Source organism: Achromobacter insolitus (assembly GCF_002209555.1).
Classification (GTDB): Bacteria; Pseudomonadota; Gammaproteobacteria; order Burkholderiales; family Burkholderiaceae_B; genus Achromobacter; species Achromobacter insolitus.
This window is the reverse complement of record NZ_NJIF01000002.1, coordinates 451,414-676,853: the sequence shown is the minus strand read 5'-3', so window position 1 is coordinate 676,853 and position 225,440 is coordinate 451,414. Positions and strand designations below refer to the sequence as shown.

Annotated in this window: 210 protein-coding genes, 1 tRNA gene and 1 riboswitch (2 of these 212 only partly in view); of the genes, 123 read left to right on the top strand and 88 right to left on the bottom strand. The window is 66.0% G+C overall.

Annotated elements, in window-relative coordinates:
• Both CEY08_RS08670 and CEY08_RS08665 read left to right on the top strand, forming a co-directional pair.
• On the top strand, nt 1–1,122 hold the final stretch of the coding sequence (locus tag CEY08_RS08670) for a xanthine dehydrogenase family protein molybdopterin-binding subunit (protein WP_076817330.1). Its footprint begins 1,188 nt before the window's first position; only the last 1,122 of its 2,310 coding nucleotides appear in the window; its start codon lies beyond the left edge, outside the window; its stop codon occupies nt 1,120–1,122.
• 126 nt (nt 1,123–1,248) lie between these two features.
• Nucleotides 1,249–2,265, top strand: coding sequence for an amino acid ABC transporter substrate-binding protein (locus tag CEY08_RS08665; RefSeq protein ID WP_042795394.1), 1,017 nt, complete (start codon nt 1,249–1,251; stop codon nt 2,263–2,265).
• A 33-nt stretch (nt 2,266–2,298) separates the two neighbouring features.
• Here CEY08_RS08665 and CEY08_RS08660 read toward each other — a convergent pair whose 3' ends face one another.
• Entirely contained in the window at nt 2,299–3,219 is a 921-nt protein-coding gene (locus CEY08_RS08660) for a LysR family transcriptional regulator (RefSeq protein ID WP_042795395.1), read from the bottom strand.
• Nucleotides 3,220–3,415: 196 nt separating this feature from the next.
• Here CEY08_RS08660 and CEY08_RS08655 point away from each other — a divergent pair, with 196 nt between their 5' ends.
• The 3 genes from CEY08_RS08655 to CEY08_RS08645 all read left to right on the top strand — a co-directional run bounded on the left by CEY08_RS08655 (nt 3,416) and on the right by CEY08_RS08645 (nt 6,288).
• Nucleotides 3,416–4,390, top strand: a complete 975-nt coding sequence (locus tag CEY08_RS08655) for a Bug family tripartite tricarboxylate transporter substrate binding protein (RefSeq protein WP_076817328.1) — start codon at nt 3,416–3,418, stop codon at nt 4,388–4,390.
• 11 nt (nt 4,391–4,401) lie between these two features.
• Nucleotides 4,402–5,847 carry a M81 family metallopeptidase gene (locus CEY08_RS08650; RefSeq protein ID WP_076817326.1) on the top strand — a complete coding sequence of 482 codons (1,446 nt, stop codon included), beginning with the start codon at nt 4,402–4,404 and terminating at the stop codon, nt 5,845–5,847.
• 159 nt (nt 5,848–6,006) lie between these two features.
• Nucleotides 6,007–6,288 (top strand): peptidylprolyl isomerase, encoded by a 282-nt coding sequence (locus CEY08_RS08645; protein ID WP_006385706.1) that lies wholly within the window; start codon nt 6,007–6,009, stop codon nt 6,286–6,288.
• A 53-nt stretch (nt 6,289–6,341) separates the two neighbouring features.
• Here the strand turns inward: CEY08_RS08645 and CEY08_RS08640 are convergent, their stop codons facing one another.
• Complete coding sequence (locus tag CEY08_RS08640; protein WP_063639420.1) at nt 6,342–7,247, bottom strand: LysR family transcriptional regulator; 906 nt, start codon at nt 7,245–7,247, stop codon at nt 6,342–6,344.
• Between the two features lie 156 nt (nt 7,248–7,403).
• Between CEY08_RS08640 and CEY08_RS08635 the strand changes: the two genes are divergently transcribed.
• On the top strand, nt 7,404–8,378 hold the full coding sequence (locus tag CEY08_RS08635) for a Bug family tripartite tricarboxylate transporter substrate binding protein (protein ID WP_076817323.1): 975 nt from the start codon (nt 7,404–7,406) through the stop codon (nt 8,376–8,378).
• Nucleotides 8,379–8,397: 19 nt separating this feature from the next.
• A complete protein-coding gene (locus CEY08_RS08630; RefSeq protein ID WP_076817321.1) occupies nt 8,398–9,609 on the top strand; it encodes an FAD-dependent monooxygenase in 1,212 nt (403 codons plus the stop codon).
• Between the two features lie 89 nt (nt 9,610–9,698).
• Here the strand turns inward: CEY08_RS08630 and CEY08_RS08625 are convergent, their stop codons facing one another.
• The 4 genes from CEY08_RS08625 to CEY08_RS08610 form a co-directional block, all read right to left on the bottom strand.
• The gene (locus CEY08_RS08625; protein WP_076817319.1) at nt 9,699–10,439 is read right to left on the bottom strand and encodes an ATP-binding cassette domain-containing protein; all 741 of its coding nucleotides are present in this window, start codon (nt 10,437–10,439) and stop codon (nt 9,699–9,701) included.
• A gap of 12 nt (nt 10,440–10,451) precedes the next feature.
• On the bottom strand, nt 10,452–11,414 hold the full coding sequence (locus tag CEY08_RS08620) for a sugar ABC transporter substrate-binding protein (protein WP_063639416.1): 963 nt from the start codon (nt 11,412–11,414) through the stop codon (nt 10,452–10,454).
• Nucleotides 11,415–11,433: 19 nt separating this feature from the next.
• On the bottom strand, nt 11,434–12,375 hold the full coding sequence (locus tag CEY08_RS08615) for an ABC transporter permease (RefSeq protein ID WP_063639415.1): 942 nt from the start codon (nt 12,373–12,375) through the stop codon (nt 11,434–11,436).
• Nucleotides 12,376–12,458: 83 nt separating this feature from the next.
• Nucleotides 12,459–13,967 (bottom strand): xylulokinase, encoded by a 1,509-nt coding sequence (locus tag CEY08_RS08610; RefSeq protein WP_076817317.1) that lies wholly within the window; start codon nt 13,965–13,967, stop codon nt 12,459–12,461.
• 339 nt (nt 13,968–14,306) lie between these two features.
• On the opposite strand from CEY08_RS08610, the gene kce reads away from it, so the two are divergent.
• Genes kce through CEY08_RS08595 form a run of 3 tightly spaced genes read left to right on the top strand, consistent with a single transcriptional unit; the run spans nt 14,307 to nt 17,312 of the window.
• The gene (gene kce / locus CEY08_RS08605; protein ID WP_063961558.1) at nt 14,307–15,242 is read left to right on the top strand and encodes a 3,5-dioxohexanoate:acetyl-CoA acetone transferase; all 936 of its coding nucleotides are present in this window, start codon (nt 14,307–14,309) and stop codon (nt 15,240–15,242) included.
• Nucleotides 15,243–15,271: 29 nt separating this feature from the next.
• Nucleotides 15,272–16,471: an ABC transporter substrate-binding protein gene (locus tag CEY08_RS08600; protein ID WP_042795405.1), complete on the top strand. Its 1,200-nt coding sequence runs from the start codon at nt 15,272–15,274 to the stop codon at nt 16,469–16,471.
• A gap of 22 nt (nt 16,472–16,493) precedes the next feature.
• On the top strand, nt 16,494–17,312 hold the full coding sequence (locus CEY08_RS08595) for an SDR family oxidoreductase (protein WP_063639413.1): 819 nt from the start codon (nt 16,494–16,496) through the stop codon (nt 17,310–17,312).
• Nucleotides 17,313–17,338: 26 nt separating this feature from the next.
• On the opposite strand, the gene CEY08_RS08590 is transcribed toward CEY08_RS08595, so the two are convergent.
• The 4 genes from CEY08_RS08590 to CEY08_RS08575 all read right to left on the bottom strand — a co-directional run bounded on the left by CEY08_RS08590 (nt 17,339) and on the right by CEY08_RS08575 (nt 20,789).
• Nucleotides 17,339–18,268 carry a LysR family transcriptional regulator gene (locus CEY08_RS08590; RefSeq protein ID WP_076817315.1) on the bottom strand — a complete coding sequence of 310 codons (930 nt, stop codon included), beginning with the start codon at nt 18,266–18,268 and terminating at the stop codon, nt 17,339–17,341.
• A 9-nt stretch (nt 18,269–18,277) separates the two neighbouring features.
• A complete protein-coding gene (locus CEY08_RS08585) occupies nt 18,278–19,801 on the bottom strand; it encodes a DUF1254 domain-containing protein (protein ID WP_088607626.1) in 1,524 nt (507 codons plus the stop codon).
• 203 nt (nt 19,802–20,004) lie between these two features.
• Nucleotides 20,005–20,553 carry an ureidoglycolate lyase gene (locus tag CEY08_RS08580; RefSeq protein ID WP_076817310.1) on the bottom strand — a complete coding sequence of 183 codons (549 nt, stop codon included), beginning with the start codon at nt 20,551–20,553 and terminating at the stop codon, nt 20,005–20,007.
• Between the two features lie 11 nt (nt 20,554–20,564).
• A complete protein-coding gene (locus CEY08_RS08575) occupies nt 20,565–20,789 on the bottom strand; it encodes an Arm DNA-binding domain-containing protein (RefSeq protein WP_042795408.1) in 225 nt (74 codons plus the stop codon).
• Between the two features lie 83 nt (nt 20,790–20,872).
• Here CEY08_RS08575 and CEY08_RS08570 point away from each other — a divergent pair, with 83 nt between their 5' ends.
• The gene (locus CEY08_RS08570) at nt 20,873–21,253 is read left to right on the top strand and encodes a cupin domain-containing protein (RefSeq protein WP_063639410.1); all 381 of its coding nucleotides are present in this window, start codon (nt 20,873–20,875) and stop codon (nt 21,251–21,253) included.
• Nucleotides 21,254–21,290: 37 nt separating this feature from the next.
• On the opposite strand, the gene CEY08_RS08565 is transcribed toward CEY08_RS08570, so the two are convergent.
• Nucleotides 21,291–22,532 (bottom strand): MFS transporter, encoded by a 1,242-nt coding sequence (locus CEY08_RS08565; RefSeq protein WP_076817308.1) that lies wholly within the window; start codon nt 22,530–22,532, stop codon nt 21,291–21,293.
• Nucleotides 22,533–22,854: 322 nt separating this feature from the next.
• On the opposite strand from CEY08_RS08565, the gene CEY08_RS08560 reads away from it, so the two are divergent.
• Nucleotides 22,855–25,944 (top strand): WG repeat-containing protein, encoded by a 3,090-nt coding sequence (locus tag CEY08_RS08560; RefSeq protein WP_076818110.1) that lies wholly within the window; start codon nt 22,855–22,857, stop codon nt 25,942–25,944.
• Nucleotides 25,941–28,811 carry a WG repeat-containing protein gene (locus tag CEY08_RS08555; RefSeq protein WP_076817306.1) on the top strand — a complete coding sequence of 957 codons (2,871 nt, stop codon included), beginning with the start codon at nt 25,941–25,943 and terminating at the stop codon, nt 28,809–28,811. The genes CEY08_RS08560 and CEY08_RS08555 overlap by 4 nt, the downstream gene beginning before the upstream one ends.
• A gap of 10 nt (nt 28,812–28,821) precedes the next feature.
• On the opposite strand, the gene CEY08_RS08550 is transcribed toward CEY08_RS08555, so the two are convergent.
• Nucleotides 28,822–29,682 carry an isocitrate lyase/PEP mutase family protein gene (locus CEY08_RS08550; protein ID WP_042795410.1) on the bottom strand — a complete coding sequence of 287 codons (861 nt, stop codon included), beginning with the start codon at nt 29,680–29,682 and terminating at the stop codon, nt 28,822–28,824.
• Between the two features lie 103 nt (nt 29,683–29,785).
• Here CEY08_RS08550 and CEY08_RS08545 point away from each other — a divergent pair, with 103 nt between their 5' ends.
• Nucleotides 29,786–30,664 (top strand): LysR family transcriptional regulator, encoded by an 879-nt coding sequence (locus tag CEY08_RS08545; RefSeq protein WP_076817304.1) that lies wholly within the window; start codon nt 29,786–29,788, stop codon nt 30,662–30,664.
• A 14-nt stretch (nt 30,665–30,678) separates the two neighbouring features.
• On the opposite strand, the gene CEY08_RS08540 is transcribed toward CEY08_RS08545, so the two are convergent.
• The 4 genes from CEY08_RS08540 to CEY08_RS08525 form a co-directional block, all read right to left on the bottom strand.
• Nucleotides 30,679–31,494 (bottom strand): siderophore-interacting protein, encoded by an 816-nt coding sequence (locus tag CEY08_RS08540; RefSeq protein WP_076817301.1) that lies wholly within the window; start codon nt 31,492–31,494, stop codon nt 30,679–30,681.
• A 22-nt stretch (nt 31,495–31,516) separates the two neighbouring features.
• Nucleotides 31,517–32,272, bottom strand: a complete 756-nt coding sequence (locus CEY08_RS30135; protein ID WP_232033785.1) for a PadR family transcriptional regulator — start codon at nt 32,270–32,272, stop codon at nt 31,517–31,519.
• A gap of 63 nt (nt 32,273–32,335) precedes the next feature.
• Complete coding sequence (locus CEY08_RS08530; RefSeq protein ID WP_076817299.1) at nt 32,336–33,229, bottom strand: DMT family transporter; 894 nt, start codon at nt 33,227–33,229, stop codon at nt 32,336–32,338.
• 91 nt (nt 33,230–33,320) lie between these two features.
• On the bottom strand, nt 33,321–34,211 hold the full coding sequence (locus CEY08_RS08525; RefSeq protein WP_076817296.1) for a helix-turn-helix transcriptional regulator: 891 nt from the start codon (nt 34,209–34,211) through the stop codon (nt 33,321–33,323).
• Between the two features lie 97 nt (nt 34,212–34,308).
• Between CEY08_RS08525 and CEY08_RS08520 the strand changes: the two genes are divergently transcribed.
• Nucleotides 34,309–35,781 carry an MFS transporter gene (locus CEY08_RS08520; RefSeq protein WP_232033784.1) on the top strand — a complete coding sequence of 491 codons (1,473 nt, stop codon included), beginning with the start codon at nt 34,309–34,311 and terminating at the stop codon, nt 35,779–35,781.
• A 2-nt stretch (nt 35,782–35,783) separates the two neighbouring features.
• Here CEY08_RS08520 and CEY08_RS08515 read toward each other — a convergent pair whose 3' ends face one another.
• The 3 genes from CEY08_RS08515 to CEY08_RS08505 form a co-directional block, all read right to left on the bottom strand.
• Nucleotides 35,784–36,557, bottom strand: a complete 774-nt coding sequence (locus tag CEY08_RS08515; protein WP_076817294.1) for a phytanoyl-CoA dioxygenase family protein — start codon at nt 36,555–36,557, stop codon at nt 35,784–35,786.
• Between the two features lie 146 nt (nt 36,558–36,703).
• Complete coding sequence (locus CEY08_RS08510; RefSeq protein WP_042795418.1) at nt 36,704–37,804, bottom strand: AI-2E family transporter; 1,101 nt, start codon at nt 37,802–37,804, stop codon at nt 36,704–36,706.
• Between the two features lie 150 nt (nt 37,805–37,954).
• Entirely contained in the window at nt 37,955–39,022 is a 1,068-nt protein-coding gene (locus CEY08_RS08505) for a LysR family transcriptional regulator (protein WP_076817291.1), read from the bottom strand.
• A 384-nt stretch (nt 39,023–39,406) separates the two neighbouring features.
• On the opposite strand from CEY08_RS08505, the gene CEY08_RS08500 reads away from it, so the two are divergent.
• The 3 genes from CEY08_RS08500 (at nt 39,407) to CEY08_RS08490 (ending at nt 45,398) form a co-directional block, all read left to right on the top strand.
• Complete coding sequence (locus CEY08_RS08500) at nt 39,407–40,603, top strand: efflux RND transporter periplasmic adaptor subunit (RefSeq protein WP_082884481.1); 1,197 nt, start codon at nt 39,407–39,409, stop codon at nt 40,601–40,603.
• Nucleotides 40,604–40,628: 25 nt separating this feature from the next.
• The gene (locus CEY08_RS08495) at nt 40,629–43,844 is read left to right on the top strand and encodes an efflux RND transporter permease subunit (protein WP_063639399.1); all 3,216 of its coding nucleotides are present in this window, start codon (nt 40,629–40,631) and stop codon (nt 43,842–43,844) included.
• Nucleotides 43,845–43,919: 75 nt separating this feature from the next.
• On the top strand, nt 43,920–45,398 hold the full coding sequence (locus CEY08_RS08490) for an efflux transporter outer membrane subunit (RefSeq protein ID WP_076817289.1): 1,479 nt from the start codon (nt 43,920–43,922) through the stop codon (nt 45,396–45,398).
• A 177-nt stretch (nt 45,399–45,575) separates the two neighbouring features.
• Here CEY08_RS08490 and CEY08_RS08485 read toward each other — a convergent pair whose 3' ends face one another.
• On the bottom strand, nt 45,576–46,121 hold the full coding sequence (locus CEY08_RS08485) for a hypothetical protein (RefSeq protein WP_063639397.1): 546 nt from the start codon (nt 46,119–46,121) through the stop codon (nt 45,576–45,578).
• Nucleotides 46,121–47,056, bottom strand: a complete 936-nt coding sequence (locus tag CEY08_RS08480) for a LysR substrate-binding domain-containing protein (RefSeq protein ID WP_042795421.1) — start codon at nt 47,054–47,056, stop codon at nt 46,121–46,123. The genes CEY08_RS08485 and CEY08_RS08480 overlap by 1 nt, the downstream gene beginning before the upstream one ends.
• 165 nt (nt 47,057–47,221) lie before the next feature.
• Here CEY08_RS08480 and gtdA point away from each other — a divergent pair, with 165 nt between their 5' ends.
• The 12 genes from gtdA (at nt 47,222) to CEY08_RS08420 (ending at nt 58,340) form a co-directional block, all read left to right on the top strand.
• Entirely contained in the window at nt 47,222–48,274 is a 1,053-nt protein-coding gene (gene gtdA, locus CEY08_RS08475; protein ID WP_063960401.1) for a gentisate 1,2-dioxygenase, read from the top strand.
• A gap of 83 nt (nt 48,275–48,357) precedes the next feature.
• Nucleotides 48,358–49,056 carry a fumarylacetoacetate hydrolase family protein gene (locus CEY08_RS08470; protein ID WP_076817286.1) on the top strand — a complete coding sequence of 233 codons (699 nt, stop codon included), beginning with the start codon at nt 48,358–48,360 and terminating at the stop codon, nt 49,054–49,056.
• A gap of 17 nt (nt 49,057–49,073) precedes the next feature.
• On the top strand, nt 49,074–49,712 hold the full coding sequence (gene maiA, locus CEY08_RS08465; protein WP_076817284.1) for a maleylacetoacetate isomerase: 639 nt from the start codon (nt 49,074–49,076) through the stop codon (nt 49,710–49,712).
• On the top strand, nt 49,709–50,092 hold the full coding sequence (locus CEY08_RS08460) for a chorismate mutase (protein WP_076817282.1): 384 nt from the start codon (nt 49,709–49,711) through the stop codon (nt 50,090–50,092). Before maiA ends, CEY08_RS08460 begins: the two co-directional genes overlap by 4 nt.
• Nucleotides 50,085–51,086, top strand: a complete 1,002-nt coding sequence (locus tag CEY08_RS08455; RefSeq protein WP_076817280.1) for a Bug family tripartite tricarboxylate transporter substrate binding protein — start codon at nt 50,085–50,087, stop codon at nt 51,084–51,086. Before CEY08_RS08460 ends, CEY08_RS08455 begins: the two co-directional genes overlap by 8 nt.
• A 58-nt stretch (nt 51,087–51,144) precedes the next feature.
• The gene (locus tag CEY08_RS08450) at nt 51,145–52,497 is read left to right on the top strand and encodes an FAD-dependent oxidoreductase (protein ID WP_076817278.1); all 1,353 of its coding nucleotides are present in this window, start codon (nt 51,145–51,147) and stop codon (nt 52,495–52,497) included.
• Nucleotides 52,498–52,515: 18 nt separating this feature from the next.
• Nucleotides 52,516–53,718, top strand: coding sequence for a 3-hydroxybenzoate 6-monooxygenase (locus CEY08_RS08445; RefSeq protein WP_076817276.1), 1,203 nt, complete (start codon nt 52,516–52,518; stop codon nt 53,716–53,718).
• A gap of 45 nt (nt 53,719–53,763) precedes the next feature.
• On the top strand, nt 53,764–54,939 hold the full coding sequence (locus CEY08_RS08440) for an ABC transporter substrate-binding protein (protein WP_063639391.1): 1,176 nt from the start codon (nt 53,764–53,766) through the stop codon (nt 54,937–54,939).
• A gap of 69 nt (nt 54,940–55,008) precedes the next feature.
• On the top strand, nt 55,009–55,923 hold the full coding sequence (locus CEY08_RS08435; RefSeq protein WP_082900563.1) for a branched-chain amino acid ABC transporter permease: 915 nt from the start codon (nt 55,009–55,011) through the stop codon (nt 55,921–55,923).
• Nucleotides 55,924–55,934: 11 nt separating this feature from the next.
• Nucleotides 55,935–56,903 carry a branched-chain amino acid ABC transporter permease gene (locus CEY08_RS08430; RefSeq protein ID WP_076817274.1) on the top strand — a complete coding sequence of 323 codons (969 nt, stop codon included), beginning with the start codon at nt 55,935–55,937 and terminating at the stop codon, nt 56,901–56,903.
• Entirely contained in the window at nt 56,896–57,648 is a 753-nt protein-coding gene (locus CEY08_RS08425; protein WP_063639389.1) for an ABC transporter ATP-binding protein, read from the top strand. The genes CEY08_RS08430 and CEY08_RS08425 overlap by 8 nt, the downstream gene beginning before the upstream one ends.
• Nucleotides 57,648–58,340, top strand: a complete 693-nt coding sequence (locus tag CEY08_RS08420; protein WP_042795431.1) for an ABC transporter ATP-binding protein — start codon at nt 57,648–57,650, stop codon at nt 58,338–58,340. The genes CEY08_RS08425 and CEY08_RS08420 overlap by 1 nt, the downstream gene beginning before the upstream one ends.
• Here CEY08_RS08420 and CEY08_RS08415 read toward each other — a convergent pair.
• The 6 genes from CEY08_RS08415 to CEY08_RS08390 all read right to left on the bottom strand — a co-directional run bounded on the left by CEY08_RS08415 (nt 58,337) and on the right by CEY08_RS08390 (nt 64,455).
• Nucleotides 58,337–58,699, bottom strand: coding sequence for a glyoxalase superfamily protein (locus CEY08_RS08415; protein ID WP_076817272.1), 363 nt, complete (start codon nt 58,697–58,699; stop codon nt 58,337–58,339). The genes CEY08_RS08420 and CEY08_RS08415 overlap by 4 nt on opposite strands.
• 321 nt (nt 58,700–59,020) lie before the next feature.
• Entirely contained in the window at nt 59,021–60,037 is a 1,017-nt protein-coding gene (locus CEY08_RS08410) for a Bug family tripartite tricarboxylate transporter substrate binding protein (protein ID WP_042795433.1), read from the bottom strand.
• A 177-nt stretch (nt 60,038–60,214) separates the two neighbouring features.
• Complete coding sequence (locus tag CEY08_RS08405; protein WP_042795434.1) at nt 60,215–60,955, bottom strand: amino acid ABC transporter ATP-binding protein; 741 nt, start codon at nt 60,953–60,955, stop codon at nt 60,215–60,217.
• A 60-nt stretch (nt 60,956–61,015) separates the two neighbouring features.
• The gene (locus tag CEY08_RS08400) at nt 61,016–62,116 is read right to left on the bottom strand and encodes an amino acid ABC transporter permease (RefSeq protein WP_042795435.1); all 1,101 of its coding nucleotides are present in this window, start codon (nt 62,114–62,116) and stop codon (nt 61,016–61,018) included.
• Nucleotide 62,117: 1 nt separating this feature from the next.
• Nucleotides 62,118–63,308 carry an amino acid ABC transporter permease gene (locus tag CEY08_RS08395; RefSeq protein WP_042795436.1) on the bottom strand — a complete coding sequence of 397 codons (1,191 nt, stop codon included), beginning with the start codon at nt 63,306–63,308 and terminating at the stop codon, nt 62,118–62,120.
• 130 nt (nt 63,309–63,438) lie between these two features.
• On the bottom strand, nt 63,439–64,455 hold the full coding sequence (locus CEY08_RS08390; protein WP_042795437.1) for an amino acid ABC transporter substrate-binding protein: 1,017 nt from the start codon (nt 64,453–64,455) through the stop codon (nt 63,439–63,441).
• A gap of 290 nt (nt 64,456–64,745) precedes the next feature.
• Between CEY08_RS08390 and CEY08_RS08385 the strand changes: the two genes are divergently transcribed.
• The 6 genes from CEY08_RS08385 (at nt 64,746) to CEY08_RS08360 (ending at nt 69,944) form a co-directional block, all read left to right on the top strand.
• Nucleotides 64,746–65,444 carry a cell division ATP-binding protein FtsE gene (locus tag CEY08_RS08385; RefSeq protein ID WP_076817270.1) on the top strand — a complete coding sequence of 233 codons (699 nt, stop codon included), beginning with the start codon at nt 64,746–64,748 and terminating at the stop codon, nt 65,442–65,444.
• Nucleotides 65,441–66,349, top strand: coding sequence for a cell division protein FtsX (locus CEY08_RS08380; RefSeq protein ID WP_042795440.1), 909 nt, complete (start codon nt 65,441–65,443; stop codon nt 66,347–66,349). Before CEY08_RS08385 ends, CEY08_RS08380 begins: the two co-directional genes overlap by 4 nt.
• A gap of 290 nt (nt 66,350–66,639) precedes the next feature.
• Nucleotides 66,640–67,353, top strand: a complete 714-nt coding sequence (gene cheD, locus CEY08_RS08375; RefSeq protein ID WP_076817268.1) for a chemoreceptor glutamine deamidase CheD — start codon at nt 66,640–66,642, stop codon at nt 67,351–67,353.
• 46 nt (nt 67,354–67,399) lie between these two features.
• Nucleotides 67,400–67,930, top strand: a complete 531-nt coding sequence (gene thpR, locus CEY08_RS08370) for an RNA 2',3'-cyclic phosphodiesterase (protein WP_076818105.1) — start codon at nt 67,400–67,402, stop codon at nt 67,928–67,930.
• 46 nt (nt 67,931–67,976) lie between these two features.
• Nucleotides 67,977–68,537 (top strand): 5'-3'-deoxyribonucleotidase, encoded by a 561-nt coding sequence (locus CEY08_RS08365; RefSeq protein ID WP_076817266.1) that lies wholly within the window; start codon nt 67,977–67,979, stop codon nt 68,535–68,537.
• A gap of 69 nt (nt 68,538–68,606) precedes the next feature.
• On the top strand, nt 68,607–69,944 hold the full coding sequence (locus CEY08_RS08360) for an NAD(P)H-dependent oxidoreductase (protein ID WP_076817264.1): 1,338 nt from the start codon (nt 68,607–68,609) through the stop codon (nt 69,942–69,944).
• 262 nt (nt 69,945–70,206) lie between these two features.
• Here CEY08_RS08360 and CEY08_RS08355 read toward each other — a convergent pair whose 3' ends face one another.
• Complete coding sequence (locus CEY08_RS08355; RefSeq protein ID WP_042795445.1) at nt 70,207–70,953, bottom strand: FadR/GntR family transcriptional regulator; 747 nt, start codon at nt 70,951–70,953, stop codon at nt 70,207–70,209.
• A gap of 105 nt (nt 70,954–71,058) precedes the next feature.
• Entirely contained in the window at nt 71,059–71,796 is a 738-nt protein-coding gene (locus CEY08_RS08350) for an SDR family NAD(P)-dependent oxidoreductase (protein ID WP_042795446.1), read from the bottom strand.
• Nucleotides 71,797–72,037: 241 nt separating this feature from the next.
• On the opposite strand from CEY08_RS08350, the gene CEY08_RS08345 reads away from it, so the two are divergent.
• The 11 genes from CEY08_RS08345 to lpdA all read left to right on the top strand — a co-directional run bounded on the left by CEY08_RS08345 (nt 72,038) and on the right by lpdA (nt 84,190).
• Complete coding sequence (locus CEY08_RS08345) at nt 72,038–72,835, top strand: shikimate dehydrogenase family protein (protein ID WP_076817262.1); 798 nt, start codon at nt 72,038–72,040, stop codon at nt 72,833–72,835.
• 70 nt (nt 72,836–72,905) lie between these two features.
• Nucleotides 72,906–74,141: a branched-chain amino acid ABC transporter substrate-binding protein gene (locus tag CEY08_RS08340; protein WP_042795449.1), complete on the top strand. Its 1,236-nt coding sequence runs from the start codon at nt 72,906–72,908 to the stop codon at nt 74,139–74,141.
• A gap of 165 nt (nt 74,142–74,306) precedes the next feature.
• Nucleotides 74,307–75,248 (top strand): branched-chain amino acid ABC transporter permease, encoded by a 942-nt coding sequence (locus CEY08_RS08335; protein ID WP_076817259.1) that lies wholly within the window; start codon nt 74,307–74,309, stop codon nt 75,246–75,248.
• Nucleotides 75,245–76,513, top strand: a complete 1,269-nt coding sequence (locus CEY08_RS08330) for a branched-chain amino acid ABC transporter permease (protein ID WP_042795451.1) — start codon at nt 75,245–75,247, stop codon at nt 76,511–76,513. The genes CEY08_RS08335 and CEY08_RS08330 overlap by 4 nt, the downstream gene beginning before the upstream one ends.
• Nucleotides 76,510–77,262, top strand: coding sequence for an ABC transporter ATP-binding protein (locus tag CEY08_RS08325; RefSeq protein WP_076817257.1), 753 nt, complete (start codon nt 76,510–76,512; stop codon nt 77,260–77,262). The genes CEY08_RS08330 and CEY08_RS08325 overlap by 4 nt, the downstream gene beginning before the upstream one ends.
• Nucleotides 77,259–77,978, top strand: a complete 720-nt coding sequence (locus tag CEY08_RS08320; RefSeq protein WP_076817255.1) for an ABC transporter ATP-binding protein — start codon at nt 77,259–77,261, stop codon at nt 77,976–77,978. Before CEY08_RS08325 ends, CEY08_RS08320 begins: the two co-directional genes overlap by 4 nt.
• Nucleotides 77,979–78,015: 37 nt before the next feature.
• Entirely contained in the window at nt 78,016–78,804 is a 789-nt protein-coding gene (locus tag CEY08_RS08315) for an SDR family NAD(P)-dependent oxidoreductase (protein WP_076817253.1), read from the top strand.
• Between the two features lie 35 nt (nt 78,805–78,839).
• Nucleotides 78,840–81,023: an alpha-ketoacid dehydrogenase subunit alpha/beta gene (locus CEY08_RS08310; RefSeq protein ID WP_076817250.1), complete on the top strand. Its 2,184-nt coding sequence runs from the start codon at nt 78,840–78,842 to the stop codon at nt 81,021–81,023.
• Nucleotides 81,020–81,511, top strand: a complete 492-nt coding sequence (locus CEY08_RS08305; RefSeq protein ID WP_076817248.1) for a VOC family protein — start codon at nt 81,020–81,022, stop codon at nt 81,509–81,511. Before CEY08_RS08310 ends, CEY08_RS08305 begins: the two co-directional genes overlap by 4 nt.
• Nucleotides 81,512–81,521: 10 nt before the next feature.
• On the top strand, nt 81,522–82,784 hold the full coding sequence (locus CEY08_RS08300; RefSeq protein WP_076817246.1) for a pyruvate dehydrogenase complex dihydrolipoamide acetyltransferase: 1,263 nt from the start codon (nt 81,522–81,524) through the stop codon (nt 82,782–82,784).
• 8 nt (nt 82,785–82,792) lie between these two features.
• The gene (gene lpdA / locus CEY08_RS08295) at nt 82,793–84,190 is read left to right on the top strand and encodes a dihydrolipoyl dehydrogenase (RefSeq protein ID WP_076817243.1); all 1,398 of its coding nucleotides are present in this window, start codon (nt 82,793–82,795) and stop codon (nt 84,188–84,190) included.
• A 25-nt stretch (nt 84,191–84,215) separates the two neighbouring features.
• Here lpdA and CEY08_RS08290 read toward each other — a convergent pair whose 3' ends face one another.
• Nucleotides 84,216–85,097, bottom strand: coding sequence for a LysR family transcriptional regulator (locus CEY08_RS08290; protein WP_042795459.1), 882 nt, complete (start codon nt 85,095–85,097; stop codon nt 84,216–84,218).
• 853 nt (nt 85,098–85,950) lie between these two features.
• Nucleotides 85,951–89,562: an indolepyruvate ferredoxin oxidoreductase family protein gene (locus CEY08_RS08285; protein ID WP_076817241.1), complete on the bottom strand. Its 3,612-nt coding sequence runs from the start codon at nt 89,560–89,562 to the stop codon at nt 85,951–85,953.
• Nucleotides 89,563–89,730: 168 nt separating this feature from the next.
• Here CEY08_RS08285 and mutY point away from each other — a divergent pair, with 168 nt between their 5' ends.
• A complete protein-coding gene (gene mutY, locus CEY08_RS08280; protein ID WP_063960420.1) occupies nt 89,731–90,801 on the top strand; it encodes an A/G-specific adenine glycosylase in 1,071 nt (356 codons plus the stop codon).
• 15 nt (nt 90,802–90,816) lie between these two features.
• On the opposite strand, the gene CEY08_RS08275 is transcribed toward mutY, so the two are convergent.
• Genes CEY08_RS08275 through CEY08_RS08265 form a run of 3 tightly spaced genes read right to left on the bottom strand, consistent with a single transcriptional unit; the run spans nt 90,817 to nt 94,294 of the window.
• Entirely contained in the window at nt 90,817–91,776 is a 960-nt protein-coding gene (locus tag CEY08_RS08275) for a tripartite tricarboxylate transporter substrate binding protein (RefSeq protein WP_076817239.1), read from the bottom strand.
• 38 nt (nt 91,777–91,814) lie between these two features.
• Nucleotides 91,815–92,570 carry a 3-oxoacyl-ACP reductase gene (locus CEY08_RS08270; RefSeq protein WP_063639371.1) on the bottom strand — a complete coding sequence of 252 codons (756 nt, stop codon included), beginning with the start codon at nt 92,568–92,570 and terminating at the stop codon, nt 91,815–91,817.
• Nucleotides 92,567–94,294 (bottom strand): acetolactate synthase catalytic subunit, encoded by a 1,728-nt coding sequence (locus CEY08_RS08265; RefSeq protein ID WP_076817237.1) that lies wholly within the window; start codon nt 94,292–94,294, stop codon nt 92,567–92,569. The genes CEY08_RS08270 and CEY08_RS08265 overlap by 4 nt, the downstream gene beginning before the upstream one ends.
• A gap of 166 nt (nt 94,295–94,460) precedes the next feature.
• Here CEY08_RS08265 and CEY08_RS08260 point away from each other — a divergent pair, with 166 nt between their 5' ends.
• The gene (locus tag CEY08_RS08260) at nt 94,461–95,138 is read left to right on the top strand and encodes a GntR family transcriptional regulator (protein ID WP_042795463.1); all 678 of its coding nucleotides are present in this window, start codon (nt 94,461–94,463) and stop codon (nt 95,136–95,138) included.
• Nucleotides 95,139–95,153: 15 nt separating this feature from the next.
• Here the strand turns inward: CEY08_RS08260 and CEY08_RS08255 are convergent, their stop codons facing one another.
• Complete coding sequence (locus CEY08_RS08255; protein WP_076817235.1) at nt 95,154–95,990, bottom strand: helix-turn-helix transcriptional regulator; 837 nt, start codon at nt 95,988–95,990, stop codon at nt 95,154–95,156.
• 115 nt (nt 95,991–96,105) lie between these two features.
• Here CEY08_RS08255 and CEY08_RS08250 point away from each other — a divergent pair, with 115 nt between their 5' ends.
• Both CEY08_RS08250 and iaaH read left to right on the top strand, forming a co-directional pair.
• Nucleotides 96,106–96,876 carry a class I SAM-dependent methyltransferase gene (locus tag CEY08_RS08250; protein WP_076817233.1) on the top strand — a complete coding sequence of 257 codons (771 nt, stop codon included), beginning with the start codon at nt 96,106–96,108 and terminating at the stop codon, nt 96,874–96,876.
• 91 nt (nt 96,877–96,967) lie between these two features.
• Nucleotides 96,968–98,443: an indoleacetamide hydrolase gene (iaaH, locus tag CEY08_RS08245; protein ID WP_063639368.1), complete on the top strand. Its 1,476-nt coding sequence runs from the start codon at nt 96,968–96,970 to the stop codon at nt 98,441–98,443.
• Nucleotides 98,444–98,591: 148 nt separating this feature from the next.
• Here the strand turns inward: iaaH and CEY08_RS08240 are convergent, their stop codons facing one another.
• Nucleotides 98,592–98,927, bottom strand: coding sequence for a PsiF family protein (locus tag CEY08_RS08240; protein WP_042795465.1), 336 nt, complete (start codon nt 98,925–98,927; stop codon nt 98,592–98,594).
• A gap of 360 nt (nt 98,928–99,287) precedes the next feature.
• Between CEY08_RS08240 and CEY08_RS08235 the strand changes: the two genes are divergently transcribed.
• Nucleotides 99,288–99,626 (top strand): FxLYD domain-containing protein, encoded by a 339-nt coding sequence (locus tag CEY08_RS08235; RefSeq protein ID WP_042795466.1) that lies wholly within the window; start codon nt 99,288–99,290, stop codon nt 99,624–99,626.
• Nucleotides 99,627–99,813: 187 nt separating this feature from the next.
• Nucleotides 99,814–100,464 carry a carbonic anhydrase gene (locus tag CEY08_RS08230; RefSeq protein ID WP_042797417.1) on the top strand — a complete coding sequence of 217 codons (651 nt, stop codon included), beginning with the start codon at nt 99,814–99,816 and terminating at the stop codon, nt 100,462–100,464.
• A gap of 76 nt (nt 100,465–100,540) precedes the next feature.
• Here the strand turns inward: CEY08_RS08230 and CEY08_RS08225 are convergent, their stop codons facing one another.
• Nucleotides 100,541–101,218, bottom strand: coding sequence for a GntR family transcriptional regulator (locus CEY08_RS08225; protein ID WP_042795467.1), 678 nt, complete (start codon nt 101,216–101,218; stop codon nt 100,541–100,543).
• 205 nt (nt 101,219–101,423) lie between these two features.
• On the opposite strand from CEY08_RS08225, the gene CEY08_RS08220 reads away from it, so the two are divergent.
• From CEY08_RS08220 to CEY08_RS08170, 11 genes are all read left to right on the top strand, one after another.
• Nucleotides 101,424–102,218: an SDR family NAD(P)-dependent oxidoreductase gene (locus CEY08_RS08220; RefSeq protein ID WP_063639367.1), complete on the top strand. Its 795-nt coding sequence runs from the start codon at nt 101,424–101,426 to the stop codon at nt 102,216–102,218.
• Between the two features lie 82 nt (nt 102,219–102,300).
• Nucleotides 102,301–103,512 carry an ABC transporter substrate-binding protein gene (locus CEY08_RS08215; protein WP_042795469.1) on the top strand — a complete coding sequence of 404 codons (1,212 nt, stop codon included), beginning with the start codon at nt 102,301–102,303 and terminating at the stop codon, nt 103,510–103,512.
• A gap of 67 nt (nt 103,513–103,579) precedes the next feature.
• On the top strand, nt 103,580–104,482 hold the full coding sequence (locus tag CEY08_RS08210; protein ID WP_076817231.1) for a branched-chain amino acid ABC transporter permease: 903 nt from the start codon (nt 103,580–103,582) through the stop codon (nt 104,480–104,482).
• On the top strand, nt 104,479–105,477 hold the full coding sequence (locus tag CEY08_RS08205) for a branched-chain amino acid ABC transporter permease (RefSeq protein ID WP_076817229.1): 999 nt from the start codon (nt 104,479–104,481) through the stop codon (nt 105,475–105,477). Before CEY08_RS08210 ends, CEY08_RS08205 begins: the two co-directional genes overlap by 4 nt.
• Nucleotides 105,474–106,238: an ABC transporter ATP-binding protein gene (locus CEY08_RS08200; protein ID WP_063960428.1), complete on the top strand. Its 765-nt coding sequence runs from the start codon at nt 105,474–105,476 to the stop codon at nt 106,236–106,238. The genes CEY08_RS08205 and CEY08_RS08200 overlap by 4 nt, the downstream gene beginning before the upstream one ends.
• Nucleotides 106,231–106,950 (top strand): ABC transporter ATP-binding protein, encoded by a 720-nt coding sequence (locus CEY08_RS08195; RefSeq protein ID WP_042795472.1) that lies wholly within the window; start codon nt 106,231–106,233, stop codon nt 106,948–106,950. The genes CEY08_RS08200 and CEY08_RS08195 overlap by 8 nt, the downstream gene beginning before the upstream one ends.
• A gap of 19 nt (nt 106,951–106,969) precedes the next feature.
• Nucleotides 106,970–107,722: an SDR family NAD(P)-dependent oxidoreductase gene (locus CEY08_RS08190; RefSeq protein ID WP_042795473.1), complete on the top strand. Its 753-nt coding sequence runs from the start codon at nt 106,970–106,972 to the stop codon at nt 107,720–107,722.
• Between the two features lie 9 nt (nt 107,723–107,731).
• On the top strand, nt 107,732–108,460 hold the full coding sequence (locus tag CEY08_RS08185; protein WP_063960430.1) for an SDR family NAD(P)-dependent oxidoreductase: 729 nt from the start codon (nt 107,732–107,734) through the stop codon (nt 108,458–108,460).
• 5 nt (nt 108,461–108,465) lie between these two features.
• Nucleotides 108,466–110,172 (top strand): FAD-dependent oxidoreductase, encoded by a 1,707-nt coding sequence (locus CEY08_RS08180; RefSeq protein ID WP_063639362.1) that lies wholly within the window; start codon nt 108,466–108,468, stop codon nt 110,170–110,172.
• A gap of 25 nt (nt 110,173–110,197) precedes the next feature.
• The gene (locus CEY08_RS08175; RefSeq protein WP_063639361.1) at nt 110,198–110,797 is read left to right on the top strand and encodes a glutathione S-transferase; all 600 of its coding nucleotides are present in this window, start codon (nt 110,198–110,200) and stop codon (nt 110,795–110,797) included.
• Nucleotides 110,798–110,995: 198 nt separating this feature from the next.
• Nucleotides 110,996–111,499: a hypothetical protein gene (locus CEY08_RS08170; protein ID WP_076817227.1), complete on the top strand. Its 504-nt coding sequence runs from the start codon at nt 110,996–110,998 to the stop codon at nt 111,497–111,499.
• A 64-nt stretch (nt 111,500–111,563) separates the two neighbouring features.
• Here CEY08_RS08170 and CEY08_RS08165 read toward each other — a convergent pair whose 3' ends face one another.
• A complete protein-coding gene (locus tag CEY08_RS08165; RefSeq protein ID WP_042795478.1) occupies nt 111,564–112,904 on the bottom strand; it encodes a DUF3100 domain-containing protein in 1,341 nt (446 codons plus the stop codon).
• A gap of 291 nt (nt 112,905–113,195) precedes the next feature.
• Here CEY08_RS08165 and CEY08_RS08160 point away from each other — a divergent pair, with 291 nt between their 5' ends.
• The 4 genes from CEY08_RS08160 (at nt 113,196) to CEY08_RS08145 (ending at nt 117,481) form a co-directional block, all read left to right on the top strand.
• A complete protein-coding gene (locus CEY08_RS08160) occupies nt 113,196–114,131 on the top strand; it encodes a LysR family transcriptional regulator (protein ID WP_042795479.1) in 936 nt (311 codons plus the stop codon).
• Nucleotides 114,132–114,207: 76 nt separating this feature from the next.
• The gene (locus CEY08_RS08155; RefSeq protein WP_076817225.1) at nt 114,208–114,399 is read left to right on the top strand and encodes a DUF2970 domain-containing protein; all 192 of its coding nucleotides are present in this window, start codon (nt 114,208–114,210) and stop codon (nt 114,397–114,399) included.
• Between the two features lie 801 nt (nt 114,400–115,200).
• Nucleotides 115,201–116,943, top strand: coding sequence for a nitrite/sulfite reductase (locus CEY08_RS08150; RefSeq protein WP_076817223.1), 1,743 nt, complete (start codon nt 115,201–115,203; stop codon nt 116,941–116,943).
• Entirely contained in the window at nt 116,936–117,481 is a 546-nt protein-coding gene (locus CEY08_RS08145) for a DUF934 domain-containing protein (protein ID WP_063639359.1), read from the top strand. The genes CEY08_RS08150 and CEY08_RS08145 overlap by 8 nt, the downstream gene beginning before the upstream one ends.
• On the opposite strand, the gene CEY08_RS08140 is transcribed toward CEY08_RS08145, so the two are convergent.
• Nucleotides 117,478–118,275 carry an IclR family transcriptional regulator gene (locus tag CEY08_RS08140; RefSeq protein WP_063639358.1) on the bottom strand — a complete coding sequence of 266 codons (798 nt, stop codon included), beginning with the start codon at nt 118,273–118,275 and terminating at the stop codon, nt 117,478–117,480. The genes CEY08_RS08145 and CEY08_RS08140 overlap by 4 nt on opposite strands.
• Nucleotides 118,276–118,377: 102 nt before the next feature.
• Here CEY08_RS08140 and CEY08_RS08135 point away from each other — a divergent pair, with 102 nt between their 5' ends.
• The 4 genes from CEY08_RS08135 to CEY08_RS08120 are packed head-to-tail and all read left to right on the top strand — an operon-like array spanning nt 118,378 to nt 122,480.
• Nucleotides 118,378–119,361 carry a Bug family tripartite tricarboxylate transporter substrate binding protein gene (locus CEY08_RS08135; RefSeq protein ID WP_076817221.1) on the top strand — a complete coding sequence of 328 codons (984 nt, stop codon included), beginning with the start codon at nt 118,378–118,380 and terminating at the stop codon, nt 119,359–119,361.
• A gap of 10 nt (nt 119,362–119,371) precedes the next feature.
• Complete coding sequence (locus tag CEY08_RS08130; RefSeq protein WP_076817219.1) at nt 119,372–120,889, top strand: class I adenylate-forming enzyme family protein; 1,518 nt, start codon at nt 119,372–119,374, stop codon at nt 120,887–120,889.
• Nucleotides 120,886–121,671, top strand: a complete 786-nt coding sequence (locus CEY08_RS08125) for a citryl-CoA lyase (protein WP_042795483.1) — start codon at nt 120,886–120,888, stop codon at nt 121,669–121,671. The genes CEY08_RS08130 and CEY08_RS08125 overlap by 4 nt, the downstream gene beginning before the upstream one ends.
• Nucleotides 121,668–122,480 carry an SDR family NAD(P)-dependent oxidoreductase gene (locus CEY08_RS08120; RefSeq protein WP_076817217.1) on the top strand — a complete coding sequence of 271 codons (813 nt, stop codon included), beginning with the start codon at nt 121,668–121,670 and terminating at the stop codon, nt 122,478–122,480. Before CEY08_RS08125 ends, CEY08_RS08120 begins: the two co-directional genes overlap by 4 nt.
• 17 nt (nt 122,481–122,497) lie before the next feature.
• Here the strand turns inward: CEY08_RS08120 and metH are convergent, their stop codons facing one another.
• Complete coding sequence (metH, locus tag CEY08_RS08115) at nt 122,498–126,271, bottom strand: methionine synthase (protein WP_076817215.1); 3,774 nt, start codon at nt 126,269–126,271, stop codon at nt 122,498–122,500.
• Between the two features lie 440 nt (nt 126,272–126,711).
• Here metH and CEY08_RS08110 point away from each other — a divergent pair, with 440 nt between their 5' ends.
• The 6 genes from CEY08_RS08110 (at nt 126,712) to CEY08_RS08085 (ending at nt 133,750) form a co-directional block, all read left to right on the top strand.
• Complete coding sequence (locus CEY08_RS08110; RefSeq protein WP_042795486.1) at nt 126,712–128,757, top strand: TonB-dependent receptor; 2,046 nt, start codon at nt 126,712–126,714, stop codon at nt 128,755–128,757.
• A gap of 53 nt (nt 128,758–128,810) precedes the next feature.
• Nucleotides 128,811–129,761 carry a cobalamin-binding protein gene (locus tag CEY08_RS08105; RefSeq protein WP_084738647.1) on the top strand — a complete coding sequence of 317 codons (951 nt, stop codon included), beginning with the start codon at nt 128,811–128,813 and terminating at the stop codon, nt 129,759–129,761.
• Nucleotides 129,762–129,914: 153 nt separating this feature from the next.
• Nucleotides 129,915–130,718 (top strand): thiazole synthase, encoded by an 804-nt coding sequence (locus CEY08_RS08100; protein ID WP_063639353.1) that lies wholly within the window; start codon nt 129,915–129,917, stop codon nt 130,716–130,718.
• Nucleotides 130,715–131,557, top strand: coding sequence for a bifunctional hydroxymethylpyrimidine kinase/phosphomethylpyrimidine kinase (gene thiD, locus CEY08_RS08095; protein ID WP_063639352.1), 843 nt, complete (start codon nt 130,715–130,717; stop codon nt 131,555–131,557). Before CEY08_RS08100 ends, thiD begins: the two co-directional genes overlap by 4 nt.
• 101 nt (nt 131,558–131,658) lie before the next feature.
• Nucleotides 131,659–132,339 (top strand): protein-L-isoaspartate O-methyltransferase family protein, encoded by a 681-nt coding sequence (locus tag CEY08_RS08090; RefSeq protein WP_042795490.1) that lies wholly within the window; start codon nt 131,659–131,661, stop codon nt 132,337–132,339.
• A gap of 79 nt (nt 132,340–132,418) precedes the next feature.
• A complete protein-coding gene (locus CEY08_RS08085) occupies nt 132,419–133,750 on the top strand; it encodes a TolC family outer membrane protein (protein ID WP_076818101.1) in 1,332 nt (443 codons plus the stop codon).
• 21 nt (nt 133,751–133,771) lie between these two features.
• Here CEY08_RS08085 and CEY08_RS08080 read toward each other — a convergent pair whose 3' ends face one another.
• From CEY08_RS08080 to ubiE, 6 genes are all read right to left on the bottom strand, one after another.
• The gene (locus CEY08_RS08080) at nt 133,772–134,260 is read right to left on the bottom strand and encodes an adenylyltransferase/cytidyltransferase family protein (protein WP_076817212.1); all 489 of its coding nucleotides are present in this window, start codon (nt 134,258–134,260) and stop codon (nt 133,772–133,774) included.
• Nucleotides 134,261–134,282: 22 nt separating this feature from the next.
• A complete protein-coding gene (locus CEY08_RS08075) occupies nt 134,283–135,161 on the bottom strand; it encodes a ferritin family protein (protein ID WP_042795491.1) in 879 nt (292 codons plus the stop codon).
• Nucleotides 135,162–135,346: 185 nt separating this feature from the next.
• Nucleotides 135,347–136,900: a ubiquinone biosynthesis regulatory protein kinase UbiB gene (gene ubiB / locus CEY08_RS08070; RefSeq protein WP_042795492.1), complete on the bottom strand. Its 1,554-nt coding sequence runs from the start codon at nt 136,898–136,900 to the stop codon at nt 135,347–135,349.
• 3 nt (nt 136,901–136,903) lie between these two features.
• Nucleotides 136,904–137,542 (bottom strand): ubiquinone biosynthesis accessory factor UbiJ, encoded by a 639-nt coding sequence (locus CEY08_RS08065; protein WP_076817210.1) that lies wholly within the window; start codon nt 137,540–137,542, stop codon nt 136,904–136,906.
• 185 nt (nt 137,543–137,727) lie between these two features.
• On the bottom strand, nt 137,728–138,738 hold the full coding sequence (locus CEY08_RS08060; protein ID WP_063639350.1) for a Tim44 domain-containing protein: 1,011 nt from the start codon (nt 138,736–138,738) through the stop codon (nt 137,728–137,730).
• A gap of 177 nt (nt 138,739–138,915) precedes the next feature.
• Complete coding sequence (gene ubiE / locus CEY08_RS08055; protein ID WP_076817208.1) at nt 138,916–139,692, bottom strand: bifunctional demethylmenaquinone methyltransferase/2-methoxy-6-polyprenyl-1,4-benzoquinol methylase UbiE; 777 nt, start codon at nt 139,690–139,692, stop codon at nt 138,916–138,918.
• Between the two features lie 161 nt (nt 139,693–139,853).
• On the opposite strand from ubiE, the gene phoB reads away from it, so the two are divergent.
• The 6 genes from phoB (at nt 139,854) to serA (ending at nt 145,911) form a co-directional block, all read left to right on the top strand.
• Nucleotides 139,854–140,552 (top strand): phosphate regulon transcriptional regulator PhoB, encoded by a 699-nt coding sequence (gene phoB / locus CEY08_RS08050; RefSeq protein WP_006227196.1) that lies wholly within the window; start codon nt 139,854–139,856, stop codon nt 140,550–140,552.
• Nucleotides 140,553–140,564: 12 nt separating this feature from the next.
• Nucleotides 140,565–141,902, top strand: a complete 1,338-nt coding sequence (gene phoR / locus CEY08_RS08045; RefSeq protein WP_063639349.1) for a phosphate regulon sensor histidine kinase PhoR — start codon at nt 140,565–140,567, stop codon at nt 141,900–141,902.
• Between the two features lie 35 nt (nt 141,903–141,937).
• On the top strand, nt 141,938–142,612 hold the full coding sequence (locus CEY08_RS08040) for a heavy metal response regulator transcription factor (protein ID WP_042795496.1): 675 nt from the start codon (nt 141,938–141,940) through the stop codon (nt 142,610–142,612).
• On the top strand, nt 142,609–144,009 hold the full coding sequence (locus CEY08_RS08035; RefSeq protein WP_042795497.1) for a heavy metal sensor histidine kinase: 1,401 nt from the start codon (nt 142,609–142,611) through the stop codon (nt 144,007–144,009). Before CEY08_RS08040 ends, CEY08_RS08035 begins: the two co-directional genes overlap by 4 nt.
• A 74-nt stretch (nt 144,010–144,083) precedes the next feature.
• A complete protein-coding gene (locus tag CEY08_RS08030) occupies nt 144,084–144,542 on the top strand; it encodes a DUF411 domain-containing protein (RefSeq protein ID WP_076817206.1) in 459 nt (152 codons plus the stop codon).
• 169 nt (nt 144,543–144,711) lie between these two features.
• On the top strand, nt 144,712–145,911 hold the full coding sequence (serA, locus tag CEY08_RS08025) for a phosphoglycerate dehydrogenase (protein WP_063639348.1): 1,200 nt from the start codon (nt 144,712–144,714) through the stop codon (nt 145,909–145,911).
• Nucleotides 145,912–145,963: 52 nt separating this feature from the next.
• Here serA and CEY08_RS08020 read toward each other — a convergent pair whose 3' ends face one another.
• The gene (locus tag CEY08_RS08020; protein WP_042797420.1) at nt 145,964–146,830 is read right to left on the bottom strand and encodes a LysR family transcriptional regulator; all 867 of its coding nucleotides are present in this window, start codon (nt 146,828–146,830) and stop codon (nt 145,964–145,966) included.
• A 149-nt stretch (nt 146,831–146,979) separates the two neighbouring features.
• Here CEY08_RS08020 and CEY08_RS08015 point away from each other — a divergent pair, with 149 nt between their 5' ends.
• The 4 genes from CEY08_RS08015 to CEY08_RS08000 are packed head-to-tail and all read left to right on the top strand — an operon-like array spanning nt 146,980 to nt 149,940.
• The gene (locus CEY08_RS08015; protein WP_006386852.1) at nt 146,980–147,411 is read left to right on the top strand and encodes a VOC family protein; all 432 of its coding nucleotides are present in this window, start codon (nt 146,980–146,982) and stop codon (nt 147,409–147,411) included.
• A 24-nt stretch (nt 147,412–147,435) separates the two neighbouring features.
• Entirely contained in the window at nt 147,436–148,167 is a 732-nt protein-coding gene (gene pxpB / locus CEY08_RS08010; RefSeq protein ID WP_076817204.1) for a 5-oxoprolinase subunit PxpB, read from the top strand.
• Nucleotides 148,164–149,159, top strand: coding sequence for a 5-oxoprolinase subunit C family protein (locus CEY08_RS08005; protein ID WP_042795500.1), 996 nt, complete (start codon nt 148,164–148,166; stop codon nt 149,157–149,159). Before pxpB ends, CEY08_RS08005 begins: the two co-directional genes overlap by 4 nt.
• Before the next feature lie 13 nt (nt 149,160–149,172).
• Nucleotides 149,173–149,940 carry a LamB/YcsF family protein gene (locus tag CEY08_RS08000; RefSeq protein WP_042795501.1) on the top strand — a complete coding sequence of 256 codons (768 nt, stop codon included), beginning with the start codon at nt 149,173–149,175 and terminating at the stop codon, nt 149,938–149,940.
• Nucleotides 149,941–149,961: 21 nt separating this feature from the next.
• Here the strand turns inward: CEY08_RS08000 and CEY08_RS07995 are convergent, their stop codons facing one another.
• Together CEY08_RS07995 and CEY08_RS07990 are read right to left on the bottom strand one after the other, a co-directional pair.
• On the bottom strand, nt 149,962–150,663 hold the full coding sequence (locus tag CEY08_RS07995; protein WP_042795502.1) for a GntR family transcriptional regulator: 702 nt from the start codon (nt 150,661–150,663) through the stop codon (nt 149,962–149,964).
• Between the two features lie 110 nt (nt 150,664–150,773).
• The gene (locus CEY08_RS07990; protein WP_042795503.1) at nt 150,774–151,412 is read right to left on the bottom strand and encodes a trimeric intracellular cation channel family protein; all 639 of its coding nucleotides are present in this window, start codon (nt 151,410–151,412) and stop codon (nt 150,774–150,776) included.
• A gap of 222 nt (nt 151,413–151,634) precedes the next feature.
• Between CEY08_RS07990 and CEY08_RS07985 the strand changes: the two genes are divergently transcribed.
• Nucleotides 151,635–152,504 carry a universal stress protein gene (locus tag CEY08_RS07985; protein ID WP_042795504.1) on the top strand — a complete coding sequence of 290 codons (870 nt, stop codon included), beginning with the start codon at nt 151,635–151,637 and terminating at the stop codon, nt 152,502–152,504.
• Nucleotides 152,505–152,561: 57 nt separating this feature from the next.
• On the opposite strand, the gene CEY08_RS07980 is transcribed toward CEY08_RS07985, so the two are convergent.
• From CEY08_RS07980 to CEY08_RS07965, 4 genes are all read right to left on the bottom strand, one after another.
• Complete coding sequence (locus CEY08_RS07980; RefSeq protein WP_076817201.1) at nt 152,562–153,866, bottom strand: muropeptide transporter; 1,305 nt, start codon at nt 153,864–153,866, stop codon at nt 152,562–152,564.
• A gap of 47 nt (nt 153,867–153,913) precedes the next feature.
• Nucleotides 153,914–154,528 (bottom strand): methionine biosynthesis protein MetW, encoded by a 615-nt coding sequence (metW, locus tag CEY08_RS07975; RefSeq protein ID WP_042795505.1) that lies wholly within the window; start codon nt 154,526–154,528, stop codon nt 153,914–153,916.
• On the bottom strand, nt 154,525–155,784 hold the full coding sequence (gene metX / locus CEY08_RS07970) for a homoserine O-succinyltransferase MetX (protein ID WP_076817199.1): 1,260 nt from the start codon (nt 155,782–155,784) through the stop codon (nt 154,525–154,527). The genes metW and metX overlap by 4 nt, the downstream gene beginning before the upstream one ends.
• Nucleotides 155,774–155,855, bottom strand: a riboswitch (SAM riboswitch). (Overlaps the previous gene by 11 nt.)
• Before the next feature lie 53 nt (nt 155,856–155,908).
• Nucleotides 155,909–156,664 carry a GntR family transcriptional regulator gene (locus tag CEY08_RS07965; RefSeq protein ID WP_042795506.1) on the bottom strand — a complete coding sequence of 252 codons (756 nt, stop codon included), beginning with the start codon at nt 156,662–156,664 and terminating at the stop codon, nt 155,909–155,911.
• Between the two features lie 184 nt (nt 156,665–156,848).
• Between CEY08_RS07965 and CEY08_RS07960 the strand changes: the two genes are divergently transcribed.
• From CEY08_RS07960 to CEY08_RS07940, 5 genes are all read left to right on the top strand, one after another.
• On the top strand, nt 156,849–157,130 hold the full coding sequence (locus CEY08_RS07960) for a UxaA family hydrolase (protein ID WP_042795507.1): 282 nt from the start codon (nt 156,849–156,851) through the stop codon (nt 157,128–157,130).
• Between the two features lie 27 nt (nt 157,131–157,157).
• A complete protein-coding gene (locus CEY08_RS07955; RefSeq protein ID WP_042795508.1) occupies nt 157,158–158,333 on the top strand; it encodes a UxaA family hydrolase in 1,176 nt (391 codons plus the stop codon).
• A gap of 188 nt (nt 158,334–158,521) precedes the next feature.
• Entirely contained in the window at nt 158,522–159,532 is a 1,011-nt protein-coding gene (locus CEY08_RS07950) for a Bug family tripartite tricarboxylate transporter substrate binding protein (protein ID WP_042795509.1), read from the top strand.
• Nucleotides 159,533–159,549: 17 nt separating this feature from the next.
• Nucleotides 159,550–160,506, top strand: a complete 957-nt coding sequence (locus CEY08_RS07945; RefSeq protein WP_076817197.1) for a hydroxyacid dehydrogenase — start codon at nt 159,550–159,552, stop codon at nt 160,504–160,506.
• Nucleotides 160,507–160,516: 10 nt separating this feature from the next.
• Complete coding sequence (locus CEY08_RS07940) at nt 160,517–161,524, top strand: Ldh family oxidoreductase (RefSeq protein ID WP_063639342.1); 1,008 nt, start codon at nt 160,517–160,519, stop codon at nt 161,522–161,524.
• Between the two features lie 11 nt (nt 161,525–161,535).
• On the opposite strand, the gene CEY08_RS07935 is transcribed toward CEY08_RS07940, so the two are convergent.
• Nucleotides 161,536–162,432 carry an AEC family transporter gene (locus CEY08_RS07935; protein WP_042795511.1) on the bottom strand — a complete coding sequence of 299 codons (897 nt, stop codon included), beginning with the start codon at nt 162,430–162,432 and terminating at the stop codon, nt 161,536–161,538.
• Between the two features lie 135 nt (nt 162,433–162,567).
• On the opposite strand from CEY08_RS07935, the gene CEY08_RS07930 reads away from it, so the two are divergent.
• A complete protein-coding gene (locus CEY08_RS07930; protein WP_082884474.1) occupies nt 162,568–162,867 on the top strand; it encodes a helix-turn-helix domain-containing protein in 300 nt (99 codons plus the stop codon).
• On the opposite strand, the gene CEY08_RS07925 is transcribed toward CEY08_RS07930, so the two are convergent.
• Complete coding sequence (locus CEY08_RS07925) at nt 162,857–163,396, bottom strand: hypothetical protein (protein WP_042795512.1); 540 nt, start codon at nt 163,394–163,396, stop codon at nt 162,857–162,859. The two genes, CEY08_RS07930 and CEY08_RS07925, sit on opposite strands and share 11 nt — an antisense overlap.
• Nucleotides 163,397–163,456: 60 nt before the next feature.
• Here CEY08_RS07925 and CEY08_RS07920 point away from each other — a divergent pair, with 60 nt between their 5' ends.
• From CEY08_RS07920 to CEY08_RS07910, 3 genes are all read left to right on the top strand, one after another.
• Complete coding sequence (locus CEY08_RS07920) at nt 163,457–164,350, top strand: alpha/beta hydrolase (RefSeq protein ID WP_170946314.1); 894 nt, start codon at nt 163,457–163,459, stop codon at nt 164,348–164,350.
• 32 nt (nt 164,351–164,382) lie between these two features.
• On the top strand, nt 164,383–165,954 hold the full coding sequence (gene gshA, locus CEY08_RS07915; protein WP_063960451.1) for a glutamate--cysteine ligase: 1,572 nt from the start codon (nt 164,383–164,385) through the stop codon (nt 165,952–165,954).
• 80 nt (nt 165,955–166,034) lie between these two features.
• Nucleotides 166,035–166,556 carry a lipocalin family protein gene (locus CEY08_RS07910; RefSeq protein WP_042795514.1) on the top strand — a complete coding sequence of 174 codons (522 nt, stop codon included), beginning with the start codon at nt 166,035–166,037 and terminating at the stop codon, nt 166,554–166,556.
• Nucleotide 166,557: 1 nt separating this feature from the next.
• Here the strand turns inward: CEY08_RS07910 and CEY08_RS07905 are convergent, their stop codons facing one another.
• From CEY08_RS07905 to CEY08_RS07850, 12 genes are all read right to left on the bottom strand, one after another.
• Nucleotides 166,558–167,502 (bottom strand): M14 family metallopeptidase, encoded by a 945-nt coding sequence (locus CEY08_RS07905; RefSeq protein ID WP_063639340.1) that lies wholly within the window; start codon nt 167,500–167,502, stop codon nt 166,558–166,560.
• A gap of 50 nt (nt 167,503–167,552) precedes the next feature.
• Entirely contained in the window at nt 167,553–168,542 is a 990-nt protein-coding gene (locus CEY08_RS07900) for a Bug family tripartite tricarboxylate transporter substrate binding protein (protein WP_042795516.1), read from the bottom strand.
• Between the two features lie 150 nt (nt 168,543–168,692).
• A complete protein-coding gene (locus CEY08_RS07895; RefSeq protein ID WP_042795517.1) occupies nt 168,693–169,607 on the bottom strand; it encodes a LysR family transcriptional regulator in 915 nt (304 codons plus the stop codon).
• A 31-nt stretch (nt 169,608–169,638) separates the two neighbouring features.
• The gene (locus tag CEY08_RS07890; RefSeq protein ID WP_042795518.1) at nt 169,639–170,523 is read right to left on the bottom strand and encodes an alpha/beta hydrolase; all 885 of its coding nucleotides are present in this window, start codon (nt 170,521–170,523) and stop codon (nt 169,639–169,641) included.
• The gene (locus CEY08_RS07885; protein WP_042795519.1) at nt 170,516–171,289 is read right to left on the bottom strand and encodes a GntR family transcriptional regulator; all 774 of its coding nucleotides are present in this window, start codon (nt 171,287–171,289) and stop codon (nt 170,516–170,518) included. The genes CEY08_RS07890 and CEY08_RS07885 overlap by 8 nt, the downstream gene beginning before the upstream one ends.
• 77 nt (nt 171,290–171,366) lie before the next feature.
• Entirely contained in the window at nt 171,367–172,059 is a 693-nt protein-coding gene (locus CEY08_RS07880) for an ABC transporter ATP-binding protein (protein WP_042795520.1), read from the bottom strand.
• A complete protein-coding gene (locus CEY08_RS07875; protein WP_042795521.1) occupies nt 172,046–172,816 on the bottom strand; it encodes an ABC transporter ATP-binding protein in 771 nt (256 codons plus the stop codon). The genes CEY08_RS07880 and CEY08_RS07875 overlap by 14 nt, the downstream gene beginning before the upstream one ends.
• A complete protein-coding gene (locus CEY08_RS07870; protein ID WP_063639338.1) occupies nt 172,806–173,792 on the bottom strand; it encodes a branched-chain amino acid ABC transporter permease in 987 nt (328 codons plus the stop codon). Before CEY08_RS07870 ends, CEY08_RS07875 begins: the two co-directional genes overlap by 11 nt.
• A complete protein-coding gene (locus tag CEY08_RS07865; protein WP_042795523.1) occupies nt 173,789–174,703 on the bottom strand; it encodes a branched-chain amino acid ABC transporter permease in 915 nt (304 codons plus the stop codon). The genes CEY08_RS07870 and CEY08_RS07865 overlap by 4 nt, the downstream gene beginning before the upstream one ends.
• Nucleotides 174,700–175,893, bottom strand: coding sequence for an ABC transporter substrate-binding protein (locus CEY08_RS07860; protein ID WP_076817195.1), 1,194 nt, complete (start codon nt 175,891–175,893; stop codon nt 174,700–174,702). The genes CEY08_RS07865 and CEY08_RS07860 overlap by 4 nt, the downstream gene beginning before the upstream one ends.
• A 47-nt stretch (nt 175,894–175,940) precedes the next feature.
• Nucleotides 175,941–176,852 carry a fumarylacetoacetate hydrolase family protein gene (locus CEY08_RS07855; RefSeq protein WP_042795525.1) on the bottom strand — a complete coding sequence of 304 codons (912 nt, stop codon included), beginning with the start codon at nt 176,850–176,852 and terminating at the stop codon, nt 175,941–175,943.
• Nucleotides 176,853–176,939: 87 nt separating this feature from the next.
• A complete protein-coding gene (locus CEY08_RS07850) occupies nt 176,940–178,064 on the bottom strand; it encodes a cupin domain-containing protein (RefSeq protein WP_076817193.1) in 1,125 nt (374 codons plus the stop codon).
• Between the two features lie 197 nt (nt 178,065–178,261).
• On the opposite strand from CEY08_RS07850, the gene CEY08_RS07845 reads away from it, so the two are divergent.
• The 3 genes from CEY08_RS07845 to CEY08_RS07835 all read left to right on the top strand — a co-directional run bounded on the left by CEY08_RS07845 (nt 178,262) and on the right by CEY08_RS07835 (nt 179,114).
• Nucleotides 178,262–178,507: a hypothetical protein gene (locus CEY08_RS07845; protein WP_076817191.1), complete on the top strand. Its 246-nt coding sequence runs from the start codon at nt 178,262–178,264 to the stop codon at nt 178,505–178,507.
• A gap of 116 nt (nt 178,508–178,623) precedes the next feature.
• Nucleotides 178,624–178,812 (top strand): hypothetical protein, encoded by a 189-nt coding sequence (locus CEY08_RS07840; protein ID WP_126389507.1) that lies wholly within the window; start codon nt 178,624–178,626, stop codon nt 178,810–178,812.
• A gap of 29 nt (nt 178,813–178,841) precedes the next feature.
• A complete protein-coding gene (locus CEY08_RS07835) occupies nt 178,842–179,114 on the top strand; it encodes a hypothetical protein (protein ID WP_076817186.1) in 273 nt (90 codons plus the stop codon).
• Between the two features lie 109 nt (nt 179,115–179,223).
• On the opposite strand, the gene CEY08_RS07830 is transcribed toward CEY08_RS07835, so the two are convergent.
• From CEY08_RS07830 to CEY08_RS07820, 3 genes are all read right to left on the bottom strand, one after another.
• Nucleotides 179,224–179,973: an SDR family NAD(P)-dependent oxidoreductase gene (locus CEY08_RS07830; RefSeq protein ID WP_076817184.1), complete on the bottom strand. Its 750-nt coding sequence runs from the start codon at nt 179,971–179,973 to the stop codon at nt 179,224–179,226.
• 78 nt (nt 179,974–180,051) lie between these two features.
• Nucleotides 180,052–180,951: an MBL fold metallo-hydrolase gene (locus CEY08_RS07825; protein ID WP_076817182.1), complete on the bottom strand. Its 900-nt coding sequence runs from the start codon at nt 180,949–180,951 to the stop codon at nt 180,052–180,054.
• Between the two features lie 25 nt (nt 180,952–180,976).
• Nucleotides 180,977–181,810 carry an alpha/beta fold hydrolase gene (locus CEY08_RS07820; protein WP_042795532.1) on the bottom strand — a complete coding sequence of 278 codons (834 nt, stop codon included), beginning with the start codon at nt 181,808–181,810 and terminating at the stop codon, nt 180,977–180,979.
• A 359-nt stretch (nt 181,811–182,169) separates the two neighbouring features.
• Here CEY08_RS07820 and CEY08_RS07815 point away from each other — a divergent pair, with 359 nt between their 5' ends.
• The 4 genes from CEY08_RS07815 to CEY08_RS07800 all read left to right on the top strand — a co-directional run bounded on the left by CEY08_RS07815 (nt 182,170) and on the right by CEY08_RS07800 (nt 185,884).
• Complete coding sequence (locus CEY08_RS07815; protein WP_076817180.1) at nt 182,170–183,171, top strand: bestrophin family protein; 1,002 nt, start codon at nt 182,170–182,172, stop codon at nt 183,169–183,171.
• 133 nt (nt 183,172–183,304) lie between these two features.
• Entirely contained in the window at nt 183,305–184,183 is an 879-nt protein-coding gene (locus CEY08_RS07810; RefSeq protein WP_076817178.1) for an RNA polymerase sigma-70 factor, read from the top strand.
• Between the two features lie 120 nt (nt 184,184–184,303).
• On the top strand, nt 184,304–184,738 hold the full coding sequence (locus tag CEY08_RS07805) for a cupin domain-containing protein (protein WP_076817176.1): 435 nt from the start codon (nt 184,304–184,306) through the stop codon (nt 184,736–184,738).
• Between the two features lie 141 nt (nt 184,739–184,879).
• On the top strand, nt 184,880–185,884 hold the full coding sequence (locus CEY08_RS07800; RefSeq protein ID WP_076817173.1) for a LysR family transcriptional regulator: 1,005 nt from the start codon (nt 184,880–184,882) through the stop codon (nt 185,882–185,884).
• A 3-nt stretch (nt 185,885–185,887) separates the two neighbouring features.
• Here CEY08_RS07800 and CEY08_RS07795 read toward each other — a convergent pair whose 3' ends face one another.
• The 5 genes from CEY08_RS07795 to ku form a co-directional block, all read right to left on the bottom strand.
• A complete protein-coding gene (locus tag CEY08_RS07795) occupies nt 185,888–186,382 on the bottom strand; it encodes an Ohr family peroxiredoxin (protein WP_042795537.1) in 495 nt (164 codons plus the stop codon).
• A gap of 20 nt (nt 186,383–186,402) precedes the next feature.
• Complete coding sequence (locus CEY08_RS07790) at nt 186,403–187,158, bottom strand: SDR family oxidoreductase (RefSeq protein ID WP_076817171.1); 756 nt, start codon at nt 187,156–187,158, stop codon at nt 186,403–186,405.
• Between the two features lie 9 nt (nt 187,159–187,167).
• The gene (locus CEY08_RS07785; RefSeq protein WP_042795539.1) at nt 187,168–187,647 is read right to left on the bottom strand and encodes a carboxymuconolactone decarboxylase family protein; all 480 of its coding nucleotides are present in this window, start codon (nt 187,645–187,647) and stop codon (nt 187,168–187,170) included.
• A gap of 187 nt (nt 187,648–187,834) precedes the next feature.
• Nucleotides 187,835–190,357 (bottom strand): DNA ligase D, encoded by a 2,523-nt coding sequence (gene ligD / locus CEY08_RS07780; protein ID WP_076817169.1) that lies wholly within the window; start codon nt 190,355–190,357, stop codon nt 187,835–187,837.
• A 2-nt stretch (nt 190,358–190,359) separates the two neighbouring features.
• Nucleotides 190,360–191,265, bottom strand: a complete 906-nt coding sequence (ku, locus tag CEY08_RS07775; RefSeq protein ID WP_042795540.1) for a non-homologous end joining protein Ku — start codon at nt 191,263–191,265, stop codon at nt 190,360–190,362.
• 141 nt (nt 191,266–191,406) lie between these two features.
• Between ku and CEY08_RS07770 the strand changes: the two genes are divergently transcribed.
• Both CEY08_RS07770 and CEY08_RS07765 read left to right on the top strand, forming a co-directional pair.
• Nucleotides 191,407–192,540 carry a DUF3182 family protein gene (locus CEY08_RS07770; RefSeq protein WP_076817166.1) on the top strand — a complete coding sequence of 378 codons (1,134 nt, stop codon included), beginning with the start codon at nt 191,407–191,409 and terminating at the stop codon, nt 192,538–192,540.
• Nucleotides 192,527–193,285 (top strand): alpha/beta hydrolase family protein, encoded by a 759-nt coding sequence (locus CEY08_RS07765; protein WP_076817164.1) that lies wholly within the window; start codon nt 192,527–192,529, stop codon nt 193,283–193,285. Before CEY08_RS07770 ends, CEY08_RS07765 begins: the two co-directional genes overlap by 14 nt.
• A gap of 15 nt (nt 193,286–193,300) precedes the next feature.
• Here the strand turns inward: CEY08_RS07765 and CEY08_RS07760 are convergent, their stop codons facing one another.
• From CEY08_RS07760 to CEY08_RS07750, 3 genes are all read right to left on the bottom strand, one after another.
• Nucleotides 193,301–193,942, bottom strand: coding sequence for a response regulator transcription factor (locus CEY08_RS07760; protein WP_084738646.1), 642 nt, complete (start codon nt 193,940–193,942; stop codon nt 193,301–193,303).
• Nucleotides 193,939–195,768, bottom strand: a complete 1,830-nt coding sequence (locus CEY08_RS07755) for an ATP-binding response regulator (RefSeq protein WP_076817163.1) — start codon at nt 195,766–195,768, stop codon at nt 193,939–193,941. Before CEY08_RS07755 ends, CEY08_RS07760 begins: the two co-directional genes overlap by 4 nt.
• Nucleotides 195,769–196,005: 237 nt before the next feature.
• Nucleotides 196,006–196,080, bottom strand: a tRNA-Arg gene (locus tag CEY08_RS07750).
• A gap of 232 nt (nt 196,081–196,312) precedes the next feature.
• Between CEY08_RS07750 and CEY08_RS07745 the strand changes: the two genes are divergently transcribed.
• A complete protein-coding gene (locus CEY08_RS07745; protein WP_042795545.1) occupies nt 196,313–197,233 on the top strand; it encodes a c-type cytochrome in 921 nt (306 codons plus the stop codon).
• Nucleotides 197,234–197,334: 101 nt separating this feature from the next.
• Here the strand turns inward: CEY08_RS07745 and CEY08_RS07740 are convergent, their stop codons facing one another.
• The 4 genes from CEY08_RS07740 to CEY08_RS07725 all read right to left on the bottom strand — a co-directional run bounded on the left by CEY08_RS07740 (nt 197,335) and on the right by CEY08_RS07725 (nt 202,122).
• On the bottom strand, nt 197,335–198,861 hold the full coding sequence (locus CEY08_RS07740; RefSeq protein WP_076817160.1) for a 3-hydroxyacyl-CoA dehydrogenase: 1,527 nt from the start codon (nt 198,859–198,861) through the stop codon (nt 197,335–197,337).
• Nucleotides 198,862–198,891: 30 nt separating this feature from the next.
• On the bottom strand, nt 198,892–200,121 hold the full coding sequence (locus tag CEY08_RS07735; protein WP_042795547.1) for a CaiB/BaiF CoA transferase family protein: 1,230 nt from the start codon (nt 200,119–200,121) through the stop codon (nt 198,892–198,894).
• A 184-nt stretch (nt 200,122–200,305) separates the two neighbouring features.
• Nucleotides 200,306–201,454 carry an acyl-CoA dehydrogenase family protein gene (locus tag CEY08_RS07730; protein WP_076817158.1) on the bottom strand — a complete coding sequence of 383 codons (1,149 nt, stop codon included), beginning with the start codon at nt 201,452–201,454 and terminating at the stop codon, nt 200,306–200,308.
• 44 nt (nt 201,455–201,498) lie between these two features.
• Nucleotides 201,499–202,122, bottom strand: coding sequence for a TetR/AcrR family transcriptional regulator (locus CEY08_RS07725; protein ID WP_076817156.1), 624 nt, complete (start codon nt 202,120–202,122; stop codon nt 201,499–201,501).
• Between the two features lie 180 nt (nt 202,123–202,302).
• Here CEY08_RS07725 and CEY08_RS07720 point away from each other — a divergent pair, with 180 nt between their 5' ends.
• On the top strand, nt 202,303–203,274 hold the full coding sequence (locus CEY08_RS07720; protein WP_042797430.1) for an NAD(P)H-dependent flavin oxidoreductase: 972 nt from the start codon (nt 202,303–202,305) through the stop codon (nt 203,272–203,274).
• On the top strand, nt 203,271–204,011 hold the full coding sequence (locus CEY08_RS07715; RefSeq protein ID WP_076817153.1) for an enoyl-CoA hydratase-related protein: 741 nt from the start codon (nt 203,271–203,273) through the stop codon (nt 204,009–204,011). The genes CEY08_RS07720 and CEY08_RS07715 overlap by 4 nt, the downstream gene beginning before the upstream one ends.
• Before the next feature lie 10 nt (nt 204,012–204,021).
• On the opposite strand, the gene CEY08_RS07710 is transcribed toward CEY08_RS07715, so the two are convergent.
• Nucleotides 204,022–204,855 carry an enoyl-CoA hydratase/isomerase family protein gene (locus tag CEY08_RS07710; RefSeq protein WP_013391155.1) on the bottom strand — a complete coding sequence of 278 codons (834 nt, stop codon included), beginning with the start codon at nt 204,853–204,855 and terminating at the stop codon, nt 204,022–204,024.
• A gap of 113 nt (nt 204,856–204,968) precedes the next feature.
• Here CEY08_RS07710 and CEY08_RS07705 point away from each other — a divergent pair, with 113 nt between their 5' ends.
• From CEY08_RS07705 to CEY08_RS07695, 3 genes are all read left to right on the top strand, one after another.
• On the top strand, nt 204,969–205,829 hold the full coding sequence (locus CEY08_RS07705; protein ID WP_076817151.1) for an NAD(P)H-hydrate dehydratase: 861 nt from the start codon (nt 204,969–204,971) through the stop codon (nt 205,827–205,829).
• 120 nt (nt 205,830–205,949) lie between these two features.
• Nucleotides 205,950–206,183: a hypothetical protein gene (locus CEY08_RS07700; protein ID WP_042795552.1), complete on the top strand. Its 234-nt coding sequence runs from the start codon at nt 205,950–205,952 to the stop codon at nt 206,181–206,183.
• Nucleotides 206,184–206,568: 385 nt separating this feature from the next.
• Complete coding sequence (locus CEY08_RS07695) at nt 206,569–208,182, top strand: ABC transporter substrate-binding protein (RefSeq protein WP_063639311.1); 1,614 nt, start codon at nt 206,569–206,571, stop codon at nt 208,180–208,182.
• A 74-nt stretch (nt 208,183–208,256) separates the two neighbouring features.
• Here CEY08_RS07695 and CEY08_RS07690 read toward each other — a convergent pair whose 3' ends face one another.
• On the bottom strand, nt 208,257–209,192 hold the full coding sequence (locus CEY08_RS07690; RefSeq protein ID WP_223306395.1) for a LysR family transcriptional regulator: 936 nt from the start codon (nt 209,190–209,192) through the stop codon (nt 208,257–208,259).
• A 255-nt stretch (nt 209,193–209,447) separates the two neighbouring features.
• Between CEY08_RS07690 and CEY08_RS07685 the strand changes: the two genes are divergently transcribed.
• The 10 genes from CEY08_RS07685 to dapD all read left to right on the top strand — a co-directional run bounded on the left by CEY08_RS07685 (nt 209,448) and on the right by dapD (nt 220,324).
• The gene (locus tag CEY08_RS07685) at nt 209,448–210,419 is read left to right on the top strand and encodes a M14 family metallopeptidase (RefSeq protein WP_076817148.1); all 972 of its coding nucleotides are present in this window, start codon (nt 209,448–209,450) and stop codon (nt 210,417–210,419) included.
• Between the two features lie 103 nt (nt 210,420–210,522).
• Nucleotides 210,523–212,109 carry an ABC transporter substrate-binding protein gene (locus CEY08_RS07680; RefSeq protein ID WP_063960476.1) on the top strand — a complete coding sequence of 529 codons (1,587 nt, stop codon included), beginning with the start codon at nt 210,523–210,525 and terminating at the stop codon, nt 212,107–212,109.
• A gap of 49 nt (nt 212,110–212,158) precedes the next feature.
• Nucleotides 212,159–213,136 carry an ABC transporter permease gene (locus CEY08_RS07675; protein WP_042795555.1) on the top strand — a complete coding sequence of 326 codons (978 nt, stop codon included), beginning with the start codon at nt 212,159–212,161 and terminating at the stop codon, nt 213,134–213,136.
• A 6-nt stretch (nt 213,137–213,142) separates the two neighbouring features.
• Nucleotides 213,143–214,060, top strand: a complete 918-nt coding sequence (locus tag CEY08_RS07670; protein WP_042795556.1) for an ABC transporter permease — start codon at nt 213,143–213,145, stop codon at nt 214,058–214,060.
• A gap of 138 nt (nt 214,061–214,198) precedes the next feature.
• Nucleotides 214,199–215,182, top strand: coding sequence for an ABC transporter ATP-binding protein (locus CEY08_RS07665; RefSeq protein WP_076817143.1), 984 nt, complete (start codon nt 214,199–214,201; stop codon nt 215,180–215,182).
• Complete coding sequence (locus CEY08_RS07660) at nt 215,179–216,189, top strand: ABC transporter ATP-binding protein (protein ID WP_076817141.1); 1,011 nt, start codon at nt 215,179–215,181, stop codon at nt 216,187–216,189. Before CEY08_RS07665 ends, CEY08_RS07660 begins: the two co-directional genes overlap by 4 nt.
• Entirely contained in the window at nt 216,189–217,094 is a 906-nt protein-coding gene (locus tag CEY08_RS07655) for a prolyl oligopeptidase family serine peptidase (RefSeq protein ID WP_042795560.1), read from the top strand. The genes CEY08_RS07660 and CEY08_RS07655 overlap by 1 nt, the downstream gene beginning before the upstream one ends.
• 38 nt (nt 217,095–217,132) lie before the next feature.
• Nucleotides 217,133–218,263, top strand: a complete 1,131-nt coding sequence (locus tag CEY08_RS07650) for a M20 family metallopeptidase (RefSeq protein WP_063639560.1) — start codon at nt 217,133–217,135, stop codon at nt 218,261–218,263.
• 19 nt (nt 218,264–218,282) lie between these two features.
• Complete coding sequence (locus CEY08_RS07645; protein WP_232033783.1) at nt 218,283–219,269, top strand: autotransporter outer membrane beta-barrel domain-containing protein; 987 nt, start codon at nt 218,283–218,285, stop codon at nt 219,267–219,269.
• Nucleotides 219,270–219,340: 71 nt separating this feature from the next.
• Complete coding sequence (dapD, locus tag CEY08_RS07640; protein WP_042795562.1) at nt 219,341–220,324, top strand: 2,3,4,5-tetrahydropyridine-2,6-dicarboxylate N-succinyltransferase; 984 nt, start codon at nt 219,341–219,343, stop codon at nt 220,322–220,324.
• Nucleotides 220,325–220,349: 25 nt separating this feature from the next.
• Here dapD and CEY08_RS07635 read toward each other — a convergent pair whose 3' ends face one another.
• From CEY08_RS07635 to CEY08_RS07620, 4 genes are all read right to left on the bottom strand, one after another.
• Nucleotides 220,350–220,970 carry a hypothetical protein gene (locus CEY08_RS07635; RefSeq protein ID WP_076817139.1) on the bottom strand — a complete coding sequence of 207 codons (621 nt, stop codon included), beginning with the start codon at nt 220,968–220,970 and terminating at the stop codon, nt 220,350–220,352.
• A 136-nt stretch (nt 220,971–221,106) separates the two neighbouring features.
• Nucleotides 221,107–221,961 carry a class II glutamine amidotransferase gene (locus tag CEY08_RS07630; protein WP_076817136.1) on the bottom strand — a complete coding sequence of 285 codons (855 nt, stop codon included), beginning with the start codon at nt 221,959–221,961 and terminating at the stop codon, nt 221,107–221,109.
• A gap of 107 nt (nt 221,962–222,068) precedes the next feature.
• Complete coding sequence (locus CEY08_RS07625; RefSeq protein ID WP_042795565.1) at nt 222,069–224,132, bottom strand: UvrD-helicase domain-containing protein; 2,064 nt, start codon at nt 224,130–224,132, stop codon at nt 222,069–222,071.
• Between the two features lie 207 nt (nt 224,133–224,339).
• A protein-coding gene (locus CEY08_RS07620; RefSeq protein WP_076817133.1) for a primosomal protein N' crosses the window boundary here: on the bottom strand, nt 224,340–225,440 show its 3' portion. The gene runs 987 nt beyond the window's last position; 1,101 of the gene's 2,088 nt are visible here — the last part of the coding sequence; the start codon falls outside the window, past its right edge; its stop codon occupies nt 224,340–224,342.

The following is a 225,440-nucleotide window of genomic DNA, read 5'->3' as shown; positions in this document are numbered from 1 at the left end:
CTTCGGCTGGGCGAGGATCGCATTGAATTGGTGCGCCTGGAGGCAGCGGGCTGCTATGGCCGAAACTGCGCGGACGACGTCTGTGCCGACGCGGCATTGTTGTCGATCGCGGTCGGCGCCCCGGTCCGTGTGCAACTCACGCGTGAACAGGAGCACCAATGGGAACCCAAAGGCACCGGCCAGTTGATGGACGTAAGCGCCGCCATCGACGCCAACGGCGAGCTGTCGGCCTATGACTTCGCCGTTCGCTATCCGTCCAACGATGCGCCATTGCTGGCGCTCTTGCTGACAGGCGCCATTCCCGCCGAACCCCGCACGCTCGAAATGGGCGACCGCACGGCGGCGCCCCCCTATCGCTATCCGAACCGGCGCATCGTCTGCCACGACATGGCGCCACTGGTGCGCGCCTCGTGGTTGCGCGGGGTGTCGGCCCTGCCCAATTCCTTTGCGCACGACTGCATGATCGACGAGCTGGCGCACGCGGCCGGCGCCGATCCCGTCGAATACCGCATCCGCCATCTGGACGATGCGCGCGCCGTCGCCTTGCTGGAAGCGACGGCCGCCCGCGCGCAATGGCGCCGGTCGACGCCCGGCAGCCGGGGCCGCCCGGGCGCCGACGGCCGACTGCATGGCCGGGGCGTCGCGTATGCGCGCTACGTGCACAGCAAATTCCCCGGCTTCGGCGCCGCTTGGGCCGCCTGGGTCATCGACCTGAACGTGGATCCCGCTACCGGCCGCATCGAGGTCGAACGCATCGTCGTCGGCCAGGACACCGGCATGGTCGTCAATCCCGAGGGCGTTCGCCACCAGATCCACGGCAACGTCAATCAGACGCTAAGCCGCAGTCTGTTGGAAAAGGTCGTCTTCGACGACGCTGGCGTGGCCTGCCGGGAATGGGGCGGATATCCCATCATGGGCTTCAAGCACCTGCCTGCCATCGACGTGCTGCTGATGCCGCGGCAGGACGAGCCGCCCATGGGAGCCGGTGAATCCGCCTCGGTGCCAGGCCCCGCCGCGATCGCCAACGCGCTCTTCGACGCAACGGGACTGCGCTTCTACGAGGCGCCCTTTACTCCCGATGCCGTGCGCGCGGCGCTGTTCCCGGCCGCTCACGCATCGTAAATTCCGCCTCGTGGATTTAACGGGAATTCCCTGATATTCCCGCTCCGGCCCGATGGCTACCATTCCGCGCACGTCAGCCCACCGGCTGCCATATCCCCCCTAGTGCATACGCTGCGCGGAGACATCATGAAAGCATTCAAACTGGCCGCGGCAGGCACCGCCTTACTGATCTCGTCCTGGGCCGCCCACGCCGGCGCGACGTTCGAGGCGGTCAAGAACAAGGGCTTCGTCCAATGCGGCGTGTCCACCGGCGTCGCCGGCTTCTCCGTGAACGACAGCAAGGGCGGCTGGATCGGCCTGGACGTGGACCTGTGCCGCGCGCTGGCCATCACCATGTTCGGCGACGCCTCCAAGGCCAAGATCATGGCCGTCAGCGCGCTGCAGCGCTTCACCGCCCTGCAGTCCGGCGAGGTCGACGTCCTGCCGCGCAACACCACCCTGTCGCTCACCCGCGACACCACGCTGGGCCTGATCGGCGTGGGCGTGAACTACTACGACAGCCAGGGCATCATGGTGAACAAAGCCCTGAACGTAAAAAGCGCCAAGGAACTGGACGGCGCCACGGTCTGCGTCCAACCCGGCACCACCACTGAACTGAACCTGGCCGACTGGTTCCGTTCGCAGAACATCGTCTTCAAACCCGTGGTCGTCGAACGCCTGGACGAGATCATCCGCGCATTCGCCGTGGGCCGTTGCGACGCCTTCACCGGCGACAAGTCGCAGCTGGCCGCCGCGCGCAGCAACCTCGAGAACCCGGAAAAGTACGACATCCTGCCGGAGAACTTCTCCAAGGAGCCGCTGGGCCCCATGGTCCGCCAGGGCGACGAGCAATGGTTCAACGTCGTGCGCTGGACCATGTTCGCCATGCTGGAAGCCGAGGAATACGGCATCACTTCCAAGAACGTGGATGAAATGCTCAAGAGCACCAATCCCAACGTGCAGCGCCTCTTGGGCGTGACCCCGGGCATGGGCAAGAACCTGGGCGTGGACGACAAGTGGGCCTACAACATCATCAAGCACATCGGCAATTACGGCGAGAGCTTTGAGAAGAACCTGGGCCCCAGCAGCCCGCTGAAGCTGCCGCGCGGCCTGAACGCTTCGTACCGCGACGGCGGCCTGATGTACGGCTGGCCGGTGCGCTAAGCAGCGCAGCAAGCCCGACACAGGCATCGCCCGCTACGGCTTCGCGCCGTGGAACAGGGGCGATGCCTGGATTCTTTCCAGCATGCCTCTTGCCGCGCTGGTCAAGGGCCGGTTGGCCCGCACGATCAGCCGCGTCTGCGCCGCCTCGAAGATGGGATTGGTGGTGCGCAGCGCCACCAGTTCGCCCCGGGCAACCTCCTTCACCACGGAATTGGCTGAGGTAAAGGTCAGCCCCAGGCGGCTTTCCACATAGCGTTTCAGCGTCACCACAGAGTTGGCGATGAAGCTGGGCGACAGCACGATGTTTTCCGACAGCTCCGCCATCTCGATCAACTGGCGCAGGCCGAATCCCGGCCCCATCAATGCGACGGGATAGCGCGCCACGTCCTTGAGCGCCGGCCGCTTGCGCTGCCGCGCCAGCGGATGATCCGGCCAGGCGATCACGCATAGCGGGTGCGTGCGCGTGTGCACCACGCGTATGCCCGGATCCGCGGGTGCGCCGAACACCACGCCGATGTGGGCATCGTCATGCACGACGGCGCGGACCGCATCGGAAGCGCCCGCCACCTTCAGGGACACGCGCACGCCGGGATGCTGGCGGCAGAATTCGTCCACCACGCCGCTCATCAGGATATCCACGAAGCCCTCGCTGGCAACGATCTGGATATCACCGCGCTGCAAGCCGTTGACCTCGTCCAGCCGCGCCCGCAGGGCCTGTTCGCTGGCCTGGCGGTCACGGCAGTGATCCATCACGATGGCAGCCATATCGGTGGGAACGATGCCGCGGCCCTTGCGCTCCAGCAACGCGACGCCAAGCTCCGTTTCCAGCAGCTGGATCTGGCGGCTGACGATGGAAGGCTCCACGCCCAGGCGTTCAGCTGCCCCGCGCACCGATCCGGCCGTGACCGCTTCGAAGAAGTACTGCAAGCGCCGCGCGCTCAAGCCGCCGTCCATGGCCTTCTCCCTATTCGATTTCAGCAATTTCGAAAAATCGTTGCCTTTTTGGCAACAAAATTCCTTTTAGCTTACATTGATTTACAGGGTGGCGATTGCGAATAATGCGCGTACTTTCAATCCGCTCGGTTGCGGTCGAACGCTGGAACAAGCGACGGCGGCAATGCGAGGTAACGCCCATTTCGAGCCTTAAAGCATGAAACCCTTCGCTTCGATCCTCGCTGCCGCAACCCTGAGCGTAGTCTGTCAACAAGCCGCGTTCGCCTCGCCGGAAGCCGCCTACCCGACCAAGCCCGTCAAGGTCGTGGTCGGCTATGCGCCGGGCGGCTCGTCGGATGCCGTGGCCCGGCTGATCGCCGGCCGCCTGTCGGACAAGCTGGGCCAGACCTTCGTGGTCGAGAACCGCCCGGGCGCCGCCAGCAACATCGCCGCGGCCACCGTCGCGCGCTCGCCCAACGACGGCTACACCATCCTGCTGGGCTCGAATGCCAGCACCATCAACGTGTCGCTCTACAAAGAGCTGTCCTTCGACTTCCAGAAGGACTTCGCGCCGGTGGCGCTGCTGACGCGCTTTCCCAACATCATGGTGGTGAACAACACCGTGCCGGCCAAGACGGTGCAGGAGTTCATCACCTACGCCAAGGCCAACCCCAAGAACATCTTCTTCGCGTCGTCCGGCGCGGGCTCGTCGACCCGCCTGTCGGCCGAACTGTTCAAGATGATGACCGGCGTCGAGATGGAGCACGTGCAATACAAGGGCAGCGCGCCCGCCCTGACCGACCTGATGGCGGGCCGGATCCAGGTGATGTTCGACACGGCGCCTTCCGTCATGCCGCTCATCAAGGGCGACAAGCTGCGCGCGCTGGGCGTCACCAGCGCCACCACCCAGCCCTTCGCCCCGGAGATTCCCACCATCGATGCAAGCGTCAAGGGCTACGAAATGACGTCCTGGTACGCGCTGTTCGCGCCGGCCGGCACGCCCGCGGGCATCGTGGAAAAGCTTAACAAGGAAGTCAACGCCATCCTGGAAGAGAAGGACATCCAGGAGAAGCTCGCCGGCATGGTCGCCACGCCCGGCGGCGGCACGCCCGAGGAACTGCGCAAGCACGTCGCTTCTGAAATCGCCAAATACGCCGATGTGGTCAAGGCCTCCGGCGCCACCGCGGACTAAGCTTTCGTACCATGCGTGTTTTCACCGGTTCGCTGTCCACGGAAACCAATACGTTCGCTCCGCTGCCCACCTCGCTGGATGACTTCGCGGACCGGGGCTACTACCCCGCCGGCACCCATCCTTCCGAGATGACGATCTTCAGCGGACCACTGTGGGCGGCGCGCCAGCGCGGCGCGCAGCATGGCTGGACCGTGATCGAAGGCCTGGCCGCCGGCGCCCAGCCCGGCGGCACCACCACCCGCCATGCCTACGAAACGCTGCGCGAAGAGCTGCTGCGCGACCTGCGCCTGGCCTTGCCCGTGGACATGGTGGTGCTGGGCCTGCATGGCGCCATGGTGGCCGACGGATACGAGGACTGCGAGGGCGACCTGTTGGCACGCGTGCGCGACATCGTCGGCCCCGGCGTCGTCGTCGGCGCAGAGCTGGACCCGCACTGCCACTTGTCGGAAGCCATGGTGGCCAACACGGATATTCTGGTCGCCTACAAGGAATACCCTCACACCGACATCCGCGAGCGCGCGCTGGAACTGGTGGACTTCTGCGCGGCAATCGTCCAGCGCCGCATCGCGCCGGTAGCGGCGGTGGTCGACTGCGAGATGGTCGTCACCATTCGCACCCCGCAAGAGCCCGCGCGCAGCTATATCGACCGCATCAGCGCGTTGGAAGGCCGGGACGGCATACTCTCCATTTCCGTGGTGCACAGTTTCGCCTGGGGCGATGTGCCGGACATGGGCACCAAACTGCTCGTGTATGCCGACGGCGACGCCCTGGCCGCCCAGCGGCTGGCGCGGCGCCTTGCCGACGAATTGATCGACATGCGCGCAGCCCTGACGCCTGATTACCCCAAGCCCGACGAAGCCATCGACCAGGCGCTGGCGCATGGCGCGACGCCCGTCGTCATCGCCGATGCTGCCGACAATCCGGGCGGAGGCGGCGCGGGCGACTCCACCTTTCTGCTGCGCCGCCTGCGCGAGCGTGGCGTGCGCAACGTGGCGATCGGCCCCATGTGGGACCCCATCGCCGTGCGCATCGCCTTCAGCGCCGGCGTAGGCGCGCGCCTGGCACTGCGCATCGGCGGAAAGATCAGCCCGATGTCTGGAGAACCGCTAGACCTGATGTGTACCGTCAAAGCGCTGGTTCCGGACATGGTCATGACGGGCCTGTCCGGCTCGCCGGCCGTGGTGGGAAATTCCGCGCTGGTGGAAGCCGACGGCATCGAGATCGTGCTGATCACGGTGCGAGCGCAAGCAATGGATACCGATGTTTTCACGCAGCTGGGCTGCCAGCTCGAGGAAAAAACCCTCATCGTGGTCAAGTCGGCGCAGCATTTCCAGGCGTCGTTCGCCAAGGTGGCGCGGCATGTGGTCTTTGCGGATGCGCCGGGGTCGGCGGCGCTGGATATCAAGGGGTTGCCGTATAAACACATAAACGGGCCGAAGTGGCCGATCAATATGTGACAGAATGCCCGGCGCACGAACGCCCGGGCGCTTGTATTGAAGGGATACACAACAGTCGTCAGCGGTTCACAATCTGCGAGTTACCCTAGCCACTCCAGCGCCCGTCCGCTGAATGCGTTACTCTCCCCCTCCCCAATTCAAGTCCGCAAGGAGCCCCAAATGGCACAAGCCTCCGCCCGCCACATCCTCGTCTCGACCGAAGCCAAGGCTAACGAACTGAAGACCGCCATCGAGAACGGCGCCGACTTCGCTCAGCTGGCCAAGGAAAACTCCAGCTGCCCGTCCTCGCGCGACGGCGGCAATCTGGGTACGTTTGGCCCGGGCCAGATGGTCAAGGAATTCGACACCGTGGTGTTCAGCGCCCCGGTCGGCGAGGTTCAGGGTCCGGTGAAGACGCAGTTCGGCTACCACCTGGTTGAAGTGACCAGCCGCAAGGACTAAGTCCGCCGCTGTATATCCGAAGGCCGCCGCCAGGAAACTGGCGGCGGCCTTTTTCATGACCCGTCGGCCTGCGCTGCGATCCGCAGGCTATCCACGAAGGCGGTAAGTCCGGCGCTGTCGCGGCGGCCGCTGCGGGTGACGATGGCATAGTCCAGGGCCACGCGGGGGGCCAGCGCCCTGAGGTGCACACGCCAGCGCGCTCCGGTCAGCGCCGCGAACGAGGGGACGACCGCCTGGCCCAGGCCGGCCTCGACCATGGCCAGTATGGTCTCCAGGTGGCTGTAGACGCGGCGGGGCGGGCTTGCCGCGCTGTCTGGCAGACGCGGGACGTGCCGGTCTATCAGTTGCTGGATAGGGTTGCTGGCCGGCAGAACGATAAGGCTGCCGGGATCCAGGCGCTGCCATGACAACGGAGCGCGACGGCTCTTGGCGGCATGTTCCGCCGATTGTGCCAACACGAGTTCGGCTGGGAACAAGCTGCGCCGGCGCAGGCCGGCGGCCTTCTGGAAGAAGGCGCCGAAGCCCGCGTCCAGCGAACCATCCTCCACGCCTTGCTGGATCAGGCTGCGGTCCATGTCCGCCACCTCGACACGCCAGTCCGGCTGCGCTACGGAGCATGCGCGCAATACTTGCGGCAGGATGCTGCTGGCGATGAGCGGCGTGACACCTACACGAAGCACGCGCGCCTGCGGCGTGCTGGCGGCGGCCAGTTGGCGCAGGGCGCCGCCCAATTCGTCGACCATGCGCTGGGCCACGGGCAGCAAGGTGCGGCCCGCTTCCGTCAGTAGCACGGCCCGGGTGCTGCGTTCGAACAGGCGGCTGCCGATGTTTTGCTCGAACTCCCGCACCATGGCGCTCAGCCCAGCCTGCGTCAGATGCAACTGGGCGGCGGCTTTGGTGAAGCTGGCGTGCTCGGCGACAGCGAGGAAGCCGCGCAATTGGCGTAGCGAACAGTTCATGCGTGACCTAGCAGAAAATTCATAACCAGTCTTTGTTAATGAACAAATTATCGTAGTTTTACTTGTTTATCCGTTTGCGTTGCAATTGCGGAATGCGCCGCCATCCAAGCGAAATGGCTCACAACAACAAGCGCACTTGCCCTACAGGAGACAAGCATGTTCCGTTATTCCCTGCGGTTTGCCGCCGCCTTCAGTCTTGCGTGCGCGGCGGTCGCTCCCGCCTTTGCAGCTCAGGCAGGCTTTCCCGACAAGCCCATCAAACTGGTGGTGCCATTTCCGCCTGGCGGCCCGACTGACACGAGCGCGCGCCTGTTCGGCAAGACGATGTCCGAGCAGTTGGGCCAACCCGTCATCGTGGAGAACCGGGCGGGCGCGGGCGGCTCTGTTGGCACCACGTCGGTGACACGCGAACAGCCCGATGGCTATACGCTGCTGTGGGGTGGCACCAGCAGCATGGTGGTTGCGCCGGCGCTGTACCCCAAGCTGGACTACGACCCCGTCAGCTCGTTCACGCCCATCGGCATGGCGGTACGCGGTCCGCTCATCCTGGTGAGCCGCCCCGCCCTGCCCAGCACCGATCTCAAGTCGCTGCTGGACCTGGCGCGGCGCCAATCGTTGACGGTGGCGTCCGCGGGCACCGGCTCGGTTGGTCATCTGACCGCCGAGCTGTTCGATCGCAGCGCTGGCGTGGAGATCCTGCACATTCCCTATCGCGGCGGCGCGCCGGCCCTGAGCGACGTGCTGGGCGGCCAGGTGGATCTGTTGTTCGACACGGTGACGCTGCTGTATCCGCAGATCACGGCGAACAAGCTGCGTGCCTATGCCGTCACCGGCGCGCAGCGCTACCCGCGACTTCCAGACGTGCCCACGGTGGCGGAAGTGCTGGGCAAGCCCTTCGAAGCGTATTCCTGGTTCGGCCTGATGGCCCCCGCACATACACCGCAGCCGGTTATCGAGCGCCTGACCAAGGCGCTGGCCGCGGCTGCGCGCGACCCCGAGGTCAAGCGCCAACTTGCAGATCTGGGCCTGGAACCCGTTGGCGACACCCCAGAGCAATTCGCACAATCCATCCGGACCGATCTGGCCAAATGGACCCAGGTCGTCAAACAAGCTGGCATCAAGCCGGACTAATTCTTCCCGACGCAGCACTATGTCCCATCACTCGACGTCCTCCTCTCTATACCTCATCGCGGGCGCCGGCCTGGGCGGGCTGACCGCCGCGCTGGCCTTGCAACGGCGCGGCCTGCGTGTACGCGTGCTGGAGCAGGCGCCGGAGCTGCGCGAAGTTGGCGCCGGCATCCAGCTCAGCGCCAACGCCAATCGCGTGCTCTTTCAGCTAGGCCTGGAAGAGGCGTTGATGGACGTGGCGCGTCCCACCGCCGGCAAGCGCATCCGGCTGTGGTCCAGCGGCAGGACCTGGCCGCTCTTCGACCTGGGCGCGGAGTCCGTAAGCCGTTACGGCTATCCCTACCTGACGATTTATCGCGCCGACCTGCACCAGATTTTGGCGCAGGCCGTGCAGGCCAATGATCCGGAAGCCATCGCGCTCGGTGCGAAAGTGACGCAGTTCACGCAGGATGACAAGGGCGTCGCCGCAGTTCTGGAATCCGGCGAGCGCATCGAGGGCACCGCGCTCATCGGCGCCGACGGCGTGCACTCACGCGTACGCGCCGCGTTGTTCGGCGCGGATGCGGCGGCGTTTTCAGGAACCGTCGCCTGGCGCGGCGTGATCCCGGCCGAAAAGCTGCCCGCGCACCTGCGCGAGCCCTACGCCTGCAACTGGGTGGGGCCCGGCGCGCACGTGATCCACTATCCCCTGCGGCGCGGGAAGCTCGTGAACTTCGTGGGCATTCTGGAACGCGACGACTGGCAGGTCGAGTCCTGGACCGAACGTGGCAGCGTGGAAGAATGCGCGCGGGATTTCGCAGGCTGGCACGAAGACGTACAGACGCTGATACATGCCCTGGACGAACCTTATAAATGGGCGCTGATGTTGCGCGAGCCGCTGCCGATCTGGTCGCAGGGCCGCGTGACACTGCTTGGCGACGCCTGCCACCCCACCCTGCCCATGCTGGCGTCGGGCGCGGCGATGGCGATCGAGGACGGCTACGTGCTGGCGCGTGCGCTGGCGGCGCATCCGGACGATATTCCACTGGCCTTCAAGCGCTACGAAGCCGCACGCGTGGAACGCGCTTCGCGCGTCGTGCGCGGATCGGCGGAAAACGCCAGGCGCTTCCACAATCCCGCGCTGGAACACGCGCAAGGCGCCGCTGACTACGTGGACCGCGAATGGAATGAAGCGCGCGTGCGTGAACGCTATGAATGGCTGTTCAGCTACAACGCGGACGAAGCGCCGGTCTGACACCCGCTGCCTCGTGCAAAAGGCCGCCGCCGGGACACCCCGGGCGACGGCCTTTTGCCTATTCCCGCGCGGCTCGGCGGGACACAGCGTTACGCCTTGCCCGTCATCACCATATGCGCCAGCGCGTCCGCGTCCAGTCCGGCCACGTCGCGCTCGATGACCTTGGCGCCGCTCTTCAGAATGGCCACCCGGTCCGCCAGCGCAACCACGTCCGCCATGTTGTGGCTGATGAGGATCACGGTGCGGCCCTCCTCCCGCAGCTTGCGCACCAGGTTCAACACCAGCGCGGTCTCCTTGACGCCCAACGCGGCGGTAGGCTCGTCCATGATGACCACGCGGGCATCCCAGCGCAGGGCACGGGCGATGGCGACGGCCTGGCGCTGGCCGCCGGACATGCGCTCCACGGGCCGGTCCATGTCCTCGATGGGCACGGACAGGCGCTGCAGGTAGCCGCGCGCGTCCTGGGTCATGCGGCGCTTGTCCAGGACGCTGAAAGGGCCCACGCGGCGCACCAGTTCCGCGCCCATGAAGATGTTTTCCCAGATGGATAGGCGCGGCGCCAGCGCCAGGTCCTGGTAAATGGTGGCGATGCCCTGCACCAGCGCGTCGTGGGGTGAACCGAACACCACCGGCTTGCCGTTCAGGCTCAGCGCCCCGGCGCTAGGCTCCTGAGCGCCGGAGATGATGCGGATGAGCGTGGACTTGCCCGCGCCGTTATCGCCGCAAATGGCCATGACCTTGCCCTGGGGCACATCCAGGTCCACGCCCTTCAGGGCTTCGACGGCGCCATAGGATTTCTTGATCTGGCGTAGCGACAACGCGGCGGTCATGGCTGCTGGCTCTTACTTGGCGGGTTGCAGGAATTTCTGGACGTTGCTGGCGTCGACCAGGACCGAGTCCATGAACAGGTAGGGACCGGCAACAACGGTTTCCTTGGGTTCTTTCTTGACGACGATACGGTCGATGGAATCGACAGCCTTGGCGCCCATCTGCTCGAAGGGAATCATCATCGTGGCGCTGACAAGGCTGTTGGGGTCGGCGATGCGGCGATAGGTTTCGGGGCTGCCGTCGACGGACACGAGCGTGACGTCGCCCTTTTTCATGCCCTGCGCCTGCAGCAGGTCGTCGATGACGTAGGCCTGGCCATCGAACGAGGCCCAGATGCCCTTGAACTGGCCCTGGTGGCGCAGCAACAGGGCCTGCATGCCGTTGCGCACGTCGTCGCGCCAGCTTTGGGTACGGGCCATGCTGAACTTGGCCAGGTCTTTGACCGCGGTGTTCTCGGTCAAGACGGCATCCAGCATCTTGCCGCGGATGCGGGTGCCGGAGTTGCCATCGAAGCGGGCGGACAGGATGTTGCCCTGATAGCCCATCTTGCCCAGCAGGTAGAGCACGGACTGGGCGCCCGTGGCGTATTCGTTGACCTCGACGTCGAAGAGCATATGGGGGCTGGCGCCGGACATCACGCCCACGACAGCAATGCCTTTCTCCTTGGCGGCCTGCAACTGCGCGTCGGTTTCGACGGGCTTGCCCATGGCGATGACGATGGCGTCAACCTTCTTGTTGACCAGGGTGTCGAGCTGTTCGGCCAGCTTGGGCAAGGACCCTTCCGCGTTCAACTGGGTGACCGTCCAGCCCTTGGCGCGGGCGGCTTCGGCAGCGGCGTTGGCGACCCGGGCATGGGTTTCCGAAGACATCTGGAACGCGACAACGCCCACGTCGAAAGCGTGCGCGGCCGCGCCCATGGCCAGGGCCTGGACGGAAAACGCGGCCAACAGCAAATTGCGCATCAAGGATTTACGCATGGTTCTCTTCCCCTTCCGATCAGAATTTGAAGGCCGCTTTCTTCAGCACGGCCGATGACACCGCGACGGATGCGATGATGATGAAGCCCAGGACGATGTCCTGCACGTAATAAGGCGCGCCCATGAGGACCAGGCCGTTGCCCAGCACCTTGAGGATCAGCGCGGCCACCAGCGTGCCCGGAATATTGGCGTGGCCGGGGTTGAACATGGTCATGCCCAGCAGAACCGCCGCGATCGCGTACAGGAAGTAGTCGCCGGCCATGTTGGGCGCGGCGGAAGACAGGCTGGAGGTCAGCAGCACGGCCGCCAGGCCCGCGCACAGGCCGGAAAGGGCCAGCCCTATGCTTTTCATGGCGCGGATGTTGATGCCGGCCAGCCGGGCGGACTCTCCGGCCTCGCCGGTGGCCGTCATGCGGGCGCCGGTTCGGGTCCACTTCACCAGGAAGAACGCCAGCAGCACCGTGCCCAGCATCCACAGCACCAGGGCCGGAATGCCAAAGGGCTTGCCGCGCGCAAGGTCCGTGAACACGGTGGGCCAGCGGCCCACATACGACACGCCATCGGTCAGCATGAAGGCGAAGCCGCGCGCCATGGCGGCCATGCCCAACGTCGCAATCAATGAAGGCACGCGCAGCCGCGTCACGGCAATGCCGTTCACCAGACCGCAGACCAGCCCGACCCCCAGGCCCGCGCCAATGGCCAGCAACACCGGCTGTCCGGTATGCACCAGGGCGCCGGTGACGACTGCCGCCAAGCTGGCGACGTCGGCGACGGACAGGTCCAGTTCGGCCGTGACCAGCGCCAGCGTGAAACCGATGGCAATGATGGCCAGGAAACTGGTTTCCTTGGCGATATTCAGAAGATTGTTGGGTGCCGCGAAATTCGGAGCGGCCAATGCGAAGAAGCCCACCAGGACCAATCCCGCGATTGCCGTGCCGTACTTTTCCAGGATGCCGCGCATCGACTCAACCCTTGCTGCGTTTTGTTTGTTATGTGGGCGCGTCGCTGCGCCCTGCTGATGGCGTCGTAGTTTATACCCGGGCATCAACCCATATCGATACCGGCGAGCGCGCGCGAGACGGGCGCCAGCGCCGCTTCCGCGGCCCGGAACTGGCTGTACATGCGGCGATAGGCGTGGGCGCGCTCGGCTTGCGGCTCGTAGCGTTGCGCCACGCGCACCAGGGCGCCCTGGGCGGCGGCGAAGCTGCTGTAACGCCCCAGGCCGGTCCACGCCGCCACCGCCGCGCCCAGCACGCCCGGCTGCTCGGCCTGGCCGACCACCACCGGTCGTTCGCAGATGTCCGCCTTGACCTGGCACCATTGGGCGTTGGATGCGGCGCCGCCGCCGAAGCGGATTTCTCCCACGGGGTTGCCCAGGGCGCTTTCCGCGCGTTCCAGCACGATCCGGTTCAGGAACGCCACGCCTTCCAGCACGGCCCAGGCCAGATCGCCCGGGCCATGGCGACGGTTCAGGCCCAGGAAGGCGCCGCGCAGATGCGGGTCCCAGTACGGCACTCTTTCACCCTGCAGATAGGGCAGGAACAGCGCCGGCTGCGGATCCCGGGGCGCATCCAGCAAAGCGTCCATCGCTTCGCCCACGCCGGCCATGCCTTCGTCGCCCAGGCGACCCAGCAGGGGCAGGAGCCACGCCACCGTGTCCGCCCCGTTCTGGCCCGGTCCGCCGATCTGATGATGGCCGCCGCCCCAGTCCACGGTCATCAGGCCTTGGGCCTGCACCGGCTCGGCGCCGACGGCGCCGAAGACCTCGGTGGTGCCGGAGATGTTGTAGGCATAGCCCGGCCGCAGGGCTCCCAGGCCGGCCACGGCCGCCCAGGTGTCATTGGCGCAGGCCACTACCGGGCGTCCCGCCAGGCGCGCCAGCGCGCCCGGTAAGCCCGTTTGCACGGATCCGGCCACATCCAGAGGGTCGAGCGTCGGCGGCACCCAGGCGGGATCGGCGCCCACCGCCGTCAGCAGGTCGCCCCCCTGCGGGGCTGGCGCCGCTGCCGCAGCCAGGCGCGCCATGGATACCGTGTCGCTGACGGCGCGTCCGGTGAGGAGAAAATTCAGGTAATCCTTGGGTTCCAGTACCAGATGCACCCGGGCAGCGTGCTGCGGCTCGGCGCGTAACAGCCACGCGACGCGCGCCCAGGGATGAAAGGCGTTGACCTGGGCGGCCTCGGAATGGGACGCCGGCATGGCGCCGAGCCATGCCCCGACATCAGCCGCCGCGCGCGTATCCCGCCACGTGATCGCCGGCCGGATGGCGGCGCCCTGCGCGTCGATAAATACCTGCGTGCGAGTGACTCCGCAGATGGCAATGGCCTGCACGGCGTCGAAACCGGCGCCAGCCTGCATGGCCAGGCGATCGGCCAGGGTCTGCAGGCCGCGCCACCAGGCATCGGCGTCAATTTCATCCCAACCCGGCCGGTCCGCCGGACGAGCGCCCGCCGGGCTATCGATGAAACACGCATGCGCAATGGCCCCACGCGCATCCACCAAGGCTGCGCGAAAGCGCGTGCCGCCCAGATCCACCGCCAGCACGTAACTCATGCCATCACCTGCATGAGGCGGATCTGGCCGCGCCCGGGCTGCATGGCCCGCAGCGGGCGGAAGGTTGGAATATCAGGCATGGGAGGGGGCTTCTGCGTGATCGGACGGCCACCGGAACGGGCGTTCCGGCATGAAGAAATTGTAGTCCAGCCAAGGTTCCCCCGCAGCGGCGGGGGCCGTTCCTCGCTGCACCGCAGCACCGGAAATCCTATCAATTGATTATTTCTGTTCAGGTGACACGGGCCGCGGGCGTGGGACAGAATGGCCCACACCCGGAGGAGACAGCCGGGGCCATGAAAACCATCAAAACCGCATGCGCAAACACGCAGCCCGAGGCCCATGAAAAAGTCCAGGAACAAGGTCATCATCACCTGCGCGATCACCGGATCGGTCCATACGCCATCGATGTCGCCCCATCTTCCCGTCACCCCCGACGAGATCGCGCAATCCGCGCTGGATGCCGCCCAGGCGGGCGCGGCCATCGTGCACCTGCATGCGCGCAAACCCGATACCGGGCAGCCCACCCAGGATCCCGCGTTGTATGCGCAGTTTCTGCCGCGCATCAAGCATGCGTCGGACGTGGTGATCAACATCACTACGGGCGGTTCGCCTGTGCTGCCCCTGGCCGATCGCATGGCGCCTGCGCTGCAGTTCAAGCCCGAGGTCGCATCGCTGAACATGGGTTCGATGAACTTCGGCATGTATGAGCTGCTGGAGCGCTTCAAGGAATTCAAGCATGCCTGGGAACAACCCTACCTCGAAGGCAGCAACGACCTGATCTTCAAGAATACCTTCAAGGACATCGAGCGCATCCTGACCTCGTGTGGCGACAACGGCACGCGCTTCGAGATCGAGTGCTACGACATCGGGCACCTGTATACCGCAGCGCACTTCGTCGACCGCAAGCTGCTCAAGCCGCCATTCCTGATCCAGTCCGTGTTCGGCATCCGCGGCGGCATCGGCACGCATCCCGAAGATGTGATGATGATGAAGCGGACTGCAGACCGCCTGTTCGGCGAAGACTACATCTGGTCCGTGCTGGCCGCCGGACGCAAGCAGACGCCGCTGGCGACGATGGCGGCCACCATGGGCGGCAACGTGCGCGTGGGGCTGGAGGATTCGCTGTGGGACGGGCCGGGGGAACTGGCACGCTCGAACGCGGACCAGGTGCGTCGGATTCGCCGCATCCTGGAAGATCTGTCGCTATCCATCGCCACGCCGGCCGAGGCGCGTGAAACGCTGCAACTGAAAGGCCGCGACAACGTCGCGTTCTGAACCTGATCCTATAAGTGGGGAGACCAGATATGAAAAAGACACTGTGCGCAACGGCGGCAGCCGCGTTGTTGGGGATGACGGGCGCGGCCGCGGCCGACGACGGCGTGATCCGCATTGGTTTCATAACCGACATGTCCGGCCTGTCGGCGGACGCCGACGGCCCGGGCGGCGCCGAGGCAATCAAGATGGCAGTGGCGGACCTGGGCGGCGTGGTGGCCGGCAAGAAGGTTGAGGTGCTGGTGGCGGATCACCAGAACCGTGCCGACATCGCATCGTCCCGGGCCCGCGAATGGCTGGACCAGAAGGGCGTCAATATGCTGATCGCAGGGGCGAATTCCGCGGCGGCGCTGGCGATGGCGAAAGTAGCCGAGGAAAAGAAGACGCCGTTCTTCGTGGTGAGCGCGGGTGCTTCCGAGCTGACGAATTCCCAGTGCACGCCCTACACCGTGCACTACGTCTATGACACGGTTTCGCTGGCGCGCGGCACGGCGCGCGCAATGATGAAAGAGGGCAACAAGGATTGGTATTTCCTGACCGTGGACCATGCCTTCGGGCACGCTCTCGAACGCGATGCGGCGGCGGTGGTGCAGGCCGATGGCGGCACCACAAAGGGACGTGTCAGGCATCCGCTGAACGCGGCCGACTTCTCGTCCTTCATCCTGCAGGCGCAAGCCTCGGGCGCCTCGGTGCTGGGACTGGCAAATTCGGCCAGCGACACCAGCAACGCCGTCAAGGCCGCCAATGAATTCGGCCTTACGCCGAAGATGAAAATCGCCGGCCTGCTGGTGCTGATCACGGACGTGCATGCGCTGGGCCTGCAGGCTGCGCAGAATATGTACCTGACCACGGCCTGGTACTGGGACCAGGACGACGCCTCGCGCAAGTGGGCATCGCGGTTCGAGTCCACCATGAAGAAAAAGCCGTCGATGCTGCAGGCCGGCGACTATTCCGCCGCCACGACCTACCTGAAGGCCGTGGAAGCCACCAAGAGCACCGACGGCGACACCATCATGAAATGGCTGAAGGCGAACCCGGTGAATGACTTCTTCGTCAAGGACGGCAAGATCCGCGCCGACGGCCTGATGGTGCACGACATGTTCCTGATGCAGGTGAAAACACCGGCGGAGTCGAAAGCGCCGTGGGACTATTACAAGCTGGTGGCCCGGGTGCCGGGAGACCAGGTCTATACCTCGCCGGCGGAATCGACCTGCCGTTTGATGAAACCCTGAGCGACGACAACAAGGATCTGGCATGACTATGAAGAACGCGGTCCCGGCGGACATTTCCGCATTGCCCGTGGACCTGTCGGGCAAGCGCGTCATCGTGACCGCAGGCGCAGCCGGCATCGGCGCGGCGATTGCCGCCGCATTTGCCGATCGCGGCGCCCGCGTGCACGTCTGCGACGTGGACGAACAAGCCCTGGCATCCTGCCCCCACCCCTGGTCGCGCGCCGACGTCAGCCGGCGCGACGAGATCGACCGCTACATGCAGGAAGCGCTGGCGCAGCTGGGCGGCCTGGACGTACTGGTCAACAACGCGGGCATCGCCGGCCCGACCGCGGGCATAGCGGACATCAAGCCGCAAGAACTGGATGCAACGCTGGACATCAACCTGGCGTCGCAATTCCACACGGTGCGGCATGCGCTGCCTGCGCTGCGCGCCTCCGGCGGCGGCAGCATCCTCAATATCAGCTCCGTGGCAGGCCGCATGGGCGTGCCGATGCGCACGCCCTACGCCGCCACCAAGTGGGGCGTGGTAGGCCTGACCCGGTCGCTTGCGGTCGAGCTGGGCGGCTATGGCATCCGCGTCAATGCACTGTTGCCCGGCTTGGTGGCGGGCCCACGGATCGACCGTGTGATCGAGGCGCGCGCCAAGAACATGGGACTGACGGTGGAGGAAGAAACCCGGCTGGAACTGTCCGGGGTCAGCCTGCGGCAATTCGTTCGGGCGGCGGACATCGCCAATATGGCGCTGTTCCTGGCCAGTCCGTTTGGCGCAATGATCAGCGGGCAAGCGATCAGCATAGACGGCGACCTGCAATCGCTGCCCTGGCAACCGCCCGCGGACTGACGCCCTGGGGCTTTTCCCATGAAAAGCTAGCCCAGCAACTGGATCGTGTCCGCATAGACGCCGTGGCGGCGATCCTGCGTCGTGGCGCGCAGGGCGTCGAGCAGCCGCTCGGCCAGGTCCTGGTTGCGGGCTTCCTTACGGGTGATCAGGAAGAAATCAAACCACTGCCGCGATGCCAGCGGCCGGGCGAGCAAGTCGGGATAGGCCGCCACGATGTCCCATGCCGACAGGGCATTGACCAGGCTGATGCCCCGTACCGCCCGGACCGTGCCGGGCAAGAGCGACATATGCGCCCGCATGCCCGAACTGAGCAGCAGGGAGTCCGCGATATCTCCTTGGGCGACCACATAGTCCGACCATAGCGGCTTGACGTAGGTCTCGGCGGGAATCTCGCCCACTGCGATGATTTCGCGTTCGGCAAGAGGATGCTCGCGATGCACGATGGCCATGACGTCGGCCCGCAAGAATGGCGTGAAGGCCAATCGGGCACTATCGCGTTCGACCGCGCCCAGGCCGAAATCGGCGCGCATGGTCTCTACCGCGCTGATGGCCTGCACGGACGATTCGATGTCGATGGAAAACGGCCGGGTGCCGTTGGCATCCAGATAGCGCCGCACGGCGTCCGGCGCGTAACCCAGCGCCAGGGCTGGCGACGAGGCGATCCGCAGGCCGCGTCCGCCAAATTGTTCGATGCTGTGCAGGGCCTCGTCGATGCGCACCAGCTCGTCCAGCACGAACTTGGCCTCGCTGTAGAGATACTCCCCCACCTCGGTGGGACGCAGGGTTTTGTGGGACCGGTCAAACAGCTGTACGCCGGTGGCGCTTTCCAGGCGGGAAATCGCGTGGCTGACCGCCGGCTGTGTCAGATGCATGGACTGCGCGGCCTGCCGGGTCGATCCGGTCATGACCACCGCGTAGAAAATGCGCAGGTCGTGAATGTTGAAATTGCGCTTCATGCGTGAGTGTCAACCCGGGGCCGGAAAAGGTGCAGGCCGTGCCGGCGGCGCCTGCCTGACCCGCTCGATCTGCGGAGACACCCATTTGCCGTCCAGCAACGCCGGCTTGGGCCAGTAGTACCGCAGCGTAACCATGAACGGCCCGGCCGGCGCGGGCAACCAGTTGGACTCCTTGCCCTTGCCCGGCGACTCCGACTGGATGTAGAGGGTGATACCCCCGTCGCGGTCACGCTTCAAGGACGGCAGCATGGACGAGTTGATCAGGTAGCGCTTCAGGGGGTTGGAGACAAGTAGCTGCTCAGGCAGCCGATACATGGTCATGGACCAGAACGCATGGACGGGCGGCAGGCTGCGCGGCGCAAAGCGCAGCGTGTATTTGTTGCGGCCGTCCAGCGGCTGGCCCGTGCTGTCGTTTTCCAGCACGGGATAGAGCGCTTCCTCGCGGCTGTTGCCGCCGATGCCGACCTGGGTTCCCGTGGCGCGCGCGAGGATGTTGTTCTTGAGGGTGGCGCGGTCGCCGAACAGCCCGTCGGTCTTGCCGTTGAGCGCCTCGCGATTTTTGTCGATGTCGTTCTGGCCGTCGTGCATGCCTTCCTGCAAGGCCCGGCGCAGTGCAGGATTCATGTTGCCGAAGTCGTACTGCCGGCCCGGTTCGAGGCCGATGCTGGCAAAACGTTCGCGCAGCGACTGTTCCGAGGGATGGGCAGGCGCGAACTGCAGCAGGAAAGCCAGCTGGTTGTAGAACTCGAGAGAGCTGCGCATCTGCGCGGGCGGTTCGGGCTCGATCCAGTCCACGGCAGGCGCCGGCTGGGGCGCGCGCTGTTTGCGGAAGGCAGACAAGGTCTGGATCTTGTAGCGCGACTGGATGCGCTTGACGTTGGGCAGATCGGCGGCGTTAAAGAGCTGAGTGCGTCCGACCAGATTGACCAGGTCGGTTTCCGACCTGATCACTTTGGTGATGCCGGCCGGCGTCTTGCCCTTCCAGCGCGGGCCGGCAACCAGGAACCTGCCGCCGCCGTTGCCTGTGCTTCGGCTGCCGATGTAGGCAAAGTTGTAGGTGTACAGGTCCATCAGCTGCAGCACGAAATAGCGGCGCGGTTCCATGGCGGGCACGGTAATGACCACGGGTTCGGCGCGCAGGTCCAGGACAGCGAACGAGTAAGGCGTGTCGGCGTTGGGAGTGACGAAAGCGGTGTCTTTGGGCGTGAATACGCGCGCGACGTTGTTGACCGTATTGAACGGGCCCTTGTACTGGGGGTTGTTCTTGTCGATGCTGAAGGCATGCATGGTCTGGTAGCTTGCGACCATGGGGGTGCCGTAAAGATATGCTTCGCGGGCGATGCCACGCGCCTGCTGTGCCGTGACGCCATCGATGCCGACCGATTGCGAGCCGCTCGCGTCTTGGGAGTTGAGAGCGCATCCTGCCAATCCGCCCGCCAGCGCGGCCGCGATGGCCAGACGCGCCACCATCATCGTGGGGCCGCCGACGCGGGAGTTGGAAGAAAATCCAGTGCTACTTTGGCAATCGCGCATCCGGTGCTCCAACACAACACGACGTGAGTTTGGCGACGCCCGTGCCGCGGCGCCGCGTTCAAAGCGTAAATTCCGGGGAATTCTGGCATATTTCCCGGCGATGTAGAAGAAATGGCGAGCCAGCGCAGAAGCCGCGCCAGCCCATGCCTGCGCAAGGCCGCGGCCGCATGCATGCGGCCATTGCGGTGGGCGGCGCCCCGGGTTCAGACGGCCTCTACCTGGCCTTCGAGGCGCTGGACGGGAATGGCAGCAATGGCGCTTTCGCTGGCGTTGGCGTCCGTGGTCAGGTGCTGGATCAGGTCCACGGTCGTGGACCGGCGGGTCAGCATCAGGCAGGTGACTTCATCGTCCGTGACGCGCGTGGCGTGCCAGCAGCCCGGACGCATGCAGACACCCTGCCCCTGGGGCACGCGAAATGCCGCCAGCGTCGCCAGGTCGGGGGTGCCGTCGGCGGCGCTACGCGCCACGATCTGGATGATCTCGCCCGTCAATGGCACGATGGCTTGCTGCGTCAGCAAGTGCTTTTCCAGGCTGGAGATCTCGAAGGACTGGCTGCGGTAGTTGACCCACAGCAACTCGGCATCGCCGCCGGCGCCGGTGTTGAACAGGTGTTCCTGCCAGAAGTCGGTGTCCTGGTTGGAGAACAGCGGCACGCCGTTGCCGTCCGGCATGGGCTTGCCCAGCATCCAGCCGTAGGGCCTAAAGGCGTCCGGGGTCAGATCGTTGATGTCCAGTTGCTTGTCGCTCGTCATGCGGAACCCTGTTATGGCTTGGTCGCGCCGCCGCGCTTGGGAAACTCGGCGCCGTAGTCGAACTCACCGCGCGCAATGGCCTCGAGTATGGCGGCGCGCCTGTCGGCGGCGCGCTTGAGGTTGGCGGCGGTAGGCTTGGCCCGGATGCGTTCGACGCAATGCCGGCCTTCATAGAAGAAGCCGATCTCGATGGAAGACTCGGACGCGGGCCTGACCCCATCGAATCCCTGGCGCATCGCCTTCTCCTGTTATAGCCGATGAAGATGCACATGATATCGCTTTACACTGACCTGATCCCCCTCACTCCAGGAAGCGCAACATGACTACCAATCTGTCGTCGCACTATCTCCTGCTGGACGCCTCCGGCGCCTGTACCGCCGTCGAAGGCGGCAACGCCTTCTGGTCGCAACCTGAAGAGGAACTGGAGAGATTCGGCCGCGGCTGGCTGGTGTCCGAATACGCCTTCGAGACGGACTGGCCCCAATGGGAAATGCATCCGCAGGCCGACGAGATCGTGCGTCTGATCGCAGGCACGGCGGAACTGCGGCTGGAATGGCCGACGGGCGAGCAGGCCGTACCGATGCAGGCAGGCGACGCCTACGTGATCCCTAAGGGCATCTGGCATACGCTCAAGGTGGCCGGCCCCTGCCGCATGCTGCACATCACCATGGGCGCAGGCACGCAGCACCGGCCGCTTTGATTCAATGCTGGCCGCCCCGTGCCGCGGCGAGCTTCTGCTAGCCTGCCGCACTGGCGGCGCCGACGCGCCGGATTTCGCGGTCGTCTATGGGCCAATGCAGCGCCGCCGACAGCACTCCCAGCGCCATCGCGCCCAGCCAGATCAGGTCATAGGACCCCGTGGCCTCGAACACCACGCCGCCCAGCCAGACGCCCAGGAAGGAACCTAGCTGGTGCCCAAAAAATACGAAGCCGAACAGGGTCGTGATGTAGCGCACGCCGAATACCTGGGAGATCAGGCCGTTGGTCAGCGGCACGGTGCCCAGCCAGACGAAACCCATGACTGCCGCAAACAGATAGACGGTCCATGACGACAGCGGCAACAGCACAAACAGCGCAATGGCAGCCGTGCGCAGCAGATAGATGCCGGCCAGCAGGTACTTACGGCGATGGCGGCCGCCCAGGACGCCGCAGACATAGGTACCCATGACGTTGGTCAACGCGATGATGGCCAGCGCCGCCACGGCATCGGACGCGCGCAAGCCCTTGTCCATCAGGTATGCCGGCAAGTGCGTGCCGATGAAGGCCAGCTGGAAGCCGCAGGCCAGGAAACCCAGGTTCAACAGCCAGAAGCCGGGCTGGGCGAAAGCTTCGCGTATGGCCTGCCGCATGGAGAGTCCCGCCTCGCCTGGTGACGCGCCCTGCTCCCGACGGTCGGACTCCCTCAGGGGCAACGCCAGAGGCAGCAACATGATCAGCAAGAGGGCGGACGACAGCAAGGCCGCAACCCAGCCCCAACCGCCGATCAGCCATTGAGCTGCCGGCACCATGGTGAACTGCCCCAATCCGCCCACCGCGCCCGCCACGCCCAGCGCCCAGCTGCGGCGTTCGGGCGCCACCAGCCGGCTGAGGGCGCCGTAGATCGCCGCAAAGGCGGTGCCTGACAACGCGATGCCGATGCATACGCCTGCCGTCCACAGGAATGCCGCTGGCGTCGCGGCATACGCCATGCCCGCCACGCCCAAGGCATAGAAAACCAATCCGCCCGCGATCACCTTGGCGGAGCCGTAGCGGTCGGCAATCATGCCGGTGAAGGGCTGGACCACCCCCCATGTCAGGTTCTGCACGGCCAACGCCATGGCGAAGGTCTCCCGGCTCCAGCCCCTGTCCATTGTCACGGGCAAGAGAAACAGCCCCTGCACGTGGCGCACGCCCAGCGCCAGGCCCATGATCACACCACCGGCCAGGACCAGCAGCCACAGCTGAGAAGCATTCAGGGAAGACTTGCGCGGGACAGGCATGACGAACCTCGTAAGTGGAACGTAGCCTCCATGCAGGCAGGCACCGGCGTCCATTACAGGGCGGCCGCGCCCGCGCATCAACCGATTATTTTTTGTCCGCTGCATGCCTTGCGGGAATGTCAGCGCGGGGTGGAAGCCAGCCTGGCCAGGCAGCATCGGTAGCCTGTTAACGCTTTGTTTTCTACAGTTACATTTACCACGTCATTGCCTGCGGACGCTGGTTACAGTGCTGCCTTCGCATCTTTCTTGGCAGGCATACGACCATGTGGCACGCCCAGCCCGGCCTTTACGTTTGCGCGGTTACAACCCGCGCCGCTACGCGATGAAGACCCCGCTCGCCCTTAAACCCCTGGCGCTGGCCGTGGCACTGGCCACCTTGCCTGCCCTGCCCAGCGTAGCGCTGGCCAGCTGGATGAACCGGTGCGCCCCCGGCTACAACGAATACCACGGCGCCGACCTGGAGTGCCAGTTGGCCTTCCACGACGGCCTGGCCGCCGTATTGACGGGGTCGGCCAACGATGACTCCGGACGCTGGGGCTATCTCGACAAGCAGGGCCGCATGGCCATCGCGCCCGCGTTCCAAGAGGCCAAGTCCTTCCAGAATGGCCTGGCCGCAGTTAGCCAGGACGGACTCTGGGGCTACATCGACAAGCAAGGCCGATGGGCCATCAAGCCACGCTTTTCGGAGGCTACGGGGTTCAACGCCGAAGGCACTGCTTTGGCCGAGGAACAGGGTCACGACGTGTTGATCGATCGCACCGGCCAGGTCGTCAAGACCTTCGAGCTGGGCACGCGCTCATGGGGATTCGAGCGAGGGCAGAAGCTGGCGTCCATGGAAATGCCCATGTCGCCGCGCCTGTTCAACACCGCGACCGGCAAGGCCGCAGCGCTGCCCGCCGGCGTGATGGCGCTGGCCGCGCCCAGCGGCGGCTATCTGCCCGCGCAGCTACGCGATTCGCGCTACGGCGGCTGGTGGGGCCTGCTGGACGAACAGGCGCGCTGGGCCGTCATGCCGGACGTGCTGCGCGCCCGCGAGCCCGCGCTGCGTGATGGCAACGTGCTGGCGGTGAGCCGGGACGACGGTTGGCAGTTCGTCGACACGCAAGGCAAGGCCATCCACGAGAAACGCTACGAGCATGTGCAGTTGGCCGGCCCCGGGCTGTGGCTGGTCAAACAGAAGGGCGCGGGCAAGGCACTGTTGCTGAACGGCAAGCTCGGCGTCCAGCATGCATTCAAGGGCGATTACATCGGACTGGACGAACGCGACGGCTGGGGCGTCATGATCGACGACGATGCCGTGCTGCTGATCGACCCCGCAGGCAAGTTCCGCAAGATAGACGCGCGCAATGGCCGCGTGCAGCTGAGCAACGGTCAGGCATGGGTGACGGCATCGCTGCCGCCGCGTGCTGGCGAGCTGGCGGTCGGTGCCGCCGATGCAGCAGCCGTGGCCGCCGATGCGGCTGCGACCGGCACGGCCGCCGCATCCGATGACGATGGCCCCGGAGAGGCAGTGGAGGCCTCGGCCGACGCGACGAGCGCCATGCCGGACGCGGAGGCGGCGGATGCTGCCGTTGCCGCCGTGGCTGTCGATGTGGCCACGCCTGCGGCGATGGACGCGGCTTCCGAGGCTGTGGCGGCCGCTGCGGAGGCCGCGGCGGATGCGACCAGCGCGGATGCTGCCCCCGACGCGGGCGGCGGCCTGCTGCAGATCTACACGCGCGAAGGCAAGCCGCTGCTGGATGCCGACACCATCGCGCGATTGCAGGATTACGACATCAGAGCCATTTCCGCCAGCGAGACCGCCCGTGGCCGCGCCACGGCGGACAGCTTGCCGCTGGCCGTGCTGCGCCCCCTGGACTACAAACAGCCTCTGGGCATCCTGACGTCCAAGGGCAAGATCGTGACCAATCCGGACTGGGAGGACATGTCCAGCCATGACGCGTCCATGCCGCTGCCGGTACGCGCCGCCAGCGGGAAGTACGGCGCGATCGATGCCGACGGCAACTGGTCGGTTCCCCCCCGCTACAGCGTCATCCGCCCGTTCCGCGGCGCCTACGCGCTGGCGGGCGCAGCGCGCAGCCGCAATGACAACGGCCTGGTGATCGACGCCCACGGCAAGGCCGTCGCAGTCCCCGCCGAGGTGCTGGACGGCGCCATACATTTCGACGGCGATCTGGTCCAATACCGCGCGCCGGACGAAAACCGCCAGAGCCGCTGGGGCATCTGGAACATCGCCAAGGGCGCGCCCGCGGTCAAGCCGGCTTATGAAAGCATGGAGAAGTTCGAGGACGACTGGGCCAAGGTCCAGCACCAGGACCGCTGGGGCGTGATGAATCGCGAGGGCAAATGGATAGTGCCCGCCACGCAGGAAAGTTCCTACAAGCTGGAGTACCTGGGCAACGGCCTCATGCTGGTCGAGGACAACGAGCCCGGAACGCGCAACCGCAGTTCGTTCGACACCCGCTACCGCCTGGTGAACCTGCGGACGGGAAAACCCAGCGAGCGTCTCACCGGCAAGCCGCAGCGCCTGGAGGACGGACGCTACCTGGGCGAGCTGACGGGCGGCGGAACCGTCGTGTTCGACGCCAATGGCGGCGCCGCGCGGGTTTCCGACGGACGGGCCAAGCGCCACGAGCTATACCAGCAGTGGCTCTATATCGAGCACGAAGACCGCAAGGGTGCCATCGACGCTCGCGGCAACATGAAGGTCCCCGCCATCTATGGCGAATTCAATCCCTTCTTCGCGCAGCCCGAGGGGCTGGCGCGCGCGTATACCGGGTCCAATTACCGACTGATCGACCAGGAAGGCAAGACGATGCTCTCCAAGCTGGGTGACGGTTCGCCGCTGGCATCCATGCAACGCATCGTGTTCCACGACTCGGAGAACTCCGTAAGCATCATGACGGACCTGCAGGGCCGTGAGATCACCCGCATCGACGGCACCTACAGCGTGGAGGACCATAGCGCGAACGAAGGCGTGGCGCCCTACCGCGGCAGCTCGGGCAACGGCAGGCAAGGCTTCATCAATGCCAGCGGCAAACGCATCGTGGGTCCGCATTTCGACTCGCTGGGCCCGCTGAACAATGGCCTCGCCGTGGCCCGCCGCCTGCAGTATTCCGGCAAGTTCTATGGCTACATCGACCTGACGGGACGCTACGCAATCCCGCCCGTCTTTACGTGGGCCGGCAACTTCAGCGAGGAACGCGCGCTGGTGCGCAGCAACTACCAGAGCCGGAACACGCAGTACATCGACACCAAAGGCGTGCCCATCGCCACGTTCACCGAAGTCTGCGACACGGTGACGATCCTGGACGACCAGGGCAGGATCACTTGGCCGCAACAGAAGATGGATTGCCCCGTGGCCGACAAGTTCGAACTCGCCCCCGACAACGCCAAAGCGGAACAACCATGAAGTCACGCGCGATACGCACCACCCGCCTTGCCTGCGCCCTGGCCGCGCTGGGCGCGTCCCTGTCGGCGCATGCGCAATACTCATATTGCATCGATGAAAAGCCCTATAGCGTAGCGGCCGACGACGATATCAGTCCCTACGCCAATGGCTGCATCCGTACGCTTGCGGACCAGCGCGCCGCGGTGCTGCTGCCATCCGCCCTGGTGAACATCAACCGCGTGCCACCCGATCAATCGCTGCGCCGCCATGCCTGGGGCTTCCTGGACCAGAACGGCCGGCTGGCGATTTCGCCCATCTTCGAAGCGGTGGGCGATTTCCGGCACGGTCTGGCCGCCGTGAAATGGCAGGGCAAATGGGGGTTTATCGACACCAAAGGCCGGATGGCGGTGCCACCACGCTATGACGCCGTGCAGGACTACGCCGAGATCGGCCTGGCCGTCGTCACGCAGGACGGCCGTTACCAACTGATCGACCGCAAGGGTCAACCCGTGGGCGAACCGCTGGACGAAAGCGTGCGGTCTTTGCATTTGGGCGCCGGCGTGCCGGCGCTGGCAACGGTCGAGTACAAGCCGGAGTATCGATCCAGCACCGGCGAACGCCGCTACAGCGACGCGGGCGTCAGCATCGTCAAGTCCTATGGCAACGGCCTGTACATCGCCATGAACGGGGAAGGACGGTATGGCCTGACGGACCGTGACTGGAAGTGGGTGGTGCAACCCGACTACCAGGATATCTCGGTGCCGGGTGAAGACGGTTCGATGGCCGTCGCCTACAGCGAAACCCGTGCGCTGCTGCTGGACCACGAAGGCAAGCCCGTGGGCGCGGACCAGGGCTACCGCAGCCTGATGCCCGTGACCAAGGCATTCTGGAGCGCCGAGCTCAGCCGCAATTCCTATGTGGTGCTGGATAGCGGCGGCAAGCCCGTCATTACGCTCAAGTCCGCCGAAGCGCAGGAATCGCAGCGTTACGGCGATGCCATCGTCTACCCCTCGGGCGGCAAGCAGATGGCGCTGATTCCAGGCCGCTCGGAACCGCTGACGCTGGGCGCGGGCCTGTTCGTGGCGGAGAACCAGAATGGCTATGTGCTGTTCTCGAACGAGGAACGCGTCCCCGTGGGCCTGCTGACGCCCATGGGCAATTGGCTGCATGGCGAAACCGCTCCCGCCTGGGTCAAGGACATCGGCAGAATGGTGGTCAGCCAGGGCAAGCTGTGGCTGTTCAAGCAGGAAGGCGAACTGCTCAACGTGCTGGATGACGAGGGCCGCGCCTTGCTCAAGCCAGAAACGGTCGAGGCCGCCAAGAGCCGCTCGCTCAAGGAACTACCGCTGGACTTGCCCGGCAGTGCGCTGGGCCTGCTTGCCCAGGATCACTGTCAGTGCGCCGAAGGCGGCGCGGGCCTGCTGCTGGCCGACGGCGGCATCGCGTCCGACCCGGGCTGGAGCAACATCATCCCGCTGGACGGATCCGACGAAGACTATGGCTTGCAGGCCGAGGCGGAGGCGGCCGGACTCAAGGCTGAACAGCTGCGCTATGCCGCGCAGACCGCCGATGGCCTGCTGCTGCTGGATGCCATGGGCAAGCCCATGGACCTGCCCGTGCAGCAACATATCGGGCCGTTCCGTCATGGCTATGCGCAGGCTTACGCCGGCGGCGCGAGCCGCATGCTGGACCGCAGCGGAAAGACCTACGACCTGCCCCGCGACTTCTTTGAGGCACAGATCGTCGCTCCCGGCGTCGTCCGTTTCCTCAAGACCGCGGCGGAAGGCTCGCCTTGGGGCCTGTACGACTTCGTTGCCGGCAAGGAAATCGCCGCGCCCGCGTTCCAGGACATCGGCATCTTCCAGGACGGACAGGCTGTCGCTTCGCTGGGCCAGGACCGCGTCGGGATCATAGACCTGCAAGGCAAGTGGATCGTGCCTCCCAGCCACCACAGCGCCGAACGCATTACCGCCCAGGTCTGGAAGCTGCGCCAGGCCGGCCCCCAGCAAAACGAGTATGAGCGCCCCGCCGCCGTCTTCAATGCGCAGGGCCGCGCGCTGACCGCCTTCCGGCCCAAGCTCTCGGTCGGCGTGGATAGCGACGGCTCGATCGCGGCAAGCGACGACCAGCGCCGCTGGGTCATTACGCCCGACGGTTCCGACGCGGTGGACATGGAAGACGCGGACTACGTGCGCATGGGCGACTGGACGATACTGCGCCGCGCGCCCCGCAGCGGCTACCTGGACGACCAAGGGCAATGGCGGATCAAGCCTTTTTCCGCCGTCGCCGGCACCTTCCGTGGCGCACCCGCCCGCGCCCTGCTCACGGGCGAGGACGGCCCGCGCCTGATCGACGACCAGGGCAAGATCGTGACCGCCCTGCCCGCCGGCGAATGGCGCTGGCCGCAGGGCTCCGATATGCTGCTGCGGCACTATTACTCGGGCAACCGGGAGATGACCGACTACACCGGCCTGGACGGCAAGAAGCGCCTCTCTGTCGAAGGCCATGCATCGGGATTTTCGGAAGGACGCGCCGTGGCGCGCGTGTCCAACCGGGGCATGCGCGCCGTGGACGACAAGGGCGCTTTGACTGGCCCCGCGTTCGACTCGCTCGGTCCGCTGCGCGAAGGCCTGGCTCCGGTCGGCGTGGACAGCGGTTATGGCTACGTGGACGCCCAAGGCAAGATGGCGATTGCCGCCGATTACCGGGTGGTCGCCCCATTCCAGAATGGCCGCGCCGTCGTGTCCACGCTGGACGCGTCGATGATCATCGACCCGACCGGCAGGCAGGTCGCGCGCGTGGAAATGGAATGCGGCGTGCGCACGCTGTACGGTTCGCACAACCAGCGGCTGTGGCCATTGAGCCTGCCCAGCCGCTGCGCCCGCTGAGGGCGCGCGCCTATTGCGCGTCCAGCGCCAGATAGCGGCGCGTCTGTACGATCTCTTCCCGCTCCTTGAAGCTGGTGAGCTGATCGGACAGCGCGCTGCTGTCGCCTGTCTGCCTGATCGCGGCGAGCGTGGCCTGCATGGCGTGGATGGCGGCGCGCTGCAGATCCGACGGTATGATCGCCAACCGGTAACCCATGGCCGCCAGGTCGGCCAGTGGCGTGAGCGGCGTCTTGCCGCCATAGAACATATTGATGAGCTTCAGGCCCGGCAAGCGCTCGGCGATGGCGCGAATCTGCTCCAGCGTCTCGGGCGCCTCCACGAAAATCATGTCCGCGCCCGCCTTCAAGTAGCGTTCGGCGCGAGACAACGCGGCCTCGAAGCCTTCCACGGCGATCGCATCGGTGCGAGCGATGACCAAGGCGTCGGCATCGCTGAGGGTCTGGCGCGCGATGTGCACCTTGCGGCACATTTCCTCGGCGTCCACCAGGCTCTTGTCATCCAGATGGCCGCAGCGCTTGGGGAAGGACTGATCTTCGATATGGAAGGCGGCCACGCCGGCCCGTTCCATGATGCGCACGGTGCGCTCCACGTTGGCGGACCCGCCAAAACCGGTATCGGCATCAGCCACCACCGGCAGGCCGCTGGCGTCCACGATCTTCTCAACCCGGTCCATCACTTCGGTAAAGCTCAACAAACCGATGTCCGGATAGCCGGCGGCGCGCGCGATGGCCCCGCCACTGGCGTAGACGGCGGAAAAACCCGCGGCCGCCACCAGGCGGGCTGACATGCCGTCATAGGCGCCGGGCGCCACGACAATGTCACGCGCCAGGTGCTGGCGCAGCAAAGTGCTGGATTTGAGGGGGGCAGTCATGCGGATTCCTTTGCGGAGGTCGTCGATGTATGCATGATCGGCGCCTCGCAATAGAATGTCCAATATATGGAAAATAGATAATTAATACTTTTAAAGTACGGATATGGAACTGCGCCACCTGCGTTATTTCGTCGCCACCGCCGAGGCCCAGCACTTCACGCGCGCCGCTGAACAGCTGGGCATGGCTCAGCCGCCGCTGTCGCAGCAGATCCGCCAGCTGGAACAGGAAGTCGGCACGCCGTTGTTCGACCGCAGCGGACGGGGTGTCGTGCTGAACGACGCCGGCCGCGCCTTTCTTGCCTGCGCCCAGGACATCCTCCGGCGCGCGGACGCCGCCGTACAGACAGCGCAGCGCGCCGCCCGCGGTGAAGTCGGCGAGCTAACGTTGGGGTTCACGGAGTCCGCGTCTTTCAGCGGCGTGGTGACCGAGCTGATCCGGCAATACCGGCAGCGGTATCCCGACGTGGAAATGACGCTGTCGCAGGGGGATAGTGAAACGCTGGTGGCGCAACTGCGCAGCGGCGCGATCGACGCGGCCTTCGTGCGGCCGCCCTTCGCGCTTGATGGCGGCCTTGCGTTCACGCAATTGGTGGAAGAGCCGCTGGTGGTGGCGCTGCCGCTGGGGCATCCGCTGGCGCGGCGCAAGCGGCTCGCGCCCGCCGACCTGGAACTGGAGCGCTTCATCCTGTATTCACGCAAATCGGGCTACGGACTCAGCGCCGACATCATGGCGGCCTGCCGCCAACATGGCCTGAATCCGCAGATCGGCCAACGCGCGCCGCAACTGTCATCGGCCGTGAATCTGGTGGCAGCGGGCATGGGCGTGGCCGTCGTACCGGAGTCGCTGCGCCATCTGCGTCCTGACGGCGTCGTCTACCGCCCCTTCGCGCTGGACTGGCCGCGCGCGGTGTTGGGCCTGGCGGTGCGCCAGCAAGGCGCGGGCGGACGCGTGCGCAATCTGCTGGCCTTGGCGGGCGGCTGAAAGCTCGTGGCGGATCAACCTTCGTGCGATTCGTGCACGGCCACGGCGCCACGCTTCCAATAGCTGGCGGCACGTATGCGGGTCTTGTCGACGCCGTGCTGCATCACCATGATTTCCCGCACGGCCTTGGCAGCCGCGGATTCCGCGGCAACCCAGGCATAGCCTTCGCCAGGCGGCAACACCAGGTCGCGCGCCGCTTCCAGCAGCAAGGTGCTATACCCGGCGGCCGTGCCATTGCGGTGCAGCCAGCGTACGGAAGCCTGCGCCTGGGTCGCCAGCGGGATCTCGTTGGAGGCGTCTGGCACTTCGATCACCACCAGCGCCTGCGTCGTGGCCGGCAGTTCTTCCAGGCGGCGCGCAATGGCGGGCAAGGCGGTCTCGTCGCCAATCAGCACATGCCAGTCGAAGCCTTTGGGCACGACGAAAGAGCCGCGCGGCCCGCCTATGCCCAGCAGCTGGCCGGGCCGCGCCTGTTCGGCCCAGGTAGAGGCAGGACCATCGCCGTGCAGGACGAAATCGATTACGAGTTCCTTGCGCGCCGCGTCGAAATAGCGCGGCGTGTAGTCGCGTGCGGCGGGCTTGGGCGCGTCGTCGGGAAACTTGATGCCATCCGCGCTGGCGAGCGGCAGGACCGGCGGCAAGGAAGGATCGGCAGGGAAAAACAGCTTCACGTGGTCGTCGAACGAGGCGGACACGAAGTCCTCCAGCTCGTCGCCAGTGAAAGTAATGCGGGCCAGCAGGCCGGCAATGCGCTCGACATTGGCCACGGTCAACGTGCGCATCTTCAGGTTGTGGCGGACGCGTTCGACATTCAGGTCGTTGCGGGTCATGGAAACTCCGGAAATGAGGTCATCAGGAACAGCTCTTGGCTGTGATTTCCGCGGTGGCGCGGGCCAGGATGGCCGCAATGCGCCGCTGCTCCGCGGGTGAGGCATCGGTGCGGTCCAGCAGCGCGCGCTTGAGCTCCTGGCGCGCCGCCACGAATTCCGGCAGCCAGCCGGTGGCGGTGTCCTCGCCTTCCGGGCCGACGCTGCGCGGCTGGCCGCTCCATGCCTGACGCATCCAGTCCATCTTGCGCGCCACGTGCTTGAGCTTGTTGAACATCAACGCCAGGCGTTCACGGTTGCCCTCCAGATGGACGCGCCCCGGCTCCGCCAGGTGATAGCGCTTTTTCGCGCCCTCTTGTTCCACCGTGGCGTAGCCCAGCTCTTCCAGATAGGTCAAGGCGGGATACACCATGCCGGGGCTGGGCGTGTAGAAGCCGTTGCTAAGTGCGCCGAGGGCCTTGATCAGTTCGTAGCCATGGCTGGGGTTCTTTTCCAGCAGCCCCAGCAGCATGAGCTGCAGATCGTCGGCAGAGACCTTGCGGCTGCGGGTCCAAGCGCGGCCGTCGTCGCCGAAGCCGCCCCCGAAGCCGCCGCCTTCGCCGTGCTCGCCGCCTGGACCCGAAAACCAGTCACCGCCCGCGCCGGCGTGGCGCTGATGGTGCGCATGGCCCTCGCCATGGTGGCGGTGGTGTTGTGCGTGGGAATGGGAATGGCCGTGGCGGCCCGGCTGCTTCTGGCGGGCACGGCGCACGAATGCGGTAAGAAATTGGGCATCACGCATGGTTGACCTCCGGTTTGTATCTTACGATATATATCTTACGATATACCCGTGAGCGTCCGGGCGTCAAGCGCGGCGTTCGATCATCCCTGCGGCGATACCGGTCACGATGAGCGCCATGCCCATCAGCAGCGAAGCGTTGACAGGCTCATGCAGGACCACGGCGGAACACAGCAGCCCGAATACCGGTACGCCCAGCAGCCCGATGGACGTGACGCCCGCGGGCAACGACCGGTTCACGTTCACCGCGGCCCAGTGGGCCACCGCGATGCCGAACACGCCTGCATAGCCCAGCAGCCAGCCCAAGTCCGCGTCCCAAGCCACCCGGGGCGCGCCTTCGGCGGCATAGGCCACGATGCACAACACAGCGGAAGCCAGCAGCGCCTGCCAAAGCGCCAATTCAAAGGGCGGAGTCACCCAACGATGAGCGCGCACATAGACGATGTTGGCCGCCCAGCACAGCGCCGCCAGCAGGATCAGGCCATTGCCGTACAGCGCGTCGCGGTTGCTCCAGTCGAAGGCCAGGGGATTGAAAATAACGAGCACGCCCAGCAGACCCAGGACCAGCCCTGCCCGCCTGGCGCGCCTGACGGGTTCGCCCAGGAAGAGCCAGGCTCCCGGGATCACCCACAACGGCGTGGTGTAGGCCAGCACCGCCGACCGGCCCGCCGGCACGTACAACATGCCCAGGCTGACCAGCGCGGCAAAGGCGCCCATGTGCAGCAGCCCCACGCTGAGGATCACGGGGATGTCGGCCTTGACCGGCCACGCCACGCGGCGCAGCGCCAGCCCCAGCGCCAGCAGCGCGGCAGTGCCCACGATGCTGCGCGCGGCCGCCGCCCAGATGGGCGTCATGTAATCCAGCAGCAACTTGTTGACGATCCAGGTGAAGCCCCAGGCCAGCACCACCACGCACAGCAGCAGGAGGGCATGGCGGCGGGAAAGCGCATTGGAGAACATGAGCGGCAGGCCTGTCCGCCAGGACGCGGCAGTATGAAGAAGACCCGACTATAGGAGCCGGCCGTCATGCGTCCGTAGACCCACGGCGCGCCTATTCCCTGGTGCCACGCCCGGATTGCGGCCGAGAAGCCTGGCGGGTGCGGAGCCAGCGCTCGAAGGCCTCCGCCTTCGGTTCATCCGGCGCCGGCGCATAGACCACCAGCCGCAAGTGCCGGCTTTCGTCCACGGACAAGGTGGAATGCTCGAACGCCAAGGCCCCCAGCGGAGGCACCCGCAGGCTGCGCAGGCCCATGCAGGACCCATGCACATCGTGTACGCGCCACAGGGCCTTGAAGTCCGGCGACACCCGTTCGAGTTCGTCCACCAGTTCCGCCACGTCCGGCGCCTGTCCCGCGCTGGCGAAATCGCGCCGGAAGGTGGAAAGCATGGCGGGCGCTTGAGCCTGCCAGTCCACGAACAGTTCGCGCATCGCCGGGTCCGCGAACAACATCCACAACAGGTTTCTGCGCCCCGCCGCCTGCGCCGAAAAATTGAACACGCGGTCCGCGGCGGCATTCCACACCACGACATCCCAGCGCAGGTTCAGGATGTAGGCGGGACGCGCCGGCAGATCGTCCATCAGGCGGCGCACCTGCGCAGGCACCGTGCACCATGTGCGCCCCGGTTCGGACGGCGGACGCTGGTGCGCCAGCAGGTAGAGGTGCCGACGTTCCGCGGCGTCCAGTTTCAGGACGCGCGCGAGGTTTTCCAGAAAACCGGCCGACACACTGATGTTGCGCCCTTGTTCGAACCAGGTGTACCAGGCCAGGCCCACGCCAGCCAACGCGGCCACTTCCTCGCGGCGCAATCCCGGTGTGCGCCTGCGTCCCGCGGCGGGCAGTCCGAGTTGGGCGGGAGTCAGCCGTTCGCGGCGCAGGCGCAGGAACTCGGACAGGTCGGCGCGGGTGCGCTCCAGACGCTTGGGGGCTTCAGTCGCGGTCATGAGTCTATTGCACGTTGTAATAGCATAAACAGCTAAATTGTATAAGGCTAAAAGCCTCTCCAGAATAGCGCTCATCCTGACTCCGATGGCGCTTTCCATGACTTCCTCGACGCTCCTCCGCCCTGGTCTCCGGGCCGCATCACAGCCCGCGATGGGCCGGCTGGGCCTGGCCGTGCTGCTGTCCGGCGGCTTCATTACGATCTTCGATCTGTTCGTCGTAAACGTTGCCATACCGAGCATGCAGTCCACCTTGTCTGCCAGCTTCGCGCAGATCAGCTTCATCATCGCGGCCTACGAATTGGCCTATGGCGTATTGCTGATCGCCGGCAGCCGGCTGGGCGACCGCCACGGGCGGCGGCGACTGTTCATGCTGGGCATGGCCGCGTTCGCACTGGCCTCGGCGCTATGCGGACTGGCCCCCACGGCGGACGCACTGATCGCCGCGCGCATCCTGCAAGGCATGGCGGCGGCCATGCTGTTTCCCCAGGTGTACGCGCTGATCCGCGTCAGCTATCAAGGTCATGAGCGGCGCCGCGCGTTCGGCCTATTGGGCATGACCCTGGGCTTGGCGGCCATTGCCGGACAGGTGCTGGGCGGCTGGATCGTGCATGCAGACCTGTTTGGCCTGGCATGGCGCAGCATCTTCCTGATCAACGTGCCGCTGGGCTTGCTGGCGTGGCGGCTGGCGCGCCATATCCCGGAATCGCGCGAGCCTGCGAGTGCCGCGATGGACTGGCCCGGCGCGGCGCTGGTGGGCGCCGGCCTGGCCTTGCTGCTGCTGGCACTGATCGAAGGCCCGCCGCGGCATTGGCCGGCATGGACAGTGGCTTGCAGCGTGGCGGCTGTTACCACGCTGGCGCTGTTCGTCCATCTGCAACGCCGCATCGCCGCCCGCGGCGGCGCTCCGCTGGTGGACATGGCCTTGCTGGCCCAGCCGCGCTTCGCGGCGGGTTGCCTGCTGGTGATGCTGGTGTTCTCGACCGCGAGCGCAATGTTTCTTTGCTACGCGCTGCTGGTGCAGACAGGCTTCGGGCTGGACGCCCTGACGGCGGGCCTGATCTTTGCGCCCGCCAGCGTGGGCTTCGTAGCGGGATCGCTGGCGGCGCCGCGCCTGGTCGCAAGCTTCGGCACGCGCGCCATCGCGGTGGCCGCGCTGTTGTACGGCGGCGCGACGGCAACGTTGATGCTGCAGGTGGATGCGGCCGGCGCGAGCCTGGCCCCGTGGTCATTGTTGCCGGCGCTGGTGTGGCTGGGCGCCGCCCAGGGCGCCGTCAATACGCCGCTGGTGAACCTGGCGCTGGGCCTGGTGGACGACCGCCAGGCCGGCATGGCCGCGGGCGTGGTGTCGACTCTGCAGCAAGTGGGTGCGGCGCTGGGGGTGTCGGCCGCAGGCCTGCTGTTTTCCGGCACGCTGGCCGCGCATGCCGATGTCAGCGCCGCAGAACGCCATGCGCGCGCATTCGCCAGCGCCATGCAGTTCAACGTTGCCGCGATCCTGGCTGCGTCGGCCATCCTGTGGTGGCTGGGCCGGCGCGCGCGGGCGACCGGCCCAGGCCGGGAGCCGTCGTAAGTTCAGACGATCCAGGTGAGCGGCACGCCCGGCTGGCTTGCCGAGCGCGTGCCCGCCACGGGATGGCAGGATTGCGGGTGATACGTGTGCACCACCGACAGCTTCACGCGGTCGCTGCTATTGCCCTGGGCCGCGTGCAAGGTGCGGCAATGGAAGAACACCACGTCGCCCGCCTGCAACTCGGGGCAGACCGCGCGAGCGATCCACTCGGCATTCTGGGGCGCGTCGTCGCGGAAGAATTTCTGCTCGTCGTATTGCTCGGGCGCGAAAGCTGCCGCGTGCGACCCCGGGATGAACGACAACCCGCCATTGGCGCGGGTTTCCGGCCCCAGCGCCAGCCAACAGGACACCAGGTCCGTATCGGAAAACGACCAATAGCGGATGTCCTGGTGCCAGCCCGTGAGACTGCCGTAGGCGGGGTGCTTGGTCATCACACAGTTGTGGTGCACGGTGGACAGCACGGGCGTTTCACCGAAGTAGCGCCCCAGCCACTGGCCTATGCGCGTGTCGGTGGCCCATTGCGCGAACAGCGGGTCGCGGGCATAGGCGTTCAGGAGGCGGCGCACGGTCAGCCCGCCTTCAGCGGCGCGCGATTCGGGCGCGCCGGGATAGCGCAGATCCGCTTCGTATTCGATGGGCGCGATATGCTCGCGCAAATGGCGCTCGGCCACGGCGCGCAGCGCCGATACTTGTTCCGGGCTGGCGAACTGGCGCGCCACCACGAAGCCCTGCTCTCGCAGGACGGCTATCTGATCATCAGGCAACAACCCGGACATCTCGATCCTCACACCCCGCGGCGTAAGCTGCAAAGCGTCTGCGAATGCGCAGGCGCGCACCGGACCAGGGCCGGCATACGCGGGGACGGCTAGATTACCAAAACGCGCTCAGGGCTTGCGCCAAGCCCGCGCTGCGCGCATGGCATTCAAGCGGCCGGAGGCTGGGCGGGCGGATTGATGCGGGCGGCGTCGCGTTCCTGTACTTCGTGGTGCACCCATTCGCGCCATACCGCCACCAGCAGGGCCATCAGCACCGGCCCCACGAACAGCCCGACGATGCCCATCGTCTTGACGCCCCCCACCAGGCCGAAGAAGGTCGGCAGGAAAGGCAGCTTGACCGGCCCGCCTACCAGCCGCGGGCGCAGGGTCTTGTCGACGATGAAGAGTTCCACGCTGCCCCAGACCATCAGCGCGATGCCCGCCACCAGGTGGCCTGAGCCCACCAGGTACAGCGACACCAGGGTGAAGGACAACGGCGCGCCGCCGGGTATCAGGGCCATGAAGCCCGTGACCACGCCCAGCAGCACGGGCGATGGCACGCCTGCCACCCAATAGGCGATGCCCAACACCACGCCTTCGCCCAGGGCGATCAGGCCCATGCCGGTAACGGTGGAGTTGATGGTGGCCGGCACCACGCGCGAGAACCGTTGCCACCGCGCGGGCAGGATGCGTTCGCCCAGCACGTCCAGCTGCGCCACCATGCGGATGCCGTCCTTGTAGACGAAGAACAGCGTGATCAGCATGAAGAGGACGGTCAGCAGCAGCTGGAACACGTTGCCCGTGGCGGCCAGGACCATGCGGTAGATATTGCCCAGATGCTCGCCGCTGACGGCCTCGACCAGCGCGCCCAAGGCGTGGGGCTGGCCGATATAGTTTTCCCAGTACTGGCCCAGGCGCTCGCCCACGACGGGCATGGAGGTGATCCAGTTGGGCACGGCCACGCCGTGGCGGTTGGCCGCGATCGCCCAGGCGAAGAACGCACTGGCTTCCTTGATGGCGTAGGACAGCGCCAGCGACATCGGCACGATCAGCACGACGATCACGACCAGCAGCGCCAATGAGGCTGCCAGCGCAGTGCGGCCGCCGCAACGCGCGACCAGGCGTTGGTACAGCGGCCAACTGGCCAGGCCGATGATGAGCGCCGCAAGCGCGGGGACGAGGAAACCGCTAAGGAAGTACACCCCCGCCAACAGCACGAGCAACAAAAGCCAACGGGCGATCAGGTAAGCGGGTAGTACAGGCTGCATGGAGCGGATCGACAGTAAGTGCGTTGTAGGCTTTGACTGTCGGACTATACAGACGTTTCATGCAATTCGAGGGACACAAGGCCTGTATTTACTACGGGGTTTCCCGTGTTCCCCTGGGTGGAGGGCGGTACCGCCCCCCACGCCAGACGCTCACAAAGCGTATTCCGCGGCCTCTTCGCGGGCGCTGCGGCGGCGCGGCTGCATGTACTCCAGAACCGGCTGCTTGGGGGCAGTCGTGGCCAGCGTGCTTGCCTGGCTGATCTGGCGCGCATAAACGCTGCAGCTGGCGGCGGCCGGGTCGGTCTCGTCGCGGCCGCTCAAGAGCGGGCAGCTGGCGAACAGCTCGGCGGCCCAATCGGTGAAGGCGCGCACCTTGGGCGACAACTGGCGGCTTTGCGGATACAGCACCGAAATCGCCGTGGGGCTGGGCTTCCATTGCGGCAGCACTTCGATGAGCTCGCCTGACTGCAGATGCGGCAGCGCCATGTAGCGCGGGGTCTGGATCAGGCCAAAGCCTTTCAGCCCGCAATCCAGGTAGGCGCCGGACTCGTTCACGGACACCACGCCTTTCATTTCGACTTCCTGGTGCTTGCCGTCGACCCGGAAATCCCAGGCGCAGTTGCGTCCGGTGCGGCTGGAGAAATAGTGCACGGCGTGGTGGTCGCGCAGTTCGTCGATGCTCTGCGGCAGGCCATGGCGCGCCACATAGGTGGGCGAGGCGCAGGTCACGCTCTGCAGGGTACCGATGCGGCGCGCAACCAGGCTGGAATCCTCCAGGTCGCCGGCGCGGATCACGCAGTCCACGGCCTCCTGCACCATGTCCACCGGCCGGTCGCCCAGACCCAGCACCAGTTCCACGTCGGGATACTTGTCGTGGAAATCACACAATGAGGGGATCAGGATCAGCCGCCCGATGCAAGTGGGCACGTCGATGCGCAAGCGTCCCTTCAGACGCAGGGCCGCTTCCTGGAAGCAGGCCTCGGTTTCCTCGACGTCCGCGAGAATGCGCACGCAGTGCTGGTAATAGCCGGCGCCGTCCGGCGTCAGGCCGATCCGGCGCGTCGTGCGATTGAGCAGGCGCACGCCCAGCAGGCGCTCTAGGTTCTGAATGATGGTGGTAACGGTGGTGCGCGGGAGCGAGAGGCTGTCGGCCGCCCGGGTGAAGCTATTGGCGTCCACGACGCGCACAAACACCTGCATAGCCTGAAAACGGTCCATGGCGACGGTGTCCTTTGGGGAAATAGTCGGTGTGGACGGAGCATAACCCGATTTCGACGTTGATTAGTCGATCTTGGCGACTAGTGTTGCCGAAACATACGGGTTTATCCGACCCCGTAAACCGCTCAGAATGCAAACCATCTTGAAGTGCCCTTGCCGCCAGGCGCCGCCAAAGGGCATGCCTACCCTCAGATTCCGGTAACTGCAAAGACCCGCCCCGATCAGGCGCCTTTGCCTGGGATGCGCAGCAGTATTGCATGTTGCATCGCAGCATTTACGCCGGGTCCTCAGGACAGGCCTGCCCTGGACCGCCACAGCCGCCTCCCGCCCCCAGGCTCTCACAGGCAAGCGCGCTTTCGCCCCATCATTTCTCAAGGAAACATCATGGTTTCGCGCAATCGTATTGCTGTGCTCGCCGTATTTGCAGCCGTCATCGCCGCCGGTGGCGGTTACGCCCTGTTCCGCGCCCCCGCCGGCGCCAACGCCGCCCAGGCGCAAACCGCCCCCGCCGCCCCGCCGGTCGAAGTGGCCGAGGTCCTGAACAAGACCATTGTGGACTGGCAGCGTTACTCCGGCCGCCTGGAAGCCATCGACCGCGTCGACATCCGTCCGCTGGTGTCTGGCACCCTCACCGCCGTGCACTTCCAGGACGGCAGCATCGTCAAGAAGGGCGACGTGCTGTTCACCATCGACCCCCGCCCCTATGCCGCCGAGGTGGACCGCGCCGCCGCCGCCCTGACCGCCGCCCGCGCCCGCGCCTCGTACACCGCCAGCGAACTGGCCCGCGGCCAGCGCCTGCTGACCGACAACGCCATCGCCCGCCGCGATTTCGAGGAAAAGCAGAACGCCGCGCGCGAGGCGGCCGCCAATCTGCAGGGCGCGCAAGCCGCGTTGGACTATGCCAAGCTGAACCTCGGCTACACCCGCATCGAGGCGCCCGTCTCCGGCCGCGTATCCCGCGCCGAGGTCACCGTGGGCAACGTGGTGGCCGCCGGCGCCGCGTCGGTGCCCCTGACCCGGCTGGTATCGGTGTCCAAGATGTACGCGTCCTTCGACGTCGACGAACAGACCTTCCTGCGCTACGTGAACCCCGCGCGCAATGGCCGTGCCGGTTCCGTCCCGGTTGAGCTGGGCCTGGCCAACGAGGAAGGCTATTCGCGCACCGGCGTCGTGCAGTCGGTGGACAACCGCCTGGACACGACCTCCGGCACGATCCGTGTGCGGGCCGAGTTCGACAATAGCGATGGCCTGCTGCTGCCCGGCCTGTACGCCCGCGTGCGCCTGGGCGGCAGCGAACCGCGCCAGGCCGTGCTGATCGACGAAAAGGCCATCGGCACGGATCAGGACAAGCGCTATGTGCTGGTGCTGGACGATAAAAACCATGCCGTCTACCGCCAGGTGAAGCTGGGCGCCAACCAGGAAGGCCTGCGCGTGGTCGATTCCGGCCTGGCCGCCGGCGAACGCATCGTCGTCAACGGCCTGCAGCGCATCCGTCCCGGCGATGCCGTGACGCCCACCGTCGTCCCCATGGTTGCGGCCCAACGCAACCCGGTCAAGACCGCTTCGGCTGCCCTGAACTGAGCCGGCGCGTCTAACGAGAACGTCCATGAATATCTCGAAATTCTTCATCGACCGGCCAATCTTCGCCGGCGTGCTTTCGATCCTGGTGTTGCTGGCGGGCATACTGGCCATGTTCCAGCTGCCCATTTCCGAGTACCCGGAGGTGGTGCCGCCATCGGTGGTGGTGCGCGCGCAGTATCCGGGCGCCAACCCCAAGGTCATCGCCGAAACCGTGGCCTCGCCGCTGGAGGAGTCCATCAACGGCGTCGAGGACATGCTGTACATGCAGTCGCAGGCCAATAGCGACGGCAACCTGACGCTGACGGTGAACTTCAAGCTGGGCGTGGATCCCGACAAGGCCCAGCAGCTGGTGCAGAACCGCGTGTCGCAAGCGCTGCCGCGCCTGCCGCCGGACGTGCAGCGCCTGGGCGTGACCACGGCCAAGAGCTCGCCCACGCTGACGCTGGTGGTGCACCTGATTTCACCCAACGACCGCTACGACATCACCTACCTGCGCAACTACGCCATCCTCAACGTGAAGGACCGCCTGGCCCGAATCACGGGCGTGGGCGAAGTGACCGTGTGGGGCTCGGGCAACTACTCCATGCGCGTCTGGCTGGACCCGCAGAAGGTCGCCCAGCGCGGCATGACCGCCACCGAAGTCGTCAACGCCATCCGCGAACAGAACGTGCAGGTCGCCGCCGGCGTCATCGGCGCCTCGCCCACGCTGGGCGACGTGCCGCTGCAACTGAACGTGAACGCGCGCGGCCGCCTGCAGACCGAGGAAGAGTTCCGCGACATCATCCTGAAGACCTCGCCGGACGGTGCGGTCACGCATCTGTCGGACGTGGCGCGCGTCGAACTCGACGCGCAGGAATATGGCCTGCGCTCGCTGCTGGACAACAAGCAGGCGGTGGGCATGGGCATCATGCAATCGCCCGGCGCCAACGCGCTGGACGTGTCCACCAAGGTGCGCGCGGCCATGGCCGAACTCGCCCAGGATTTCCCCCCGGGCGTCGAATACCGCATCGAGTACGACCCCACCCAGTTCGTCAGCGCCAGTATCGAGGCGGTGGTTCACACGCTGCTGGAAGCGATCGCGCTGGTGGTGCTGGTGGTGATCCTGTTCCTGCAGACCTGGCGCGCGTCCATCATTCCGCTGCTGGCCGTGCCGGTGTCCATCGTCGGCACCTTCGCGCTGCTCTTGATCTTCGGCTATTCCATCAATGCGCTGTCGCTCTTCGGTATGGTGCTGGCCATCGGCATCGTGGTGGACGACGCCATCGTGGTGGTGGAGAACGTCGAACGCAACATCGCGGCAGGCTTGAGTCCACGCGACGCGACCTATCGCGCCATGCGCGAAGTCAGCGGCCCCATCATCGCCATTGCGCTGACGCTGTGCGCGGTGTTCGTGCCCCTGGCCTTCATGACGGGCCTGACCGGCCAGTTCTACAAGCAGTTCGCCATGACCATCGCCATCTCGACGGTGATCTCGGCCTTTAACTCGCTGACCCTGTCGCCGGCCCTGTCCGCCATCCTGCTCAAGGGCCACCACGAGAAGCCGGACTGGCTGACCCGCGGCATGAACCGCGTCTTCGGCCGCTTCTTCAACTGGTTCAACAACATGTTCGGCCGCGCTTCCGAGTCCTACGGCACGGGCGTGTCCAGCGTGATCCGCCGCAAGGCGGGCGCCATGGGCGTGTACGCCGTGCTGGTGGCCGCGACCATCGGCATTTCCTACCTGGTGCCCGGCGGCTTCGTGCCGGCGCAGGACAAGCAATACCTGATCGGCTTCACCCAGCTGCCCAACGGCGCCTCGCTGGACCGCACCGACGCCGTGATCCGCCGCATGAGCGATATCGCCCTGCAGGAACCCGGCGTGCAAAGCGCCATCGCCTTCCCGGGCTTGTCGATCAACGGCTTCACCAACAGCTCCAGCGCCGGCATCGTGTTCGTGATGCTCAAGCCCTTCAATGAGCGCAAGGGCGCCGCGCTGTCGGGCAATGCCATCGCGGGCTCGCTGAACCAGAAGTTCGCCGCCATCCAGGATGCGTTCATCGCCGTGTTCCCGCCGCCGCCCGTCATGGGCCTGGGCACCCTGGGCGGCTTCAAGTTCCAGATCGAAGACCGCAGCGCCGCCGGCTACGCCGAGCTGGACCGTGCCAAGGCCGCCTTCCTGGCCAAGGCTCGCCAGACCCCCGAGCTCGGCCCGGCTTTCTCCAGCTACGAGATCAACGTGCCGCAGCTGGACGTGGACCTGGACCGCGTCAAGGCCAAGCAGTTGGGCGTGCCGGTGACGGAAGTGTTCGACACCATGCAGATCTACCTGGGCTCGATGTACGTCAACGACTTCAACCGATTCGGCCGCGTCTTCCAGGTGCGGGCGCAAGCGGACGCGCAATTCCGCGCGCATGCCGATGACATCCTGCAGCTCAAGACCCGCAACGTCGCCGGCGAAATGGTGCCGCTGTCCTCGCTGGTCACCGTCAACCAGACCTTCGGGCCGGAAATGGTGGTGCGCTACAACGGCTACACCGCCGCCGACATCAACGGCGGCCCGGCACCGGGCTACTCGTCCGACCAGGCCCAGGCCGCGGCCGAACGCGTGGCCGCCGAGACCCTGCCGCGCGGCATGAAGATGGAGTGGACCGACCTGACCTACCAGCAGATCCTGGCAGGCAACGCCGGCCTGTGGGTGTTCCCCATCAGTGTGCTGCTGGTGTTCCTGGTGCTGGCCGCGCTGTACGAAAGCCTGACCTTGCCGCTGGCAGTGATCCTGATCGTGCCGATGAGCATCCTGGCCGCGCTGACGGGCGTCTACCTGACCGGCAACGACAACAACATCTTCACGCAGATCGGCTTGATGGTGCTGGTGGGCCTGTCGGCAAAGAACGCGATTCTTATCGTGGAATTCGCCCGCGAACTGGAGATGAATGGCCGCGGTCCGCTGGAAGCCGCCATCGAAGCCAGCCGCCTGCGCCTGCGCCCCATCCTGATGACGTCCATCGCGTTCATCATGGGCGTGGTGCCGCTGGTGCTGTCCTCGGGCGCCGGCTCTGAAATGCGCCACGCCATGGGGGTGGCCGTGTTCTTCGGCATGTTGGGCGTGACCCTGTTCGGCCTGTTCCTGACTCCGGTGTTCTACGTGCTGCTGCGCACGCTGGGCGGCAAGAAGCTGCACTCCGCCGCGCCGCACGAAGCTCCGGTGTGCATGCCGCACCTGGACCCGAATGCGCCGCCCGCCACGCAGCACAACGCCTGACCCCGCGGGCCGGAAATAGCATAGCCAGCGCCTCCCGCCCCGGCGGCGGGAGGCGCCCACAAGAGAATAGTCATCATGATCAAAAGACTTACCCGCGGTTCCGCCCTGCTTGCCGTCCTGCTCGTGCTGGCCGGCTGCGCGGTGGGCCCCACCTACGAACGGCCTTCGGCCGCGGTCCCCGCGGCATTCAAGGAAGCCGCCCTGCCCGCCTCCGAAGCCGGCACCTGGAAAACCGCCGAGCCGTCGGAAGACGCGCTGCGCGGCGCCTGGTGGAAAGTGTTCGGCGACGAAGGCCTGAACCAGTTGCAGGAAGAAGCCCAGAAGGCCAACCAGAACCTCCAGGCCGCAGCTGCCCGCCTGACCCAGTCCCGCGCGTTGCAGCGCGAGGCCCGCGCAGGCTTCTTCCCCAACCTGGACGCCGCCTTCGGCCCCAACCGGCAGCGCCCCTCGGCCGTGTCGCAGGGGCTGCCCGACGGCACCTCGACCAGCCCGGTGACGACTTGGCGCGCCCAAGGCGCCGTGTCCTACGAGGCCGACCTGTTCGGCCGAGTAGCCTCCACCTATGACGCCGCCAGCGCCGACGCGCAGCAAAGCGAAGCGCTGTACCGTTCCGTCTTGCTGGCGTTGCAAGCCGACGTCGCCACCACCTACTTCCTGGTCCGCGAACAGGACGCCGAATCGCAGCTCTACCGCCAGACAGTCAAGCTGCGCACCGACACCCTCCAGTTGATCCAGCGCCGCTACGATGCCGGCGACATCAGCGAACTCGACCTGGCTCGCGCCAAGGCCGAACTCGCCAGCGCGCAATCCGAGGCCCTGGGCATCGACCGCCGCCGCGCCGCCTCCGAACACGCCCTGGCCGTGTTGCTGGGCCGCGCGCCCGCGGACTTCGCCATGCCCGAGCAACCTATCCAGAAGGTCGCCCTGTCCATCCCGGCCGGCCTGCCGTCCACGCTGCTGGAACGCCGCCCCGACATTGCTGCCGCTGAACGCGCCATGGCCGCCGCCAACGCCCGCGTGGGCGCGGCCAAGTCCGCCTTCTTCCCGCGCCTGGACATTACCGGTGCCTTCGGCTACGAGTCATCGGAACTCGGCAACCTGTTCCAGTGGTCCAGCCGCACCTTCCTGCTGGGTCCGCTGGTCGGCGCCGCGCTGTCCATGCCCATCTTCGACGGCGGCCGCCGCCAGGCCGGCCTGGACCGCGCCCGAGCCGTTTATGAAGAAGATGTCGCCGTCTACCGCCAGACCGTGCTGAATGCCTTCCGCGAAGTGGAGGACCACCTGGCCAACCTGCGCATCCTGGCCGACCAGACCAAGGCGCAAGACGCCGCCGTCGACGCCGCCGCCCGCGCCGCCAAGCTTTCGCATACGCAGTATCGAGAAGGCTCCATCAGCTACCTCGATGTAATCGAAGCCGACCGCAGCGTGCTGCTGCAGCAACGCGTCGCCGTGCAGCTCAGCGGCGAACAAGCGCGTTCGGCCGTAGGCCTGATCCGCGCTATCGGCGGCGGCTGGGAAAACCCCGTGCCGCCGGAGACGGTGGCGGCGAAGTAAGCGCAATCGCAAGAAAAAGCCTAAGCCCCAAAAGGCCGCCCGCGCGGCAGGCCTGGGGCGGGCCCCGCAAGACACGCCACCGACCGTGGCCAGAACGCCAAGCACACCACCCGCCCCAGCGCCCGTGAAGTTTCAACCCGGGGAGCCCACAGATGCCTCAACAATCAAACCAAACCATCACCCCCGCCGCTCCATATACCTCCGAGCCATCTGATACCCAGCAAACACATAAAACCCATTGCTATTGAGCACCAACCAGGCCCCTAGCCCGCCGAGCAAGGCGACTACCGGCCCTACCGCCCGCACATCCCCCTGCGTCCAGGCAATCACTCCCAGAAAGCCGACGGCAATCAACCCCAAGGCCAGCCGCTTCAGCACCACCAGCCCGAACGCGTGCCCGCCCATGAACGCCACCACCCCGATAGCCAGCGCCAGCGCGGTCAGTGCACAAACCAGCACCAGCGCAAATGCCGCCAACGCAGGGCCGGCACCTCGCAGCAGCAGGCTCAGCACCCCTATCCCCACGCCGATTCCACCCGTCATTACCAGCACCGCCAGCACCAGCGGCGACCACATTCCCGGCGGCGCGCGCCGCGCGTCCATGGCCGCCACGAAACGATGCATCGCCGCCGACATGGCGGGTTCGTCCCGCTCCGGCAGCGCGGCTTCCAGCTTGCGGCACTGCGCGATCAACGCGTTCAGCCCCGCCCGCGGCGCCTCCATCACGCCCTCGCCGCGCCCGGCGCGTGTTCGGCCACCGTGTTCCGCAATGCCGCCATCGCCTCCTGCACCGCGATAGGACGGAACGGGTCTTCGCGCCAATACATCGCCACCGATCCGAATCCGGACAGCCGCACCGGAATGATCCGCATCGCCCGCATCTGCGAAAACCGCAGCGCCGCGCGGTGGGAAGCCACTCCGATCATGTCGCTGTTGTTGATCAGCGTGAGATTGATGGTCACCGAGTTGGACTCGACATGGTCCGGCGGCGGCGCCTGTCCCGCCGCCGCGAGCGCCGCGTCCACCGCATTGCGGATGGGCGTGCCCTTGGGCCACAGGATCCAGCGGTAGGACAACAGATCCTGCCAGGACGGCTGCTCGATCGCGAACAGGGGATGCCGCGGCCGCGCCACCAAATGGATGGGTTCCAGGTACAGCGCCTCGAAGCGGATCGCGGGATCGTGGTGCTCGGGCGCCGAACGCCCCACCACGATATCCAGGTCACCCTGCGCCAATTGCGCCAGCAACAAGTCGGTAGTGCCCTCCACCAACTTCACGCGCGCCTGCGGCATGCGCTCCAATAGCTTCATCACCGCCAGCGGCACCGTGTCCGAGGCCGACGCGCCGGACGCGCCGATCACCACCCGCCCGCCGCCGCCCTCGCGCAGCGCCGCCATGTCCGCGCTGGCGCGATCCAGCTGCGCCTCCACCCGCTGGGCATGCGCAATCAGCACGTCGCCGTGCGGCGTGGGCCGCAAGCCGCGCGCGTGCCGTTCGAACAGCGGCAGCCCGATGTCGTCTTCCAGATCCTTCAGCCACTTGGACAAACCCGGCTGCGTCGTATTGAGCATCGCCGCCGAATGGCTGATGTTGCGGGTCTGGGCCAGGCTGAGGAGCATTTTCAGGTTGCGCAAGCGCAGCCGGTGGGTCCAGTCCATGCAGGCCCTCGTCTCGTATGTATATTCTTATTGATATGGATAATAAGATAATTTCATTTCAAAACACATAGCTCCTTCCGCATAATCGTCTCCACATCAGAACCAGCCGCGAACCACGCGGCGGCCACGCGAAGCCGGCGCCAGCCGGACATTCCGGAGACAAGCATGCCCGACGGTCACAATCCCGGCGCGGACCGCGCCGCCTATTACGCCCGCATCGCCCGCAAGCACATGGCCCCGCTGTGGGAGTCCCTGCACAACCTGGTGCCGCGCGAACCCGCGCCGCGTTGCGTACCCGCCATCTGGAAATACGAAGACGTCCGCGACGACGTCATGGCGTCTGGCACGCTCATCACGGCGGAAGAAGCCGTGCGCCGCGTGCTCATCCTGGAAAACCCGGGCCTGCCCGGGCAGGCCAGCATCACCCAGAGCCTGTACGCGGGCCTGCAACTGATCCTGCCCGGCGAAATCGCCCCCAGCCATCGCCACACGCAGTCGGCGTTGCGCTTTATCGTCGAAGGCCGCGGCGCCTACACCGCAGTGAACGGCGAACGCACCACCATGCACCCCGGCGACTTCATCATCACGCCGTCCTGGACCTGGCACGATCACGGCAATGCGGAGACCGCCGAGGGCGGCGAACCAGTGGTCTGGCTGGACGGCCTGGACATCCCGCTGCTGCGCTTCCTCGACGCGGGCTTCGCCGAAAACTATCCCTCGGCCACCCAGCCCGTGACGCGGCCGGAAGGCGACAGCATGGCCCGCTACGGCCACAACATGGCGCCCGTACGGCACCAGACCGCCAGCGGCACCTCGCCCATCTTCAACTACCCCTACGAACGCAGCCGCGAAGCACTGGACCAGCTCTACCGCCATGGCGAACTGGACCCGTGGGACGGCGTGAAGCTGCGCTACCTGAATCCAGCCACGGGCGGCTATCCCATGCCGACCATGGCCACCTTCATGCAGTTCCTGCCCGCCGGCTTCCACGGCAAGACCTACCGCAGCACCGACTCCACGGTCTACAGCGTGGTCGAAGGCCGCGGCACGGCCCGCATCGGCGACCAGGAATTCAACTTCGGCCCGCGCGACGTCTTCGTCGCCCCGTCCTGGCAGCCCGTGCAACTGGCGGCGCTGGACGACGCCACTTTGTTCAGCTATTCCGACCGCCCCGTGCAGGACGCGCTGGGCGTGTGGCGCGAAGCGCGCGTCGGCTGAACGCCGCCGCATTCCTCTATTGCCATTTCAGGCCGGGGCCGCGCCGGACCCCGGCCGTGCATACACATACATAAAGGTGACCCATGTCTTACGTCTTTGATCCCGCCGCCCCCATCGCCGTGCCGGTCGCCGGCAGCCAGGACAGCTTCCCCGTGCGCCGCGTCTATTGCGTGGGCCGCAACTACGCCGCGCACGCCCGCGAAATGGGCTTCGATCCCGACCGTGAACCGCCGTTCTTCTTCTGCAAGCCGGCCGACGCCGTGGTGCCCGTGGCGGAGGGCTGCACGCTGTCGCTGCCTTACCCCCCGGAAACCGCCAACCTGCACTACGAGATCGAACTGGTCGCGGCCATCGGCAAGGGCGGCGCGAACATCCCCGTCGAAGAAGCGCTGCAACACGTCTGGGGCTATGCCGTCGGCCTGGACATGACCCGCCGCGACCTCCAGATGAAGATGCGCGAAGCGGGCCGCCCCTGGGAACTGGGCAAGGCCTTCGATCTCAGCGCCCCGATCGGCCCGCTGCATCCCGCCGCCTCGGTCCGGAACATCGACCAGGCTGGCATCTGGCTGCAGGTAAACGGCGCCGACAAGCAAAGAAGCGACATCGGCAAGCTGATCTGGTCCGTGGCCGAGACCATTGCCTACCTGTCCAAGTACTTCCGCCTGGAAGCCGGCGACCTGATCTACACCGGCACGCCCGAGGGCGTGGGCCCCGTGGTACGCGGCGACAAGATGGTCGGCGGCGTCGACGGCCTGGGCACGCTCAGCGTGCAGATGGCGTGAACCTTCCGGGAACCCGCATGCAACTGCACAGCTTCTTCAACAGTTCCACCTCCTACCGCGTGCGCATCGCATTGGCGCTAAAGGGCTTGTCCTACGACTATCTGCCCGTGAACCTGCGCAAGCAGGAGCAGCGCGCCGCGGACTACATGGTCAAGAACCCGTCGGCGGGCGTGCCCTTGTTGATCGATGGCGACATCCAGTTGTCCCAATCGCTGGCCATCGTCGATTACCTGGACGCCACCTATCCCGAACCGCGCCTGGTTCCCGCCGCCACGCTCGAACGGGCCCGCGTCCTGGAGCTGGCGGACGCCATTTCCTGCGATATCCATCCCGTCAACAACATGCGCATCCTGCGCTACCTGCAGGACGTGCTGGGCGCCAGCGACGAACAGAAGAACGCGTGGTACCACCACTGGATCCGCGAAGGCATGACGGCCGTGGAGGCGCTGTTGGTCCGCCATGGCCACGGCGCCTACTGCTTCGGCGACGCGCCCACGCTGGCGGACTGCTGCCTGGTTCCGCAAGTGGCAAACGCGCTGCGCATGGGCTGCGATCTTTCCGCCTATACGAATGCCCTGCGCATCTACGAACACTGCAATGCGCAGCCCGCCTTCCAGCAGGCCGCTCCCAACCGGCAACCGGACTATACAAAGTGAGCAACCAGGAACCCGATACCCAGGGCGCCCCGCTGCGCGCCTATACCGACCCGTCCTACCGTCCGCTTTGCGCCACGCTGGCTGAGGTGCGCGCCAACATCGACCGGCTGGACGATGAGATCGTGCGCCTCATCGCCGAGCGCGCCATGTACGTGAAGGACGCCGCGCGCTTCAAGCGCGATGCTTTCCAGGTCAGCGCGCCCGCCCGCCAGGCGCAGGTCTTCGAAAAAGCGCGCCTGCTGGCCGAACGCCACAACCAGGGCTTCGCCAATCTGGACCAGGTGGTGGACGCCACCTACCGGGCCATGGTGGCGGCCTTCATCGCCAACGAACAGACCTACTTCAACGCCATGAAGGACCTGGGAGACACCCATGAATAAGCACACCGTGCCTCTGTGGGCGCGCCGTATCGCTACCCATGCGCTGATCCTGGGCCTGGCCGCGCTGGCGCCGGTATCCGCGGCACATGCCCAGGCTTGGCCGACGCAGCCGCTCAAGGCCATCGTCCCCTTCGGGCCAGGGTCCAGCCCCGACCAGGTGGCCCGGATCGTCGGCGAAAAGGCCGGCGCAATCCTGGGCCAGACCATCGTCATTGAAAACAAGCCGGGCGCCAGCGGCAACATCGGCACCTATGCCATTGCGAACGCCAAGCCCGACGGCTACACCTTCGGCGTGTCCATCACCGGCCCGCTGGTCAACAACACCCTGCTCTTCGACAAGCTGCCCTACGCGCCAGCGACCGACCTGTCGCCGCTGACGCTGGCGGTGCACCAGCCCAATGTGCTGGTAGTGCCTGCCACGGCCGGCATCGAAAACATCGGCCAGTTGCTGGACGCGCTGAAGAAAAACTCGGACAAGTACAACTTCCCGTCCACGGGCGCCGGCACCGTGTCGCACCTGGCCGTGGAACTGATGCTGCAGCAGACCGGCGCGCGCGCTACGCATGTGCCCTACCCCTCGTCGCCCGCCGCGCTGACTTCGCTCTTGTCGGGCGACACGCAGTTCGCCGCGCTGCCGCCCATCGCCGTCATGCCCATGGTGAAGGACGGACGTCTCAAGGCGCTGGCCGTCACTTCGTCCAAACGGTCCGCGCTGCTGCCCGAGATTCCGACGCTGGCGGAAGTTGGCGTGCAGGGCATCGAAGGCTCTGCATGGATCGGCTTCGTGATCTCGTCCAAGGTCCCCGCCGACATCCAGAAGAAGCTGTCCGACGCGCTGATCCTGGCCATACGCGACCCGGAAGTCACCAAGCGCCTGCAGGCCCAGTTCATGGATCCCGCCGCCACCACGCCCGCCGTGTTCCGCGCCTACATGGACGACGAACTCAAGCGCTGGGAGCCGCTGATCAAGAAGCTGGGCATCAAGGGCCAGTAAACCAGCGCCGGGCGCGCCGCAAGGCGCTGCCCGGCTCGGCATATGCAAGGAGAATGGGATGGTCATCACCGAACCCGCCCGCCAGGTCCCGATCTACGGCGAATATGACGCCGTCGTGCTGGGCGGCGGCCCTGCCGGGCTTCTGGCCGCCGCCAGCGCCGCGCGCAATGGCGCCAGCGTGCTGCTGGTGGAACGCTACGGCTTTCTGGGAGGCATGGGCACTGCGGCCGGCGTATCCAACTTCTGCGGCCTGCACGCGAACGTGCGGGGCGACATCCGCCAGGTGGTCCATGGCATGACGGACGAGCTGCTGGACCGCATGCGCGCCATGGATGGCTTGAACGACCCGCACCTGATCCTGGGCAAAATACATGCCCAGGCCTATGACATTTCGGCCTTCAAGTGCGCCGCCGACGGGCTGCTGCAGGCCAGCGGCGCCCGGGTGCTGTTCCATGCCCTGGCCACGGACCTTGTCCGCGGCGCCGATGGCAACGTGGACGCCCTGTTCCTGGAAACCAAATCCGGACGTTGCGCCGTGCGCGGCAGGATCTTCATCGACTGCTCGGGCGATGCCGACATCGCCCAGTGGGGCGGCCTGCCTTTCGAGAAAGGCGACGAGCACGGCGGCATGCTCTATCCCACGCTGATGTTCAAGGTGGGCAATGTTGACGGCGTCCGCGCGCAGGAAGCCTGGAAGACGATCCCGCAGTTGATGGACCAGGCCGCGGCGAGCGGTGAATTCACTTTCCCGCGCCGCGGCGCCATCGTGCGTCCGCAAAAACATGACTACGAATGGCGGGTCAACGTGACCCAGCTGGCCAACGCCGACGGCAGCGCGGCCGATGGCACGGATGCCGATTCCCTGTCGGCGGGCGAGCTCGAAGGGCGCCGCCAGATCGTGCAATACCTAGCCTTTCTGCGCGCCAAGGTACCGGGTTTCGAAAACGCCTACGTGCTGGACATCGCCCCTCAGCTCGGCATCCGCGAAACACGCCGCATCGTGGGCGAAGCCGTCTTGAGCCAGGAAGACGTGCTGGGCTGCGCCGACTTTCCCGACAGCATCGGCGTCAATGGCTGGCCGCTGGAAATGCACACGGCGGGCGACGTGAAATGGCTGTGGCCGCCGATTCCGGAGTCGCGCGGATACAACCAGCTGCCATTCCGCATGATGGTGCCAAAACGCGCCGCGGGCGTGGCCGGCAATGTGCTGGTGGCCGGCCGCTGCGCCTCCATGACGCACGAAGGCCAGTCGGCCGCGCGAGTCAGCGGCAGCTGCTTCGTGATGGGCGAGGCTGCCGGCACGGCCGCCGCGATGGCGCTACGCGCCGGCATTGCCCCGGGCGACGTTCCCATCCCCGCCTTGCAAGCGCAGTTGGTAAAGCAAGGCGTGTTCCTGGGCGGCCAGGACTGAACGGCGCGGAGGCCACACATGAACGCAACGCAAACTGAAAAATCCGTGATCGTGGTGGGCGGCGGCATTGGCGGGCTGGCAGCCGCGCTCGCGCTGACCCGTCAGGGCATCGCCGTGCAACTGTTGGAGCAGGCCGCACACATTGGCGAGATCGGCGCCGGCATACAGTTGGGCCCCAATGCCTTCGCGGCGCTGGATGCCCTGGGTGTGGGACAGACCGCAAGGAACCGCGCCGTATTCACAGACCACATCATCATGATGGACGCGGTGGATGCCAAGGAAGTCGTGCGCATCGATACCGGCGAGGCCTTCCGCAATCGCTTCGGCGGTCCCTATGCGGTTATTCATCGCGCCGACATCCACTTGTCCATACTTGAGGCCGTGCAGCAGAATCCGTTGATCCGCTTCCGCACGTCTACGCAGATTGCTTCCATGTCGCAAGACGACAAGGGTGTGGAAGTGGTGGACACGCAGGGCAACCGCTACCGCGCCAACGCCGTGGTGGGCGCCGACGGCGTGAAGTCCGTGATCCGCGAGCGCATGATCGGTGACCCGGCCCGCGTGACCGGCCACGTGGTGTACCGCGCCGTGGTCGAGCGCGAGAACATGCCGGAGGAACTGCGCATCAACGCGCCCGTGCTGTGGGCTGGCCCGCATTGCCACCTGGTGCACTATCCCCTGCGCGGCGGCCAGCAATACAACCTGGTGGTGACTTTCCACAGCCGCGAACAGGAAGAATGGGGCGTGCGCGAGGGCAGCAAGGAGGAAGTGCTGTCCTATTTCCAGGGCATACACCCCCGCCCCCACCAGATGCTGGACCGCCCCACGTCCTGGAAGCGCTGGGCCACCGCCGACCGCGAGCCGGTCGAGCGCTGGGGCCAGGGCCGTGTAACCATCCTAGGCGATGCCGCCCATCCCATGACGCAATACATGGCCCAGGGCGCCTGCATGGCACTGGAAGACGCAGTGACGCTGGGCGAAGCCGTCAGGCGCTGCGAGCACGACCTGGAAGCCGCGTTCCGCCTGTATGAATCGGTCCGCATTCCGCGCAGCGCGCGCGTGGTGTGGTCCACGCGAGAGATGGGCAGGCTTTATCACGCGCGGGGCGTCGAACGCACCGTGCGCAACATGCTGTGGACCGGTCGCAGCCAGTCCCAGTTCTACGACGCGTTGCAGTGGCTGTACGGTTGGAAAGTGGAGAACTGCCTCACTTTTCGTTGAAGCAGTCGAATAGCAGCAAAAAAATCAACATAGGAGAAGACAGCCATGAAGAAGACCCTCAGCGGTGGAACCGCCGCCCTCATGCTTGCGCTGGCCGCATCCGCGGCCGGCGCGCAGCCCAAGCCCGTGGACATCGGCTTCATCGGCACCTTGTCCACACCCGCAGGCTACATCGGCGAAGACGAGCGCGATGCGTTCATGCTGGCCGTGAAGGAAGGCGGCGGCAAACTGGGGGGCGTGCCGGTCAACGTGCGCGTCGAGGACGATGCGCTCAAGCCGGCCAACGCCAAGCAGATCGCCGACAAAATGGTGCAGGGCGGCGTGCGGCTCTTCACCGGCATCAACTTCTCCAATGTCATGGCGGCCGTAGGCCCGACGGTGCTGAATGCGGGCGGCTTCTACGTCAGCCTGAACGCCGGCCCGTCCAACTACGCTGGCAAGGCCTGCAACCCGAACTACTTCTCGGTGGCGTTCCAGAACGACTCCTACGCCGACACCGCTGGCCTGGCAGCCAATGAACTGGGCGCCAAGCGCGTGGTCATCATGGCGCCCAACTACCAGGCCGGACGCGATGCCGTTGCAGGCTTCAAGCGCACCTATAAGGGCGAGATCGCCGACGAGATCTACACCAAGCTCGAACAGGCCGACTTCTCGGTCGAACTGGCGCGAATCCGTTCGCTCAACCCCGACGCCATCTTTCAGTTTCATCCCGGCGGCGCGGGTATCAACCTGACCAAGCAGTTCGCCAATTCCGGGCTCGCCGACAAGATCCGCATGATTACGCCCATCTACTCGATGGACGACCGCATGCTGGCGGCGACCGGCACGGCCGGCAAGGGTTTCTACCTGAGTTCCCTCTGGAGCGCGGACCTCGACAATCCGCAAAGCAAGCATTTCGTGGAGGCATTCACCAAGGCCTACAACCGCGCGCCCACCGCCTACGCGGCGCAAGCATATGACACCGCCAACCTGATCGGCTCCGCGCTGAAGGCCGTTGACGGCGACATCACCGGCCGCGCGGACGACTTCCGCAACGCGCTGCGCCGCGCCGACTTCCCCAGCGTGCGGGGCAAGTTCAAATTCGGCCCCAACCAGCATCCGATCCAGGACTGGTATCTGCTGCATATCGAAGCCGGCCCGGACGGAAAGCTGGTCTACAAAAACCTTAAGGTCATCGCGCGCGACCATACCGACGTGCACGCCGCCGACTGCAAGATGTAGTCCCGCGCCGCGCCCGGCGGATTGCGCGCAGTCCGGCCGGGCGCCGGCCCACTCCACAAGGAGTCCCCCATGCTGATGTTCCTGGAGCAGGTCTTGAACGGCCTGCAGTACAGCGCTTTGCTGTTCCTGCTGTCGGCGGGCTTGACGCTGGTGTTCGGCATCATGAACGTCATCAACCTGACGCACGGCTCGTTCTACATGGTGGGCGCGTTCTGCGCCGCCAGCGCGGCCGCCGCAACCGGCTCATTCCTGGCGGCCCTGCTGGCGGCGCTGGCTGGCGCCGCACTCTATGGTCTGGTGGTGGAACTGCTGGTAATCCGCCATCTATATCGCCGCGATCACCTGGACCAGGTGCTGGCCACGCTGGGCCTGACCTTGTTCACCAACGAGATGGTGACCGTGCTGTTCGGCCGCAGCCCGCCCTTCATGGACATCCCGCCGTTCCTGTCGGGCTCGGTGGAGCTCCTGCCCGGCCTGAACTACCCCCTCATGCGCCTGGCCTTCATCGGCGCCGGCGTGCTGGTGGCGCTGGGACTGTGGCTGCTCATCTCGCGCACGCGAGTCGGCATGCTGGTGCGCGCCGGGGCGGATGACGGCGAAATGGTCGATGCGCTGGGCGTGAACATCCAGCGGCTGTTCACCCTGATCTTCACGCTTGGCGCCCTGCTTTGCGGCTTTGCCGGCGTGATGGCGGCGCCGCTGCTGGCCGTGGAAATCGGCATGGGTGAACGCATCCTGATCACCACCTTCGTCGTCATCGTCGTGGGAGGCGTGGGGTCCGTGCGCGGCGCCCTTGTGGGTTCGCTGATGATCGGCATGACCGATGCGCTCGGGCGCGCCTACATTCCGTTCTGGATGTCGCGGCTGCTGCCGCCGGAGCTGTCGGATTCAGCGAGTTCCAGCCTGGTCTCGGCCAGCATCTACATCCTGATGGCCATCGTGCTGCTGTTCAGGCCGCGCGGCCTCGTGCCCGCGCAGCGATAGGAACAAGATCCATGACCAGAAAAACCATCGTCAACACGATCGGGCTGCTGCTGTTTGTCCTGGTGCCGGCCATCGCGTCGGCCACGGGCGAGAGCTTCCTGATCAATCTGATGACCCGCTTTCTCATCTACGCCATCGCGGCGGTCAGCCTGGATCTGATTCTGGGCTACGGCGCCATGGTCAGCTTCGGCCATGCCGCCTTCTTCGGTCTGGGTGGCTACGTGATCGGCATCGCGGGATTTCATCTCGGCCAGGGCGACACCCTGTTCGGCTGGAGCGGCAGCAGCTCGGCGCTGGTGATGTGGCCGCTGGCCATCGCCGGCGCCGCGCTGGCGGGACTGCTGGTGGGCTTCCTGTCGCTGCGCACCTCGGGCGTGCAGTTCATCATGATCACGCTGGCATTCGGACAGATGCTGTACTTCATCCTGGTCGGCCTGATGGTGTATGGCGGCGACGACGGCCTGTCCATCGACACGCCCAACACCCTGCCCGGCCTGGATATGAACAGCCCCGCCACCTTCTATTACGTTTGCCTGGCGCTGATGACGGCGTGGGTCCTGGCATGCCGCCGCATCGTCAATTCGCCCTTCGGCATGGCGCTGCAAAGCATCAAGCAGAATCCTCGCCGCAGCATCGGCCTGGGCCTCGCGCCGTTGCGCTACCGGCTCACCGCCTTCGTTCTGTCGGCCGCGGGCACGGGCCTGGCGGGCGCGCTGTGGGCCAACTACGCGCTATTCGTCAGCCCCGACATGTCGTCCTGGCAGAAGTCCGGCGAACTGATGGCCATGGTCATCCTGGGCGGCATGGGCTCCATCTTCGGCCCGGTATTGGGCGTGGCTGTGTACCTGGGCCTGGAACAGGTTGCCACCGCATGGACGGAACACTGGATGCTGATCCTGGGGCCGGTGCTGGTGCTGGTGGTGCTGTTCGGCAAGCGTGGCGTCTATGGTTGGCTGGTGGGAGGCAAGCATCATGACTGATCACCCCAAGCTGGAAATCCGCGACCTGCAAAAATCCTTCGGCGCGGTACGCGCAACCCAAGGCGTCAATTTGCAGGTCCTGCCCGGAGAACTGCATGCGCTCATCGGCCCCAACGGCGCGGGCAAGACCACGTTGCTGTCGCAGATCAGTGGCGAAATCCTGCCGGATGCGGGCGGCATCCTGCTGGACGGCCACGACATCACCCGCATGCCGGCGCACAAGCGCCCCGCCGCCGGATTGGCGCGCTCGTTCCAGATCAGCCAGCTTTATCCCGCCTTTACCGCCGAGGACAACGTCGCCATGGCCGTGCAGGCTCACAGCCCCGGCGGCTTCAACCTGTGGAAGAATGCCCGCCGCCTGCCGCAACTGCGCCAGCCTGCCAGACAGGCGCTGGAACGCGTGGGCCTGGGCGGCCGCGCCCACGTCCGAGTATCGGAGTTGGCTCATGGCGAAAAGCGGCAGCTGGAACTGGCGATGGCATTGTCGCTGGACGCCTCGCTGCTACTGCTGGATGAGCCGATGGCAGGCATGGGCGCCGAAGAGTCACAACGCATGACCGCCCTGCTGCAGGAACTAAAAGGCCGCTATGCCATCCTGCTGGTAGAGCACGACATGGACGCCGTCTTCGCGTTGGCCGACCGCATCACGGTGCTGGTCTATGGCAAGACGATCTTCACCGGCACACCCGACGAGGTGCGCCGGCACCCCGACGTGCGCGCCGCCTATCTGGGCGAGGAGGACTGATGCTGCAAGTCAAGCAACTGCAAGCCGGTTACGGCGCCAGCAAAGTGCTGTTCGGCGTAGACCTGGACATTGCCGCGCGGCAAGTCGTGTCCCTGATCGGACGCAACGGCATGGGCAAGACCACCACCGTGAAAACCATCATGGGCATGCTGCCCGCGCAAGGCGGCAACATCTTGCTCGACGGCCAGGCCATAGCGGGGCATCCGCCGCATCGCATCGCGCAGCTGGGCATCGGCCTGGTGCCCGAAGGACGCCGCGTCTTCGGCTCGTTGTCAGTGGAAGAAAACCTGATCGCCACCGCCCGCAACGCACGCGCCGGCTGGCACGTGGGCCGCGTCTTCGACCTGTTCCCCCGCCTGAAGGAACGCCGCGCCCAGTCCGCCCGCACCCTGTCCGGCGGCGAACAGCAAATGCTCGCCGTCGGGCGCGCGCTCCTCATCAATCCACGCCTGCTTATCCTGGACGAAGCTACCGAAGGCTTGGCCCCGCTGATCCGCCAGGAGATATGGAACTGCCTGCGCCGCCTTAAGGAGGAAGGGCAGACGATTCTGGTGATCGACAAGAACCTGAAGGAAATGGCCACCCTCGTCGACCGCCACCACGTCCTGGAAAAAGGCCGCGTCGTGTGGCAGGGCAGCCCGGCGGAACTCGCCGCGCAGCCCGAGCTCGCACAGCGCTACCTGGGCGTCTAGTCGGATGATTCGCAGAAGCTCAGCCGATTCCCGAACGGATCGATGACGGTCATCACTCGCCCCCAGGGCATCTCTTCCACGCCCGGCCGCATATAGCCATAGCCCTTGGCGTTGACCTCGGCCTGGAACTCGTCCACGCCCCGCATCCGCACGAACACCGCGGACCCGGGCGTGGCATCGCCGTGGTGTTCGCTCAGGTGCAGCGTCAGGTCGCCGCGATGCACTTGCGCATACAGCGGCATGCCCGGCTCGAAGCGATGCTCCCAGTCCCACTCGAACCCGAGGAAATCCAGATAGAACTCGCGCGCCTTCTCGACGGAGAAAATGCGCAGGATGGGAATAGCAGCTTGGATATGCATGAAGGCCCCGGCGTCAGTAAGCAAAGACGCTCAGCATAGACCACAAGCCACACCGCAAAGCACCAATCACCAATCACACAGCAGCACGACGCAAGCCACCGCGTAAGCCCCAAAAGGCCGCCCGCGCGGCCGGCCTGGGGCGGGCCCCGCAAGACACGCCCCCCCAAACACAAATGCCGGCAAGAACCAGAAGAACGCCAATCGCCCCAGCGGACGTCAAGCTTCAACCGCCAGAGCCTGGCGCGTCGGTGGCCCACGCACCGCGGGCCACCGACGCGCCGGGCGTCTCAAGAACCCAAGACGCCCATCAAGACAAAAAAATCAATTCAAGCTAGCCCCAGAGATCTTCACAATCTCCTGATACTTCGCCTTCTCGCTCTTAACGAACTCAGCAAACGCCTCAGGCGTCATCGGCGCGGCCTCAGACCCCATCGTCAGCAGCCGCTGCTTCACATCCGCCTGCTGCATCGCGTCCGAGTAAGCCTTGTTCAGCTTCGCCACCACCGGCGCCGGCGTGCCGCCCGTCGTGAACACGCCGAACCAGGTTCCCAGGTCAAAGCCCTTGATCCCGGATTCCTCGACCGTGGGCACATCCGCCAGCAACGACGAACGCTTGGCGGTGGTAACAGCCAGGGCCTTCACCTTGCCGTCCTTGATCAGCGGAGCCGAAGCCGCCAGGTTGTCGAACATGAAATCCGACTGGCCCGACAGCAGCGCCAGCTGCGCAGGCGCCGCGCCTTGATAAGGAATGTGCTCGACATTGATGCCTGCGCGCGCCTTCAACAGCTCGCCCGACAAATGCCCGGCGCTGCCGTTGCCGCCCGAACCGTAGTTCAGTTTGCCCGGATTCTTCTTGGCGTAATCGATCAGGTCGGCCAGCTTTTCGATCTTGTTCTTCTGCGCGAACTCGACGTTCATCACCAACACATTGGGCACCGAAGCCACGATGGTCACCGGCGCGAAATCCTTCACCGGGTCATATGGCAGATTGGCGAACAGCCACGGATTGATGGCGTGCGTTGCAACCGCGCCCATCACCAGCGTGTAGCCGTCGGCCGGCGCCTTGGCCACCAGGTCGGCGCCAATGTTGCCGCCCGCGCCCGAACGGTTTTCCACGATGACGGGCTGTCCCAGGGAGCCGCGCACCTTCTCGGCCAGCATCCGGGCCATGGTGTCCAGCGGGCCGCCGGGCGGGTAGGGCACGACAAAGCGCAACGGCTTGGTCGGGAAATCGGTGGCCTGGGCCAGGGCGGGCGCGCCAAAAGGCAGGGTCGCGGCCAGCGCCACGGCGCCTTGCAACAGGGCGCGGCGCACAGCGCGGCGGGGGGTCTGCGTCATGATGTTGTTCTCCTCGCTTCGGATAAATAGCGGTCAGTAGCATACCGCAGCAAGGAATACGGCGTAACAAAGAGATACCAGCAGAACGCCCGCCTGTTCCCGTAACAGCGCCCATTCCAAACGCCGGGAATCAAGCCGGCCGCCCCATGAAAAAACCGCCCGAAGGCGGTTGGGGGATCAGTGCAGGATCTGGCTGAGGAACAGTTTGGTCCGGTCGTTCTGCGGGTTGTCGAAGAACTCGTCGGGGCTGTTCTGCTCGATGATTTCGCCCCGGTCCATGAAGATGACGCGGTTGGCGACCTTGCGCGCGAAACCCATTTCGTGGGTGACGCAGATCATCGTCATGCCGCTTTCCTGGGCCAGGTTGACCATCACGTCCAGCACTTCCTTGACCATTTCCGGGTCCAGCGCGGAAGTCGGCTCATCGAACAGCATGATCTTGGGGCTCATGCACAGCGAACGCGCGATCGCCACGCGTTGCTGCTGGCCGCCGGAGAGCTGGCCGGGGAATTTCTTGGCCTGGTCGGGGATGCGCACGCGCTCCAGGTACTTCATGGCCGTGGCCTCGGCTTCGGCGCGCGGCTTCTTCAGCACCCACATGGGGCCCAGCGTCAGGTTCTCCAGCACCGTCAGGTGGGGAAACAGGTTGAAGTGCTGGAACACCATGCCGACGTCCTTGCGGATGGTCTCGATGTGCTTGAGGTCGTTGGTGAGCTCCGTGCCGTCCACGATGATGTGGCCCTTCTGGTGCTCTTCAAGGCGGTTGATGCAACGGATCATGGTGGACTTGCCCGAGCCCGACGGTCCGCACACCACGATGCGTTCGCCCGGCGCGACGTCCAGGTTGATGTTGCGCAGCACGTGGAACTGCCCGTACCACTTGTTCACGTCCTGCAATTTGATGATGGCATCAGACATGCCTGTACTCCCGTAAGTATCGCGGTGCGCGCCCGCCCGGGGCGGACGCGCTGCAAAGTTCTAGCGTGCGTGTCCCGTGGCCAGGCGTTTTTCGAGCGCCTGGCTGTACTTGGACATGGAGAAGCAGAAGACGAAGTAGATGAGCGAAATGAACAGGTACGCCTCCACCCCGAATCCGCGCCATGCCGCATCGGACAAGGCTGCCTTGGCCGCCAGCGTCAGGTCGAAGATGCCGATGATCACCACCAGCGAGGTGTCCTTGAACAGCGCGATGAAGATGCTGACCAGCGGCGGAATCACAATCTTCAGCGCCTGCGGCAGGATGATCTTGCGCATCTGCTGCCAGTAGTTCAGGCCCAGGGAATCGGCGCCCTCGTACTGGCCCTTCGGGATCGCCTGCAAGCCGCCACGGACCGTTTCGGCGATGTACGCCGCCGCGAACATGATGATCGCGATCTGCGCGCGCAGCAGCTTGTCGATAGAGAAGCCTTCCGGCAGGAACAGCGGCAGCATCACCGACGACATGAACAGCAAACTGATCAGCGGCACGCCGCGGATCAGCTCGATGTACACAACGCACAGCGCCTTGATGGCGGGCATCTTGGAACGCCGGCCCAAGGCCAGCAGCACGCCGATCGGGAATGCGAAGGCGATGCCGAACGTGGACAGGATCAGCGTCAGCGGCAGGCCGCCCCAGCGCGCGTTTTCCACGTAGGTCAGGCCGAACACGCCGCCCCACATCAGGAGCGCCACGGCCGTCAGGCCCACGGTCCAGATGATGGCGAGCTTCCAGTTCCAGAAACGGCGGATGCCGCTGCAGACGATCACGGCCACCAGGATGATGGTCGCGATCAACGGACGCCATTGCTCGTCGTACGGGTAGGTTCCGAACAGGATCAGCCGGTGCTTCTCGATGATGAAGGCCCAGCAGGCGCCGCCCGAGGCACGGCACTCCTGGGCATTGGTCGCGGAGAAGTTCGCCTTGATGAAGGCCCACTCCACCAGCGCCGGTATCGCCATCAGCAGGAACCACGCCACCAATACCGTGATGAGGATATTCAGCGGCGACGAAAACAGGCGCGACTTGACCCATGCCCACGGACCCACCTGGGTGCTGGGCGGCGGCAGGCCTTCGGCGGGGATATGCGAAGTGCTGCTCATATCAACGCTCCACCAGCGCGATGCGCTTGTTGTACCAATTCATGAATATCGAAATCGACAGGCTGACCGTGAGGTACGCGGCCATGATGATGAGAATGCCCTCGATGGCCTGGCCGGTCTGGTTCAGCGTGGTGTTCACCACCGACACGATATCGGGATACCCGATGGCCACGGCCAGCGAACTGTTCTTGGTCAGGTTCAGGTATTGGCTGGTCATTGGCGGGATGATCACGCGCAGCGCCTGCGGCAGCACCACCAGGCGCAGCACCTGCTTGCGGCGCAGGCCCAGCGAACCGGCCGCTTCCCACTGGCCGTTATTGACCGCCTGGATGCCCGAACGCACCACTTCGGCGATGAAGGCCGAGGTGTAGATCACCAAGCCCGCCATCAAGGCAGCGAATTCCGGCGACAGGGTCAGGCCGCCCGAAAAGTTGAAGCCCTTGAGCTCCGGCATGTCCAGGGTCAGCGAAGCGCCGCTGACCAGCCAGCCGATGACGGGAAAGCCGATGAGCAGGCCGATGGCCGCGCGGCCCAGCGGGAACACCCGGCCGGTGGCTTCCTGGCGCTTCTTGCCCCAGTGGCCCAGCAGGATGATCGCGATGATGGCCAGGCCCAGTCCGCCCAGCATCCAGTCCAGCGAATTGCCTTCCAGCCCCGGCACCTTCAGGCCGCGGTTGGAGATGAAGACGCCTGGCAGCGGATTGTGCGCCTGGCGCGGACCCGGCATGTTTTCCGTGATCAGCGCATACCAGAAGAACAACTGCAGCAGCAGCGGCACGTTGCGCATCACTTCGACGTAGACCGAGGTGATCTTGGCGACCAGCCAGTTCTTGGACAGGCGGCCGATGCCGATGAGCGTGCCGAGGATGGTAGCCAGCACGATGCCGATGACGGCCACGCGCAGCGTATTGAGCAGACCGACCAGGATGGCGCGGCCATAAGTGTTCGCGGGGGTATAGGCGATGGGTGTTTCACCGATCGCGAAACCGGCCTCGCGGTCCAGGAAGCCAAAGCCCGTGGCGATATTGCGCACGGACAGGTTGTGCAGCGTGTTTGAAACCAGGAACCACACGGCCCAGGCCACTGCGGCCAGCGCAAGCACCTGGTAGACCACGGAGCGCACCCCGGGATCGTTCCAGTTCAGACGCCGGGGAGGTGCCGATGCAGGCGCGCTTTTATTGGGAGTATTCATGAGTGAATCTACAGAAGTCGGACACCGGGCGGCGAAACCGGAAGGGCCGCGCCACCCACTCCTGCCACCCGCCCGCAGGCGGGAGAGGAAAAACGGAGCGCCGGGCTCCGTTTTTCCAGGCAGCCGTGTGTTAACGCACCGGCCAACCGTACATCAAACCACCATTCTTGTAGGACGCGTTCAAGCCGCGCTCCAGCTTCATCGCGCTGCTCTTGCCCAGCGTGCTTTCGAAGCTTTCACCGTAGTTGCCCACGTTCTTGATGATGTTGTAGGCCCACTTGTCATCCACGCCCAGGTTCTTGCCCATGCCCGGGGTCACGCCCAGGATGCGCTGGATGTTGGGGTTGGGGCTCTTCGCCATTTCATCGACGTTAGCCTTGGTGATGCCGTATTCCTCGGCTTCGAGCATGGCATTGAGCGACCAGCGCACGATGTTGAACCATTGCTCGTCGCCCTGGCGGACCATGGGGCCCAGCGGCTCCTTGGAGAAGTCTTCCGGCAGGATGATGAACTTGTCCGGGTTCTCGAGCGTGGTGCGGGTCGAAGCCAGCTGCGACTTGTCGGTGGTGAAGGCATCGCAACGACCGGCCGAGAAGGCGCGGATGATCTCGTCGTACTTGTCGATCACGACCGGCTTGAATTCGATCTTCTGGCCGCGGAACCAGTCAGCCAGGTTCAGTTCGGTGGTGGTGCCCGGCTGCACGCAGATGGTGGCGCCGTTCAGTTCCTTGGCGCTCTTGACGTTCAGGTCCTTGGAGACCATGACGCCCTGGCTGTCGTAGTAGTTCACGCCCACGCCGATCAGGCCCAGCGTCGTGTCGCGCGTCAGCGTGACCGTGGTGTTGCGGGTAAGAACGTCCACTTCGCCGGACTGCAGCGCGGTGAAGCGCTGTTGCGTGTTCAGCGGGGTGAACTTGACCTTGGTGGCGTCGCCGAACATGGTCGAGGCGATGGCGCGGCACAGATCGACGTCGATGCCCTTGTATTCGCCCTTGCTGTCAGCGATGGAGAACCCCGGGATACCCGTCGAAACCCCGCACTGGACAAACCCTTTTTTCTTGACGTTATCGAAGGTTGCGCCCGCATTGGCTGCGGCCGATGCAGCGAACAAAGCGGCGCCGATCGCAGCGAGTTTCAGTACTTTCATCGTGTTCTCCGTGTGGGATAAGGCGAAGTCTCACGCAGGCCGGGTTGGGCCCACGTATGGGGCGGATGGTAGCGTCCGCGCCGTACGCGGCGCATCCGGGAATTCCCTTGAAATATAGGGACACTGGGTGAAATGAAACGCTGTTTTCCCCCGAAAAAAGGGACACTTTTTGAGCCAGCGCAAGCGTGTCCGGATACCTTGCGCCGAAAAATTTGTCCGCGCCTCGTCCTGGCGGCTTAGGCCACCTTACTGTCCCCGAGTTACTATTGCGGCTTCATCTGACAGCCGCCATGATCGAATTCCAGCACGTATTCAAATCATATGGTCGCGGCCGCAACATCCTGGCCGACATCAACTTCCGCGTAAGCGCGGGAGAGTTCGTTTTCGTATCCGGGCCATCCGGCGCGGGCAAGTCCACTTTGCTCAAGCTGATTGGCGGGCTGGAGCCCGCCAGCCGGGGATCGATCCAGGTCAACGGCCAGCGGCTGGACAAGCTGCCCGCCCGGGCGAGGCCGTACCTGCGCCGCGCCGTGGGCGTCATCCTGCAGGACACACACCTGCTGTTCGATCGAAGCGCGTTCGAAAACGTCATGCTGCCGCTGGCGGTCACGGGCCATGCCTGGGATTCGGCCGCAGCCCGCGCCCGCGCCGCGTTGGACAAGGTGGGGCTGTCCGGCAAGGAAGACCTCAATCCCATCGAGCTGTCCGGCGGCGAGCAGCAGCGCCTGGCCATCGCCCGTGCCATCGTGAACCGGCCCGCGATCCTGATCGCCGACGAACCCACCGCCAACCTCGACCACGACAACGCGCAGCGCATCATGAACGTGTTCCGCGACTTCAACCGCGTCGGCGTGACCACGCTGATCGCCTCGCACGACCAGGAACTCATGGCGCGCTACGCCACCCGCACTTTGCGGATCGACCCAGGCAAATTCGCCGACTCCCAGGGCGCCTCGTCCGGCCGGGCCTACCCGGGAGAAAACGCATGAACGCCTGGCTGCGGCAACACCGCTACGCGCTGCTGGTCACCCTGCGCCGGCTGATCAAGCAACCCTTCTCTTCCCTGGCCAATCTGCTGGTCATGGCCCTGGCCCTCGCCCTGCCGCTGCTGGGCAGCGCCATCCTGGTCTCGGTCCAGCCGGTGGCGCGCCAGATGTCGGTCACACCCGAAGTCACCGTCTTCATGCGGGTGGACGCCCCCTCGGGCGCCGCCGCGGACGTGGCCAAGCGCATCCAGGACGAATTCAAGGACGACATCCGCGCGGTGCGCGTGATCGGCCGTGAAGATGCCCTGGCCGATCTGCGCGCCAACCCGGCCTGGCAACAGGCGCTGGCCGTGCTGCCCGGCAACCCGCTGCCGGACGCCGTGGTGGTGACGCTGGCCGACGGCGACAACCTGGCAGGCCGGGCGGACAAGCTTGCCGCATCCTGGAAGCAATGGAACCACGTCGACCTGGTGCAGTTGGATAGCGCCTGGGTGCAACGCCTGGAGGCCATCCTGCGCTTCGCGCGCATCGGCCTGGGCTTCCTGGCAGCCTGCGTGGCGGTGGTGGTGCTGGCAACGGTCTTCAACACCGTGCGCATGCAAGCGCTTTCGCAACGCGAGGAAATCGGCGTGGCCCGGTTGGTAGGCGCCACCGAATCCTTCGTGCGCCGGCCGTTCCTTTACCTGGGCGCGCTGTCGGGCGCCGTGGCATCCCTGCTGGCCATTGGCGTGGCGGCGGTCGCCCTGTCGCCGCTGAACGACGCCCTGGTCGGGCTGGCGCGCAGCTACGGGGCCGAATTCGCCCTGCACTTGCCCGGCCCCGCCGTGCTGATCGGCGCGGTCGTCGCCTCCGCCGCCTTGGGCGCGCTGTCCGCCCGCTGGTCGGTCACCCGCAGCACGCGCTTCTGACGGCTCCCCCCGCCTAAAGCTCCGTATAGAGCCCGTTCTTCCCCGTGATCCGGGGAACGACTCCCGCCCGCTTGTGTAGGATGCCTGGATGCCTGCCAGCGGGCGCTCCAGGCTGCGAACCATGCGGCAAAAAGCGGACACATTACGGGGTCCGTTACACAGCCATTCACCCGCTGGAAGCTTGAGTATGCAAGAATAAAGCGACATTTTCTTACATGTTTTGATACATTTCTGTTCTCGAGCTGCCAACTTCGTGTCCCAATCGCTGTTCTTGCCCCTAATCGAGTCCCATGGCCGCCCGTCTTGAAGCCCGTGCGACGCGCCACTATTTCGACAGCGCGTTCCAGTGTCAGGCGGTGAAAGTACTGCCCAACGAGTACTACGTCACCAACGAAGACCTGATGATCTCGACCGTGCTGGGATCCTGCGTCGCTGCCTGTATCCACGACCCTGTGACGGGCGTGGGCGGCATGAACCATTTCATGTTGCCGGAAGGCGACATGCAGTCACCCGCCTCGGCCACCATGCGCTATGGCGCGTTCGCCATGGAAGTGCTGATCAACGAACTCCTGAAGGCCGGCGCCGTCCGCGACCGGCTGGAAGCCAAGGTGTTCGGTGGCGGCGCCGTGCTGTCCGCCATGCAGCAGATGAACATCGGCGAACGCAACGGCCAGTTCGTGCTGAACTATCTCAAGACCGAAGGCATTCCGGTCAAGGCGCAAGATTTGGGCGACGTGCACGCGCGCCGCATCAACTACTTCCCGCGCGACGGCCGGGTAATGGTGCGCAAGATGGCGCCGCACCATCAGCGCGCCGAGGAAATCATCGCCAAGCGCGAACAGGCGGCCGCCCAAAGCGTGCAGGCCAAGACCGAAACCCCGCAACGGGTCGAGCGTTTCACCCGGCCCGGCGTGGAGCGCTTCGACCCCCCGGCACGTCCTGGCGTGGAACGCTTCGACACCGCCCTGACCCGCCGGCGCCGCACGGAGACCACGGGCAACTGAACGGGCCCGACGCGCATTGCGCGGCGCGCGCCCCTACAATCAGCCCATGTCCACCGTACGCCTGTTCTTCGCCCTGTGGCCGGCGCCGCCGCTGGCGGCCAAGCTCGCCACTTGGGCGGAGCAGGCGCGGCCGAGCTGCGGCGGACGCGCCATGCGCACGGAGACCTTGCACCTGACCTTGGCTTTCCTGGGGCCCGTCGACGCGGCGCTTGCCGATGAACTTGCCGCCGCCACGCCCGAGCGCCGTCTCGCGCCGGAGGACATCACGTTGGACCGCTATGGCGTCTTCGGGCGCCAGCGCATCCTGTGGGCCGGCCCCGGCGACACGCCACCGGGCTTGCAGGCCGCCCATGACGAGCTCTGGCAATGGCTGGACGGGTTCGGCCTGGCAGCGCCGCCCCAGCCCTTCCGCCCGCACGTCACCCTGCTGCGCAATATCGAGCACGCGACCCCGCCCACGGATACGCCCGCGCCCTTGTCCTGGCGCTACGACCGCATGGTGTTGGTGGCCTCCGAATCGCTGTCTGGCGGCAGCCGCTATCGCATCGTGGCGCAATCCCGGCCGCAGAACTCCTGACGCTGCGCTCTGGCACAATCAGCCCGTTGCCACCTCCGGGATCGCCATGATCATCCTGCTGGACCAAGACGGCGTGCTCGCCGACTTCGAACACGCCTTCATCGACGCCTGGCAAGAGCGCCATCCGAACATACCTCCCGTAGCGTTCGAAGACCGCAAGTCCTTCTACATCCGCCAGGATTACGCTCCCGAACTGCGCGGCCTGGCCGAAGCCATCTACACGGCGCCCGGCTTCATCCGCAACCTGCCGCCGGTACCCGGCGCGCTGGAAGCCGTGAAGGAATTGCTGGCGCTCGGCATGGACGTGCGCATCTGCTCCTCGCCCCTGTCGCAATTCGAGAATTGCGTGGCGGAAAAATACCTGTGGGTGGAAAAGCACCTGGGGCGCGATGCCACCAACCGGCTGATCCTGACCAAGGACAAGACACTGGTGCACGGCCATCTGCTGATCGACGACAAGCCCGTGATCGAGGGCGCGGTGCAGCCGCGCTGGAAGCACATCCTGTTTGACGCCCCCTACAACCGCGAGGTGTCGGACCGTCCCCGCATCAACTGGGAGAACTGGCGCAACGTGCTTGCCGGAGAGCTATATACGGCAGATGAGTGAGTCCTGTTCAGCGGCCGCGATTTGGGACTATTCTGTGTTGCTGTACCCCCATCCGGAGGAGCCTGCACCATGAATCTGCACCGCCTGCTGAAGCAGCGAGAAGCCGACCACAAGCCTTTGCGTGTTGCACTGCTGGGAGCCGGAAAGTTCGGCGCAATGTTCATGAGCCAGGCCCCGCGCACGCCGGGGATGAGGCTGGTCGCGGTAGCCGATCTGGTGCCCGACCGCGCCCGCGCGGCCCTGACCCGCGTGGGTTGGCCCGCCACCGCCCTCAATGCCGCCAGCATTAGCGACGCCCTCAAGAACGGCAAGGTCTACTTCAGCGACGATCCCCATGCCGTGATCGCCAGCCCGGACGTCGACATCGTCATCGACGCCACCGGCCAGGCGGCCGCCGGCATCAGCCATGTGCTGGCCTGCTGCGAATACGGCAAGCACATCATCATGGTCAACGTCGAAGCCGACGCGCTTGCCGGCCCGCTGCTGGCGCGCCGCGCCCGCGAAGCCGGCATCGTCTATTCACTGGCGTATGGCGACCAGCCCGCCCTGATCTGCGAAATGGTGGACTGGGCGCGCGCCAGCGGCTTCGAGGTCATGGCGGCAGGCAAGGGCACCAAGTACCTGCCGGAATTCCATACATCCACGCCGGACACCGTCTGGCCCTATTACGGGTTCACCGCCGAAATGGTCGCGGCCGGCGACTTCAATGCCCAGATGTTCAACAGCTTCCTGGATGGCACCAAGAGCGCCATCGAGATGGCCGCGGTCTCCAACGCGACCGGACTGCTGCCCTCGCCGTCCGGCCTGCACTTCCCGCCCTGCGGGGTGGACGACCTGGCGCGCGTGCTGCGGCCGCGCGATAGCGGCGGCATCCTGCACCACCGCGGCCAGGTCGAAGTTATTTCGTCGCTGGAGCGCGACGGCCGCCCGGTCTTCCGCGACCTGCGCTGGGGCGTATACGTCACCCTGGCCGCGGACAGCGACTATGTGCGCCGCTGCTTCAAGGAGTATGGCCTGGTCACGGATCCCAGCGGCAACTTCACCGCGATGTACAAGCCCTATCACCTGATCGGCCTGGAGCTCGGTATCAGCGTGGCCAGCGTAGGCTTGCGGCGCGAGCCCACCGGCGCGCCCGCCGGCTGGCATGGCGATGTCGTCGCCACCGCCAAGCGCGACCTGCCGGCCGGCCAGATCCTGGACGGCGAAGGCGGCTACACGGTGTACGGCCGGCTGATGCCGGCGCGCGACTCGGTGGACGAAGGCTACCTGCCCCTGGGGCTGTCGCACCAGGTCAAGCTGAAGAATCCGGTGCGGCAGTCCCAGGCGATCCGCTGGAGCGACGTCGAATACGACGACCGCGCGCCGGCCGTGCAATTCCGTCGCGAAATGGAGCAGACCTTCGCCTAGGTCATTATCAGGCGGGGGTTCTTGAGCCGCCGGTGTCCGGACTGCGGGATTCCGATGCTCGCCCCGTTGGGGCTGCGCTTCGGATCCCTCCGCCCGGCCCCCGCCTCATCGCATCTGCCCATGAGCGAAGAAAAAATGCCCCCACGCCGCGCCTGCGGCTTGCTGCCCCCCAAGGGGGCGTTCTTTGCCTTGGGGCAGCCTCGGCAGCTACAGAACCCTGACACCGGCAGCTACCGAACCCTGACGTCCGCGGCAAGAACCCCTAAACAGGCGCGGGACGCTCCGCCTGGAAGAGACGCAGACGGTCGGCGGCATTGCGCAGGTGCTGGTCGGCAGCGCGGCCGGCGGCATCCGGGTCGCCGGCATCGATGGCCGCGAAGATCGCCTGATGCTCGCTCTGTACAGCGGCCATGCGTTCGGTATACATGCGCGCCGTGTTGTTGCGCGCGCTGCGGATAACCCGGCGAACGTTGGCTTCCAGGTAGTCGTTCAAGGCCACCAGATGCGGATTGTGGGTGGCCTGCACGATGGCATGATGGAACTGGTAGTCCTCTTCGTCGCCCAGCTTGTCATTGAGCAGCGCGTACTCCATTCCGACCAGCGCCTGGCGCATCTTCTTCAGGTCCGCGTCGGTGCGGCGCTGCGCGGCGTAGCGCGCGGCGGTGACCTCAATGGAGAGCATCAATTCCAGGATGTGTTCCAGATCCTGGTTGTCGCCCGGGGTAGGCGCGGCGATCCGGAATGCGTTCTTCTGGAAGTTCGGGTCGACGAAGACCCCGCTGCCCTGCTGCGACGTGATCAGGCCTTCGGACTTCAGGCGCGCCAGCGCTTCGCGCACGACGGCGCGGCTGACCGAATAGGTTTCGGTCAATTGCTTTTCCGTGGGCAGGCGATCGCCGGGCGCGAGCACACCCTGGCGTATCTGCTCCGCCAGCGCGTCACCCAGCGCCGCTGAAAGCGAACTCTTGGGCGCGGCGCGCGACGGATCCTGTTCTTGGTTGGGCTGCATGTCGAATGGTGGAAAACGTGCAGGCGGCGCATGGGCGCCGCCCCGTGTTTATGGGAATGCCTGGGCGGCCGGCCGCGGCGTCGATAGCCGAGCCATCCTTGGACTTTACGCGATATAGATGCCGCCGTTGACCTGCATGACCTCGCCGGTCACGAAACCGGCCAGCGGCGAGCACAGGAAAGCGATCGAACCCGCGATTTCCTCCGCGGTGCCGTAGCGGCGTAGCGGCGTGCTTTCGAGCAGCTGCGCGCCCTTTTGCCCGATCAGGTCCTGCGTCATGGAGGTCGCGATGATGCCCGGCGCCACCGCGTTGACGCGGATCTGCGGGGCGAGTTCCAGCGCGAGGCTGCGCGTGAAGCTCTGCACGGCGCCCTTGGACGCGGAATAGGCCGCATGCGCATAGCTGCCGCGCTGGGCCGCCAATGAGGTCAACAGCACGATGGAGCCGTCGTGGCGCAAGTGGCGCTGCGCCGCGCGGCACACGTAGAAGGTGCCGTCCAGGTTCACGCGCATCAGCGTGCGCCAGGCCTCATCGCTGGTGTCCTTGACCATCTGCTCTGGGTAGATGCCGGCGCAATGCACCAGATGGTCCAGTCCGCCGAAGTGCTTTGCCGCCGCCTCGAAGACGCGCTCGCATTCCGCGGACGCCGACACGTCCAGCGCGCGCGTGTAAACACGCTGCCCGCTGGGATCCAGTTCGGCCGCCACGTCTTCCAGGCGCGCATTGTCGATGTCGGTCAGCACCAGCCGGGCGCCGTGCGCCGCCATCAGCCGCGCCGTCGCCAGGCCGATGCCATTGCCCGCGCCAGTGATGGCCGCAACTTTTCCTTCGAACGAAATCATTCTGTCTCCTGAAGCACTCTCGTACGCGGGCTCGCGCGCCTTTCCGGCGGCCGCGGAAATTCCGATTGGACTCCTGAACCGGCCGCTTGACACGAGAAAAACGCTTGCCCTATGATTTATCTGACAACTTAATAAAGTTGCCTGACAACTTATTTTGAAAGCGTAAAGCAACTGGCGCTTTCAGGCAAGAGAGTCAGGAACGACACGGCGGCAAGCCGCTACCCAGGCAGGGGACAAACAGGTGGAAATCACCGGCAGCACTACCGTTTTCGCGATCGCGGCGGACCCGATCGCGCACGTCAAGACGCCCCAGCGGCTCAATGCGCTGCTGCGCGAGCGCGGCGTGGATGCGGTCATGGTCCCGTTCCATGTGGCGCCCGCCGCCCTGCCTGGTCTGTTCTCGGGCATGCGCGGACTGGCCAATCTGGGCGGCATCGTGGTGACGGTTCCGCACAAGGAAAATGCCGCCGCCCTGTGCGACGCCCTCACGCCATCCGCCCAACTGAGCGGGGCGGTCAACGCGGTGCGCCTGCGCGACGGCGTGCTCACGGGCGGCAATTTCGACGGACTGGGCTTGGTGGCCGGACTGCGCAGCCAGGGGCACGACCCGGCCGGCCGCCATGTCTATCTGGCCGGCCTGGGCGGCGCGGGCAAGGCCATTGCCTGTGCCATCGCCGATACCGGTCCCGCCAGCCTGCGCCTGTACAACCGCAGCGCCGACAAGGCGCACACCTTCGCCGCCCATCTCGCGCGCCAGTATCCGGCCTTGGCCATCAGCGTGGCCAGCGCCACCCCCGACGCCTGCGACATCGCCATCAATGCGACCTCGCTGGGCCTGAACGACACCGATCCCCTGCCCTTCCAGCTGGACGCGCTTGCCGCCGGCACCGTCGTCGCCGACGCCGTCATGAGCCGTGTCGACACGCCATTGCTGCGCGCCGCCGACGCGCGCGGCTGCCGCACGCACCCGGGCTTGTACATGCTGGAAGGACAGATCTCCGAAATTGCCCGGTTCCTGGGCATAGAAGTGCCGCGCTAGGGCCTGTTCCGCCCGCGCGCTTGCTTGATTCACCAATTCACCACACTCCCGTCCCACGGAGGAGACACGCATGAAATTGGCTTTCACCACCGGCCTGCTGTGCCTGGCCGGCATCGCCGCATCGGCTCAGGCCGCGCCCGTCAAGATCGGGCTGATCGAAACGCTGTCCGGCCCCCAGGCTTCCACCGGCCTGATGTTCCGCGCCGCGGTCAAGTATGAGCTGGACCGCATCAACGCCGCCGGCGGCTGGAACGGCCAGCCGCTGGAACTGGTCGAGTTCGACAACCAGGGCGGTCCGGTCGGCGCGTCCGACCGCTTCCGCGCAGCCGCCGCCGAAGGCGTGCAGATCCTGGTGCAAGGATCGTCGTCGGCCATTTCCGGCCAGTTGACCGAAGACGTGCGCAAGCACAACCTGCGCAACCCCGGCAAGGAAGTCGTGTTCCTGAACGTCGGCGGCGAGGCGCTGGAACTGACCGGCCAGAAGTGCCACTTCTACCACTTCCGCTTCACCACCAACGCCGACCTGCGCGTGAAGGCGCTGGCCTCGGTCATGTCGTCCGACGGCACGCTGGGCAAGCGCGTGTACGCCATCAACCAGAACTACTCCTGGGGCCAGGACATGGAAGGCGCGACCGAGCGCTTTGCCAAGCAGTATGGCTATGAAGTAGTCGGCAAGACGCTGCACGAGGTCAACAAGATCCAGGACTTCGCGCCCTACGTCGCGCGCATCCGCTCGGCAACGCCCGACACGGTCATCACCGGCAACTGGTCCAATGACTTGCTGCTGCTGATGAAGGCCACCCAGGCCGCTGGCCTGAAGGTCCGCTTCGCCACCGTATTCCTGGACCAGGTGGGCAACCTGGCCAATGCCGGCGACGTCGCGCTGGGCCATTACATCGCTCATCCTTACAACATCGAGGCCGCGGGCGAAGAAGGCGCCAAGTTCGCCGAGGACTACAAGGCCAAGACCGGCCACTACCCCAGCTACACCGAACCGCAGACCGTCATTGGCATCCACTTCCTGGGCGAAGCGCTCAAGCAGGTCAAGCCGCAGGACGGCAAGCTGTCCGTGCCGCAACTGGCGCTGGCGCTGGAGAAGGTGACCTACACCTCGCCGCTGGGCACCTACACGATGCGCGCGGAAGACCATCAGGTGCAGCTGCCGATGGTGGTGTCCAAGGTTGGCAAGAATGCCAAGTACAAGGCCGACGGCACCGACATGGGCTTTGAGCCGGTAAAGGTGCTGGCAGCGGCCGACGTATCGGCGCCGCCGCAGGCGACCTGCAAGATGCAGCGGCCGAACTGATGGGCCGCGCGGCCGGATCGTCAGCTTGCGCGTGACGGTCCGGCCGCGCGCAACCCGTCATCGCCCCTGGAAACCCCAATAAGCGCACCCCCGGCGCGGGCCGGAAAAACCCGGTGCGCAATCGCTCGCAAGACATCCGTCGTCTTAGCGAATACTGGAGCGGACATGGAATACTTTACCGTCTCGCTGTTGAACGGCGTGATTTACGGCCTGCTGCTATTCATGGTGTCGGCAGGCCTGACACTGATTTTCGGAATGATGGGCGTGCTCAACTTCGCGCACGCATCGTTCTACATGATAGGCGCGTATGCCGCCTATACCTTGACGCCGGTCACCGGCTTCTGGACCGCGCTGGTCCTTGCCACCATCATCGCCGGCCTGCTCGGCATGGGCGTCGAGCGCTTTTTCCTGCGCCGCGTCCACAAGTTCGGCCATGCGCAGGAACTGCTGGTGACCTTCGGCCTGGCCTTCATCGTCGCAGAGCTGATCAAGCTGTTCTATGGCGACTTCCCGGTGGACTACCGCGTGCCGCAGTTCCTCAATTTCGCCGCCTTCCGTGTATTCGACGCGGACTATCCCTTCTATCGCCTGCTGATGGGCGGCGTGTCGCTGGCGATGTTCGCGGTCATCTACCTGCTGCTGTCGCGCACCCGCGTGGGCATCGTCGTGCGTTCGGCCATCTACCGTCCGCGCATGGCCGAAGCGCTGGGCCATAACGTGCCGCTGGTTTTCATGAGCGTGTTCGGCGTGGGCGCGGCCATGGCCGGGCTGGCGGGCGCGGTGGCGGGCGCCTTCTACACCACCAATCCCAACATGGCGCTCGAGCTGGGCGTGCTGGTCTTCGTGGTGGTGGTCGTCGGCGGGCTGGGCTCGCTTGAAGGCGCCATGATCGCTTCGCTGCTGATCGGGTTGATCAGTTCCTTCTCGGTGGGCATCGATGCCAGCCTGGCCTCCCTGTTCGGCCTGTTTGGCGCGGGCGACTGGGCCGAGAGCGTTGGCGGCCTGATGACCGTGAAAATTTCCAGCCTGGCGGCCACCCTGCCGTTCCTGCTGATGCTGGTGGTGCTATTGGTCAAGCCCTCCGGCCTGAAGGGAGAACAGGCATGAGCCAACCCCGCCGTACTTCCGCCATTCTCCTTCTCATCCTGTGCGTGGCCGCGCTTTGCGCGCTGCCCTGGCTGCTGCCTCCGGGCCAACTGGTGGCAGCGGTGCAGATGCTGATCGCCGCGCTGTTCGCCTGCGCATTCAATCTGCTGGCCGGCCAGGGCGGCATGCTGTCCTTCGGCCATGCCGCCTACTTTGGCGTAGGCACCTTCGCCACCATCCATGCCATGAATGCGCTGGGTGGCGCGGGCCTCTTGCCCACGCCGCTGATGCCGCTGGCCGGCGGCGTGGCCGGACTGTTGTTCGGCCTGGTCGCGGGCTGGTTCGCCACCATGCGTTCGGGCGTGTACTTCGCCATGATCACGCTGGCATTGGCCGAACTGCTGCATGCGCTGGCGCCGCACCTCAAGGGGGTGTTCGGCGGCGAGGCGGGCGTGTCCGCCATGCGCATGCCAGCCTGGGGCTTCACTTTCGGTTCCGACATCGAGGTCTACTTCCTGGTGCTGGCATGGGTGCTGGTCTCGTTGGCCGCGCTCTACGGCCTGACCCGCACGCCCCTGGGGCGATTGACCCTGGGCCTGCGCGAGAACGCCAACCGCCTGCGTTACCTGGGCTACCGCCCGCACACGCTGAAGACCCTGGTGTTTGCGCTGTCAGCCATGTTCGCGGGCATTGCCGGAGGCTTGCAGGCCTTGAATATCGAAGCGGGCAACTATGTGTTGTTCGACGTGAAGCTGTCCACAGATGCCGTGCTGTTCGCCTACATCGGCGGCGTCAACGCCTTCCTCGGCCCGGTGCTCGGCGCATCCATCCTGACCTTTCTGTCGCAGACGCTGGCCGACATCACCCGCTCGTGGCTGCTGTACCAGGGCATCCTGTTCGTGCTGGTGATGCTGTTCGTGCCGGATGGCCTGGTGGGCCTGGTCCAGGGCGCTGCGCGGTCGCTGCGCGAGCGCGGCCTGGCCAACTGGCTACCCCGCGCCACGGTGTCGGTTGCTGGCGGCCTGTTGCTGACCTGCGCCACGGTCTTCACGGTGGAAATGCTGCAACGCATGTTCGCCCGCGACTACCGTTCGCTGCTGGCGATGAATCCCGAAGCCGGCTGGCCCGACATTCCGCTGTTCGGCCACGACTGGGCGCCGCTGGCGCCGTCGACCTGGCTGATTCCGCTGGCGCTGTTCGCCGCGGGCCTCGTTGCCTGCCGCTGGGCGCTGGCCCTGTGGCGCGACGACGCCCAAGCCGCTCCCACGCTGGAGGCCGCACAATGAGCCACGAAATCCTGACCCTGACCGACGTGCGCAAGTCCTTTGGCGACGCGCAGATCATTCGCGGCGTGAACCTGAACATCCAGGCCGGCGAACGCCACGCCGTCATCGGCCCGAACGGCGCGGGCAAGTCCACCTTGTTCCACCTGATGTCGGGCTCGTTCGCGCCGACCTCGGGCGACATCAGCCTGCGGTCGCGCTCCATCGGCGGCCTGCCGCCGGAACGCATCAACCGCCTCGGCCTGGCACGTTCGTTCCAGATCACCAATGTGTTCCCGCGACTGTCGGTACGCGAGAACCTGCGCCTGGCGGTGCTGCGCATGCACGGCCTCGTCTACAACTTCTGGCGTCCGATCGCGCGTAACCGCGCCGTCAACGAAGACGTGGACCGCCTGCTGGAAAAAGTACGCCTGGCCGACAAGCAGCACACGGCCGCCGGCGACCTGAACTATTCGGAACAGCGCTCGCTGGAAATCGGCATGACGCTGGCCTCGCGTCCCAAAGTCGTCCTGCTGGACGAGCCCATGGCGGGCATGTCCCAGCATGAGGTGGACTACACGGTGGAGCTGATCAAGGACGTGACGCGCGACTGCACGCTGCTGATCGTGGAACACGATATGCAGGTGGTGTTCTCGCTGGCCGACCGTATCAGCGTGCTGGTCTACGGTGAAATCCTCGCCACCGGCACGCCGGCCGAAATCCGCGGCGATGCCCGCGTGCGCGAAGCCTACCTGGGAGAGGAAACGGTATGACGACGCAATCCCCATTGCTGAGCCTGCAAGGCGTGCATGCCCACTACGGCAAAAGCCACATCCTGCACGGCATCGACCTGACCGTCGGCCGCGGCGAAGTCGTGAGCCTGCTTGGCCGCAACGGCGCCGGTCGCTCCACCACCATGAAGAGCATCATGGGCCTGGTGGATGTCACTGGCGGCAGCATCGCCATCGAAGGCCGCGACATCACCAACAAACGCCCCTTCGAAATCTCCCGCGCCGGACTGGGCTTCGTCCCCGAAGAGCGCGAAGTATTCGCCAACCTGACGGTGGACGAGAACCTGCGCATGGGCGAACAACCCAGGCGCGACGACGCGCCCTACTGGTCGACCGAACAGATGTTCGACTACTTCCCGCGCCTGAAAGAGCGCCGTGGCACCAAGGCAGGCAACCTGTCGGGCGGCGAACAGCAGATGCTGACCATGTGCCGCTCGTTGCTGGGCAACCCCAAGGTCATGCTGATCGACGAACCCACCGAAGGCCTGGCGCCGAAGATTGTGGAAGTGATCGCCGACGTGATCCGGGACATCCACAAGCGCGGCGTTTCCGTGGTGCTGGTGGAGCAGAAGCTGACCATCGCACTGAAGGTCTCCACGCGCGTCAGCGTGATGGGCCATGGCCGCATTGTTTTCGAAGGACCGCCCGCGCAACTGCATGAACGCCAGGACGTGGTCCAGGAATGGCTGGCGGTGTGACCGCCGGCGCGCATACATAGTCAAAAAGGCAAACATCGTGGATCACACCCCGGAAGTCACCCATCCAGACCTGCGCGGCCAGACTGTCGTCATCACCGGCGGCGCCAAAGGCATAGGCCTGGCCACGGCGCAGGCGTTCACGCGGCAAGGCGCGCGCGTCGCGCTGCTGGACATGGACGCGGCCGCCCTGGACGACGCCGTCGCCGGCCTAGTCGCGCTGGGCGGCGAGGCCCTGGCCGTGCAGGCATCGGTCACCGACGCCGACGCCGTCGAACGCGCCTTTGCCCAGGTCGAACAAGCCTGGGGCCGTATCGACGTACTGGTCAACAACGCGGGCGTATCGGCCAACAAACCCACGCTGGACGTCACCGTGGACGAATGGCGCCGCGCCGTGGACATCAACTTGACCGGCGTGTTCCTGTGCGCCCAGGCCGCCGGCCGCCGCATGGTGCCCGCCGGCGCCGGCGCCATCATCAACCTGGCCTCGATGTATGGCGTCGTGGCCGCGCCCGACCGCGCCGCCTATTGCGCCACCAAGGGCGCGGTGGTGCTGCTGACCGAGACCCTGGCCGTGGAATGGGGCCCGGCGGGCGTGCGCGTGAACGCGCTGGCCCCGGGCTACGTAGAAACGGACCTGGTTCGCGACCTGGCCGCTCGCGGCCGTCTCGACCCCGAACGCCTCAAGCAGCGCACGCCGCTGCGCCGCCTGGCCCAACCGGCCGAAATGGCCGACCTGGCGGTCTTCCTGGCCTCGCGCCAGGCCTCGTACATCAACGGACACACCCTGGTGGCCGATGGCGGTTGGAGCCGCTACAGCTACCTCTAACCGCAAAACGCATACCTATCTCTGGAGATTCACTCATGGCCACCCACCAACCGCTTGAGCCCCAGGCGCCCTGGCGGCAACTGACGGTAGATGCCAAGGACTGGCAGCAGGCGGATCCCGCCCTGCTCGGCACCATGCTGACCCAATTGCACTGGATCCGCGCCTTTGAAGAGGCCGTGCTGGAGCTCGCCGCCGAAGGCCTGGTCCACGGCCCCGCGCATTCGTCCGTGGGCCAGGAAGGCGGCGCGGTCGGCTCCGTGCTGGCGCTGGGCGCGGGCGACCAGATCAACGGATCGCACCGCGGCCACCATCAGTTCCTGGCGAAGGCCCTGCAACATGTCGCGCCGCTGGGCCTGGACCCGCGCAATCCGCTCACGCCCGCCATCGACGAGGTCCTGCAAAAGACCCTGGCCGAAATCATGGGCCTGGCCCAAGGCTATTGCCGCGGCCGCGGCGGCAGCATGCATTTGCGCTGGCTGGAAGCCGGCGCGCTGGGCACCAACGCCATCGTGGGCGGCGGCGTTCCGCTGGCCGCAGGCGCGGGCTGGGCGCACAAGCACGCCGGCACCGACCGCGTCGCCGTGACCTACTTCGGCGACGGCGCGGTGAACATCGGTTCAGTGCTGGAAACCATGAACCTGACTGCGGCGTGGAAGACGCCGCTGTGCTTCTTCATCGAGAACAACCGCTACGCCGTGTCCACCACCGTGGAAGAGTCCACCGCCGAGCCCCGACTGTCGGCGCGCGGCCTGGCCTTCAACATTCCGTCCTGGAAGGTTGACGGCATGGATCCGCTGGCGGTCCACATCGCCATGTCCGAAGCCGTGGCGCACATGCGCGCCGGCAATGGCCCCACCATCGTCGAAGTCGACGTGTACCGCTTCTTCCACCAGAACGGCCCCTTCCCTGGCAGCGCCTTCGGCTACCGCAGCAAGGACGAGGAAGCGCAATGGCGCGGCCGCGATCCGCTGGACAAGATCGCTACGGAGATGATCGGCCGCAAGCTGGTCACGCAGGCCGAAGTGGACGCCTTGCGCCAGCGCTGCAAGGACGTCATGAAGGACGTGGCCGGCCGCCTGACCGAAGCCGCCGAAGGCGGCAAGCGCCGCGTGCGCGCCGACCTCTGGCCCAGCCCGGACTTCCGCGACGTGGGCTTGCGCAGCGATGGCTCGGAACTGACCGGCCTGCGCTACCAGGAAGCCGCCGACTATGCCGGCCAGTCCGCCGACCGCAAGTTCGTGGATGCGGTGGCAGACGTGCTGGACCGCCGCATGGAGACCGACGCGGGCGTGGTGGTGCTGGGCGAGGATGTGCACCGCCTGAAGGGCGGCACCAACGGCGCTACGCGCGGCCTGAAGGATAAGTACCCTGACCGCGTGCTGGGCACCCCCATTTCCGAAAACGCCTTTGCCGGGCTGGGCGGCGGCCTGGCCATGGACGGCCGTTATCGGCCGGTCGTGGAATTCATGTATCCCGACTTCATGTGGGTTGCGGCGGACCAGATCTTCAACCAGATCGGCAAAGCCCGCCACATGTTCGGCGGCGACATCGACGTGCCCTTCGTGCTGCGCACCAAGGTCGCGATGGGCACGGGCTATGGTTCGCAGCATTCGATGGATCCGGCGGGCATCTTCGCAACGGCTCCTGGCTGGCGCGTCGTCGCGCCGTCCACGCCCTATGAATACGTGGGCCTGATGAACACCGCGCTGGCCTCCAGGGACCCGGTGCTGGTGATCGAGCACGTGGACCTGTATGCGTCCTCGGGCGAGGTGCCCGCTGACGACCTGGACTACGCGATCCCGTTCGGCAAGGCTCGCGTGCGCCGCGCGGGCGGCAAGGTCACCATCCTGACCTACCTGTCCATGGTCAGCCGCGCGCTCAAGGCCGCCGAGGCCGCGGGTGTGGACGCCGAGGTCATCGACCTGCGCACGCTGGACCGCGCCAGCCTGGACTGGGACACCATCGGCGCCAGCATCATGAAGACCAACAACGTGCTGATCGTGGAACAGGGCGCGCGCGGCACGTCCTATGGCGCCATGCTGGCCGACGAAATCCAGCGCCGCTACTTCGACTGGCTGGATCAGCCCGTCAAGCGCGTGACGGGCGGCGAGGCCTCGCCCAGCATTTCCAAGGTCCTGGAGCGCGCCGCGTTCGCGGACACCGAGGAAGTCATGGCCGGCCTGGCCGACGTGCTGGCCGACTTGGGAGAGCAGGCATGAGCGTCCCGCTGCACATGACCGTGCCGATGGAGGTCGGCATCTGCTGCGCCGACCTGGACAAACTGCTGGCCTTCTATACCGGCGTGCTGGGCCTGAAGCTCATCAACCGCGTGACCGTCCCGGCCGACAAGGCCCAGGCCACCGGCCTGACGCGCCACGGCTACGACGTGGCCCGGCTGCAGACCAGCTACGGCGAGCGCATCAAACTGCTACAGCCCGCCGCCGCGCCCGAGGCCGCCGCGCGCGGCGCGGCCATCCTGGACCGCCAGGGCGCCACCTACCTGACCTTCATCGTGCGCGACCTGCCCGCCGTGGTGCGCGGCCTGGAAGCGCAAGGCGTGGTTTTCGACAGCGCGCCGGCGCCGATGGAAGTGCGGCCCGGCACCTGGCTGGCGTTCTTCCGCGACCCCGAAGGCAATGTGCTGGAACTGGTCGGGTACGACGATCCCGCCAGCTACCGGCCCGACCTGTACAGCGCCGCAGAATAGGACGAACATCGTGGCACACCTTATCAAGCTCCCCTCCGTTGCCGCCGACACCTCGGGCGGCACGCTGCACCAGTGGCTCAAGAAAGAAGGCGATACAGTCGCCGTGGGCGACGCGCTGGCTGAAATCGAAACCGAGAAGGCCATCGTCGAAATCAACGCCGAGCAAGCCGGCGTGCTGGGCCGGATCGTGATTCAGGCCGGCGCGGCGTCCGTGCCGGTGAACACGGTGATCGGCGTACTGCTGGCCCAAGGCGAAGATGCATCCGCCATTGACCGCGCCCTGGCGGAAGCCGGCGCTGCGGCGCAGCCTGCGGCGGCGCCCGCGCCTGAACCGGCGCCCGCCGCTGTCACGGCCCCAGCGCCGACGGCTCCCGCCACTCCGTCACAAATCTCGAATCCGCCAAGCGCCGCTCCGGTGCCCGGCGGACGCCTGTTCGCCAGTCCGCTGGCGCGCCGCCTGGCCGCGCAATGGCATGTCGACCTGCTGGGCGTGACCGGCACCGGCCCGCATGGACGCATCGTGCGCCGCGACGTGGAGGCCGCCCGTGACCGCGCTCCGGCCTCTGCCGCGGCTCCGCTGGCTGGCCGTGCGGCGTCGCGCCGCGTGCCGCACACCGGCATGCGCCGCGCCATCGCGCGCCGCCTCACCGAAAGCAAGCAAAACGTGCCGCACTTCTACCTGACCGTGGATTGCAGGATGGATGCGCTGTTGGCGCTGCGCGCCCAAGCGAACCAGGGCGGAACGGTGAAGCTCTCGGTCAATGACTTCATCGTGCGCGCGGCCGCGCTGGCCCTGCGCGAAGTGCCGGAAGTGAATGCCAGCTGGCAAGAGGACGCCGTCGAATACCACGCTGGCGCCGACATCTCCGTGGCGGTGGCGACCGACGGCGGCCTGGTCACGCCCATCGTGCGCGACGCGGACGTCAAGCCGCTGTCCGCAATCGCCGGCGAAATCGTCGAGCTGGCCGGCCGTGCCAAGATAAATCGCCTGAAGCCTGAGGAATTCACGGGCGGTTCGCTGACCGTGAGCAACCTGGGCATGTACGGCATCAGCCAATTCGCGGCCATCATCAATCCGCCGCAGGCGGCCATCCTGGCAGTGGGCGCGGCTGAAAAGCGTCCGGTCGTGGACAGCGAAGGCCAACTCGTCGCTGCTACCGTCATGACAGTGACCTTGTCGGCCGATCACCGCGTCGTGGACGGCGCGGTGGGTGCGCGCTGGCTGGCCGCCTTCCGCGCGCTGATCGAAAACCCCGTGCGCATCCTGCTGTGAGACCAGCCATGACCAAGACTACGTTTGATCTTGCCGTGGTGGGCGGCGGCCCCGGCGGCTACGTCGCCGCCATACGCGCGGCGCAGCTCGGCATGTCGGTCGCGCTGGTGGAACGCGCCGAGCTGGGCGGCATCTGCCTGAACTGGGGCTGCATACCCACCAAGGCGCTGCTGCACAGCGCCACCGTACTGCGCGCGTGCCGTGAAGCCGCGCACTATGGCGTATCGGGCGCAGGCGATGCGCGCCCGGACCTGGCCGCCATGGTGGCGCGGTCGCGCAAGGTAGCGGGCCGCCTGGGCCAGGGCGTGGCGCACCTGATGAAGAAAAACGGTGTGACCGTGTTTGCCTCCAGCGGCAAGCTGGCCGGCGCCGGCCGTCTGACGCTGGACAATGGCACTGCGCTGTCGGCCAAGCACATCGTGCTGGCCACCGGTGCGCGTGCGCGCGAACTGCCCGCGTTGCCCGTGGGCGAACGCATCTGGGCGTACCGCCAGGCGTTGGTCCCCACCGAGATCCCGAGGTCCTTGCTGGTGGTTGGCGCAGGCGCCATCGGCGCGGAGTTCGCCAGCTTCTATCGCGCCGTGGGCGCCGAGGTCACGCTGATTGACATGACCGCGGAGATCCTGCCGCAGGAAGATGCGGAGATCTCGGCGCTGGCGCGAAAATCCTTTGAGAAGCAGGGAATCCGCGTCATGACGCAATGCGCGGTGACTTCGTCCTCGCTCACGGCAAGCGGCGTCAAGGTGGTGCTGGATCAGCAGGGCAAGCGCAGCGAGCTTGAAATCGACCGCGTCATCGTCGCTGCCGGCATCGTTGGCAACGTCGAGAACCTGGGCCTGGAGCAGACTCGGGTCAAGGTGGAAAAGACGCATATCGTCACCGACGGCCACTGCCGCACGGGCGAACCCGGCGTCTACGCCATCGGCGACGTGGCCGGCGCTCCGTGGCTTGCCCACAAGGCCAGCCACGAAGCCGTGCTGTGCGTGGAAGCCATCGCCGGCAAGCCCGTGCACCCCATCGATCCGCTGCGCATTCCCGCCTGCACGTATTCGTATCCGCAGGTCGCCAGCATCGGCATGAGCGAGGCTCGCGCCCGCGAACATGCCGCGAAGACCGGCGGCGACGTCCGCGTGGGCAAGTTCACCTTCGCCGGCAACGGCAAGGCGATCGCCATGGGCGAAGACCAGGGGCTGGTCAAGACGGTATTCGACGCCAAGAGCGGTGAGTTGCTGGGCGCGCACATCATCCACCCTGAAGCGTCCGAGCTGATCACGGGTTATGGCGTGGCGGCGTCGCTGGAAGCCACCGAGGAAGACCTGATGCACACCGTTTTCGCCCATCCGACGTTGTCGGAAACGCTGCACGAGTCGGTGCTATCGGCCTTCGGCCGAGCCCTGCACGCCTAGGCGCAAGGCAAGGCGCGGCGCGGGATCAGATCCGCGCCGCGAAGAAATCGAGGAAGCAGGCAATGCGCCGCGAAAGCTGCGTATTGCGGTGATACACCGCGTGCATGGGCTGCAGGTAGTCCGAGTGCGCGGATTCCATCAGCTTCACCAGCCGGCCCGCCTTGACGTCCTCTCGCACCACGAAATCGGAGAGGCAAGCGATGCCCACGCCGCGCACCGCCAGCTGCCGCTGCGTCTCGCCGCTGGAGGTGGCCAACGTGGGGACCGCCAGGTAGCTGGATCCTCCTGCGTGACGCAAGGGCCAGACATTCAGGCTTTCGGGCTGGGTGAATCCCAAGAGCTCATGCGCCGCCAAGTCCTCGACAGTCTCCGGCGCGCCGCGCCGGGCCACATAATCCGGGCTGGCCATCACCCAACGCGGCGAAGGGCGCAACGGGCGCGCATGCAAGGTAGAGTCCGTGAGCGGCCCCATGCGTAGCGCGACATCGGTGCGGTGTTCCATGAGATCCACGATGCGGTCGTTGCTGGTGAGTTCCAGCGTAATGGCCGGATACTCGCGCCGGAACTCCGCCACCAGCGGCACCACGCAATGCAACATGACGGGCACAGAAGCATCGATCCGCAAGCGCCCCGCCGGACGTTGGTGCACCATGCGCATGCAGTCTTCAGCCTCATCCAGCGACGCAACGATATGCCTGGCCTTGGGGAGGAAGTGCTTGCCCTCCTCGGTCAGTTCCATGCGCCGGGTGGTGCGGTTCAACAGGATCACGCCAAGGTCTTCCTCCAGGCGCGACAGCCCGCGGCTGACGCCGGATGCCGTGTGCCCCAGCAGCTCCGCGGCGGCGCTGATAGACCCGGCATCCACCACGCCCAGGAAGAGGCGCAGCGCGTCAGAGTTCAGGGACATAGGGGGGCTCCTTGGTGTGTCGGTCGATTGTATAGAGGTAGTGCTTGGATAGAGGGGATTTGTTCAGTCGCGATTGTGGTTCTTTAGACGCCCGATGTAGCGGTGGCCTGCGGGACGCGGGACAACGATTGCGGTCCGGAGCCTACGCTCCGGACTCCCCCTTCGTCATCTTCGTTGCCGCCTGCGGCGGCTGCCTTCAGATTCCCTCGGGCTTATCGACGCCCCGCGTCCCGCAGGCCACCGCTACACCGGGCTCCGTTGCATCCATCTTCACGGGTGCTGGGACGAAAGGCTTGCGCGGGGTACTCGCCACCGGCGGGGTTTGGCGAAAGATCTTGCGGGGCCCGCTCCCGGCCGGCCGCGCGGGCGGCCTCTGGGAGCATACGCAGTGTCTTGCGTCATACGAGGGCGTCGATGGCTTGATTCGCTGCGGCTGCCAGCAGGGGCGCAGTATGAATAATAGGAAGCGGACTCACACCAGCACGCAGCGTCATCCTTGGACGCAAGACATCGCGTAAGCCCCAAAAGGCCGCCCGCGCGGCCGACCTGGGGCGGGCCCCGCAAGACACGCCACCACACCCAGGTGCGTGCAAAAACGCCAAGCAAACGACTCGCCCCAACGGCCGGGAAGATACTCCGGCCGAGCCTGTCGCTTCGGGGGCGTGCGGGGCGCGGGGCGTCGATAAGCCCGAGGGAATCCGTAGGGAGCCGAAGGCGGACGAGGATGACGCAGGGGGAGTCCGGAGCGTAGGCTCCGGACCGCAATCGTTGCCCCGCGCCCCGCACGCCCCCGAAGCGGCGGGCGCGTTAAGAACCCTCCCCGCAACAGAGCCAAAAGCAAATAGCCAACACCTCAAGCCACCCTAGCCCCCCCGATAGAAACCACCGTCGCACTAAACCCCTTCAGCAACTCCTCCCTCCGCAACGCCACTTTCGCCATCGCCGCCTCCTTCACATGCCCATACCCCCGTATGTCCTCGGGCAAGCTAGCCAATGCCACCGCGCGCTCCAGGTTGCCGCGATTCAATTTCGACAGGATCGCCGTCACCGTCTCGCGATATTCGCGGATCAGTTCGCGTTCCGCGCGGCGCTCGGCCGTGTAGCCGAAAGGGTCCAATCTTGAGCCGCGCAGCCTGCGCATCCGCGCCAGCAGCCCAAAGACTCGCAGCATTCCGGGACCGTAGCTGCGCTTGATCAGATGGCCGTCGTTGTCGCGGCGCGCAAACAGCGGCGGCGCCAGGTGGAAGCGCAGCTTCCAATCGCCTTCGAACTGCGCCTGCACGCGCTTGAGGAACTCGCCGTCCGTGTACAGCCGCGCCACCTCGTACTCGTCCTTGTAGGCCATCAGTTTGAAGTAGTAGCGTGCGACCGCCAGCGCCAGCCGGTTGGTGCCTGTGGCCTCGCGCTCGGCCCGTGCCACCTTGTCCACCAGTTCGGTGTATTGCCGGGCGTAGGCCTCGTTCTGATAGTCGGTCAGGAAAGCCTTGCGCACCATCACCAACCGTTCCAGCTCGCCGGCCGGTTTCTTCAGTTCCAGCACGGGGCTGGGTGCGCGTGGACGCTTGAGCTCGATGATGCCCTCCGGCTGAGAGGGCGCGCCGCCATTGGCGATCAGGCGCTTCACGTCTGTGAGGTCGTGCGCGGCGCGGCGGCCCCAGGCGAAGGCCGCGAGGTTGTTTGGCACCTGTTGGCCGTTCAGCTCGATGGCGCGCAACAGCGCATCCTGCGACAGCGGAATCCAGCCCTTCTGATAGGCATAGCCCATCATCAGCGGATTGGAATAGATCGCGTCGCCCAACAGGCCCACGGCCAGCGCGGCCGCGTCGACAGTGGCCAGGTGCTCCTTGCCGCAGGCAGCCGCCAGGTCCGTGGTCAGGTTGGCGCCCGGCAGCGTCCAGTCAGGGTTGCTGACGAAAGCGGCGGTGGGCGCCGTGTCGCTGTTGAGCAGCACACGCGTGCGCTCAGGATTCACCCGTGCCATGGATTCCGCGCTGGTGGCTACGACCAGGTCGCCAGCCAGCAGCAGATCGGCCTCGCCCATGGCGACGCGGGTGTTCAGCAGATGGTCGGGCGTTTGCGCAAGCACCACGTGCGAATACACCGCGCCGCCCTTCTGCGCCAGCCCCGCCATATCCAGCACTGAACAACCCTTGCCTTCCAGGTGCGCGGCCATGCCCAAGAGCTGTCCTATGGTCACCACGCCCGTTCCGCCCACGCCCGCAATGAAGACGCCGTATGGCTGATGCAGTTCTCGCGCGGCCGGATGCGGCACGTCGTCGTCGATGGCGCCGTCTTGAGCCAGCGCGCCCGGCTTCTTGAGCTTGCCGCCTTCCACCGTGACAAAGCTGGGGCAAAAGCCCTTCAGACAGGAAAAATCCTTGTTGCAGCTGGATTGGTTGATCGTGCGCTTGCGGCCGAACTCTGTATCCAAGGGTTCCACCGACAGGCAATGGGATTTCTGCGAGCAGTCTCCGCAGCCTTCGCACACGCGCTCATTGATGAGCACGCGGCGAGCCGGGTCGGGGTACGCGTTGCGCTTGCGGCGGCGGCGCTTCTCGGTGGCGCAGGTCTGGTCATAGATCAGCACCGACACCGCGGGATGCTCGCGCAGTTCGCGCATCACCGCGTCCAGCTCGTCGCGGTGCCTGACCGGAACGCCGGGCGCCATGCCTTCGATGCGCTGATACTTCTCTGTGTCGTCGGTGACGACGATGATCTTGTCGATGCCTTCGGCCGCCATCTGGCGGCTGATCATCGGCACGCTCAAGGGGCCGTCTACCGGCTGCCCGCCCGTCATCGCCACCGCATCGTTGAACAGGATCTTGTACGTGATGGGTACCTTGGCCGCCACCGCCGCGCGTATCGCCAAGAGGCCCGAATGAAAATACGTGCCGTCCCCCAAGTTGGCGAAGACGTGCTTTTCCTCGGTGAACGGCGCCTGCCCAACCCACGGCACGCCCTCGCCGCCCATCTGCGTGTAGACGTCGGTGCTTCGGTCCATCCACCGGACCATGTAATGACAGCCTATGCCCGCCATCCCGCGCGAGCCTTCCGGCAGGCGGGTCGAGGTATTGTGCGGACACCCCGAACAGAACCAGGGTTTGCGTTCTTCGACGACACGCGGGCGCGCCAGCGCCTGTTCACGGCCGCTGATGAAGGCCAGACGAGCCTCGATACCGGCGCGCACATTTTCAGGCAATTCGAAGCGCAGCAAACGCGCGGCAATCGCGCGCGCCACCATCGCGGGCGAGAACTCGTAATGCGCCGGCAGCAGCCAATTGCCTTGCGGCACCGACCATTCCCCGCCGTCCTTGTCGTCGAATTTGCCCACCACGCGCGGAATCTTCTTGCCGCTGCCGATCCAGCTGAACAACTCCTCCTTCAGCTGGTATTCCAGCACCTGGCGCTTTTCCTCGACCACCAGGATCTCGTCCAGGCCTTCCGCAAAACGCTGCATGCCGGTGGACTCCAGCGGCCAGACCATGCCTACTTTGAACAGACGCAGGCCGATGCGCTGGCACACCGCTTCGGACAGGCCCAGGTCCGACAGCGCCTGGCGCGTGTCCAGGTAAGCCTTGCCCGACGTCATGATGCCGAAGCGCGCATCGCGCTGCGGCACCTGCCAGAGCTCGCGGTTGAGCTTATTGGCGCGGGCATAGGCCAGCGCGGCATAGAGCTTGTAGTCCAGCAGGCGGGCTTCCTGCTGTAGCGGCGTATCGGGCAACCGGATGTTCAGGCCGTCGGCCGGCAACAGGAAGTCCTGCGGCAGCACGATCTCCACGCGGTGAGGATCCACGTCCACGGAAGCCGATACCTCGACGATGTCGGTAATGCACTTCATACCCACCCATACGCCCGCATAGCGGCTCATCGCCCAGCCATGCAAGCCATAGTCCAACACTTCCTGGACGCTGGAAGGAAACAAGGCGGGGATCATGCAGGCCTTGAGGATGTGGTCGCTCTGGTGAGGCAGCGTCGAGGACTTGGCGGGGTGGTCGTCCCCCGCCACCACCAGCACACCGCCGTGGCGCGACGTGCCCGCCGCGTTGGCGTGCTTGAAGACGTCTCCGCAGCGGTCCACGCCGGGTCCCTTGCCGTACCACATCCCGAAAACGCCGTCATACTTGGCACCGGGAAACAGATTGACCTGCTGCGATCCCCACACTGCGGTGGCGGCCAGGTCTTCGTTGATGCCGGGCTGGAATTCGATGTGGTGGGCCTTCAGGTATTTGGCCGCCTTCCACATGTTCTGGTCGACGCCACCCAGCGGAGAACCTCGGTAGCCGGACACAAAGCCCGCGGTGTTCAGGCCGGCGCGCGCATCGCGCACGCGCTGCATCATGGGCAGGCGGACCAGGGCGTGGATGCCGCTCATCCAGGCGCGCCCGGACTCCAGGGTGTACTTGTCGTCCAGTTGCACGGATTCAAGCGCGGCACGCAAGGCAGGCGTAACAGGAGCGTTCATGTCTACTCCAAGGGATCCAGGAACCCCGGCCGGCTTCGCGCGACACCCTCTTGAAGCGCACGCGGGCGAGCAAGGGACGTGAATTGCGGGCGCTGGCGCGCTTCTGTTTCCATCGGTTGTAACCGGTCGCCCCACCCCGGGCAATAGGGCGATGCGATAATTGCCGCCATGAACTTCGCCCCTCGTATCGTCGACTGGCAGCGCCAACACGGCCGCCACGACCTCCCCTGGCAAAACACCCGGGATCCTTACCGCATCTGGCTCTCGGAGATCATGCTGCAGCAGACGCAGGTGGCGACGGTCATCCCTTATTACGAGCGCTTCCTGCAGCGGTTCCCGGACGTAGCCGCGCTGGCGGCAGCCGCCCAGGAAGACGTCATGCCCTATTGGGCCGGGCTGGGCTATTACGCCCGGGCGCGCAACCTGCACCGTTGCGCGCAGGAAATCGCGCGCGACTGGGGCGGCCGTTTTCCGCCCACGGCCGAAGCGATCGCCACGCTGCCCGGCATCGGCCGCTCCACCGCCGCGGCCATCGCCGCGTTTGCCTATGGCGAGCGCTCTCCCATCCTGGACGGCAACGTCAAACGCGTGTTCACGCGGCACTTCGGCATCGCCGGCGATCCGGCCAAGCGTGAGGTCGAACAGAAGCTGTGGGCGCTGGCCGACGCGCAGGTCGAGGCCGCGCCCGGGCTGGACATGGCAGCCTATACGCAAGGGTTGATGGACCTGGGCGCCACGCTATGCACCCGCGGCAAGCCCGCTTGCGAATCCTGCCCCGTGGCGACCAGTTGCGTGGCCAAGCGCGAAGGCCGCCAGGCCGAACTGCCCACGCCCAAGGCGCGCAAGGCGATCCCGGAACGCGAGACCTGTATGCTGGTGCTTCGGCACGAGGGCGCGTTCCTGCTGCAGCAACGGCCCGAGCCCGGCATCTGGGGCGGGCTCTGGAGCCTGCCGGAGTTCGACGTGTCGCAAGACCCGGAAAGCGCTTCGCGCGCACTGGGCCTGGAACCTGAACAGCGCTTCGAACTGGCCGCTTTCGCCCATACCTTCACGCACTACCGCCTGCACATCCGCCCCTGGCTCGTGGCCGTGCGAGCCGCCGGCCTGCGCGAATCGGCAAGGCCGGAACGCTGGGTGCCGGCGCAAGAACTGGGCTCAGTGGCGCTGCCGGCGCCCGTGAAGAAGCTGTTGCAGGGGCTGGTCGAAGCGGGCGTGCAGGACAGCTTGTTCAGGGACTGAGCGGCGGCGCGTCGTTCAGTTGGTCATGCGCGGCAGATTGGCTGCCTTGATGGCTCTGCCCATTTGCTCGTAGGTCGTATCGACCATCTTGGCGTAGTCCTGCCCCGACAGCCACACCGGGTCCACGCCCAATTGCTTGTAGGTCTGCTGCAGACGATCCGAAGCCACCGCCGCTTTTGCCGACTGTTCCAGGCGCGTGCGCACCGGTTCCGGTGTGCCTTTGGGCACCGCCAGCCCCAGCCAGGAATCGATTTCCACGTCGTAGCCAGCTTCTTTCAGCGTGGGCACGTCCGGAAACTCGGGCCAGCGAATGGGACTCGCGGATGCCAGCAGGCGCAACCGGCCGGATTGGATGTAGCTCGTCACGTCCGAAGGATTCTGCACAATGGCATCGACCTGTTTGCCCAGCAGGGCCGATACGGTCTCGCTGCCGGACTTGTACGACACCTGCTCGAACTTTGCACCGGTAACGCGTCCAAGGTCGAACATGGCGAGGTTGTTGGGCGCGGAAGGCGCGCCAAAGAAAATGCCAGGACCTTGCTTGGCAGCCGCGACCAAGTCGGCAACGCTCTTGTAGGGAGAATCCGCTCGCACCACCACGCCATAGCGGTAGCGGCCGTAGGCCACAACGAATTCGAAGTCGCGGGCGGCATAGGGGATGGTCATCAGATGCGGCATGATGGCAATGGACGACAGCGTCACCACGCCCACGTTGTAGCCGTCCGCGGGCTGCTTGGCCACATAGGCCGGGCCGATGGTGCCCAAGGCGCCAGGGCGGTTGAAGACCACCACCGCGCGTCCCAGATCCGCTTCCATCGCGCGCGCCAGCTCACGGCTCGCAACGTCGGTATTGCCGCCTGCCCCGTAATTGACTGTCAGCGTGACCTCCTTGTCGGGCCATGCCCAGGCTGGCGCGGCTGCGGCGCACAGCGCAGTGGCGGCGGCGAACGCCGCCAGCATCGATACTCCTTTCATGCTTGTCTCCTGTTGGTTTTTGTATAGGGGCTGTCTGCTCAAGGCATGTAGAAGCCGCCGTTGATATCGAGGATTGCGCCATTGATGAATCCGGCCTCTTCCCCGGCCAGGAAAACCATGGCCGACGCGACTTCCTCGGGAGTGCCCAAACGGCGCACGGGAATCTGCGCCGCGTAGTTTTCGTTCACCGACGGCGCGGCCTGCTGCGCCATCTCCGTCAGGATCCGGCCCGGCGTAATCGCGTTGGCGGTAATACCGTGCGGGCCCATCTCCGCCGCGATCGCGCGGGTCAGGCCCAGCACGCCCGCCTTGGAGGCCATGTAGCTGCCGCCGGCTACCAGGGATTTAGCCCGGCCAGCCAGCGAAGACACGTTGACGATGCGCCCCCAACCCTGGTCTCGCATGGCGGGCAACACCATTTGGCATAGCCGGAGTATGGACGTCAGATTGACCTGCAACACGGATTCCCATTCCTGCGGTGTGATGTCCAGAATGCCCGAGGAGTTGCCGTCCGCCTGTTTGGGCGAAATGCCCGCGTTGTTCATCAATACCGACACCGGCCCCCAGGTTTCGCGCGCACTTTCCACCAGTGCCTGCATGGCGGGGTAATCGGTCACATCGGCGCATTCCGTGCGCAGCCGATCGGATGGACCTCCCAGCTTTTGCGCGTCGACACCCTCACGGCTGACCGCCACGACGCGGTAGCCCTTGTCCAATAGAAGACGCGCAACCTCCAGGCCGATGCCGCGTCCCGCGCCGGTTACCAGCGCGACTTTGCTAGGGTCTTTTTTCATGCCTGTTCCGCCGTGAAAAAGGTAATCGGGGGGAACGCGTTTTCATCGCACATGACTTCGATCAGGGTAGTCAGCTCGGCACGGCGGGCCTCGCGCAGCGCGCCGGCAAGATCAGCCGGCGCCTCGATGCGCACGCCCAGGCAGCCGGCCGCCCGCGCTACCGCAGCATGATCCACAGGGTGGAAATGCACGGCGGACGTATGGGTGCCGAACTTGACGTTTTCGGCATGCTTCTGGAAGCCGAGAATGCCGTTGTTGATCACGACCAGCGTGACCTTGATGCCCATGCGTCTTGCGGTTTCCAGCTCCGACCAGACATGGCCGAAGCCGCCGTCGCCCACGACGCAGACCACGTGCGCGTCCGGCCTGGCCACTTTGGCGCCCATGGCCATGGGGAAGCCCCAACCCAGACCGGCCAAGCCCCGCGGCGTCAGAAAACGCATGCCCGGCGCCAGGGACGTCAGGTAGTTGGCGATCCAGATGGACGAATAGCTCGCATCCGCCACCACGATCGTGTCCTGGTCCACGTCCTGGCGGATCTCCTCCAGCAGGCGTTCGGGGCGAATCGGTTGTTGGTCGGACAGGCGCACGGCGCGCGATGCTTCCCAGGAGGAAGCGCGGCCGGCCTGGATGGCGGCCTCGAGCCCCGCCCGGCGCGATTGGGCGGCCGACAGGTCGCGGCTGGCAAGCGCGCGCTGCAAGGCCAGCAGCGTTTCCCTCGCGTCTCCCGCCAGGCGCAGCGCTTCGTAATTGCGGCCGATTTCAGCGCCGTCGACATCGATATGGATGTAGCGGGCGTTCTTCGGATAGAGCTTCCAGGAGTCGGTCGCGTTCTGGTTGGTGCGCGAGCCCACCAGCAACACCACGTCGGCATCGGTGATCAACGGGCGCAGGTCGCGACTGGCGCTGTTGGGGCCCATGAAGTAGCCGACCACGCCCAGCGAAAGCGGATGCCGCTCGTCGACGCTGCCCTTGCCCATCACAGTGGTGCCCACCGGCAGATGCGCTGATTCCTGCAAGGCAGCCAGGGCCTGGCTGGCGCCGGACACATGCACACCGCCCCCGGCGATGATCACGGGCCGTTGAGCCCCGGCAAGCAGGTCGGCTGCGGCCTGGACCGCATCATCGGCCGCCACATTGCGGTCCAAGGGGAAATACCCCAGGTTCGCCTGCCGCTGCGTCGCGGCCGCGGCCTCGGTCAGCAGATCCGCGGGCAGCATCAGCGCGACCGGCCCCGGCCGGCCAGAGCAGGCAATCGCGAATGCCTGGTCCACGTAGTCCTCGACCCGCGAGGCCTCGGTGACACGGCGTACCCACTTGGTGCAGGACGAGAACAAGCCTAGATGGTCAAACTCCTGGAAAGCGTTCTTGTCGGTCTGATCGCGATTGACATCCTGCACCAGCGCAATCACCGGTATCGATACCTTGAGGGCCTCGGCCAGAGGCGGCACCAGCAGGGTCGCAGCAGGGCCGTTCTGGGCCGTGACGATAGCGGGCTTGCCGGTAATGCGGGCATAGCCGTCCGCCATGTAGCCGCCGGCGTTTTCGCTGCGGTACGCCACTTGGGTCAGGCCGAGCTCTTCGCAAGCCAGGTGCAGCATGCTGGGCAGGCTTTGGCCGAATACATGGGTGACGCCGTGACGGATGAGCGCTTTCGCGATCAGGTGAGCCACCGTGCCATGGTTGGTGAGGCCGGGCGCGGCCAAGGGGTGCAACGTCGACATCTCGTCTCCTGTTTATATTTTATAAAATATAGACGGCGTCTCGAATGGCGGTCAATCATTTTATTTTTTACAAAATATAAATTCGACGACCGGGGCGACGGTAAAATCAGCCATGCGCGGCCAGCCCCGCGCCGACCCACGCGGCCCGGCCGACCAGGAACACAGAATGACCATGAATTTGGCGCCGATGCAGCGGGAAAACATGACCGCCCGCATCTATCGTGAAATCAAGCAGAAGATCATGATGGGTGAGCTACGGCCCGGCGACACCATTACGCTGCGCTCGATTACCGATACGCTGGGCGTGAGCCAGACGCCCGTGCGCGAGGCCTTGCTGCAACTGGTGTCCGAACGCGCGCTCACGCTCAGCCCGGGCAAATCGGTCAAAGTGCCTGAACTCACCGTGGCCCAGCTGCAGGAATTGCGCAGCATCCGCCTGGAACTGGAGTGCTTCGCCGCCCGTCGCGCCGTGCCTCACGCAACCCCGGCGCTGATCGCCGAACTGCGCGGCATCCATGCCAGCCTGATGGATAGCCGCAAGCAACAGCTGATGGCCCCGGTACTGGCCCGGAACTTCGATTTCCACTTCGCGCTGTACTCGGCCGCGCAGATGCCGCATCTGCTGTTCATGATCGAGAATCTATGGGTGCAGACGGCTTCATACCTGTCGTACCTCTATACCCCGCCCTTCCCCGTCCTGCCCGACGGACATCCGCACGAAGGCATCATCGCGGCCTTGGAAGCTGGCGATACCGAGGCCGTCGTGCGTGAAATCCGCCGCGATATCGAAGGCCATGGCGAATTCCTGATCCGCTATCTCACGGAACACGGGCTCGTGAATTAACGCGCCGGCAAATGCCTAGCCGGCATCCGCGGGTTCCCCGCCCGCTCCCAGCAACATCACCAGTTTCAGATCCGGGTGCGTCGCGAGCCGGAACGTGATCTGCTGGTAGGCGAGCTTGCCACGGCGCGGATGCTGGAATTCGCGCAGGCCGCCTTCGCGCTCCACCACGGCATGTCGCGTCCACCAGTGCGCAAACACCGGGCTCTGCCGGTTCAGGTTGTCCAGCAGCGCCAGCACCGCCGACTCATCCAGGTGCGCGCCGGCATCGGCGCGAAACTCCGCCACCACGCGGCGGGCGCGCTGGTCCCAGTCCACCACCAACTCGCGCGCGGCGGGATCCAGGAAGATGTAGCTCAGCAGATTGGGCTCAGCGTCGCGCGCCGGCCAATTGTCGAACAGATCGCGCAGGGGCTCGTTGTAGGCAAGCACGTTCCAGGCGCGGTCCAGCACATACGCCGGGGCATTGATCGCGTTCACGCATTCCTGCAAGGGACCCGGCGCGCCGGCATCGTCGCGCGCGTGCTGCGGATCCGCGCAGTCGGCCAGGTCGAACAGATAGGCACGTTCGGCACGGGCCAGCTGCAACACGCCCGCGATGCGCGACCAGACCGAAGGCGATACCGACACCTCCCGTCCCTGTTCGATCCACGTGTACCAAGTGACGCTGATGCCGCAAAGCTGGGCGACTTCTTCGCGTCGCAGCCCAGGGGTGCGGCGGCGCATGCCTTCGGGCAAGCCCGCCATCTGGGGTGTGATGCGTGAACGGGCACTGCGCACGAATTCACCGAGCGCCTGGCGGCGCAGGGGAGAACCTTCGTGGCCGGCGGCGGCCGTCTGGGGGGAAGTAGTCATACCAGGATGAGCAATGGGCTTGTACGTGTATGGGCGGCCGCCTATCTTAGCGCCTGGGCCGCCACTTCCAAACGCTTACCCAATCCGTGCCGGGCCCGGCCATCCAAGGACTCCCATGACCTCCACCACCCATGACGCCGCCGTCGACCGCCAATTCAGCCCCCGCGCAACCGCCTACCTGACCAGCGCCGTACACGCCCAGGGCGAAGACCTGCTGCAGATGGCCGACATTGCCGCGCAGCATCCCGAAGCCCGGCTGCTGGACTTGGGCTGTGGCGGCGGCCACGTGAGCTTTCACGTGGCGCCACGCGTCAAGCAAGTGACCGCATATGACTTGTCCCAGCAGATGCTGGACGTGGTTGCAGGCGAAGCCGCCAAGCGCGGGCTGGCCAATCTCGCCACGCGCCAGGGCAAGGCCGAGTACCTGCCGTTTGGCGACGGCGAGTTCGACCTGGTGATGTCGCGCTACTCCACCCATCACTGGCAGGACGCCGGGCGCGGCCTGCGCGAAGCCTTTCGCGTGCTGAAGCCAGGCGGCATCGCCGTGTTCGCCGACGTGGTGTCTCCGGGCGAACCGCTGTTGGACACCTGGCTGCAGACCATCGAAGTGCTGCGCGACACCTCGCACGTGCGCGACTACTCGGTCGCCGAATGGACCCGCATGCTGACCGAGGCCGGCTTCACTTTGCAGGGCCTGGTGCCGCGCCGCCTGCCGCTGGAGTTCCAGTCCTGGGTCACGCGCATGCGTACCCCGGACACGCTGGTCGCGGCGCTGCGCCATATGTTCGGCATCGCGCCGGACGTGGTGCGCACCCACTTCGATGTGCAGGAAGACGCTTCCTTCACCAGCGACACGGCGACCATCGTGGTGAGAAAACCGGGCTGATACGCCGCCGGCGCCGGGACCGCTCGACAGCGTCCCTTCCGACCTGTATAGGTACGGGTTCGTCAGAATCCCGCACAGGTAAGGAAGCGCCATGTCCGATACGTCCAAACAGCCACTATCCGCCGCGTCGCTGGCGGACCTGACCGTCGCCGAGGCCGCGGCCCAGATCCGGCAGGGCCGCCTTACCAGCCTTGCGCTGACCCAGGCCTGCCTGGATCGCATCGCCGCCCGGGAAGATCTCAACGCCTTCATCACCGTGGACCGCGAGGGTGCGCTGGCCCAGGCCCGCGCCAGCGATGCGGCCAGGGGCCAGGCGAGCCAGGCCGCGCTGCCGTTGGCCGGCGTGCCCATCGCCATCAAGGACAATATCCATGTCGCCGGCCTGCCCAATACGGCAGGCACGCCCGCCTTGAAAAACTTCCGGCCAGCCCAGGACGCGCCGGTCGTCCGCCGCCTGCGCGAGGCAGGCGCCGTCATCGTGGGCAAGACCAACATGCATGAACTGGCGTTCGGCGTGTCGGGCTACAACACCGCTTTCCCCGGCACGCGCGGCGAGGGCACGCGCAACGCATACGACGCCAGCCTGATCGCCGGCGGCTCATCCTCGGGCAGCGGCGCTGCCGTGGGCGCGCGCCTGACGCCGGCCGCGCTCGGCACGGACACGGGCGCATCGGTGCGCCTGCCGGCGGCGGTCAACGGCGCGGTGGGATTTCGCCCCTCCGTCGGGCGCTATGACGGCGCCGGCATTACGCCCATCTCGCATACCCGCGACACACCTGGGCCCATCGCCAACAGCATGGACGACATCGTGCTGCTGGATGCCGTGCTGACGGGTGACCACCAGCCCCTGACCGCGCTGCCGCTTACAAGCATGCGCCTGGGCCTGTGCGGCTATTTCTGGAAAGACCTGGACCCACAGGTACAGGACGTGATGGACGCCGCGCTCGCCAAGCTGCGCGCGGCCGGCGTGCAACTGGTGGAGCTGGATATGCCCGGCCTGGAGGCCAGCAACGCCGCGGTGGGCATGCCTGTCTGCCTGTACGAGCAGAAAGCCGATCTGACGGACTATCTCAGCCGCTATGGAACCGGAGTCACTTTTGAGCAAGTCGTCGCGCAGATATCCAGCGCGGACGTCAAAGGAATCTTTGAAGGGCTGATCGTGCCGGGCGTGCTTCCCCTGCCCACGGGCGAAGTGCTGCCGTTGCAACCCCTGTATGAACGCGCCATGACGACGCACCGCGACGAACTTATCAACGTGTACCGCCGGGCATTCCAGGACCATGCCCTTGACGGCCTGCTGTTTCCGACCGTGCCGATCCCGCCCATGGCCGCGACGCCGGACGCCAGCAGCTTCGAGAGCTTCGGCCGCCTGGCGCGCAACGTCGATCCCGGCAGCAACGCCGGCCTGCCCGGGCTGAGCGTGCCCGCGGGCTTGTCGGCGCAAGGGCTGCCGGTGGGACTGGAGGTCGACGGATTGCCGGGCGAGGACCGCAAGGTGCTGGCGGTCGGTCTGGCGCTGGAAGGCGTGCTGGGCCGGCTGCAAGGGCCCGGGCGCTCGGGCGGTTGAAGGATTGAGCGCCGCGCGCGGCAACTGCATGAAAAAGCGCCAGCCGTTGCTACAGGCTGGCGTCTTTTTGGGTGGAGATTATGGCTTGAGCACGCTGGGAAACCGGACGCTTGCCCCGGGCCTCAGGCGCTATGCCGCTCCCGAGGCATCAGCCTTTCAGGCAGGTGCTCATGAAGGTTTTGCGCTTGTCGCCCGTGAGCTGCTGCGACGTGGCCTTGGCGTTGCAGTCCTTCATTTTCTGCTGCTGCGGCGTGAGTTCCTTGGCCGGCGCGGCTGTTTCGCCCTTCAGGCAGCTGCTCATGTAGGTCTTGCGCTCATCCCCCTTCTTGCCTTCCGCCGACTTGTTGCAATCGGCCATGCGCTGCTGCTGCGGCGTGGGCGTCTTTGCGGGGGCAGGCGCTGCGGGGGTTTGGGCAAGGGCTGCCCCGGCGAAACAAGCGGTCAACAGAAAGGCCGAGGCCAATTGGCTGGTACGGGAAAGCATGGGTTCCTCCCTTGGCGCCCGCGCGCCTGGATTCAGTCGCAAAGGCGGGCCGCACGATCCGCCGGCCCAATCGCCGGCCCGGTCATGATCGAACAATCCAGACGCCTTCGCAAGAGCGCGGAAAGTCAAGAATCGCCAAGGCCTTACGGGGCCCTGAACCGCTTGGCGGCTTCCCCCTCTGCAAGCCCGACCCGCTGGCGAATTTGCGACCAATCCGAGCAACCTGTTACCCATTCATCCCTTTGCCCCGTTGTGCGCCGGACGCGAAAGGTGTGAGATAAGCATGCCTCAACCCAGAGATGGCGATGACCGCCCTGCAGGCGCCCGGCGCCCGACAGCGCGGCAGTACAGGAGACCACGATGAAACTTGCCCTAGCTTCGTTCGCGCTGCTTGCGGGCCTGTCCGGCGCCGCCGCCGCGCAGAGCCTGGTCTATGGCGTCACGCTGGGCAATGTCCAGGCCGTGCGCGACGTCAACCAGAATGTGTCGGCCATCACCGGTCTGCTGTCCAATCAATCTGCCAGGCACATCAACAGCGCCATGCTGACTTTCGTGCTGTACGACGCGCAGAACCGCGAAATCGGACGCGTGCGCGACGATGTCGTCGGCCCGCTGGCGCCCGGCCAGATCAAGCAGATCCGGGCCGTCACCCCGTTGCAATTCACCCGCGTCACCGCGTTGGACGTCGACGCCCGCTAGGCTTTCCGTTACGGCCTGCCCGCCGGAAAAAACCCTGATTACTTCAGGGTTTAGACAGCGTGGCGCAAGGTCAAATATGGGAAAATTCCGTTTGTCGACTCAATAAAAGGGGCTTCCACACGAAGCCCCTTGTTGCGTGCGCCGACGCGCCAGCACGCCTGGCTCCAGCTACGAGGAAGAAAAGATCATGTTTCCAAAAAGACTTACCGAAGGCTATCAATCTTTCCTGGGGGGCCGTTTCCCTTCAGAAAGCAGCCGATACCAGAAGCTGGCCGAATCGGGACAAAACCCGGAAATCCTGATCATCGGGTGCTGCGACTCCCGCGTGTCGCCTGAAGTCATCTTCGACGCCGGGCCCGGCGAAATGTTCGTCGTGCGTAACGTCGCGAATCTGGTCCCGCCCTGTGACCCGGATTCGGAATCCTCATACCACGGCACCAGCGCCGCGATCGAATTCGCGGTCAACGGCCTGAACGTGAAACACATCGTCGTGCTGGGACATGCGTCCTGCGGCGGTATCCGCTCCTTCTTCGACGACGCCAAGCCCCTGACCAAGGGCGATTTCATCGGCAAGTGGATGTCGCAGATCGAACCCGTGGCCGAACGCCTGGGTCCCGGCACGGGCGACCGCCAAGCCAACCTGAAGCGTCTGGAACTGGCCGTGGTCGAACACAGCCTGAACAACCTGATGACCTTCCCGTCCATCCGCCGCCGCGTGGAAAAGGGCGATCTGGAACTGCACGGCACCTACTTCGGCGTGGCCACCGGCCTGCTGTACCTGCGCGACCCCGCCACTGGCGAATTCAAGCCCTGCCTGGAAGCGCCGGCAGCTGGCTAGACGCGGCCGGCCAGGCGCGGCCGGCTAGGCGCGGCCGGCTAGGCGCGGCCGGCTAGGCGCGGCCGGCCAGGCTGCCTCATACCCGGTACGCCTGCGCCAGCCTTTCGTAGTTGTTCTTCAGGATGATGCCCGCGTAATACACGTGTTCGCGCATCAGGTCCTCGGCCCGCGCGCCGTCGCGGGCGATGATCGCATTGACGATGCGGTGATGGTCGTCGTGCGATCGCAAGATGATCCCGTGGTCCTCCCACAGGATGATCCGGTCCGACGCGTAGGGGATGGCCTGCGCCTGCGTCGCAAAACGCCGCACCCAGGGGTTGCCCGCCGCTTCCAGGATGCCGTTGTGCAGGGTGATGTTCACCTGCTGGTACGGCAGATGATCCTCGGCCAGCAAGACCCCCTTGCCCAGGATCCGATCCCCCTCGTCCAGGCAGTTCTTCAATACCGCGACGGCATCGTTCGATAACCCGCGCATGGCGGCCTGGCGACAGGCCAGCCCTTCCAGCGCCGCGCGCACCTCGTAGGCCGCCACGATTTCACCGATGTCGTACGCACGCACCGTATAGCCGCGCTTGGGCAGATGCTCCAGCAAACCCTCGTTGCCCAGTGTGGCCAACGCGGCGCGCACCGGCGTGCGCGACACCCCCAGTTTTTCCGCCAGCGGGATTTCTTCCAGGCGGGCGCCAGGGCTGAACTTGCCGTGCAGCACCCAGTCCCGCAGCGTGTCGGTAACGTGTTGAGATAGCGTGTCCATAGCGGCATTGTATACATGAAGAATACATAGGGTGCCAGAACGCAATGTGAATTTCGGAACATCTCCGTAAAACACGATGTAAATCAAGCGACACCGAGGGTAAGCCCCTATACCTGCACCACACCCATGTATACATAATCGCAAAAAATTCAACACCGCGGCCATGTCCCACCCCTAGGCGGACAGCACGCTACCAGGAGACAGCATGTCCAATGTATCCACGCCGGCCAGCACGGCACCGGCCTCCCGCCTTGCGCTCGTCACGGGTGGCGGCGGCGGCATAGGCGCTCGCATTTGCCATGAGCTCGCACGCGCCGGCCTGCGCGTCGTGGTTTCGGATCTGGACGCGGAGCGCGCTCGCCGCGTGGCAGATGAACTGGGCGCCCCGCATGCCTCGCACGCCTTCGACGTCAGCGACGAAGCCTCTGTCGACAACGCCTTCGAGCGGATCGAAGCACAGCATGGCCCTATTGCGGTGCTCGTCAGCGCCGCCGGTCTGCTGCTGTTCCAGGAAAACGGCGAACGTCCGCTCATCAAGGACACCTCCCTGGACATCTGGGAACGCAGCTTCGCGGTCAACGCGCGCGGCGTCTTTCTTTGCGGCCGCGCGTACCTGCGACGGCGCGAGGCCGCGCCGCTGGCGCACGGCCGCATCGTCACGTTCACCTCGGTGGCGGCGCAACTGGGCGGCTACCGCTCCAGCGCTTCCTACATCGCGGCCAAGTCCGCGGTGCTCGGCCTGACCAAGGCCATGGCTCGCGAATCCGCGCACCTGGGCGTCACCGTCAATGGCATTGCGCCGGGCCTCATCGACACCGACATGCTGCGCAGCACCGTAACCAGCAGCGGGGCCCTGGCCGCCGCAGCGCAAGCCATTCCACTGGGCCGCATCGGCACGGTGGACGACGTGGCCGCGGCCGTGCGCTTCCTGGCATCCGAGGAAGCCGGCTACATCACCGGCAGCGTCATCGACGTCAACGGCGGCTACCGCATGCAGTAAGGCTCTCCGGCGGCCAGGCCGGCAACGCAGCAAAGCGCCACGCACAAACAAAGGCGCGCACTAAAAAGAACGGGAGACAAAGATGAAGAATCGCAGTCGCTACGCAGCCGCCGCGCTGTGCGCATGGGCGCTGAGCACCGGCGCGCACGCGCAGCAAGAACCAGGCATCACCGACAAAACCATCAAGATCGGCCTCTTCGCGCCGCTGTCCGGCAGCGGCATGGCCTATGGTTTCGACGTGTTGAACGCCGCAAAGATGTGGTACGCCAAGGTCAACAAGGAAGGCGGCGTGCATGGCCGCCAGATCGAGCTGGTGATCGAGGATGACCGCTGCAATGCCAACGACCTGGTTGCCGCGGTCAAGAAGCTGAACGAACAGGACAAGGTCTTCCTGTTGAACGGCGGATCCTGCTCGGCCGCGGTAGTGGCCTCGCGCGAATATGTCGAGCGCGAAAAGGTTCCGCTCGTCATGCTCAACGCATCGGGCGACGGCGCGCTTTATCCGCCATCCAAATACATCTATGGCGCGTTCTCGATTTCGCAGCACGCCGTCGGCGGCTCGATGGTGCAGTTCGCCGCCGAGCAACTGAAGGCCAAGAAAATCGGCTACATCAACCATGACGACGCCTATGGCGGCTGGAACCTGGAAGCCGCGCAGGCCCAGGTCAAGCAGCTGGGGGAAGTGGCCCTGCAAGTCCAGTCGGTGAATCCCAATATCACCGACGTGACCGCGCCCATGCTGAAGATCCGCGCGGCCAATGCCGACGTGCTGCTGCTGACCACGTATGCCCGTCCGGCCGCGCTCATCATCAAGAAGGCGCAGGAACTGGGTTGGAACAAGCCCATCGTCCTGGCGGTAAACGGCACGGCCGACCTGAAGCAATTGGTCGAAAACGTCGGCAACAAGGACGCCTTCAAGAACGTCTACATCCAGGAAGTCCTGTCCGACATGCCGGGCGGCGCCAAGCTGAGCTGGGTGTATGACATGTACAAGCAGGCCTACCCCGACCTGGCCGCCAAGCCGGGGCATCCGCAGACCTACATGCCCTACGGCCTGCCGCCGGCCATGGCGGTGGTCAACGCGCTGAAGGCCGCCGGCCCGCAGCCCACGCGTGAAAAAGTCCTGCAGGCGCTTGAAACCATGAAGTTCGACTCCGGCGTCATGGCAGGCCCGATCGAGTTCGGCCCGAATGACCGTGCCGCGCAGGAATCCGCCATCTACATCAAGTTCGACGGCACCAACATGTCGCTCGTGCCCGGCGCCTTCAAGAGCGTCTGGCAGTACCAGAAGTAAACCAGCGGCCCGCGACGGGTCTGGCCCGCGCGCTGGCGCAGCAGCGCGCGGGCTGCCGGAGAACATCATGAGCTTTGCCGATATCTGGCTGTTCCTGCAGCAGGGGGTGCTGTCGGGACTGGTGACGGGCAGCGTGTACGCGCTGCTGGCAGTCGCCGTAGTGATTATTTTCAAAACCACCGACGTGCCCAATTTCGCCCAGGGCGAAATCTTCATGGTCGGCGGCTACATCGCCCTTTTTCTTACCCTGGTAATGGGCTGGCCCTACCTGGCCGTGATTCCCATCACGCTCGTAGCAGTGGCCGTCTTGTCCGGCCTCTTCCAGCGCGTCGTCATGGAACGCGTCATCGCTTCCAAGGGAGTGGGCGTGCAAATGGTGATCGCCACCCTGGGCCTGGCCTATGCGCTGAAAGGCCTGGTGCGCCAGACCGGCCTGGGCGACACGCCGCGCTCGCTGCCGCCGCTGGCCTCGACCGACGCCATCATCATCGGCGACGCGGTGCTGACCCAGCTCGACCTGGTGATCTTCGCGGTCGCCGTGGCGGTCATGCTGTTGCTCTTCTGCATGTTCACCTACACCCGCGTGGGACGCGCCATGCGCGCAGTCGGCATGAATCCCAAAGCCGCCCGGCTGGTGGGCGTGAACCTGACCCGCATCCGCATGCTGGTATGGGCGCTGGCCGGGCTGATCTCCGCGGTCGCGGCACTGCTCATCACGCCGAAGATCCTCATCACCCCAGACATCGGCCACATCGCCATCCTGGCGTATGCCGCCGCCATCGTGGGAGGCATCACAAGCCTGCCCGGCGCGGTGGTGGGCGGGTTCGTGATCGGCGTGGCCGAAAACCTGGTGGGGCTGTTCATTTCTACCAATGCCATCGTGGTCGCGCCCTTCGTCGCCATCATGGTCGTGCTGCTGCTGCGTCCGCAAGGACTGCTGGGCGGAAAACTGCAGGTGAAGAAAGTATGAGCAAGAAAATCGACCATGCGCTGCTGGCGCTGATGGCCGTCGTGCTGGCCATCCTGCCCTTCGCGGCCAGCGGCTATGTCATCTACGTGGTGAACCTGCTGATGGTGTTCGTGGTGCTGGCGCTGGGCCTGCACCTGGTCATCGGCGAAACCGGACAGTTTGCGCTGTCGCACGCGGCCTTCTACGGCGTGGGGATCTATACCGCCGGCCTTATCAACAATCTCTGGCATCCGCCTTTCTTCATTTCCATCATCGCGGGCGGGCTGCTGGCCGCCGCGCTGGGCTATGTGATCGGCGCGCTGGCCCTGCGCATGCGGGACATCTACCTGGCACTGTCGACCTTCGCCTTCGGCGAAGCGATGCAATGGGTTTTCCTGAACTGGCAATCTGTCACCAACGGATCGAACGGCTTCCGGATTTCCCCCGCCACGCTGTTCGGCTACGAGCTGGTGTCGGATGCCAAGGCCTATCCCTTTGTCGTGCTAATTGCCGCGTTGCTGCTATGGGCCACCATCGCCCTGTCACGCTCGCAGCTTGGCTCGGCCTTCCGTGCCGTACGGGAAAGCGATGTCGCGGCCCAGGCCATGGGCGTGAACATCAACGCCATCAAGCGCACCGCCTTTACCCTGTCCGCCGCTTATGCCGGCATCGCCGGCGGTATGTACACGACCTTCGCCTCCTTCATCCATCCGGAAAGCCTGGGTTTCCAGACCACCATTCTGATCCTGACCATGGTGGTGGTCGGCGGCATCGGTTCGGTGCGCGGCGCCATCGCCGGCGCGCTGGTCTTCGGCCTGATATCCGAACTGCTGCGCCAGGCGCTGTCGTTCCAGGAAATCATCTACGGCTTCATCCTGATGGGCTTCATGATGTTCGCGCCCAAAGGCCTGTTCGCTGGCCGCGGCGCGCGCGCACGCGCGCCATCTCCCGCCGCGCCTCTGCCCTCGGCATCGCGCCAGGCTGCGGCCAAGCCGACCCAAAGGAGCGCGGCATGAGCAACCATCCCTATCTGGACGTCCAGGGCCTGACCGTGAAGTTTGGCGGCCTCACCGCCATCAACGGCTTGTCGATGCAGGTGGAACGCGGCCGCATCCATGCGCTGATCGGCCCCAATGGCGCGGGCAAGTCCACCACATTCAATTGCATCTCCCGCTACTACCGGCCCAGCAGCGGCAGCATCCTGTTCGATGGCGCGGACATCACCCGCAAGAAGCCACACGAAATGGCGGCGCTGGGCGTGGCCCGCACCTTCCAGAACCTGGAGCTGTTCGGTGCGCTGACCGTACGCGAGAACGCCCTGCTGGGCACCTATGCCCATGGCGCCGACAGCACCGGGAAACTGCTGCGGCCGGCTGCGGCGCAAACCCGCGAACGGGTCGAGCATCTGCTGGAGCGCGTGGGGCTGGCCGATTTCCTCGACACGCCGGCATGCAGCCTGGACTTCGGCCGCCAGAAGATGCTGGAGCTGGCGCGCGCCCTGGCGATATCGCCCAAGCTGCTGTTGCTGGACGAACCGGCGGCCGGCTTGCGCAACCGCGAAATCGAAACGCTGGACCGTCTTCTGAACGAGCTCTGCGAGCGCGACGGCATCACGGTGCTGCTGGTTGAACATGTCATGCAGCTGGTGATGTCGATTTCGCATCGCATCACCGTCATGTCCTTTGGCGAGAAGATCGCCGAAGGCACGCCCGCGGAGGTGCGCAGCAACCCCCGGGTCATTGAAGCCTATCTGGGCAAGGGAGCCGCTGGTGGCTGACTATCTGCTTGAAGTCGACGCGGTATCCGCCGCCTACGGCAACATCCGCGCCTTGCAGGACGTGTCGCTGAAGGTGCCGCAAGGCGCCATCGTTGCGCTGCTGGGTGCCAACGGCGCTGGCAAGTCCACCACGCTCAATGTGATTTCGCGGCTGGTGGCGCCAACCGCGGGCAGCGTGCGTTTCGCCGGAGAACCCATACACCGCCTGCCGGCGGATGCCATCGTGGGGCGCGGCATTGTGCAGGTCCCGGAAGGCCGCGAGATCTTCCGTGAAATGAGCGTGCGCGAAAACCTGGAAATGGGCGCCTACCTGCGCAGCGACCGCGCCGCGGTCAAGCAGGACCTGGAGATGGTGTGCGACACCTTTCCGCGCCTGCGCGAACGCTACGAACAAAAGGCCGCGACGCTGTCCGGCGGCGAGCAGCAGATGCTGGCCACGGGCCGCGCCATGATGGCGCGCCCTCGCATGATCCTGCTGGACGAACCGTCGATGGGGCTGTCGCCACTGGTGGTGGAGCAGATCTTCGACATCGTGCTGCGGCTCAATCGCGAGCAAGGCATCACCATCCTGCTGGTGGAACAGAACGTGAAGCTGGCGCTGTCGGTGTCCAGCTACGCGTACATCCTCGAGAACGGCGAAATTGCCCTGGAAGGCGAGTCGGCCGCGCTGGCCAGCGACGAAGGCGTGCAGCGCGCCTATCTGGGCGCCTGAGGCGCCGAAAGGACTAATCATGATATCGATGCAAGACAAGCGGGTGCTCGTCACGGGCGCGGGCCGCGGCCTGGGCGCAGCCATTGCGCAAGGCTTTGCCAACCAGGGCGCGGCCGTGATCGTGGCGGATGTGGACGCGGCGCTGGCCGAGGCCACCGCACAGGCCATCCGCGGCGCGGGCGGCAAGGCTTTGCCCGCTGTGCTGGATGTGACGGATGCGGCCGCAGTCCGGGCTTACGCGCAGCGGTCCGCCACCGAACACGGCAACCTGGACATCCTGATCAACAATGCCGGCATTTCCGCCCGCGCCCCCTTCGACGATCCGAACACGCCCGAGATCTGGGAGCGCCTGATGAGCGTGAACCTGCAAGGCACCTTCAACGTCACGCACGCTTTTGTCGAGCAGCTGAAGGCCACGCGTGGCGCCATCGTCAACCTGTGCTCCATCGTGGCCTACGGCTGCAGCATCTCAACCGCGGGTTACGTCGTATCCAAGGGCGGCGTGCGCTCGTTCACCGAGGTGCTGGCGCGTGACTTGGCGCCGCATGGCGTGCGCGTGAACGCCGTGGCCCCCGGTCTGATGGAAACCGAGATGACCGCGGGCCAGCGCGCGCAGGCACAGGGCACGGACTGGTACATGAAGCGCGCCCCCATGGCGCGCGCGGGACGGGCCGACGAAATCGTGGGCCCGGTTCTTTTCCTGGCTTCGGACATGGCCAGCTACGTCAACGGCGTAGTGCTGCCCGTGGACGGCGGCTACCTCGCCGTATAAGGACACATCATGGATCTGGGAACGGCATTGGTCACGGGTGGCGCAAGCGGCATGGGCCTTGCGATCGTGGAACGGCTGGCGCGCGACGGCTTTCGCGTCGTCATGGCCGACCGCAACGCGGAGCTGGCCGCAACACAAGCGCAGGCGCTGCAAGCGCAGGGGCTGGACGTGGAATACCGCGTGGTGGACCTGACGGACGAAACCGCTACCCGAGCGCTGGCGCGGTCGCTCGCGCCCCTGGCCGCGCTGGTCAACAACGCCGGACTCTTCGATGAGCGCAAGTTCTTCGAAGTGGACAGCGCCGACTACCGCCGCGCCTTCGACGTAAACCTGCTGGCGGTGGCGACCCTGACACAGGAAGCCGCGCGCGACATGGCGCCGGGCGCCAAGATCGTCAACATCGCATCGCGCGCCTACCTGGGCGCGAAGAATCATCCGCATTACGTGGCATCGAAGGCCGCCCTGGTGGGTTATACGCGCGCCTCGGCCATGGAGCTCGCCCAGCGCGGCATCCTGGTCAACGCCATCGCCCCCGGTCTCATCGATACCCCGCTCTTGCGCAACCTGACGCCCGAGCGCCTGGCGGCCCAGCTGTCCCTGCAGCCCACCGGGCGCGCGGGCCAGCCGCAAGACATCGCCAATGCCGTGTCCTTCCTGGCCGCGCCGCACATGGACTTCATCACCGGCCAGGTCATCTTCGTGGACGGCGGCAAATCGCTGGGCGGCTCGGGAGCATAGGCAGCATGGAAGGCATCACTTGGGACAAGGAAGTCGACGCGCTGGTCGTCGGCTCGGGCGCGGGCGGCATGGCCGCGGCGCTGACGGCGCGGGAAGAAGGATTGGACGTGCTGCTGGTGGAGAAGACCGGCCGCATCGGCGGCTCCACGGCGATCTCCGGCGGCGCCCTGTGGATTCCCCTGAACGCGCAGAGTGCGGGCGCCGGCCATCCCGACAGCTTCGATCGGGTCTGGACCTATCTGGAGCAAACGGTGGGTGCGGCGGCGCCGGACGACATGAAGCGCGCCTATCTGGAAGCCGGCCCGCGCATGATGGACTACCTGGTGTCGCGCGGCATCCTGGATGTGGCCGCGCGCACAGCCTCGCCCGATTACTACCCCGACCTGCCCGGCGCCGCGATGGGCGGCCGCTCGCTGGATCCACTGGAATTCGACGGCCGCAAGCTGGGCCGGAAGTTCCGTCTGCTGCGCGATCCATTGAAAGAATTCACAGTGCTGGGCGGCATGATGGTCAACATCACCGACGTGCGCCACCTGCTGGGCGCGACGCGTTCGTTCACCGCCTGGCGCCACAGCATGAAACTGGTGCTGCGCTACGCCCTGGACCGCGCCCGCGGCTATCACCGCGGCACCCGGCTGCTACTGGGTAACGCGCTGGCCGCCCAACTGTTCCACGGCCTGCTGGCGCGCAAGATCGAGTACTGGCTCGACACGCCAGCGCTGACGCTGCACCGTGATGCGAGCGGCCGCGTGCTGGGCGCCGCCGTTCAGCGCAATGGCAAGACGCTGAACATCCGCGCCCGGCGCGGCGTGGTGATGGCCACAGGCGGCTTCCCCTGGGACCCGGAGCGCCGCGCACAGACCTATCCCAAGCCGTCCGATCAGTGGTCGATGTCGCCGCAGGACAATACCGGCGACGGCATCCGGCTATCCGAAGCCGCAGGCGCGGCGCTTGGCACAGGCCATGCCAGCCCGGCGTTCTGGGCGCCAGTCTCCCTGCTGGAATCCCCGGACGGCAAGCGCCTGCATTATCCGCACTTGGTATGGGACCGGGCCAAACCGGGCCTCATTGCGGTAAATGGCGCGGGCAAGCGCTTCGTGAACGAATCGACCTCGTACCATGAGTTCGTGCAGGCCATGTACCGCAGCAATGACACGGTGCCCAGCGTTCCCGCCTTCCTGATCTGCGACCAACGCTTCATCGACACCTGGGGCCTGGGCCTTGCGTTACCGGGAGGCAGGCCGCGCCAGCATCTGATCGATGCCGGCTATCTGCTTCAGGGCGACACGCTGGCGGCGCTGGCCGCCCGGCTGGCCGTGCCCGCCGATGCCCTGCAGGCCACGGTCGATCGCTACAACGCCCACGCGGCCCAGGGCCGCGACCCGGACTTCGGCAAAGGCTCCACCGCCTACAACCGGTATCTGGGCGATCCGGAGCACGAACCCAATCCCTGCCTCGCACCGCTGGCCGCAGGCCCCTATTACGCAGTCAAGGTGTATCCGGGGGACATCGGCACGGCCTGCGGCATCGCCGCCAGTCCGGATGCCCAGGCGCTGGACGCCCTCGGCGTTCCCATTGCGGGCCTCTATGTGGCCGGCAACGACATGCAGTCCGTGATGGGCGGCGCCTATCCCGGCCCCGGCATCACCCTGGGCCCGGCCCTGACCTTCGGCTGGATTGCTGGACAACATCTGGCCCATGCACAACACTGACGCCTCTCCACCGACAAGGATCCTCATGAAAATCTTCTACTCGCCCGCTTCGCCGTTCGTACGCAAATGCATGGTCATCGCCCATGAACTCGGCCTGGCCGAGCGCATCGAAAAGCTGCCCAGCGCAGCCGGCCCCGTCGCGCGCGACCAGACCATCATCCCCAGCAACCCGCTGGGCCAGGTGCCCACCTTCATCACCGACGACGGCCAAGTCCTGTACGACAGCCGCGTCATCTGCGAATACCTGAACGATCTGGGCGGCGGCGCGCTGTTCCCGGCCGGCCCGGCGCGGTGGCAAGTGCTGACGGAACAATCCATGGCTGACGGCATGCTGGGCGCAGCGCTGCTGGCCCGCTATGAAACCGTGCTGCGTCCCGAAGCCCTGCGCTGGGATGGCTGGTACGAAGGCCAGCTGGGCAAGGTCCGCGACGGCCTCGCGCTGGTGGAGAAGAACGCCGCCGCGCTGGCAGGCCGCCTGGACATCGGCACCATCACCATCGGCTGCGCGCTGGGCTACCTGGATTTCCGCTTCCCCGACCTGGACTGGCGCGCCGGCCACCCGGCCACCGCCGCCTGGTATGAAACCTTCAGCCAGCGTCCGTCGATGCAGGCGACCAAGCCCTGATCCGGTTTGGGCAGGCGCGGGGCCGGGAGAACCCGCCGGGCTCCCTGGCCATCGCCTGCCCGGTACGGCGCGGCCCTTGGGCAGCGTCGCTCGGCCCCCGCCCACGCGGGGGCTTTTTTTCGCCATGATCGTCCCCAGCTGTTACAGTGAATCTGCCGGGCCGGCTGAACCGCCGGCTGTCACTAGAAGGGGTACCGCATGGACGTCGCTGCGATCTCCGCCATCCACCGGGCTGACGCCCCCTACCCGACGCGCTCTGCCGCGCTGGACGCCACGCGGCCGTTTCCTGAAGCCCGGCGCGTCGCCGATGTCCAGGCTGCGCGAGCCGCCGCCGCGCACGCCGCGGCAGCCATCCGCGAAAGGGACCGCCTGCCGCTGCCCCTGAACGTCTTCAGCGCCCCCAACACGGACGCGCTGCGCGACTTGCATGCAGATTCCCGCATGCGCCGCGCGATAGAAGATTTCACCGCGCCGCCCGATCCCGTGACGCAGCGAGCCGGATCCGCCAATGACCTGGGCACCATCGAAGGGCTGATGCCGCTGCAAGCCTACCGCATCGCCATGGGCAATCCGCAGGTGCAGGAACTGCAGACGGCCGTGGCCGCGAAAGCTGCGGGCCTGGGCATCCCCAAGGTTGCCAACATCGGCGCCACCGAGAACGTCACGGACGACGCCCGGCATCGTCCGCGCTTCGCACCCTGAGCAAACAATAAAAAAAGCCGCCTGACCACAGGCGGCTTTCTGACATCAAGGCGCAGGCACGCGATCAGTGGAAGAATTCCGCGATCATGGTCGCACCCAGGAAGGTGCCCGCGTTAGCGGCCAGGGACACCACCACGATCTTCCAGCCCAGCTTGCGGAAGGCCGGCAGGTCCTTGAGGATCGACAGGCCGGCCATGGCCAGGATCACGGTCGTGAACGGCAGGAAGTTTACCTTGCCGACCATGGCGATGATCTGGTCCGAGTACGGCAGCACGCCGGGGCAGCCCGCCGTCATGGCGATCAGCGACAGCACGAACACGGCCGGCAGCTTGGGCACCACGCGCAGCACCAGATCCGTGATGACGACCAGCAGGATGATGATGCCCATGCCCGGCAGGGCGTCGGCAAACGGCACGTTGTAGCCCAGGCGGTTGCCCACCAGCGCGAACAGGCCGCAGATGACGTAGGCGGTCAGGCGGTCCCCGAAGCCCATTTTGACGCCATGCGCCGGCGCCTCTTGAGCGGCCGCCTCGTCTTCGGTTGCGATGGCCTCGGCCTTGCCGCGCGAGAAACGGCCCAGGATGGGCTCCAGCTTGCCGTACAGGAAGATGGTGGTCGGCAGCGAAATGAAGAGCGTGAAATACACGCCCACCACCGTGGTCAGCAGATTGGCCGCGGCGGCCAGGGCGGCCACCTGGTGCGCGACTTCGGGCGTCTGCTGGGACGCGATTGCACCCACGCCGGCCGCCATCATGCTGCCCGAGCCCACGCCGGCGCCCATGGCGAGCGAACGCGGATCGAAGATGTTCAGGCTGGTGATGAAGCCGGCCATCAGCGCCACGAACAGCGCGCCGATCACGGTCCCCGTGATGTACTCGGCCATCACGCCGCGGCCTTCAGGCGAGTTCATGCCGTAGCGCTCGCCGATGATGGCCAGGCTGGGCTCGCGGCCCACCGAGAAGGTGGCGCCGATGGCTTCGCGCTTGATGCCCAGCAACAAGGCCAACGGCAGGCCGACGGCCATGGTGCCGAAAAAGTGGCCGAACTCCTGGAACACCAGGGCCCAGCCGGCTTCGCGAACCTGCGGCAGGGCACCGCCCACCATCAGGCCCAGCTTGGCCAGGAACGGCAGCAGCGCGTACTGCAGATAGCCGCTGATGCGCGTCTGCATGGCGGTGTCGATGCCCAGGCCGGCCGGCAGGCGCTGGCCGAAGGCGGCGACGATGGCGCCGATGAAAATAGCCCACAGCATCGGCTGCAAAATGATCTTGCCCGGACCGACGTTGAACGTCGCGCTGCCGATCGCTTCGGAGATGACAACCACCAGCAGGATGGCGGCGAGCATGCGGATGCGCCCGGATAGCGGCATGGAGGGCGCGGCCAGACTGGCGCTGGCGTGAGACATCGGATTCCCCTGATGAACGTGAATAGTCGTCGTGGCTGCCCGCCGCGATCCCGGCCGGCCGGCGCCCGGAAAGGGCGTCGCAACGCGGCGGCGGCGACGGCGCGCGCAGCAGGGGCGATTTTCGCCGGGGGTTCCGCGAGCAACCATGACAGGGTTGGCGCATAAACGTTGCGTAAAATGCAACGGACAGGCTTTTCCAGGGAAAATTTTGCATGATCCCAATTTTGATAAGGGTAAACCCTTATTTGTATCTGTGGATCTGCCGCCGCACTCCTCTCACGGAGCTCCGCCATGGACGAAAAACTCGACGCCCGACGCACTCACTACTTCATGCAGGTCATGAGCCGCGGGTCGGTGCGCGGCGCAGCCGAAGTGCTGGACATGGACCCCTCTGCCGTCAGCCGCGCCATCGCCGCGCTGGAGCGCGATTGCGGGATCGCGTTGTTCGAACGCCGCGGACGCGGCGTGGTCCCGACGGACGCGGGCCACATCCTGGCCCGCTACATCAAGCGCCAGCAAGATATCCAGGAAAGCTTCTTCTCCGAGATCGACAGCCTGCGCAAAGCCGAGCGGGGACATATCGACCTGGTGCTGGGCGAGGGCTTCGTGGAACTGATGTTCGAACGCGTGCTACCCGGTTACTGGCGCAGCCATCCAGAAGTCACCCTGGATATCGACGTTGCCCGCACTTCCGAGATTGTGCAACGCATCGTCGACGACCGCGCCTATATCGGCCTGGTGTTCCAACCGCCCAATGATGCCCGGCTGCGCACCCATTACTCGCGCCCCGAACCTATCCGCGCCATCGTCCGCGAGGATCACCCGCTGACCCAACTGCGCCGCCCGCTGTTGTTGACCGACCTGGCCGACTATCCCGGCGCGTCAATGCAGGAGGGCTTCGGCGTGCGCCAGCATATCCAGGCCGCGGAAATCAGCGAGCAGGTCAGGCTGCGCAATGTGCTGACCACATCCTCCTTCAAGGCGCTATGGCAGTTCGCCGCCGCCGGCATCGGTTACGCCCTGACGCCACCCATTGCCGTCACGGCCGACATGCGCACCCAGCGCCTGGCCAGCCTGCCGCTGGCCAATCCCATCCTCAACCAGGGCAGTCTGCATGTCCTGAGCCGCGCCGGCCGCCACGTCTCGCCCGCCGCGCGCGAGCTGCTGGACCACATCGTGCGCGGCATCGGCGCCACTGCCGCGCCGGCGACTGATACGGTCGAGTAAGGCGGATCTGCATCTGTTTCCCCGACCTGCGGCAGCCTACATTGGCAGCATCCGCCACCACCCCGGGAGAAACAACATGCTCAGTTTCTTGCGCACGGCCAAATCCGTGCTGTGGGGATTCTTCGGCGTGCGCCGCGGCCGCGGCTACGATGCCGACATTGCCAACAACAAGCCGGCCCCATTGATATTGACGGGGCTGCTGATGGCGCTTTGCCTGGTAGTCATCCTGGTACTGGTCGCCCGCTGGGCGGTAAACGCCGCGTTGTAAGAACGGAAGGCACCGACCTTCGGAAGAACACCGAAGGCGGGACAGCCCCCTCGGGGGGCAGCAAGCGCGCAAAGCGCGCGCAGCGTGGGGCCCCGTCCCGCCGCCGGGCCGCCCCAAGGCCGGGACAGCCCCCTCGGGGGGCAGCAAGCGCGCAGGGCGCGCGCTGCGTGGGGGCCGTCCCTCCGCCGGGTCGCCCCAAGGCGGGACAGCCCCCTCGGGGGGCAGCAAGCGCGCACGGCGCGCGCAGCGTGGGTCCCCGTCCCGCCGCCGGGCCGCCCCAAGGCGGGACAGCCCCCTCGAGGGGCAGCAAGCGCGCAAGGCGCGCGCAGCGTGGGGGCCCGTCCCGCCGCCGGGCCGCCCCAAGGCCGGGACAGCCCCCTCGGGGGGCAGCAAGCGCGCAAAGCACGCGCAGCGTGGGGGCCCGTCCCGCCGCCGGGCCGCCCCAAGGCGGGACAGCCCCCTCGGGGGGCAGCAAGCGCGCAAAGCACGCGCAGCGTGGGGGCCCGTCCCGCCGCCGGGCCGCCCCAAGGCGGGACAGCCCCCTCGGGGGGCAGCAAGCGCGCAGGGCGCGCGCAGCGTGGGGGCCCGTCCCGCCGCCGGGCCGCCCCAAGGCGGGACAGCCCCCTCGGGGGGCAGCAAGCGCGCAAGGCGCGCGCAGCGTGGGGGCCTAATTACCTTATTACCAGAATGACTTAGACGCTCGCCACAGCTGCCTGTTACGGTTATGAACCCCTTTCCCCTGCCGCATTGCGCCGGGCGACCGCAGGGGCTCAGACCGAGAAGACTTCAAGGGCAGTAGACATGTACGTGTATGACCCCGTCGACCAGCAGCTAGTCGAGCAACGCGTGGCGCAATTCTCCGACCAGACGCGCCGCTTCCTCGATGGCCAACTAACGGAAGATGAATTCCGTGTTTTGCGCTTGCAGAACGGCCTGTACATCCAGCGCCACGCGCCCATGCTGCGCGTCGCCATCCCCTACGGCATGCTGGCGTCGCGCCAGTTGCGCACGCTGGCGCACATCGCCCGTAAATGGGACCGAGGCTACGGCCATTTCAGCACCCGCCAGAACATCCAGTTCAACTGGCCCAAGCTTGAAGATGTGCCCGCCATCCTGGCCGAGCTTGCCACCGTCCAGATGCATGCCATCCAGACCAGCGGCAATTGCATCCGCAACACCACCACCGACCACTTCGCCGGCGTTGCGCCGGACGAGCTGGTGGATCCGCTGGTGTGGTGCGAGATCATCCGCCAATGGTCCACGTTGCATCCCGAATTCGCGTTCCTGCCGCGTAAATTCAAGATCGCCGTCAGCGGCGCGGTGCAGGATCGCGCGGCCGTGGGCGTGCATGACATCGGCCTGCAGGCCGTCGAACGCGACGGCAAGCTGGGCTTTCGCGTCTGGGTGGGCGGCGGCCTGGGCCGCACGCCCATCGTGGGCAAGCTGATCAATCCCTTTGTCGAATGGCAAGACCTGCTGACCTATCTGCAGGCTGCGCTGCGCGTCTACAACCTGCACGGCCGCCGCGACAACAAGTACAAGGCGCGCATCAAGATCCTGGTCAAGGACCTGACGCCGGAAGTCTATGCGCAGCAGGTGGATGAACAGTGGCAGCTCATCAAGGGCGGCCCGGACACCATCACCCAGGAGTTTGTCGACGGCATCCGGGCCCGTTTTGTCTGGCCGCAATACGACGCCGCCGCCGCGCAGGACGTCGACAACACCGCTGCGCTGGCTGCCGCCGATCCGCGCTTTGCGCGCTGGCTGCGCACCAACGTGCATCCGCACAAAGTGGCCGGCTATGCCGCCGTTACCGTGTCGCTCAAGCCCACCGGCGTGCCGCCGGGCGACATTACCGCCGACCAGATGGACGCGGTGGCCGACCTGGCCGATGACTACGGTTTCGGCGAGCTGCGCGTCTCGCACGAGCAGAACCTGATCCTGGCCGACGTGCGCCGCGCCCGCCTGCACGAGCTGTGGCTCGCCCTGCAGGAACTGAACCTGGCCACGCCCAATATCGGCTTGCTGACCAACATCATCGCCTGTCCGGGCGGGGACTTCTGCGCGCTGGCCAATGCCGTCTCCATTCCCGTGGCCGAGGCCATCCAGCGCCAATTCGACAATCTCGACTACCTGTTTGAAATCGGTGAACTGGACCTGAACATCTCGGGCTGCATCAACTCCTGCGGCCACCATCACGTGGGTCATATCGGCATCCTCGGAGTCGATAAGGCCGGCGAAGAGTGGTATCAGGTCACCATCGGCGGACGCCAGAATGGCGCCGCCAAGCCGCTGCCCGATATCGAATCCACACGCGGCGGCGGCGCCGCCATCGGCCGCATCATCGGCCCGTCGTTCGCGCGCGACCAGGTCGCCGGCGTGGTGGACCGCCTGATCCGCACCTATCTGGGCCTGCGCGACAGCGAAGAAGAACGCTTCATCGACGTCGTGGACCGTGTCGGCATCGACCCCTTCAAGCAGGACGTCTACTCCGATCCCGCCTTCGCCAAACCCACGCAACACGCCGAGGCCGCCCATGTCTGAAATCTATCCGCACGACGCCCCCGGCCCGCACCTGATCCGCAACGGCCGCCTGGAAGCCGACACCTCGCGCCTTTTCACGCCGGAACCCGAGGTCCCCGCCGAAGGCCAGGTGCCGAGTGACGCGCCGGGCTGGGTCGTGCCGCTGGCCACCTGGAAGGCCTCGCGCGCCACGCTGCGCCGCCATCGGCATCCTGTGGCCGTCCAGCTGGAATCCGACGCCGACCTGCGCGATCTGGCCGAGGCCGACGGCACGCTGGATCCCGCCGGCATCGCCTTCATCGCCGTGGATTTCCCGGTCTACACGGACGGCCGGGGCTATTCGCTGGCGCAGCTGCTGCGCACGCGCTACCAGTGGCAAGGCGAGCTGCGCGCGGTCGGAGACGTGATGATCGACACCATCCACTACCAGGCGCGCGTGGGCTTCGACAGCTTCCTGGTCAAGCCCGGCCACGATCCTCACAAGGCACTGGAAGCCTTCAAGACCTTCACGGTCCACTACCAGAAGACCTACCGCGTGCCGACCGCGGCAGCCGCCTAGGCGGCGGGAAACCCCGGCAGCGCCCAGCGTTGCGTCCTGATCTCATCCTGGGCCAGCTGGGCTCGGATGAGGTCGGCGATATTATGCTGGCGCGCCGCCTGCATGCGGCTGATCAGGCTGGACACGCTGACGGCCAGACGCGGATACCCGCCCGCGTCGCACAGGGCCACCCCCACGCCCAACACGCCCGGCACGGCCGCGTTGCCCACCACGGACCAGCCGCGGTTGCGCGTGTTCTCCACCAGGCGCCGCATCTGCGCAACCGTCATGCCGCCATAGGCACGCAGCGCTTGTTCATTCTGTGCAATCACCTCGTCCGATTCGCCTGGCGGCAACGCCGCCAATAGCGCCAGCCCGGCTGCGCCAACGCCCAACGGCTGGCGGTGCCCCACCGTGACCGCCAGCACCTGCACGGGGTAATTGCCCACTTCGCGATGCAGGCAGAGCGAATCGTTCCCGGCGCGGCAGATGAGAAATGCGGAATCGCCGCTGATATCGCTGATCTGGCGCAGTACCGGCCGCAGGCCTCGCACCGCCTGCGCATGCGGGTCGCCCGCCATCATTACGCCCAGCTCGGCAACGCGCCAGCGCGGCGCGTCGGACTCGCGCAAGGCGTAACCCTCCTGCACCAGCACATCGAGATAGCGATAGGCGGTGCTGCGCTGCATGCCCGCTGCGCGCGCGATGTCGACGACGTGCATGCCGGCCGCCCCCGCCTGTCGCAGCACGCCCAGCACGCGCAGCCCGCGGCGCAACACGCGCGGCCCCGATTCTTCGGATTCTGGCTTGTTCAATTTTTGGACAGATTGCGTTGATGAGGCCTCTATCAAAGCCCAATATGAAGCCGGGCAGACGCAGAGCTGTCCAAATATTAGACAAACAGGACGGAGACAACAATGAAGAAGCAGAGCAAGCGGTGGGCCTTCGCGGCAGCCGTCATCGGCGCGCTGGTCTCGGCCATGGCCCAGGCGGCCAAGCCCTATCCCGAGCGGCCCGTGACGCTGGTCGTCGGCTATGCGGCGGGCGGCGCCACCGACATCGTGGCGCGCCTGATGGCGAAATCCCTTTCGGAAGAACTGGGGCAGACCATCGTGGTCGAGAACAAGACCGGCGCCAACAGCAACATCGGCGCGGAAATCGTCTCGCGCGCCGCGCCCGACGGCTACACGCTGTACGTGGGTTCCATCGCCAATACCATCAATCGCACGCTGTACAGCCAGCTCAATTACGACTTTGTGCGGGGTTTTGAACCCGTGGGCCTTCTGGCGACCATTCCGAACATTCTGGTCGTCAACCCCAAGCTGCCGGTCAAGACCGTGCAGGAATACGTGGCTTACGCCAAGACGCATCCAGGCAAGCTGACCTGCGCCTCATCCGGCAGCGGCTCTTCCATCCATCTGTCGTGCGAACTGTTCAAGATGCAGACCGGCACCGACATCCTGCACGTCCCATACCGCGGCAGCGGCCCCGCCGTGGCGGACCTGCTGGGCGGCCAGGTGGATTCCATGTTCGACAACCTGCCCTCATCGCTGCCGCACGTACAGGCCGGCAAGCTGCGCGCCATCGGCGTCACCTCGCCGCAACGCCTGCCTTCCGCCCCCGATACGCCCACCTTGGCCGAATCCGGCCTGGCCGGTTTCGACGTGGAATCCTGGTTCGGGCTGATGGCGCCTGCCGGCACGCCCAAGCCTGTCATCGAACGGCTGAACCAGGCCATGAACAAGGCGCTCTCCAGCCCCGCGCTGCAGGCGTCCTACCAGCAGTCCGGCTTCTACGCACCGCCACAGCCGAATACGCCCGAGACCTACGCCAGGAAGATCGCCAGCGAGATCGACAAATGGGGCAAGGTCGTCAAGAGCGCCAACCTCAAAGCCAATTAGGAACACCAGGATGTACCCGATAGATTTCTTCTTCCGCGCCGCCGAGCAGTATCCGGACAGCATTGCGCTGGATGGTCCCGAAGGCCGGATCACGTACGCGCGCCTGGCTGCCGATACGCGGGCGCTGGCCGCGGCCTTGCAAGACCTGGACCCCACGCCGCAGACACGCGTGGCGATCTGCGCGGGCAACTCCGCGCGGCACATCCTGGCGCTGTTGGCCGTGCTGGCCAGCGGCAAAGTGTGGGTCCCCCTCAATTACCGCAGCACCGAGCGCGAAATCGGGCGCATTCTGGACGCCACCGAACCGTCCATCGTGATCGTCGACGGCGTCGGAGCGCCGCTGGTCCCTTCGGCTCACGCGCCGCAACACCGCCGCCATGTCCACCTGGAAGATGCGGCGGCGCCGTTGACGCTGCAGACCCTGCTGACCCGCTACGCCGGACGCGAGCCGCAACGCCACGCCTTGCCGCGCGACGCCACCCAGGCCATCAAGTTCACGGGCGGCACGACCGGGTTGCCCAAGGGCGTCATGCAGCCGTATCACGCGTGGAATGCGGGCATCATCAACCAGATCGCCAGCTGGGGACTTACGCAGGAAGACCGCTACGTCGTCGCGGCGCCCATTACGCACGGCACCGGTACCTACCTGCTGCCGGTGCTGGCGCGCGGCGGCGCCCATCTGTTGCTCGACGGCGTCACGCCGGCCAGCATCACGGCCGCCTTCCGCGAGCGCGGGGGAACGCTGAGCTTCATGCCGCCCACGCTGATCTACATGATCATGGCGCAGCCCGGCGTCTCGCGCGCCGACTTCCCGCGCCTGCGCAACCTGATCTATGGCGGCGCTCCCATGCCCGTGGAAAAGATAGACAAGGCCCGCGCTTTCTTCGGCCCGGTGCTGGGCACCACCTACGGCCAGACCGAAGCTCCGCAGATCGTCACCGTGCTGCGCCCCGCCGACCTCGAAGCGCCGGAGAACCGCGCCTCGGTCGGCCGCGTCACCTGGCTGAGCGACGTCGCCATCATGTCGCCCGAAGGCGCGCTGCTGCCGCGCGGCGAAATCGGCGAGGTCGTCGTGCAGGGCGACCTGGTCATGTCGGGCTACTGGCGCCTGCCCGAGAAAACCGCCGAAACCATCGTCGATGGCTGGCTGCATACCGGCGATACCGGCCTGGTCGATGCGCGCGGCTATCTGTTCCTGAAGGATCGCCTGCGCGACGTGATCATCACGGGCGGCTTCAACATCTACCCCGTGGATGTCGAAAACGCGCTGTCCGCGCACCCCGCCGTGTACGAATGTTCGGTATTCGGCCTGCCCGACGACAAGTGGGGCGAAGCGGTCCACGCCGCCGTGCAATTCCATCCGGGCGCGCATGCCACCGAAGACGAGCTAAAAGCGCACGTGCGCGGCCTGCTCGGCCCCGTGGCGACGCCCAAGAAATTCCACATCCACGACAGCCTGCCACGCTCCAGCGTCGGCAAGGTACTCAAGAACGCCGTGCGCGACGCGGCCCTGAAGGAGACCCCATGAAGACGCCCGAAACCCGCCTGTGCGCGCATCACCTCACCGGCATGTCCTACCGCGACGTAGACCTGGTCGAAGACCTGATCGGCAAGAAGACATTCACGGAAGTCATGATCATGCAGATCCTGGGCCGCGAGGCGCGCCCGGTAGACCTGCGCATCGTCGACGCCGTGCTCGTCACGCTGATGGAACATGGCCTGACGCCCAGCGCCATCGCCACGCGCTTGATCTACATGAGCGCGCCGGAAAACCTGCAAGGGGCGGTAGCGTCCGGCCTGATGGCAGTGGGAAGCCGGTTCGTCGGGACCATGGAAAACTGCTCGCGCCTGCTGGACCGCATCCGCCAGGCCGACGACGGCCGCGCCGAGGCGCTGGCTATCGCCCGCGAGCACCACGCATCCCGCAGCGCCCTGCCCGGCTTCGGCCACCATCTGCACAAGCCCGACGATCCGCGCTCGATCAAGCTGCTGGCGCTGGCCGAGGCCGAACCCGACCTGACAGGCGACTCGCTCAAGGCGCTGCGGCTGCTGGCCGCCGCGATCGACGAGACCTATGGCAAGCACATCACCATCAACGCCACCGGCGCGGTCGCCGCACTGCTCAGCGAAATCGGCGTACCCACGGAACTGATGCGCGGCTTCGCCGTCATCTCGCGTGCCGCCGGCCTGGTGTCTCACGTAGCCGAGGAACAGCAGAGCCCGTCGGGACGCTACATCTGGGAAACCATCGACCACGCCATTCCGTATGTCGGCCGCGGCAAGACCCACCAAGGCGGAGAACAGCCATGACGGCCCAGGCGCCGGACGGCCGCCTGTCGGGCAAGATCGCGCTGGTAGCCGGGGCTGGCTCGTCCGCCGCCGGCTGGAGCATAGGCAAGGCCAGCTGCGTGACGCTGGCGCGCCAGGGCGCCTCGGTCGTCACGCTGGACGCCGACCTGGCAGCCGCCGAAGATGCGGCCCATGAAGTCGAACTGGCCGGTGGCAGCGCGCTGCCGGTGCGCGCCGACGTGGCCGATGCCCACGCCATGCAAGCGGCCGTGGATGCCGCGCGGCGCCGCTACGGGCGCATCGACATCCTGCAGGCCAACGCGGGCATCGGCAAAGTGGGAGGACCGGAAGACATCTCGCTGGAAGACTGGAATCGCATCCAGCAGGTCAACGTGACCAGCCTGCTCATCGCCACGCGCTTGCTGGCGCCCATGATGCGCGAGCAAGGCGGCGGCGCCATCGTCACGGTGTCGTCGGTGGCAGGCATACGCTATACGGGGTACCCGCATCTGGCCTACAGCGTCAGCAAGGCCGCCGTGATCCACTTCGCGCGGATGGCCGCGCAGCAATATGCTCCGGACCGCATCCGCGTGAACACGGTGATCCCCGGCTTGATCGACACCCCACGCGTGGCCAGGAATGTCGCCCGCATGTTCGACGAAGACGCGCGCGCCGCCAGTGCCGCGCGCGACCGGCAGGTGCCGATGGGCCGCATGGGTACGCCTTGGGAAGTGGCGAACGCGGTGGCGTTCCTGGCCTCGGACGAGGCCTCCTACATCACGGGGACCGAACTGGTCGTGGACGGGGGACTGACAGGCAAGTACGCCTGAACGTCCCCCGCAAGTCCTCAGCCCAGGTTCGGGGCCAGGGTGCGCTTCAGATCCTCGATGCTGCGGCCGCTGCGGGCGGCGTAGTCCTGCAGCTGGTCTTCGCCGATCACGCCCACGTTGAAATACTGCGACTGCGGATGGCTGAAGTAGAAGCCGGACACGCTGGAAGCCGGATACATGGCATAGCTGTCGGTCAGCATCATGCCGATGTCGGCGCCGTCCAGCACGCGGAACATATCGGTCTTGATGACGTGTTCCGGGCAGGCCGGGTAGCCAGGAGCGGGACGGATGCCCACGTATTTCTCGGCGATCATGTCGTCATTGGACAGCGCCTCGTCGGGCGCATAGCCCCACAGGTCCTGGCGCACGCGGGCATGCAGGCATTCGGCGAAGCCTTCGGCCAGCCGGTCGGCCAGGGACTTCAGCATGATGCTGGAATAGTCGTCCAGCGCCTTCTCGAATTCCGCTTCCTTCTTTTCGATGCCCAGGCCCGCGGTGACGGCGAACATGCCTATGTAGTCCAGCTTGCCGCTGGACTTGGGCGCGATGAAATCGGACAGCGACTTGTTGCTGACTCCTTCGCGCTTGGCGCCCTGCTGGCGCAGGTTGCGGTAGGTGAACAGCACTTCGCTGCGGGTCTCGTCCTTATAGACCTCGATGTCCTCGTCATTGACGCTATTGGCCGGGTAAAAGCCCACCACGCCATTGGCGGTAAGCCAGCGGCCTTCGATGATGCGCTTCATCATGGCCTGGCCGTCGGCGTAGACCTTGCGGGCCTGCTCGCCCACGACCTTGTCGTCCAGGATGGCCGGGAACGGGCCGAACAGGCTCCAGGTCTGGAAGAACGGCCCCCAGTCCACGTACTTGGCGATCTCGGCCAGGTCATAGCTCTTGAACGTGCGGCGGCCGATGAACTTGGGACGCGGCGGCGTGTAGTTGTCCCAATCGATCACGGGACGCGACGCGCGCGCCTCGGCCAGCGGCAGGATGGGCGTGGCCTTGCGGTTGGCATGGCGGCGGCGCACCTCTGCGTACTCCTCGGCCAATTCAGCCAGGTAGGCTTCCGATTGGTCCGACATCAGGCTGGTGGCCACACCCACCGAACGGCTGGCATCCGGCACATAGATGACCGGGCCTTCGTAGTTGGGCGCGATCTTCACGGCGGTGTGCACGCGGCTGGTCGTGGCGCCGCCGATCATGAGCGGCAGCTTGCGGCCGCGGAAGTACTCGTCGCGCTGCATTTCACTGGCCACGTAGGCCATTTCTTCCAGGCTCGGCGTAATCAGGCCGGACAGGCCGACGATGTCGGCGTTTTCTTCCTTGGCCTTCTCCAGGATCTGGGCGCAGGGCACCATCACGCCCATGTTCACGACTTCGAAGTTATTGCACTGCAGGACCACCGACACGATGTTCTTGCCGATGTCGTGCACGTCGCCCTTGACCGTGGCGATGACGATCTTGCCCTTGGCCCGCACGTCGCCGCCCGCCGCCGCGATCTGGCGCTTTTCTTCTTCGATGAAGGGCACCAGGTGGGCCACGGCCTGCTTCATGACGCGGGCGGACTTCACCACCTGCGGCAGGAACATCTTGCCCTCGCCGAACAGGTCGCCCACCACATTCATGCCGTCCATCAGCGGGCCTTCGATGACCTCGATCGGGCGCCCGCCGCGCGCGGCGATCTTCTGGCGCACTTCCTCGGTGTCTTCGACGATGTAGGTCGTGATGCCGTGCACCAGCGCGTGCGACAGCCGCGCCTCGACGGATGCAGCGCGCCAGGTCAGGTCTTCTTCTTTCTTGGCTCCCGAACCCTTCACGCTGTCGGCAAACTGCACCAGGCGTTCCGTGGGCGTGCGCTCGTCATCGGCGTCCGTCTTGCCCACGGGGTCGGCGCGGTCCAGCACCACGTCCTCGACCAGATCGCGCAACTTGGGGTCCAGGTCGGCGTACACGCCCAACTGTCCGGCGTTGACGATGCCCATCGTCATGCCTTCCTTGACGGCGTAATACAGGAATACCGTGTGAATGGCCTCGCGCATCGGCTCGTTGCCGCGGAACGAGAAACTGACGTTGGACACACCGCCCGAAATGCGGGCGTAGGGCAGATTCTGGCGGATCCAGCGCGTGCCTTCGATGAAGTCCACGGCGTAATGGTTGTGCTCGTCTATGCCGGTGGCGACCGCGAAGACGTTCGGATCGAAGATGATGTCCTCGGGCGGGAAACCTTCTTCGTCGACCAGGATCTTGTAGGCGCGGCCGCAAATTTCCTTGCGGCGCTCCAGCGTGTCGGCCTGGCCCTGTTCATCGAACGCCATCACCACCACCGCCGCGCCGTACCGGCGGCACAGGCGCGCATGGTGGCGGAAGGGTTCCAGCCCTTCCTTCATGGAGATCGAGTTCACCACGGGCTTGCCCTGCACGCATTTCAAGCCCTCTTCGATGACCTCCCACTTGGAGCTGTCGATCATGATCGGCACGCGCGCGATGTCGGGCTCGGAGGCGATCAGGTTGAGGAAGCGGCGCATGCACGCGACCGAATCCAGCATCGCCTCGTCCATGTTGATGTCGATGATCTGCGCGCCGTTCTCGACCTGTTGGCGGGCCACGGCCAGCGCTTCGTCGTATTTTTCTTCGCGGATCAGGCGGGCGAACATCTTGCTGCCCGTCACGTTGGTGCGTTCGCCCACGTTGACGTAGAGCGTGTCTTCGTCGATGTTCAGGGGCTCCAGGCCCGACAAACGGGTCTTGACCGGCACCTCCGGCACCACGCGCGGCGTCAGCGCCAGAACCTTGGCGGCAATCTCGCGGATGTGATCCGGCGTCGTGCCGCAACAGCCGCCCGACATGTTCACCAGTCCGGAACGGGCGAACTCCTCAAGCAGCGCGGAAGTGTCGGCCGGCGTTTCGTCGAAACCGGTTTCCGCCATGGGGTTGGGCAGGCCGGCGTTCGGATACACGCAGACGTAGGTGTCGCAGATGCGGGCCAGCTCGGCCACGTAGGGGCGCATCAGCGCCGCGCCCAGCGCGCAGTTCAGGCCGACCGTGATGGGACGCGCATGGCGCACCGAATTCCAGAAGGCCTCCACGGTCTGGCCGGACAGGATGCGGCCGGACGCGTCCGTCACCGTGCCCGAAATCATGACGGGCAGGCGCACGCCCCGCGCCTCGAACACTTCCTCGGTGGCGAAAATGGCGGCCTTGGCGTTCAGGGTGTCGAAAATGGTTTCGATCAGGACAATGTCGATGCCGCCGTCCAGCAAACCGTTGAGCTGCTCCACATAGGCAACGCGCAGTTCCTCGAAGGTGACGTTGCGCGCGCCCGGATCGTTCACGTCCGGCGAGATCGATGCCGTCTTGGGCTGCGGACCCAGCGCGCCTGCCACGAAACGCGGCCGCTCGGGCGTGCTGTAGGCGTCACAGGCCTCGCGCGCCAGGCGGGCCGACACCAGGTTCAGCTCGTAGGCCAGTTCCGGCAGGTCGTAGTCGCCCTGCGCGATCGTGGTGGCGCCGAAGGTGTTGGTCTCGATGACGTCGGCGCCGGCCTCGAGGTACTGGCGGTGGATCTCGGAGATCACGTCCGGCCGCACCAGCGACAGCAGTTCGTTGTTGCCCTTCACGTCCTTGCCGTGGGCGGCGAAGCGCTCGCCGCGGAAGTCCGCCTCGCCCAGCTTGTAGCGCTGGATCATGGTGCCCATGGCGCCATCCAGGATCAGGATGCGCTTGCCCAGCAGGCGGGCAAAGTCGCCGCCACGGGTATAGGCTTCGGGAGGGTATGGCAGGCGGGGATACGACACGGGCAGGTCCGGAGGGAGTTGGCAACGACGGCGCAATGTGGCGAAAAAGCGAAAAACGCCGCAAAAACAAGCCCTGATCGTAACAAAACGGGCCTATTTCCGCCTCCCGGTGATACAGTTTCGGCCCCGAACCGGTGCTTTCGGCGCAAAGGGCAGGCAAGAACGCAACACTTGCCGGCCGCGTGCGAAAGGTAAACGGGAAACAGGAAGACCTCCCAGGACTGCGGCCCCACAAGGCGCCGGCAACCCTGGCTCCAGCCTGTGCTGCCCCCGCAACGGTCCCCATGCGCGCAATGCGCCCATGGCAGCCCGATACCGGCCTGTTCGATCGCCAGGATGCCCATGCATTGCCGCCAGGCCCTCACCGGCCCGCCGCGGCTTGGACCTCCTCCCCATCGTGAATGGCCTGCGGGGTCGCGGGTCGCATCGAGGTTACGTAGATGAAAACCCGCTCCATCCGGCGCTACGCCGGCGCCCTGCTCTGCTCCGCTCCGGCCGTCGCCGCCGCCCAGCAAGCCGCCTCCACCCCTCCCCAGCTCGACGCCATCACGGTCACCGCCCAGCGCGTGCCGACCGACGGCCGCACACTGCCGGTGTCCATTTCGGTCATCACCGCCGAGGACATCGCCGCGGCTAGCGCCCGCACCATGCAGGACCTGCTGTCGACCCAGGCCGGCATCCACCTGATCAACACCAGCAGCTCCAGCGACAATTCCATCGTCGACCTGCGCGGTTTCGGCATCACCGGCGCGAGCAATACGCTGATCTTGATCGACGGCGTGAAGCAGAACACCAACGACCTGTCGGCTCCCAGCCTGGGCGTGGTGCCGCTGGATCAGGTCGAGCGCATAGAGATCGTGCGCGGCAGCGGCTCAGTGCAGTATGGCGGCGGCACCACCGGCGGGGTGATCAACATCATCACCCGTTCGGATTTCGCCAAGGAGCCGGTCAGCGCCCGCGCCACCGCCACCTTCGGCAGCTACGGCCTGCGCCAGTACGACGCCGCCGTGGCCATGAACAATGAAAAAGTCGGCGTAGACGCCTATATGCAATCGCTGCACAGCGATGGCTACCGCGATCACAGCGGCGAGCGCCGCGAAGGTGGCGGCGGCGGCATCACGTTCCGCCATGACGACGGCTCGATCCGCCTGTACGGCCGCACCACCACGCAGAAGCTGGAGTTGCCCGGCCCGCGCACGATCAACCCGACGACGGGGCTGAACGAGTACCAGGACGATCCGCGCGGCTCGAAGAACGACATCGATTACGTCAAGACCACCACGACCACCTTCGGCCTGCAACTGGAGCAGGCGATCGGCGCCGGCACGCTGTACGCCGACCTGTCGACCCGCGAAAAGAAGCTGGACGGCCTGACGTACGACGGCTTCGGCGACATCCTGCGTGACCAGAAGCTGGAAGAGAACATCGCCAGCCTGCGCTACCGCCTGCCGATCACCGGCGGCCACAGCATCGTCTTCGGTGCCGATGGCCAGGAAGCCAAGACCACCGCCAACCAGAATGCCTATTACGACTTCCAGCCGTCGAAGTGGCAGTCTCGCCAGCATCAATATGGCCTGTTCGCCGAAGGCCAGGTCCGCGCCACCGACACTACCTACGTGACGGCCGGCGTGCGCCGCCAGTACGCGTCCGACGACCTGGACGTGATTTCCGGTTCGGGCACGGCGTCGGACCGCAGTAATCACCTGACCGCCTGGCAGCTGGGCGTGCGCCAGGACCTGCCCGCCGGCTTCGGCGTGTACGGCAAGGTCGGCCGCAGCTTCCGCCTGCCCAACGCCGACGAACTGCTGTCGGTGCAGACCCCGCTGGCCCCGCAAACGTCCACCGACAAGGAAATCGGCGTGACCTGGCAATCGGCCAGCAGCAGCGCGCGCCTGTCGTACTTCCGCTATGACCTGACCAATGAGATCCAGTACAACCCGCTGGCCGACGGCATCTGGGGCCCGGGCACCGGCGCCAATACCAACCTGGACCCGACCCGCCGCCAAGGCATCGAATTGGAAGGCCACACCGCGATTTCCAGCAGCCTCACGCTGGATGCGAACCTGACCTGGATGGAAGCGCAGTTCCGCTCCGGGACCTATGCCGGCGTGGACCTGTCGGGCAAGACCGTGCCGCTGGCGCCCAAGTGGCTGGCGAATGCCGGCGTGACCTGGCGCCCCACCGATGCGTTCCTGTGGAACGTCACGGCGCAGTATGTCGGCAAGTCGCGCATGGACAACGACCAGGCCAACCAGTTCGCCAAGGAGCTGGATGCCTACGTACTGTTCAACACCAAAGTGGCCTACAAGTTCACGCGCAATATCGAAGGCGCCATCGGCGTGAACAACATCTTCGACCGCCAGTACGCCACCTACGGCATCCGCGGCGGCAACGCGTCGTTCGAAATGCTGGGCCCGGTCGCCAACTACAGCCTGTACCCCGCTCCTGGCCGCAATTTCTACGCGTCGCTCACGCTGCGCTACTGATCGCGGCATTCCGATATAGTCGGCGTTCCCCGCTGGCTATATCGGCTTCCGGCATGATCCACGCAGACGCCTACCCATACGTTGAACCGGGGCTGTTCCAGGCCCTGGGCTCGCGGCTGGCCGCGGGCCTAGCCGTGGGGCTTGTGGCAGGCCTTGCAGCTAACCCTGCCGTGGCTGGCCCGGCCGCAGGCACCGCCGTACAGGTCCGCGACGACCAGGGCCGCACGGTCTCGCTGGCCGCGCCCGCGCGCCGCGCCGTCACCCTGGCCCCGCATGCAACCGAACTCGTCTATGCGGCAGGCGCCGGCGACCACGTCATTGCCACCATCCGCGGCAGTGACTATCCGCCCGCCGCCCGCCAACTGCCCGTCATCGGGGACGGCACCCAACCGGATCCCGAGCGCGTGGCGGCGGTCCGCCCCGACCTGCTGATCGCCTGGCAGCCCGGCGCTGCCGCGCCCCTGGCCCGGGTGATGGACAAGCTGGGCGTACCGGTGTTCTATAGCGACCCGCTGACCCTGGCCGCCATCCCCGACGCGGTCGAACGCATGGGCGCGCTGTTCGGCACCGAAGCGCAGGCGCGGCCCGCCGCGCAGGCCCTGCGCGCTCGCCTGGAGGCCCTGGCCGAGCGCTATGCGGACCGCCGCCCCGTGCGCGTCTTCGTGCAGGCGGGGCTGGATCCCATCTACACCCTGAACGACAGCAGCATCGTCAGCGACGCCCTGCGCGTCTGCGGCGGCGTCAATGTCTTCGGCCAGGCGCCTGTGGTGGCGCCCCAGGTCTCGCTGGAAAGCGTGCTGGCGGCCCGGCCCGAGGCGGTGCTGGCGGGGATATCCCGCCCGGAGGACGCCGCCCGCAACCTGGCCGCCTGGCAGGCGCTTGGGCTGCCCGCTGCCCGGTTGGGCCACGTGTACGGTGTGGATGCCGATGCCCTGTACCGACCGGGCCCGCGCCTGATCGACGCCGCCGAAGCGATCTGCGCCGATCTGGACCGGTTGCGCTGACCGTCCGGTGCGCATGCCGTGATCTTCAAATAGTGGAACGCCACATTTCACCGGCCGCATCTGCCGCGCTGCCGCGTGCTTTATCATTCGAGCAACGAATCGCCAGTCCCCGCGGGCCTCGCATCGTGCGCACCCGCCCTTTGAACCTCCGCCATGACCACTCAAGACACTCTCACCATCGCCGGCCGCGCCTACTCGTCGCGCCTGCTCGTCGGCACCGGCAAGTACAAGGACTTTGAACAGACCCGCGCTGCGCTGGACGCCAGCGGCACCGAGATCGTCACCGTCGCGATCCGCCGCACCAATATCGGCCAGAACGCGGGCGAACCGAACCTGCTGGACTACGTCCCGCCGTCGAAATTCACGCTGCTGCCCAATACCGCCGGCTGCTATAGCGCCGACGACGCCGTGCGCACGCTGCGCCTGGCGCGCGAGCTGCTGGACGGCCACGACCTGGTGAAGCTGGAAGTGCTGGGCGACCCGCACACCCTGTTCCCCAACATGCCCGAAACCCTCAAGGCCACCAAGACGCTCGTGGACGACGGCTTCAAGGTCATGGTGTATTGCACCGACGACCCCATCCAGTGCCGCATGCTGGAAGACCTGGGCGCTGTCGCCGTGATGCCGCTGGCCTCGCTGATCGGCTCGGGCATGGGCATCCTGAACCCCTGGAACCTGCGCCTGATCATCGAGCAGGCCCGCGTGCCCATCGTGGTGGACGCCGGCGTGGGCACCGCCTCGGACGCGGCCATCGCCATGGAGCTGGGCTGCGACGCCGTCCTGATGAACACCGCCATCGCCGGCGCGCGCGATCCCATCCTCATGGCCAGCGCCATGAAGAAGGGCGTGGAAGCCGGCCGCGAGGCCTTCCTGGCCGGCCGGATGCCCAAGAAGCTGTACAGCGGCGCCCCCAGTTCCCCCACCGAAGGCCTGATCACGGCCGGCGCCCCCAAATGAGCAGCCGCCAACAGGCCGCCAGCGGCCGCCCCATTCCCAACGCACTGACGATCGCCGGCGTCGACCCGTCCGGCGGTGCCGGCATACTGGCCGACGTCAAGGCGATGAGCGCGCTGGGCGCCTACGGCTGCGCGGTGATCGCCGCGTTGACGGCGCAGAACACCCAGGGCGTCACCGGCATCTCGGCGGTCCAGCCGGCCTTTGTCGGCCAGCAGATCGACACGCTGTTCGCGGACGTACGCATCGACGCAGTCAAGATCGGCATGCTGGGCCAGCAGCCGGTCATCCAGGTGGTGGCCGAGAAGCTCGCCAAATGGGCCCCCGCCCACGTGGTGCTGGATCCGGTCATGGTGGCCAAGAGCGGCGACCTGCTGCTGGAACGCGACGCCGTGGGCGCCATGCGCGAAGCCCTGCTGCCCCAGGCCACCCTGCTGACACCCAACCTGCCCGAGGCCGGCGTGCTGCTGGAAGAACGCCCGGTCGAAACCGTCAAGGAAATGCGGCGGGTGGCCGAACGCCTGCGCAACAAGCTGGCGCATTCGGGCGAACGCTGGGTGCTGGTCAAGGGCGGCCACTTGCCCGGCAACGACACCATCGACCTCCTGCACGATGGCGACCGCATGATCGAGCTGCCTGGCCACCGCATCGAAACCGTCAATACGCACGGCACTGGCTGCACCCTGTCGGCGGCGCTGGCCGCCCTGCTGCCGCAAACCGGGGACGTACCCGAGGCAGCGCGCCGCGCCAAAGCCTATCTGACCGAGGCCATCCGCCACGCGGAGCGCCTGTCGGTGGGTTCCGGCCACGGCCCTGTGCACCACTTCCACGCCTGGTGGTAGTCCCGGGCGGCGCCTGAAACATCTGTCGGCGGGGCCGCGCGTCACAGTACGCTACGAATCGGTACAATGGTCTGTTGATTCCTCTGTTTTTTCTGACCGTCATGAACGCTTCGACCCTGCCCGACGTAGAACAAGCCCGCTTCAACATGGTGGAACAGCAGATCCGCCCGTGGGACGTTCTGGACGCCAACGTGCTGCAAGCGCTGTTCGACGTGCGCCGCGAACAATTCGTTCCGCCGGCCCTGCGCGCGCTGGCGTTTTCCGACCTGGAACTGCCGCTTGAGATCAATGCGGTCAACACCCGCCAAAACATGCTGGCACCCAAGGTGGAAGCCCGCCTGGCGCAAGAATTGCTGCTGACCAAGTCCGACTGTGTCCTGGAAATCGGCACCGGCTCCGGCTACCAGGCCGCGCTGCTGGGCTATCTGGCGCAGCAAGTCACGTCGGTCGAGATCGACAGCCGCCTGGTGACGTTCGCCCAGCAGAACCTGCAGATGAACAACGTCACCAACGTCAAGGTCGAAACCGGCGATGCCCGCAACGGCTGGGGCTCCACCGAGTACGACGCCATTCTGGTCACCGGCTCCGTGCCGACCGTTCCCGATGCGCTGAAGTACCAGCTGCGCGTGGGCGGCCGCCTTGTCGTGGTCGTGGGCCAGGCCCCCATCATGACCGCCTGCCGCATCACCCGCACTACCGCGGCCAGCTTCGAAACCGTGAACCTGTTCGAAACCGTCATCAAGCCGCTGCGCGGCGTCGCGGTCTCCCAGTTCAAGTTCTGACCCCCAACCCTGCCGCCGGGCGCCCGCCCCGCCATCACGGCGGCAGCGGCCCGGGCGGCCCGGCGTATCGTTGACCATCATGCGTGTCCGATTGCTAACGGCTTTACTGGTTTTTACCTGCGCCGCAATCGTCGGCTCGTCGCCCGTCCGCGCGCAGAACCTGATCCAGATCTGGCAGTCCGCGCTGGTCCATGATCCGATCTACGCCGCCGCCCGCGCCAACTACCGCGCCGGCCTGGAAAAAGAACCCCAGGCCCGCTCCCTGCTCCTGCCCCTGATCTCCGCCGAAGCAGGCGGTGCCTACCAGGAAACCCGCAGCACCCGCGGCCTGGGCGTCGCCTACAGCGGCGGACGCGCCGTTTGGGACCTGTCCCTGACCCAACCCCTGTTCGACTGGGGCCGCTGGCAGAATTTCGAGCAATCCAAGCTGATCGTCGCCGACGTCGAGGTGCAGCTGCAGCAGGCCTTCCAGGACCTTTTGCTGCGCGTGGCGGATGCCTACTTCAACGTGCTCTACGCGCAGGACACGCTGACCGCCACCGAGGCCGAAAAGGCCGCCGTGGCCGGGCAGCTCGAATCCGCCAAGCGCAATTTCGAGCTGGGTAACGCGACGATCACCGACACCTACGAGGCCCAGGCGCGCTACGACCTGGTGGTAGCGCAGGAATTGCGCCTGCAGAACGATCTGGACGTCCGCCGCGACGAGCTGGCCAAGATCATCGGCACGGCCCCGGGCGCGCTGGCCGAACTGCCCTACGGCGTGCAACTGCCCGCGCCGCAACCCGCGCGCGTGGCCGACTGGAGCAATCAGGCCGAGGCATCCAGCCTGGATGTGCTGCGGGCCCAATTGTCCACCCGCATCGCCGGGCGCGAGATCCAGATCGCCAAGAGCGGCCACTATCCCACGCTGAACCTGCGGGCCACCAGCGGCAGCGCCAGCGACGCCATCATGGGCAACGCCGCGCCGGGCAAACCGATCGACAACACGATCGGCGTCGTGCTGTCGATTCCACTGTATGCAGGCGGCGGCGTCTCTTCGCAAGTGACGGAAAAGGTTCAGCTGGAACAGAAAGCACGCCATGACTACGAGGCCGCGCGCCGCCAGGCTGTCCAGGCCGCGCGCCAGTACTACACCGGCGTTACCAGCGGCCTGGCCCGCATCCAGGCGCTTGAGGCCGGTGAAAAATCCAGCCGCGCCGCGGTCGAGGCCAACCGCACCGGCTACGAGGTCGGCGTGCGCATCAACCTGGATGTGCTCAATGCGCAGCAACAGCTCTACGCCACGCAGCGCGACCTGGCCCTGGCGCGTTACAGCACCGTCCTCGCCAGCCTGCGCCTGAAGGCCACCAGCGGCATCCTGGCAGAAACGGACCTGGAAGCGATCAACCGCTTGCTGCGGGAACCGCGCTGACCCGCCGGCTGGGGCCCAGCCTTACTGGTTCTGGATTTTCTTCACGAGCGCGGTAGTGGAGCGCTCGAACTCGAACGGAATTGCCACCGCGCGGCCGCCCCAGGTCTTGACCAGGGCGGTCTCGGGCAGCTTTTCCATGTCGTAGTCGCCGCCCTTGACGATCAGGTCGGGCCTGAGCTGGCCGATCAAGGCCTCGGGCGTGTCTTCATGAAAGGACGTGACCACGGTCACGAAACCCAGCGCGGCCAGCAAGGCGGCGCGGTCGTCCATGCGGTTGAGCGGGCGCTCGGCGCCCTTGCCCAGGCGGCGCACCGACTCGTCGGTGTTCACCGCCACGATCAGGGTCGCGCCCAGCTGGGCGGCCTGATCGAGGTAGGTTGCATGGCCCCGGTGCAGGATGTCGAAGACGCCGTTGGTAAACACCAGCGGCCGCGGAAAACGGCCGGCGGCGACAGCGGCGACGCATTCGTCGCGGGACAGGACCTTGGATTCGAAACGGGCGGCAGGCATGCGGCGATTGTATCGCCCCGGCTCAGGCGCCGCCCAGGATGATCTGCTTTTCCTTCGGCACGATCAGGGCCGTCATTTCCTTGCGGTAACGGTTCAGGTCCTTCACGGTTTCGAAGCTGCGGTCCATCAGCTTGGACAGGATATGCAGGATGCGGGTCGCGACCTTCTGCTCCCACACGCCGTCAAAACGGATCTGCGTGTCCAGCCAGTGCTCCAGCCAGCCCGGTTCCGGCAGGCGCGACTGCACCGTATCGTTGGGGAACAGTTCCTTGTTCACGTGCAGGTTGGTCGGGTGCAGGGCCTGCTGCGTACGGCCGGCTGAGGCCATCAGCACGCCGATCTTGGAGAAAGCCAGGCGGGCCTGCTCGCTCGTGTCCTGGCCGCGGTCATGCAGCGCGCGGCGCATGTACTGCAGATAAGCGCCCGCATGGCGGGCCTCGTCCTGGGCCACCGTCTTGTAAATGGCCTTGATGACGGGTTCCGTGTGCCATTCGGCGGCGCGGCGATACCAGTGGTTCAGGCGGACCTCGCCGCAGAAATGCAGCATCAGGGTTTCCAGTTCGGGCGCGGCATCGAACTCGAAGCGCACGTTGTGCAGTTCCTCCTCGGTGGGCACCAGGTCCGGACGGAAGCGGCGCAGGTACTCGATCAGCACCAGCGAATGCTTCTGCTCTTCAAAGAACCAAACCGACATGAACGCGCAGAAATCGCTGTCGCCGCGATTGTCGCGCAGGAACATTTCGGTAGCCGGCAAGGCTGCCCATTCCGTGATGGCGTTCATCTTGATCGTGTGGGCCTGCTCGTCCGAGAGCTTGCTGCGATCGAAATCCCCCCAGGGAATGTCATGCGCCATGTTCCAGCGCACGGCTTCCATGGTCTTGAAGAGTTCAGGATAAAGCATGGTCTGCCCTTGTATTTGTCCCGCTAGTGGGGCTATTGATATAGAAATTAATGAATGGCGCGCGCGTTGCCGGCAGGAGCGCTGCATTCATCCACCGCAGCGCTATTTTTCGCCGTGTACCGCGAAGCTATGATGACCGTTTCATGAATGAAACATGACAGATACCGTCTAGATCATCGCGCCGCCTATCGGGTCAAGGCCCATATCGCGACCCCGATGGCGACGGCCGCCACCCCAACCAGCGCTGCAACCAGCCGGTTGTTCTGTTCCTGCGCCCTCCGCAACTGGATCATCTCGGCCAACAGGGCGGGCGAGACGTTGGGACGGCTCAGGTGGTCATGGACCAGCCTGGGCAAAGCGGGCAGCATCTGCGACCACTGCGCCGCCTCTTTTTCCAGGCTTTGCCGCAAACCCTTGAATCCGACGCGCTGGCGCATCCAGCGTTCCAGGTAGGGCTTGGCGGTCTTCCAGAGATCCAGGTTGGGATCGAGCTGGCGGCCCAATCCCTCGACGTTCAGCAAGGTCTTCTGCAACAGGACCAGCTGCGGCTGGATCTCCACGTTGAACCGGCGCGAGGTCTGGAACAGGCGCAAGAGCACCTGTCCCAGCGAGATTTCGGACAACGGCCGGTCAAAGTACGGTTCGCAGACTGCGCGCACGGCGCCTTCCAGTTCTTCTTCGCGCGTATCGGGAGGCACCCAGCCCGACTCGATGTGCAATTGCGCCACGCGGCGATAGTCCCGGTGGAAAAAGGCCAGGAAGTTCTGCGCCAGGTAATTCTTGTCGAACTCGGACAACGAACCCACGATGCCGAAGTCCAGGGCGATGTAGCTGCCCAGCGTTTCCGGGCGGTCGGATACGTAGATGTTGCCCGGGTGCATGTCGGCGTGGAAAAAGCCGTCGGTAAAGACCTGCGTGAAAAAGATCTCCACGCCGGTGCGCGCCAGGGTGGGGATGTCTATGCCGGCCTCGCGCATCCGGTCCACCTGGCCCACCGGCATGCCGTACATGCGTTGCATGGTGAACACCGTCGAGGCCGTGTATTCCCAGATCACCTCGGGCACGATCAGCATGTCGCCGCGGCCGGACTCGGGGCCAAAGTTGCGGCGCAACTGGCTGCAGTTGGACGCTTCGCGCACCAGGTCCAGCTCGTCGTGCAGGTACTTGTCGAACTCGGCCACCACTTCACGGGGCTTGAGTCGGCGGCCGTCGGCGCCCAGGCGCTCGATGATGCGCGCCACCACCTTCAAGAGCGACAGGTCCTTCTCGATGATGCTGAGCATGCCCGGGCGCAGCACCTTCACCGCGACTTCGCGGCCATCGTGCAGCACGGCGAAGTGCACCTGGGCGATCGAGGCCGAAGCCACCGGGTCCACTTCGAATTGCGCGAACAGCTTTTCGGGCGGCGCGCCAAGCGCCGCTTCGATGCAGGCCGCCGCCTGTGCCGAGGGGAACGGCGGCACGCGATCCTGCAAAAGGGCCAATTCGTCGGCGATGTCAGCCGGGATCAGGTCGCGGCGGGTGGACAGCACCTGCCCGAACTTCACGAAAATCGGGCCCAGCGATTCCAGCGCCAGGCGCAGACGCAAGCCACGCGGCTTGCGCGGGCGCGTGCCAAGCCGGATGACGCGCAGCAGGCAGGTCGCCAGCGGATGGTTCAAGCTGGAGAGCACCAGTTCGTCCAGGCCGTAGCGCAGCGAAACCAGAATGATGCGAAAGAGGCGCAGCAAGGGGAACATGAATCAGGCGCCCCGCTTTGCGCTGGCCGATGCCAGACGGGTTTGCAAGGCCGCCGCCGAACGGGCCAGCGCATCGGCGCGGGCGTTCAGTTCGGCCAGGTCCAGGCGCCATTGTTCCAGCGCCGGACGGCTCGCCAGCATGCCGCTTTCTTCGGACAGATATTCCGACACGTTCTCGGCCAGGCGCAGCCCTGCCGTGCGCGCGCCGCCAGCGGCCGCGCGCGCGCCCCCCACCAGGCGCAGCGCCGCGATGTCGCCGACCACCCGGGCCAGCGCGTCTTCAGGATCCCAGCGCAGCTGCTTGGACAGGTCGGCCACCACTTGCGCCAATGCCGCGTCGCCCGAAATATGGGTCGCTTCGGCGAAATCGGGTTGCTCGCGGTCCGCCCCCAGGCGCGGCAGCGGCAGCTTTTCAGGGGCGACCGTCAAAGTCACGTCCGGTACCACGGCCGCATCGGCCTGGGTCGCCAGGCCTTCGCTATCTATGGTCAGGCCCAGGCTGAACCCGCCGAGCGCGAAGCGCACGGTTTTGCCGGCATGCCGGGCCAGCCGGTCGCGCGCCCAATCCTCACGCCGCAACAGGGCGTTGAGCGCGCTTACAGCCAGTCGCGAGGGGGTGGGCAGGAACGGAAAAGGCAGCATGGCGGTCCGCAACAGCCCCGGTTTCCGGGGTTGCCGAAGTTAATGGGTAAATCGGGAGTGTAACGGGTTGGATGGATGGGTGTTTTGCGCAAGCACATGGAAAAACCGGCCCTGTGAGGGCCGGTTCAAACAGATGCCTGGCGGCATCCGCAACGGAGGCGGGAATCGGACCCGGCCGGTCAGGCTCAGCTGGCGAGATCCACCGGGATCTGCTGGATGCCTGCGAGCAGCCAACCGCCATTGGCCGGCTTGAACAGATTCCAGACTTCCTCGAAGCGGAACGCTTCGGTGCCGGGGGCTTCGCGCAGCATGCCGGAGAAGCGCACGCTGGCGAGGTGGCCGTCGGAAACGGTTTCGATGCCCAGCATCTCGGCGTTCAGCAGGACCACTTCGGTCTTGTTGGGCGCCGCGCCGCGCTCGGCCAGCTGCGGCTTGAGCTCGGTGATCAGGTCGTCGGTCAGGAATTCGCGCAGGCCTTCGGTGCTGCCGCTGTCCCAAACGGCCTGGATGCGCACGAATTGCTCCTTGGCCTGCTTCAGGAAGTTGGGCGTGTCGAAGTCACCCGGCACGAACCAGTTGTTGTCGTCGCCCATCTTGGGCAGCGCAGCCGGCGCGGCGGCAGCGGCGGCGACCGGAGCGGCGGCCGGAGCAGCCGGAGCCGGCTTCAGCGATTCACGCCACATCGGTTGCTGTTGCTGCTGCTGGCCCGAGGCGTTGTTGCCGCCGAACGCGCCTTGCGTGGCGGTGCGCGGACCAGCGCCGCGCAGACGGCGGACGATGAACATGATGGCGAAAACGACCAGGCCGATCAGCAGCGCCGACGACAGGAATTCGGCGAAAGCGCCCGACAGGCCCATGCTGGAGAGCAGCGCGGCAATACCCAGGCCGGCGGCGATGCCGGCGATGGGGCCGAGCCAGCGCGAAGCGCCGCTCTTGGCGGCGGCGCCCGCGGTCGCGGCGCCAGCCGTGGCCGCGCCGGCGGCGGCCGGTGCAGCGGTGGCGCCAGCGGTGTTGTTGGCAGCGGCCGGAGGCGTGGTCGCCTGGCGTTGCTGGGTCACATTGGAGGATTGTCGGCCAACGCTGCTGCCACCGCCGGCACGGCGGGCTTCAGCGTCAAACGACGCCGTCACCAGTGCCGCGCCGGAAACGGCGATCAGCGCCGCGGCGACAAACCGCGAAAGACAGAATTTGGACATAGGTTTGCTCCCTCGTACTCGCGCCCCTGCCGCCCCGAGCAGCAGGAAGTCCCACGGACCGCGGGACCTTCGTCGCGACTTTTCTTACATTAATCTGAATACCGTAAGAATAACGGACAAGACGCCGCCCCACAAGTTCCCGCAGGGGCAGCAAAATGTCCGGATGGCTGGCGCGGATCAGCCCAGTTTCACGCCTTCATGCAGGGCGGCGATGCCGGCCGTCAGGTTGAAGTACTGGACCCGCTCCAGCCCGGCCGTGCGCAGCATGTCGGCCAGGGTTTCCTGGTCGGGGTGCATGCGGATGGATTCCGCCAGATAACGGTAGCTGGCCTCGTCCTTGGCAACCTTCTTGCCCAGCCAGGGCAGCACATTGAACGAATACCAGTCGTACGCGGGCGCCACCGGCTTGGCCACGCGCGAGAATTCCAGCACCAGCAGCTTGCCGCCCGGCTTCAATACCCGGGTCATCTCGGCCAGGGCACGGTCCTTGTGGGTCATGTTGCGCAGGCCGAAGGCCACGCTGACGCGGTCGAAATAGCCCGAAGGGAATGGCAGGCGCTCGGCATCGCACACGGCGGCGGGAACCAGCAGGCCGGCATCCGTCAGGCGGTCGCGGCCCACGCGCAGCATGGAATCATTGATGTCGGTCAGCCAGACCTCGCCCGTGGGGCCGGCGCGCTTGGCGAAAGCCTTGGCCAGATCCCCCGTGCCACCGGCGATGTCCAGCACTTTCATGCCGGGTCGGATGGCGGCGCGGCCGATGGTGAAGGCCTTCCAGACGCGGTGCAGCCCGGCCGACATGAAATCGTTCATGATGTCGTAGCGCTGGGCGACCGAATGGAAGACTTCGGCGACTTTGCGGGCCTTTTCGCTTTCCGGCACCGTCTGGAAGCCAAAATGGGTGGATTGCGAGGCGGAATCCGCGGAGTGTTGCGATTCGGAGGGGTTTTGCATGGTGAATTCCCGATATATCGTTCAATGGTAGCCTATCGGGCTCCCTCGCGAGGCCGGGCGACGCCTGCTATGGCGCCTGGCGGTCACATACCTGAAATATTGCGGCCATACTATCGCAATGTTCGCGCCGCGCCGGCGCTCAGAAGTGTGCCCAATCTGCCATGTCCAGCACCATTCTCGTCGTCGAAGACGAACCCGCCATCCAGGAACTGATCGCCGTCAACCTGTCTTTCGCCGGACACAAGGTGCTGCGCGCCTTCGACGCCGACCAGGCCCAGACGCTGATCCGCGCCGAGCTTCCCGACCTGATCCTGCTTGACTGGATGCTGCCCGGCACGTCCGGCCTGGCCATGGCGCGCAAGCTGCGCAACGACGAGCGTACCCGCGCCGTTCCCGTCATCATGCTGACCGCCAAAGGCTCCGAGCAGGACAAGGTGGACGGCCTGGAAGCCGGCGCCGACGACTACATCACCAAGCCGTTCTCCCCCAAGGAACTGATGGCGCGCATCAAGGCCGTGCTGCGGCGCCGCGCGCCCCAGCTGACCGACGACGTGATCGACGTGGGCGGCCTGAAGCTGGATCCGGTGACGCATCGCCTGTCCGGCAATAGCCAGTCGCTGCAGATCGGCCCCACCGAGTTCCGCCTCCTGCATTTCTTCATGACCCACCCCGAACGCGTGTTTTCGCGTTCGCAGTTGCTGGACCAGGTCTGGGGCGACCACGTCTTCGTGGAAGAGCGCACGGTCGATGTGCATATCCGCCGCCTGCGCAAGGCGCTGGAACCCAGCGGCCACGATGCACACGTGGAAACGGTCCGCGGCAGCGGCTACCGGTTTACGGCCCAGCTCCCCACGCGGTAAAACTCCCGCACGATGATCTGGCTGCGCACCCTAGTCCTGGTCGCCCTGTGGGCGGCCGCCGCATTGCTGGCCCAATGGCTCATAGGAGATCCGGCGGGCTGGATACTGTTCTCGATCGCCATTTCCGGCATGCTGCTCTGGCGCAGCTGGCGCCTGCACCTGGTGTCCCATTGGGCCAACCATCCGGAGACTTCGCCCCCCGCGTCGGTCGGGCCCTGGGACGACATCCTTGCCCCGCTGTACCGCTACACCCGCGCCCGCGCCCGCGAACTGAACGAAACCCAGAACACCATGCAGGGCATGCTGGCCGCCGCCCAGGCGCTGCCGGACGGGGCGGTGACCCTGAACGAGGATTTCCAGATCGACTGGTGCAACCGCATGGCTCGCCAGCATCTTGGCCTGCGGCTGCCGGCCGACCGCGGCCACAACCTGCTGAACCTGCTGCGCGCGCCTGAATTCGTGGAATACGCGCACCGCCAGTCCTGGCCCGAACCCATCCTCGTGCGTCTTGGGCAGCAAGGCCAGGAACGGCTGATGATGATGCAGCTGACCGCCTATGCCAGCAATCAGCGCCTGCTGATCACGCGCGACGTCACCCAGATCGAACGCCTGGAAACCACCCGCCGCGATTTCGTCGCCAACGTTTCGCACGAACTGCGCACGCCGCTGACGGTATTGGCGGGCTTCCTGGAGACGCTGCGCGACATGCCCGCCGACGCGCTGCCCGCTGAACAGCGCGAGCAATACATAGACATGATGCACGAGCAGGCGCAGCGCATGCAGGCCATCGTCGAAGACCTGCTGACCCTGTCCACCCTCGAATCCTCGCCGGGCAGCGATCCGCGCGCCGTCAACATGGGCGCGTTGCTGCAGAAGGCGCGCCAACAGATCGAGGCGCTCTCGGGCGGCCGCCACGTGCTGGAATGGCACGTCGACGAGACCCTGGACGTGCTGGGCGCCGAAACCGAGTTGACCTCCGCCCTGTCCAACCTGCTGACCAACGCCGTGCGCTACACGCCCGATGGCGGCACCATCACCGTGCGCTGGGAGCGCGAGGACGACGGCGGCGCGCGCTACAGCGTGCAGGACACCGGCATCGGCATCCCGGCTCGCCACCTGCCCCGCCTGACCGAGCGCTTCTACCGCGTGGACCGCGGGCGCTCGCGCGCCGTAGGCGGCACGGGCCTGGGGCTGGCGATCACCAAGCACATCGCCATGCGCCACGACGCCGAACTGCTGATCACCAGCGAACCCGGCAAGGGCAGCGTGTTCGCCCTGCGCTTCCCGCCCGATCGCGTGGCCATCGACAGCACGCCGCTGGGCCGGGCGCCTTTCAGCCCGGCACATTGAGCCCCACGCCGGGCGTGGATGGTAAATTTCCCGCCATGCGCATCCTGGTAATCGAAGACGAACCCAAACTGGCCGACTACCTCAAGAAGGGGCTGTCGGAACAAAGCCACGTCGTGGACCTGGCGCGCGACGGCGTGGACGGCCTGCATCTGGCGCTGGAAGGCGTCTATGACCTGATCGTGCTGGACGTGATGCTGCCGGGCGTGGACGGCTTTGGCGTGCTGGCCGCGGTGCGCGAACAGAAAGACACTCCCATCCTGATGCTGACCGCGCGCGACGCGGTCGAGGACCGCGTGCGCGGGCTGGAAGGCGGCGCCGACGATTACCTGGTCAAGCCCTTCGCCTTTTCGGAACTGCTGGCGCGGGTGCAGGCGCTGCTGCGCCGCGGTCGCTCGCAAGAGCCCACGCTGCTGCGCCTGGCCGACCTGGAGCTGGACCTGGCCCGCCGGCGCGCCCAACGCGGCGGCCGCCGCCTGGACCTGACCGCCAAAGAGTTCAATCTATTGGCCTTGCTGCTGCGCCGCCAGGGCCAGGTGCTGTCACGCACCACGCTGGCCGAGCAGGTCTGGGACATGAATTTCGACAGCGACACCAACGTCATCGACGTAGCGGTGCGGCGGCTGCGCAGCAAACTGGACGACCCCTATGACACCAAATTGCTGCATACGGTGCGCGGAATGGGCTACGTGCTGGAATCCCGTCCCGCATGAAGCCCTTGCGCGTGCGCTCCATGCAGGCGCGGCTGACCCTGCTGCTGGGAGCCATCGCGCTGCTGGTGTCCAGCCTGGCGGGAGCCACGCTGTTCTGGGCGCTCAAGCGCGAAGTGGAGCGTCAGGAAATCACCGAGGTCAGCGGCAAGCTGGAACTGATCGACCACCTGATAGACATGCAGAACAGCGCGCGCGGCCTGCAGGACCTGGCCGCCACCTTCGATGAAATGCGCGCTGGCGAAGGCCAGCTCGGCATCTGGATCGTGGATGCGCAGGGACACGCCGTGTATGGGGGCCCGCCGCCGGAAACGCTGGAAACAGAAGACGGCAGGCAGGTCGTGCTGCAGACCGCCGATGGCGGCCGCATGCGCGGATTGCGGGTGGCCATGAATGACCGCATCCTGCCCGGCGCCGCGTTGACGGTGGCCGTCAGCACGCGCACCAGTTCGCAGTTCCTGTACGCCTACGGCACCGCGCTGGTGTTGATCTGCGCGTTGTGGGTGGGCGCCACGGTAGTGCTGGCGGCGTGGGCCGTGCGCCGTAGCATGGCGCCGGCGCGCCGGCTGTCCGAACAGGCGGCCGGCATCCAGCCCGACAACCTGGCGCGGCGCCTGCCGCTGGAAGATACCGACCGTGAATTGCACGAGCTGGTGCGGTCGTTCAACCGCACGCTGGAACGCCTGCAGGCCGCTTACCAGCAGATGGAAGGCTTTAATGCCGACGTGGCGCATGAACTGCGCACGCCGCTGGCCACGCTGATCAATGGCACGCAAGTCATGCTGTCGTCGCCGCGCGATGCGGCTGAATTGCGCGACGCTCTGGAATCCAACCTCGAAGAACTGGAAGACCTGAAGACGCTGGTCAACGACATGCTGTTCCTGGCCCGCGCCGACCGCGGCGAGCGGGCGGTGGACCTGGCGACGGTTTCGCTGGCCGCCGAAGCGCGGCGCGTGGCCGAATATTACGAAGCTACGTTGGAAGAAAGCGGCGTGCACTTGCGCTGCTTGGGCGACGCCACCGTGGCCGCCAATGCTGGCCTGGTGAGACGCGCGCTGGCCAACCTGATCTCCAACGCCATCAAGGCCACGCCTCGCGGCGGCGAAATCGTGTTGGCCTGCTCGGCCTCGCCGGCGGGCGCCCGGGTCGAAGTGCGCAACCCCGGCCCGCCCATCCCGTCCGCCGACCTGCCCCGCATCTTCGACCGCTTCTTCCGTGCCAGCCAGGCGCGCGCGCCACGCAGCGAAGGCCATGGCCTGGGCCTGGCGATCGTACGCGCCATCGCGCGCATGCATGGCGGCGAGGTGGACGCGGCCTCGGGCGCGCACGGCACCGTGGTCGGCATCACGCTGCGCGCGCCGGAAGGCCATGCATCGGCCGAGATCATTACAAAAACGTAATGTGCAAGACAGAATCGGGTCACCCCGGTTCTTCTACAGTACGCTGGGATCCACTATTTCCGTTACGGAGCATCATGAACCTTCCCCGTCTCACGCGCCGTCTGGCTCTTGCCGCTGCCCTGTGCGCACCCGCCTTCGCCACCGCCCAGACGCCCGTCAAGGTCGAGGTCTGGAAGACCCCGACCTGCGGCTGCTGTGAAGATTGGGTCAAGCACATGCGCGACAACGGCTTCGCCGTCACCACCCACGACGTCCAGGACACCGGCCCCATCCGCCGCAACGCCGGCATGGCCAACTACGGCTCCTGCCACACCGCGGCCGTCGAAGGCTACGCGATCGAGGGCCATGTGCCCGCCAGCGACGTGCGCCGCCTGCTGCTGGAAAAGCCCGACGCCGCGGGCCTGGCCGCGCCCGGCATGCCGCTCGGCTCTCCCGGCATGGACGGCCCCGAATATGGCGGCCGCAAGACGCCGCACGACGTGGTCCTGGTGGACAAGCAAGGCGACGCCAAGGTCTTCCAGGCTTATCGATAGCGCGCAATCCTCAACGTCCCATCCGGGCATCGTTCCTCCACGGACGATGCCCGATCCATTTGGACGCTTGAAACAATTCATCCACACCGCCTCAATGGCTACTCCTTGCACTGCAGCAAAAATGGGCCACAATCAATAAAACGGATTCCTCACCCACCCCCAGGCAGTCATGGCACAAATCGTCCTGTTCGAGAACATCCACCCGAGCGCCCGCGCTGTTTTTGAAGCCGCCGGCTACTCCGACATCGTCACGCATGCGGCCGCCTTGCCGGCGTCGCAACTGAGCGAAGCCCTGCGCGGCGCTCAGGTGGCGGGGATTCGTTCTCGCACGCACCTGGATGCCGCCCTGCTTTCCGGCAACCCCGACCTGCGCGTCGTGGGCTGCTTCTGCATCGGCACCAACCAGGTCGACCTGGATGCCGCCATGCAGCGCGGCATCCCGGTGTTCAACGCGCCGTTCTCGAACACCCGCTCGGTCGCCGAACTGGTTCTGGGCGAAGCCATCCTGCTGCTGCGCCGCATTCCTGAAAAAAATGCCCGCGTGCACCTGGGCCACTGGGACAAGAGCGCCGCAGGCGCCTTCGAGACCCGCGGCAAGACCTTGGGCATCGTGGGCTACGGCAATATCGGCTCGCAAATCAGCACGCTTGCCGAAGGACTGGGCATGCGCGTGGTCTACCACGACGTCGAAGCCAAGCTGCCGCTGGGCAATGCCCGGCCGGCCGCCACGCTGAACGACCTGCTGGAACAGGCCGATGTGGTGACCCTGCACGTGCCGGGCGGCAAGTCCACCCAAAACATCATGAACGCGGAAACCATCGGGCGCATGCGCCGCGGCGCCATCCTCATCAACGCCTCGCGCGGAACGGTGGTGGATATCGACGCGCTGCACGCGGCGCTGAAGTCCGGCCATCTGGCAGGAGCCGCGCTGGACGTGTTCCCGACCGAGCCCAAGGGCGCGGACGAGCCGCTGGCCAGCCCGCTGATCGGCCTGCCCAACGTGATCCTGACCCCGCACATCGGCGGCAGCACGCAGGAATCGCAAGAGAACATCGGCCGCGAAGTGGCCGAGAAACTGGTGCGCTTCCTGCAGGCCGGCACCACCAAGGGCGCGGTCAATTTCCCCGAACTGCCCTACCTGGAACCGGCCGGCGGCACGCGCATCCTGCACGTCCACCGCAACGCGCCGGGCGCGCTGGGCACGCTGGACAACCTGATGGCGCAGCACGGCCTGAACATCGTCAGCCAGACCCTGCAGACCCGCGGCCAGATCGGCTACGTGATCACCGACGTGGAAGGTGAAGTGAACGACGTGGTGATGTCCACGCTGCGCAGCCACCCCATTACGGTCCGCTGCGACCGCCTGTAAGACACGCTGTCGTGATACCACCGCGGGCGCTCTCAGGGGCGCCCGCGCCGCTTCAAGGCACCGCGGCCGCCTCCGCCAGGCATTCCGCCATTTTTTCGTGCACGCTGCCCGCATCGAAAGGCAGGCGCCCGATAAGCCCTATCTCGCGGTGGAAGGCCGCCTCGCCCAGCGGCAGGAGCCGCAGGCCCGACGTATCCAACCGCCGCAATTGCGGCAACAGCGCCACCCCCAATCCCAGTCTCACCATATTGGCGATGGCGTCGATCTCGTCCAGTTCCACGGCTTCGCGCACCGTAATGCGCTGTTTCTTCAGGAACAGGTCCACCACGCGCCCGCCGAACGAGGCGCGGTCGTAGCGGATGAAGGGTTGTTCCGCCAGCAGCTCGCGCCAGGGCGCGACCGGCATGGATTCGGGTATTGCCAGCATCACGGGCTCGCGCAGCAGAGGCTGCCAGCCAAGCTCGGGCGGCAGTGCAAAAGGCGGTTTGATCAGCATGGCCATGTCCACCTCGCCCGCGTCCACCTGACCCAGCAGCGCCAGCGACACGCCAGGCACGATACGCACGCGTACGTCCGGGTAGACCGCGCGGAACCCGCCCAACGCGCGCGCCAGCAGGTCCTGCTGCACAGACGCAATAGCGCCGATGCGCAGCAAGCCGCTGACGTGGCCCGGCCCGCCGGCAGTGACCATGCGCTCGGCCATGGCAACCAGCTCTTCGGCCTGCGGCAGCACTTCGCGGCCATGGGCGTTGAGCACGGCGGCGCGCGCGCTGCGGTCGAACAGCGGCCCGCCCAGGTAGTCTTCCAACCGCCGGATCTGGGCGCTGACCGCGGACTGGGTCAATCCGAGCCGTGTGCCGGCGCCGGTAAAGGTGCCGTCGCGCGCCACGGCGATGAAGGTCTTGAACTCTTTGATCACAATCAAATTTTTCGATGCTAAGTAGCAAAAAATATCGTTTTCCAATCAAAAAAACAATACCTAAACTATGCATCGATGCTAGGCCATCCGATCTTGCGACGGCCCGCAATCTGATTGATCATTTTCCTTTGCCTGACCCGGAGCCTTCCATGACCGCTCAAACCAACCTGCCGCCGTTCCACCTCGCCTTCCCGGTCCGCGACCTGGCCGAAGCCCGCGCCTTCTATGGCGAAAAGCTGGGCTGTCCGGAGGGCCGCAGCTCGCCCGAATGGATCGACTTCAACTTCTACGGCCACCAGATCGTCGCCCACCTGGCGCCCAGCGAATGCGGCCACAAGGCCACCAGCGCCGTGGATTCGCACAATGTGCCGGTGCGCCATTTCGGCGCCGTGCTTTCCATGGAACAATGGGAAGCAATGGCGAAGCGGCTGACCGACGCCGGCACCGAATTCGTCATCGAGCCCTACATCCGCTTCAAGGGTGAAGTGGGCGAACAAGCCACCATGTTTTTCCTGGATCCGTCGGGCAACGCGCTGGAATTCAAGGCGTTCAAGAATCTGGATTCCCTGTTCGCCAAGTAATCCGCTTCTACAGGTTTCGTGTCGTTGAACGCAATATCAGAACCTCCTTCTCCGGCCGAAACCACTTGGCGCATCCTGCCCCAGGGTGATCGCTGCCTGATCGTCTCCTTTGGCGACCAGATCGATGCCGCCGTGGGCAGGACCTGTCTGGCCGCGGCCAACAAGCTGCGCGACGCGCAGCTTGTTGGCGTGACCGACGTGGTGCCCTCGTTCGTTGCAGTGGCGGTGCACTACCGTCCCGGCGCCAGCGGCGACCCCACCTATGCGCAACTGGCCGAACGCATCGGCGAGCTGCTGTCCGAAGGCATCGCCGCGGACGCGCTCGGCGGACGCGAGGTCGACATCCCGGTCTGTTACGGCGGCGAACACGGCCCCGATCTGGCCGAGGTCGCCGAAGCCGCAGGCCTCACGCCCGAAGGCGTCATCCAGCTGCACAGCCAGCCGCGCAGCATGGTCTTCATGTTGGGGTTTGCGCCCGGCCACGCCTATCTGGGCGTGCACGACGAGAAACTGAATATCCCGCGCCGCGCCTCGCCGCGAACCGCGGTGCCCCGCGGCGCCGTAGCGGTAGCCAACCGCCAGACCGTGATCTACCCGAACCGGCTGCCCGGCGGATGGAACATCATCGGCGCCACGCCACTCAACATGTTCGATCCGGCCCGCGAACCCGCTGCCTTGCTGCAACCCGGCGACTCGGTCCGTTTCGTGCCCATCAGCCCCGAGGAATTCGACCGCATCCGGGAGGCCAGGCCATGAGCGTGACCGTTCTCAAGCCCGGCATGCTGTCCAGCTTCCAGGACCGCGGCCGCGAGGGCTACCAGCATCAGGGCATCCCGGCCGCGGGCGCCATGGACGAACGCGCGCACCGGCTGGCCAACGCGCTGGCCGGCAATTTGGACGAACACGCCACGCTTGAAATGACCCTGACCGGTCCGACCCTGCGCTTTGACGCGGCGGCCTGTTTCGCGCTGGCCGGCGCCGACCTCGGCGCCACCCTCAATGGCCAGGACATCCCGATCCATCGTCCCCTGGTGGCGCGGGCCGGCGACACGCTGGCCTTCGGCGCCAAACCGGCCGCCGGCGTGCGCGCTTATCTTGCAGTGCACGGCGGCTTTGCGCTGCCGCGCGTCATGGGCAGCGAAAGCACCTATCTGCGCAGCGGTTTCGGCGGCTTCCAGGGACGCGCGCTGGCCAAGGGCGATCAGGTGCCGCTGCATGCTCCGCTCCCCCCAGACCGCGACCTGGACGCCCTGCAGGAAGCGCTGTGGAATCAGCGGGTCTATCTGCCGGCTTCTCTGGGGGCCAAGCGCCGCGAGCACATCCGCTTCCTGCCCGGCATGCATTGGGACGAATTCTCCGAGGCTACCCGCGAGGCCTTTGACGGCGGCGCGGAATTCCGCATCAGCCCGCAGTCCGACCGCATGGGCTACCGTCTGCTCGGCCCGGCGCTGTCCATGAGCCAGCCGCGCCAGATGCTATCGGAGGCCGCCTGCTTCGGCACTGTGCAGGTGCCTTCGGGCGGCGAGGCCATCATCCTCATGGCCGATCGCCAGACCACCGGCGGCTATCCCAAGATCGCGCAGGTCGCCTCGGTGGATTTGCCCGTCCTGGCGCAGTGCGCTCCCGGCCAGACCCTGCGCTTCCAGCTGATCGCGCTGGAAGACGCGCAGCGGCTGGACAGCGAGCGCGAACGCGCCTTCACGCAATTGCAGGACGCGCTGGCGCCATTGCGCGCGCTCCTCGCCTAGAAAGGAATTTGCCATGACCACCCGCATCGACATGAATTGCGACATGGGCGAAAGCTATGGCGCCTGGACCATGGGCAACGATGCGGCGGTGCTGCAGTTCGTCAGCTCCGCCAACATCGCCTGCGGCTTCCATGGCGGCGACCCCGCCACCATGCGCAAGACCGTGGCGGCCGCGCTGGCGCGCGGCGTGGCGCTGGGCGCCCATCCCAGCCTGCAGGATCTGGCTGGCTTCGGCCGCCGCGTCATCCAGATCAGCCCTGACGAGGCCTACGACATCGTGGTCTATCAGATAGGCGCGCTGGCCGGCGTGGCCGCCTCGCAGGGCGCGCGCCTGCATCACGTCAAGGCGCATGGCGCGCTCTACAACATGGCTGCCAAGGACGAAGGCCTGGCGCGCGCGATCTGCCAGGCGGTCAAAGACGTGGACCCCTCGCTGATCCTGTACGGGCTGGCGGGCAGCAAACTGATCGACGCTGCCCGCGCCATCGGCCTGGCCGCCGCCAACGAAGTCTTTGCCGACCGCTCCTACCAGGACGACGGCTCGCTTACGCCGCGCTCGCGCGCGGGCGCGATGATTGAAGATCTGGATCAGGCGGTCGCGCAAGTGGTGCGCATGGTGCGCGAAGGCAAAGTGCGGTCGGTCGACGGCAAGGACGTGCCGGTCCAGGCGGACACACTCTGCATCCATGGCGACCAGCCGAACGCGCTGCTCTTCGCGGATGGCATCCGCCGGGCGCTGGAACACGCGGGCATTGAAGTGCGCACGCCTCCGAGGGGCTAGCGTGCGCCGCCAGCGGCCGGCTCAGGCGCGGCCGTAGCGCGGCGCGGGCTCTTCTTCGTCCTGCAGCGAAGCGTAGCGGTACGCTTCCAGTACGCCCGGCAACACATCCGCCAGGTAGCTGCGCGTCATGCCGGCCGCGCGCTCGACATCGCGAACGGCCAGCGCCTCGATGACGCCGCGAGTGCAGACCTGGATCCCGGTGAACGGCATCGCCTGCCTGGCCAGCAGGTAGCGCAGGGGCTCGATCTGTTCGTAAAGCTTGCTTAGCATGCTGGCCAGCGGGGTATTGCCCGTGCTGCGGGCCGCAGCCAGATAGAACTCGCACGCCGCCGCGATTGCGCCTTGCGCATCCCCCGCAGCCAACGCGGTCCCGATGGCTGCGTCGTGGCCACGCTGCTCGGCCAGCAAGGGCGTCAGGTCATCGACCTCCGCCGCCTGGCGCAGGCAATAGGATTCCAGCTCCGCGCGCAGCAGGTACAGATGGCGGATCTGCGCTTCGGTATAGAGGGTGACACGGAAGCCCTTGCGCTGGATATGCGTGACCAGGCCGCTCAGTTCCAGCAGGCGCAGCGCCTCGCGGATCGGGCTGCGGCTGGTGCCGAAACGTTGCTCCAGTTCCTGCTCACGCAACGGCTGGCCGGGCCGGATCGTGCCGTCCACGATCAGTTCACGAATCTGTTCCTGTAGGAAATACGGAATCGTGGCGGGCGCTTTGACGTCCAATCGGCTCCCCTTGTACTGCGCGATGCATGGTATGAGACATGCTGAAGATACTAGAAATTTCTTGAAACATAAATAAGAAAATTGTTGCAGAGCGCCCTGCCGCCCTGCCTTCAGTCCCAATCGTCGCGGTACACGAACTTCGGCATCTGCCAGTTGAACCGCAGGGCCAGCAGGCGAACCGCCAGGCCCGCCGCCAGTGCGATCGGCACGGCGGCGTTGGCGGACAGCCCCAGGGCCTGCCCGCCCAGGTACAGGCCGCCTGTGACGAAGGACACGCTGGCGTAGAGTTCCTTGCGGAACAGCAGCGGCACCTCGTTGCACAACACGTCGCGCAGCACCCCGCCCGCGCAGCCAGTGATCATGCCGCTGATCAGCACCACCGTGACCGGCAGCTGCATCAGCTGCGCCACCTGGCAGCCGATGACGGTAAAGGCCACCAGGCCCAGCGCGTCGGCCAGCAGGAATAGGCTGCGCAGGCGCCGCATGACCGGTGCGATCAAGGCAGTGAAGATCGCGGCGCCGGCGGTCATCCAAAGATATTCGGGATGCACCACCCAGGTCAGGGGATAGTGCCCGAGCAGGACGTCCCGCAGCGAGCCGCCGCCCAGCGCCGTCACGCAGGCGATGATGCAGACCCCCATCCAGTCCATGTCGCGCCTGCCGGCCGAAAGCGCCGCGGTCATCGCTTCCGCCACGATGGCGACGAGATACAGCGTGTGCAGCAGAGCGGGCGACAGATCCGGGAACATGGGAAGGCGGGGAGTTGAACTGGCCCCATTGTATTAAGCCGGCGCCGCGGCGGGCGGCCATTGCCTGCGCGCGCGCCATCCCTTACCCTCGACTTTGCGTTGATATCTATCAAGTCCCCCTCCGCAAGGCCGCGGGACAATGGGGATGTGCCCGCGAGGGCGGAACGGCTGGAACGCACGCACGCGGGAGTCGGCGCTCTGGTCACAACCGGGAGAGAACGTATGACACAGCAAACTGGCCCCATCCTTCTAGCGACCGATCTGAGCGCGCGCGGCGACCGCGCCCTGGACCGCGCGCTGCAACTGGCCAAGGAACTCAATACCAAGCTCATCGTCCTGCATGTCATGGAATCCCATGCCACGCCGGCCCGCCTGACCACGCCCGTATGGCGACGCCTGTCGACGGACCACAAGGCCGTGGCCGAGCGCGAGCTGGCCGAAGACCTGGCGGCGGCCGACGTGCCGACAGAAGTCGTGGTGGTCAGCGGCGATCCGCTGGCCCGCATCATGGAAACCGCCGACAGCTACGGTTGTTCGCTGATCGTGACCGGCACCGCGCGCGATGAAACGCTGGGCCGCCTGCTGCTGGGAACCACGGTGGAAAAGCTGGCCCGCCAGGCGCGCCACCCCGTGCTGGTCGTCAAGACCCGCCCGCGCCGGCCGTACCGCGACGTTCTGGTTGCGACCGACTTCTCCGCGGGTTCGCGCCAGGCCCTGCGCGCCGCGCTGCAACTCGTGCCGAACGCGGACCTGACCCTGTTCCACTCCTACGACGTCCCATTCCAGGGCAAGAACGTGCCGGACGATGCCGTCACGCGCAACTTCTACAAGGCCGCGGAACAGAGCGCCCGCGAGTTCATCGCCGAAACGCCCGAACTGGCCCAGGTCCCCGCCCCCAAGGTGGTTCTGGAATGCGGGCAGCCGGAAACCGTGCTGTCGGAGTATTCGTTCAACCACCGTTCCGACCTGGTCGTGACCGGCACGCACGGTCGCACGGGCATCCTGCGCACCGCCATCGGCAGCGTCGCCGAACGCCTGCTGGAATCGCTGCCCAGCGACGTGCTGATCGTCAGGCTGCTCGGCGAGGAATAATCCCTTGCGGGCATGAAAAACGGCGCCTCGGCGCCGTTTTTTTATGGGATCCGCATCCTAGGCTTCGTCGCCCTGCTTCTCCATGGTTTCTATCGTGCCCCGCAACAAGTGCAGCAGCACCAGGCCGGGCAGCGCGATCACTACGGTCAACAGGAAGAAACCGGGCCAGCCCATGGCATTGACCAGCGGCGGCGTGAGCGGGCCGGCCAGATACGTGCGGCCCACGGCCGACAACGCCGACAGCAGGGCGAACTGGGTGGCGGAGAACCGCTGGCGGCATAGCGCCATCAACAGGCCGACAAAGGACGCCGTGCCCAGGCCGCCACACAGGTTTTCTATGCCCACCCCTGCCGCCATCAGCCAAAGATTCTTGGGGCTGACGGCGATCAGCCAATACGCCAGGTTCGACACCGCTTGCAGCAGCCCGAATGCCATCAGCGACCGGTACAGGCCCCAGCGCGACATGATCGATCCGCCGGCCAGCGCGCCGACAATGGTGGCGGCCAGTCCCAGCACCTTGTTCACCGTACCCACTTCCGTCGGCGTGAAGCCCGCGCCGCGGATCAGGAAGGTAGTGGACAAGGCGCCCGCGAACGCATCGCCCAGCTTGTACAGCACGATCAGCAGCAGCACGGCCAACGCGCCACGCCGGGTGAAGAATTCGCGCAATGGCTCGCCCACGGCCTCGCGCAACGTGCGCGGCGGATTGGCGACGTTCTCGGGCTCGGGCGCCCAGAACGTGGCCAGCGTGCATAACAGCATCAGCCCGCCCATCAGCACGTAGGTATTGCCCCAGCCTATCCATTGGTCCGCGAGGATCAGCGCCAGCCCGCCGGACACGATCATCGCCAGCCGGTAGCCCATGACCTTGATGGCCGCGCCCGCGCCGCGCTCCTCCTTGCGCAGCACGTCCGTGCAATACGCGTCGAAAGCGATGTCCTGCGTGGCCGACAGAAAGGCCACCAGCACGGCCAGCAGCGCCAGGGTCTGCAACGCAGACGACGGCGACAATGCGCCCATGACCATGATGGCCACGGCCAGCAGCAACTGGGTCAGCAGCATCCAGCCGCGGCGCCGGCCCAGCAACGGCGGCGCATAGCGGTCCACCAGCGGGGCCCAGAGAAACTTGAGGGTATAGGCGCTGCCCACCAGGGTCAGGAAACCGATCTGCTGCAGCGGCACGTTTTCCACCGTGGCCCAGGCCTGCAAGGTCCCGCTGGTCAGGGCCAGCGGCAATCCGCTGGCAAAGCCCAGGACCAGCAAAGGGGCCACGCGGGGGCTGGTATAGACGTTGGATGCAACGGTAATGACGGTCTCCTGAAACACGCCGGCGCGCCGCTGGCGGCCACAGGCTTGCGGCATTTTAGGGCCTACCGGCCCGCGTTGCAGACAGGATGCGTGTCGGAATGTCAGGGCGACGCGAAACGGTACACCGCCAGCGTGCTGCGCCAGCTGGGCAACACCTTCACTTCACGCCCTTCGTTGAAGGTGGCGCGCTCGAGAATGCTGAGCTTCAATTCGCCGGCCAGCTGTTCGAAGTCACGCAACGTGCACAGGTGGATGTTCGGCGTGTTGTACCACTGGTAGGGCATCTGGCCCGTCACTGGCATGCGGCCGCGCAGGATGGCCCAGCCATGCGGCCAGTAGCCAAAGTTGGGAAACGACACGACGCCAAAGCGCGCCACCCGCGCCATTTCGCGCAGGATGTGTTCGGTCCGGTGCATGGATTGCAGGGTCTGCGACAGCACCACGGTGTCGAACTGCTTGTCGTCGAACAGCGCCAGTCCGTCTTCCAGGTTCTGCTGGATCACTTCGACCCCGCGTCGCACGCAGGCGATGACGCAGTTGTCATCGAGCTCGACGCCCGCGCCCCGCACCTGCCTGTGGTCGCGCAGATGCGCCAGCAGCGCGCCGTCGCCGCAACCCAGGTCCAGGACGCGGCTGCCGGGCTCGATCCAGCTGGCGATACGCGCCAGGTCAGGCCGCAGGACGCTGTGCGCGGGGCGGGGAGTCACGGGAGTCATGCGGAACGTCCTTCGGTCTGGGCGGCATCGCCGAGGCCGAGCTCGCGCGCGATGCGTTCGTAATAGCCGCGAACCACGGCGTGGTAGCGGGCGTCTTCCAGGAGGAACGCGTCGTGGCCATGCGGCGCGTCGATCTCGGCGTAGGTCACGGGGCTGGCATTCTTGAGCAGGGCGCGCACGATTTCGCGCGAGCGTTCCGGCGGGAAGCGCCAGTCGGTCGAGAACGACACCAGCAGGAAATCGGCCTTGGCCGGGGCCAACGCGCGGGACAGGTCGCCGCCGGTGGTACGCGCCGGATCGAAGTAGTCCAGCGCGCGCGTGATCAGCAGATAGGTGTTGGCGTCGAAATAGCGGGTGAACTTCTCGCCCTGGTAACGCAGGTACGACTCCACCTCGAACTCGACGTCGTAGCCGTAGTGGTAAGCCCCGTTTTCGGCCGGCGAGCGCTGGGCGCGGCCGAATTTCTCGGCCATGTCGTCATCGGACAGATAGGTGATATGCCCGATCATGCGCGCCACCGACAGGCCGCGCCGCGGCACGGTGTCCTGGGCGTAATAATCGCCGCCGTGGAAATCCGGATCGGTGATGATGGCGCGGCGCGCCACCTCGTTAAAGCCGATATTCTGAGCCGACAGGCGCGGCGTGCTGGCGATGACCACGCAATTGGCTACCCGATCCGGCAGGGTGATGGCCCAGCTGAGCGCCTGCATGCCGCCCAGCGATCCGCCCATCACCGCCGCGAAACGGGCGATTCCAAAATGATCCGCGACCCGCGCCTGCGCGCGCACCCAGTCCTCGACGGTCAGCACAGGGAAAGCGGCGCCCCAGGGCTTGCCGGTTTCTGGATTGATGCTGGCCGGACCGGTCGAGCCGAAGCAGGAGCCCAGGTTATTGACGCCGATCACGAAGAAGATATTGGTGTCCACGGGCTTGCCCGGGCCCACCATGTTGTCCCACCAGCCCACGTCGCTGGGGTTGTCCGCCGCCTGTCCCGCCACGTGGTGCGACGCATTCAGCGCGTGGCAGATCAGGACCGCGTTGCTGCGCTGGGCATTGAGCGTGCCGTAGGTTTCGACCGCCAGTTCATAGGCGGCCAGGGACTGGCCGCTCTGCAAGGACAGGGGCTCATCGAATCGGATGAAGGTGGGAGCGACGAGGCCGACCGAACCGGGATCAACGGAATCGGAAGTCGTGACGGGTGCGGGTACGAACCCGCTGGCCGAATCACCGGCCAAATTCTGGGCAGGAGTGGTCATACGGACCTCTTTAGCTGGATTTATTGGAAGGCGCCCGCAAGCGGATCAGGCAAATCGGCGCCGAAAAATTTTGTACTGCGGCAGGAATTCTAGCACTGCTTGAGCGGGACGCAGCGTCGGACGCTCAGGCTCCAGCCTCCCAGGGCTCCTGTCCCAGGTACTCGTACCGCTCGGTGTTCACCCGCGATATGCGCCATTCCACGGCCTGCCGTTTATAGGAAAACGCCACACGGCGGATCTCCAGCAAGGGGCTGCCTTCGGCCACGCCGAGCGCCCGCGCCTGCATGCGCTCGGCCACGCAGGTGCGTAGCCGCTCGTCAGTGGCGATCACGTTCACGCCGAAGACGTCCTGGTACAGCGCATACAGCGTGCTGGCGCGGTCGCGCAGGTGCGCTTCGGTCATGCCCGGAAAGCACGATTCCGGCAGGCAGATTTCGTCCATCATCACCACGTCCCCGTTGAGCGACAGCAGGTTGAGGAACTCGAACACCATGGCGCCGGCGGGCAGATTGAGTTTCTCGCGCGCGATGGCCGATGCCCGCACGCGGCGAAAACGCAGCAGTTCGGTCGCGGGATAGGACTTGTCGCCATCCTGGCGCACGATGCGGAAGAACTTGAAGAAATGATGGTTGCGCGTATGCACGGCCACATAGGTGCCGCGGCCCTGATGGCGCACCAGGATGTTCTCCGCCGCCAATTCGTCGATGGCCTTGCGCAAGGTGCCGATGGATACGCCGAAGCGCTCCGCCAGCAGTTTCTCGGGCGGTATCGCCTCGCCCTGCTTCCATTCGCCCTGCGCCAGCGCGGCCAGCACGGCCTGCTTGACCTGCGCATACAAGGGACTGCCCAAAGGCACAGTCGAGGACAGACTGGTATTCATGGATGCATCGCAAAAATCTGGAGTCCACAGTGTAGCGGCGGGGACGGAACCTGCTCAAGTCATACAATTCATATATATGATTTAGTTGACATGCACGAAACCGGGTCCTAAGATTTCCTGGCCGTAGTGATCCGCGCCCGCCGCCGCATCTGCCGGGCGCCCCCAGCCCAAGAGAGGAAGACAAATGATTCACGCCGTATTGCACGATGCCAAGGACACAGTGGCGGTCGCCGTGGTGGAAGGCGTCACCGCCGGAACGGAGCTCAACGCCTGGATCATGGATGAGGACAAGATCATCCATGTGCGCGCGTCGCAGGACATACCCATCGGTCACAAGGTGGCGATGAAGGACATGGCCGTGGGCGACACCGTCTTCAAGTACGGCGTCGACATCGGCCGCGTGGTGGAGCCCATCAAGGCCGGCCAGCACGCCCATGTGCACAACATCAAGACCAAGCGCTGGTAAGCCCTCCATCCCGCACAGGAATCCACCATGTCCATCATCAATTCCTCGACCACCTTCCAGGGCTACCGCCGCGACAATGGCCGCGTCGGCGTCCGCAACCACGTCATCGTCCTGCCCGTGGACGACATTTCCAATGCCGCGGCCGAAGCCGTCGCGAACAACATCAAGGGCACGATGGCCCTGCCTCATCCCTACGGCCGGCTGCAATTCGGCGAAGACCTGGAACTGCATTTCCGCACCCTGATCGGCACCGGCTGCAATCCCAACGTCGCCGCGGTGGTGGTGATCGGCATCGAAGAAGGCTGGACCAAGCGCGTGGTGGACGGCATCGCCGCCACCGGCAAACCCGTCATGGGCTTCAGCATCGAATTGCACGGCGACCACGACACCATCATGCGCGCCTCGCGTTGCGCCAAGGAATTCGTCCACTACGCCACGGCGCTGACGCGCAGCGAATGCCCAATCGCCGATTTGTGGGTGTCCACCAAATGCGGAGAATCCGACACGACGTCCGGCTGTGGCGCCAACCCTACCGTGGGCAATGCGTTCGACAAGCTGTATGCGTTGGGCTCCACCCTGGTCTTCGGCGAGACCTCGGAACTGACCGGCGGCGAACACATCGTGGCCGAACGTTGCGCCAACGACGCCGTGCGCGAGCGCTTCATGTTCATGTTCAACCGCTACCAGGCCATGATCGACCGCTGGAAAACCAGCGACCTGTCTGAATCCCAACCCACCAAGGGCAATATCGCGGGCGGCCTGACCACCATCGAGGAAAAGGCGCTGGGTAACATCCAGAAGATCGGCAAGCAATGCCGGGTGGACGGCGTGATCGACAAAGCCGAAATCCCCGATGGCCCCGGCCTCTGGTTCATGGACTCGTCTTCCGCCGCGGCCGAAATGGTCACCCTGTGCGCGGCTTCGGGCTATGCAGTGCACTTCTTCCCCACGGGCCAGGGCAACGTCATTGGCAATCCCATCCTGCCTGTCATCAAGATCTGCGCCAATCCGCGCACGGTGCGCACCATGTCCGAGCACATCGACGTGGATACCAGCGGTCTGCTGCAACGCGAAATCGACCTGAACCAGGCGGGCGACAAGCTGCTGGAATGCATGCTGGCCACCGCCAACGGCCGCTGGACCGCGGCCGAAGCGCTGGGCCACCGCGAATTCGTCCTGACCCGCATCTTCGAAAGCGCCTGATCGCGCCTGCCGTCCCCGGCGACGGCGCGTCCGCAATAACGCTCGCGGACGCGCCGCCCCGTCGTCAGCATCATCCCGCATCCCCCGCAGCATCGTCTCAAAACCACACCAGCAGACCTGGGCGATTTCCGCCGCGGCAGCACAGGCGGTTGCATTCCTACCCGGGCGCCACCCAAGGAGGAAGACAGATGAGTAGCGAACACGATCACCATCCCGACGCCGCGCAACGCCGGCGCCTGCTCGGCGCCATGGGCGCCGCCGGACTCTGTGCGCTGGCGCCGTGGCAACGCGCGCTGGCGCAGAAAGGCTGGCCCGAGCGGCCGATTAATTACGTCGTGCCTTTTCCGCCCGGCGGCCTGACGGACGTGGCCGCACGGCAGGTGGGCAAGGCCCTGAGCGACGCCGAGCGCTGGAACGTGGTGGTGGAAAACAAGCCCGGCGGCAGCGCCAACATCGGCGCGGCACATGTCTCGCATGCCGCGCCCGACGGCTATACCTGGCTGGCGATCACGCTTTCGCATGCCGCCAACGCCACACTCTTCGCCGGCAAGGCGGGCTACGACCTGACGCGCGACCTCACCCCGCTTGCAGGACTGGCATCCTCGCCCATCATGGTGGTGGTCAATTCCAAGAGCGACATCAAGACCATGGCCGATCTGGCGAAGGCCGCCCGCTCCAGATCGCTGTCGGCCGGATCCAGCGGCAACGGCACGCCGCCACACCTCACGTTGGCGCTTTATCAGAAGCTCACCGGGCTGCCGATGATGCACATCCCCTACAAGGGCGGCGCGCCCTCGCTTACCGACCTGATAGGCGGCCATCTGGACGTCGTGTTCTCTAACTATCCGGAATCGCTCGCGCATGTGAAGAATGGTTCGTTGCGCGCCCTGGCCATCACGACCCGCGAGCGCAGCGCGGACCTGCCCGACGTGCCGACCGTGAAGGAAGCTGGGCTCCCCGACCTGATCGTCGAGAACTTTACCGGTGTGCTGGCGCCGGCAGGCACGCCGCCCGAACTGGTGCAGCGCATCGGCGACGCCATCGTGCGCCAGATATCGCAGCCCGCCATGAAGCAGGCGCTGCTTCAGCTGGGCTTCGTGCCGCAGCCGCGCGGCCCGGCCGAGTTCGGCGCATACCTCAAATCCGAGGTGGATCGCTGGGCCAAGATCATCCGCGACGCCAACATCCAGATCGCCTGACGGAGGAGTTCTCGCCCATGCATATCCTTATCTCCGAGTTCATGGACGCGCCCGCGGTGGACGCGCTGCGCCAGCGGTTCGACGTGCGGTATGCGCCCGACCTGGTGGAGCAGCGCGATGCGCTGCTGGCGGCAGCGGGCGAGGCCGACGGCCTCATCGTCCGCAACCGCAGCCGGGTGGACGCCGCGCTGCTTCAGGCTGCCCCGCGACTGCGGGCGGTGGGCCGCCTGGGCGTGGGGCTGGACAACATCGACCTGGACGCCTGCGCGGCCCGCGGCATCGCAGTCATACCCGCTACCGGCGCGAATGCGCGCGCAGTCGCCGAATACGTCGTCGGCACGGTGCTGATGCTGTTGCGTGGCGCCTATGGCTCGTCGGCCGAAGTCGCGGCAGGCGCGTGGCCTCGCGCGGCGCTTTCGCAAGGCCTGGAAGCGCAGGGCCGCACGCTCGGCATCGTGGGTTTTGGCGGCATCGGCCGGCTGACCGCGCGCCTCGCGCAAGGGCTGGACATGCGCGTGGCGGGCTGCGATGCGGCCCTGCCGCCGGACCACCCCGCCTGGCGAGAATGCGGCGTCGCCGCCATGTCCCTGGATGATCTGCTGACCCATTCCGATGCCGTTACCTTGCACCTTCCGCTCACGCCCGGCACGCGGCGGCTGCTGGACGCCAACCGCATTGCCCGCATGCGGCCGGGCGCGGTGCTGATCAATACCTCGCGCGGCGGCATCGTGGATGAAGCAGCCTTGGCCAACGCCCTGCGAACGGGGCATTTACGCGGCGCCGCGCTGGATGTTTTTGACCAGGAACCGCTGCCCGCCGGGACCCCGCTGGCCGGTGCGCCCAATCTGATCCTGACGCCGCATATCGCCGGACTGACGCAAGAAGCCAACACCCGGGTTTCCGACATGGTGGCCGCCGGTGTGACAATGGCACTTACCGGCGGCGACGCGGTATGCGCGGCGCGCGCCTCCTGACGGGAAGGACATGGCTCACATCTATCTGGACGAATTGCAACTCCTGGCCGCGGCCGGCCTGGCCGCGGCGGGCGCCAATCCGGCAATGGCGGCCAGCACCGCCCGGGCGCTGGTCTACGCCGAAAGCCAGGGCCTGGGCTCACACGGCGTATCGCGCGTACCTTTCTATGCCGGCCACTTGCGCGCCGGACGCGCCATCGGCTCGGCCGTGCCGAGCATCGTGCACGAGCGCGGCGGCGCAGCCCTGATCGACGCGGGGTCGGGCCTGGCGTTCCCCGCTTGCGCGCTGGCCGCGGAACAGGCGACAGCACGCGCTCGCGAACACGGCGTATCCTTCGTCGGCGTCACCAACAGCCACCATTTCGGCGCGGCGGCCTATCACCTGGAAGCCCTGGCGGACGCCGGCCTGGTCGCGCTGGCGCTCAGCAATTCACCTGCGGCCATGCCCGCCTGGGGCGGCAAGCGCCCGCTGTTCGGCACCAACCCCATCGCCGCCGTATTCCCCCGCCGCGGCGGCGCGCGTCTCGTGATCGACCTGTCACTATCGCAGGTGGCGCGCGGCAAGCTCATGATCGCCGCCCGCGACAAGCAACCCATTCCGCTGGGTTGGGCGCTGGATGCCGATGGCCAGCCCACGACCGACCCCAAGGCGGGGCTGGAGGGCAGCATGCTGCCCGCGGGCGGCGTCAAGGGCGCGATGCTGGCGCTCATCGTCGAACTGCTGGTGTGCGCGCTGACCGGCGCGCACTTCGGCTTTGAAACGGAATCCTTTTTCGTCGACGAAGGCGGCCCGGCGCGCCTGGGCCAGGCATTCCTGGCCATCGATCCGGGCGCGCTGGCGGGCAACGGCGCCTATCTGGATCGCGTCGAAGCCCTGGTCGAGGCCATGCTGGAAGATGAGGACGTGCGCCTGCCCGGCGACCGCCGCCGCAAGCTGCGCGACGAGGCGCTCAAACACGGCGTGGACATTCCTGACGCACTGATGGCGCAATTGCGCGCCATGTCAGGCGCGGCCTAGCCGGCCCATGGTCAGATCCCGCGGCTGAACCACAGGATCACGGGCGCCAGCAACAGAAACGCCACCGTCGACACCAGCACGGCGCCGGCAGCCGTATCCCCGAGCGTGGTGTAGCGCTTGACGTACATGTAGCTGACCACCGCGCAGGGCATGGCCATCTGCAGACTGAGCGCGCCGGCCAGCACCGGCTCGAGATCCAGCGCCCACACCACTGCCAGCCCCGCCGCCAGGCCCACGGCCAGGCGGATGGCGGCGACCTTGGCGCCGTCGCGCAAGCCATTGGCGGGAATCAGGGCCAAGGCGTGGCCCAGGCTCAGCAGCATCAGCGGCACGGTCACCGCGCCCAGCATCCGAGTCGTCTCGATCAGCCACTCGGGCACCGGCACGTGTAGGACGCGCATGGCCACGGCGATCAGGGAAGCCAGCAGAATCGGACTCTTCCAACTGCCCTTGGTATTCACCCCGGGCAACAGCCGCACCGCGATGGTGTGCATGACAAAAGAGCTCACCGCGAAAAACGCGACCGCCACCGACAGGCCCGCGTCGCCAAACGCCATCTGCGAAATCGGCAGCCCCAGATTGCCGGCGTTGGGTAGGAAGGCGGTAGGCAGCAGCGTGCGCACGGGCAGTTTCCAAGCCTTGAGCAACAGCGCGCATACCAGGGCGCACAGCAGCAGTGCAAGCAAGGTGGCCACCGCCACGTCGGCCAGCGCCCGGTCGTCCAGATGTGTGGTGACGAAGGTGTGGAACACCAGGGCTGGCGTGGTCACCGACGTTACCAGCAATGTGATGAAGGAGCCCCCGAACGGAAGATCCCGCTTGCCCCAGTACACCCCTATGCCGACGCAAAACAGCAGGGGCAACATCAGGACTATCGCTGAAAAATAAAACTGCACGACAGCGGGCATGCGCGTATTCCGTTAAAGATATTCCGTGAGAGATAAGGGGACCGATGCGCCAAAGCATCATCGCTTGCCGGACGGCTGGCGCGAGCGGCAGCATCAGGCAACCTGTCAATCGCCCGGCTCTCGCCTTCAATCGCCATGTCAGCCACTGCACTACCAGCCACGCCCCCGCCCACCAACTCGGCGCTGAACCCAAACGGGAATCCGGCACCGGGCCCCGTCCGCACCATCAAGCCGCTGTCGAAGCGCCAAGTGAGTTGCCTGCAATGGGCTGCCGTGGGCAAGACCAGCTGGGAAACCGCCCGCATCCTGGGCATAAGCGAAAGCACCGTGAATTTCCATCTGTCCAATGCCTGCGCCAAACTGGGCGTGCGGGGCCGGCGCGCCGCGGTGGTCATGGCCCTGCGGCTGGGCCTGATCGTGCATCTCACGGCTTGATCACGACCGAACGCAGGAATTCTTGCGCCCGTTCGGCTGGCAGGCTCTCCACGGTACCGGCCGCCACGGCTTCGATCAGCATGGTGTCGGTCACCCAGACCCGGGCCCGCAACCACCCTGGCTTGCCCATGGCCTTGCCCTGCACCTCGATGTCCTGTCCGTAAGGCGGCCATTCGTTGGGTGGCGGCGCCTGCATGTTGGCATAGAGCGAATGCATCAGCGCCATGCCCAGCGCCTGCTTGGCGGCCGGATCCTTCGCGATGTCGGGCGGCAGCGGCGCGGACCCCACGGCAAAGACCGCCTCGCCCACGGTGGCGCTGGTCAGGGTAAAACGCAAGGTGTGGGTGTCCAGCCTGAGGTCGCGGGTGTCTGTCGTTACCCGATCCGGGAATGCCGCGCGCGCGTGGCCGTCCGCCACGTCCACTTCGCGCCAGTTGTAACTGGGCGAGCAGGCAGTGACCACCAGGGCCAGCGCGGCAATCGCGCCGGCTTTCTTGAACATGAAACGAAACAGCGATGAAATCGTCATTACCCGAGGACCTGGACTGTCTATTCATTTCGAGGAAGCCAGAAATTGTCGCCGATTTCGATGACCCCCGCGCCAGACGGCACGCCGCTGGCCAATTATGTCTGGCCCGCCGCCCCCAACGTAGCCCCGCCGATCGCCGGCCCGGGCACTCCCAGTATCTACCTGCTGCACGGACTTAGCGAGCATGCCGGGCGCTATGACCGGCTGGCGCGCTGGCTGGCGGCCCGCGGCTGGACCGTGGGCGCTCACGACCACCGGGGCCATGGCCGCTCCGGCGGGCGGCCGGCGACCCTGAGCCGCGAAGACGACCTGGTGATGGACGCCGTCGACCGCCTGCACGCCTGGACCCGCCAGCACGGCCGTCCGCCCATCTTGCTGGGCCACAGCCTGGGTGCCCTGGTCGCCGTGCGAATCGCCCTACGCCGCATGGCCGACATCGACGGCCTGGTGCTCAGTTCGCCTCCTTTTGTGGTGCACGTGCCCCCCTGGGTGCGGCGCACGTTGACCTGGATGTCCCTGCATGCGCCGGACCTGCGCGTGCCCCACGGATTGGCGCCAGCCCGCATCTCCCACGATCCGGCCGTGGTGAAGGCGTACCGCAGCGATCCGCTCGTGCGCCGCCATATGACGGGGCGCCTGGCCCGTTTCGTGGACGAAGGCGGCCGGGAATCCCTGCGCGAGGCGCCGCTGCTGGCCTGCCGCACCCTGTTGATGGTGGCGGGCGACGACTCCATTGTCGCTGCCGAAGGCAGCCGCCAATTCGCCCAGCGGGCGCCCGCGGAACTGCTGACCCTGCGTTGGTACGACACCGCCTGGCACGAGATTTTCAATGAAACCGCCCCCATCGCCGACCCGGTCTACGCAGACCTGGACGAGTGGCTGGCGCGCACCGCGCAGGCATTGTCCCTGTCCCCAGTATTGGCTCCCTCGGCACAGGAGGCCGGCACCCCGTAAAATCCGGCGACAGACCCAAACGAGAAGAACCCGTGACCGATACCGCCGCCAACCGCCTCTCCCGCCTGGAGGCCAACCGATCGCTGCTGACCCAAACCCTGCGGGGCATCGAAAAGGAAGGCCTGCGCGTGGACGAACAAGGCGTCCTGTCCCGCAAGCCGCACCCTGCCGGCCTGGGATCGGCGCTGACCAACGAACACGTCACCACCGATTATTCCGAATCCCTGCTCGAACTGATCACGGGCACCCACAAGGACGTGGATGCGCTGCTGGCTGAACTGACCAACACCCACCGCCACGTCTACAGCGTGCTGGACCATGAACTGATCTGGAATCAGTCCATGCCCGCCACGCTCCCGGACGAAGCCGACATTCCCATCGCCTGGTACGGCAAGTCCAACACCGGCATGCTCAAGCACGTTTACCGACGCGGCCTGGCCGTGCGTTACGGCAAGACGATGCAGTGCATCGCCGGCGTGCACTACAACTTCTCGCTGGCCGAAGACCTGTGGTCCGTGCTGGACACGCAGCCCGGCAGCGCGCAGGACCGCCGCTCGCGGGGCTACATCAGCCTGATCCGCAACTTCACGCGCTATTCCTGGCTGCTGATGTATCTGTTCGGCGCCGCCCCCGCGGTATCCAGCGACTTCCTGCGCGGTCGCGAGCATCCGCTGCAAAAGCTGGACGGCAGCACGCTCTATCTTCCCCACGCCACCAGCCTGCGCATGAGCGACCTGGGCTACCAGAACAAGGCGCAGTCGCAGCTCAAGCTCTGCTACAACGACCTGGACACGTTCCTGGGCCGCCTGTATGACGCCGTGACCCAGCCCTGGCCCGACTACCAGAAGATTGGCACCCATCGCGACGGCGAATGGATCCAGCTGAACACCAACGTGCTGCAGATCGAAAACGAGTACTACTCGAGCATCCGCCCCAAGCGCGCCACCGGCCGCTGCGAACGCCCGATCACGGCACTGGCCGAGCGCGGCGTGCAATATGTGGAAGTCCGATGCCTGGACATCGATCCGAACTCGCCGGTCGGCATCGATGCGCGCACCAGCCGCTTCGTCGATGCTTTCCTGCTGTTCTGCACCGCGTCCGACAGCCCCTTCTTCCCCGCCAACGGCTACTGCCAGCGCAGCGCCGACAACTTCTCGACCGTGGTCAAGGAAGGCCGCAAGCCTGGCCTGATGCTGGACCGCGAAGGCCAACCCATCGGCCTGACGCAATGGGGCCACGAACTGCTCGACCAGATCGCCCCCTACGCCGCGCTGTATGACTCGGCCCTGGGCGGCAGCGCCTATGCCGAGGCCCTGCAAGCACAACGCGCCAAACTGGACCAGCCTGAATCCACGCCTTCGGCCCGTCTGCTGGCCTCGCTTTCCGACAGCGGCCTGTCATTCCACGACTATTCGCTCGAGCTCAGCCGCAAGCACGCCGACGCCCTGCGCGCGCAAGCCTTGCCCGCGGACCTGGCGGCCGCCTACCAGCAAGCCGCCGCGCAATCAACGGCGGAACAGCAACGCCTGGAGCAATCGGACACCGAGGATTTCGATACCTATGTGGCCCGCTATCACGCGGCGTTGAAGGCCCCGCGCAAATAAGGCGTATCGTTAGGGTTTTGATCCGCGCCGGCCGCCAGCGGGCGGCGCGGACCGCTCTGTCACATCAGGAGGTTTTCCCCATGCGCCGCACCGCAACATTCCTGTTGGCCTTGGCCACCAGCGTGGCGGGGATAGTCCATGCCGCGCCGCCGCCCATGCAGACCGTGGAATCGGTGGACCTGAAGCGCTACGCCGGCATGTGGTACGAGATCGCGAATTTCCCCATGTTCTTCCAACGCGACTGCGTGGGAGACACCACCGCCGAATACACCGCGCATCCCGACGGCACGGTCGGCGTGAACAATCGCTGCCGCACCAAGGACGGCGACATCGACTCCGCGTCCGGCACCGCCACGGTGGTGGAAGGCAGCAACAACGCCAAGCTCGAAGTCTCGTTCTTCAAGCCGTTCAAGGGCGATTACTGGGTGATCGGCCTGGATCCCGAATACCGTTGGTCGGTGGTCGGCACGCCGGACAGGAAATACTTGTGGATCCTGTCCCGCTCGCCGCAACTGCCCAAGGAAGAACTCGACAAAGCCCTGGACGCCGCCAAAGCCCAGGGCTACCAGCTGGACGAGCTGCGGTTTACCCCGCAGAAGTAACTCAGCCGGCGTAGTCCCGCGCCAGCCGCACCACCGTCACGCCCGGCTTCAACTGCCGCAGCGACGGCATGACCAGCGTGCACCGATCGTAAGGCGTCACGATGGGCTGGCCATCCGCCCAGCCCAGCGTGGAACCGGCTTTTTCGAGCGTCTCCAGCCCGGTCCAGGGCTCGGAGAAGCGCAAATCCATGGATGGCGCGACCACCGCGTCCGTGACTTCCAGCACGCGCTGGTCCACCGCGTCCGGCAACAGCCAGCCTGCCGGCACATCCGCGGCGTCGATCACGCCCGACTCCACCAGCATGCGCGCCACCATGTCCCGCGCCACGTCACGCGCAGCCAATTCGCCATGGAAGCCGCATTCGATCAACAGGGCACAAGCGTCTTCCCGCGCCGGATCGCCGAATTGGCCGAAATCCCGCATGCGCACGCCGTCCTTGTGCCCCGCGTCCACGATCACATGCTGCGGCGCTTTCAAGCGGCGCGCCAGCGCGATGTTGCGCGGCAGGATGCCCGTGAGCAGCAGGGGCGCGCCGGGCTCATGCATGGAATGCAGGTCCAGCAGCCAGTCCGCGCGCTCCACCCAGGGACGCAGCTCCGCGCCGCGCCGGCGGTCCGGCGTCGTGGGGTTATCCAGGCGTTCGGCGCTCCAGACGCGGTTCATGTCCTCGGCAACGAAGCGCGACGCATCGTGATTGGCGTGGTCGAAGCGGTCGAATGCATCCAGGTTGCAGAATGCCAGCGTCAGGCTGCCGCGACGCGGCCGCAGCCCCGCCGCCAGCAGGTCCTTCAACGCCCAGGCACCGCAAAGCTCATTGCCATGCACCAGCGCGGATACCATCAGTGCGCGCCCCGGAAGGCCTGAATCGAAATGCCACACGCCAGGAGTGCCGGTATTGCCGGCGCGTTCGGCGCTCAGGTCGGGAACGGGGAGCTTGAATTCCATGAATAGTTATCCGCTGTGATGCTGGGGTGTTGCGATGGTTGGGCTTCGCGTTACTGGGCTTCGATCTTGGCGGCCTTGACCAGCGCGCCGTACTTCTTGGTTTCCTCTGCCTGGTAGGCGGCCGGGTCCAGGCCCGGCTGCGACAGCACGCCACCGGCTTCCTGCATCTTGGCGCGGAACTGCTCCGACTTCAGCGTGTCGGCCAGCGCGCTGCGCAGCTTGGCGGCCACAGGTTCCGGCAAGCCGGCCGGACCATAGAGCGCGAACCAGACGCTGATGTCCACGGATTCGAATCCCGGTGTTTCCGCCAGGGCGGGCAGGTCCGGCGCCACCGGCGAACGCTTTTTCTCGGTAACGCCCAGCGCCACGATCTTGTCGGCGCGCACTTGCGGCAAGCCCGAGGACAGCACCAGCATGCCGTAGTCCAATTGGCCGCTCATCAGGTCGGTCACCAGCGGCGCCACGCCGCGGTACGGCACATGTTCGGCGCGCGTGCCCGTCGACTGATTGATCATCTCGCCCGCCAGGTGCAGCGTGGTGCCCACGCCGGAGGAGCCATAGTTGAAGCTTCCGGGCGCGGACGCGCGCAGTTTCTGCAGGTACTCCGCGGCGGTCTTCACGCCGGAGTTCTTGCTGGCGGCCAGCAGCATCGGCTGCGAGGCAATCACGCCCAGTGGCGAGAAATCTTTGACGCTGTCGTACTTGACCGCGTTGTTGATCATGCTGGCGATCACCATTTCATTGGTGGAGCCCAGCAGCAAGGTGTAGCCGTCCGGCGCGGCGCGGGCCACGCGCTGCGCGCCGATGGTGCCGCCGGCGCCGCCCACGTTCTCGACCACCACGCTTTGGCCCAGGCGCTTGGCCAGCTCCTCGCCAAACAGGCGCGCCGTCAGGTCCACGCTGCCGCCTGCCGGGTAGCCAACCACCAGCGAGACGGCGCGTTCGGGATACTCGGCGTGCGCGGAAGGCGCCGCGGCTAGCGCGGAAAAGGCACAGAGCGCGGCTAGCGCGCCACGCAACGGATGCAGGACGGATTTCATGGTTTCTCCCTGGGGTGCTGTGGTGGACGGCGGCGCCGTCTCATTCGAGGTTTCGGGAGCTATTCTCGAACGTACACCAGGGATATCTCGTGCTGAATCGACACATTACGGTGCTGATTCAGCACGGATGAGCCCCCTACCAGCCGGATCTCACGCCTTCCGGCTGGCGGTGGCTTCCCAGGCCGCTTCAGCCAGGTCGGCCAGGCGCGCCCGCGACCGGTACAAACGCACCTCGAAGGCAATTTCCTCGCTGCGGCCGCCCAGCGCAGCCAGCGAGCCCCGCCTGCAATCCGCCGCCACCATGGACCAGGGCAGCCAGGCCACCCCCAGGCCCTTGGCGACCGCGCCGTGCGCGGCATCCAGCGAGTCGCTGCGCAGGAACGGCGTCAAGGCGTAGGGCGTGGCTTCCAGGCGATCTCCCACGATACGCTCCATAGCCAAACCGCCCGCGTAGGTAATCAATGGCACGGATGCACCGCCTTCCTGCAACACATAGCGGGGACGCCCACGCGAGTCTGCCTGGCTGACGGGCACCAGCTTGTCCGTGCCCAAGGTCATATAGCGGTAGCGCCCGGGGCTCAGCTGAACGGACAGGGCCGGGTGCTCGTAGCAGCAGAGCAAATCCACCCGCCCTTGCTCCAGGCGAGCCGCCATGTCCTGCATCATGCCGGTGGACAGCTCGACCTGCGTGCCCTCGGTCAAGACCTTTGGGGCCCGGTGGCGCAAACGCGCGATCCAGTCCGCCACCAGCGTGCGGGCAAGGCTGCGGCCGGTGGCAATGCGCAGCACGGCCTCGCCGCCCGCGCCGAAGCTGCGGATGCGGTGGCGCACCTGCCCCATCTGCTCCACCACCTGCGTAGCGGTCTTCAGCAGGGCTTCGCCTTCGGCGGTCAACACCACGGGCAGGCGCTGGCGCTCGATCAGCGGCGCTCCTGCCCACGCCTCCAGCGCGCGGATGCGCCGGCCGAAAGCAGGATGCGTGACATGGCGCAGTTCGGCAGCACGCACGAAGCTGCCGGTCTGCGCCAGGGCAATCAGGTCTTCTAGGAGTTTCAGGTCGGCCATGGACGTAAAGCTTACGCCATCGGCCGGCCGTTCACTTGGCGCCCAGCCCCATCATCGCCAGGGTGGCGCGAGTCAGCTCGCTATCCGGGTCTTCCAGTTCGTTGACCAGATCGAAGTGGTTGCAGTGCGGCGTGGGAATGCGGGTGGACGTCAGTCCGGCAGCGTTCCACGCGGCCTCGTACGCAGCGGTCTGGTTCTTGAAACCCTGGGTCTCCAACCCACCCACCGCCAGCAACATGGGGCCGGCGCGCTCGGGCAGGTGGAAGATGGGGCTTTGGTGCGCCGCCTGTTCGGGCGTCAGTTGCAGCCAGGTATTCGGCAGGATGTCGCACAAGGGCCGCAGATCGAACAGCCCGCTGAGCGCCAAGGTGCCCTTGATCACATCGTCGGGCACGCCATAGCGCGCCGTCCAGCCGGGCGCGACCAGCATGCCCGCCAGATGCCCGCCCGCGGAGCTGCCGCTGACGTAGATCCGGTTGGGGTCCACGCCATAGGCCGCCACGTTGCGGTATAGCCAGGCCACGGCGGAGCGCACTTCCCGCACAACCTCGCCCAGCGTCGCTTCGGGCACGAGCGTGTATTCCAGGGTGGCAACGGCAGCGCCCGCGGCGTTGAAGGCCTCGGCCATGACGGGCGCGTCTTCCTTGCGCTGTGCGCGCCAGTAGCCCCCGTGGATGAAAACGAACAGCGGCGCCGGCGCCTGCGAGGCCGCCGGCAGGAACAGGTCCAGTCTTTCGTCCTGCCCCATGCCGTAGCGCAGGTCCAGCACGCCGGGACGGCGCGTGCGCACGCGAGCAGACGACTCGGCATAGCGGCGCACGCAGGCATCGAAATCAGGCACCGATTCGCGCGCGTTGTACTGCACCTCGCGCTCGGCGATGGTGGGGAAGAAAAGGTCGATGTCGTGGTTATGCATGCCGGGCCTGCGGTTTGGGCTGCGATTGGGGCTGGGAAATGATGCGTTCGATGAACTGCGCGGTCTTGCGGTAGTGCGCGGCCAGCATGGCGACCGAGCCTTCGACGTCGCGCGAAATCGCGGCGTCCAGCAGCTGGCGGTGCTCGTCGTCGACGTTGCGCTCCGGCCCGTAAGCAGTTGCGCCGGCCCGCGCGGGGCGGCGATAGCGTTCGGTCTGCGCGTAGAGCTGGGTGGAAAGATCCAACAACCAGTTGGAGCGGCACGCGCCTATCAGCGCATGGTGGAACTCCAGGTGGCGCGCCTCCAGCAGTTCTTCCAGTTCTTCCGAAGGTTCGGCGGCCTGGTCGGCGCGCTGCGCGGCCAGGGTCAGCGCGTGGTATGCGCCCACCAGGCGCGTTTCCCAGGCGTCATCCGCATTGGCGAGCGAACGGCGCAAGGCGTCACAGTCGATCAGGATGCGCGTTTCACAGGCGTCCCACATTTCCTCGACCGATAAGGGCGCGATGCTGAAGCCGCGCGAGGTGGTGCTGATGACCATGCGTTCGCTGCGCAGCCGGTTGAGCGCCTCGCGGATAGGCGAAAAACTGCTGCCGTAGCGCTGCTTCAGCAATTCCAGCCGCAGGGACTGGCCCGGCGCAAAAGCGCCGCGCATGATGTCGCGCCGCAGCAGGCGGTAGACCTGCTCGGACAGCGTGATTTCTTCCACGCCGGCGCTCCCGTCCGATCCGGGATCGTCCTGGCGGGAAGCTTTTATTCTAGGCTTCAAGATGGTCTCCAGATGTCAGCGGCCAAGGCGCCGATCCGCGCGCAGGCGGCCCATTCTACTCGCGCCCTCTTGCCCGCTCATATGCCCAGGTAGCGCTGCGCCAGCTCAGGCTGGGCGGACAGCTCGCCGGGCTGCCCCGACCAGGCTACCCGGCCTTTGTCGACGATGTAGTGGCGGTCCACCAGCGTCGCCATTTCAGGCAGGTTCTTGTCGATGACAAGTATGGTCTGGCCCTCGGCTTTCAGCGCCCGCAGGCAGCGCCAGATTTCCTGGCGGATCAACGGCGCAAGCCCTTCGGTCGCTTCGTCCAGGATCAAGAGCTTGGGATTGGTCATGAGCGCGCGGCCCACGACCAGCATCTGCTGCTCGCCGCCGGACAGCGTCCGCGAAGATTGCCCCCTGCGTTCCTTTAACCGTGGAAACAGGGCGTAGACGCGCTCCAGATCCCACCCGCCCGGCGCGGCGCGCGCGGTCGCCACCAGGTTTTCTTGTACCGTCAGGGAACCGAACACGCGCCGGCCTTCGGGCACCAACCCCACGCCCAGCCGCGCCACGCCGCTGGGCGCGGACCGGCCCAGCGTCCGGCCGCGGAACTGCATTGCACCTCCGGTGGCGGGCAACATGCCCATCAGGGTCTTGATCGTGGTGGTCTTGCCCATGCCGTTGCGCCCGATCAGCGAGATCACCTCGCCTTCGTTCGCCTCGAACGACATGCCGAACAGGACCTTGCTGGAGCCGTAACCGCCGGTCAGCCCTTCAACCTTCAACATGCTCTTCTCCCAGATAGGCCGCGCGCACCTCCGGATGCCGGCGCACTTCTTCGGGCGATCCGCTGAACACCACGCGGCCGTACACCAGCACGCTGATGCGGTCGGCCAGCGCGAATACCGCGTCCATGTCGTGTTCCACGAGCAGGATGCCGTAGTCGCCCTTCATGCCTTGCAAGAGCCGCGTCATGCGCGCCGATTCCTCGGGCCCCATGCCGGCCATGGGCTCATCCAGCAGCAACAGCTGCGGCGAACGCGCTAGTGCCACCGCCAGTTCCAGCTGCCGCTTTTCGCCATGCGCCAGGTCCGCCGAGCGCACGTGACGTCGGTCTTCCAGACCCACGTGCGCCAACCAGCGCATGGCCTCGGTCTTCAGCGCCGCGTCATGGCGCGGGTTGGACCAGGCCTGAAAGGCGCGGCCGCCCTTGAGCATGCGCGAAAGGATCACGTTTTCCAGGGCCGTGTATTCCTGGCAGAGCTCAGTGATCTGGAATGAGCGGCCCAGCCCCAGGCGCGCGCGCTCGAATGCGCGCAGTGCCGTCACGTCCTGTCCGTTCAGGTGGATGGTGCCGGAATCCGGGCGGATCTCGCCGCAGATCTGCGCGATCAAGGTGGACTTGCCCGCGCCATTGGGGCCGATGATGGCGTGGATCTCGCCCGCGCGCACATCCAGGTCCACGCCATTGGTCGCCACCACCGCGTCAAAGGCCTTGCGCAGCTGCGTCAGGCGCAGCAGGCTGGCGCCGGCATCAATCGGCATGGCGTGTCTCCAGCAGTTTTCCAAAAAGCCCCTTCTGGCCCCACAGCACCACCAGCACCAGGATGGGGCCCATATACAGCAGCCAGTGCTCGGTCAGCGACGACAGCATCTGTTCCAGGCCCAGGAACACGGCCGCGCCCGCGATCGGCCCGAGCAGAGTGCCCACGCCCCCGAGGATCACGATGGCCATGAGTTCCCCGGACTTGGTCCAGGCCGCCATGTCGGGCGTCACCAGCCCGGCGTAATTGGCCCACAGCACACCGGCAAGACCCGTGCCTACCGCTGACAGCACAAAGGCGCTGAGCCGATACGGCGTGGGCGCCACACCCAGATTCACCGCGCGCCGCTCGCTCTGGCGCAGCGCCTGCAGCACCATGCCAAAACGCGAATTGGTCACGCGAATGCACAACAGCGTCCACAACGTCAGCACGGCCAGGCAAAGGTAGTAGAAGACCATGGGGCTTTCCAGGTTGACGCCGGGCAACTCGTTGCGCTGCGGAATCATCAAGCCGTCGTCGCCGCCATAGAACTGCAGCGATACCAGCACGAAGTACACCATCTGCCCAAACGCCAGGGTGATCATGATGAACTGCACGCCCCGCGTGCGCAGCGCCAGATAACCGAACAACCAGCCGGCCAGCGCGCATACCGCCAGTGCGATGGGCCACACCACCAGCGCCGCATTGCTGCCCGCCCAGCCGAAGATCGGACCGGCCTCGGCCGTGTGGAAGGCGATGATGCCGACCGCATAGCCGCCCAGTCCGAAGAACATGGCGTGCCCGAAACTGACCATGGCGCCATAGCCGATCACCAGGTCCAGGCTGACTGCCGCCAGCCCGTAGATCAGGAAGCGCGTCACAACGCCGATCAGGAACGGCGAGCCCGAGGCCAGCGCCGCGGCCGGCAGCAGGATCAGCACCGCCAGCCCGCCGAGCCCCCAGCGGGCGCGGTTTGTAAGTGTGTATGCCATCTTCATCCTCGCGCCGGAAACAAGCCGCCCGGCTTGGCGATCAGGACAATCGCCATCAACACGTAGATACTGGCCGAAGCCAGGCCCGCCGCCAGCGGGTCGGCCGTTGCCGGCGAGAACATGGTCGACAGCAGCTGCGGCAGAAAGGCGCGCCCAAGGCTGTCCACCATGCCTACCAGCAATGCGCCGGCCAACGCGCCGCGCACCGATCCCACTCCGCCGATCACGATGACCACGAAGGTGGTGATCAGAATGCGTTCGCCCATGCCGATTTCCACCGCCAGCAGCGGCGCCGCCATGACGCCAGCCAGCCCGCACAGCAGGGCGCCCAGGCCGAACACCAGCGTGTAGAGCTTGCGAATGTCCACGCCCAGCGCATCGACCATTTCGCGGTCGTCGGCGCCCGCCCGGATCAGCATGCCAATACGCGTGCGGTTGACCAGCCACCACAAGCCCACGGCAACCAGCGCGCCGATGGCGATGAAGGACAGACGGATCAACGGATACTGGAACCCTGGGGCCAGCGTGACCGCGCCCTCCAGGAACGTGGGGATGCCCACGAGCGGCGGACGCCGGCCGAATATCAGGCTGACCGCCTCGTTGGAAAACAACAGCAAACCGAAGGTGGCAAGGACCTGGTAAAGATGGTCCCGCTTGTACAGCTTGCGTATCACCACCACTTCTACCGATATGCCGTACAGGCCGGCGCCCAGCAGCGCCGCCAGCACGCCGGCCAGGAATGAACCGGTGGTGCCGATGGCATAGGCCGCGCAGTAGGCCCCCACCATGTAGAAGGAGCCGTGCGTCAGGTTGACCACGCCCATGATGCCGAAGATCAGCGTCAGTCCGGCAGCCAGCATGAATAGCATGGCGCCGAACTGCAGCCCATTGAGCAACTGTTCAAACAGGAGCGTCATGACGGCATCTTGCAGAGTTGCGCGTACGCGTCCTTGTCATCGGACACCAGTTTGCGGACCAGGTGCGGCGACAGGCCGCCGTCGCTGTCCTTCTCGATGCGCATCAGGTACAGGTCCTGGATCGGATGCTGGTTGGTGTTCATGCTGAACTTGCCGCGCAGCGATGCGAATTCCGGCTTGCGCAGCGCGGCACGAAACTCCGCCGCCTTGGACAGGTCGCCGCCGGTGGCCTTCAGGCCAGCCCCGATCAGCTGCGCGGTGTCGTAGGCCTGCATCGCGTAATCCGTCGGGACGCGGCCGTAGGCATCCTTGAACGCCTGCACGAAGGCCTTGGATTGCGCATTGTCGAAGTCCTGCGACCAGATGCCGGTGATGTAGGCGCCCGCCGAGGCGTCGCCCGTGGCCTTGATCATGCGCGCGTCCATCGAGAAGCTGGGCATCAGCATCGGAATGCTCTTGTTCAGTCCGGCCGCCGCGTACTGCTTGACGAAGTTGATGCCGGTCCCGCCTGGATGGAACTGGTAGATGGCGTCGGGCGCCAGCGAGCGCAGGCGCGCCAGTTCCACCGAGAAGTCCGATTGATCGAGCTTGGTGTAGATCTCAGCCACCACCTCGCCCTTGTAGGTGCGCTTGAATCCTTCGATGGCGTCGCGGCCGGCCTGGTAGTTGGGCGCCAGCAGCACGACACGCTTGTAGCCCAGTTCATTGGCCGCCACGCCGCCGGCCGTATGGAAGGCGTCGTTCTGGTAGGACGCCACGAAATAATTGGGATCGCATTTTTCACCCGCGAAGTTCGACGGGCCGGGATTCAGGCTGACATAGAACGCGCCCGACTTCACCACGCTGGGCACGACCGCCGCCAGCACGTTGGAGAAATTCACGCCGGTATAGAGCTTGACGCCCGATTGCAGCAAACGGTCAGCCGCCTGCTTGGCGTTGGCGGGCTTCAGGCCGTCATCCTCGATTACCAGCTGCACGGGCACGCCGCCCAACTTGCCGCCTCCCTGCTTGATGGCGAGGTTGAACGCATCGCGCTCGTCTTCGCCGATGTAGCCGGCCGGCGTGGACAAGGTGGCGATGAAGCCGATCTTGACCGGTTCCGCGGCATGCGCCGCTCCCATCGACGCCGCGGCGTCCAGCGCGACGGACAACGCGGCGGCCACGCCGCCCAGTATCTGTTTCTTGATCATGTTTTCCCCTTGAGACTGCGTTGCCCGCCGCTGTGCGGCCGGGCGCGTTAAACGGCCACCACCGGATGGCGCAGCGTGCCGATGCCTTCCACGCAGGCCACCACCACGTCGCCCGGCCACAGCCATTCCTGCGGCTTGCGGCCCGCGCCCACGCCTTCCGGCGTGCCGGTGGCGATGATGTCGCCCGGTTCCAGCGTGATGCCCGCGCTGATGTCCGAGATCAGGAACGGCACCTTGAACAGCATGTGGCGCGTATTGGAGCCCTGCTTCTTCTCGCCGTTGACCGTCAGCCACAGGTCCAGCACCTGCGGATCGGGGATCTCGTCCGCTGTCACGATGCACGGGCCGAACGGCGCGTAGGTATCCTGGCCCTTGGAATAGATCCATTGGCCGGCGCGGCGGCAATCGCGCGCGCTCATGTCCAGCATGACGCTGTAGCCGAACACATAGGACAATGCATCGGCCTCGGCCACGCGCGAGGCGCGGCGGCCCATGATCACCGCCAGTTCCACTTCCCAGTCCAGCTGCTGCGTGATCTTGGCGTTGTGCTCGATGGCATCGCCCGGCCCGATGACGGTGGTGGGCGGCTTGGAGAAGATCACGGGCTGCTTGGGCAAATCGGCGGAAGTATCCAGCGTGCGGCTGGATTCCGCCACGTGCTCCACGTAGTTCAGGCCGATGCCGAAGATGTTCTTGCGCGGGCGCGGAATCGGCGCCAGCAATTTGACGTTTTCCTGCGGCAACGCAGTACCCACGGGCCAGGCCCCGCGATAGGCCTCCATCAGCTTGCTCGCCTGCGCCACGGCCACGGGACCCAGGTCGATGAAAGCCAGCATGTCGTCAGGCAGGTCTACGCCGCCAGCGCGGCCCAGCAGGGCCAGATCGATTACATAGCCTTCGGCCAGCGCGCCCAGACGGGCGGCGGCGGTGGGATGAGCGCGAAAAGTCACCAAGCGCATAGGAACTCCATAAATTCAGGACGAGTTGAGTCAGGCGCGCGAACGGGGTCCGCGCGGCGGAAAAGATTCAATAGGGACCGGGCGGCGCTAGATCAGCACTTGGTGGCCGTCGTTTTCCTTGACCGCTTCTTCGCGGTAAAGCGCCAGCGCACGCATCACGGGCAGGTCGTTGAAACTGAACAGGCAGGCGTCGTCGTTGGACGAAAGATTGACGTGTTCGTGGATCGCCCAGGAAGGCACGCAGAAGATGTCGCGCTCGGTCCAGTCATAGCGCTTGCCGTCGATGATGGAATAGCCGCTGCCCTTGGCCACCTGGTAGATGAAGCTGCCGGTATGGCGATGGGCCTTGGTGTGTTCGCCGGGCTGCAGCAGTTGCATGCTGGCGCCGATGGTAGGCATGACCGGGCCACCCGTCGCAGGATTGACGTATTCGAGCAGGATGCCGTCATAGGGACTGCCGGCGGTGGTGCGCGCATAGCGGCGCAGCGCTTCGTAGGTGGGCTCCCACTCGTACTTGAACAGGGGCGAGTACGGCTTGGTCCATCCGGATACCTGCGGCTTGAGGGCCGCATTGCCCCAGGCGGCGCTGGTGTCGTCCACGGGATAGGTCACGGTCTGGTTCAAGTCAGGATGCACGGCGTAAAAGCCCGCCTCCATCGCGTTGACCAGCGGAATGTCCAGGCCGTCCTGCCAGATGCAGGTGGTGCCGTCTTCCGCCACGCCGTGCTCATGCCAGGTGCCATTGGGCGTCAACACGAAATCGTTCGCGCCCAGCGTCATCTTGTGGCCGTCCACCACGGTGTATGCGCCCCGCCCTTCCATGATGAAGCGCAGCGCAGAGTGCGAATGCTTGTGGGCGGAAGCCAGCTCGCCGGGTTTCATCACCTGCAGGCCCGAATACAGCCAGCCCACGGCGGCGGCCACGTCGCGCCGGCCGGGGTTGTTCAGGTAAATGACGCGCCGGCCCGCTTCTTCCGGAGAAACCAGTTCGGCGGACCGCAACACGTGGCCGCGCAGATCCTGGTAGCGCCATACCACCGGCACCGAGACCGAACGGGGCGCCCAAGGCTCGATCTTGTTCGCCACCGTCCAGAGGGCGCCGGTTTCCAGGCGCGCCAGCTCCTTGTAGTAGGCAACCAGCTCGGGCGAGTCGGCCACATTGGCTCGGCCTAAGGTTTCCTCGCGGTACGCGTCGTAGCGGTTCGCTTCCATCCCTTGCCTCTTTTTATAAAAATTTAAATATTTTCGAAAATAATAGAGGCGAGCTGAAAATCGGGCAACGAGCGCGCCCTAGGGGTTTTCCCAGGCCGCCCGAAAATTATTGGCGCAGCGTCGAACAATACTGTACAAAAACACAGTACAGCGTGATACATTTCGCTCGCCCAAAAACTGTCGTCCAGGAGAACCCTGTGTCAGAAGCTGCTCATCTCGTCCAATACATCGTCGTTCCCTACCGCGCTGCCGCCAATGGCGTCGCCCCCGGTGAAATCCGCCCTGCCAGCAGCGAGTTCGGCGCCATTCGCATCGCCAACTCCATGGCCGCCAAGTTCGCCGGCGTCGCGGCCTATGAAGTGCTGGTGGACAAGGAAACCGGCGACATGGAATCGCCGCGCATCCTGATGCAGATCGGCACCGTGCCCGCCCTGGACGACTGAAGCCGTCCCCGCGGTCGCCATGAGGCGCCGCAGCGGCGGCACGGCAATTGCTGCGCACCGGAGGAACGACGCGCCCAGGCGCCAGCCTGCGCGTCCAACCTGAACGGGCCCGCCAGATGATCGTAGAAGTCTTCCAACGCCCTGACCTCTCGTGGGCGTTTCGCCGCATCGCCATGTTGGGCGTCCAGGAGGACGGCCAACGCTACGCATCCCGGGACGATGCCGTGGCGGCCGCGCAGGCGGCATATCCGGACGTGTCGATAGCCTTGCGCGAACCCGACACCGACGGCACGACACTTGCTTGACCGCATCTCCGTCACTAACGAGGGCCGCCATGCAAACCAGAGATCCAGTTCCCACCCCGACCGACGCCCGTGAACCTCTGTGGGAAAGACTGCGCCGTATCGATGACGCGCGCCCCGACTTTCCGGGCGAGCACGTCATCGTCTTCGGCACCGGCGCCTGGCTGATGTTTACGGGCATGCGCAGCGGTCCCGGCTGGAAAGGCGTCATCCTCACAGCGTTGGGCACCGCGCTGGTCGGTCGCGCGGCCAGCGGCACGGGCGGCATTGCCAAGGCTGCGCGGATATTGAAGCGGCTGAGTTGAAACCGGCTGGGCGACTGCAACCACGGATCGCCCGCCGGTAATTTTTTCCGCTTCTCTTCCGATTTCCCCTCGCCGAAGCCGTACAGGCGCCGGTTCCGGGTTACTGCCTTCACGTCAGCGCAATGCCGCCGTCGACACGCAAATTGACGCCTGTGACGAAGCTGCTGTCATCCGAAGCCAGGAACAGCGCTGCGCGGGCCAACTCATGCGTTTGCGCCAGACGCCCGAGGGGAATCGCCGCAGCCATGCCTTGCTCGAACGCGGGCCGATCCGCTGCGGCCACACCGAGCTTTTCCAGGATCGGAGTATCGGTGGGACCGGGACTCAGCACATTGACGCGGATCTTCCGGCTCTTGAACTCCAGGGCCCAGGCACGGGCGAAGGCTTCAATCGCCGCCTTGGAGCCGGCGTAGACAGCGTGATTCTCCAGCACCTTGGCGCTCGCGATGGAGCTTGTGAGGATGATGGAGCCGCCATCCCGCATCAGCGGCAAGGCCTTGGTGACCCCAAAGAATATGGCGCGAGTGTTGGTGCCGAATTGCGCGTCATAACTGTCGACGCTTACGGCCGGCGACGGTTCGATGTGGTTCATGCCGGCGTTGGCCATGTAGACGTCGATAGCGCCGAATCTGTCTCGGACCGCCGCTGCCAGGCGGTCATGCGTCGCCAGATCCGCCACGTCTCCCACCATGCCGAAGGCGGACGCACCGAGTTTCGCGACCGCGGCATCCACGGCCTCCCGCCTGCGCCCCAGGATAGCGACCCGCGCGCCTTCGGCGACGAACGCCTGGGCCGCGGCGTAGCCGATGCCGCTGTTGCCGCCGGTAATAACGGCGGTCTTACCCATGAGTTTTTTCATTTTCTTCCTTCACGAAAGGTCGCTTGCCGGGCGACACGCATTGCTCGACGCCCGGCAAGCGCAACCGCAACGACGCGGTCAAAAATCCCAGATCACGGGCACCCAACGAAAGGCGTCGCCATCGACCGCGACCCGGCCCACGGATGGGAATGGCAGATGGGCCGCGACCAGCAGCCCGCGATTTCGGGCCAGCTCCTGGAACAGGCCGATGCGCACGCGGGCAGATTCCTCGGGATCGTGTTCGAATCCGTTGTGCCATTCGGGATGGTCGAATGCGACGGGGAACATGGCGTCGCCGGCAAAGGTCAGGCGTTCACCTCCCGAGATCAGGTCCACCACGCTGTGCCCCGGAGTGTGCCCGCCAGTCAGGCGGACGATGACGCCCGGCGCCACCTCATGCCGGTCCTCGAAGAGGCGCAGTCGATCGCGGTATTCGTTGTAGAAGCTGGTGGCCGTGGACCTGAGCACTGCAGGCACGGGCTTGGGCATGACGGTGAGCGAAAAGTCCGGCGAAGTCCAGAATGCCACTTCGGTGGCGGACACATGGATGCGCACGTCCGGACGCAGGCGTTCCTTCACGCCCGGCACCAGCAATCCACCCACGTGGTCCATATGCATGTGCGTGATGATCACATCGGTCACGGACTCCAGCGCAATCCCCGCGGACTCCAGCCGCTGGGGAAACAGCCCGGCGCGCGGAAAGCCTGCGAACTGTCCTCCCAGCCCCGCATCGATAAGAATGGTCTGGTCTGCGCTGCGAGCCACCATCACGTTCAGCGGCCAGTCGAAAGCGTCGGGGGGCATGAACATGTGCTCCAGCCAAGCCGCGAGGTCGGAGGGGTCGGCGTTGGTGGCCATCGTCGCGGTCGGCAGGGGCAGCACGCCGTCGCTGACGACCAGCGCGTCGATGTCGCCGATCTGCAGCGCGTAGCGCGAGGGAACCAGATCGATGGATTCGGTGTTTTCAATGGCAAGCATGGCGATATCTCCAGGAAGGCGCCCGTCAGGCGGTGGCGCGGATGAAGGCAAGCAGGTCGGCATTGATGCGGTCCTGCATGGTGGCGGTAAGCCCGTGCGGCGCGCCCGGGTAGTAGATTTCCTTGGCGTTCGTTACCAGGCGCGCGGCCTTCTTCGCCGAATCGTGCACCGGCACGATCTGATCGTCCTCCCCATGCATGAACAGGGTCGGGACGTCGATCTTTTTCAGATCCTCGGTAAAGTCGGTTTCCGAAAATGCCTTGATGCATTCGTAGGCGTTCTTCTGACCGCTTTGCATGCTCCACAACCAGAACTGGTCCAGCATGCCTTGCGAGACCTTGGCGTCGGGACGATTGGCGCCATAGAAGGGAATGGCCAATTCCTTGTAGAACTGCGAACGGTCTCCCGCCACTCCCGCACGGATGCCATCGAAGACCTCGATCGGCAGGCCCTCCGGATTAGCGGCGGATTTCAGCATCACCGGCGGGACCGCGCCGATGAGCACCGCCCTGGCCACGCGCTTGCTGCCGTGGCGGCCGATGTAGCGCGCCACCTCGCCGCCGCCCGTGGAATGCCCGATCATGGTGATGTGCTTCAGGTCCAGCGCCTCGATCAGTTGCGCCAGATCGTCGGCGTAGCCGTTCATGTCATTGCCGGTTGACGGCTGGGAGGAACGGCCGTGGCCACGGCGATCGTGCGCAATGACCCGAAAGCCGTTGCTTGCCAGATAGTGCATCTGCCCATCCCAGGCGTCCGCATTCAGCGGCCAGCCATGCGAGAAGGTGACGACGGGGCCGTCGCCCCAGTCCTTGTAGTAGATCTGCGTACCGTCATTGGTGGTGTAGGTATTGCTGGTCATGGTCGTGCTCCGGTTGGGTTAGGCGCTGCGTCGGGGAAGCAAGTGAGGCCATGGTAGGGGCGGGGTTTCATGGCCGGTAGGCATGCAGCGGGAAGCACGCTGTTGTGCGACGCGCACCAATGCGCATCGATGCGCGCCAGCAGGGCAGCCCCCCACGCGCGCTCTGCCGATGACCCGCCGACCTTGCGCGCCGGACCGCGCAAAATCCGATTGTTGTCACGCAGACAACACCATGCGTCCTTATGCAGCCCTACCGCGTCACGCACCGCGCTCTTAGGATGTGTTCACCCACACATTGCTTGACGTGCCGGCGCCGCGCTACTGGACGTGCTGCCGCGCGCCAACCGGGGACCGACATCATGCATCTGGGAAAATCCTATCGCCTGGGCGAATTCGTCATCTGGACCCGCAGGAAGATCTATGTCCTGCTGGCGCTAGGCTTCGCGCCCGCGCTGCTCTACCAGGTTGCCGGCCTCAAATGGCTGACGCTGCCCTTGTCGGTGGTGTCGCTACTGGGCACCGCGACCACCTTTGTCGTCGGCTTCAAGAACGTGCAGACCTATACGCGCACGGTGGACGCACAGAAAATCTGGATGAGCATCGTCAGCGCCAGCCGGTACTGGGGCGTGATCAGCCACAGCTATGCCGGCAACTCCGACCAAGGCGCGGCATTGGTGCAGCGGCATCTGGCGTGGTTGACCGCGCTGCGCTATCAATTGCGCGAAGCACGCGTGTGGGAAACCGTGGGCAATCGCCCCAATGCCGAATACCGCAGACAGTACGTAATACCGGAACGCGCCGAGTCCCTGGAATCCGCGCTGTCCCGCTACCTGTCCGCGCAGGACATCCCGGCCTTGATGCAGGCGGACGACAAGGCTGCGCAGTTGCTGGCCCTGCAGGCGCGGGCAGTACGAAGCCTGCTGGATTCCGGCGCCATCAGCGCATCGGAATATGCCGAACTCAATAGCCGCATCCGTGAACTGCTGGACCTGCAGGGCCAGGCCGAGCGCATCAAGAATTTCCCCTATCCGCGCCAGTACGCCATCATCAACACCTTGTTCGTGCGTTCCTTCTGCGTGGCGCTGCCGTTTGGCCTGACGGGCCAGTTCGCCCAGCTGGGCCAGGACATCGGCGGCATCATGCAGGGCCAGATGGCATGGCTGGCAGTGCCGTTCAGCGTGATCATCTCGTGGATTTACACCTCGCTCGAGCAGGTCGGCGAGAGCACGGAGAATCCCTTCGAAGGCAGTGCGAATGACGTGCCCATCAGCCGCCTGAGCGCGATGATAGAACGGGACCTGAACCAAATGGCCGGCCAGGCGGCCATGCCTGCGCTCCCCGCCACGGTAATCGCGCTCTAGTAGGCGCAGCCCCTGCGCCGCCACCCGCGGGTGCTCTGGCGGCCGGCGCTATACACGCTTGTCCTGCCCGGAGCGCTGCGGCAAAATAGCCTGCCTTCCCCGCCCCCCTTTCCCCTAGGCGTTGGCCCATTCCATGACCGGCTCCGTGACCCTTTTCGACCGCCACCGCCCTCGCCTCTACGCGATCGCCTACCGCATGTTGGGCTCGGTGGCCGAAGCGGAAGACATCGTGCAGGACGCGTGGCTGCGCTGGCATGGCGCCGACACCGCCGAGATTGAGAACCCCGAGGCCTGGCTCGTCACCGTGACGACCCGCCTGTCCATCGACCGTCTTCGCGCCGCCAAGGCCGAACGGGAGAACTACGTGGGGGTCTGGCTGCCAGAACCAATGTTGATGGCGACGCCCTCCACCCCCGAACAGATCCACGAACTTGCCGATGACGTTTCCGTGGCGTTTCTGTTCATGCTGGAGCGCCTGTCGCCGGATGCCCGCGCAGCCTTCCTGATGCGCGAGGTATTCGACGCTGACTACGAGGACATCGCGCACACCCTGGACAAGACTCAGGCAGCCGTCCGGCAACTGGTGCGGCGAGCCAGGCAGCAATTGCGCCAAGGCACCCCGCGCGAGGCGGTGCCGCGCGCGACGCTGCACCGGCTGCTACTGGCCTTCGCAGACGCGATGCAGCGCAGTGATTTCCACGGCCTGCACGCATTGCTGAGCGACGACGCCGAACTCATCGGCGATGGCGGCGACAAGGTCACGAGCTTTGCCAGCCTGGTGGGCGGCAAACGTCTGGCGCAGCTGTTCTACGCCGGCAAGAGGCGCTACCGCGATGCGCTGAGCACCGAGGTGGTCGAGGTGAATGGACAATGGACGCTGCTGCGTTTCATCAACGGCGATCTTGAATCCGTGCAGTCCTATGAAACGGACGGCGAGCGCCTGACCCGGGTCCTGGTGCAACGCAATCCGGACAAGCTGGCACGCGTTGCGGCCGCCCTGGCGCAACGTTGACGCCGTCCCTGCGCCGGCTTTGGTGCATGGCGGGCAACATGGTGGTCCCTTGCGCGGGTCTACCGCCCCGCCACCGCCACTTCTACGATGGACCTGTCACCACTCTTGCCAGGACAGGCCATGTCGACACTCACCAAACTTGCTTTGTCATTGATCGCCGCCGGCGCGCTGTTGGACCAGCCTGCCCATGCTGCGTCGCATCACGGATCGCCCGCCGGCAAGCCGGCCGACCCGATCGTTACGGAGCTGATGAACAGGGACTTGCCGGATGTTCCCGGCAAGGACGCACTGATGCTCGTCGTCGACTATCCGCCTGGAGCGGCCGACCCCTTGCATCGCCACGATGCCTCGGCCTTTGTCTACGTACTTGAAGGCAGCATCGTCATGCAGGTCAAGGGCGGCAAGGAAGTGACCCTGACCCCGGGCCAGACCTTCTATGAAGGCCCCGACGACATCCATACCGTGGGCCGCAACGCCAGCCAGACCAAGCCCGCCAAGTTCGTGGTCGTGCTGATCAAGAACAAGGGCGCGCCCGCCCTGATCCCCGTCAAATAAGGGACAGCCCTACCCTGTATTGGCCAGCCTCGGGCGCCCTATGCCCGCGCTGGCCATTTTTTTTTTTGAGGGCAGCGTCACAAAATCGAGCGATCCAACGTCTTAGGAGGTAGGATCAACCAACTCGCGGCACTGCCTACCATGCCCACACCCATTCCAGCACCCTCGGTTATCGCTCCCGCAAACGGGCCGGACTCCCTGGCCGACAGTTTCGCCACCAGCTACGCAGGCGTCATGGCCTTCATGGCGGTCGCCGCCGAAGGCAACTTCGCCAAGGCAGGCGACCGTCTGGGCATAGGCCGCTCCGCAGTGAGCCGCAGCGTGCAGAAGCTCGAAGACCAGCTGGGAACCCGGCTTTTCGTGCGCACCACACGCAGCACCTCACTCACCGCGGAAGGCAAGCGCTTCTATGAGCAATGCCATCCCGGCGTGGAGCGGATCATCCAGGCGCTGGACGATATGCGCGACCTGCGCGAAGGCCCGCCGACCGGCCAGTTGCGCGTCTGCTCTACCGTGGGCTTCGGCCGCAAGGTCGTCGCGCCCCTGCTGCGGGAATTCCGGCAGGCCAATCCGAACATTTCCGTGGAACTGCTGCTGGACGACGGCCCGACCGACTTCACCACGGACCGTGTCGATGTGTCGTTCCGCAATGGCCGCATGGAAGACAGCCAGGTGATCGCCAAGAAAGTCATTCCGATGCAGATGATGCTCTGCGCCTCGCCCGCCTATGTCGCCAGGCACGGACTGCCGGATAGCGTGGACGCGCTCTCGGGCCACGGCTGCGTGAATTTCCTGCTGGCATCCGGGCGCGTGTACGAATGGGAATTCAAGGTTGGCGGCCAGCTGCGCAAGGTTGCGCCACCCGCCATGCTCACCTTCAACGATGCCGATCTCGTCCTGCAGGCCGTGCTGGACGGCCATGGCCTGGCGCAGATGGCCGGTTACCAGGTCTGCGAACATCTGCGCGCCGGCACCCTGGTGCCGTGCCTGCCCCAGTACGCGCCCGACGACCGGGGACACTATCTGTGCTTTCTCAGCCGCCAGCATCTGCCGGCGCGCATGAGGGTGTTCATCGACTTCATGACGGAACGCATCCGCGCACAGGATCTTCAGATCATCGACAGCCTGCTGCTGAAGCAGGCCTGAGCGCTATTGGGTCAGCGCCACTACGCTGGCGATCCCGCCCTGGGTCATCTTGGAGTACGGACACAGGCGTTCCGTATTGCGGACCAGCTCCTCGGCAATGGGGGTGGGCACGCCTGGCAGATGGATATTGATATCCGCTGTCAGCGCGAACAAACCGTCGACGGGGTCGCGCCCGAACGAGATCGTGGCCGTTACCGAGGCATCCGGGATAGCCACGCCGGCGCGCTCCGCGAGCATGGCGAGCGCGCCGTGGAAGCACGCCGCATAACCGGCGGCGAACAGTTGCTCCGGGTTCGTGCCCCCGCCCGTGCCGCCCAGTTCCACCGGCAGGCGCAGTTCCACGATCAGTTCGCCGTCGTCAGAGATCGCCATGCCAGACGCTCGTCCGTGCGCCGCCTCCCCGCCACGCACCGTCACGCTGGTCGTGTACAGAGGATGGAAATCCTCGCCCCGGTACTTTTCCAGGAGGCTCTGGGGAGGTGGCCGCAGTTTGCTCATGTGGGTCTCTGTGCCTGCCGCTACTTGCTTGCGCCCGAACGGCTGAACCAGGTTTCGAAGTCAATCTTGCCCAGGCGCGGACCGGGTCCCGGCACCAGCGTTTCGTCATCGAGCAGCGCGCCGAAATAGCGCGCGCCGGCGTCCGCCCGCACGGTGCGTGTGTCGCCGGTTCTTTCCATGTAGCGTTGCGCCAGCTGGGCCAGACGCACCCGCTCCGGACCGGCGATTTCCACAATACCGTTCACGGGTGGCGCCAGCGTGGCGTCGGCCATTGCCTGCGCGACGTCATCGGACGCGATCGGCTGGACGTAGGCCGGCGACAGCCGCACCTCCGCGCCCTCCGTGCCCGACTGCACTATGCCGCCGAGGAACTCGAAGAACTGAGTGCTGTGCACGATGGTGTAGGGAATTCCAGCCGCCACGATCAACTCTTCCTGCGCGATCTTGCCGCGGAAGTAGCCGCTTTCAGCCAGGCGGTGCGTGCCGACCACCGACAGCGCGACGTGGTGGCGCACGCCGGCGCGGGCCTCTGCGGCCAGCAGGTTGCGCCCCGAAGTCTGGAAGAATTCCAGCACGGCCCCGTCTTCGAACGAAGGAGAATTTGCGACGTCGACCACCGTATCGACGCCGGCCAGCGCGGTGGCCAGGCCTTCGCCGGTGAGCGTATTGACGCCAGTGGCGGGCGATGCGGCAATCGCTTCATGGCCACGCTCATTGAGCAGTTTCACGAGTTTGGAGCCGATCAGCCCCGTGCCGCCTATAACCAGGATTTTCATGACGGTTCCTTAGTTGAACTTGGCTTTGTCCAGGCCGTACGCCTTGTCGGCCGATCCCGGCACGGTGCGGAAACCCACGTTCAAGCGGTTCCAGCCATTGATCGCCATGACCGCGAAGCTGAGGTCGGAAATCTCCTTCTCGGACAACTGCGTGCGCACGCGCTCGTAGACGTCATCGGGCACCCCGTGCGCGCCCAGCGTGGTCAACGCTTCGGTCCAGGCCAGGCAGGCGCGCTCACGCGGCGAAAATTCCGTGGATTCGCGCCAGATGGCCACATGGTGCAGGCGCAGCTCGCGCTCGCCGCGGATCTTGGCCTCTTTCACGTGCATGTCCAGGCAGAAGCCGCAGCCGTTGATCTGGGAAGCCCGGATCTCGATCAGGGACAGGATTGATTGCTCGATCGACCCCGACTTCAACAGCATGCCGAATTCGACGAACTTCTTGAACAGCTCGGGCGATTGCGCGTACGCATTCAGACGTTGACTCATGGTGACTCCTTCGATTGGTTGACATGTGCAGGCTGTGTTGAACCGGGTTCGGTGCATGCCTGAACTACGACCAAATCGTAGGGCTGCGCGCAAAGCGGCAGAAGCCCCGGGCAAGGGATCATGATGTTGCCTCAATGGCACCAATCCGCGGCTGACGGCATGCCGTTGCGCGCCGCCAGGCTCGTCATCAGGCTTTGACGCCCAGCTGCTTCATGGCCTTTCCGATCGCCTGGGGCGCGTAGTCATCCCACGGATCATTTCCCACATCGAGGCGGGTGTGGATATTGGCAATGGTCCATTGCGCCGACCCTTTGAGTCCGTCCAGCTCGGTCCAACGGACAGGAACCGATACCCCCAGGCCCGGCCGGGCGCGGGCAGACCAGGCTGCCACCGTCGTAGCGCCGAAGCCGTTGCGCAGATAATCGGCGAATATCTTGCCCACGCGGTTCTTGGGACCGCTTTTGGCGACGAACAGCTTCGGCAGCGTTTGCGCCAGATGGCGCACCATGGCTTCCGAGAAGTCCTTGACGGCGTCCCAACCGTACTGCTTGCGGATGGGCACGACTACATGCAGGCCCTTGCCGCCGCTGGTCTTCAACCAACCGCGCAGGCCGAGTTCCTGCAGCAACACGCGCACCAGCTCCGCGCCCTGCTGGACGGCCGGCCAGTCCACCCCCTCTCCGGGGTCCAGATCAAACAGCATCCTGTCCGGCTTGCCGATCGAGCTCTTGAGCGCGTTCCACGTGTGGAACTCCACGACGTTCAGCTGGGCGGCGGCGAGTATTGCCGCTTCGTTCGAACTCTCCATCAAGGAGGGATGCCCCGGATAAAGGCGCTCCGGCAACGCAATCACCCCGGGAATGGGGGACTCCGAATGACGCTGGAAGAAGTGCTCGCCCTGGATGCCCGCGGGCGCCCTGACAAAGGATACGGGACGGTTGCGCAGATGCTCCATCATCAGCGGGGCCACCAGTCCGTAGTAGCGAGCCAGATCGAGCTTGGTGGCTCCGGAGGAAGGATCGATCACGCGATCGGGATTCGAGAGCTTCATTCCCTTCGGCGCTTTTGTCGCGCCCTCTTTCCTGTTTTTCTCCGGATCTTTGCGCCCGGAAAGCTTGTCGGCTGGCATGGGCACCTCGCGAGTGATCTTCTTTGGTGGTTTGTCGGTTCTCAGGCCCCGGAAGGTCGCGTGGCGCACGTGGCCGTCGCTGGTCCACTCTCCGAAAGAGACCTCGCCCACCAGCGTGGGGCGTACCCAATGAACCTGCCGCAGGGCCCGCGGCTTTCCTTTGGTCAGCGCGCTGGCCGCCTGTTCGATGCCGGCCAGCTTGCGATGGAGCTCGAGCAGCGCCTTGTCATCGAACCCGGTGCCGACGTTGCCCGCGTAGCGCAGCCCCCCGCCAGGCTCATGCACCGCCAGCAGCAAAGCGCCAAAGCCCTTGCGGCTACCCTTGGGATCGGTATAGCCGACGATGACGAACTCCTGCCGCTGGGTGCATTTGAGCTTGATCCAGTCGTCCGTGCGTCGGGACACATAGGGTGCGGACAGGCGCTTGCCGATGATGCCTTCCAGGCCCAACCTGCATGCCGAGGCGACGAGGTCTCCCACCGGCTTGTCGAAGGCCTCGCTGAACTTCACGTGCTTGCCCTTGCTTCTTGCGACGACCTGCCGCAGAAGTTCACGCCGTACCTTGAGCGGCTCGGCCCGGATATCGCGCCCCGCAACGTAGGGCAGGTCAAAGGCGTAGTAGACGATATCCGCGGTGCCTGCGGCATCGAACGCGTTCTGCAAGGCCTGGAAACTGGGCACGCCTTCATGCGTCAGCACCACGATCTCGCCGTCGATCCAGGCGGTGGCGATCTCCAACGCCGCCAGCTCCTGGGCCAGGCGGGGCATCTTGGCCGTCCAATCGTGGCCGTTCCGGGTGAACAACGCGGCCTTTCCGTCCTCGATCCTTGCCAGGATCCGGTAGCCGTCGAACTTCATTTCATATGACCAGTCTTCGCCACCGCGCGGCGCACCTTCAACCAGGGTCGCCAGCTGGGGCTTGAGCGCCGCAGGCAGGGCAGCTGCCTTGCCCGGCAAGGCGGCAACGGATTCCACCTTCTGGGAACTGCGGGTCTTAGGCTTGCCAGGCGCCCGCGTTCCCGTGTTTTTGGCACGCAAAGGCACGACACTATCCGGCAGCTCGTCCACCACACTGAAATCCTGGTCCGGCCGCGCGTACTCGTCGCTCTCCTTGATCAACAGCCAGGGCGGCTGCCGGTCACTCTCTTTGCCCTTCATGCGGATCAGCGCCCAGCGCCCGCGCAGCTTCACGCCATCCAGCGTGAACTTCAGATGACCTGCCTTGTATCCCTTCCTGGGGTCGCCTATAGGCGTCCAGCGGCCCTCGTCCCAGATGATTACCTTGCCGGCCCCATATTGGCCCTTGGGGATGGTGCCTTCGAACTGGTTGTAGGCGATGGGGTGGTCTTCGACCTGCACTGCCATGCGTTTGATCGAGGGATCGAACGACGGCCCTTTCGGCACCGCCCAGCTTTTCATCGCCCCATCCAGCTCCAGCCGGAAATCATAGTGAAGGCGGCTTGCCCAATGCTTCTGAATGACAAAAACCAGGCCGGCGTCGCCGGATTCCCCGCCTCCGGCGGGTTCCGGCGTGACCGAGAAATTGCGCTTCTCGCGGTATTTTTTAAGGCTGTCCACCATCGCTAGGCCGCCTTCTTCGCCTGCCTGGCGGTCTTGGCGGCCTTCTTGGCGGGCGCCTTCCGGGATGACGTGCTGCGCGGGGCGGCCTTTTTCGACGCGCGCCCCTTGGTGGCGCCGCCTCGCAGGCTGCGTTGCAGCAGATCGGTCAGATCGATCACGTTATCCGCATACGCCGGCGCTTCTTCTTGAGGCTCGATCACCGTTTCCGTCTTGCCTGCCTTCACCTTCTGTTCCACCAGTTCCATGATGGCCGCCTTGAATTCGTCCTGGTATTGAGCCGGATCCCAAGCGGCCGACATCTCTTCGACCAGCATCTTCGCCATCTTCAATTCCGACGCGGTGGGCGACATGCTCTTCGCGCCGGCCTTGGGCAGGTCCAGGCCTTCCACGGACTTGACCTCGTCCCCCCAGCGCATCAGGTTCAGGACAAGCGCGTCTCCTACCGGAATCAGGGCCGCCAGATGCTGCTTCGTCTGGATCACGACCTTGGCAATGCCGATCTTTCCGCTTTTCACCAGCGTGTCGCGCAGCAGCGCGTAAACCTTTTGCCCCTTGTTGATCGGCGCAACATAGTAGGGGCGTTCCAGATAGACGAACGAGACCTCCGCGGCCTCGACGAACTGCTGTATTTCGATGGTTTGCGTCGTACGCGGATAGGCCTCCGATATTTCCTCGGGAGAAATGATGACGTATTGCCCGTCCTCGTACTCGACGCCTTTGACGATGTCCTTGGATTCGATTTCCTTGCCCGTGCGCTTGTTGATGCGCTTGTAGCCGACGGGATCCATCGACCTGCGGTCCAGCCAGTCGAAATCCACCCCCGATTCGGTCGTGGCGGTGTGCAAGCCGACGGGGATGTGAACCAGGCCGAAGGTAATCGCGCCTTTCCAGATGGTTCGCATGGCCATGAGCATTCCTCCCTGGTGATGCGCGCCGCGGCTTGCCTGCAAAGCAGGTGCGCCACGGCGCTGCGGCGGGACAGACAACGCAGCAATTACCGTGCCCGGATCGAGCTCCTGCCGGGCACGCCGCTTGCTGGACAGCCTGCCATGACTTCCTTACCCAATCCCCGCGCGGAAGGCATCGTGGCCGCCTTCCCCAGGCGCGCGCAGGCATCCGAACACGACGTGGCCTCCCAGGACGCCCTGGCGTCCCGCTTGGCAGCGCTGCTAGGCCGCAGCTACGTGCCCGGCTACCGCCCCAGCCGCCATCGCGGTGGGCCAACGCCCTATTATGTGCCCGATCGCAGCATTGTCGGCGCGGCCCGAGCCGCCGTGCTGGGCATCAATAGCAGCGCGGATCTCTATGGCGGCGTAGTGCCCCACGCCTTCGTTGCCACCAAATCCATCAGCCACGGCTTGGTGGCGCCCCGCGCGCGCTGCCCCGCAGGCTGGGCGTCGGCGCTGCCGGACGCGCTGCGGGATGTCGTCCTGGAAGGCTATACGGCTTTTTGCCCCGAGGACGCGCTGGCGGCAGGCCAGCGCCTGCTCTCGCGTGGCGCGGTGCGCGTAAAGCCCGCGGATGCCACCGCCGGGCGCGGACAGGTGGTGGCCAAGGACCTGGAGGCGCTGCGGGCGGCCGTCGCCGCGCAATCCGCGCGGCTGATGGAGCGGCTGGGCCTGGTGCTTGAGGAAGACCTGGAAGAAATCGAGACCTACAGCGTGGGCTGGTCGAAGGTGGGCAAGCTGGAAATCGCCTATGTCGGCACCCAGTCGCTCACCGACGACAACCAGGGGAACCAGGTATATGGAGGTTCCACGCTGCGCGTGGCACGCGGGGGCTTTGACGCCTTGCGCGCGCTGGATCTCGGCGATGACGAGTATCGCGCCATTGATCTCGCATGTCGTTACGACGCGGCGGTTTCTGCGGCATACCCGCAACTGATCGCCTCACGGCGCAACTACGACGTGGCGATCGGGCGCACCGCCAATGGCAACGCCCGCGCCGGCGTGCTGGAACAATCCTGGCGCGCCGGCGGCGCAAGTATCGCCGAGCTTGCCGCCATGCAGGCATTCGTCCTGTCGCCGGCCTTGATGGAGGTGCGTGCCGAGACCCGTGAACGCTACGGCGCAGGAGAACCCGTGCCCATAGCGCAGCGGTTGGTGTTCCATGGAATCGACAGCGCCGTCGGCCAGATCAGCAAATCGGGAGGCATCGTGGAGGCGGAAAATGGCGGCGCATAGCACTCCGACCGCCCTCGAGGTGGACGACGTTTCCCTGGAGGCCACCTTCCTCACCCCGGAAGACAAGGTGCCCGGCGTGCTGTTCATCCACGGCTGGGGAGGCAGCCAGGAATTCGACCTCTCCCGCGCCAAGGGCATAGCGGCGCTGGGCTGCGTCTGCCTGACCTTCGACCTGCGCGGCCATGCAGGCACACGGGCCCAGCAACTCCAGGTGACCCGCGAAGACAATCTCCGCGATGTCGTGGCGGCCTACGACAGGCTGTCCCTGCACCCTTCGCTGGATTCCGGTTCGATTGCCGTCGTCGGCAGCAGCTATGGCGGCTACCTGGCCGCCCTGCTTTCCACGATGCGACGCGTGCGCTGGCTGGCGCTGCATGTCCCCGCGCTGTATCGCGACGATGAGTGGCTGGTGCCCAAGAACCAACTGAACCGCGACACGCTGCGCGCCTACCGCAGCGCTTATGTGCCGCCGGAAGAAAACCGCGCATTGAAGGCGTGCACCGATTTCTCCGGCGATGTGCTGCTGGTGGAAGCCGAGAACGACATCTACATCCCGCATTCCACCATCATGAGCTACCGCTCCGCCTTCCGCCGCTCGCACTCCTTGACCCACCGGATCATCGACGGCGCCGATCACGCCCTCACGGAAAAGCCGGCGCAACGCGCGTACACCTCGATCCTGGTCAACTGGGTAACGGAGATGGTGACGGGCGCGCGGGTGGGCGAGCGTCAGCGCGAGTTTTAAAGCGAACCCGCAAGCCTAGTCCATCTTCCCGACTACCCCGGCGCGTCGCGCCACTAGCGTCGCCTGCGTGCGATTGAGCACGCCCAAGGTGCCGAGAACGGCCGATACATGCGTCTTTACGGTCTTCTCGGTCATGCTCAGCCGCTCTGAAATTTCCTTGTTGCGCAGTCCCTCGCACATCAGGCGCAGCACCTCGTGCTGGCGCGGCGTCAGGGCGCGTAATAGCGCGGCATCGTCCTGCCCGCCAGCGGATGTCGCTGACGCTGACATACCGCAAGACGAAGGCGCCGATGCCTCGTTGACGGCATTCAGCGCAGCGGCCAGCTCCTGGCAACTGGCGGACTTGTTCAGGAAACCTTGTGCGCCGGCCTCCAACGCCTGGCGCATGTCCTCGGGGTCCTGGGAAGCCGACAACACCAGGATGCGCAATCGCGCCCGACGCTGGCGCAAGCGCTTGAGCAGGTCGGCGCCAGCCATATCGGGCAGATAGAAGTCCATGATGACGTGCTGGATCGACGCGTGCTGCTCCAGCACTTCCAGCGCTTCCTGGCCGCTGGCCGCAGAATGGATCGCCAGGCCGGGCACGGCGTGGCCCAACGCCATGACCAGCGCTTCGCGGAACATGGCGTGGTCGTCGACCAACAGGACCGCCATCATTCGACGTCTCCCGCCAGGGACGCCGCTTCGTTGGCATGCAGCAAGCTGGTCACGTGCTCGCGCAGCGCCTGCACCTGCACCGGCTTGTGCAACAACGGCACGCCACGGGCGGCGGCCTCGGTCAGCCGCGCCGGATCGGTGTCGCCGCTGACCAGCAAAGCCGGCAGGTCCCGATCGTTGTATTCCTCTCGCAGCCGTTCGATCACGTGGATACCGGTCTCGTGCTCGCGCAGCCGGTAATCCGTCACGATCAGCTCGGGACGCTCGGCCAGCGGCAGCACACGCTCGAACAGCGCATTGCCGCTGGTGGCCGCGACGACGCGGCAGCCCCAGCTCTCGAATAGCATGGACAGGCCCGCCAGATTCTGCGCGTCGTCGTCCACCAGCAGCACCAGCTTTCCGCGCAAGTTGTCTTCGGACGCGGGCGCGGGCGCGGGTCTGGCGCCCGCAAGCGTGGCCGACAGCGCCGCCCCGGCCGATTCCGAAGCCGGCACCGCCACCGAGAACACGGTGTGGCGGCCCTCTTCCGAGCGCAGCATCAGTTCATGGTTAAGCAGCCGGGCGGTACGGCGCACGATGGCCAGCCCCAGCCCCAACCCCTTGCTGCGGTCTCGCTCGGGATTGGCCAGTTGATGGAATTCCCAGAAGACCCGTTCCTGCTCGGACTTCGGAATGCCCGGGCCGTTGTCCCAGACTTCCATGCGCAAGCGATTCCCGACCCGCCGGCAACCGACCAGCACGCGACCGCCCTCGGTGTGCACGATGGCGTTGCTGATCAGGTTGCGCAACAGGCGCTCCAGCAGCACCGGATCCGACCGCACGCTGGCCGCGCAGGGACGCACACGCAGCCTTATTCCCTTTTCGCTGGCTTGCGGCGCGTACTCCGCCTTCAGTTGGTCCAGCAGCGGCTGCACCTTGAACGTCTCGAAGCGGGGTTCGATGACGCCCGCGTCCAGTCGCGACAGATTCAGCAAAGCGTCGAACAGATGCCCCATCGCGGACAACGCGCTGGTGATGTTGTCGACCAGGTAGCGCCCGTGCCGGGACAGAGGCTCGTTCGCCAGCAGCCCCAGAAACAGATTGACCGCATGCACCGGCTGACGCAGGTCATGGCTGGCCGCGGCAAGAAAGCGCGACTTCTCCAGGTCACTGCGTTCGGCGGCGGTCTTTTCCTGGCGCACCTGCTCCAGCAGCGCCAGATTTTCATAACCCAGGCGCAGCGCGTCCAGATGGGTGCGGTTCATGCGGTGGATAAAGGCCAGGGTCGCAACCAGGTACGCGAGGCCGCCCGTCACGAGCGCAAGATGGATGGCGGACGGCTGCGCCGCCAGCGCGATGAACATGGGCGCAAAAGCCGGCACCTCGAACGCATACATGACGGGCAGCAGCATGTAGTTCGAATAGATGGCGCCCGTGCCCAGCCCGAACAGGATGACGATGAAGAACAGCTGGTACTCCAGCGGCACAAAAAACGTCCAGTAGGCAAAGGGCAGCCCCCACAGAATGCCGGAGACCAGGTTGCCGATCAGCATCCGGCGCACCCAGCGCTGGGCCGCAGAGGGATCGGCGCGGTGGCGGTCATAGGCCACCACCGACGCCCACCGCAGGGCGCCCACTACCAGCGTCGCACCCAGCCACAGCAGGATTTCCAGTCCCGGCAGCACGCCGAACAACGCGAATGCGGAAAAGCTGGCGCTGATCAGCGACCCCGACAGCGCGAACGGAAAGCTTCGGCGCAAGGCATCGACCTGCACCTGGCGGATGCGGGCGGCATACGCCGAACCTGGCGGCGTGGAAGGGGATGTCGAGCCGGTGGCGGGCAGCAAGAGGGTGAGATGCTAGGGCCGAGGGAACCTCCCAAGCGGGGAGGCGCGGGTCGAAAGCGTGAGCGGATTTTAGTCCCATGCCCCCGCTCGGTGCGCGGCGGATCAACAGGAAAAAAAGTACGCAATTTGTGGTTCAGCGCACGGGCAACAGAGGGGAGATGGCCGGATTTGGCAGCCTGAACAGGCTCGGCCTGGGTCACGCAACGGGCATACGCCGCGCGCAACGCCTTGCATTGATGGCGCGCCCGACAGGAATCGAACCTGTATCAAGAGCTTCGGAAACTCTCATTCTATCCATTGAACTACGGGCGCAGCGCAAGGAGGCGGTATTGTACCCAGTTTTCGCGGAGTTGCATGAACAGGATCAAATCTTCCGGCAAACTCATCGAAAACCCGGTCAGTTGCATTGGACGGGTGTCTATGACACCGTTATATAATCCAGCGTTTGCTTGCAAGGCGGGCCGTCCATGCCGCCGACTTGTGCAGTACTGATTTTCTGTTGCCGCCGCCAGGCGCCCCCGGTACCCGTTAGCAGGATTTGGTCATGAGCAACGAGCAGGAACACATAGAAGAGCACTCCTCCCCCATCAAGACCCCGAAGCAACTGATCGTCACGATCGTCCTGTCTTTCGTGATCCCGATCGCCATCATCATCCTATTGGTGAACATGGTGGCTTCGGGCACCAAGGTGGGAGCCGGTTCGGATTCGCTGTCCAACGAAGCCGTCGCCAAGCGCATTGCCCCAGTCGCGGGTTTCGAGCTGGTTGACGCAAATGCCCCCAAGGTCTTCAAGACCGGCGAACAGGTCTTCGCCGCCGTCTGTACGGCCTGTCACACCGCTGGCGTCGCCGGCGCGCCCAAGGTCGGCGATAACGCTGCGTGGGCGCCCTTCATCACCGCCGGCTACGACGCCATGTTGAACGTGGCCCTGCACGGCAAGGGCGGCATGCCCGCCAAGGGCGGCAACCCCACGCTGTCCGACTACGAAGTCGCGCGCGCCGTGGTCTACATGGCCAACAAGTCGGGCGGCTCGCTGCCCGAACCCGCCGCCCCGGCTGCGGAAGGCGACAAAAAGGAAGCGGCAGCCGCTCCCGCCGCCGCAGCACCGGCAGCAGCCGCTACGGCCCCCGCTGCTCCAGCAGCTGCAGCGCCGGCTGCCGCCGCGCCCGCGCCTGCTCCCGCCCCGGCCGCCCAAGCCGCCGCGCCGCAGGCCGCCACGGTCAACCCGGCCGGTGAAAAGCTGTACAAGAGCGTCTGCTTTGCCTGCCATGCCACCGGCGTGGCCAACGCCCCCAAGTTCGGCGACAAGGCCGCCTGGGAGCCCTACATCAAGACCGGCATGGACGCCATGGTGAAGGTCGCCATGCAAGGCAAGCCGCCAATGCCCCCGAAGGGCGGCGCGGCCAATGCCTCGGAAGACGATATCCGTGCAGCGGTGCAGTACATGGTGGATGCGGCAAAGTAAGATCCGCCGCCCACGAAAAAAGCCCCTTGAGTTGCTCAAGGGGCTTTTTGTTTCAAGGCCGTGCACAGGTTGCGCGAAGGGCCGCGCAACCTGTCATCACATCACTGTTCCCCTGCCGCCTTGGTCAGCGACATGCCAAGCTGAACGCGGCGCTGCAGCCACAGGCTCGGGCGGTAGCGGGGATCGCCGGTCACGCGTTGCATGCTCTTGAGGATTTCCAGGATGCGGTCGGCGCCGAGCTTATCGCCCAGGGCGAGCGGCCCCACCGGATATCCCAGGCCCAGCGTCACCGCCAGGTCGATGTCCTTGGGCGTGGCGATCTGCTGCTGCGCGATGTCGCTGGCGATATTGACGATGGTGGCCACGATGCGCTGGGCGATGAAGCCCGGCGAGTCCTCGATCACCGTGACGGGCACGCCGTCGGCAGCCAGCAGCGCGTGGGCGGCATCGCGCCACTTCGCTTCGGTGGCGGGCGACACCATGATGGTGCGGCGCTTGGCGGTATCGAAGGCGTAGAGCGTGTCCAGGCCGACCGTGCGGGCCGCGTTCAAGCCTTGCGCGGACACGGTGGTGGAGACGTCCTCGCCAAAGGGGGTGACGAGAATGAGTGCATCGGCGTCGGGCGCGGATCCGGTCACCAGCGTGGCGCCCAGCTTTTCAACCAGCGCTGCGGCGCGGGCATAGCCTTCGGCATGCTTGGGACTGACCCAGACCTTCAGGTTCTCGGGCAACGCCGGCGCGGGCGGCTCTGCGGGGACCTGCTTCTGGCCGTCGGCATAGACGTAGAAGCCTTCACCGGCCTTGCGGCCGATCAAGCCGCCCGCCAGGCGCACGGTCGTGATGGGAGACGGACGGAAGCGCGGCTCATCGAAGAACTGGCGGTAGATGGATTCCATCACCGGGTGGGACACGTCCAGCGCCGTCAGGTCCAGCAGTTCGAAGGGGCCCATGCGGAAGCCGGCCTGCTCGCGCATGACGGCGTCGACCTGCGCGAAGGTCGCCACGGCTTCCTGCGCCACGCGCAGGCCTTCGGTATTCATGCCGCGACCGGCATGGTTGACGATGAAGCCCGGCATGTCCTTGGCGCGCACGGGCGTGTGGCCCATGCGACGAGCCAGTTCAGCCAAGGCATCGCCGACTTCAGGCGCGCTGCGCAGGCCGTCGATGACTTCAACCACCTTCATCAGCGCGACCGGGTTGAAGAAGTGGTAGCCGGCCACGCGCTGCGGCCGCTTGCAGGCGGCGGCGATGGCGGTGATCGACAGCGACGAGGTGTTCGACGCCAGGATGCAGTCTTCGGCCACCACGCCTTCCAGCGCGGCGAACAGGTCGCGCTTGACGTCCAGGCGTTCCACGATGGCTTCCACCACCAGCTGGCAGTTCGACATGTCGGTCAGCGCGGTGGCGGACTCCACGCGTTCCAGCGCGGCTTGCGCGTCGGCAGCGCTCATCTTGCCCTTCTGGGCCAGTTTTTCCCAGGTTTGCTGCAGTGACTCGCGCGCTGCCGCCACGGCATCGGCGCTGGTGTCGTACAGGCGCACGCGCAGTCCGGCTTGCGCCGCGATCTGCGCGATGCCGCGCCCCATGGCCCCGGCGCCAACGACGCCGATGGTTTGAATCTCCTTCATCAACACTCTCCTGCTTTTATTGAATGGGGCTCAGGGCCGGCTTTGCGCCAGCGCCAGGATTTCTTCGGCCGACAGGCCCAGCTTCTCGGACAGCACCTGCTCGGTGTGCTCGCCCAGCAAGGGCGGCGGACGGCGGTACTCGACCGGGCTGCCCGAGAACTTCAGCGGGCTGGAAGCAACGGGCACCTTGCCCGCGGTCGGATGCGGCAGTTCACGCTTCATGCCGCGCGCCAGCACCTGCGGGTCTTCGTAGACCTGGTCCAGCGTATTGATGGGGCCGGCTGGAACGCCCACGCCTTCCAGCGCGGCGAGCCAGTGGTCGCGCGCGCCGGTGGCCATGCGTTCGGCCAGAAGCGGCACCAGTTCCGCGCGGTTCTTCACGCGTTGCGGGTTGGTGGAGAAACGCGGGTCGGCCGACAGCTCCGGTAGGCCGATCACGCCGCAGTAGTTGCGGAACTGGCTGTCGTTGCCAACCGCCACGATCAGGTGGCCGTCGCTGGCCGCGAACACCTGGTACGGCACCAGATTCTGGTGCGCGTTGCCGGCACGCTTGGGCGCCACGCCCGAGGTCATGTAGTTCAGGTTCTGGTTGGCCAACATGCTGACCTGGCAGTCCAGCAGCGCCATGTCGATGTGCTGGCCCAGGCCGCTGCGCGAGCGCTCGTGCAGCGCGGCCAGGATGCCCACCGTGGAATACATGCCCGTCATCAGGTCGGTCACCGCCACGCCGGCTTTCTGGGGACCGCCGCCAGGCAGGTCGTCGCGTTCGCCGGTGATGCTCATCAGGCCGCCCATGCCCTGGATCATGAAGTCGTAGCCGGGACGGCTGGCGTAGGGACCGGTCTGGCCGAAACCAGTGATGGAGCAGTAGATCAGGCGCGGGTTGAGTTCCTTCAGGCTCTCGTAGTCCAGCCCGTACTTGGAAAGTCCACCCACTTTGAAGTTTTCGACCAGGATGTCGCTTTGCAATGCCAGTTCGCGCACCAGCTCGGCGCCGCGCGGCGAGGCAATGTCCAGCGCCACCGACAGCTTGTTACGGTTGGCGGACAGGTAGTAGGCGGCTTCGGTGGTGTCGTTGCCCGCCTCGTCCTTGAGGTACGGAGGCCCCCAGGCCCGCGTGTCGTCGCCCGCGCCGGGCCGTTCGATCTTGATCACCTCGGCGCCTAGATCGGCGAGGTTCTGGGTGCACCAGGGGCCCGCCAGGACGCGGGTGAGATCCAGCACGCGTATGCCGGTAAGGGGAGCGGGACGTTGCGACATTAGTAATCTTTTCGTCAGAAGAGAAATGAAAACGTCCGGCCTGCGGCTGCACGCAGGCCAGACTGGAATTCCGCCATGCCGGCGGCGCCGGGCCGCTGGCGCGTCATACTCCGGCGCGGCGCGAAGCCGCTGCCGGATCACCGTCAGTCATGCAGGATATTAGCCTCTTGCGCCGGATCCGCGCTCACGAATGCGCCTTGATGGTCTCGCGGGCGATCACCAGCTGCTGGATCTGCGAGGTGCCCTCAAAGATACGGAACAGGCGCACGTCGCGGTAGAAGCGTTCGACCGCATACTCGGACATGTAGCCCGCGCCGCCGTGGATCTGGACCGCGCGGTCGGCCACGCGGCCCACCATCTCGGTGGCGTACAGCTTGCAGCAGGCGGCCTGCATCGTGGTGTTCTCGCCACGGTCGCGCATGCGGGCGGCGTCCAGCACCATGCAGCGCGCGGCGTAGAGTTCGGCCTGGCTGTCGGCGATCATGGCCTGGATCAGCTGGAACTCCGCAATGGGCTGGCCGAATTGCTTACGCTCAATGGCGTACTTCACGGCGTCGCGCAGCAGTCGGTCGGCAATGCCCACGCACAGGGCAGAAATATGCAGGCGACCTTTGTCCAGCACTCGCATCGACGTGCGGAACCCGTTGCCCTCTTCCCCGCCCAGGAGCGCGCTGGCCGGCACGCGGCAGTTGTCGAACACCACATCGCTGGTCAGGGCGCCGGCCTGGCCCATCTTCTTGTCCGGCTTGCCGATGGCCAGGCCTGGCGTGCCGGCCTCGACCAGGAAGCAGGATATGGAATTGGCGCGGCGCTCCGGCGCGGTGCGCGCCATGACCGAGAACAACCCGGCGATGGGCGCGTTGGTGATGTAGCGCTTGGTGCCATTGAGCACGTAGCTGTCGCCGTCGCGCACGGCGGACAGGCGCAGCGCCATGGCGTCGGATCCGGCATCGGGCTCGGTCAGCGCGAACGAACCTATCAGTTCGCCGCTGGCCAGCTTCGGCAGGTAGTGGGAGCGCTGCGCTTCGGTGCCGGCCAGCACGATGGCTTGCGACCCGATGCCGATATTGGTGCCGGCCAGCGAGCGGAACGCAGGCGAGGTCTGTCCCAGTTCGAAGACCACGCGCACTTCCTCTTCCATTGTCAGGCCCAGGCCGCCGTGGTCGGGCGAGATGGACAGGCCGAACAGGCCCAGATCGCGCATCTCGTTGACGATGTCGGGCGGCACCTGGCCACTTTCGGCCAGCGCGTCTTCCGCGGGGATCAGGCGTTCGTGCACGAAGCGGCGCACGGCTTCCAGCAACAGGTTCAGGGTTTCGGTATCGAGGGCCATGACGGGAGTCTCACAAAGAAAGGCAGGGCAAGCGGGGCAGCGCCTTACGCGCGCATGCCTCCGACCAGTAGATCGAAATATCCGGCGGCAATGGTTTCGGCGCTGTCGCGCTGGCCGGGCTTGTACCAGCGCACCATCCAGTTCAGCATCGACAGCACGGCGCGGCCCGCCGCGGCCACGTCCAGCGCGCGGAACTCGCCGGTGGCGACACCCTGCGCGATCAATTCACGCAGACGCTTTTCGTAGCCGTCGCGCAGGCGCGCGGCATCTTCGCGCTCGGTCAGGGCCATGCCGGAGTAGCCGATGAGCATGGTGACGAATTCGGCGTGGTGCTGCTCGAAGTAGCGGGCATGGCCCACCATGAACGCGCGCAGCTGGGCCGTGGCGCCTTCCGCCCGCGCGACCTCCTGGGCCACGGCCTGCGTGAGGCCACTCAGGACGGCCAGGATGATGGCGTCGTAGATGTCCTGTTTGGTGGTGTAGTAGTGATAGATGGCCGCCTTGGACACGCCCAGCGCCGCGGCCAGATCGGACACCGAACTGCCGTCGTAGCCGCTCTGGGCGAACAGCTTGGCGGCTTCTTCCAGGATGCGTTCCCGCGGGGCCGCCACAGTGGGCGGACGGCCGGCCCGGGCGCGTTTCTGGGCGGGAGGAGCGGAGGTCGCCATGGCAGCCTTTGAAGGGGCTGCGCCGACGCTGCCGGAGGCGCTCACGCGCCTCCATTGACAGCGCTTTGGCGCATGCCGTTTAATATGGATTAATTAATTACCGGACGGTCGGTAGGTAATTATAGGCACACCCGCCAACGATGCTCAAGTCCTCTTGTGACCTTTTTCCGCGACGACGCCATGCCCCACTCTCTTGTGACTGATTTGTACGGCCAGATGTCCCTGCCGGTCATCTGCGCCCCCATGTTCATCGTGTCCAACCCCAAGCTGGTGGTGGCGCAATGCACCAGCGGCATCGTGGGTTCGTTTCCCGCGCTGAACGCGCGCCCGCAGAGCCTACTGACCGACTGGCTGGACGAAGTCCAGGCCGGCCTGGCCGCGCACCGCGAGGCCAACCCCGGAGCGACCGTGGCGCCGTTCGCGGTCAACCAGATCATCCACCAGTCCAACGACCGCCTGGAACAGGACCTGGCCGTATGCGCCAGCCACCGCGTGCCGCTCATCATCACCAGCCTGCGCGCGCCGGGCGACCTGGTCAAAGGCATACATGACTGGGGCGGCAAGGTATTCCACGACGTGACCACGATCCGCCACGCTGAAAAGGCGCTGGAAGCCGGCGTGGACGGCCTGATCCTGGTGTGCGCCGGGGCCGGCGGCCACGCAGGCACGCTCAGCCCCTTCGCACTCGTATCCGAAGTACGCCGCTTCTACGACGGTCCCTTGATCCTGTCTGGCGCGATCACCTCGGGCGCGCACGTGCTGGCCGCGCAAGCCATGGGCGCGGACTTCGCCTACATGGGCACGCGCTTCATCGCCAGCGAAGAAGCCAACGCCAGCGAAGGCTACAAATCCGCCATCGTCGAGGCCAGCGCCTCGGACATCCTCTACACGCCGTTCTTCACGGGCATTCCGGGCAACTACCTGAAGGCCAGCATCGCCGCCGCCGGGCTGGATCCGGCCAATCTGCCGCAGCCCGACAGCGGCGCGTCCAATTTCGGCTCTACCCGCGTCAAGCCCTGGAAGGACATCTGGGGCGCGGGCCAGGGCGTGGGCGGCATTGCCAGTGTGCTGCCCACCCGCCAGATCGTGGACACGCTGCGCCGCGAGTACGCGGACGCCAAGACGCGCCTGGCCAACGGGTTCGGCGCATGAGCGCCGGGCTGCAGGTCAGCCGCGACGGCGCGGTGCTGACGCTGACCATCAACCGCCCCGATCGCCGCAACGCCCTGGACACGGCCACCTATGCCGCGCTGACCGAACAGATTGCGCTCGCCTCCGCCGACACCGCGGTGGCCGCGGTGATCCTTACCGGCGCAGGCGAACACTTCACCGCCGGCAACGATCTGCGCGACTTCCAGGCAGAGCGCGGAGCGGGCGACAGCGCCGGCCTGACCTTCCTGCGCGCGCTGACCATGGCCGACGTGCCCGTCATTGCCGCGGTCGAAGGCTATGCCATCGGCATCGGCGTGACCCTTTTGCAGCACTGTGATTTTGTCTACATCGGAGATGGCGCCACCTTGCGCATGCCATTCGTGGCGCTGGGCCTGTGCCCCGAAGGTGCTTCCAGCCTGCTGATGCCGCGTTTGGCCGGCGCCCGCCGCGCCGCTGAATGGCTGCTGCAGGGCAAGGCATTCACGGCGCAGGAAGCCTGCGACGCAGGACTGGCCACCGCAGCGGTGCCCAAAGGTCAGGCACTGGCCGCGGCGCAAGCCGCCGCCGCCGACCTGGCGCGCCAACCGCCCGCCGCCCTGCGCCTGACGAAGGCCATGCTGCGCCGTCCGGACCGCCAGTCCATCCAGGACACGCTGGATTACGAGGCCCAGCAGTTCAGCATCCGCCTGCAATCAGAAGAGGCGCAGGCGGCATTCGCGAAGTTCTTCAAGAAATAGGCCGGGAACCTCAAAACGGCGAGTCGGGCCGGAAGTTCGGCGCCCGGCGTTCGCGCAGGGACTGAATCCCTTCGCGCACGTCCGGGCCGCCAAACCCCATGAACTCCAGCGCCAGCGAGGTATCGAAACTGGGGCCGGCCATGCGCAGCCAGTTGTTCAGCGAATACTTGGTCCAGCGGATGGCGGTCTGGGAACCCGCGGCCAGCTTGTTGGCGACCTCGAAAGCGCGGCCGATCAACTCGGCCTCGTCCACGCACAGGGACACCAGGCCGATGCGCTCGGCTTCCTCGCCGGTGACGGTTTCGCACAGCATCAAGTAGTACTTGGCGCGCGCCATGCCGCAAAGCAGCGGCCAGACGATAGCTGCGTGGTCGCCCGCCGTCACGCCCAGCCGGGTGTGGCCGTCGATGATGCGCGCATCGCGCGCCGCGATGGAGATGTCGGCCAACAGGCCGGCTACCAGCCCCGCCCCCACGGCCGCGCCGTGCATGGCGGACACAATGGGCTTGTTGCAGTTAATGATGTTGTAGACCAGGTCGCGGGCTTCGCGCCAGACGCGGGTGCGCACGTCGAAGTCGTCGGCCATCTGCTGCACCAGGTCCAGGTCGCCTCCGCCCGAAAAGCCCTTGCCCTCGCCACGGATCACGACGACCCGGGTGTCCGGGTCGGTATCGATGTCGCGCCAGATGTCGGCCAGCTCACGGTGCATGCGGTCATCGGCGGTGGACAGCTTGCCCGGTTTGCCACCCTTGGCGCCCATGATCACCTCCAGCACCCCGCCAGGATGGCGGCGCAATTTCAGGGACTCATAGGCGGAATAGTGTTCCAGCGTGATGTCGCTCATGTTTGTCTCCACGTCGTCTCGTCTTTAGGCCTGGCCGGATGCCGGCCGGTTTGGGCGCACTATAGTAGATAGACGTCATCGCGCCACGCCGATTTCCCCTGGAGCCTCAGCCCATGAACACTACCGTCCCGCCCGTCGGCGACGCCATCGACCGCGCTTTCCTGCCCGCTCTGTTCGCGCCGCGCGCCCAGGATACGCACAAAGGCAGTTTCGGTACGGTGGGGGTGGTGGGCGGCGGCCCCGGCATGACGGGCGCCGCCCTGCTGGCCGCACGCGCCGCCTTGAAGACCGGCGCCGGCAAGGTGCTGGTCGGTTTTGCCCAGGACGCCGCACCGCTCGCCTGCGACCCGCTGCAGCCGGAACTGATGCTGCGCGACGCCCGCTCGCTGCTGGAGGAAGACTGGGGCGTTACCGCCTGGGTGGCGGGATGCGGCATTGGCACGGGCGCGCTCGCGGCCAACTCGCTGTCCGAATTGTTCGTGCTGCGTCAAGAGGCCCCGCTGGTGCTGGATGCGGACGGCCTGAACCTGCTTGCCCGCGGCGACATCCGGCCCAACTGGGGCGACGGTCCCGTGGTGCTTACGCCTCATCCGGCGGAAGCCGGCCGGTTGCTGGGCATGGACACGGCCGCGGTGCAGGCCGACCGCCCAAGTGCCGCCACGCAATTGGCGCTGCGCTACCGGGCGTGGGTCGTACTGAAGGGCGCGGGCACCCTGGTCTGCTCCCCCGGCGGCGGCTTGCGGGTCAATACCAGCGGCAATCCAGGGCTTGCCACCGCTGGAACCGGGGACGTATTGGCCGGCATGCTGGGCTCGCTGATCGCCCAGAGGCTGCCTCTGGACCAAGCCGTGGCCGGGGCGGTCTGGCTGCACGGCGCGGCGGCGGACGCGCTGGTCGCCCAGGGTGTCGGCCCCATCGGACTGACCGCCGGAGAGTTGGCGGACGCTGCTCGCGCCCTGCGAAACGCCGGCTAAGTCCCTGTGGAATAAACATTTTTACAACATATAGGGGTTTACCCTAAAAATAGCATTGCATCGACCTTAGGGTTATCCCTATAATGGTTTACACCAAGACGAAACGGACTGGAGCAAACCATGAGCGAACTGACCCTGAACCACACTGCCCGCCTGACCGACGCGCTGGAGCGCGATCTGCTCCGCGGCGCCCTCGAGAACCAACCGAATTCCCATCCGCTGACCAACCTGAAGAAGGCTGGCCAAGCCGTAGTGGCAGCTGTTGCCGCCGTGTTTTCCTTCATCGACGAAGTGAACGATTCGATGAACAAGGCCCGCGCCGCCAGCTCGCGCTTCTCCGGCTCGCAGTGGTAAGCCCTGCCGCGCCGGCCTGAGTCGCGATCGATCTCCCGCGATTCAGCCTGGCGCGCCCCGCCGCAACGCCCGCCGGCTTCCCGGCGCCCTTTGCGGCGGTTTTTCGGCGCCCCGTCCCTCACCCGGGCGCCATCGCGCCGCGCAGGCCTCCAGACGAGGCAGCGCGGCGCCCTCTTTCCCCTCCCTCTCCGCGTTTTCCCTAGCGCCGCGCTTGCCTTTGCGCATTGACAGTGCGCGAACGCCCTACCGATAATCGGCCCCTTGCCGTCGTGCCCGGCGCCAAACCCCCCTGAGCCCCCTTCCAGGCGACGCCGCAAGCGCGGCTGGCGCAGGCTGGTTTACACGCAGGCGCGATCCGGTTCGTTCCCCATCCGGAGTTGTCACCATGAAGTTGCGCACTACCCTGGCCCTTGCGGCCGCCGCCATTCCCCTGGCCGCCGCCCAAGCCCAGACGCTGAAGATCGGCCTGTCGGCCGAACCCACTTCGGCGGATCCCCACTACCACAAGATGACGCAGAACGACGCGTTCTCCGCGCACGTCTACAGTTCGCTGGTGGGCCGCAGCGCCGACATGAAACTGGTGCCCGCCCTGGCCACCTCCTGGAAGACTCTGGATGACCAGACCTGGGAATTCAAGCTGCGCGACGACGTCAAGTTCTCCAACGGCAAGCCCTTCACGTCCGAGGATGTGCTGTTCACGATCTGCCGCACGCTGAACAACGAAACCAACGTGTCGCAGTCCTACATGGACATGACCAAGCGCATTACCGACGTGCAAACGCCGGACGCGCACACGGTGATCATCAAGACCGGTGAACCCTTCCCCCTGATGCCCGCCGAACTGGCGCGCTCGCTGCCCATCGTCTGGAACGGCATCGTCGAGCACGGCAAGCTCACGTTCGATCCCAAGAACGGTTGCGGCGTGACCGGCGCCTGGCCCACCGTGGCCGACTTCAACAACGGCAAGGATGCTATCGGCACCGGCCCTTACACCCTGAAGTCCTACGTCAAGGGCACCGGCATCGAGCTGGTCCGCAACGAGAACTATTGGGGCCCCAAGCCGTACTGGAAGGAAGTGAAGTTCGTGCCGGTGCCCGCCGCGGGCCCGCGCCTGACCGGCCTGCTGTCCGGCGACTTCGACATGATCGAAAACCCCGCCGCGCGCGACCTGCCGCGCCTGAAGGACAATCCCAAGTTCGGCTTCGTGGCCACCCCGTCGACCCGCCTGGTGTTCTTCCAGCCGGACGTGGGCCGCAACCCGAGCCCGTTCGTCAAGAGCGCCGACGGCAAGAACCCGCTGCAGGACCTGCGCGTGCGCCGCGCGATTTCGATGGCCATCGACCGCAAGACCATCACCGCCCGCATCATGGACGGCATGGCTACCCCGGCCTACCAATACATGCCCGACGGCATGTTCGGTGCGCTGCCCAAGGCCCCGGAAATCAAGTTCGACCCGGAAGGCGCCAAGAAGCTGCTGGCCGAAGCCGGCTACCCGAACGGCTTTGAGCTGACGCTGTCGTCCACCAATGACCGCTATGTGAACGACGGCCAGGTGGCGCAAGCCGTGGCCCAGTATCTGGCCCGCGTCGGCATCAAGACCAACGTGGACGCCATGACGGCTTCCATCTACTTCCCCAAGCGCGCCAAGCGTGAATTCAGCTTCTCCATGGGCGGCTGGCCGGCGGAAACGGGTGAAGCCTCGGCGCTGTTCCAGCTGTGGGTGGCGTCCCTGGACTCCCCCAAGAGCCTGGGCACCAGCAACTACGGCGGCTTCAGCAATGCTGACTTCGACAAGGTCTACAAGGAAGCCATCGTGACGGTGGACGCGCCCAAGCGCGAAAAGCTGCTGCAGGAATCCACCCAGATCGCGCTGGACAACGTGCCGCTGATCCCGCTGCATTTCGAAAGCAGCATCTGGGCCTTCCGCAAGGGCATCACCTACGAAGGCCGCCGCGACCAGTACACGCTGGCCACCTCGGTCACGCCGGAAAAGCAGTAATCAGGTCCGCCTGAAATGAAAAGCGGCTGCCTCGCGCAGCCGCTTTTTTTTGCCCCCAGGACCGTTTTCACGCGCTAGGCAGCCGCCTTGCCTTGCAACGCGCTGTCCAGTTCGCTTACCAGCATTTCAGCGAACGCTTCCGCCGCGGGCGGCAGCACCCGGCCCGGCATGACCTGGATCTGCAACGTGCGCGACTGCAGTTCCGCATTGGAAATCGGCACGGCGATGAGCTCGTCGCGCCGCAGGCTCCAGGCCACGGAAATGTAGCCGCTGAGCATGATGGCATCCGACCCGAAGACAAAGCCATGCAGCGGCGAGGAGTCATTGCAGGTCAACGCCGGTTCCAGCTGCACCGACTCCAGCGCGCAGCCCATCTCGAAGAGCTGCCGCGTAGTGGTGCCGGGCCCGGTCAGGGCGAGAGGATATTGGCTCAGGTCCTGCAGGCTGACGCTGGCCCGGCCCGCCAGGGGATGGTCGGCTGCCATCACCGCATGCACCGGCGCGCGGCGCGAATAGCGCGGACTGACCCCGCCGATGCGCTCGGCAATGAACACCATGCCCAGCTCGACGCTGCCTTCCGCCACGCGGCGGCTGACTTCGGCGGGAGACCCCACAAACAGATCGAAGCGGATATTGGGCCAATCGCGCCGAAAGCGCGCCATCACCGAGGGCAGGAAAATCCGCGCCACGCCCTCCACCGAAGCCACCCGGATCTCGTTGCGCGCGGTGCCCTTCATGGCGGCAATTTCCTGCAGCACCGAATCGGCTTCGAGCATGGTGCGCCGGGCGTGCGCCAGCAAAAGCTGGCCCGCTTCGCTCAGGACCATGCCCCGCGCGGCGCGCTCGAATAGCGGCGCTCCCGCCTCCTCTTCCAACTTGGCGATCTGCCGGCTGATGGCCGACACCGCCACGTGCAGACGCTCGGAGGCGCCGCTCAGGCTGCCCGCCTGGGCAACCTCCAGAAAGTACTTCAACGCTATGCCGTGCACGTGGCCCCCAATGAGCTGCAAGCTTGGATGTCGCAAGCTTTGCTTTTTCTGCAAAGCTTTAGATAAATATTCTAATTGTAGAGAAAGCAGCCAAGCTCCTAGAATTCGCCCAATACACGAAGGCGGCGCGTGCCTGACGCGCCCCATATATAAGGGAAAACCCGTGCTAGCAGCCCTTTTCAGCGCCCGCCGCGCCGCGACGCGCGCCCTTGCCGGCTCCTAGCCGCCACCCCAACGCCATCGCCTATACAATCCCGTCGCCTCATCGGAGTTCCCATGCCTACGCCCGCCCCCGCGTCCCTACCGCGCCCGTTTCTTCTTGCCTGTCCGGACTTGTCCGCGGAGCGAGCGGGCAACACGGACACGCCGGGGGTCTGGCATTTCGATTCGGGCGCGCCGGGCAAGAGCGTCATGTTGAGCGCGCTGATCCACGGCAATGAACTCTGCGGCGCCTGGGCGCTGAAGGAGGCTCTGGCAGCGGGCCTGCGGCCGCGCCGCGGTTCGTTGACGCTGGCCTTTTGCAATCTGGCCGCATTCGACCGCTTCGACCCCGCCAACTACGCGCCGGCGCGCTTCGTGGACGAAGACATGAACCGCGTCTGGAGCGACGACAAGCTCAGCGCCCCCACCAGCCAGGAACGCCGCCGGGCGGCCGAGCTCCGCCCCTGGGTGGAACAAGCCGACTGGCTGCTCGACTTCCATTCGATGAGCAATTCCGACGTGCCGCTGCAGCTGACCGGCATGGAACAGCGCAATATCGACCTGGCGCTGGCGCTGGGCAACCCCGCCACCATCATTGCCGATGCCGGACATGCTGCCGGCGTGCGCATGCGCGACTTCGGCCGCTTCGGCGAAGCCGGCGACAACGGCACCCGGTCGCTGCTGATCGAATGCGGCTTCCATGGCGCGCCCGAGGCGCGCGGCGTGGCCGTGGACCAGATGGCGCGCTTCCTGATCCAGGCGGGCACCGTGGATCGCGGCGACCTGCCCGAAGCCTGGTTCGCCCCCGCTGCCTCGACGCAGCGCGCACTGCGCGTGACGCACGCCATCGCCGCCAAGAGCGCCGATTTTCGCTTCGCCCAGCCCTGGAAAGGCCTGGAAACGCTGGAAGCCGCCGGCACCCTGATCGGCTGGTCCGAAGGCGAGCCTGTCGTCACTCCCTACGACGATTGCGTCCTGATCATGCCGTCCACCGCCAATCTGCGGCCGGGCGTTACCGTGGTGCGGCTGGCGCAGCCCATCGCCTGAGAGCCCTGGCGGCACGCCGCCACGCAATACAAAACCAATACAAGAAAGGGACAAATCCGTGTCTGCCCAGACGTTCTATCGCAGCATACTCACGGCCTGTGCAATGGCCGCCTGTACGACCGCGGCCATCGCGCAGGATGCCGCCGGCACACTGAAAATCGGCCTGTCGTCCGAGCCGACATCCATGGATCCGCACTACCACCAGGCCACGCCGAACGACGCGATGACCTCGCACATGTTCGAGACGCTGGTGGGCCAGGACGCCAGGATGAACCTGATCCCGCGCCTGGCGACGGCCTGGAAGCCGGTGGACGACACGACCTGGGAATTCACGCTGCGCGACGGCGTCAAGTTCTCCAACGGCCAGCCCTTCACCGCCCAGGACGTGCTGTTTACGTTCTGCCGCGTGGTCAACAACGAACAATCCATCAGCAGCTCGTATCCGTCCATCGTCCAGAAGTTCGCCGACGTGCAGGTGCGCGACGGCAACACGTTGGTGATCAAGACGCGCCAGCCCTATCCGCTGCTGCCCAATGACCTGACCCGCATGGGCATGCTGTGGAACGGCATCGCCGAACACGGCCCGATCAGCTTCGACCTGAAGAACAAGTGCGGCGTCACCGGCGCCTGGCCCACGGTGGCCGACTTCAACACCGGCCGTTCGGTGATCGGCACCGGGCCGTACACCTTGAAGAGCTACGTCAAGGGCACCGCCATCGAGCTGGCGCGCAATGACGCCTACTGGGGCGACAAGCCGGCCTGGGCAAACGTCAAGCTGGTGCCCGTGCCGGCTGCCGGCCCGCGCCTGACGGGCCTGCTGGCAGGCGACTTCGATCTGATCGAAAATCCCGCCGCGCGCGACGTGAAGCGCATTTCGGAAACGCCGGGCTTTGGCCACGTCATCACGCCGTCGGTGCGCGTGGTGTACTTCCAGCCCGACGTGGGCCGCAACCCCAGCCCCCTCGTGAAAGCCGCGGACGGCAAGAATCCATTGCAGGACGCGCGGGTGCGCCGCGCGATTTCGCTGGCCATCGACCGCAAGACCATCGCCGCGCGCATCATGGACGGCGCCGCCACCCCGGCCAACCAGTTCCTGCCCGACGGCATGTTCGGCACCCTGCCCAACCCGCCTGAGCTCAAGTACGACCCCGCCGCCGCCAAGAAGCTGCTGGCCGAGGCGGGCTACCCGGACGGCTTCGAGCTGACCGTGTCGTCCACCAACGACCGCTACATCAACGACGCGCAGATTTCGCAGGCCGTGGCGCAATACCTGTCCCGCGTGGGCATCAAGACCACCGTCGACACCATGACGCGCTCGGTGTACTTCCCCAAGCGCGCCAAGCGCGAGTTCAGCTTCGCCATGGGCGGCTGGTCGTCCGAAACGGGAGAGGCCTCGTCCTTCCTGCAGTATTGGGTCAGCGCGTTCGACAAGGAGCACGGCCTGGGCACCAGCAACTACGGCGGCTATGACAACCCCGAGTTCGACCGCGTGTTCAAGCGCGCCCTGGTCACCGTAGACCCCGCCGCGCGGGAAAAGCTGCTGCAGGAATCGCTGACGCTTGCACTGGCCGACCTGCCCAGCATCCCCCTGCATTTCGAAAGCAGCATCTGGGCGTTCCGCAAGGGACTGACCTACGAAGGCCGCGCCGACCAGTACACCCTGGCCATGTCGGCCAAGCCCGCCAAGTAAGTCGATACGCGGCGCCCGCAAACCCTGAGCCCACCAAGGAAATAATCTCGTGGCCTTGTTCATCCTACGCAGACTGATACAGAGTCTGTTCGTGCTGCTGGCCGTATCGGTCGTGGTCTTCTTCGCGGTCTATGCCGTGGGCGACCCGATAGAACTGCTGGTCAGCCCCGAAGCCAGCCAGGCCGCCCGCGAGGCGATGATCGCCCGCCTGGGCCTGGACCTGCCGGTATGGCAGCAATACACAGGATTCCTGTGGCGCGCCCTGCACGGCGACCTGGGCACCTCCTTCGTCCACGGCATTCCCGCGATCGAACTGATCGTGCAGCGCATCCCGGCTACGTTCGAGCTGGTGGTCGTGGCCATCATGCTGACCTGTGTGTTCGGCATTCCGCTGGGACTGATCGCGGGCCTGTACCGCGACCAGCCGCTGGGCCGCGGCATCATGGCTTCCTCGGTGCTGGGCTTTTCCCTGCCGAACTTCTGGCAGGGCATGATGCTGATCCTGCTGTTCGCGGTGTGGCTGGGCTGGCTGCCGGCCACGGGCCGCGGCGATACCGTCACCGTGCTGGGAGTGCGCCTGTCGATCCTGACGGCCGATGGCTGGTCGCACCTGATCATGCCCGCCATCAACCTGGCGCTGGCCAACATCGCGCTGGTGCTGCGCCTGACCGCGTCCGGCGTAGTCGAGGCGCGCAGCCAGGACTACGTGAAGTTCGCGCGCGCCAAGGGCGTGAAGCCCGGCCGCATCGTGCGCCGCCACATCCTGCGCAACATCCTTATCCCCGTGGTCACCGTGATCGGCATGGAGTTCGGCACCCTCATCGCCTACTCCACCATCACCGAAACCGTGTTCGCGTGGCCAGGCATGGGCAAGCTGCTCATCGACAGCGTCTACCAGCTGGACCGTCCGGTCGTCGTGGCCTACGTGATGCTGGTCACCCTGATCTTCGTGATCATCAACCTGGTTGTGGACATCCTGTACGCCACGCTCGACCCGCGCGTGCAGCTCGTGACTCCCGCTCAATAATCCGCCATGGCTCAATCTCCCAATCCCGGCCGCACCCGCACCGTCCAGCCCCTGGCTGACACGCCCCAGCGCGCCTCCATCCTGAAGAAACTGCACGCGCGCCCCACGGTGCGCGGCTCCGTCATCGCGCTGGCCATCCTGATCATCCTGGTGGTCTTCGCGCCCTACTTCGCGCCGCAGAACCCTTACGACCTGGCCAATCTCTCGCTCATGGACGGCCGCCTTGCGCCGCGCCAGGCCCTGATGGATGGCAGCATCGCCTGGCTGGGCACCGATGACCAGGGCCGCGACATGCTCAGCGCCATCCTGTATGGCCTGCGCATCAGCCTGATGGTGGGCCTGTCCGCCGTGGTGCTGGCCACCGCCGTGGGTGGCGCAATCGGCCTGGTGGCCGCCTATATCGGCGGCGTGGTCGATACCGTGCTCATGCGCATCGTCGACTTCATCCTGGGCTTTCCGACCATCCTGGTGGCGCTGGTGCTGCTGGTGGTGCTGGGGCGCGGGGTCGACAAGGTGATCCTGGCCCTGGTGCTGGTGCAATGGGGCCACTATGCGCGCATCATGCGCAGCCGAGCCCTGCAGGAACGCCGCAAGGAATACGTGGAAGCCGCCGCCAACCTGGGCTTCCCGGCCTGGCGCATCATGCTCTTTCACCTGCTGCCCAACTGCCTGGGTCCGGTCATGGTGTTCGCGACCATCCAGATCGCGACCGCGATCGCCCTGGAAGCCACGCTGTCCTTTCTGGGCGTGGGCGTGCCCATCACCGAGCCTTCGCTGGGCCTGCTGATTTCCAATGGCTTCCAGTACCTGCTGTCGGGCGACTACTGGATCAGCCTGTTCCCGGGCATCGCCCTGCTGCTGCTGATCCTTTCCATCAACATCGTGGGCGACCGCCTGCGCGAAAGCCTGGACCCGAAGAGATGAGGCCCACCCCCGAAGCGCTGCGCGCTTCCCCCTCAAGGGGGCATGCCTGCGGACCGGCAGAGCCGGCTCCGCGGCATCCCGACCGGGTGACACCTGCTGCACGCGCAGCGGATGGGCTTGCCTCTGTGGACAATTGATATGAGCGAAAACATTCTTGAAGTGCGCGGCCTGCGCACCGCATTCCATACCGAAGCTGGCGCCTGGCTGGCGGTCGATGGCGTCGACCTTAGCGTGCGCCGCGGCGAGATCGTCGGCCTGGTCGGCGAATCGGGCTCCGGCAAATCCGTTACCGGCTTCTCGCTGCTGGGCTTGATCGACCCGCCCGGAGAAGTCGTGGACGGCGAGGTGAAGTTCAAGGGCACGGACCTGCGCAAGCTCAGCGAAGAGCAGATGCGCCAGCTGCGCGGCAACCGCATCGCGATGATCTTCCAGGATCCCCTGATGACGCTGAATCCGGTGCTGCGCATCGGCGAGCAGATGATGGAGGCCATCCTCACCCATGAAGACGTGCCGCGCGCCGAAGCCGAAGAGCGTTGCCGCGATGCGCTGGCCATGGTCGGCATTCCCTCGCCCGAAAAACGCCTGAAGAGCTATCCGCACGAATTCTCCGGCGGCATGCGCCAGCGCGTGGCGATTGCGATCGCCATGTTGAACAAGCCCGACCTGATCATCTGCGACGAGCCGACCACCGCGCTGGACGTCACCATCCAGGGCCAGATCCTGTACCGCATGCAGGAGATCTGCCGCGAACACAACACGGCGCTGATCTGGATCACCCATGATCTGGGCGTGGTGGCCGAACTGGCCGACCGCGTGGCCGTGATGTACGCCGGCCGCATCGTCGAAAGCGGCCCGGTCGAACAGGTGCTGGATTCACCCCGCCACCCCTACACCAAGGGCCTGCTGGATTCGATGCCCGGCGCCACCCAGCCGGGTGCGCGCCTGCACCAGATCAACGGCATGGCGCCCAGCCTCGCCGGCCGTCCCTCGGGCTGTCCGTTCCGTCCGCGCTGCAGCAGCGCTGTCACGCGCTGCACGGAGCAGGCGCCCACCGTCACCATCGAAGGTTCGCGCAGCTATCGCTGCTACGTGCCGATTACCCGCGAGGCCCAGTCGGTATGAGTACCGCCGATACCCCTGTCATCGAGCTCAAGAACGTCCACAAACGCTTTGAGCAGCGGCCCGACCTGGCCCAACGCATCCTGGCCCTGACGGGCCGCCCCATTGACCGCCGCACGGTGTACGCCGTCAATGGCGTGGACCTGTCCATTCAGCGCGGCGAAGTCGTGGGCCTGGTGGGCGAGTCCGGCTGCGGCAAGTCCACGCTGGGCCGCGTCGTCGCCGGCCTGCATGGCCAGACTGAGGGCGAACTGCTGTACCAGGGCCAGGAAGCCCGCCGCCTGCGCGGTGCCGACAAGCTGGCCTATACGCTGGGCGTGCAGATGATCTTCCAGGATCCGCAGGCCTCGTTGAACCCCCGCCAGCGCCTGCGCCAGATCCTGGGCGAAGCGCTCAAGGTCCACAAGCTGGCGCCTGCGGCCCAGATCCCCGCGCGCATCGACCAGGCGCTGAAGGAAGTGGGCCTGGACCCCGAATACCGCGACCGCTTCCCGCACCAGATCTCGGGTGGCCAACGCCAGCGCATCGGCATCGCCCGCGCGCTGATGGTGGCGCCGAAGTTCCTGGTCTGCGATGAGCCCGTGGCCGCGCTGGACGTTTCCATCCAGGCGCAGGTGATCAACCTGTTCATGGACCTGCGCGAACAGCATGGCTTCACCTATCTGTTCATCAGCCACGACCTGGGCGTGGTCAAGCACATCTCCGATCGAGTGGCGATCATGTATCTGGGCAAGATTGTGGAAATTTCCACGTCGGCCGAGATCTTCGCGCATGCCAACCACCCCTACACCCAGGCCCTGATGGCGGAAGTGCCGGACGTGGCCCGCCGCGGCCGCAAGTTCACGCCGATCAAGGGCGAGATCCCGTCGCCGCTGAACCCGCCCCCGGGCTGCACCTTCAATCCCCGCTGCCCCCACGCCATGCCGCGCTGCCGCGAGCAGGCGCCGGTCCTGAAAGAAATCTCGGCAGGCCACTGGTCGGCCTGTCACCTGAATGAGGCGAACGCCTGATGAAACCCTCTGAGATGTCCAACGTCGACCGCATCGCCATCGAACTGGGGCATGCCGGCCGCAATGCCATCCTGTATGTGGACGAGGACCGCAATTCCGACCGTCCGTTCAAGCTCCAGACCTACCGTCCTTACGGCTACACGCCCGATTGCCCGGTCGTCATCGTGCAGCACGGCGTGCTGCGCAATGGCGATGAGTACCGAGACTTCTGGGTGGAAGCCGCCGACAAGCACAAGCTGCTGATCGTGGCGCTGACCTTCTCCAACGAGATCTGGCCCGGCGTGGAAAGCTATAACAACGGCCGCGTGTTCTCGGCCGGCGGCAATCCGCGCCATATCGATGGCTGGACCTACGCGTTGGTGGGCAACGTCATCAAGGACCTGATCGCCGCCGAGATCACCGACGGCCAGAACGTCTATCTGTTCGGGCACTCCGCTGGCGGCCAGTTCGTGCATCGCCTGATGAGCAGCCAGTCGCATGCTCCCTTCAAAGCGGTGGCCGCCGGCAATCCCGGTTGGTACACGCTGCCGACCTTCGACCATCCCTTCCCCGAGGGCATGGACGGCGTCGGCCTGACCGAAGACCACCTGGTGAAGCTGCTGGCCTACCCGATGACCATCCTGGCGGGCGACCAGGACATCGCCACCGACGATCCCAACCTGCCGTCCGAACCCGCCGCCATGCGCCAGGGTCCGCACCGTTATGCGCGCGCGCAGAACTACTTCGAGTTTGGCCGCAAGGAAGCCGAGCGCCGCGGCGTGCCATTTGGCTGGAAGCTGCAGGTCGTGCCCGGCATCGGCCACGACGGCCGCGCCATGTCCGCCGTATGCGCCAGCATCTGGTTCGACGGCAAGATGCCCGACGCCGCCGAACTGGCCCGCCTGGCCGGCCAGCAGGTCGCTTGAACGCCCCCATTTTTCCGCTGCAGAAATCCGCTATCGCCATGTCCAACATCCAGAGCACTGAACAGATCGTCGCCGGCATCAAGAGCTGGCTGCAATGCGAATCGCCTTCGAACTTCCCCGAAGGCATCGCCGCCATGGCGCGCATCATCGCCGACTACGCCGCAGCGGCCGGCCTGACGGTGGAGCTGTCGTCGCTGGGCCCGACCACGGGCCCGCTGCTGTATGCGACCAACCGCGCCCCCGGCGACACCCGCCCCGGCATCCTGATCCTGGCGCACATGGACACGGTGCATCCGGTGGGCACGCTGCTGGAGAACCCGGTGCGCATCGAAGGCGACCGCCTCTATGGGCCGGGCGGCTATGACATGAAGGCCGGCATCTACCTGGCGCTGACCGCGCTGTCCGGCCTGGCACGCCCCGGCGCGACCCAGCTGCCGGTGGACTTCCTGGTGGTGCCCGACGAAGAAACCGGCAGCCACGCCTCGCGCGCGCACATCGAACGCTTCGCGGCCAATGCCAAATATGCGCTGGTCTGCGAGCCGGCCCGCCCCAATGGCGGCAAGTGCGTCACCGCCCGCAAAGGCACCGGCATGCTGAACCTGAACGTCAAGGGCCGCCCGGCCCACGCCGGCATGCAGCATGAGAAGGGGCGCAGCGCCATCCGCGAAATGGCCCACCAGGTGCTGGCGCTGGAAGCCATGACCGACTATGAGCGCGGCATCACCGTCAGCGTCGGCACCATCGCCGGCGGCACCGTGACCAACACGGTGCCGGCGCTGTGCCGTTGCGTGGTCGACTTCCGCGTGCCCGACATGGGCGCCGCCGAAGACGTGCTGCGCCGCATGCGCGAACTGTGCGCCGTGGGCCCGGACGTCGAACTGGACATCGACGTGGAACTGAACCGCCCGCCCATGGTGAAAACCGAAGCCGCCGCCGAACTGCTGGCGCTGGTGCAGGGCTACGCCGAACGCGCGGGCTTCCTGCTGGAAGACGCGCCCATGACGGGTGGCGGCAGTGATGCCAACTTCACGTCCGCCATGGGCATTCCCACGCTGGACGGCCTGGGCGCCGATGGCGACGGGGCGCATACCCTGAACGAGTACATCCTGATTTCGACGCTGGAACAGCGCATGAAATTCTGGGAACTGCTGTTGAAAGAACTGGCGTAAGCAAGCCTTGCCGCCACCGATGGCCGTCCGCCGGCGGCTGCTGGCGCGGGCGTTCGCCACGCATGCCGCGATCGCGGCGGGCGCGGCGAACTCGCACGCTGGACAGACCGCGCCGGCCCCGGATCTGCTCGCCAACCGGCCCTCCAGCCCGGCGCCGGCCCAACCCGGCTGGATCGTCGCCGTCGACAACTGGCAGACGCTGGAAGGCGGCGCCAGCCTGGCCCGGATCAAGCAGCGCACCACCGGCATCTATGGCGGCGGCGAACTCGACGCGGGCGCCGGCTGGCGGCTGGGCGGCGCACTGGGCGCCACTCGCAGCCGCGTCCGCGTCGATGCCGCCGATGCGCGGCTGGATGTCGACAGCTATACCGCCGGGGTCTACGGAAAGCGGTCGTTCAGCGCTGGCCGCGGCAAGCTGAACCTGCTGACTGCCGCCTCATACTCCTGGCACGACGTCTCTACCCGGCGGCATTTCGAGATGCCCGGCATCCCCCGGCAAACCTTGACCGCCGACTTCAGCGCCTACACCGCGCAAGTGTTCTCCGAGCTGGGTTACGAACTCGCGCTGTCGGAGAGCGCCGCCCTCGAGCCATTTGCGGGCATCGCCATTCGCAACGTGCGCACGCGCGCCTTCGGTGAATCGGGAGGATCGACCGCGCTCTCGGCCGACGCGAGCCGCATCCGGCAGACCACTACGACGCTGGGCCTGCGCGGCCAGACCGGCTTCACGCTCGGGCCCACCGCAGGCAGGCTGCACGCAACGGTCGGCTGGCGCCGGGCGTTTGGCGACGTGCAGCCGGAAACAACCGTGGTGCTGGACGGCGGCAGCGTGTTGACGGTTGCCGGCGCGCCGATCTCGCGGTCAGCCGCGCTGGCTGGCGCGGGCCTGGAAGTCGCCGTATCCCGCTCAGCCGTCGTCGGCCTGGCCTACGGTGGCCAATATGGCGGCGGCAATCGCGAGCACACAGGCTCGCTGAGCCTGCGATGGGCCTTTGGCAGCCTCTGAAAACACCTGCCTGCGTTCCGTCCCTTTCGCCTTAGAATTACTCCCTCAGACTGCGCACTTCCCCTTTCATCATGGCCGACTCCCCCACGCCCCTCAGCGCCATCGCCTATGGCGTCGCCACGCTGGCCGCCGACGGCGCCATCCTGGACACCTGGTATCCGCGCCCCTCGCTGGCCGACAATTCGCCTGCCACCGGCACGCGCCACTTGTCGCCGGAGGAAGCCCGCGCCGCGCTGGGCGAACACGTTTCCACCGCCCTGATCCGCGATACACGCCGCAAGGTAGACATCGTCGCGGTGCGCACTGCGATCTCATCGCTGGACGAACCGCCAGTCGATGCCCACGACGCCTATCTGCGCCTGCACCTGCTCAGTCATCGGCTGATCCGTCCGCATGATGCCAACCTGGACGGGCTGTTCAATGTGCTGGCCAATGTGGCCTGGACCTCGGCCGGACCGTGCGCGGTGGATCAGGTGGACGCGCTGCGCTGGCACCTGCGCGCCTCCGGCCAGATCCTGGAGATCCGCGGCGTCGACAAAATCCCCCGCATGACCGACTACGTCATGCCGGGCGGCGTACGCATCGCCGATACGGCGCGCGTGCGGCTGGGCGCGCATCTATCGCCCGGCACCACGGTGCTGCACGAGGGCTTCTGCAACTTCAATGCCGGCACGCTGGGCGCGTCGATGGTCGAGGGCCGCATCAGCGCGGGCGTCATTGTCGATGACGGCAGCGATATCGGCGGCGGCGCCTCCATCATGGGCACCATGTCCGGCGGCGGCAAGCAGGTGGTGTCGATCGGCAAGCGCTGCCTGCTGGGCGCCAATTCAGGCATCGGCATTTCGCTGGGCGACGATTGCGTGGTGGAGGCCGGCTGCTACATCACCGCGGGCACGCGCGTGCTGACGCCAGAGGGAGCCGTGGTGAAGGCAACCTCGCTGGCGGGCCAGCAAGGCCTGCTGTTCCGCCGCAATTCGCAGACCGGCGCCGTTGAATGCCTGGTACGCACCGCCGCCTGGGGCACCTTGAACCCGGACCTGCACACAGGACATTGACCCCGCGCTGCGGCGGCTACCCTGCTCAGGCGTATTCCGCCGTCCGCCCCAATTGGTCGTAGACCAGGTTCACGAACAGGTCCGAGCTGAGTACACGCACGGCAGGGCACGCAAAAACGGTCTTGCCGTCTTCGTCCTGCAGGCTGATCGTCTCGGTCCACTGGTTCAGGTCGATGCGCTTGAGCGATTCGTACGGCCAGGTGGCGCCGCCCATATGCAGGCCCTCGGCCGACAGGGAAATTTCCTGCGTATCCAGGTCCGGGAAGTGGCCGCTGCGGATATAGCGGAACGCGACTCGCGCGCCGCCCGCGATGGCCTCTTCCAGCACAGGCAAGCGCTGCGCGACATAGCGCGAGCGGAATGCGTCCATCAATTTGTTGAATTCGCCTACTTCGGCGGGCACGCGAGTCCAGCCATGCGCCGGATGGGTGCGGTAGGCAAAACTATTGATCAGGCCCGAGGCCGCATCCGGCCCGGAGGCGAACAGGCAAAGGTCCTGGATGTCTGCAAATGCGGCGTAAGTACGCGAGTCGCCTTGTCGGCAAACAATGCCATGCTCGTGCAACTCAAAGCAATCCGGGGTGCTCCCCGTATGGTTAAACACCGCCAGCGCGATAGAGGCCTGCGGGGTTTTGCTATCGGTCATGCAACTTCCTTACTGGAATTAGGGTGCTTTCGCGGCCCAGGACGTCGCAAAGTCATGCGATCCGTATTCTCCCTTATATGGGAGATACGCGCTTCATGACCCTATTTCCCCCGTCTTTCCGCCTTGCAGGGCAGACTCAGCCCCCCGGCGGCACCGGCGCGAACGGATAATGCGTGACCTGGCCATGCCCTGCGATGATGGCGGTGGCTTCGGGCACTTCCTCCCAGGCGCCAGGCATCTCGGTCAAGGGTTCCGACAGCAACAGAAAGGCGTCGTCATCCAGCGCCGCGATCTGAGGATTGTCGGGATACAGCTGGCGCAAATGGCGCACGCAGGTGTTGTGGAACAGCGTGCGCGAATCCGCCTCGCTCGAATAGCGCACCGCGATCAGGCGCTTGCCGTCCAGCGCGCAGACCGTCATGTTGATGGGTTGGGCCACGCCATGCCGCCTGCCCGTTTCTTCCACCGCGCCCACCATGCGGGCCAGCGCCCCGAGGGGGTCTTCCTCCAGGCCGAAACTCAACGCCAGTAGGAACATCACCTCGGAATCCGTCGATCCTTCCAGCGAACCGAAATACGCGGGCGCGATCATCAGCATCAAGTCGCGCCTGAGCAGCGGATAGTCCCGGATGACGCCGTTGTGCACGAACAGCCATTGGCCGTGACGGAACGGATGGCAATTGGTCTCCTGCGCGGGCGTGTCGGTAGCGGCGCGGATGTGCGCCACGAACAAGGGCGCATGGATGGCGCGCGCCGCCTCGCGCAGATTGCGGTCGTTCCAGGCAGGATGCACGCTGCGGTAACGGAACGGCGGCTCCAGGGGCTGGCCTTCATGCTGGCGGCCGTACCAGCCCAGGCCGAAGCCATCGCCGTTGGTAGTCGTGGCGCCCAGCCGCGCGTGCAGGCTCTGGTCGATCAGGGAGTGCTTGGCCTTGAACAGCACGCTCTCCATCTGTATGGGACTACCGGTATAAGCCAGCCAGCGACACATGGCGCGCTCCTTCGATCTGCGAGGTTGCCGCGCCCCAACGAACCGCGGGACGGGCGCAACCCAGTGTAGGAGCAGCCCGCGGCTTTCCACAAGCCGCCGCCCCGCCCCTATTTCTTCAGCAATGCCTTCAGCATGGCCATGCGCTCCTTGGGATTCATCGCCGCAGTGGCTTCGTCTTCCTGCATGCGCACGTCGCCCAGGCCCATTTCCTCGATGAAGCGCGACGGCTCGCGCACCAGATCCTCGCGGGCCCGGCGCCGGCGCTTGCACCAGCTCAGGTTCAAGCTGCGCTGCGCGCGCGTGATACCCACGTACATCAGCCGCCGCTCTTCCTGGATGCGTGTGGCCAGGTTCTCGGCGGCGCGCGCCGGGTCCCCGACCTCATCGTCCTTGCCCAGGTGGGGCAGCAGGCCTTCTTCGACGCCCGCCAGGTACACATGCGGGTACTCCAGGCCCTTGGATGCGTGCAGGGTGGACATCTTCACCGCGTCGGGCTCTTCTTCTTCGCCGCGCTCCAGCATGGTGACCAGCGCCACGTGCTGCACGAGGTCGAAGAGCGTCATGTTGTCTTCTTCCGCCTTGCGCTTGAGCCAGCCGGTCAGCTCCTGCACGTTCTGCCAGCGCGTCTGGGCGGGCCGCTCCTCGAACAGCTCATACAGATGGCGCTCGTATTGGATGGCTTCCAGCAGATCGTCCAGCAGCACGCCCGCGGGTTCGGCGGCTGGAGCGTTCTTGCCATCGGCCGCGCCGCGTCCCGCGCGCCATTGCATGCGGCGGATGAACTCGGTGAAAGTGCGCAGGGGTTCCAGCTGGCGCGGTGCCAACAGGCTTTCCAGGCCGGTTTCGGCCACCGCCGCCAGCAGAGAGAGTTCGCGGCTGGCGGCATACTGGCCCAGCGTCTGCAGCGTCGCTTGGCCGATGCCGCGCTTGGGCGTGGTGGCCGCGCGGATGAATGCGGGGTCGTCATCGTCGTTGGCCAGCAGGCGCAGATAAGCCAGCACGTCGCGCACTTCGGCCTTGTCGAAAAAGCTCTGGCCGCCAGAGATGGTGTACGGAATCTTCAGGTTGCGCAGCGCCTGCTCAAGGATGCGCGACTGATGGTTGCTGCGATACAGGATGGCGAAATCCTTCCATTGCGCCTGGCGCTCGAAACGCGAGGCCGACACCTTCATGGCGATCGATTCCGCTTCCTGTTCCTCGCCATCCATGGCCGACACCAGTATCGGTTCGCCCACGCCCAGATCCGACCAGAGCTTCTTGTCGAACAGCTTCGGGTTCTTTTCAATGACCTGGTTGGCGGCAGCGAGGATGCGCTGCACCGAACGGTAGTTCTGTTCCAGCTTGATGAGCTTGATATTGGGATAGTCGGTGGTCAGCTTGGCCAGGTTCTCGATGGTGGCGCCGCGCCACGCGTAGATCGCCTGGTCGTCATCGCCCACCGCCGTGAACATGGCGCGCGAGCCCGTCAATAACTGCACCAGGCGGTACTGGCACACGTTGGTGTCCTGGTATTCGTCGACCAGCAGGTAACGCACGCGGTTCTGCCAGCGGGTGCGCACCTCTTCGTTATTGGCCAGCAGCAGCGCGGGAATGCGGATCAGGTCGTCGAAATCCACCGCCTGATAGGCAGCCAGCGTGGCGGCGTAGCTGCGGTAGACGTTGGCCGCTTCCACGTCGCCCGGCGTGATGGCTTCGCGCGCGGCGTCGTCCGGTTCCATCAGCGCGTTCTTCCACAGCGAGATGATCCCCTGCACATGACGCAGCCGGGCCTTGTCGGTGGTGTTCAGCAGTTCCTGGATGATCGCCATGGCGTCGTCGGCATCCAGGATGGAAAACGTGGGCTTCAGGCCCGCGTTGCGCGCTTCCTCGCGCAGCATTTTCACGCCCAGCGAATGGAAGGTACTGATGATCAGGCCCTTTGAGAGCTTGCGGTCCACCAGGGTCTTCACGCGCTCGTCCATTTCGCGCGCGGCCTTGTTGGTGAAGGTCAGGGCCACCACGTTGCGCCCCATGTAGCCGCACTCGCGCAGCAGGTAGGCGATCTTCTGCGTGATCACGCGCGTCTTGCCGCTGCCAGCGCCGGCCAGCACCAGACAGGGGCCGTCCAGGTACAGCACCGCTTCGCGTTGAGCGGGGTTCATGCCATGGCCGATGGGTTCGCTTGCGGACATTTGAGTCAGGTGATCGTGCATCGCGGCAGCCGCATTGAAGATGCAGCCGGCAAGCGCAGGGCTTGCGGCCGCCCGTCAGCGGGCCGGTACGACGCGAGAAAAAGGGGACGGGCGCAGCCGGCGCAGCAGGCCTGCCGCGCCGGCGCGATAGAGGAGAAAGATCATAGAACAATCAGGTCGAGGGCGCATCGGCCCTTGCCGCAGAGATCAGATTTCCAGCGGATCGACTTCCAGCTGCCAACGCACGCGCGCCTCGTTGGCCAGGTATGGCAAATGGTGCGACCAGGACGCCAGGAACGCCTGCAGCGCGGGGCGACTGCTGCTTTCCGCAAGCAACTGCGCGCGTTCGATGTTGGCCACGCGCACCACGCGCAGGGGCACCGGGTCGTACAGCATGATGGCGTCCAGGCCCGGAAAATCGGCCGACCACTCGCCCTCGGGCAACGCCCGCGCCCGCTCCAGGAACTCCAGCGCCACCTTCAGTTCGCGCGCCTCGGCGGTCAGCAGCGCCTGATAGACGAAAGGCGGCAGGCCGGTACTTTCGCGCTCGTGCAAGGCATGGCGGGCAAAGCCGGCGTAATCGTGCCGCAACAGGGCTTGGTAGACCGGCTGCTCCGGGTATCCGGTCTGTATCAGCACCTCGCCGTTGCCCTGGTGACGGCCGGCCCGCCCCGCCACCTGCATCAGTTGCGCGAACAGGCGTTCCGGCGCCCGGAAATCGTGCGCGAACAGCATCGAGTCCGCATTCAGCACTCCCACCAGCCCCAGGCGCGCGAAATCGTGGCCCTTGGCCACCATCTGCGTACCGACCAGGATGTCCACCTCGCCGGCATGCACCGACGCAAACAACGCCTCGGCGCTGCCTTTCTTGCGCGTGCTGTCGGCGTCGATGCGCAGGATGCGAGCCTCGGGAAACAGTTCTGCCAAGTGTTCTTCGACGCGCTGCGTGCCACGCCCCATGGGCGCCAGATCCTGGTCGCCGCACTCGGGGCAGGCGCGCGGCACCGGGGCTTGATAACCGCAGTGATGGCATTGCAGGCGGTGGCCGCGGCCGTCAGTGCGATGCAGGACGGTGAACGCCGTGCAACGCGGACAATTGCTGACCCAGGCGCAGGACTGGCAATGCAGCACCGGCGAATAGCCGCGCCGATTCAGAAAAATGAGCGACTGCTCCTTGCGCTCCAGCCGCTGCGCGATGGCGTCCAGCAACTGCGGCGACATGCCTTGCTTGAGCTGCAGGCGGCGCGTGTCCACCAAGCGCATCGACGGCAGGCTGCTGGCGCGCGCCCGGCCCGGCAGGGTCAGGCG

Excerpts from the sequence above, each read along its gene's own strand:
- CEY08_RS08155 (WP_076817225.1), top strand. The coding sequence starts at position 114,208 with ATGCTCAGTTTCTTGCGCACGGCCAAATCCGTGCTGTGGGGATTCTTC.
- CEY08_RS07830 (WP_076817184.1), bottom strand. The coding sequence starts at position 179,973 with ATGAAAAAACTCATGGGTAAGACCGCCGTTATTACCGGCGGCAACAGC.
- thpR (WP_076818105.1), top strand. The coding sequence starts at position 67,400 with ATGTCCACCGTACGCCTGTTCTTCGCCCTGTGGCCGGCGCCGCCGCTG.
- CEY08_RS08320 (WP_076817255.1), top strand. The coding sequence starts at position 77,259 with ATGACGACGCAATCCCCATTGCTGAGCCTGCAAGGCGTGCATGCCCAC.
- CEY08_RS07725 (WP_076817156.1), bottom strand. The coding sequence starts at position 202,122 with ATGGCGACCTCCGCTCCTCCCGCCCAGAAACGCGCCCGGGCCGGCCGT.
- CEY08_RS08600 (WP_042795405.1), top strand. The coding sequence starts at position 15,272 with ATGAAAAAGACACTGTGCGCAACGGCGGCAGCCGCGTTGTTGGGGATG.
- CEY08_RS08390 (WP_042795437.1), bottom strand. The coding sequence starts at position 64,455 with ATGAAAGTACTGAAACTCGCTGCGATCGGCGCCGCTTTGTTCGCTGCA.
- CEY08_RS08380 (WP_042795440.1), top strand. The coding sequence starts at position 65,441 with ATGAACGCCTGGCTGCGGCAACACCGCTACGCGCTGCTGGTCACCCTG.
- CEY08_RS07715 (WP_076817153.1), top strand. The coding sequence starts at position 203,271 with ATGAGCGCCGGGCTGCAGGTCAGCCGCGACGGCGCGGTGCTGACGCTG.
- CEY08_RS08100 (WP_063639353.1), top strand. The coding sequence starts at position 129,915 with ATGACCACTCAAGACACTCTCACCATCGCCGGCCGCGCCTACTCGTCG.
- CEY08_RS08650 (WP_076817326.1), top strand. The coding sequence starts at position 4,402 with ATGCGTGTTTTCACCGGTTCGCTGTCCACGGAAACCAATACGTTCGCT.
- CEY08_RS07740 (WP_076817160.1), bottom strand. The coding sequence starts at position 198,861 with ATGAAGGAGATTCAAACCATCGGCGTCGTTGGCGCCGGGGCCATGGGG.
- CEY08_RS07990 (WP_042795503.1), bottom strand. The coding sequence starts at position 151,412 with ATGTTCCCGGATCTGTCGCCCGCTCTGCTGCACACGCTGTATCTCGTC.
- CEY08_RS07910 (WP_042795514.1), top strand. The coding sequence starts at position 166,035 with ATGCGCCGCACCGCAACATTCCTGTTGGCCTTGGCCACCAGCGTGGCG.
- CEY08_RS08585 (WP_088607626.1), bottom strand. The coding sequence starts at position 19,801 with ATGCGCGATTGCCAAAGTAGCACTGGATTTTCTTCCAACTCCCGCGTC.
- CEY08_RS07930 (WP_082884474.1), top strand. The coding sequence starts at position 162,568 with ATGTCAGCCACTGCACTACCAGCCACGCCCCCGCCCACCAACTCGGCG.
- CEY08_RS08405 (WP_042795434.1), bottom strand. The coding sequence starts at position 60,955 with ATGTCTGATGCCATCATCAAATTGCAGGACGTGAACAAGTGGTACGGG.
- CEY08_RS07730 (WP_076817158.1), bottom strand. The coding sequence starts at position 201,454 with ATGGCCCTCGATACCGAAACCCTGAACCTGTTGCTGGAAGCCGTGCGC.
- CEY08_RS07940 (WP_063639342.1), top strand. The coding sequence starts at position 160,517 with ATGGCTCACATCTATCTGGACGAATTGCAACTCCTGGCCGCGGCCGGC.
- CEY08_RS08580 (WP_076817310.1), bottom strand. The coding sequence starts at position 20,553 with ATGACGAGCGACAAGCAACTGGACATCAACGATCTGACCCCGGACGCC.
- CEY08_RS07800 (WP_076817173.1), top strand. The coding sequence starts at position 184,880 with ATGCCCACACCCATTCCAGCACCCTCGGTTATCGCTCCCGCAAACGGG.
- CEY08_RS08430 (WP_076817274.1), top strand. The coding sequence starts at position 55,935 with ATGACCAGAAAAACCATCGTCAACACGATCGGGCTGCTGCTGTTTGTC.
- CEY08_RS08210 (WP_076817231.1), top strand. The coding sequence starts at position 103,580 with ATGAGCTTTGCCGATATCTGGCTGTTCCTGCAGCAGGGGGTGCTGTCG.
- CEY08_RS07840 (WP_126389507.1), top strand. The coding sequence starts at position 178,624 with ATGATCGTAGAAGTCTTCCAACGCCCTGACCTCTCGTGGGCGTTTCGC.
- CEY08_RS07705 (WP_076817151.1), top strand. The coding sequence starts at position 204,969 with ATGAACACTACCGTCCCGCCCGTCGGCGACGCCATCGACCGCGCTTTC.
- CEY08_RS08165 (WP_042795478.1), bottom strand. The coding sequence starts at position 112,904 with ATGTCTCACGCCAGCGCCAGTCTGGCCGCGCCCTCCATGCCGCTATCC.
- CEY08_RS07735 (WP_042795547.1), bottom strand. The coding sequence starts at position 200,121 with ATGTCGCAACGTCCCGCTCCCCTTACCGGCATACGCGTGCTGGATCTC.
- kce (WP_063961558.1), top strand. The coding sequence starts at position 14,307 with ATGAAAAAGTCCAGGAACAAGGTCATCATCACCTGCGCGATCACCGGA.
- CEY08_RS08385 (WP_076817270.1), top strand. The coding sequence starts at position 64,746 with ATGATCGAATTCCAGCACGTATTCAAATCATATGGTCGCGGCCGCAAC.
- CEY08_RS08190 (WP_042795473.1), top strand. The coding sequence starts at position 106,970 with ATGATATCGATGCAAGACAAGCGGGTGCTCGTCACGGGCGCGGGCCGC.
- CEY08_RS08440 (WP_063639391.1), top strand. The coding sequence starts at position 53,764 with ATGAAGAAGACCCTCAGCGGTGGAACCGCCGCCCTCATGCTTGCGCTG.
- CEY08_RS08005 (WP_042795500.1), top strand. The coding sequence starts at position 148,164 with ATGAGCGTGACCGTTCTCAAGCCCGGCATGCTGTCCAGCTTCCAGGAC.
- CEY08_RS08635 (WP_076817323.1), top strand. The coding sequence starts at position 7,404 with ATGTTCCGTTATTCCCTGCGGTTTGCCGCCGCCTTCAGTCTTGCGTGC.
- CEY08_RS07920 (WP_170946314.1), top strand. The coding sequence starts at position 163,457 with ATGACCCCCGCGCCAGACGGCACGCCGCTGGCCAATTATGTCTGGCCC.
- CEY08_RS08565 (WP_076817308.1), bottom strand. The coding sequence starts at position 22,532 with ATGCCTGTCCCGCGCAAGTCTTCCCTGAATGCTTCTCAGCTGTGGCTG.
- ligD (WP_076817169.1), bottom strand. The coding sequence starts at position 190,357 with ATGGTGGACAGCCTTAAAAAATACCGCGAGAAGCGCAATTTCTCGGTC.
- CEY08_RS08310 (WP_076817250.1), top strand. The coding sequence starts at position 78,840 with ATGGCCACCCACCAACCGCTTGAGCCCCAGGCGCCCTGGCGGCAACTG.
- CEY08_RS08080 (WP_076817212.1), bottom strand. The coding sequence starts at position 134,260 with ATGCCTGCCGCCCGTTTCGAATCCAAGGTCCTGTCCCGCGACGAATGC.
- CEY08_RS08365 (WP_076817266.1), top strand. The coding sequence starts at position 67,977 with ATGATCATCCTGCTGGACCAAGACGGCGTGCTCGCCGACTTCGAACAC.
- CEY08_RS07900 (WP_042795516.1), bottom strand. The coding sequence starts at position 168,542 with ATGAAATCCGTCCTGCATCCGTTGCGTGGCGCGCTAGCCGCGCTCTGT.
- CEY08_RS07685 (WP_076817148.1), top strand. The coding sequence starts at position 209,448 with ATGCCTACGCCCGCCCCCGCGTCCCTACCGCGCCCGTTTCTTCTTGCC.
- CEY08_RS08180 (WP_063639362.1), top strand. The coding sequence starts at position 108,466 with ATGGAAGGCATCACTTGGGACAAGGAAGTCGACGCGCTGGTCGTCGGC.
- CEY08_RS08125 (WP_042795483.1), top strand. The coding sequence starts at position 120,886 with ATGAAGACGCCCGAAACCCGCCTGTGCGCGCATCACCTCACCGGCATG.
- CEY08_RS08545 (WP_076817304.1), top strand. The coding sequence starts at position 29,786 with ATGGAACTGCGCCACCTGCGTTATTTCGTCGCCACCGCCGAGGCCCAG.
- CEY08_RS07890 (WP_042795518.1), bottom strand. The coding sequence starts at position 170,523 with ATGCATAACCACGACATCGACCTTTTCTTCCCCACCATCGCCGAGCGC.
- CEY08_RS07925 (WP_042795512.1), bottom strand. The coding sequence starts at position 163,396 with ATGACGATTTCATCGCTGTTTCGTTTCATGTTCAAGAAAGCCGGCGCG.
- CEY08_RS07945 (WP_076817197.1), top strand. The coding sequence starts at position 159,550 with ATGCATATCCTTATCTCCGAGTTCATGGACGCGCCCGCGGTGGACGCG.
- CEY08_RS08360 (WP_076817264.1), top strand. The coding sequence starts at position 68,607 with ATGAATCTGCACCGCCTGCTGAAGCAGCGAGAAGCCGACCACAAGCCT.
- CEY08_RS07785 (WP_042795539.1), bottom strand. The coding sequence starts at position 187,647 with ATGAGTCAACGTCTGAATGCGTACGCGCAATCGCCCGAGCTGTTCAAG.
- CEY08_RS08625 (WP_076817319.1), bottom strand. The coding sequence starts at position 10,439 with ATGACCGCCGCGTTGTCGCTACGCCAGATCAAGAAATCCTATGGCGCC.
- CEY08_RS08550 (WP_042795410.1), bottom strand. The coding sequence starts at position 29,682 with ATGACTGCCCCCCTCAAATCCAGCACTTTGCTGCGCCAGCACCTGGCG.
- CEY08_RS08665 (WP_042795394.1), top strand. The coding sequence starts at position 1,249 with ATGAAAGCATTCAAACTGGCCGCGGCAGGCACCGCCTTACTGATCTCG.
- CEY08_RS08120 (WP_076817217.1), top strand. The coding sequence starts at position 121,668 with ATGACGGCCCAGGCGCCGGACGGCCGCCTGTCGGGCAAGATCGCGCTG.
- CEY08_RS08410 (WP_042795433.1), bottom strand. The coding sequence starts at position 60,037 with ATGACGCAGACCCCCCGCCGCGCTGTGCGCCGCGCCCTGTTGCAAGGC.
- CEY08_RS08660 (WP_042795395.1), bottom strand. The coding sequence starts at position 3,219 with ATGGACGGCGGCTTGAGCGCGCGGCGCTTGCAGTACTTCTTCGAAGCG.
- ubiE (WP_076817208.1), bottom strand. The coding sequence starts at position 139,692 with ATGCAAAACCCCTCCGAATCGCAACACTCCGCGGATTCCGCCTCGCAA.
- CEY08_RS08130 (WP_076817219.1), top strand. The coding sequence starts at position 119,372 with ATGTACCCGATAGATTTCTTCTTCCGCGCCGCCGAGCAGTATCCGGAC.
- phoR (WP_063639349.1), top strand. The coding sequence starts at position 140,565 with ATGATCTGGCTGCGCACCCTAGTCCTGGTCGCCCTGTGGGCGGCCGCC.
- CEY08_RS07965 (WP_042795506.1), bottom strand. The coding sequence starts at position 156,664 with ATGAATACCAGTCTGTCCTCGACTGTGCCTTTGGGCAGTCCCTTGTAT.
- CEY08_RS07700 (WP_042795552.1), top strand. The coding sequence starts at position 205,950 with ATGAGCGAACTGACCCTGAACCACACTGCCCGCCTGACCGACGCGCTG.
- CEY08_RS07935 (WP_042795511.1), bottom strand. The coding sequence starts at position 162,432 with ATGCCCGCTGTCGTGCAGTTTTATTTTTCAGCGATAGTCCTGATGTTG.
- CEY08_RS08645 (WP_006385706.1), top strand. The coding sequence starts at position 6,007 with ATGGCACAAGCCTCCGCCCGCCACATCCTCGTCTCGACCGAAGCCAAG.
- CEY08_RS07860 (WP_076817195.1), bottom strand. The coding sequence starts at position 175,893 with ATGATCAAGAAACAGATACTGGGCGGCGTGGCCGCCGCGTTGTCCGTC.
- CEY08_RS08250 (WP_076817233.1), top strand. The coding sequence starts at position 96,106 with ATGACCTCCACCACCCATGACGCCGCCGTCGACCGCCAATTCAGCCCC.
- thiD (WP_063639352.1), top strand. The coding sequence starts at position 130,715 with ATGAGCAGCCGCCAACAGGCCGCCAGCGGCCGCCCCATTCCCAACGCA.
- CEY08_RS08505 (WP_076817291.1), bottom strand. The coding sequence starts at position 39,022 with ATGGACCGTTTTCAGGCTATGCAGGTGTTTGTGCGCGTCGTGGACGCC.
- CEY08_RS08270 (WP_063639371.1), bottom strand. The coding sequence starts at position 92,570 with ATGAAAAAAGACCCTAGCAAAGTCGCGCTGGTAACCGGCGCGGGACGC.
- CEY08_RS08530 (WP_076817299.1), bottom strand. The coding sequence starts at position 33,229 with ATGTTCTCCAATGCGCTTTCCCGCCGCCATGCCCTCCTGCTGCTGTGC.
- CEY08_RS07790 (WP_076817171.1), bottom strand. The coding sequence starts at position 187,158 with ATGAAAATCCTGGTTATAGGCGGCACGGGGCTGATCGGCTCCAAACTC.
- metW (WP_042795505.1), bottom strand. The coding sequence starts at position 154,528 with ATGACTCCCGTGACTCCCCGCCCCGCGCACAGCGTCCTGCGGCCTGAC.
- CEY08_RS08515 (WP_076817294.1), bottom strand. The coding sequence starts at position 36,557 with ATGTCCGGGTTGTTGCCTGATGATCAGATAGCCGTCCTGCGAGAGCAG.
- CEY08_RS08445 (WP_076817276.1), top strand. The coding sequence starts at position 52,516 with ATGAACGCAACGCAAACTGAAAAATCCGTGATCGTGGTGGGCGGCGGC.
- CEY08_RS08330 (WP_042795451.1), top strand. The coding sequence starts at position 75,245 with ATGAGCCAACCCCGCCGTACTTCCGCCATTCTCCTTCTCATCCTGTGC.
- ku (WP_042795540.1), bottom strand. The coding sequence starts at position 191,265 with ATGGCCATGCGAACCATCTGGAAAGGCGCGATTACCTTCGGCCTGGTT.
- CEY08_RS08470 (WP_076817286.1), top strand. The coding sequence starts at position 48,358 with ATGTCTTACGTCTTTGATCCCGCCGCCCCCATCGCCGTGCCGGTCGCC.
- CEY08_RS07645 (WP_232033783.1), top strand. The coding sequence starts at position 218,283 with ATGGCCGTCCGCCGGCGGCTGCTGGCGCGGGCGTTCGCCACGCATGCC.
- CEY08_RS08145 (WP_063639359.1), top strand. The coding sequence starts at position 116,936 with ATGTCTGAAATCTATCCGCACGACGCCCCCGGCCCGCACCTGATCCGC.
- CEY08_RS08240 (WP_042795465.1), bottom strand. The coding sequence starts at position 98,927 with ATGCTTTCCCGTACCAGCCAATTGGCCTCGGCCTTTCTGTTGACCGCT.
- CEY08_RS08215 (WP_042795469.1), top strand. The coding sequence starts at position 102,301 with ATGAAGAATCGCAGTCGCTACGCAGCCGCCGCGCTGTGCGCATGGGCG.
- CEY08_RS08105 (WP_084738647.1), top strand. The coding sequence starts at position 128,811 with ATGATCCACGCAGACGCCTACCCATACGTTGAACCGGGGCTGTTCCAG.
- ubiB (WP_042795492.1), bottom strand. The coding sequence starts at position 136,900 with ATGTTCCCCTTGCTGCGCCTCTTTCGCATCATTCTGGTTTCGCTGCGC.
- CEY08_RS08455 (WP_076817280.1), top strand. The coding sequence starts at position 50,085 with ATGAATAAGCACACCGTGCCTCTGTGGGCGCGCCGTATCGCTACCCAT.
- CEY08_RS08275 (WP_076817239.1), bottom strand. The coding sequence starts at position 91,776 with ATGAAAGGAGTATCGATGCTGGCGGCGTTCGCCGCCGCCACTGCGCTG.
- CEY08_RS08220 (WP_063639367.1), top strand. The coding sequence starts at position 101,424 with ATGTCCAATGTATCCACGCCGGCCAGCACGGCACCGGCCTCCCGCCTT.
- CEY08_RS07650 (WP_063639560.1), top strand. The coding sequence starts at position 217,133 with ATGTCCAACATCCAGAGCACTGAACAGATCGTCGCCGGCATCAAGAGC.
- CEY08_RS07855 (WP_042795525.1), bottom strand. The coding sequence starts at position 176,852 with ATGCGCTTGGTGACTTTTCGCGCTCATCCCACCGCCGCCGCCCGTCTG.
- CEY08_RS08495 (WP_063639399.1), top strand. The coding sequence starts at position 40,629 with ATGAATATCTCGAAATTCTTCATCGACCGGCCAATCTTCGCCGGCGTG.
- CEY08_RS08450 (WP_076817278.1), top strand. The coding sequence starts at position 51,145 with ATGGTCATCACCGAACCCGCCCGCCAGGTCCCGATCTACGGCGAATAT.
- CEY08_RS08035 (WP_042795497.1), top strand. The coding sequence starts at position 142,609 with ATGAAGCCCTTGCGCGTGCGCTCCATGCAGGCGCGGCTGACCCTGCTG.
- CEY08_RS08015 (WP_006386852.1), top strand. The coding sequence starts at position 146,980 with ATGACCGCTCAAACCAACCTGCCGCCGTTCCACCTCGCCTTCCCGGTC.
- CEY08_RS07670 (WP_042795556.1), top strand. The coding sequence starts at position 213,143 with ATGGCTCAATCTCCCAATCCCGGCCGCACCCGCACCGTCCAGCCCCTG.
- CEY08_RS08075 (WP_042795491.1), bottom strand. The coding sequence starts at position 135,161 with ATGCTTTATCCTGAACTCTTCAAGACCATGGAAGCCGTGCGCTGGAAC.
- CEY08_RS07905 (WP_063639340.1), bottom strand. The coding sequence starts at position 167,502 with ATGGAATTCAAGCTCCCCGTTCCCGACCTGAGCGCCGAACGCGCCGGC.
- CEY08_RS08350 (WP_042795446.1), bottom strand. The coding sequence starts at position 71,796 with ATGATTTCGTTCGAAGGAAAAGTTGCGGCCATCACTGGCGCGGGCAAT.
- CEY08_RS08185 (WP_063960430.1), top strand. The coding sequence starts at position 107,732 with ATGGATCTGGGAACGGCATTGGTCACGGGTGGCGCAAGCGGCATGGGC.
- CEY08_RS08560 (WP_076818110.1), top strand. The coding sequence starts at position 22,855 with ATGAAGACCCCGCTCGCCCTTAAACCCCTGGCGCTGGCCGTGGCACTG.
- CEY08_RS07665 (WP_076817143.1), top strand. The coding sequence starts at position 214,199 with ATGAGCGAAAACATTCTTGAAGTGCGCGGCCTGCGCACCGCATTCCAT.
- CEY08_RS08160 (WP_042795479.1), top strand. The coding sequence starts at position 113,196 with ATGGACGAAAAACTCGACGCCCGACGCACTCACTACTTCATGCAGGTC.
- CEY08_RS07880 (WP_042795520.1), bottom strand. The coding sequence starts at position 172,059 with ATGTTGAAGGTTGAAGGGCTGACCGGCGGTTACGGCTCCAGCAAGGTC.
- metX (WP_076817199.1), bottom strand. The coding sequence starts at position 155,784 with ATGACCACTCCTGCCCAGAATTTGGCCGGTGATTCGGCCAGCGGGTTC.
- CEY08_RS30135 (WP_232033785.1), bottom strand. The coding sequence starts at position 32,272 with ATGCGTGATGCCCAATTTCTTACCGCATTCGTGCGCCGTGCCCGCCAG.
- CEY08_RS07985 (WP_042795504.1), top strand. The coding sequence starts at position 151,635 with ATGACACAGCAAACTGGCCCCATCCTTCTAGCGACCGATCTGAGCGCG.
- CEY08_RS08200 (WP_063960428.1), top strand. The coding sequence starts at position 105,474 with ATGAGCAACCATCCCTATCTGGACGTCCAGGGCCTGACCGTGAAGTTT.
- CEY08_RS08510 (WP_042795418.1), bottom strand. The coding sequence starts at position 37,804 with ATGCAGCCTGTACTACCCGCTTACCTGATCGCCCGTTGGCTTTTGTTG.
- CEY08_RS07895 (WP_042795517.1), bottom strand. The coding sequence starts at position 169,607 with ATGGCCGACCTGAAACTCCTAGAAGACCTGATTGCCCTGGCGCAGACC.
- CEY08_RS08520 (WP_232033784.1), top strand. The coding sequence starts at position 34,309 with ATGACTTCCTCGACGCTCCTCCGCCCTGGTCTCCGGGCCGCATCACAG.
- CEY08_RS08150 (WP_076817223.1), top strand. The coding sequence starts at position 115,201 with ATGTACGTGTATGACCCCGTCGACCAGCAGCTAGTCGAGCAACGCGTG.
- CEY08_RS08595 (WP_063639413.1), top strand. The coding sequence starts at position 16,494 with ATGACTATGAAGAACGCGGTCCCGGCGGACATTTCCGCATTGCCCGTG.
- iaaH (WP_063639368.1), top strand. The coding sequence starts at position 96,968 with ATGTCCGATACGTCCAAACAGCCACTATCCGCCGCGTCGCTGGCGGAC.
- CEY08_RS07710 (WP_013391155.1), bottom strand. The coding sequence starts at position 204,855 with ATGAGCGACATCACGCTGGAACACTATTCCGCCTATGAGTCCCTGAAA.
- CEY08_RS08555 (WP_076817306.1), top strand. The coding sequence starts at position 25,941 with ATGAAGTCACGCGCGATACGCACCACCCGCCTTGCCTGCGCCCTGGCC.
- CEY08_RS08485 (WP_063639397.1), bottom strand. The coding sequence starts at position 46,121 with ATGGAGGCGCCGCGGGCGGGGCTGAACGCGTTGATCGCGCAGTGCCGC.
- serA (WP_063639348.1), top strand. The coding sequence starts at position 144,712 with ATGGCACAAATCGTCCTGTTCGAGAACATCCACCCGAGCGCCCGCGCT.
- CEY08_RS08170 (WP_076817227.1), top strand. The coding sequence starts at position 110,996 with ATGGACGTCGCTGCGATCTCCGCCATCCACCGGGCTGACGCCCCCTAC.
- CEY08_RS08235 (WP_042795466.1), top strand. The coding sequence starts at position 99,288 with ATGAAACTTGCCCTAGCTTCGTTCGCGCTGCTTGCGGGCCTGTCCGGC.
- CEY08_RS07850 (WP_076817193.1), bottom strand. The coding sequence starts at position 178,064 with ATGGAAGCGAACCGCTACGACGCGTACCGCGAGGAAACCTTAGGCCGA.
- CEY08_RS08420 (WP_042795431.1), top strand. The coding sequence starts at position 57,648 with ATGCTGCAAGTCAAGCAACTGCAAGCCGGTTACGGCGCCAGCAAAGTG.
- CEY08_RS08425 (WP_063639389.1), top strand. The coding sequence starts at position 56,896 with ATGACTGATCACCCCAAGCTGGAAATCCGCGACCTGCAAAAATCCTTC.
- CEY08_RS08090 (WP_042795490.1), top strand. The coding sequence starts at position 131,659 with ATGAACGCTTCGACCCTGCCCGACGTAGAACAAGCCCGCTTCAACATG.
- CEY08_RS07695 (WP_063639311.1), top strand. The coding sequence starts at position 206,569 with ATGAAGTTGCGCACTACCCTGGCCCTTGCGGCCGCCGCCATTCCCCTG.
- CEY08_RS08000 (WP_042795501.1), top strand. The coding sequence starts at position 149,173 with ATGACCACCCGCATCGACATGAATTGCGACATGGGCGAAAGCTATGGC.
- CEY08_RS07805 (WP_076817176.1), top strand. The coding sequence starts at position 184,304 with ATGTCGACACTCACCAAACTTGCTTTGTCATTGATCGCCGCCGGCGCG.
- CEY08_RS08610 (WP_076817317.1), bottom strand. The coding sequence starts at position 13,967 with ATGAGTTACGTGCTGGCGGTGGATCTGGGCGGCACGCGCTTTCGCGCA.
- CEY08_RS08065 (WP_076817210.1), bottom strand. The coding sequence starts at position 137,542 with ATGCTGCCTTTTCCGTTCCTGCCCACCCCCTCGCGACTGGCTGTAAGC.
- CEY08_RS07825 (WP_076817182.1), bottom strand. The coding sequence starts at position 180,951 with ATGCTTGCCATTGAAAACACCGAATCCATCGATCTGGTTCCCTCGCGC.
- CEY08_RS07955 (WP_042795508.1), top strand. The coding sequence starts at position 157,158 with ATGTCCATCATCAATTCCTCGACCACCTTCCAGGGCTACCGCCGCGAC.
- CEY08_RS08415 (WP_076817272.1), bottom strand. The coding sequence starts at position 58,699 with ATGCATATCCAAGCTGCTATTCCCATCCTGCGCATTTTCTCCGTCGAG.
- CEY08_RS07960 (WP_042795507.1), top strand. The coding sequence starts at position 156,849 with ATGATTCACGCCGTATTGCACGATGCCAAGGACACAGTGGCGGTCGCC.
- CEY08_RS08480 (WP_042795421.1), bottom strand. The coding sequence starts at position 47,056 with ATGGACTGGACCCACCGGCTGCGCTTGCGCAACCTGAAAATGCTCCTC.
- CEY08_RS08400 (WP_042795435.1), bottom strand. The coding sequence starts at position 62,116 with ATGAGCAGCACTTCGCATATCCCCGCCGAAGGCCTGCCGCCGCCCAGC.
- CEY08_RS07745 (WP_042795545.1), top strand. The coding sequence starts at position 196,313 with ATGAGCAACGAGCAGGAACACATAGAAGAGCACTCCTCCCCCATCAAG.
- CEY08_RS08290 (WP_042795459.1), bottom strand. The coding sequence starts at position 85,097 with ATGTCCCTGAACTCTGACGCGCTGCGCCTCTTCCTGGGCGTGGTGGAT.
- CEY08_RS08255 (WP_076817235.1), bottom strand. The coding sequence starts at position 95,990 with ATGACTACTTCCCCCCAGACGGCCGCCGCCGGCCACGAAGGTTCTCCC.
- CEY08_RS08335 (WP_076817259.1), top strand. The coding sequence starts at position 74,307 with ATGGAATACTTTACCGTCTCGCTGTTGAACGGCGTGATTTACGGCCTG.
- CEY08_RS07950 (WP_042795509.1), top strand. The coding sequence starts at position 158,522 with ATGAGTAGCGAACACGATCACCATCCCGACGCCGCGCAACGCCGGCGC.
- CEY08_RS08525 (WP_076817296.1), bottom strand. The coding sequence starts at position 34,211 with ATGACCGCGACTGAAGCCCCCAAGCGTCTGGAGCGCACCCGCGCCGAC.
- CEY08_RS08540 (WP_076817301.1), bottom strand. The coding sequence starts at position 31,494 with ATGACCCGCAACGACCTGAATGTCGAACGCGTCCGCCACAACCTGAAG.
- CEY08_RS08285 (WP_076817241.1), bottom strand. The coding sequence starts at position 89,562 with ATGAACGCTCCTGTTACGCCTGCCTTGCGTGCCGCGCTTGAATCCGTG.
- CEY08_RS08085 (WP_076818101.1), top strand. The coding sequence starts at position 132,419 with ATGCGTGTCCGATTGCTAACGGCTTTACTGGTTTTTACCTGCGCCGCA.
- CEY08_RS08175 (WP_063639361.1), top strand. The coding sequence starts at position 110,198 with ATGAAAATCTTCTACTCGCCCGCTTCGCCGTTCGTACGCAAATGCATG.
- CEY08_RS07680 (WP_063960476.1), top strand. The coding sequence starts at position 210,523 with ATGGCCGCCTGTACGACCGCGGCCATCGCGCAGGATGCCGCCGGCACA.
- CEY08_RS08615 (WP_063639415.1), bottom strand. The coding sequence starts at position 12,375 with ATGCGCGGCATCCTGGAAAAGTACGGCACGGCAATCGCGGGATTGGTC.
- CEY08_RS07660 (WP_076817141.1), top strand. The coding sequence starts at position 215,179 with ATGAGTACCGCCGATACCCCTGTCATCGAGCTCAAGAACGTCCACAAA.
- lpdA (WP_076817243.1), top strand. The coding sequence starts at position 82,793 with ATGACCAAGACTACGTTTGATCTTGCCGTGGTGGGCGGCGGCCCCGGC.
- CEY08_RS07835 (WP_076817186.1), top strand. The coding sequence starts at position 178,842 with ATGCAAACCAGAGATCCAGTTCCCACCCCGACCGACGCCCGTGAACCT.
- CEY08_RS07875 (WP_042795521.1), bottom strand. The coding sequence starts at position 172,816 with ATGCCGATTGATGCCGGCGCCAGCCTGCTGCGCCTGACGCAGCTGCGC.
- CEY08_RS07770 (WP_076817166.1), top strand. The coding sequence starts at position 191,407 with ATGACTTCCTTACCCAATCCCCGCGCGGAAGGCATCGTGGCCGCCTTC.
- CEY08_RS07980 (WP_076817201.1), bottom strand. The coding sequence starts at position 153,866 with ATGCCGCAAGCCTGTGGCCGCCAGCGGCGCGCCGGCGTGTTTCAGGAG.
- CEY08_RS08265 (WP_076817237.1), bottom strand. The coding sequence starts at position 94,294 with ATGTCGACGTTGCACCCCTTGGCCGCGCCCGGCCTCACCAACCATGGC.
- CEY08_RS07870 (WP_063639338.1), bottom strand. The coding sequence starts at position 173,792 with ATGAAGATGGCATACACACTTACAAACCGCGCCCGCTGGGGGCTCGGC.
- CEY08_RS08205 (WP_076817229.1), top strand. The coding sequence starts at position 104,479 with ATGAGCAAGAAAATCGACCATGCGCTGCTGGCGCTGATGGCCGTCGTG.
- CEY08_RS08590 (WP_076817315.1), bottom strand. The coding sequence starts at position 18,268 with ATGAAGCGCAATTTCAACATTCACGACCTGCGCATTTTCTACGCGGTG.
- dapD (WP_042795562.1), top strand. The coding sequence starts at position 219,341 with ATGGCCGACTCCCCCACGCCCCTCAGCGCCATCGCCTATGGCGTCGCC.
- CEY08_RS07765 (WP_076817164.1), top strand. The coding sequence starts at position 192,527 with ATGGCGGCGCATAGCACTCCGACCGCCCTCGAGGTGGACGACGTTTCC.
- CEY08_RS08340 (WP_042795449.1), top strand. The coding sequence starts at position 72,906 with ATGAAATTGGCTTTCACCACCGGCCTGCTGTGCCTGGCCGGCATCGCC.
- CEY08_RS08630 (WP_076817321.1), top strand. The coding sequence starts at position 8,398 with ATGTCCCATCACTCGACGTCCTCCTCTCTATACCTCATCGCGGGCGCC.
- CEY08_RS08620 (WP_063639416.1), bottom strand. The coding sequence starts at position 11,414 with ATGCGTAAATCCTTGATGCGCAATTTGCTGTTGGCCGCGTTTTCCGTC.
- phoB (WP_006227196.1), top strand. The coding sequence starts at position 139,854 with ATGTCCAGCACCATTCTCGTCGTCGAAGACGAACCCGCCATCCAGGAA.
- CEY08_RS07865 (WP_042795523.1), bottom strand. The coding sequence starts at position 174,703 with ATGACGCTCCTGTTTGAACAGTTGCTCAATGGGCTGCAGTTCGGCGCC.
- CEY08_RS07625 (WP_042795565.1), bottom strand. The coding sequence starts at position 224,132 with ATGTCCGCAAGCGAACCCATCGGCCATGGCATGAACCCCGCTCAACGC.
- CEY08_RS07795 (WP_042795537.1), bottom strand. The coding sequence starts at position 186,382 with ATGAGCAAACTGCGGCCACCTCCCCAGAGCCTCCTGGAAAAGTACCGG.
- CEY08_RS08225 (WP_042795467.1), bottom strand. The coding sequence starts at position 101,218 with ATGGACACGCTATCTCAACACGTTACCGACACGCTGCGGGACTGGGTG.
- CEY08_RS08490 (WP_076817289.1), top strand. The coding sequence starts at position 43,920 with ATGATCAAAAGACTTACCCGCGGTTCCGCCCTGCTTGCCGTCCTGCTC.
- CEY08_RS08640 (WP_063639420.1), bottom strand. The coding sequence starts at position 7,247 with ATGAACTGTTCGCTACGCCAATTGCGCGGCTTCCTCGCTGTCGCCGAG.
- CEY08_RS08570 (WP_063639410.1), top strand. The coding sequence starts at position 20,873 with ATGACTACCAATCTGTCGTCGCACTATCTCCTGCTGGACGCCTCCGGC.
- gtdA (WP_063960401.1), top strand. The coding sequence starts at position 47,222 with ATGCCCGACGGTCACAATCCCGGCGCGGACCGCGCCGCCTATTACGCC.
- CEY08_RS07760 (WP_084738646.1), bottom strand. The coding sequence starts at position 193,942 with ATGATGGCGGTCCTGTTGGTCGACGACCACGCCATGTTCCGCGAAGCG.
- CEY08_RS07815 (WP_076817180.1), top strand. The coding sequence starts at position 182,170 with ATGCATCTGGGAAAATCCTATCGCCTGGGCGAATTCGTCATCTGGACC.
- CEY08_RS08110 (WP_042795486.1), top strand. The coding sequence starts at position 126,712 with ATGAAAACCCGCTCCATCCGGCGCTACGCCGGCGCCCTGCTCTGCTCC.
- CEY08_RS08435 (WP_082900563.1), top strand. The coding sequence starts at position 55,009 with ATGCTGATGTTCCTGGAGCAGGTCTTGAACGGCCTGCAGTACAGCGCT.
- CEY08_RS08655 (WP_076817328.1), top strand. The coding sequence starts at position 3,416 with ATGAAACCCTTCGCTTCGATCCTCGCTGCCGCAACCCTGAGCGTAGTC.
- CEY08_RS07810 (WP_076817178.1), top strand. The coding sequence starts at position 183,305 with ATGACCGGCTCCGTGACCCTTTTCGACCGCCACCGCCCTCGCCTCTAC.
- CEY08_RS07655 (WP_042795560.1), top strand. The coding sequence starts at position 216,189 with ATGAAACCCTCTGAGATGTCCAACGTCGACCGCATCGCCATCGAACTG.
- CEY08_RS07820 (WP_042795532.1), bottom strand. The coding sequence starts at position 181,810 with ATGACCAGCAATACCTACACCACCAATGACGGTACGCAGATCTACTAC.
- CEY08_RS08260 (WP_042795463.1), top strand. The coding sequence starts at position 94,461 with ATGACCATGAATTTGGCGCCGATGCAGCGGGAAAACATGACCGCCCGC.
- CEY08_RS08355 (WP_042795445.1), bottom strand. The coding sequence starts at position 70,953 with ATGCAGCCCAACCAAGAACAGGATCCGTCGCGCGCCGCGCCCAAGAGT.
- maiA (WP_076817284.1), top strand. The coding sequence starts at position 49,074 with ATGCAACTGCACAGCTTCTTCAACAGTTCCACCTCCTACCGCGTGCGC.
- CEY08_RS08325 (WP_076817257.1), top strand. The coding sequence starts at position 76,510 with ATGAGCCACGAAATCCTGACCCTGACCGACGTGCGCAAGTCCTTTGGC.
- CEY08_RS08030 (WP_076817206.1), top strand. The coding sequence starts at position 144,084 with ATGAACCTTCCCCGTCTCACGCGCCGTCTGGCTCTTGCCGCTGCCCTG.
- CEY08_RS08230 (WP_042797417.1), top strand. The coding sequence starts at position 99,814 with ATGTTTCCAAAAAGACTTACCGAAGGCTATCAATCTTTCCTGGGGGGC.
- CEY08_RS07635 (WP_076817139.1), bottom strand. The coding sequence starts at position 220,970 with ATGACCGATAGCAAAACCCCGCAGGCCTCTATCGCGCTGGCGGTGTTT.
- CEY08_RS08305 (WP_076817248.1), top strand. The coding sequence starts at position 81,020 with ATGAGCGTCCCGCTGCACATGACCGTGCCGATGGAGGTCGGCATCTGC.
- CEY08_RS08500 (WP_082884481.1), top strand. The coding sequence starts at position 39,407 with ATGGTTTCGCGCAATCGTATTGCTGTGCTCGCCGTATTTGCAGCCGTC.
- CEY08_RS07630 (WP_076817136.1), bottom strand. The coding sequence starts at position 221,961 with ATGTGTCGCTGGCTGGCTTATACCGGTAGTCCCATACAGATGGAGAGC.
- CEY08_RS08575 (WP_042795408.1), bottom strand. The coding sequence starts at position 20,789 with ATGCGCCAGGGATTCGATGGGGTCAGGCCCGCGTCCGAGTCTTCCATC.
- CEY08_RS08395 (WP_042795436.1), bottom strand. The coding sequence starts at position 63,308 with ATGAATACTCCCAATAAAAGCGCGCCTGCATCGGCACCTCCCCGGCGT.
- CEY08_RS08040 (WP_042795496.1), top strand. The coding sequence starts at position 141,938 with ATGCGCATCCTGGTAATCGAAGACGAACCCAAACTGGCCGACTACCTC.
- mutY (WP_063960420.1), top strand. The coding sequence starts at position 89,731 with ATGAACTTCGCCCCTCGTATCGTCGACTGGCAGCGCCAACACGGCCGC.
- cheD (WP_076817268.1), top strand. The coding sequence starts at position 66,640 with ATGGCCGCCCGTCTTGAAGCCCGTGCGACGCGCCACTATTTCGACAGC.
- CEY08_RS07720 (WP_042797430.1), top strand. The coding sequence starts at position 202,303 with ATGCCCCACTCTCTTGTGACTGATTTGTACGGCCAGATGTCCCTGCCG.
- CEY08_RS08135 (WP_076817221.1), top strand. The coding sequence starts at position 118,378 with ATGAAGAAGCAGAGCAAGCGGTGGGCCTTCGCGGCAGCCGTCATCGGC.
- CEY08_RS08060 (WP_063639350.1), bottom strand. The coding sequence starts at position 138,738 with ATGTCCAAATTCTGTCTTTCGCGGTTTGTCGCCGCGGCGCTGATCGCC.